Origin of the sequence: Sphingomonas sp. IC081, assembly GCF_006874585.1 — a bacterium.
Taxonomy (GTDB): domain Bacteria; phylum Pseudomonadota; class Alphaproteobacteria; order Sphingomonadales; family Sphingomonadaceae; genus Novosphingobium.
On record NZ_CP029761.1, the window covers coordinates 2,107,254 to 2,337,939 of the forward strand.

The 230,686-nt window shown below is 66.0% G+C and carries 197 protein-coding genes, 5 tRNA genes, 1 other RNA gene and 2 pseudogenes (1 of these 205 running past the window's edge); 101 read left to right on the forward strand and 104 right to left on the reverse strand.

The window, feature by feature from the left end:
- Positions 1–18: 18 nt before the first annotated feature.
- The 4 genes from DM450_RS10190 to DM450_RS10205 all read right to left on the reverse strand — a co-directional run bounded on the left by DM450_RS10190 (position 19) and on the right by DM450_RS10205 (position 3,064).
- Complete coding sequence (locus tag DM450_RS10190) at positions 19–222, reverse strand: hypothetical protein (protein WP_142634528.1); 204 nt, start codon at positions 220–222, stop codon at positions 19–21.
- 186 nt (positions 223–408) lie between these two features.
- A complete protein-coding gene (locus DM450_RS10195; RefSeq protein ID WP_242526391.1) occupies positions 409–1,725 on the reverse strand; it encodes a sensor histidine kinase in 1,317 nt (438 codons plus the stop codon).
- 106 nt (positions 1,726–1,831) lie between these two features.
- On the reverse strand, positions 1,832–2,509 hold the full coding sequence (locus tag DM450_RS10200; RefSeq protein ID WP_142634532.1) for a response regulator transcription factor: 678 nt from the start codon (positions 2,507–2,509) through the stop codon (positions 1,832–1,834).
- Positions 2,510–2,707: 198 nt separating this feature from the next.
- A complete protein-coding gene (locus DM450_RS10205; RefSeq protein ID WP_142634534.1) occupies positions 2,708–3,064 on the reverse strand; it encodes a PepSY domain-containing protein in 357 nt (118 codons plus the stop codon).
- A gap of 172 nt (positions 3,065–3,236) precedes the next feature.
- Between DM450_RS10205 and DM450_RS10210 the strand changes: the two genes are divergently transcribed.
- Positions 3,237–5,030 (forward strand): ABC-F family ATP-binding cassette domain-containing protein, encoded by a 1,794-nt coding sequence (locus DM450_RS10210; protein ID WP_142634536.1) that lies wholly within the window; start codon positions 3,237–3,239, stop codon positions 5,028–5,030.
- Between the two features lie 3 nt (positions 5,031–5,033).
- Here DM450_RS10210 and DM450_RS10215 read toward each other — a convergent pair whose 3' ends face one another.
- Together DM450_RS10215 and DM450_RS10220 are read right to left on the reverse strand one after the other, a co-directional pair.
- On the reverse strand, positions 5,034–6,275 hold the full coding sequence (locus tag DM450_RS10215; protein ID WP_142634538.1) for a glycosyltransferase: 1,242 nt from the start codon (positions 6,273–6,275) through the stop codon (positions 5,034–5,036).
- Between the two features lie 23 nt (positions 6,276–6,298).
- The gene (locus DM450_RS10220; RefSeq protein ID WP_142634539.1) at positions 6,299–6,871 is read right to left on the reverse strand and encodes a helix-turn-helix domain-containing protein; all 573 of its coding nucleotides are present in this window, start codon (positions 6,869–6,871) and stop codon (positions 6,299–6,301) included.
- A gap of 89 nt (positions 6,872–6,960) precedes the next feature.
- On the opposite strand from DM450_RS10220, the gene DM450_RS10225 reads away from it, so the two are divergent.
- Together DM450_RS10225 and DM450_RS10230 are read left to right on the forward strand one after the other, a co-directional pair.
- Positions 6,961–7,431, forward strand: a complete 471-nt coding sequence (locus DM450_RS10225; protein WP_142634541.1) for a DUF6456 domain-containing protein — start codon at positions 6,961–6,963, stop codon at positions 7,429–7,431.
- 129 nt (positions 7,432–7,560) lie between these two features.
- Positions 7,561–9,402 carry a DUF885 domain-containing protein gene (locus DM450_RS10230; protein ID WP_142634543.1) on the forward strand — a complete coding sequence of 614 codons (1,842 nt, stop codon included), beginning with the start codon at positions 7,561–7,563 and terminating at the stop codon, positions 9,400–9,402.
- 110 nt (positions 9,403–9,512) lie between these two features.
- On the opposite strand, the gene secF is transcribed toward DM450_RS10230, so the two are convergent.
- The 3 genes from secF to yajC are packed head-to-tail and all read right to left on the reverse strand — an operon-like array spanning position 9,513 to position 12,518.
- Positions 9,513–10,499: a protein translocase subunit SecF gene (gene secF, locus DM450_RS10235; protein WP_142634545.1), complete on the reverse strand. Its 987-nt coding sequence runs from the start codon at positions 10,497–10,499 to the stop codon at positions 9,513–9,515.
- Positions 10,500–10,512: 13 nt separating this feature from the next.
- Entirely contained in the window at positions 10,513–12,129 is a 1,617-nt protein-coding gene (secD, locus tag DM450_RS10240) for a protein translocase subunit SecD (RefSeq protein ID WP_142634547.1), read from the reverse strand.
- 53 nt (positions 12,130–12,182) lie between these two features.
- A complete protein-coding gene (gene yajC, locus DM450_RS10245; protein WP_142634549.1) occupies positions 12,183–12,518 on the reverse strand; it encodes a preprotein translocase subunit YajC in 336 nt (111 codons plus the stop codon).
- Positions 12,519–12,860: 342 nt separating this feature from the next.
- Between yajC and DM450_RS10250 the strand changes: the two genes are divergently transcribed.
- From DM450_RS10250 to aroQ, 3 genes are all read left to right on the forward strand, one after another.
- A tRNA-Pro gene (locus DM450_RS10250) sits at positions 12,861–12,937 on the forward strand.
- Between the two features lie 211 nt (positions 12,938–13,148).
- Positions 13,149–13,562, forward strand: a complete 414-nt coding sequence (locus DM450_RS10255) for a holin family protein (RefSeq protein ID WP_142634551.1) — start codon at positions 13,149–13,151, stop codon at positions 13,560–13,562.
- A 158-nt stretch (positions 13,563–13,720) separates the two neighbouring features.
- A complete protein-coding gene (aroQ, locus tag DM450_RS10260; protein WP_142634553.1) occupies positions 13,721–14,158 on the forward strand; it encodes a type II 3-dehydroquinate dehydratase in 438 nt (145 codons plus the stop codon).
- Between the two features lie 120 nt (positions 14,159–14,278).
- On the opposite strand, the gene DM450_RS10265 is transcribed toward aroQ, so the two are convergent.
- Complete coding sequence (locus DM450_RS10265) at positions 14,279–14,746, reverse strand: Lrp/AsnC family transcriptional regulator (protein WP_142634555.1); 468 nt, start codon at positions 14,744–14,746, stop codon at positions 14,279–14,281.
- Positions 14,747–15,132: 386 nt separating this feature from the next.
- Between DM450_RS10265 and DM450_RS10270 the strand changes: the two genes are divergently transcribed.
- The 4 genes from DM450_RS10270 to DM450_RS10285 all read left to right on the forward strand — a co-directional run bounded on the left by DM450_RS10270 (position 15,133) and on the right by DM450_RS10285 (position 18,551).
- The gene (locus tag DM450_RS10270; RefSeq protein ID WP_142634557.1) at positions 15,133–17,079 is read left to right on the forward strand and encodes a sensor histidine kinase; all 1,947 of its coding nucleotides are present in this window, start codon (positions 15,133–15,135) and stop codon (positions 17,077–17,079) included.
- Between the two features lie 45 nt (positions 17,080–17,124).
- Entirely contained in the window at positions 17,125–18,147 is a 1,023-nt protein-coding gene (locus tag DM450_RS10275; RefSeq protein ID WP_142634559.1) for a polysaccharide deacetylase family protein, read from the forward strand.
- Positions 18,148–18,192: 45 nt separating this feature from the next.
- A tRNA-Ile gene (locus DM450_RS10280) sits at positions 18,193–18,268 on the forward strand.
- A 206-nt stretch (positions 18,269–18,474) separates the two neighbouring features.
- Positions 18,475–18,551 (forward strand) — tRNA-Pro (locus tag DM450_RS10285).
- Positions 18,552–19,176: 625 nt separating this feature from the next.
- Here DM450_RS10285 and DM450_RS10290 read toward each other — a convergent pair.
- Both DM450_RS10290 and DM450_RS10295 read right to left on the reverse strand, forming a co-directional pair.
- A pseudogene (locus tag DM450_RS10290) lies at positions 19,177–19,725 on the reverse strand (IS21 family transposase); the annotation flags it as partial.
- A gap of 76 nt (positions 19,726–19,801) precedes the next feature.
- Positions 19,802–20,734 (reverse strand): DUF6538 domain-containing protein, encoded by a 933-nt coding sequence (locus DM450_RS10295; protein WP_312846137.1) that lies wholly within the window; start codon positions 20,732–20,734, stop codon positions 19,802–19,804.
- 875 nt (positions 20,735–21,609) lie between these two features.
- Between DM450_RS10295 and DM450_RS10300 the strand changes: the two genes are divergently transcribed.
- The 3 genes from DM450_RS10300 (at position 21,610) to rpoD (ending at position 28,479) form a co-directional block, all read left to right on the forward strand.
- Entirely contained in the window at positions 21,610–24,639 is a 3,030-nt protein-coding gene (locus tag DM450_RS10300; RefSeq protein ID WP_142634563.1) for a TonB-dependent receptor plug domain-containing protein, read from the forward strand.
- Positions 24,640–25,376: 737 nt separating this feature from the next.
- Positions 25,377–26,081: a cold-shock protein gene (locus DM450_RS26465; protein WP_142634565.1), complete on the forward strand. Its 705-nt coding sequence runs from the start codon at positions 25,377–25,379 to the stop codon at positions 26,079–26,081.
- Positions 26,082–26,442: 361 nt separating this feature from the next.
- Positions 26,443–28,479 (forward strand): RNA polymerase sigma factor RpoD, encoded by a 2,037-nt coding sequence (gene rpoD / locus DM450_RS10310; protein ID WP_142634567.1) that lies wholly within the window; start codon positions 26,443–26,445, stop codon positions 28,477–28,479.
- Positions 28,480–28,642: 163 nt separating this feature from the next.
- On the opposite strand, the gene DM450_RS10315 is transcribed toward rpoD, so the two are convergent.
- From DM450_RS10315 to DM450_RS10335, 5 genes are all read right to left on the reverse strand, one after another.
- Complete coding sequence (locus tag DM450_RS10315) at positions 28,643–30,814, reverse strand: TonB-dependent receptor (protein WP_142634569.1); 2,172 nt, start codon at positions 30,812–30,814, stop codon at positions 28,643–28,645.
- Positions 30,815–30,922: 108 nt separating this feature from the next.
- A complete protein-coding gene (locus DM450_RS10320) occupies positions 30,923–31,321 on the reverse strand; it encodes a hypothetical protein (RefSeq protein WP_142634571.1) in 399 nt (132 codons plus the stop codon).
- Between the two features lie 50 nt (positions 31,322–31,371).
- Complete coding sequence (locus DM450_RS10325; protein ID WP_242526101.1) at positions 31,372–32,016, reverse strand: TadE/TadG family type IV pilus assembly protein; 645 nt, start codon at positions 32,014–32,016, stop codon at positions 31,372–31,374.
- A complete protein-coding gene (locus DM450_RS10330) occupies positions 32,013–32,615 on the reverse strand; it encodes a TadE/TadG family type IV pilus assembly protein (protein ID WP_260609775.1) in 603 nt (200 codons plus the stop codon). Before DM450_RS10330 ends, DM450_RS10325 begins: the two co-directional genes overlap by 4 nt.
- Positions 32,612–34,561 carry a pilus assembly protein TadG-related protein gene (locus DM450_RS10335; RefSeq protein ID WP_260609776.1) on the reverse strand — a complete coding sequence of 650 codons (1,950 nt, stop codon included), beginning with the start codon at positions 34,559–34,561 and terminating at the stop codon, positions 32,612–32,614. Before DM450_RS10335 ends, DM450_RS10330 begins: the two co-directional genes overlap by 4 nt.
- Positions 34,562–34,829: 268 nt before the next feature.
- On the opposite strand from DM450_RS10335, the gene DM450_RS10340 reads away from it, so the two are divergent.
- On the forward strand, positions 34,830–35,315 hold the full coding sequence (locus tag DM450_RS10340) for a low molecular weight protein-tyrosine-phosphatase (protein WP_142634573.1): 486 nt from the start codon (positions 34,830–34,832) through the stop codon (positions 35,313–35,315).
- On the opposite strand, the gene DM450_RS10345 is transcribed toward DM450_RS10340, so the two are convergent.
- Entirely contained in the window at positions 35,301–35,888 is a 588-nt protein-coding gene (locus tag DM450_RS10345) for a GNAT family N-acetyltransferase (RefSeq protein ID WP_142634575.1), read from the reverse strand. The genes DM450_RS10340 and DM450_RS10345 overlap by 15 nt on opposite strands.
- A 289-nt stretch (positions 35,889–36,177) precedes the next feature.
- On the opposite strand from DM450_RS10345, the gene purC reads away from it, so the two are divergent.
- Together purC and DM450_RS10355 are read left to right on the forward strand one after the other, a co-directional pair.
- A complete protein-coding gene (gene purC, locus DM450_RS10350) occupies positions 36,178–36,960 on the forward strand; it encodes a phosphoribosylaminoimidazolesuccinocarboxamide synthase (protein WP_142634577.1) in 783 nt (260 codons plus the stop codon).
- A 137-nt stretch (positions 36,961–37,097) separates the two neighbouring features.
- Complete coding sequence (locus DM450_RS10355; protein ID WP_142634579.1) at positions 37,098–39,959, forward strand: pitrilysin family protein; 2,862 nt, start codon at positions 37,098–37,100, stop codon at positions 39,957–39,959.
- 43 nt (positions 39,960–40,002) lie between these two features.
- Here the strand turns inward: DM450_RS10355 and DM450_RS10360 are convergent, their stop codons facing one another.
- Positions 40,003–40,881 carry an oxaloacetate decarboxylase gene (locus tag DM450_RS10360; protein ID WP_142634581.1) on the reverse strand — a complete coding sequence of 293 codons (879 nt, stop codon included), beginning with the start codon at positions 40,879–40,881 and terminating at the stop codon, positions 40,003–40,005.
- A gap of 209 nt (positions 40,882–41,090) precedes the next feature.
- Positions 41,091–43,487 carry a TonB-dependent receptor gene (locus tag DM450_RS10365; protein ID WP_142634583.1) on the reverse strand — a complete coding sequence of 799 codons (2,397 nt, stop codon included), beginning with the start codon at positions 43,485–43,487 and terminating at the stop codon, positions 41,091–41,093.
- 228 nt (positions 43,488–43,715) lie between these two features.
- Here DM450_RS10365 and DM450_RS10370 point away from each other — a divergent pair, with 228 nt between their 5' ends.
- Positions 43,716–44,402, forward strand: a complete 687-nt coding sequence (locus tag DM450_RS10370; protein WP_142634585.1) for a response regulator transcription factor — start codon at positions 43,716–43,718, stop codon at positions 44,400–44,402.
- A 4-nt stretch (positions 44,403–44,406) separates the two neighbouring features.
- Here the strand turns inward: DM450_RS10370 and DM450_RS10375 are convergent, their stop codons facing one another.
- Positions 44,407–45,090 carry an HAD hydrolase-like protein gene (locus tag DM450_RS10375; RefSeq protein ID WP_142634587.1) on the reverse strand — a complete coding sequence of 228 codons (684 nt, stop codon included), beginning with the start codon at positions 45,088–45,090 and terminating at the stop codon, positions 44,407–44,409.
- 59 nt (positions 45,091–45,149) lie between these two features.
- Here DM450_RS10375 and glmU point away from each other — a divergent pair, with 59 nt between their 5' ends.
- Positions 45,150–46,526, forward strand: a complete 1,377-nt coding sequence (gene glmU / locus DM450_RS10380) for a bifunctional UDP-N-acetylglucosamine diphosphorylase/glucosamine-1-phosphate N-acetyltransferase GlmU (protein ID WP_142634589.1) — start codon at positions 45,150–45,152, stop codon at positions 46,524–46,526.
- 66 nt (positions 46,527–46,592) lie between these two features.
- Here glmU and DM450_RS10385 read toward each other — a convergent pair whose 3' ends face one another.
- Positions 46,593–47,300, reverse strand: a complete 708-nt coding sequence (locus DM450_RS10385) for a diguanylate cyclase (RefSeq protein WP_142634591.1) — start codon at positions 47,298–47,300, stop codon at positions 46,593–46,595.
- Between the two features lie 166 nt (positions 47,301–47,466).
- Here DM450_RS10385 and DM450_RS10390 point away from each other — a divergent pair, with 166 nt between their 5' ends.
- The 3 genes from DM450_RS10390 to DM450_RS10400 all read left to right on the forward strand — a co-directional run bounded on the left by DM450_RS10390 (position 47,467) and on the right by DM450_RS10400 (position 52,697).
- Positions 47,467–48,315 carry a TIGR00266 family protein gene (locus tag DM450_RS10390; RefSeq protein ID WP_142634593.1) on the forward strand — a complete coding sequence of 283 codons (849 nt, stop codon included), beginning with the start codon at positions 47,467–47,469 and terminating at the stop codon, positions 48,313–48,315.
- Between the two features lie 132 nt (positions 48,316–48,447).
- Positions 48,448–50,271: a glutamine--fructose-6-phosphate transaminase (isomerizing) gene (glmS, locus tag DM450_RS10395; protein WP_142634595.1), complete on the forward strand. Its 1,824-nt coding sequence runs from the start codon at positions 48,448–48,450 to the stop codon at positions 50,269–50,271.
- A gap of 119 nt (positions 50,272–50,390) precedes the next feature.
- Positions 50,391–52,697, forward strand: a complete 2,307-nt coding sequence (locus DM450_RS10400) for a putative bifunctional diguanylate cyclase/phosphodiesterase (RefSeq protein ID WP_142634597.1) — start codon at positions 50,391–50,393, stop codon at positions 52,695–52,697.
- Between the two features lie 24 nt (positions 52,698–52,721).
- Here DM450_RS10400 and DM450_RS10405 read toward each other — a convergent pair whose 3' ends face one another.
- Positions 52,722–53,942, reverse strand: coding sequence for an NAD(P)/FAD-dependent oxidoreductase (locus DM450_RS10405; protein WP_142634599.1), 1,221 nt, complete (start codon positions 53,940–53,942; stop codon positions 52,722–52,724).
- A 259-nt stretch (positions 53,943–54,201) separates the two neighbouring features.
- On the opposite strand from DM450_RS10405, the gene DM450_RS10410 reads away from it, so the two are divergent.
- The 4 genes from DM450_RS10410 (at position 54,202) to DM450_RS10425 (ending at position 61,068) form a co-directional block, all read left to right on the forward strand.
- A complete protein-coding gene (locus DM450_RS10410; RefSeq protein WP_142634601.1) occupies positions 54,202–54,858 on the forward strand; it encodes a GntR family transcriptional regulator in 657 nt (218 codons plus the stop codon).
- Positions 54,859–54,877: 19 nt separating this feature from the next.
- Positions 54,878–56,296, forward strand: a complete 1,419-nt coding sequence (locus DM450_RS10415; RefSeq protein ID WP_142634603.1) for an amino acid permease — start codon at positions 54,878–54,880, stop codon at positions 56,294–56,296.
- Between the two features lie 86 nt (positions 56,297–56,382).
- A complete protein-coding gene (locus tag DM450_RS10420; RefSeq protein WP_221889435.1) occupies positions 56,383–57,933 on the forward strand; it encodes a glycoside hydrolase family 27 protein in 1,551 nt (516 codons plus the stop codon).
- Positions 57,934–58,155: 222 nt separating this feature from the next.
- Entirely contained in the window at positions 58,156–61,068 is a 2,913-nt protein-coding gene (locus DM450_RS10425; RefSeq protein ID WP_242526097.1) for a TonB-dependent receptor, read from the forward strand.
- Between the two features lie 438 nt (positions 61,069–61,506).
- On the opposite strand, the gene DM450_RS10430 is transcribed toward DM450_RS10425, so the two are convergent.
- The 10 genes from DM450_RS10430 to DM450_RS10475 form a co-directional block, all read right to left on the reverse strand.
- The gene (locus DM450_RS10430) at positions 61,507–62,505 is read right to left on the reverse strand and encodes a 4-hydroxyproline epimerase (RefSeq protein WP_142634605.1); all 999 of its coding nucleotides are present in this window, start codon (positions 62,503–62,505) and stop codon (positions 61,507–61,509) included.
- A 10-nt stretch (positions 62,506–62,515) separates the two neighbouring features.
- Complete coding sequence (locus DM450_RS10435; protein WP_142634607.1) at positions 62,516–63,430, reverse strand: dihydrodipicolinate synthase family protein; 915 nt, start codon at positions 63,428–63,430, stop codon at positions 62,516–62,518.
- 179 nt (positions 63,431–63,609) lie between these two features.
- Positions 63,610–64,179 carry a hypothetical protein gene (locus DM450_RS10440; protein ID WP_142634609.1) on the reverse strand — a complete coding sequence of 190 codons (570 nt, stop codon included), beginning with the start codon at positions 64,177–64,179 and terminating at the stop codon, positions 63,610–63,612.
- Entirely contained in the window at positions 64,176–64,754 is a 579-nt protein-coding gene (locus tag DM450_RS10445; protein WP_142634611.1) for a hypothetical protein, read from the reverse strand. Before DM450_RS10445 ends, DM450_RS10440 begins: the two co-directional genes overlap by 4 nt.
- Before the next feature lie 80 nt (positions 64,755–64,834).
- Entirely contained in the window at positions 64,835–67,543 is a 2,709-nt protein-coding gene (locus tag DM450_RS10450; RefSeq protein WP_185928586.1) for a TonB-dependent receptor, read from the reverse strand.
- 231 nt (positions 67,544–67,774) lie between these two features.
- On the reverse strand, positions 67,775–69,355 hold the full coding sequence (locus DM450_RS10455; RefSeq protein WP_142634615.1) for a family 43 glycosylhydrolase: 1,581 nt from the start codon (positions 69,353–69,355) through the stop codon (positions 67,775–67,777).
- Positions 69,345–71,144 (reverse strand): DUF885 family protein, encoded by a 1,800-nt coding sequence (locus DM450_RS10460; protein ID WP_260609782.1) that lies wholly within the window; start codon positions 71,142–71,144, stop codon positions 69,345–69,347. The genes DM450_RS10455 and DM450_RS10460 overlap by 11 nt, the downstream gene beginning before the upstream one ends.
- A gap of 1 nt (position 71,145) precedes the next feature.
- Positions 71,146–72,192 carry an Ldh family oxidoreductase gene (locus tag DM450_RS10465; protein WP_142634617.1) on the reverse strand — a complete coding sequence of 349 codons (1,047 nt, stop codon included), beginning with the start codon at positions 72,190–72,192 and terminating at the stop codon, positions 71,146–71,148.
- A gap of 11 nt (positions 72,193–72,203) precedes the next feature.
- Positions 72,204–74,576: a glycoside hydrolase family 127 protein gene (locus tag DM450_RS10470; RefSeq protein WP_260609783.1), complete on the reverse strand. Its 2,373-nt coding sequence runs from the start codon at positions 74,574–74,576 to the stop codon at positions 72,204–72,206.
- Positions 74,577–74,659: 83 nt separating this feature from the next.
- Positions 74,660–75,391: a FadR/GntR family transcriptional regulator gene (locus DM450_RS10475; protein WP_142634619.1), complete on the reverse strand. Its 732-nt coding sequence runs from the start codon at positions 75,389–75,391 to the stop codon at positions 74,660–74,662.
- Between the two features lie 137 nt (positions 75,392–75,528).
- On the opposite strand from DM450_RS10475, the gene DM450_RS10480 reads away from it, so the two are divergent.
- The 4 genes from DM450_RS10480 (at position 75,529) to DM450_RS10495 (ending at position 84,948) form a co-directional block, all read left to right on the forward strand.
- Positions 75,529–77,913, forward strand: coding sequence for a DPP IV N-terminal domain-containing protein (locus DM450_RS10480; protein ID WP_142634621.1), 2,385 nt, complete (start codon positions 75,529–75,531; stop codon positions 77,911–77,913).
- 20 nt (positions 77,914–77,933) lie between these two features.
- Complete coding sequence (locus DM450_RS10485; RefSeq protein WP_142634623.1) at positions 77,934–80,687, forward strand: DUF5695 domain-containing protein; 2,754 nt, start codon at positions 77,934–77,936, stop codon at positions 80,685–80,687.
- A 16-nt stretch (positions 80,688–80,703) separates the two neighbouring features.
- Positions 80,704–82,557 (forward strand): Svx/AvrXca family virulence/avirulence protein, encoded by a 1,854-nt coding sequence (locus DM450_RS10490; protein ID WP_142634625.1) that lies wholly within the window; start codon positions 80,704–80,706, stop codon positions 82,555–82,557.
- A 114-nt stretch (positions 82,558–82,671) separates the two neighbouring features.
- Positions 82,672–84,948, forward strand: coding sequence for a DPP IV N-terminal domain-containing protein (locus tag DM450_RS10495; RefSeq protein WP_142634627.1), 2,277 nt, complete (start codon positions 82,672–82,674; stop codon positions 84,946–84,948).
- Positions 84,949–85,046: 98 nt separating this feature from the next.
- Here the strand turns inward: DM450_RS10495 and DM450_RS10500 are convergent, their stop codons facing one another.
- On the reverse strand, positions 85,047–86,477 hold the full coding sequence (locus tag DM450_RS10500) for a globin-coupled sensor protein (protein WP_185928587.1): 1,431 nt from the start codon (positions 86,475–86,477) through the stop codon (positions 85,047–85,049).
- Between the two features lie 259 nt (positions 86,478–86,736).
- Here DM450_RS10500 and DM450_RS10505 point away from each other — a divergent pair, with 259 nt between their 5' ends.
- The 3 genes from DM450_RS10505 to DM450_RS10515 are packed head-to-tail and all read left to right on the forward strand — an operon-like array spanning position 86,737 to position 89,347.
- A complete protein-coding gene (locus DM450_RS10505) occupies positions 86,737–87,264 on the forward strand; it encodes a TadE/TadG family type IV pilus assembly protein (protein WP_142634631.1) in 528 nt (175 codons plus the stop codon).
- Positions 87,264–87,812, forward strand: coding sequence for a TadE/TadG family type IV pilus assembly protein (locus DM450_RS10510; RefSeq protein ID WP_142634633.1), 549 nt, complete (start codon positions 87,264–87,266; stop codon positions 87,810–87,812). Before DM450_RS10505 ends, DM450_RS10510 begins: the two co-directional genes overlap by 1 nt.
- The gene (locus tag DM450_RS10515) at positions 87,809–89,347 is read left to right on the forward strand and encodes a TadE/TadG family type IV pilus assembly protein (protein ID WP_142634635.1); all 1,539 of its coding nucleotides are present in this window, start codon (positions 87,809–87,811) and stop codon (positions 89,345–89,347) included. Before DM450_RS10510 ends, DM450_RS10515 begins: the two co-directional genes overlap by 4 nt.
- Positions 89,348–89,439: 92 nt before the next feature.
- On the opposite strand, the gene purQ is transcribed toward DM450_RS10515, so the two are convergent.
- Together purQ and purS are read right to left on the reverse strand one after the other, a co-directional pair.
- Positions 89,440–90,117, reverse strand: coding sequence for a phosphoribosylformylglycinamidine synthase subunit PurQ (purQ, locus tag DM450_RS10520; protein ID WP_142634637.1), 678 nt, complete (start codon positions 90,115–90,117; stop codon positions 89,440–89,442).
- A complete protein-coding gene (gene purS / locus DM450_RS10525; protein WP_142634639.1) occupies positions 90,117–90,350 on the reverse strand; it encodes a phosphoribosylformylglycinamidine synthase subunit PurS in 234 nt (77 codons plus the stop codon). Before purS ends, purQ begins: the two co-directional genes overlap by 1 nt.
- Positions 90,351–90,470: 120 nt before the next feature.
- Here purS and DM450_RS10530 point away from each other — a divergent pair, with 120 nt between their 5' ends.
- From DM450_RS10530 to DM450_RS10540, 3 genes are all read left to right on the forward strand, one after another.
- The gene (locus DM450_RS10530) at positions 90,471–91,382 is read left to right on the forward strand and encodes an SDR family NAD(P)-dependent oxidoreductase (protein WP_142634641.1); all 912 of its coding nucleotides are present in this window, start codon (positions 90,471–90,473) and stop codon (positions 91,380–91,382) included.
- Positions 91,383–91,467: 85 nt separating this feature from the next.
- On the forward strand, positions 91,468–92,145 hold the full coding sequence (locus DM450_RS10535; protein ID WP_142634643.1) for a DUF4328 domain-containing protein: 678 nt from the start codon (positions 91,468–91,470) through the stop codon (positions 92,143–92,145).
- A 92-nt stretch (positions 92,146–92,237) separates the two neighbouring features.
- Complete coding sequence (locus tag DM450_RS10540; RefSeq protein ID WP_142634644.1) at positions 92,238–92,873, forward strand: DUF4328 domain-containing protein; 636 nt, start codon at positions 92,238–92,240, stop codon at positions 92,871–92,873.
- Between the two features lie 10 nt (positions 92,874–92,883).
- Here DM450_RS10540 and DM450_RS10545 read toward each other — a convergent pair whose 3' ends face one another.
- From DM450_RS10545 to DM450_RS10560, 4 genes are all read right to left on the reverse strand, one after another.
- A complete protein-coding gene (locus tag DM450_RS10545; protein ID WP_142634646.1) occupies positions 92,884–93,258 on the reverse strand; it encodes a DUF2794 domain-containing protein in 375 nt (124 codons plus the stop codon).
- A gap of 7 nt (positions 93,259–93,265) precedes the next feature.
- Positions 93,266–93,982 carry a serine O-acetyltransferase EpsC gene (epsC, locus tag DM450_RS10550; RefSeq protein ID WP_142634648.1) on the reverse strand — a complete coding sequence of 239 codons (717 nt, stop codon included), beginning with the start codon at positions 93,980–93,982 and terminating at the stop codon, positions 93,266–93,268.
- Between the two features lie 54 nt (positions 93,983–94,036).
- Positions 94,037–94,660 carry an ATPase gene (locus DM450_RS10555; protein ID WP_142634650.1) on the reverse strand — a complete coding sequence of 208 codons (624 nt, stop codon included), beginning with the start codon at positions 94,658–94,660 and terminating at the stop codon, positions 94,037–94,039.
- A 115-nt stretch (positions 94,661–94,775) separates the two neighbouring features.
- A complete protein-coding gene (locus tag DM450_RS10560) occupies positions 94,776–96,071 on the reverse strand; it encodes a heavy-metal-associated domain-containing protein (protein ID WP_142634652.1) in 1,296 nt (431 codons plus the stop codon).
- Positions 96,072–96,141: 70 nt separating this feature from the next.
- Here DM450_RS10560 and purM point away from each other — a divergent pair, with 70 nt between their 5' ends.
- On the forward strand, positions 96,142–97,257 hold the full coding sequence (gene purM, locus DM450_RS10565) for a phosphoribosylformylglycinamidine cyclo-ligase (protein WP_142634654.1): 1,116 nt from the start codon (positions 96,142–96,144) through the stop codon (positions 97,255–97,257).
- Entirely contained in the window at positions 97,250–98,203 is a 954-nt protein-coding gene (gene purN / locus DM450_RS10570; protein WP_255535824.1) for a phosphoribosylglycinamide formyltransferase, read from the forward strand. The genes purM and purN overlap by 8 nt, the downstream gene beginning before the upstream one ends.
- 154 nt (positions 98,204–98,357) lie before the next feature.
- On the opposite strand, the gene DM450_RS10575 is transcribed toward purN, so the two are convergent.
- From DM450_RS10575 to DM450_RS10595, 5 genes are all read right to left on the reverse strand, one after another.
- Positions 98,358–98,612, reverse strand: a complete 255-nt coding sequence (locus DM450_RS10575) for a YdcH family protein (RefSeq protein ID WP_142634658.1) — start codon at positions 98,610–98,612, stop codon at positions 98,358–98,360.
- An 89-nt stretch (positions 98,613–98,701) separates the two neighbouring features.
- The gene (locus tag DM450_RS10580; protein ID WP_142634660.1) at positions 98,702–98,947 is read right to left on the reverse strand and encodes a hypothetical protein; all 246 of its coding nucleotides are present in this window, start codon (positions 98,945–98,947) and stop codon (positions 98,702–98,704) included.
- Between the two features lie 133 nt (positions 98,948–99,080).
- Positions 99,081–99,503, reverse strand: coding sequence for a nucleoside-diphosphate kinase (gene ndk, locus DM450_RS10585; RefSeq protein ID WP_142634662.1), 423 nt, complete (start codon positions 99,501–99,503; stop codon positions 99,081–99,083).
- A 122-nt stretch (positions 99,504–99,625) separates the two neighbouring features.
- On the reverse strand, positions 99,626–100,063 hold the full coding sequence (locus tag DM450_RS10590; protein WP_142634664.1) for a DNA polymerase III subunit chi: 438 nt from the start codon (positions 100,061–100,063) through the stop codon (positions 99,626–99,628).
- A 23-nt stretch (positions 100,064–100,086) separates the two neighbouring features.
- A complete protein-coding gene (locus DM450_RS10595) occupies positions 100,087–101,547 on the reverse strand; it encodes a leucyl aminopeptidase (RefSeq protein ID WP_142634666.1) in 1,461 nt (486 codons plus the stop codon).
- Positions 101,548–101,642: 95 nt separating this feature from the next.
- On the opposite strand from DM450_RS10595, the gene DM450_RS10600 reads away from it, so the two are divergent.
- From DM450_RS10600 to rsmA, 4 genes are all read left to right on the forward strand, one after another.
- Positions 101,643–103,970 (forward strand): LPS-assembly protein LptD, encoded by a 2,328-nt coding sequence (locus DM450_RS10600; protein WP_142634668.1) that lies wholly within the window; start codon positions 101,643–101,645, stop codon positions 103,968–103,970.
- Between the two features lie 224 nt (positions 103,971–104,194).
- The gene (locus DM450_RS10605) at positions 104,195–105,574 is read left to right on the forward strand and encodes a peptidylprolyl isomerase (RefSeq protein ID WP_185928588.1); all 1,380 of its coding nucleotides are present in this window, start codon (positions 104,195–104,197) and stop codon (positions 105,572–105,574) included.
- Between the two features lie 7 nt (positions 105,575–105,581).
- Positions 105,582–106,616 (forward strand): 4-hydroxythreonine-4-phosphate dehydrogenase PdxA, encoded by a 1,035-nt coding sequence (gene pdxA, locus DM450_RS10610; RefSeq protein WP_260609785.1) that lies wholly within the window; start codon positions 105,582–105,584, stop codon positions 106,614–106,616.
- Entirely contained in the window at positions 106,613–107,443 is an 831-nt protein-coding gene (gene rsmA, locus DM450_RS10615) for a 16S rRNA (adenine(1518)-N(6)/adenine(1519)-N(6))-dimethyltransferase RsmA (RefSeq protein ID WP_142634670.1), read from the forward strand. Before pdxA ends, rsmA begins: the two co-directional genes overlap by 4 nt.
- Positions 107,444–107,497: 54 nt before the next feature.
- On the opposite strand, the gene DM450_RS10620 is transcribed toward rsmA, so the two are convergent.
- Both DM450_RS10620 and DM450_RS10625 read right to left on the reverse strand, forming a co-directional pair.
- The gene (locus tag DM450_RS10620) at positions 107,498–108,004 is read right to left on the reverse strand and encodes a PilZ domain-containing protein (protein WP_142634672.1); all 507 of its coding nucleotides are present in this window, start codon (positions 108,002–108,004) and stop codon (positions 107,498–107,500) included.
- A 158-nt stretch (positions 108,005–108,162) separates the two neighbouring features.
- A complete protein-coding gene (locus DM450_RS10625) occupies positions 108,163–110,286 on the reverse strand; it encodes a malate synthase G (RefSeq protein ID WP_142637750.1) in 2,124 nt (707 codons plus the stop codon).
- A 293-nt stretch (positions 110,287–110,579) separates the two neighbouring features.
- On the opposite strand from DM450_RS10625, the gene DM450_RS10630 reads away from it, so the two are divergent.
- Complete coding sequence (locus DM450_RS10630) at positions 110,580–110,849, forward strand: hypothetical protein (RefSeq protein WP_142634673.1); 270 nt, start codon at positions 110,580–110,582, stop codon at positions 110,847–110,849.
- Positions 110,850–110,912: 63 nt separating this feature from the next.
- Here the strand turns inward: DM450_RS10630 and ssrA are convergent.
- Positions 110,913–111,275, reverse strand: a transfer-messenger RNA (tmRNA) gene (gene ssrA / locus DM450_RS10635).
- A 51-nt stretch (positions 111,276–111,326) separates the two neighbouring features.
- Entirely contained in the window at positions 111,327–111,749 is a 423-nt protein-coding gene (gene mscL / locus DM450_RS10640; RefSeq protein ID WP_142634675.1) for a large conductance mechanosensitive channel protein MscL, read from the reverse strand.
- 226 nt (positions 111,750–111,975) lie between these two features.
- On the opposite strand from mscL, the gene DM450_RS10645 reads away from it, so the two are divergent.
- The 6 genes from DM450_RS10645 to DM450_RS10670 all read left to right on the forward strand — a co-directional run bounded on the left by DM450_RS10645 (position 111,976) and on the right by DM450_RS10670 (position 116,901).
- Complete coding sequence (locus DM450_RS10645) at positions 111,976–112,593, forward strand: LemA family protein (RefSeq protein WP_142634677.1); 618 nt, start codon at positions 111,976–111,978, stop codon at positions 112,591–112,593.
- A 4-nt stretch (positions 112,594–112,597) separates the two neighbouring features.
- Positions 112,598–113,434 carry a TPM domain-containing protein gene (locus DM450_RS10650; RefSeq protein ID WP_142634679.1) on the forward strand — a complete coding sequence of 279 codons (837 nt, stop codon included), beginning with the start codon at positions 112,598–112,600 and terminating at the stop codon, positions 113,432–113,434.
- 14 nt (positions 113,435–113,448) lie between these two features.
- On the forward strand, positions 113,449–114,132 hold the full coding sequence (locus DM450_RS10655; RefSeq protein ID WP_142634681.1) for a TPM domain-containing protein: 684 nt from the start codon (positions 113,449–113,451) through the stop codon (positions 114,130–114,132).
- Positions 114,129–114,713, forward strand: a complete 585-nt coding sequence (locus tag DM450_RS10660; protein ID WP_142634683.1) for an NUDIX hydrolase — start codon at positions 114,129–114,131, stop codon at positions 114,711–114,713. The genes DM450_RS10655 and DM450_RS10660 overlap by 4 nt, the downstream gene beginning before the upstream one ends.
- A 4-nt stretch (positions 114,714–114,717) precedes the next feature.
- The gene (locus tag DM450_RS10665; protein ID WP_142634685.1) at positions 114,718–114,915 is read left to right on the forward strand and encodes a hypothetical protein; all 198 of its coding nucleotides are present in this window, start codon (positions 114,718–114,720) and stop codon (positions 114,913–114,915) included.
- Between the two features lie 147 nt (positions 114,916–115,062).
- Positions 115,063–116,901 carry a diguanylate cyclase gene (locus DM450_RS10670; protein WP_260609787.1) on the forward strand — a complete coding sequence of 613 codons (1,839 nt, stop codon included), beginning with the start codon at positions 115,063–115,065 and terminating at the stop codon, positions 116,899–116,901.
- 132 nt (positions 116,902–117,033) lie between these two features.
- On the opposite strand, the gene mmsB is transcribed toward DM450_RS10670, so the two are convergent.
- The 7 genes from mmsB to DM450_RS10710 form a co-directional block, all read right to left on the reverse strand.
- Positions 117,034–117,903 (reverse strand): 3-hydroxyisobutyrate dehydrogenase, encoded by an 870-nt coding sequence (gene mmsB, locus DM450_RS10675; protein ID WP_142634689.1) that lies wholly within the window; start codon positions 117,901–117,903, stop codon positions 117,034–117,036.
- Positions 117,904–118,108: 205 nt separating this feature from the next.
- Complete coding sequence (locus DM450_RS10685) at positions 118,109–118,891, reverse strand: enoyl-CoA hydratase-related protein (protein WP_142634690.1); 783 nt, start codon at positions 118,889–118,891, stop codon at positions 118,109–118,111.
- A gap of 10 nt (positions 118,892–118,901) precedes the next feature.
- Complete coding sequence (locus DM450_RS10690) at positions 118,902–119,246, reverse strand: hypothetical protein (protein ID WP_185928589.1); 345 nt, start codon at positions 119,244–119,246, stop codon at positions 118,902–118,904.
- Positions 119,243–120,301, reverse strand: coding sequence for an enoyl-CoA hydratase/isomerase family protein (locus tag DM450_RS10695; protein WP_260609788.1), 1,059 nt, complete (start codon positions 120,299–120,301; stop codon positions 119,243–119,245). Before DM450_RS10695 ends, DM450_RS10690 begins: the two co-directional genes overlap by 4 nt.
- 18 nt (positions 120,302–120,319) lie before the next feature.
- Complete coding sequence (locus DM450_RS10700; protein WP_142634692.1) at positions 120,320–121,462, reverse strand: acyl-CoA dehydrogenase family protein; 1,143 nt, start codon at positions 121,460–121,462, stop codon at positions 120,320–120,322.
- A gap of 27 nt (positions 121,463–121,489) precedes the next feature.
- Positions 121,490–121,960, reverse strand: a complete 471-nt coding sequence (locus DM450_RS10705) for a hypothetical protein (protein ID WP_142634694.1) — start codon at positions 121,958–121,960, stop codon at positions 121,490–121,492.
- A 69-nt stretch (positions 121,961–122,029) separates the two neighbouring features.
- Positions 122,030–123,523 (reverse strand): CoA-acylating methylmalonate-semialdehyde dehydrogenase, encoded by a 1,494-nt coding sequence (locus DM450_RS10710; RefSeq protein ID WP_142634696.1) that lies wholly within the window; start codon positions 123,521–123,523, stop codon positions 122,030–122,032.
- Positions 123,524–123,690: 167 nt separating this feature from the next.
- Between DM450_RS10710 and DM450_RS10715 the strand changes: the two genes are divergently transcribed.
- From DM450_RS10715 to DM450_RS10725, 3 genes are read left to right on the forward strand one after another with little or no spacing between them, the layout of a single operon-like run.
- On the forward strand, positions 123,691–124,584 hold the full coding sequence (locus tag DM450_RS10715; RefSeq protein WP_142634698.1) for a LysR family transcriptional regulator: 894 nt from the start codon (positions 123,691–123,693) through the stop codon (positions 124,582–124,584).
- A gap of 28 nt (positions 124,585–124,612) precedes the next feature.
- On the forward strand, positions 124,613–125,104 hold the full coding sequence (locus DM450_RS10720) for a flavin reductase family protein (protein WP_142634700.1): 492 nt from the start codon (positions 124,613–124,615) through the stop codon (positions 125,102–125,104).
- 8 nt (positions 125,105–125,112) lie between these two features.
- A complete protein-coding gene (locus DM450_RS10725) occupies positions 125,113–125,910 on the forward strand; it encodes an alpha/beta fold hydrolase (protein ID WP_142634702.1) in 798 nt (265 codons plus the stop codon).
- Here DM450_RS10725 and DM450_RS10730 read toward each other — a convergent pair.
- The 5 genes from DM450_RS10730 to DM450_RS10750 form a co-directional block, all read right to left on the reverse strand.
- Positions 125,907–126,434: a CAP domain-containing protein gene (locus DM450_RS10730; protein ID WP_260609790.1), complete on the reverse strand. Its 528-nt coding sequence runs from the start codon at positions 126,432–126,434 to the stop codon at positions 125,907–125,909. The two genes, DM450_RS10725 and DM450_RS10730, sit on opposite strands and share 4 nt — an antisense overlap.
- Before the next feature lie 188 nt (positions 126,435–126,622).
- Positions 126,623–128,866, reverse strand: coding sequence for a TonB-dependent receptor (locus DM450_RS10735; RefSeq protein ID WP_142637758.1), 2,244 nt, complete (start codon positions 128,864–128,866; stop codon positions 126,623–126,625).
- Positions 128,867–129,161: 295 nt separating this feature from the next.
- Positions 129,162–130,037: an SDR family NAD(P)-dependent oxidoreductase gene (locus DM450_RS10740; protein WP_142634704.1), complete on the reverse strand. Its 876-nt coding sequence runs from the start codon at positions 130,035–130,037 to the stop codon at positions 129,162–129,164.
- Positions 130,037–131,374 carry a cytochrome P450 gene (locus DM450_RS10745; RefSeq protein WP_142634706.1) on the reverse strand — a complete coding sequence of 446 codons (1,338 nt, stop codon included), beginning with the start codon at positions 131,372–131,374 and terminating at the stop codon, positions 130,037–130,039. The genes DM450_RS10740 and DM450_RS10745 overlap by 1 nt, the downstream gene beginning before the upstream one ends.
- A gap of 253 nt (positions 131,375–131,627) precedes the next feature.
- Complete coding sequence (locus DM450_RS10750) at positions 131,628–131,963, reverse strand: 2Fe-2S iron-sulfur cluster-binding protein (RefSeq protein ID WP_142634708.1); 336 nt, start codon at positions 131,961–131,963, stop codon at positions 131,628–131,630.
- Between the two features lie 240 nt (positions 131,964–132,203).
- Between DM450_RS10750 and DM450_RS10755 the strand changes: the two genes are divergently transcribed.
- The 6 genes from DM450_RS10755 to DM450_RS10780 all read left to right on the forward strand — a co-directional run bounded on the left by DM450_RS10755 (position 132,204) and on the right by DM450_RS10780 (position 138,970).
- Positions 132,204–133,502: an amidohydrolase family protein gene (locus DM450_RS10755; protein WP_142634710.1), complete on the forward strand. Its 1,299-nt coding sequence runs from the start codon at positions 132,204–132,206 to the stop codon at positions 133,500–133,502.
- Positions 133,503–133,513: 11 nt separating this feature from the next.
- Positions 133,514–134,941 (forward strand): SRPBCC family protein, encoded by a 1,428-nt coding sequence (locus DM450_RS10760; RefSeq protein ID WP_142634712.1) that lies wholly within the window; start codon positions 133,514–133,516, stop codon positions 134,939–134,941.
- On the forward strand, positions 134,941–136,101 hold the full coding sequence (locus DM450_RS10765; RefSeq protein WP_142634714.1) for a CaiB/BaiF CoA-transferase family protein: 1,161 nt from the start codon (positions 134,941–134,943) through the stop codon (positions 136,099–136,101). The genes DM450_RS10760 and DM450_RS10765 overlap by 1 nt, the downstream gene beginning before the upstream one ends.
- Positions 136,088–137,296, forward strand: coding sequence for a CaiB/BaiF CoA transferase family protein (locus DM450_RS10770; RefSeq protein ID WP_142634716.1), 1,209 nt, complete (start codon positions 136,088–136,090; stop codon positions 137,294–137,296). Before DM450_RS10765 ends, DM450_RS10770 begins: the two co-directional genes overlap by 14 nt.
- A gap of 100 nt (positions 137,297–137,396) precedes the next feature.
- Positions 137,397–137,801, forward strand: coding sequence for a Zn-ribbon domain-containing OB-fold protein (locus tag DM450_RS10775; protein ID WP_142634718.1), 405 nt, complete (start codon positions 137,397–137,399; stop codon positions 137,799–137,801).
- Positions 137,798–138,970, forward strand: a complete 1,173-nt coding sequence (locus DM450_RS10780; protein WP_142637760.1) for a thiolase family protein — start codon at positions 137,798–137,800, stop codon at positions 138,968–138,970. The genes DM450_RS10775 and DM450_RS10780 overlap by 4 nt, the downstream gene beginning before the upstream one ends.
- Positions 138,971–139,224: 254 nt before the next feature.
- On the opposite strand, the gene DM450_RS10785 is transcribed toward DM450_RS10780, so the two are convergent.
- Positions 139,225–140,403, reverse strand: a complete 1,179-nt coding sequence (locus DM450_RS10785) for an acyltransferase family protein (protein ID WP_260609793.1) — start codon at positions 140,401–140,403, stop codon at positions 139,225–139,227.
- 219 nt (positions 140,404–140,622) lie between these two features.
- Between DM450_RS10785 and DM450_RS10790 the strand changes: the two genes are divergently transcribed.
- Entirely contained in the window at positions 140,623–141,741 is a 1,119-nt protein-coding gene (locus DM450_RS10790) for a LacI family DNA-binding transcriptional regulator (protein WP_142634720.1), read from the forward strand.
- Here DM450_RS10790 and DM450_RS10795 read toward each other — a convergent pair.
- Positions 141,704–142,183: a VOC family protein gene (locus DM450_RS10795; RefSeq protein ID WP_142634721.1), complete on the reverse strand. Its 480-nt coding sequence runs from the start codon at positions 142,181–142,183 to the stop codon at positions 141,704–141,706. The genes DM450_RS10790 and DM450_RS10795 overlap by 38 nt on opposite strands.
- Before the next feature lie 225 nt (positions 142,184–142,408).
- On the opposite strand from DM450_RS10795, the gene DM450_RS10800 reads away from it, so the two are divergent.
- The gene (locus tag DM450_RS10800) at positions 142,409–143,350 is read left to right on the forward strand and encodes a diguanylate cyclase domain-containing protein (RefSeq protein ID WP_242526084.1); all 942 of its coding nucleotides are present in this window, start codon (positions 142,409–142,411) and stop codon (positions 143,348–143,350) included.
- Between the two features lie 69 nt (positions 143,351–143,419).
- On the opposite strand, the gene DM450_RS10805 is transcribed toward DM450_RS10800, so the two are convergent.
- Positions 143,420–144,202 carry an SDR family NAD(P)-dependent oxidoreductase gene (locus DM450_RS10805; RefSeq protein ID WP_142634723.1) on the reverse strand — a complete coding sequence of 261 codons (783 nt, stop codon included), beginning with the start codon at positions 144,200–144,202 and terminating at the stop codon, positions 143,420–143,422.
- Between the two features lie 154 nt (positions 144,203–144,356).
- Between DM450_RS10805 and DM450_RS10810 the strand changes: the two genes are divergently transcribed.
- The gene (locus DM450_RS10810) at positions 144,357–145,619 is read left to right on the forward strand and encodes a CaiB/BaiF CoA-transferase family protein (RefSeq protein WP_260609794.1); all 1,263 of its coding nucleotides are present in this window, start codon (positions 144,357–144,359) and stop codon (positions 145,617–145,619) included.
- Between the two features lie 61 nt (positions 145,620–145,680).
- On the opposite strand, the gene DM450_RS10815 is transcribed toward DM450_RS10810, so the two are convergent.
- From DM450_RS10815 to DM450_RS10825, 3 genes are all read right to left on the reverse strand, one after another.
- Positions 145,681–146,862 carry a hypothetical protein gene (locus tag DM450_RS10815; protein ID WP_142634725.1) on the reverse strand — a complete coding sequence of 394 codons (1,182 nt, stop codon included), beginning with the start codon at positions 146,860–146,862 and terminating at the stop codon, positions 145,681–145,683.
- A gap of 169 nt (positions 146,863–147,031) precedes the next feature.
- Positions 147,032–147,814 carry an enoyl-CoA hydratase-related protein gene (locus DM450_RS10820; RefSeq protein ID WP_142634727.1) on the reverse strand — a complete coding sequence of 261 codons (783 nt, stop codon included), beginning with the start codon at positions 147,812–147,814 and terminating at the stop codon, positions 147,032–147,034.
- Positions 147,815–147,831: 17 nt separating this feature from the next.
- Positions 147,832–148,812: a nitronate monooxygenase family protein gene (locus DM450_RS10825; RefSeq protein ID WP_142634729.1), complete on the reverse strand. Its 981-nt coding sequence runs from the start codon at positions 148,810–148,812 to the stop codon at positions 147,832–147,834.
- Positions 148,813–149,054: 242 nt separating this feature from the next.
- On the opposite strand from DM450_RS10825, the gene DM450_RS10830 reads away from it, so the two are divergent.
- Positions 149,055–150,470, forward strand: coding sequence for an aromatic ring-hydroxylating dioxygenase subunit alpha (locus tag DM450_RS10830; protein ID WP_260609795.1), 1,416 nt, complete (start codon positions 149,055–149,057; stop codon positions 150,468–150,470).
- Between the two features lie 97 nt (positions 150,471–150,567).
- Here DM450_RS10830 and DM450_RS10835 read toward each other — a convergent pair whose 3' ends face one another.
- The 4 genes from DM450_RS10835 to DM450_RS10850 form a co-directional block, all read right to left on the reverse strand.
- A complete protein-coding gene (locus DM450_RS10835) occupies positions 150,568–151,368 on the reverse strand; it encodes a LysR family transcriptional regulator (RefSeq protein ID WP_142634731.1) in 801 nt (266 codons plus the stop codon).
- 169 nt (positions 151,369–151,537) lie between these two features.
- A complete protein-coding gene (gene apaG, locus DM450_RS10840) occupies positions 151,538–151,936 on the reverse strand; it encodes a Co2+/Mg2+ efflux protein ApaG (protein ID WP_142634733.1) in 399 nt (132 codons plus the stop codon).
- A gap of 91 nt (positions 151,937–152,027) precedes the next feature.
- Positions 152,028–153,416: a PAS domain S-box protein gene (locus DM450_RS10845; RefSeq protein WP_221889477.1), complete on the reverse strand. Its 1,389-nt coding sequence runs from the start codon at positions 153,414–153,416 to the stop codon at positions 152,028–152,030.
- A complete protein-coding gene (locus tag DM450_RS10850; protein WP_142634735.1) occupies positions 153,413–154,621 on the reverse strand; it encodes a PLP-dependent aspartate aminotransferase family protein in 1,209 nt (402 codons plus the stop codon). Before DM450_RS10850 ends, DM450_RS10845 begins: the two co-directional genes overlap by 4 nt.
- Before the next feature lie 132 nt (positions 154,622–154,753).
- Between DM450_RS10850 and DM450_RS10855 the strand changes: the two genes are divergently transcribed.
- The gene (locus DM450_RS10855; protein ID WP_142634737.1) at positions 154,754–156,040 is read left to right on the forward strand and encodes a glycosyl transferase; all 1,287 of its coding nucleotides are present in this window, start codon (positions 154,754–154,756) and stop codon (positions 156,038–156,040) included.
- 3 nt (positions 156,041–156,043) lie between these two features.
- On the opposite strand, the gene DM450_RS25820 is transcribed toward DM450_RS10855, so the two are convergent.
- The 7 genes from DM450_RS25820 to DM450_RS10885 form a co-directional block, all read right to left on the reverse strand.
- Complete coding sequence (locus tag DM450_RS25820) at positions 156,044–156,217, reverse strand: hypothetical protein (RefSeq protein ID WP_185928590.1); 174 nt, start codon at positions 156,215–156,217, stop codon at positions 156,044–156,046.
- Positions 156,218–156,379: 162 nt separating this feature from the next.
- Positions 156,380–157,564 carry a glycosyltransferase gene (locus DM450_RS10860; RefSeq protein ID WP_142634739.1) on the reverse strand — a complete coding sequence of 395 codons (1,185 nt, stop codon included), beginning with the start codon at positions 157,562–157,564 and terminating at the stop codon, positions 156,380–156,382.
- A gap of 58 nt (positions 157,565–157,622) precedes the next feature.
- Positions 157,623–158,666 carry a 3-isopropylmalate dehydrogenase gene (gene leuB, locus DM450_RS10865; protein ID WP_142634741.1) on the reverse strand — a complete coding sequence of 348 codons (1,044 nt, stop codon included), beginning with the start codon at positions 158,664–158,666 and terminating at the stop codon, positions 157,623–157,625.
- 20 nt (positions 158,667–158,686) lie between these two features.
- On the reverse strand, positions 158,687–159,292 hold the full coding sequence (recO, locus tag DM450_RS10870) for a DNA repair protein RecO (RefSeq protein WP_142634743.1): 606 nt from the start codon (positions 159,290–159,292) through the stop codon (positions 158,687–158,689).
- An 80-nt stretch (positions 159,293–159,372) separates the two neighbouring features.
- Positions 159,373–159,621, reverse strand: a complete 249-nt coding sequence (locus DM450_RS10875; protein WP_142634745.1) for an accessory factor UbiK family protein — start codon at positions 159,619–159,621, stop codon at positions 159,373–159,375.
- Positions 159,622–159,934: 313 nt separating this feature from the next.
- Positions 159,935–160,489, reverse strand: coding sequence for a TspO/MBR family protein (locus DM450_RS10880; protein WP_142634747.1), 555 nt, complete (start codon positions 160,487–160,489; stop codon positions 159,935–159,937).
- Positions 160,490–160,640: 151 nt separating this feature from the next.
- A complete protein-coding gene (locus tag DM450_RS10885; RefSeq protein ID WP_142634749.1) occupies positions 160,641–161,417 on the reverse strand; it encodes a TlyA family RNA methyltransferase in 777 nt (258 codons plus the stop codon).
- Between the two features lie 47 nt (positions 161,418–161,464).
- On the opposite strand from DM450_RS10885, the gene DM450_RS10890 reads away from it, so the two are divergent.
- Complete coding sequence (locus tag DM450_RS10890) at positions 161,465–162,004, forward strand: hypothetical protein (RefSeq protein WP_260609796.1); 540 nt, start codon at positions 161,465–161,467, stop codon at positions 162,002–162,004.
- Positions 162,005–162,731: 727 nt separating this feature from the next.
- Positions 162,732–163,832: a branched-chain amino acid aminotransferase gene (locus tag DM450_RS10895; RefSeq protein WP_142634751.1), complete on the forward strand. Its 1,101-nt coding sequence runs from the start codon at positions 162,732–162,734 to the stop codon at positions 163,830–163,832.
- A gap of 220 nt (positions 163,833–164,052) precedes the next feature.
- Here the strand turns inward: DM450_RS10895 and DM450_RS10900 are convergent, their stop codons facing one another.
- Positions 164,053–164,685 (reverse strand): TetR/AcrR family transcriptional regulator, encoded by a 633-nt coding sequence (locus DM450_RS10900; protein WP_142634753.1) that lies wholly within the window; start codon positions 164,683–164,685, stop codon positions 164,053–164,055.
- A 228-nt stretch (positions 164,686–164,913) separates the two neighbouring features.
- Between DM450_RS10900 and yghU the strand changes: the two genes are divergently transcribed.
- Positions 164,914–165,762 carry a glutathione-dependent disulfide-bond oxidoreductase gene (gene yghU / locus DM450_RS10905; RefSeq protein ID WP_142634755.1) on the forward strand — a complete coding sequence of 283 codons (849 nt, stop codon included), beginning with the start codon at positions 164,914–164,916 and terminating at the stop codon, positions 165,760–165,762.
- Between the two features lie 110 nt (positions 165,763–165,872).
- Here yghU and DM450_RS10910 read toward each other — a convergent pair.
- A tRNA-Gln gene (locus DM450_RS10910) sits at positions 165,873–165,947 on the reverse strand.
- Positions 165,948–166,373: 426 nt separating this feature from the next.
- Between DM450_RS10910 and DM450_RS25825 the strand changes: the two genes are divergently transcribed.
- Positions 166,374–166,544, forward strand: a complete 171-nt coding sequence (locus DM450_RS25825; protein ID WP_185928793.1) for a hypothetical protein — start codon at positions 166,374–166,376, stop codon at positions 166,542–166,544.
- A 485-nt stretch (positions 166,545–167,029) separates the two neighbouring features.
- Here the strand turns inward: DM450_RS25825 and DM450_RS10915 are convergent, their stop codons facing one another.
- Complete coding sequence (locus DM450_RS10915; protein WP_142634757.1) at positions 167,030–168,208, reverse strand: MaoC family dehydratase N-terminal domain-containing protein; 1,179 nt, start codon at positions 168,206–168,208, stop codon at positions 167,030–167,032.
- Positions 168,209–168,410: 202 nt separating this feature from the next.
- Between DM450_RS10915 and DM450_RS10920 the strand changes: the two genes are divergently transcribed.
- The 4 genes from DM450_RS10920 to DM450_RS10935 all read left to right on the forward strand — a co-directional run bounded on the left by DM450_RS10920 (position 168,411) and on the right by DM450_RS10935 (position 173,183).
- Positions 168,411–169,205 (forward strand): SDR family oxidoreductase, encoded by a 795-nt coding sequence (locus DM450_RS10920; RefSeq protein ID WP_142634759.1) that lies wholly within the window; start codon positions 168,411–168,413, stop codon positions 169,203–169,205.
- 225 nt (positions 169,206–169,430) lie between these two features.
- Positions 169,431–171,185, forward strand: coding sequence for a chloride channel protein (locus DM450_RS10925; RefSeq protein WP_142634761.1), 1,755 nt, complete (start codon positions 169,431–169,433; stop codon positions 171,183–171,185).
- 96 nt (positions 171,186–171,281) lie between these two features.
- On the forward strand, positions 171,282–171,851 hold the full coding sequence (locus DM450_RS10930) for a TetR/AcrR family transcriptional regulator (protein WP_142634763.1): 570 nt from the start codon (positions 171,282–171,284) through the stop codon (positions 171,849–171,851).
- A gap of 21 nt (positions 171,852–171,872) precedes the next feature.
- A complete protein-coding gene (locus tag DM450_RS10935; protein WP_142634765.1) occupies positions 171,873–173,183 on the forward strand; it encodes a glycoside hydrolase family 1 protein in 1,311 nt (436 codons plus the stop codon).
- 168 nt (positions 173,184–173,351) lie between these two features.
- Here the strand turns inward: DM450_RS10935 and DM450_RS10940 are convergent, their stop codons facing one another.
- Both DM450_RS10940 and DM450_RS10945 read right to left on the reverse strand, forming a co-directional pair.
- Complete coding sequence (locus tag DM450_RS10940; RefSeq protein ID WP_142634767.1) at positions 173,352–174,101, reverse strand: SDR family NAD(P)-dependent oxidoreductase; 750 nt, start codon at positions 174,099–174,101, stop codon at positions 173,352–173,354.
- A 41-nt stretch (positions 174,102–174,142) separates the two neighbouring features.
- Positions 174,143–176,077 (reverse strand): CocE/NonD family hydrolase, encoded by a 1,935-nt coding sequence (locus DM450_RS10945; RefSeq protein ID WP_142634769.1) that lies wholly within the window; start codon positions 176,075–176,077, stop codon positions 174,143–174,145.
- Positions 176,078–176,270: 193 nt separating this feature from the next.
- Here DM450_RS10945 and DM450_RS10950 point away from each other — a divergent pair, with 193 nt between their 5' ends.
- Positions 176,271–178,712: a hypothetical protein gene (locus DM450_RS10950; RefSeq protein ID WP_260609797.1), complete on the forward strand. Its 2,442-nt coding sequence runs from the start codon at positions 176,271–176,273 to the stop codon at positions 178,710–178,712.
- Between the two features lie 108 nt (positions 178,713–178,820).
- On the opposite strand, the gene DM450_RS10955 is transcribed toward DM450_RS10950, so the two are convergent.
- From DM450_RS10955 to DM450_RS10965, 3 genes are all read right to left on the reverse strand, one after another.
- Positions 178,821–180,194, reverse strand: a complete 1,374-nt coding sequence (locus tag DM450_RS10955) for a class II 3-deoxy-7-phosphoheptulonate synthase (protein ID WP_142634771.1) — start codon at positions 180,192–180,194, stop codon at positions 178,821–178,823.
- A gap of 630 nt (positions 180,195–180,824) precedes the next feature.
- On the reverse strand, positions 180,825–181,136 hold the full coding sequence (locus tag DM450_RS10960; protein ID WP_142634773.1) for a GIY-YIG nuclease family protein: 312 nt from the start codon (positions 181,134–181,136) through the stop codon (positions 180,825–180,827).
- Between the two features lie 248 nt (positions 181,137–181,384).
- Complete coding sequence (locus DM450_RS10965) at positions 181,385–184,450, reverse strand: pitrilysin family protein (RefSeq protein ID WP_260609798.1); 3,066 nt, start codon at positions 184,448–184,450, stop codon at positions 181,385–181,387.
- A gap of 211 nt (positions 184,451–184,661) precedes the next feature.
- Between DM450_RS10965 and DM450_RS10970 the strand changes: the two genes are divergently transcribed.
- The 6 genes from DM450_RS10970 to DM450_RS10995 all read left to right on the forward strand — a co-directional run bounded on the left by DM450_RS10970 (position 184,662) and on the right by DM450_RS10995 (position 188,411).
- Positions 184,662–185,240, forward strand: coding sequence for a NifU family protein (locus DM450_RS10970; RefSeq protein ID WP_142634775.1), 579 nt, complete (start codon positions 184,662–184,664; stop codon positions 185,238–185,240).
- Positions 185,241–185,266: 26 nt separating this feature from the next.
- Entirely contained in the window at positions 185,267–185,935 is a 669-nt protein-coding gene (gene tsaB, locus DM450_RS10975; protein WP_142634777.1) for a tRNA (adenosine(37)-N6)-threonylcarbamoyltransferase complex dimerization subunit type 1 TsaB, read from the forward strand.
- Positions 185,932–186,411 (forward strand): GNAT family N-acetyltransferase, encoded by a 480-nt coding sequence (locus DM450_RS10980; protein WP_142634779.1) that lies wholly within the window; start codon positions 185,932–185,934, stop codon positions 186,409–186,411. Before tsaB ends, DM450_RS10980 begins: the two co-directional genes overlap by 4 nt.
- 181 nt (positions 186,412–186,592) lie before the next feature.
- Entirely contained in the window at positions 186,593–187,039 is a 447-nt protein-coding gene (locus tag DM450_RS10985) for a MucR family transcriptional regulator (protein ID WP_142634781.1), read from the forward strand.
- A 155-nt stretch (positions 187,040–187,194) separates the two neighbouring features.
- Positions 187,195–187,632: a Fur family transcriptional regulator gene (locus tag DM450_RS10990; RefSeq protein ID WP_142634783.1), complete on the forward strand. Its 438-nt coding sequence runs from the start codon at positions 187,195–187,197 to the stop codon at positions 187,630–187,632.
- Positions 187,629–188,411 (forward strand): lysophospholipid acyltransferase family protein, encoded by a 783-nt coding sequence (locus tag DM450_RS10995; protein ID WP_142634785.1) that lies wholly within the window; start codon positions 187,629–187,631, stop codon positions 188,409–188,411. The genes DM450_RS10990 and DM450_RS10995 overlap by 4 nt, the downstream gene beginning before the upstream one ends.
- 71 nt (positions 188,412–188,482) lie before the next feature.
- Here DM450_RS10995 and DM450_RS11000 read toward each other — a convergent pair whose 3' ends face one another.
- A complete protein-coding gene (locus DM450_RS11000; RefSeq protein WP_142634787.1) occupies positions 188,483–189,157 on the reverse strand; it encodes a hypothetical protein in 675 nt (224 codons plus the stop codon).
- Positions 189,158–189,225: 68 nt separating this feature from the next.
- On the opposite strand from DM450_RS11000, the gene ispH reads away from it, so the two are divergent.
- The 4 genes from ispH to DM450_RS11020 are packed head-to-tail and all read left to right on the forward strand — an operon-like array spanning position 189,226 to position 192,769.
- Entirely contained in the window at positions 189,226–190,200 is a 975-nt protein-coding gene (ispH, locus tag DM450_RS11005; RefSeq protein WP_142634789.1) for a 4-hydroxy-3-methylbut-2-enyl diphosphate reductase, read from the forward strand.
- A 13-nt stretch (positions 190,201–190,213) separates the two neighbouring features.
- Entirely contained in the window at positions 190,214–191,203 is a 990-nt protein-coding gene (thrB, locus tag DM450_RS11010) for a homoserine kinase (RefSeq protein ID WP_142634791.1), read from the forward strand.
- A complete protein-coding gene (rnhA, locus tag DM450_RS11015; protein WP_142634793.1) occupies positions 191,200–191,640 on the forward strand; it encodes a ribonuclease HI in 441 nt (146 codons plus the stop codon). Before thrB ends, rnhA begins: the two co-directional genes overlap by 4 nt.
- A 4-nt stretch (positions 191,641–191,644) precedes the next feature.
- Entirely contained in the window at positions 191,645–192,769 is a 1,125-nt protein-coding gene (locus tag DM450_RS11020; RefSeq protein ID WP_242526078.1) for an FUSC family protein, read from the forward strand.
- A gap of 23 nt (positions 192,770–192,792) precedes the next feature.
- On the opposite strand, the gene DM450_RS11025 is transcribed toward DM450_RS11020, so the two are convergent.
- Entirely contained in the window at positions 192,793–193,884 is a 1,092-nt protein-coding gene (locus DM450_RS11025) for an NAD(P)/FAD-dependent oxidoreductase (RefSeq protein ID WP_142634795.1), read from the reverse strand.
- A 6-nt stretch (positions 193,885–193,890) separates the two neighbouring features.
- Entirely contained in the window at positions 193,891–194,847 is a 957-nt protein-coding gene (locus tag DM450_RS11030; RefSeq protein ID WP_142637780.1) for an alpha/beta hydrolase, read from the reverse strand.
- A gap of 129 nt (positions 194,848–194,976) precedes the next feature.
- On the opposite strand from DM450_RS11030, the gene DM450_RS11035 reads away from it, so the two are divergent.
- The 8 genes and pseudogenes from DM450_RS11035 to DM450_RS11070 all read left to right on the forward strand — a co-directional run bounded on the left by DM450_RS11035 (position 194,977) and on the right by DM450_RS11070 (position 202,822).
- Positions 194,977–195,690: a prepilin peptidase gene (locus DM450_RS11035; RefSeq protein ID WP_142634797.1), complete on the forward strand. Its 714-nt coding sequence runs from the start codon at positions 194,977–194,979 to the stop codon at positions 195,688–195,690.
- Positions 195,691–195,759: 69 nt separating this feature from the next.
- Positions 195,760–196,785, forward strand: coding sequence for a Flp pilus assembly protein CpaB (gene cpaB / locus DM450_RS11040; protein WP_142634799.1), 1,026 nt, complete (start codon positions 195,760–195,762; stop codon positions 196,783–196,785).
- 74 nt (positions 196,786–196,859) lie between these two features.
- Positions 196,860–198,398: pseudogene (locus DM450_RS11045) on the forward strand (type II and III secretion system protein family protein).
- 14 nt (positions 198,399–198,412) lie between these two features.
- The gene (locus DM450_RS11050) at positions 198,413–199,054 is read left to right on the forward strand and encodes a CpaD family pilus assembly protein (RefSeq protein ID WP_142634801.1); all 642 of its coding nucleotides are present in this window, start codon (positions 198,413–198,415) and stop codon (positions 199,052–199,054) included.
- 4 nt (positions 199,055–199,058) lie between these two features.
- Positions 199,059–200,348 carry a pilus assembly protein CpaE gene (locus DM450_RS11055; protein ID WP_142634803.1) on the forward strand — a complete coding sequence of 430 codons (1,290 nt, stop codon included), beginning with the start codon at positions 199,059–199,061 and terminating at the stop codon, positions 200,346–200,348.
- Positions 200,349–200,424: 76 nt separating this feature from the next.
- Positions 200,425–201,396: a type II secretion system F family protein gene (locus DM450_RS11060; protein ID WP_142634805.1), complete on the forward strand. Its 972-nt coding sequence runs from the start codon at positions 200,425–200,427 to the stop codon at positions 201,394–201,396.
- 19 nt (positions 201,397–201,415) lie between these two features.
- Entirely contained in the window at positions 201,416–202,432 is a 1,017-nt protein-coding gene (locus DM450_RS11065; RefSeq protein ID WP_142634807.1) for a type II secretion system F family protein, read from the forward strand.
- Between the two features lie 314 nt (positions 202,433–202,746).
- A tRNA-Ala gene (locus tag DM450_RS11070) sits at positions 202,747–202,822 on the forward strand.
- A gap of 43 nt (positions 202,823–202,865) precedes the next feature.
- On the opposite strand, the gene DM450_RS11075 is transcribed toward DM450_RS11070, so the two are convergent.
- From DM450_RS11075 to DM450_RS11090, 4 genes are read right to left on the reverse strand one after another with little or no spacing between them, the layout of a single operon-like run.
- Positions 202,866–203,129 (reverse strand): hypothetical protein, encoded by a 264-nt coding sequence (locus tag DM450_RS11075; RefSeq protein WP_142634810.1) that lies wholly within the window; start codon positions 203,127–203,129, stop codon positions 202,866–202,868.
- Between the two features lie 6 nt (positions 203,130–203,135).
- On the reverse strand, positions 203,136–204,023 hold the full coding sequence (mtnP, locus tag DM450_RS11080; RefSeq protein WP_142634812.1) for an S-methyl-5'-thioadenosine phosphorylase: 888 nt from the start codon (positions 204,021–204,023) through the stop codon (positions 203,136–203,138).
- Positions 204,013–204,654 carry a TetR family transcriptional regulator gene (locus DM450_RS11085; protein ID WP_142634814.1) on the reverse strand — a complete coding sequence of 214 codons (642 nt, stop codon included), beginning with the start codon at positions 204,652–204,654 and terminating at the stop codon, positions 204,013–204,015. Before DM450_RS11085 ends, mtnP begins: the two co-directional genes overlap by 11 nt.
- 9 nt (positions 204,655–204,663) lie before the next feature.
- Complete coding sequence (locus tag DM450_RS11090) at positions 204,664–205,449, reverse strand: SDR family oxidoreductase (protein WP_142634816.1); 786 nt, start codon at positions 205,447–205,449, stop codon at positions 204,664–204,666.
- A 474-nt stretch (positions 205,450–205,923) separates the two neighbouring features.
- Between DM450_RS11090 and DM450_RS11095 the strand changes: the two genes are divergently transcribed.
- On the forward strand, positions 205,924–208,959 hold the full coding sequence (locus DM450_RS11095; RefSeq protein WP_142634818.1) for a TonB-dependent receptor domain-containing protein: 3,036 nt from the start codon (positions 205,924–205,926) through the stop codon (positions 208,957–208,959).
- A 104-nt stretch (positions 208,960–209,063) separates the two neighbouring features.
- Here the strand turns inward: DM450_RS11095 and DM450_RS11100 are convergent, their stop codons facing one another.
- Positions 209,064–210,095 (reverse strand): hypothetical protein, encoded by a 1,032-nt coding sequence (locus tag DM450_RS11100; RefSeq protein WP_142634819.1) that lies wholly within the window; start codon positions 210,093–210,095, stop codon positions 209,064–209,066.
- A gap of 122 nt (positions 210,096–210,217) precedes the next feature.
- On the opposite strand from DM450_RS11100, the gene DM450_RS11105 reads away from it, so the two are divergent.
- From DM450_RS11105 to DM450_RS11115, 3 genes are all read left to right on the forward strand, one after another.
- A complete protein-coding gene (locus tag DM450_RS11105; protein ID WP_142634820.1) occupies positions 210,218–211,507 on the forward strand; it encodes an aspartyl/asparaginyl beta-hydroxylase domain-containing protein in 1,290 nt (429 codons plus the stop codon).
- 67 nt (positions 211,508–211,574) lie between these two features.
- Positions 211,575–211,832 carry a hypothetical protein gene (locus DM450_RS11110; protein WP_142634821.1) on the forward strand — a complete coding sequence of 86 codons (258 nt, stop codon included), beginning with the start codon at positions 211,575–211,577 and terminating at the stop codon, positions 211,830–211,832.
- A 29-nt stretch (positions 211,833–211,861) separates the two neighbouring features.
- Positions 211,862–212,707 (forward strand): hypothetical protein, encoded by an 846-nt coding sequence (locus DM450_RS11115; protein WP_142634822.1) that lies wholly within the window; start codon positions 211,862–211,864, stop codon positions 212,705–212,707.
- 93 nt (positions 212,708–212,800) lie between these two features.
- Here the strand turns inward: DM450_RS11115 and clpB are convergent, their stop codons facing one another.
- Positions 212,801–215,380, reverse strand: coding sequence for an ATP-dependent chaperone ClpB (clpB, locus tag DM450_RS11120; RefSeq protein WP_142634823.1), 2,580 nt, complete (start codon positions 215,378–215,380; stop codon positions 212,801–212,803).
- A 329-nt stretch (positions 215,381–215,709) separates the two neighbouring features.
- Between clpB and DM450_RS11125 the strand changes: the two genes are divergently transcribed.
- The 3 genes from DM450_RS11125 (at position 215,710) to DM450_RS11135 (ending at position 219,525) form a co-directional block, all read left to right on the forward strand.
- Positions 215,710–216,165, forward strand: a complete 456-nt coding sequence (locus DM450_RS11125; protein WP_142634824.1) for a nuclear transport factor 2 family protein — start codon at positions 215,710–215,712, stop codon at positions 216,163–216,165.
- Between the two features lie 98 nt (positions 216,166–216,263).
- On the forward strand, positions 216,264–219,197 hold the full coding sequence (locus DM450_RS11130; protein ID WP_142634825.1) for a M16 family metallopeptidase: 2,934 nt from the start codon (positions 216,264–216,266) through the stop codon (positions 219,195–219,197).
- Between the two features lie 28 nt (positions 219,198–219,225).
- Positions 219,226–219,525 (forward strand): hypothetical protein, encoded by a 300-nt coding sequence (locus DM450_RS11135; RefSeq protein WP_142634826.1) that lies wholly within the window; start codon positions 219,226–219,228, stop codon positions 219,523–219,525.
- Positions 219,526–219,604: 79 nt separating this feature from the next.
- On the opposite strand, the gene DM450_RS11140 is transcribed toward DM450_RS11135, so the two are convergent.
- The 9 genes from DM450_RS11140 to DM450_RS11180 form a co-directional block, all read right to left on the reverse strand.
- Positions 219,605–220,543 carry a hypothetical protein gene (locus DM450_RS11140; protein ID WP_142634827.1) on the reverse strand — a complete coding sequence of 313 codons (939 nt, stop codon included), beginning with the start codon at positions 220,541–220,543 and terminating at the stop codon, positions 219,605–219,607.
- Positions 220,543–221,064 carry a hypothetical protein gene (locus DM450_RS11145; RefSeq protein ID WP_142634828.1) on the reverse strand — a complete coding sequence of 174 codons (522 nt, stop codon included), beginning with the start codon at positions 221,062–221,064 and terminating at the stop codon, positions 220,543–220,545. Before DM450_RS11145 ends, DM450_RS11140 begins: the two co-directional genes overlap by 1 nt.
- A 234-nt stretch (positions 221,065–221,298) precedes the next feature.
- Entirely contained in the window at positions 221,299–222,801 is a 1,503-nt protein-coding gene (gatB, locus tag DM450_RS11150) for an Asp-tRNA(Asn)/Glu-tRNA(Gln) amidotransferase subunit GatB (protein WP_142634829.1), read from the reverse strand.
- 177 nt (positions 222,802–222,978) lie between these two features.
- Complete coding sequence (gatA, locus tag DM450_RS11155) at positions 222,979–224,466, reverse strand: Asp-tRNA(Asn)/Glu-tRNA(Gln) amidotransferase subunit GatA (RefSeq protein ID WP_142634831.1); 1,488 nt, start codon at positions 224,464–224,466, stop codon at positions 222,979–222,981.
- A complete protein-coding gene (gene gatC / locus DM450_RS11160; protein ID WP_021234714.1) occupies positions 224,467–224,769 on the reverse strand; it encodes an Asp-tRNA(Asn)/Glu-tRNA(Gln) amidotransferase subunit GatC in 303 nt (100 codons plus the stop codon).
- 122 nt (positions 224,770–224,891) lie between these two features.
- Positions 224,892–225,422: an FKBP-type peptidyl-prolyl cis-trans isomerase gene (locus tag DM450_RS11165; RefSeq protein WP_260609801.1), complete on the reverse strand. Its 531-nt coding sequence runs from the start codon at positions 225,420–225,422 to the stop codon at positions 224,892–224,894.
- Positions 225,423–225,433: 11 nt separating this feature from the next.
- The gene (locus DM450_RS11170; RefSeq protein WP_142634833.1) at positions 225,434–225,985 is read right to left on the reverse strand and encodes an FKBP-type peptidyl-prolyl cis-trans isomerase; all 552 of its coding nucleotides are present in this window, start codon (positions 225,983–225,985) and stop codon (positions 225,434–225,436) included.
- 326 nt (positions 225,986–226,311) lie between these two features.
- Positions 226,312–226,518 (reverse strand): 30S ribosomal protein S21, encoded by a 207-nt coding sequence (rpsU, locus tag DM450_RS11175; RefSeq protein ID WP_132386556.1) that lies wholly within the window; start codon positions 226,516–226,518, stop codon positions 226,312–226,314.
- A 230-nt stretch (positions 226,519–226,748) separates the two neighbouring features.
- Positions 226,749–227,453 carry a hypothetical protein gene (locus DM450_RS11180; RefSeq protein WP_142634835.1) on the reverse strand — a complete coding sequence of 235 codons (705 nt, stop codon included), beginning with the start codon at positions 227,451–227,453 and terminating at the stop codon, positions 226,749–226,751.
- A gap of 153 nt (positions 227,454–227,606) precedes the next feature.
- Here DM450_RS11180 and crcB point away from each other — a divergent pair, with 153 nt between their 5' ends.
- The 5 genes in view from crcB to DM450_RS11205 are tightly spaced (each overlapping or abutting the next) and all read left to right on the forward strand, a layout consistent with a single transcriptional unit that may run on beyond the window.
- Complete coding sequence (gene crcB, locus DM450_RS11185; RefSeq protein ID WP_142634837.1) at positions 227,607–228,014, forward strand: fluoride efflux transporter CrcB; 408 nt, start codon at positions 227,607–227,609, stop codon at positions 228,012–228,014.
- Complete coding sequence (locus DM450_RS11190) at positions 228,011–229,345, forward strand: RluA family pseudouridine synthase (protein WP_142634840.1); 1,335 nt, start codon at positions 228,011–228,013, stop codon at positions 229,343–229,345. Before crcB ends, DM450_RS11190 begins: the two co-directional genes overlap by 4 nt.
- Entirely contained in the window at positions 229,345–229,947 is a 603-nt protein-coding gene (locus DM450_RS11195) for an FMN-binding negative transcriptional regulator (RefSeq protein WP_142634842.1), read from the forward strand. The genes DM450_RS11190 and DM450_RS11195 overlap by 1 nt, the downstream gene beginning before the upstream one ends.
- Positions 229,944–230,594, forward strand: a complete 651-nt coding sequence (locus DM450_RS11200; protein ID WP_142634844.1) for an HAD-IA family hydrolase — start codon at positions 229,944–229,946, stop codon at positions 230,592–230,594. Before DM450_RS11195 ends, DM450_RS11200 begins: the two co-directional genes overlap by 4 nt.
- On the forward strand, positions 230,591–230,686 hold the start of the coding sequence (locus DM450_RS11205; protein WP_142634846.1) for a hypothetical protein. The gene runs 120 nt beyond the window's last position; 96 of the gene's 216 nt are visible here — the first part of the coding sequence; it begins with the start codon at positions 230,591–230,593; its stop codon lies beyond the right edge, outside the window. Before DM450_RS11200 ends, DM450_RS11205 begins: the two co-directional genes overlap by 4 nt.

A 230,686-nucleotide genomic window follows, 5' to 3' on the forward strand; every position in this document is an offset into this window, starting at 1 on the left:
CCCCCCTTTTCAGTCTTTTCAGCCCTCGACGAGGTCCTGCAGACGGGTCAGCAGGCCCTGGATGCGCGTGGCCGCTTCGGCAAAGGTTTCCAGGTCTTCCTTGTTGCCGTCCTCGCGCGCTTCCTTAGCGGCTTCGACGTAGCCTTCAAGATCGGCTTCGAGTGCATCGACGAGCATTTCGACTTCGTCGGGCGACAGGGTCAGGGAGATGGAATCGGTCATGGGGGTTTCCTTGGATAGGGTCGCGAATCTGGAGCGCCGGCCATGGGGACGAATGACGGGGTCCGCAAGGCGCGGCACACGGCTTCCCCCCGCTTTCAGCTCACCTTTGAACAGCGTGTAGCATGCCGGGCACTCGCGCAGAAGCCTCGGCAGCCGGCCGCCACTCCTTGGCAAGATATCGCCGGGTCAGCTGTTGGCGCGCGGCACCGCCAGCTTGACCAGCAGGCCGCCCAGGTCCTCGCTTTCGTCGAGCATCACGGTGCCGCCGTAGATTTCCACCACATCGCGCACGATCGCCAGGCCCAGGCCGGTGCCGGGCTTGCCGGTGTCGAGCCGGGCGCCGCGATCGAAGATTCGGATCCTCTCGGCTTCGGGAATGCCCATGCCGTCGTCCTCGATCCATATCTCGCAAAGGGACGAATCGCGCACGGCGTCGACCGTGACAAAAACACTGCCGCCGCCATATTTAGCCGCATTCTCGATCAGGTTGCCGAGGATTTCCTCAAGATCCTGCTTTTCCAGCGCCACTACCGCATCGTGATTCCCGTCAAGGTCGAAACGGGTCTGGTCATAGAGCCGCTCCACCGCCCGCAGCACCGCCTCGAGGCTCGGCCAGACGTCGGCGCGCGACTGCCCCACCGCACGCCGGCCCACCGCCCTCGCCCGCGCAAGGTGATGGTCGACCTGGCGGCGCATCACCGCCGCTTCGCGAATCACCGTGTCGGCCAGATCGGGCGCCTTGGCGGTAGCCGCGTTCATCACCACCGTCAGCGGCGTCTTGAGCGCATGGGCGAGATTGCCCGCATGGGTGCGCGCCTCTTCCGCCTGCCGCTCGTTATGGGCCAGCAGCGCGTTCAATTCCTCGACCAGCGGCTCCACCTCGCGCGGGAGCGGGCCGCTGACCCGCGCCGAACCGGTCGTCCGCAGCCGCTGGATCGCCCGGCGGATATGGCGAAGCGGGAACAGGCCGTACCAGGTCTGCATGCCCGCCATCAGCAGCAGCCCGAAACCCAGCGCGACGAAGCTGTAGAGCAGGATCGCGCGGTTCATCTTGATCTGTTCATTGTTCTCGGCACGGCTCGCCGCCACCGTGAACATCCACTTGGTATTGCTGCCCGGCAGGATGATGGAGCGCTCCATCACGCGCAGCGGTTCACCGGGGAACTGGTTCGAATCGTAGACGTGCAACTGCGCGTCGAAGTGATCGTCCGGCACCGCCAGGCTGCGATCCCACAACGAGCGGGAGGGGAAGTCCTCGTGCCCCTTGCCGCGAATCTGCCAGTAGAGGCCCGAGTTCGGTTCGAGGAAGCGCTGGTCGCCGAGCGGGCGGTTGAAAAACACCTCGCCGTCGGGGCCGATTTCGGCCGACCCGATCATGCCGGTGAGCATGTAGCCCAGCTGCTCGTCGAAATTGCGCGTGACGATGCCGCTCAGCGCATGGTCGAGCGCCAGTCCGCCAACCAGCAGGAGGATCGAGATCCAGCCTGCCGCGATCAGCATCATGCGCCGGGCCAGCGAACCGGTCGACCATTCGTGCGCAAAACCCGCTCCCCGCTTTTCGGGTGCGGGTTCTGCGGCGCCGCTGGTCGGCGCTTGCGTCATGGAAACCTCAGCCGCGGCCAGGCTCGGCCGGGTCGTCGAGACTGTAGCCAAGTCCGCGGATCGTGGTGATGACGTCGGCGCCCAGCTTCTTGCGGATGCGCGTGACAAAGACCTCGATCGTGTTCGAATCGCGGTCGAAATCCTGATCGTAGATATGCTCGATCAGTTCGGTGCGGCTGACCACCTTGCCCTTGTGGTGCATGAGGTAGGACAGCAGCTTGTATTCCTGCGCGGTCATCTTGACCGGCTCGCCAGCCAGCGTAACGCGGCCGGAGCGCGTATCGAGACGCACGTCGCCCGCGGTCAGCTCGCTGGAAGTATTACCCGAGGCGCGGCGGATCAGCGCGCGCAGACGGGCGATCAGTTCCTCGGTCTGGAACGGCTTGGCGAGATAGTCGTCGGCACCGGCATCGAGCCCGGCGACCTTGTCCGACCAGGAATCGCGGGCGGTAAGCACCAGCACCGGGAACGTCCGCCCCTCGCGGCGCCACATGCCCAGCACGGTCAGCCCATCGATTTCAGGCAGGCCCAGGTCAAGGATCACGGCATCGTATTCTTCGGTCGAGCCGAGAAAGTGCCCGTCCTCACCGTCGGTCGACAGGTCCACGGCATAGCCGTTCTGTTCGAGCGTGGTCTTCAGCTGGTTGCCGAGCGTGGGTTCATCCTCGACGATCAGGATGCGCAATTCGGTCTCTCCCTCGGGGGCGCCCAGGAACGGGCGGCGAAATCAGGGTTGGAAATGGGGCGAAAGCCCCGGTGCGTCAAGCAAGGCAGGATGACTGACCAACAGCTGCGCACAGAGGTGAAACGCACGGGCCCGGGTTGTGATCCCGATGGGCCTGGCAGGCCGGGCCAAACACCCGTCTTGCCACGCATTTTCCGGTCATTGGTCAATCCGTGCCGGGCGCCGGGCGGCATAATGCGATTGCCCGATCACGCGCCCGGTCCGGGCATCGACATCGACAAAAAAGATCTTGCCGTTCTGGATGAACTTGAGGCGGTAGGCCATCGCCGCCGGATCGTAATCGGGGCCGAGATACTGCATGCCGTTCATGCGCGGCAGGACCATCTGCTCGATCTGACGGATCGACAGGATGTTGCCTGCCTTGCGCTCGCGGCGTGCCTCACCCTGATCCCCGCCGGGATCGGCAGCCTGCGCAACGACCGAAGGAGCGACGAACGCGACCGCTGCGCCGAAAAGTGCGCCAGTCATCGCGAGAGAGGAGACGAGCCGTTTCATAATGACTTGGGTGCCTAAGCGACGGGGCTTGAACAAGTCCTGAATGTGGCAGGAAGGTGGCACTGACTGAAATGTGTTGCAGGAATCCCACGCAGTTAACCGGAGCTGCGAGACTCTGCACAGCCCTACCCCCGCTTGCCGCCCGTCGCCACTGCCTGTAGGGCGCGCAACTATGGCAATCGCACCTATCCTCAGCTGGGAAGGCCTCGGCCTGATCCAGGGCTCCGGCTGGCTCTTCCAGGACCTCGACATCAACATCGCCCCGCGCGACCGGCTGGCGCTGATCGGCCGCAACGGTGCGGGCAAGAGCACACTGCTCAAGCTGATCGCGGGCACCGTCGACGCGGACAAGGGTACCCGCTCGGTCCAGCCGGGCATGCGCGTGGTTACGCTGGAGCAGGACCCGTTCTTCACCGGTTTCGACACCCTGCTCGACTTCGCGATCCATGGTGACGATGCGCCCCAGCAGCACGAAGTGGAAGCGATTGCCGACCAGCTCGGCATCGACCTCTCGCGCGAGGCCAAGAGCGCCTCGGGCGGTGAGCGCCGCCGCGCCGCCCTGTGCCGGGCGCTCGCCTCCGAGCCAGACCTGCTGCTGCTCGACGAGCCGACCAACCACCTCGACCTTGCCGCGATCGACTGGCTGGAATCCTGGCTGCAGCGCTACAACGGCGCCTTCGTGGTGATCAGCCACGACCGGACCTTCCTGACCCGGCTCACCAACGCCACGCTCTGGCTCGACAGGGGCGGCCTGCGCCGCCGCGACATCGGTTTCGGCGGCTACGAGGCATGGGAAGACGAAGTCTACGCCGAGGAAGCCCGCGCTGCGCAGAAACTCGACGCCAAACTCAAGATCGAGGCCCACTGGCTGGAACGCGGTGTCACCGCGCGGCGCAAGCGCAACCAGGGCCGCCTTGCCAAGCTTTGGGAGATGCGCGCCCAGCGGGCGTCGATGATGGGCCCCCAAGGCGCCGCGAAGCTGGCCGTGGTGGCGGACGAAAGCAAGACCAAATCGGTCATCGTCGCCGAACACGTGACCAAGAAATTCGGCGAGGGCGAGGCCCAGCGCACGATCATCAAGGATTTCAACTTGCGCATCCAGCGCGGCGACCGCATCGGCGTGGTCGGTGCCAACGGCTCGGGCAAGACCACCCTGCTCAAGATCCTGATGGGCGAATTGCAACCCGATTCCGGCACGGTGACACGGGCCGCCACGCTCGATGCCACGGTGATCGACCAGCAGCGCAGCCGCATGAGCCCGGAACTGCGCATCCGCGACGTGCTGGCCGAAGGCGGCGACTGGATCGACGTGGTCGGCGTGCGTAAACACATCCAGGGTTATCTCAAGGACTTCCTGTTCGATCCCGGCCTCGTCGAGGCGAAAGTCGGCACGCTTTCGGGCGGCGAACGTTCGCGCCTGCTGTTCGCGCGCGAATTCGCCCGCACCTCCAACCTGCTGGTGCTCGACGAGCCGACCAACGACCTCGACCTCGAAACGCTCGACCTGCTGCAGGAAGTGATCGCCGACTACAACGGCACCGTGCTGATCGTCAGCCACGACCGCGACTTCCTCGACCGCACCGTCAACGTCACGCTCGGGCTAGACGGCTCCGGCCATATCGACGTCATCGCCGGCGGCTATGCCGACTGGGAAGCCAAGCGCCGCGAGCGCACCAGCGCGGGCAAAGCCAAGGCCAAGGAAAGCACCAATGCGGCCCCGCCGCCGCCGCCGAAAAAGGGCAAGCTCTCCTACAAGGACCAGCGTGACTACGAGTTGCTGCCCAAGAAGATCGAAGAGCTGGAGGCCCAGATCACCCGCGACGAGGAGACGCTGGCCGATCCCGCGCTCTACACCCGCGATCCCGCGAAATTCGCCAGCCTCAGCGCCGCCATCGAAAAGGCGCGCCGCGACAAGGACACCGCCGAAGAACGCTGGCTCGAACTCGCCGAGCAGGTAGAGGGCTGAGCGTCAGGACGCCGCCGGGGCGTCCTGCACTGCCACGTGCGGCCCTTGCCCAAGCGGATCGCCATCCAGAACCGCGCGCCAGAAGCGCACGAGGTTCGCGGCGTTGACGCCCCAGGAGAACCGCGTCACGTTGGCCGAGACCTGCTCCTGCCCGGGCGGATCGGCAAGAATGTCGCGCACCGCCTCGGCAATGGCCGCCGGCGTGCGCTGGGCAAGGCGGCCCGCGCTGGGGTCCTGCACCACTTCGCGGGCACCGCCGATATCGGGGATGACGATGGGCGTGCCGCAGGCCAGCCCCTCGATCCAGACATTGGCCAGCCCCTCGCTTGCCGAAGGCAGTACCAGCACATCGGCGGCACAGAGCAGATGAGGCAGCAGGTCATGCCCGACCTGCCCGAGGAAATGCACGCGCTCATCCACGCCGAGCGACGCCGCCAGCGCCCGCAAGGCCCGCTCGTCCTCGCCCACCCCGGCAAGCGCAAGGCGCACATCGGGAAGCTGCGCCAGCGCCTCGATCACCAGCCGCTGGCCCTTGCGGGGAATCAGTGAACCGGGCGTCACGATCAGCGGCCCCTGCGACCAGATGCCCAGTTCCGGCACCGCCGAAACCAGCGCCCGCGCGGCGCCGCGTTCGACGGGATGGAAACGCTCCCGGTCAAGGCCGGTATAATGCACGGTGATACGGTCTTCCGGCATGCCCAGTGCGATCATGTCCGCCCGCAGCGCCTCGCTCACCGCCAGCAATCCCGCAGCCTGCTGCGCGGCGCCAAGCATCTGCGCCAGAGCCGCCGGTCGTTTGCCCCAATAGTGGATGTCCGCCCCGCGCGACTTGATGGTCAGCGGCAGACCCAGCGCACGCGCAACGATGGCGGCCGCCGGCCCGTCCGGGAAAAAGAACTGGGCGTCCACCAGATCGAACGGCTGTTCGCCGTGAAGACGGCGGGCGAGCGGCAGCACCGCTCTTGCGATCCGGGCAGGATTGCTGTCGCCGCCGAGCTTGGGGATCAGGGTGAACTGGGGATAGTGAACCGCGATCCCCGATGCGTCACTTTCCTCAGGCAATGCCGAGAGGGCATCGTAAGGCTTGCGCCGCGACAGCGGCCAGGGCGGCACCCCGATCGGGCTCACCATCGTGAGATCGACGGCGCCATCGGCGACCACCGCGCGCATCTGGTTGCCGACAAAGATCCCGAAGGACGGCTTGGCGGGATTGGGAAACAGCGTGGCTATCGACAGGATGCGCATGAAGGCCCTCTACGCGGCAGAAGTTAGAGCTTTCTGACCAGCATTTCGGCAACGGCCAGCCACTGCGGATGTTCCACCCTGGCCTGCTGCCGCCCGGTCGCCGGGGGTGAAAGCACGATGCCGCTATCCTCGCAGCCGATCAGACGCCCGAATGCGAAACGCCCGGCCGGACGAGGCACCAGCACGTCGCGGTTGAGCAGCCGCGCCGCATGCCCGGGCGGATGCTGGCGCAGCCACACCTGATCGCCCGCCCGGTAGTCTCCGGCGGAACTTTCCACCTCCAGCACCAGCCAGGGCGCTTCGGCTGCAAGCTCGCTGGGCAGTACGGCCTCGCGCTGCATGTGCGGCGCCTCCACGCCATCCTCGGTGAGAACCGCGACGATCATCGCCGGTTCGCGGCTTTCGCTGCGCAGCAGAAGTTCCGGCGCGACATCGAGCGCCGCGGCGATGCGGTTCATCCAGCCCAGCGAAAGCGTGCGCATCCCGGTCTCGAGCCGCCCGATGGTCTGGGCCGTGGTTGCCGGGCGGCAGGCAGCGGCGACATCGGCCAATGTCAGCCCCTTCTGCTGGCGGATGTCACGGATGCGGTTGATCACGGGCGGCCTTCGAATAACCAAACAGGTTATCGCTTTCCTACAAGCAATCCGTTTTGGCAAGTTGCGCCTACGTTATCAGGAGGCACCCGATGAAACAGCAGCTTGTCGAACGCGAAGTCACCAGCGAGGGGCCGGTCCGGACCAGCGCAGCCCGCAAGCGCCGCAGCGTGACCGTGAACCTCGCCGAATCCTCGCTCACCTGGCTGCACGCCCGTGGCCACTTGTGCGACCGCCGCTTGGCTGCCGGCGAACTGCTGCGCAGCGACTGGGAGCGCGCCCAGCTCAATCCGCGCACGACCATGCGATGGGAACCGGTTCGATATGGCGGCGGGTCCGCCGGCCTCACCGATGGCGAGCGGCAACTGGCGGCGAAGGCCCGGTTCGACGGCGCCATCGCTGCCGCGGGAACCAGCCTCTGCGACGTGCTGTGGCGGGTGGTCTGCGCAAACGAAGCCTTGCCTGCTGCGGAAAAGGCACTGGGCTGGCCGATCCGCAGCGGCAAGCTGGTGCTCGGCATCGCGCTCGACCGGGTGGCGGATTATTATAAAATCGCGAAATAGATCGCGCAGATTGTGACTCTCCTGTTGCAGCCCCGAGAAACGAACGGCAACTTGCCGCCATCCGGCAGGGCGGTCCGAAAGGGCACGTCCGACAAGGCCGTCCGACAGGGGTGAATCCAGGAGATCACAATGCTTCGTAGAGAATTCATGGGCAGCGCAGCGATGGGGCTGGCCTGGGGGCTGCTGACATCGCGCAGCGCGATCGCCGCCGCCACGGCCTCATCCGCCGCCCCCACACTCAACGCCGCCGACAAGGCGCTCTACGCCCGGCTCGACACCCTGTTCTACGAATCGCTCGCACAGAGCCCCGAGATGGCGAGCTCACTCGGCCTCGACAAGGGGCAGTATGCGCCGCTCAAGTTCAAGCTGTCGGATGATAGCGCCAAGGGCCGTGCCGCCAGCCTGGCGCTGGGACACAAGGCGATCGCCGCCGTCGAGGCCGTCGATGCCGCCCCGCTCAGCGCCACCGGCAAGCGCAACCGCGAACTGGCACTCTATCAGCTTCGCCAGCGCACCGTCTCGCAGGACAAGTTCCAGATCGACAGCGCCCAGCGGCCCTACCTGATCTCGCAGCAGGGCGGCGCCTATTTCTCGCTGCCGGACTTCCTCGACAGCCGCCACACCATCGAGACGAACAACGACGCCGAGGCCTATCTTTCGCGCCTTGCCGCCTTCAGGACCGCGCTCGACGACGAGACGCAGCAGCAGAAGGACTACGGCGCGCGCGGCATCGTCGCACCGGGCTGGTCGCTCGACCTCGCGCTCGGACAGATGGAGAAGCTGCGCGGCACGCCTGCGGCACAGAACGGCCTCGTCGCCTCGCTGGTCAAGCGCACCAAGGCCAAGGGGCTCGACGGTGACTGGGCGGCCCGCGCTGCCGCCATCGTCGAGAAGGACGTCTATCCCGCGCTCGACCGCCAGATCGCGCTCGTCAAGGCGCAGCGCCAGACCACGCCAGCCGGTGACGGTGCATGGCGCATCGCGCGCGGCGACGAGATCTACGCCGAAGCCCTGAAGCAGGCGATCACCACCGACGACACGCCCGAACAGGTCCACCAGATCGGCCTCGACCAGGTGGCAGACCTGAGCGCGCAGCTCGACACGATCCTCAAGACTGCCGGGCTCACCACCGGATCGGTCGGCGCCCGTCTCGACGCGCTCAACAAGCGGCCGGACCAGCTTTACGCCAATACCGATGCCGGGCGCAGCGAATTGATCGCGGCGCTCAATGAAGGCATCCGGCAGATGTACACGAAGCTGCCGCAGGCCTTCGACAATCCGCCGCAGCAGCCGCTCGAAATCCGCCGCGTTCCGCCCGAGATCCAGGACGGCGCTCCCAACGGCTATTATTACCGCGCCCCGCTCGATGGCTCGCGCCCGGCGATCTACTGGATCAACCTCAAGGACGTGGCCGACTGGCCGAAATACACCCTGCCCTCCCTCACCTACCACGAAGGCGTCCCGGGCCACCACCTGCAGGGCGGCTTCGCGCAGAGCGGCGGCGAACTGCCGATGATGCTGAAGAACAGCTTCATCTCGGCCTATGGGGAAGGCTGGGCGCTCTATGCCGAACAGCTGGCCGACGAACTGGGCGCCTACAGCGGCCTCGAACGCGCGGGCTATCTCCAGAGCTACCTGTTCCGCGCCGCCCGACTGGTGATCGACACCGGCATCCACCATTACAAATGGAGCCGCGAGAAGGCGACCGACTACATGGTCGAGACGGTCGGCTTCGCCCGGCCGCGCTCGCAGCGCGAGGTTGAGCGTTACTGCACGATGATCGGCCAGGCCTGCTCGTACAAGATGGGCCACACCGCCTGGATGCGCGCCCGCGCCAGGTCGCAAAAGGCGCTGGGCGACAAGTTCACCCTGCCCTGGTTCCACGCGATCCTGGCCGAAGGGGTGATGCCGCTCTCGATGCTCGACAAGCGCGTGGACGAGCGCATCGCCGAACGCCTCAAGCAGGCCTGAGGCACACCTGAAACGCACCTGGCAGGGGTTGAACCCGGGGTAGGCGACAAAAAAGGGGCCGTTCCCTCACGGGAGCGGCCCCTTCGTCATGGTGGCGTGCGAGATACGCCTCAGGGGCGCGCGCCGCGCTCCCGCGCGAGGCGGTCCTGACGGTCGATCTCGCTCTCGGTCTTGACGAAGCTTTCGCTGTTCACGCCAAGCCAGATGAGGATCGGTGCCGCCATGTAGATCGAGCTGTAGGTGCCGACAAAGATGCCCAGCACGATCGCCGAGGTGAAGCCGAAGATCACGTCCGGCCCCATCAGCAGCAGCGCCAGCAGCGTGATCAGCATCGAAAGCGAGGTCACGATGGTGCGCGCCAGCGTCTCGTTGACCGAAAGGTCGAGCAGCTCGGGCATCGGCATCTTGCGATACTTCTTCATGTTCTCGCGGATGCGGTCGTAGACGACGATCGTGTCGTTCAGCGAATAACCGATCAGCGTGAGCAATGCCGCAACGATGTTGAGGTCGAACTCCATCTGCGTCAGCGCGAACATGCCCAGCGTCAGCGTCACGTCGTGGACAAGGCTGAACAGCGCGCCGACACCGAACTGCCACTCGAAGCGGATCCAGATGTAGGCGGCGACCGCCAGGGCCGCGAGGCCGAGCGCCAGCATGGCGCTGTGACCGAGTTCGCCCGAGACCTTGCCCGAGACCGAATCGACCCCGTCGATCCGCGCGTCGCTGTGGTGCGCGCGGATGTCGGCGGTGATCTTGCCCGCCATCGCGTCCGAAAGCTTGGGATTCTTGTCCGCGCCTTCGGGCAGCTTCATGCGGATCGAGATCTCGTTCGGCTTGCCGAAGCGCTGGATGATCGGCTCGCCGAAGCCCAGCTTCTCGATCTCGGTGCGCAGCGGCGCCACCGGTGCATCGGTGCCTTCCGCGAAGGTCACGCGGATCACCTGGCCGCCGACAAAGTCGACGCCCAGGTTCAGGCCCTTGGTCGCGATCAGGCCGATCGACGCCGCCATCAGCAGGAAGCTCATGACGTAGAACGGCACCCGCCAGCGCAGGAAGTGGATGTTGGTGTGGTCGGGAACGAGCTTGAGGAGCTTCATCTGTCCTCTCCTCTTACAGGTTCAGGTCCGCCGGCCGCGCCTTGCGCAGCCAGCCGGCGACCCACATGCGGGTCATGGTCACGGCGGTGAACACCGAAGTGGCGATACCGATCAGCAGCACGATCGCGAAGCCGCGCACCGGACCCGTGCCGAAGGCCGCCATCAGCACGGCCGCGATCACGTTGGTCAGGTTCGCGTCGAAGATCGCACGGCTGGCTTCCTTGTAGCCCAGTTCCACCGCCTGCACGACACGGCGGCCGCGATGGCGTTCCTCGCGGATGCGCTCGTTGATCAGCACGTTGGCGTCAACCGCCGCGCCGATGGTCAGCACGAATCCGGCGATGCCCGGCAGCGTCAGCGTGGTGCCGGCAAGGCCCATGACGCCCAGGATCATCAGCACGTTCACCACCAGCGCGACATTGGCGTAGACGCCGAAGCGGCCGTAGGTGACGAGGATGAAGATCATCAGCAGGCCGGTGCCGACGCCCATGGCGACGATGCCCTTCTGGATCGAATCGGCGCCAAGGTCGGGACCGACGGTGCGTTCCTCGACCACGGTGAGGTCGACCGGCAGCGCGCCCGAACGCAGCGCGATGGCCAGCTGGGTGGCCGACTGCACGGTGAAGCTGCCCGAGATCTGCGCACCGCCGCCCAGGATCGGCTCGCGGATGCTGGGCGCCGAGAGCACCTTGCCGTCGAGGATGATGGCAAAGCGCTTGCCGACATTGTCGGTGGTCAGCTTGGCGAACTTCTCGCCGCCCTGCTGGTTGAAGGTGATCGAGACGACCGCGGCGTTGGTCTTCTGCTCGAACTGCTGCTTGGCGTCGGTCAGTTCATCGCCCTTGATGCCGCCGAGACGCTTGACCGCCAGCACCGGCACGCCCTGCGCGGCCGCATCCTTGGGATCGGCCCAGGGAACGATCTCGTCGCCCGGCGGGATCGCGCCCTTGGCAAGGTCGCTCGGCAAGGCGGTCTCGTCGACCATCTTGAACTCGAGCTTGGCGGTCTGGCCGAGCAGGTTCTTCAGGGCCTGCGGGTCCTGGAGACCGGGCACCTGCACGTCGATGCGGGTGCCGCCGAGACGGCGGATGTCGGGCTCCTTGGTGCCCAGCGCGTCGATACGCTTGCGCACGACCTCGACCGCGGTCTCCATCGCGCTGCTGATCGCCAGGTCGATGCCGGCCTGCGTCGGCACGAGGACAAAGCGGTTGCCGTCCTCCACGGTGATGTCCCAGTCGCGCTGGCCGGAAAGGCCTGCGCCCGAAGTCAGCGGCAGGATCGCCTCACGCGCGGCGTCGACCTGCGAGGCATCGCGCACGGTGAAGGCAAGCTTGCCGCCCGAGCTGGAGACATCGCCGATGGCGATCACCGGCTGGGCCTGGCCGAGACGGGTACGGACCGACTCTTCCATGGCTTCCAGACGCTGCTGGGTAACCTGGTCGCGGTTGGCTTCAAGCAGCAGGCGGCTGCCGCCGGCAAGGTCGAGGCCAAGGTTGATCTTGTGATCGGGAAGAGCGCTGGGCCAGCGCACGTTCGGCGCCAGCGCGACCAGCGAAGGCAGGGCGCAGGCGCAGAAGAACAGCGTCAGCGCCCAGTACCAGGCCTTCTTCCAGGTGGAAAATTCGAGCATAGCCTCAGGCTTCTCTCAATTGGATGCAGGATCGAGACGTCTCGATCCACGCCTCAGTCGTTGGCGGGCTTCGAGCCGGCGGGCGGGATGACGTCGACGATGGTCGACTTCACGGCCTTGACGACCAGGCCCTGTGCCAGCTGGACGTCGGCATAGTTGTCGTCGACCTTGACGATCTTGCCGACAAAACCGCCGCCGGTCAGCACTTCGTCGCCCTTCTTGAGGTCGGCGAGCTTGGCGCGGTGTTCCTTCTGCTGCTTCATCTGCGGACGCATGATGAGGAACCAGAAGATCGCCGCCATCGCCACGAAGGGCAGGTACTGGATCCACGCGGGCGGAGCACCCGCGGGCGCGGCGGCGGCAAGCAGGTTGATGATCGAGCTTTGCATTGAGATGGAAGGCCTTCTGTCGTTTTGTCCCGGCGAGGAATCGCGCCTTCGTCGATAAATCCGCATGGATCGGATTTGCGGCGCGCCCCGCCCGAAACACCGTCGCCGGATTTCATCGGATGGGCGCGGTTAGCAATAAAGCGTAAGGCTGGCAACGCAGGCAGATACGCGCCCCGCCCCGGATCACCGGCAAATGGCATTCCTCGCCGCCACTTCAAGACGCCCCGCGCCGCAAGCGGCATTTTGCCATTTCATCCACAGCCTAGTGTCAGGGTCGGCGCAAAAAGTCGCAAAAGGGTGCTTGCGCAATCGAAAAGCCCTGCCTATAGGCCGCGCTCCGGTCGGGACGTAGCGCAGCCTGGTAGCGCATCACACTGGGGGTGTGGGGGTCGGAGGTTCGAATCCTCTCGTCCCGACCAATGAAAACCGCCGCTTCCTGCTTCGCGCAGGAGGCGGCGTTTTCGTATCGGCCTCGTATCAGCCTCGCATCGACCGGGCCGGCACGATCGGCGCCCCTCCCGCAACACACGCCGCGCGCAGCATGCAGCCCGCGCGCCGGAGCGCATTTTCCTACATCGGCCGATTTGGCTATCTGGTTTCGGGCCTCAATCCGAAACGGAGTGCCTGCCCATGCCACTGCTCGATTCGATCCTCGGTCCCGTCACCCGCATCATCGACAAGGTCATCCCCGACCCCGAAGCCCGCGACCGCGCGAAGCTCGAACTGCTCAGGATGGAAAACACCCAGGAACTGCAGATGCTTCAGGCGAGCCTCTCGGCCATCGTCGCGGAGGCCGGCTCATCCGACCCCTGGACCAGCCGCGCCCGCCCGAGCTTCCTCTACGTCATCTACGTCATGCTGCTGTGGTCCCTGCCGATGGGCCTGATCGGCGCTTTCAGCCCGCAGACCGCCCATGCCGTCGCCGCCAGCATGACCGGCTATCTCGGCGGCATTCCCGAACCGCTCTACGCGCTCTTCGGGACCGGCTATCTGGGCTATTCGGCGATGCGCCAGTGGGGCAAGGCCAGGGGCTCCGATCGCTGATCGCTCGCCGGTCCCGCGACAGACCACCCGGCTCCCGGCAAGCCCGCCTTGGCGGGAGCCTCCCCCTCCCGCGCTTGGCAGCAGCGGCGCACCTGCGCTAGACGGCCTGTGCCCGGCCGCATTCCCGCGCGCCGCAGATGTGAGGGATTAACGGAACAATGGCAGCCAGGCTGGTCTACGTGCTCAACGGCCCCAACCTCAACCGGCTGGGCCTGCGCGAGCCCGGCATCTACGGATCGCAGACGCTCGACGATATCGGCGCCATGCTCGTCGAACGCGGCGAGACGCTGGGCTTCGAGATCGACCTGCGCCAGTCCAACCATGAAGGCCACCTTGTCGACTGGCTCCACGAAGCCGAGGACAACGGCGCCCACGCCGTCCTGCTCAATGCCGGCGCCTATACGCACACCTCGATCGCGCTGCACGACGCGATCCGCTCGATCAAAGTTCCGGTGATCGAGGTCCACCTCTCCAACCCGCACCTGCGCGAGGAATTCCGCCACAAGTCGTGGGTCGGCATGGCCGCCAAGGGCACCGTCGCCGGCTTCGGCGCCCAGAGCTATCTGGTCGCGCTCGAAGCGGCCGCGACGCTCTGATCACGGCTCCGGCCCCATAAAAACAACGCCGCGCCTCCATCCCGGAGGCGCGGCGTTGTTGCAGGCGAGAGTTCGCCGACGGACCCTGAAAAACGCGAGCCGCGCCCGACCGCGGGAAACTCAGCCCTCCAGCGGCACGCCCGGCACGCTCTTGGCGGTGCGGATCGTCAGCGAGGTCTTGACGCTGTCCACGTTCGGCGCGGGCGTCAGCTTGCTGGTGAGGAATTCCTGGAAGCTCTGGAGGTCGCGGCTGACGATCTTCAGGATGAAGTCGATCTCACCATTGAGCATGTGGCATTCGCGCACTTCGGGCAGACCCTTCATGTGGTCCTCGAACGCGCGGAGCGATTCTTCGGCCTGGCTCTTGAGGCTGACCAGCGCAAAGACGGTGATGGTGAAGCCGAGCTTCGAGGCATCGAGGTCGGCATGGTAGCCCTGGATGATGCCCGATTCTTCAAGGCTGCGGACACGTCGCAGGCACGGCGGCGCGGTCAGCCCCACGCGCTGCGCCAGTTCGACGTTGGTAATTCGACCTTCGCTCTGAAGCTCCGCCAGCAGGCGACGGTCGATTTCATCGAGATTGATCATGCGAATCTTTCCTTGCGGGACGCCTCGGCGTGCGGGCCAGCCTCCATGGCTGTAACTTACACTCGAAAACGCCTGCGCCCCTGTAATTTTATTATCCCATAACGTAATCGTCAGGCATTGCAACGCCTAGAAACAACCATCCGGCGCTAAGCGGCACTTAGCGGGGTGCCATCGCCATCCCGGTAGGGCAGGAGCGCGCCACGCGCGGGGGCGGAACGGGCCGGGGAACGGGGCGCGAGAAAAAGATGCCCCCCGGTGAGGTCTCCTTAAGTGGTTTGCCTTAGGACAGTCCCGGGGCAGGAACGGTTGACAGTCTTGAGTATCGGCGGTGCATTGGTTCATGCGGAAGCACGCATGCGGCACGGCCGGACGATTTTGGAGCGGTAATGCATTTCGACGATCGCCTTGCAACGGTGTTGCAGCTGCCGAATTCGAGCGCGGCGCTGGCGCGCATCCAGTATCGGCAGCTGGTCGACATCCTCGGCCGGTTGCCGGGAAATGCGCGCTCCTGGGCCGTGGCGGCCGGCTTTGCGCAGCTCGCCCAGCTCGACAGGACGATTCCCGCCGCCGACCGTGCCCGTCTGGTCAGCCAGCCACTCCAGCCGCTGACCAACCCGCGCCTGCTGGCCCATCTGGCCGAAACCGAACCCGCCGTCGCCACCGCCGCCGTGCGCTGCGCACAATTGACGGAGGAGGCCTGGCTCGCGCTCGTTCCCGCTCTCCCCGTGCGTGCGCGCGGGATCCTTCGCCACCGCAGCGACCTTGGGGTACGGGTCGATGCCCTGCTCGAACAACTGGGCGTGCAGGATCGCGCCCTGCCTCCCGCCGAGGCGCTTGAGCTGGACGCGCTGCTCGAAAGTCCGGCAGCAGAAGCCCCGCCCGTCACCGCCCCCCCTGCTCCGGCGATGATCCGGCCGATCCCGCGCATGCCCGCGGCCGCGCCTCCCCCCGTTCAGGCCCCGGCCCCGCGCCCTGCCCCCGCTTCGCCGGCCACACGCCCCGGGGCACCGGCTGGGGCGACACCGACTGGCGCGACACCGACTGGCGCGACACCGGCTGGCACGACACCGGCGCCTTTTGCCGAGTTCGAGCAGGCCGCCGCCTCGCTTGGCACCCCGCCGCCGCCAACCAACACCGAAGCCGGGATCGGTGCCATCGTCCGCCGCATCGAGGAGTTCCGCAAGGCCCGCGAAGCGCAAGTAAACGGCGTCCACCACGCCGCCAACGATGCCGGATACGATGCCCCGCGCCTCCCGCTGGGCGATACCGCCGCCGGCTTGCCGCGCATTCCTGCCGCGATCGACTTTGCCACCGATTCCGAAGGCCGGGTTTCCTGGGCGGACGGCGTTCATGCCCCCTCGCTGATCGGGATGGACCTCACCGCCGCCGACGCCGCAGTCAAGGCCTCCGCCGGCATCGCCTCGTCCCTTCGCCACCGCGTGCCGCTGCGCGGCGCACAGATCGAGATTTCCGGCGCCCCGGCCGTCCAGGGCACCTGGCAGGTCGATGCGGTGCCCCGCTTCGAACCGGCGAGCGGCCGCTTCACCGGCTATTGCGGCCGCTTGCGCCGCCCCGCCGCGCTGGCCGCCGTCGGCGCCGCCATGCAAGGCCACGGCGAGGCCGATCGCCTGCGCCAGATCCTGCATGAGCTGCGCACCCCCGCCAACGCCATCCAGGTCGCGGCCGAGATCATCCAGCAGCAGCTCTATGGCCCTGCCCCGCACGAATATCGCGCGCTGGCCGCGGCGATCGCCGGCGACTGCGCGCACATCCTTGCTGGCTTCGAGGAGCTCGACCGGCTGGTCCGGCTCGAGACCGGCGCGCTCAACATCGAGGCGGGCGAATGCGACCTGGCCCCGGTCCTGACCGAGACGGTCAACCGCCTCAAGGCCTGGACCCAGCCGCGCCGCAGCGGCTTCGCACTGCAGCCGCCCGCCGACGGCGCCGCGCTGATGCTGCCGCTCGATCGCGCCGAAACCGAACGCCTGCTGTGGCGCCTGCTCGCCGCGCTGGCCGGCTCGACCGCGCCCGACGAGATGCTCCCGCTCGCGTGGAGCGGCCAGGACGGCCGGATCACGCTGAGCGTCGGACTGCCCGCCGCGCTGGCGGCGCTGAACGAAAGCGGCCTTCCCGAAAACGCGCCGGGCGAGCGGGGACACGCGCTCTCCACCGGCATGTTCGGGCTGGGTTTCACGCTGCGACTGGCTGCCGCCGAAGCCTCTGCTGCAGGTGGCGGCCTGCAGCGCGAAGGCGGCACGATCAGGCTGTGGCTTCCCGGCTTGACCGCCGCCAGTGCGGGCCATAGCCAAGGCCTGAACAATCTGATGTTCTGAACTTCGTCGCCCGCCGGATGCGACCCGATCGGGGGAATTACCACTTTGCCGGGGCCCAATATTCTGATTCCACCCGGACCGGGTGCGACCGCGCGATTTGGCGAGGGCTTCGGCCCGCGCTTCATCGTCACGGTCGACACCGAGGAGGAGTTCGACTGGGACGCCCCGCTGAGGCGTGACGGTCACAGCACCGCGACGGTCTCGGCGCTGCGCCAGTTCCAGCACTTCTGCGAGGGATTCGGGGTCAAGCCGATCTATCTGATCGACTATCCGGTCGCCGATTCGCCGCATACCCCCAAGGCGATCGGCGACGCCGTCGCGGCCGGCCGCGCGGAAATCGGCGTGCAGCTTCATCCCTGGGTCAGCCCGCCGTTCGACGAGGAGGTGAACGAGTTCAACTCCTTCGCCGGGAACCTCCCGTTCGAACTGGAGCGCGAGAAGTTCGCCCGGCTTCACGCCCGCATCGTCGAGGCGTTCGGCACGGCCCCGCGCATCTATCGGGCGGGGCGTTACGGCCTCGGCCCGCGCACCGCGGAGATCCTCGCGGATTTCGGCATCGCCATCGACTCGTCGGTGCGCGCCCGGTTCGACTACAGCAGCACCGGCGGCCCCAACTATCGCGAGCATCCGCTGAAGCCCTACTGGATCGATGCGGAACGCCGCCTGCTCGAACTGCCGCTGACCACCGTCTATTGGGGGCCGCTGCGGCAGATGGGCAACGTGATCTATCCCCATCTCTGGCGCACGCCGCAAATGCGCGGGGTGCTGGCGCGCGCGGGGCTGCTGGAGCGTATCGCCCTGACCCCGGAAGGCATCAGCACCGAGGAAGCGCTGCGCGGCGTCGACATCGCGCTCGACGATGGCTTGCCGCTGCTGGTGTTCTCCTTCCACAGCCCCTCGCTGGCCCCCGGACACACCCCTTACGTCCAGACCGAAGCGGATCTCGAAGGGCTCTACGACTGGTGGCGGCAACTCTTCGCCCACCTCGAACGCCGGGGCGTCCGCCCGACCAGCGTTGCCGAAATCATGGACAGCGTGGCGCTTGCACCGAGCGACACTCCAAGCTAACGCGCTTGCGACTTGGGCTTGATCGCATGCCCTTGGCGACGGTGGGGGCCCGTAGCTCAGTGGTTAGAGCTGGCCGCTCATAACGGCTAGGTCGCGGGTTCAAATCCTGCCGGGCCTACCACCCCACCGTCAAAACCACCCCACCGTCAAAACTGCGCCTCCGCCCTGCCACCATAACGATACGGACCCGGCACCGGATGCCCGTGCCGCGGCGCAGCCGGCTGGCACAAGCGCCTCTCCACGATCCCGGCAAATTTTCCGAGTGCGTCAAACGGTGGAAAAGGGGCTTGCGCAGGAAAGGCGCGGAACCTAAGGGCTCTCGTGCGTCGGGGAGTGGCGCAGCCCGGTAGCGCGCCTGCTTTGGGAGCAGGATGTCGCAGGTTCGAATCCTGTCTCCCCGACCAACTTCGCAAAATCTCTAAAATTCAGAGACTTGGAATACCGTTCACAACGGCAACGTAGCAGCAAAATGTAGCAGTTTTGCCAAACGTAAATTGTGGAAAACCTCGCCTTCCCGCAAAAAATTCGATGCCCCACCCCTTTTGGTGTGGTTTGATAGGGCATGCCGATAACAATTAGCCATGTCGTGGAAGCGCTCTCGGCGCTTGGTGGGCGCGCCACCGTCGAGGAAATACACTGCAAGGTCTTAGAAATTGCGCCGGCGCCAATTCCCAAATCCAGTCGCCAAGTGGTGCGAGGCCGTCTGCAAGACCATTCTAGTGAGTCCAGCCACTACCGAGGCAAAGGCGACTTTTTCAGAAGCGTCCATGGACTTGCTGACCGTCGAGGCGTCTGGGAATTGACGCCGGAAGCCAGGAAGGCCGAGATCGTAGATCGCAACGAAAAGACGCCAACCAACGCGCCAGGCCCACTCCAACCTCCCCGCAATCCGACATGGAGCAGGGATGAGCTTATCCTCGCGCTGGATATGTACATGGGCAATCCAGCTTCACCGCCAAGGAAAACGAGCGCTGAGGTTGCCGCGCTATCGGCAATTTTGAACAAGATGCATCGCCTGAGCGGCAGTAGCGCCTGTGCGTCGAACACCATCTCTTGCGTCTCGCGAGGATAGGCACGGACAAATGGTGCCCGTGACCAGCAAAACCGCATATGCGCGACCTTCACGCGCATTGGCTTGCCGGCGATCTCGACGTCCTCATGGCTCCAGTCGAACTGGTAAGCCTCGCCGGGCCGGTACATCAACGGGATGAACGCCTTGGTCATATCGCCGGCGTCAACGCGACGCTCACGCTTCCAGCGTGCAGCATAGCGCCGCACAGCGTCATAAGAGCCGCCAAACCCTTCGCGCTGAAGCAGATCATGGATCCGCGTCATGCGAAGCCGGTCACGCCGGGGCAGCCCTTCGTTCTCTTCAAGCAGTTCTTCCAGGCGAGTGCTGAAAGGGCCGGTCTGCGGCCGATGCTGTTCCTTGCGCTCGTAACTGGCATCCGCGTTCGGCGCCCGGATCGCCTTGCGCACCGTGTTGCGCGACAGCCGCAAATCCCGCGCTATCGCCTTGATCGGCTTACCGTCCCGGTGCTCCCGACGGATCCTCGTAATCGTCTCCACAACCAACATCCCTGTACCCGCCGTCCGGAACCGAAACGGCGGCGCTTCTCACAATGAGATGAAGGGGGTCAATTTTAGACGCCGATCACCCCGCTAAGGGGGTCAATTTTGCACGCCGCTCCACAGCCTGCCTGATCGAAAGACCTTTGAACTCCTTCCTCTTCCTGTAACCCACCGGCAGAGCTGCCATGGCATTGCGCCATTCTCTGACCTCAGAGGCAGCGACCGACCGAAGATTTCGATCCGTTCCGATAAATTCCGCGAAACTAGTGACGGCGATTCTGTCTTGCACTAGGGTGTCATCGCCTTTTTTGCCCTCAGAGCGACGCTGAGAGGCATAAACATCAAAAAGGTCGATAATACCCTCGCCAGCCTTCGCGCGCTCCTGACGCCTCCTAGAGAGATTTTGCGTGTGAATGCTCGGGAGGAAGTTGCCGGACGGATTTTGCAAGGTTTCTACGGCCTTGCGAAACAGGTCCAATCCGCACTTCGACAAGTGCCCAACCATGACTGAGAATTCGGTGGAGTCTTCTGGCACATCCCACCCACGCAATTGGATCGCTCGCAAAGCTTTACGACGCCAGAACCCATCATCACCTGCAAGTTGCCTTCGGGCTTGCTCAGCATACTGCTTGGCGAACAAGCCCTGCATCGCCTTAAATGCCTCCGGCCCCGATTGCGCCTGAGTCCTGATGAGAACATCCAGCTTCCGACTAGCTTCATCAAAACCAAGATGTAGCGCCGCATCCTCAATGTCCGCCATCGTCGGTCGGATAAGCGTCGGAATTGCTGATTTACTAGCGTCGTTTGCGGCAACAGACTGGCAGGACCGAAGCTCCGCCGTCCATTTACTGATGTGAGGAAGCGCTCGAAACTCAGCTTCACGCTTATCCGGCGTGCCAAGCGACACGATGAATTCGCGCTTGCCGAGAGCGGGACGGAGCGACTTCGGCACCGTCATGCGAGCGTACCAGTTTTGCGAACCGCGCCGCTTAAGAAGGAATTTGGGACGGCTCATAGACGCCGCCACGCAGAGAAGATTTGTAGCATATGAAAGCTACATGCCACGCAGCCAGCAGGTCGAAAACCGCGAGTCCAAGCCATTCTGCGAGGGTTACTGCCCTTTTGCTACATGGCGTCCTACATCCTGTCTCCCCGACCATCTTCCTCCATTTCGCTGATTTTGTAGCCCGGCCTCGCAGGTCGGGCAAGGCTGCGCGCGGCGACACGTTTCTCTGTCCAGCTTTGCGGCGGCGGAATGCGGAGCCCCGTTCGCTGCAGAAATGAGCTTCATTTCAGGTAGATACCTGATTCTGGCGTTACCGCCGTACAACCCCTGCTCCGTGCAGTCGGGAGCGAGCACGGCGGTATTCGCCGCACCTCAGCGCCATTTCCAGACGCCGCGCAGATCGTAGATCTGCCCGAAAAAGCGACGCACACTTCTTAAAAGATGCGTATACTACCTTATTTGCGGAAGGCATGTGGCGCCCGAGCAAAAGGCAAACCCTAAATAGTTCCACCGAACATCGGTCGGCCCGCCGCGCTTCTGCGGATTTTGACGCAGTCCCTGCACAACATCTTGCCCCCTCCGTCCATCGAAGCGCGAATGCTGCAAATGCCGATGCAGGCACAAGGCTGCTGCTTGTCCAAAAATCATCCTAAAGGATGAATATTCTTATATTACTCAATTTTATTACAAAACGTTGCCATTTTGCAACATTTGCGAACCTTAATTGAAATCTCCCTGAAATATTTTTTGAAACTCCGCGGGAATGGCCGCAATGGCCACCGCGTTGGCGCTCTGCGTGAGCACCAACGAGCGCGACATCGATCGCCGCTCTGCCCTGCCGGCCCCCCGACTCCGGCTGCACCAAATGGACAAGGAAACACATTTTGAAAGCACTTCCCATGAAGGCTGCATTGTGCGTTGCAACAAGCCTCACAGCCTTCGCACTGCTGTGCAGCACTGCCAATGCCCAGGAAGCCCCGGCGCCGACGGCTGCGGACAACGGTGACGACGGCAGCACCATCGTCGTCACCGGTTCGATCACCCGCAATCCGGCAGCGGCGACGGCTTCGCCGGTCGTTTCCATCACGTCCGACGACCTCGAGAAGCGCGGCATCAAGACGGTCGCCGACACGCTGCAGACCCTGACGGCCAACAACGCGGGCACCATTCCGGCCAGCTGGTCGGGCAACGGCTTCACCACCGGCGCCACCGCCCCCTCGCTGCGCGGCTTCAACAACGCCTACACGCTCACGCTGTTCGACGGCATGCGCACGGCGTACTACCCCCTTGCCGATGACGGTCAGCGCAACATCGTCGACATCAACTCGATGCCGGGCTCGATCGTGTCGCGCGTCGACACCCTGCTCGACGGTGCTTCGGCCACCTACGGTTCGGACGCCATCGCCGGTGTGGTCAACGTCATCACCAAGCGCGAAATCCAGGGTCTCCACCTTGATGTCTCGACGGGTATCTCGCAGCGCGGCGACGGCGGCGAGCAGCGCATCAACGGCACTTACGGCTACGGCGACCTCAACGACCAGGGCTTCAACGTCTACGCGAACTTCGAATACCAGAAGAACGCGGCGATGGATCTCTCGGCCCGCAAGGGTCCGTGGAGCACGGCCGACCAGTCCTCGATCTGCGGCACCGCGACCGACGGCTGCCTGACCAACAACGTGCGCAACGGCATCCAGGCCGACGGCAGCTTCAACGGCATCCAGTCGACCATCGTGCCCTTCGTGCAGCCCTATGCGCAGGACGCCGACGGCAACTGGGTCTCGCAGGGCAACTACCAGATGCTCAACCCCGGCGCGGGTTGCGGCAACCTGACCGCGGTCACCCTGACCCCGGCACAGCAGGCCGGCGGCATTGCCGGCACCCCCTCGGTGGTGTGCCAGCAGGACCTCGTCAACGACTACCAGGCCTATACCGCGCGCACCAAGCGCATCGGTGGCACGCTGCGCGGTACGGTTCGTCTGAACGACCAGACCGAAGCCTACCTGATGTTCAACTACTACAACGTGACGACGGCCAACCGCGCCGCGCCGATCGGCTGGACCGGCCGCACCGCCGCCGGCGGTGAGCGCGTGACGGTCAGCCAGATCCTGCTGCCGGCCTACGTCTGCGCGGACGGCGTCGGCGGTGTCTCGGGCAACATCCTGACGGCCACCGGCTGCGATGCCTCGAACGGCGTTCTCAACCCGAACAACCCGTTTGCCGCCCAGGGCCAGTCCGCCCGACTGCTGGGCATGCCGGACATGCCGACCTACACCTACACCAACGCCAAGACCTACCGCGTCTCGGGCGGTGTCAACGGTTCGTTCGGCGATGGCTGGGACTACACCGTCGGCGCGACCGCTTCGGAAGTGACGCTCGACGTCACCAACACCGGCTACATCAACGCCCAGGGCCTGATGGACGCCATCGCGCAGGGCACCTACAACTTCGTCGATCCCTCGCAGAACTCGGCCGCAGCGACCCAGGGTGTGTTCCCCGACCAGCACAAGCGGGCGACCTCGAAGCTGGCACAGATCATCGGCACGCTCAGCAAGGACGTTGTCGAGCTTCCGGGCGGCATGCTGAACGTCGCGGTTGCCGGCCAGTATCGCTACGAATCGATCAACAACCCCAGCTCGAACCCGGCCAACGACGTCAATCCGGCGGATCGCTACTACAGCATCAACGGGATCGGCGTGAAGGGTCACCGCAACGTGTGGTCGGCCTCGTATGAAATCTCGATGCCGATCGTGGACGGCTTCCGCGTCAAGGCTGACGGTTCGTACGACCACTACTCGACCGGCCAGCAGAACTTCGCGCCGAAGTTCGAAGCCGAGTTCCAGCCGATCAGGCAGGTCAAGCTGCGCGGTACGTTCTCGAAGGGCTTCCGTGCCCCGAACCTGAACGAATCGTTCCAGGATCCCTCGACCGGCTACATCACCTCGACCATCAACTGCTCGAACGCGGCTTATGCCGCCTTCTGCGCAGCGCACGCCAGCAACCCGGCGTACTACGAGGGCGGTTACAGCCTCGGCGTCACCTCTTCGGGCAATCCGAAGCTGAAGTCGGAAAAGTCGACCTCCTACACCTTCGGCACGGTGATCCAGCCGACCCGCAACATCACGCTGACCGTCGACTACTGGCGCACCAAGATCAAGAACCTGATCACCTCGGTCACCCCGACGGCCGATGTCTACGCCCAGTATTACGGCAACAACGGCGTCGTGAACATTCCGGGCTTCACGGTGACGCAGGGCGCCCCCGATCCGGAAAACCTCTCGGCCCTGCCGCTGCTGGGTGAAATCGTCGCTCCGTTCCAGAACGCGAACTCGATGATGGGCAAGGGTATCGACGTCTCGGCTTCGGGCGTCTTCAACCTGACCGACAGCCTCTCGTTCAGCACCAATGCCACGGCTTCGTACCTAATCCGCCTGGAACAGAACATCGACGGCCTGATCAACCGCTTCGACGGTTCGCTGGGCGGCTGCAACTGGACCTCGTGCTCGGGCGCCCCGCGCTTCCGTGCCTCGTGGCAGAACACGCTGACGGTCAACGACAAGACCAGCCTTACGCTCACCGCGTACTACACCAGCGGCTATTCGAGCACCTCGTCGGATGCCGGCGGCACCTACAAGGACTGCGCGGCCAGCGCCGAGGCCGGCCAGCTGGTGACCTACCCGGACAGCGGCAACCCCGTGCAGTGCCATGGCCACAGCACCTTCGACCTCGACGGCCACGTCGAAACGAAGATCGCCGACGGCAAGTTCACGCTTTACGCCGATGTTCTCAACATCCTCGACGGCAAGCCGAACTATGACCCCAACGCCGCCTACGGCGTCTACCAGTTCAACGCCGCATGGCAGGACCGCCTGTTCATGGGTCGTTACATGCGCATCGGCGCAAAGGTGGACTTCTAAGGCCGCTTAAGAGGTGACCGCTGCTGTCCGCCCTCGCAATGACGGGCGGCCAGCAGCGCGAGGCGGGATCAGGGAGGAGTGTCCCTTGTTTCTGGTCCCGCCTTGCATCCGGCGCGTGCATTCACCAAGGACACCGCGGCGAGACAACACCCGTGTCCCGGCGCTTCCTGACGAGCCTATATCCCCTTCCGGCCAGCGGTGATGGCATCCATCACCAGACCCCGCAGGCCCGCGTTGGCGATCCCTGCGGCAATCCGATTCTCGCTGCCTGTGAAATTGCGGCAGCGCATCGCTGGAATCACGGCTGAACGCCGCCGGATCGCCCGGTCGATATTGCCGGGGCAGCCGCTCTCTCCCCTCCCCATCTCCATACCCCTCGCCGCGCAAACAGTCTCTGACCGCCCGGCACATGATCCGTTCGGACGGAAACGGCACATGGACCGGAACTTCCGTGCTTCCCGCGCTTTTCCAGCCGTCAGGAATGTCCTCCCGCCTGGAAACGCGGCCTGCCGCACGCGCCGAATCGTTGACAGGACGCTTTGGAAATGCGTGCCTCATGCCCGGAGCAATTGAGGATCGCGACGGCTTCGCGCCGTCCGCAGAACTTTGGTCGCCAAAGCCTCGCTTTGGTGCTATCGTCGTATGTCCTGCAACCTGAAATGGGCTCTGCGGCCTTGCGTGCTACGTTCACTCGCGAGGATTGGGATTCGTCGGACGTAGCTTAAGGTATTTGAAAGATGACATTCGATAGGGGTAATCGCGGCCAGGGACGCGACCGGTTTGGCGGTGGTGATGATCGTTGGGGCGGCGGCAACGATCGCTTTGGCGGTGGTGATCGCTACGGCGGTGGTGATCGTTTTGGTGGTGGTGACCGCTTCGGCGGCTCGCGCGGCGGCGGCTTCGGCGGCTCGCGTGGCGGTGGTTTTGGCGGCGGCTCGCGCGGCGGCCAGGGCATCGTCGTTGGCCAGGGCAGCGGCACGGTCAAGTTCTTCAACCCGGACAAGGGTTTCGGCTTCATCCAGCTTGAGAGCGGCGGCGACGACGCCTTCGTGCACATCAGCGCGGTGCAGGCTGCCGGCCTCGAGACGCTGGCCGAAGGCCAGCAGCTGGAATTCCAGCTGGTCGAGCGTAACGGCAAGGTTTCCGCGTCCGAGCTGGTGATCGTCGGCGAAGTGATCGTCGCCGAGCGCCGCGAGCGTTCCGCCGCTCCCGCGCAGCGCCAGCTGACCGGCGAAAAGGCCACCGGCACCGTCAAGTTCTTCAACGGCACCAAGGGCTTCGGCTTCATCGTGCGCGATGACGGCCAGCCCGATGCCTTCGTGCACATCAGCGCCGTCGAGCGTTCGGGCCTGCACGGCCTGTCGGAAGGCGATCAGCTCGAATTCGAAATCGAGATCGATCGCCGCGGCAAGGCTTCGGCCGTGAATCTGGTCCAGCGCTGATGGACCTGGCCATGGCCGCCCCTGGCGGCCATGGCTCCATCTCGCGCTTTCCTCGATCGCTTCACGAGCGGCCCCGGAAAGCACGCGGTGCATGTCGAAGGCACGGGTCAAGGCCGCCTTCGACAGGCCGGCAGCGGGCAAGGGGCCGATGCCCCCGATTCGATTGCACGGCATGCGGACGGACCAGCTCCCTTTCGGAAGCGAAATCCGGCCTCATTGCCTGAACCCCGGGCCAGAGGGGGTTCGTTCCTGCCTGCAAGGCCGCCCTTCGCCGGCGCCGTCAGGCTGATGATCTGAGAACCTGGCCTTGTCATGGCGCTACCGACGTCATGACACGGCCAACAAGACGACAACGGATTGCATGAACAACGACGATCGCAGCGGCGACAATGACTCTCCTCTTCTCGACCTGGACAAGGGTTCGGTCCAGCGGTTCATCGCGCGCGCCAAACGCCAGGGCGTCATCACGGTCAAGGAGCTGAATGCCGCTCTTCCGCAGGACCAGATGAACACCGACCAGATCGAGGACATCATGGCCGCGATCTCGGAAATGGGCGTCAAGATCATCGAGAACGACGATGACGACGACGAGGATGGCGAGCAGGAAGACGGTGTCGACGCCGTCGATGGTCGCGATGACGAGTCCGGTTCGGATTCCGATTTCGAGGAAGGCAATTCCCGTCGCCGTCCCGGCGAGACCCGCAAGGCCGACACGCACGCGCGTTCCGACGACCCGGTTCGCATGTACCTGCAGGAAATGGGCTCCGCCGAGATGCTCAGCCGCGAGGGCGAGGCCGCCATCGCCAAGCGCATCGAAGCCGGCCGCGACATGATGATCATGGGGCTCTGCGAAAGCCCGATGACGTTCCATGCCATCATCGGCTGGTCCGAGGCGCTCAACAACGGCGACATGCAGCTGCGCGAGATCCTCGATCTCGACGCCATGCTCTCCAAGGAACCGCAGCCCGAGAACCTGGGCGAGGACGGTGAAGCCGACGGCGAGATTTCCGCGGCCACGGCCGGTCCCACCTTCAAGGAGGACGACGATTCCGACGAGGACAACTCGGAGGAAGTCGACGAGGACGGCAACCCGATCGCCAAGCGCCGCATCGAGGATGACGAGGAAGAGGACAACACCCTCTCGCTCGGCCAGATGGAAGCCGCGCTGACGCCGGAAGCCCTGGAGAAGTTCGCGCTCATCACCGAGTTGTTCCGCACGTTCGAACGCGTCCAGAGCGAGCGCCTCGACGCGCTGGCGCTCGGCATCGACTTCCCCGCCGCCAAGGAAGAACAGTACCAGCAGCTTCGCGAGGATCTTACCGCGCAAGTCGAATCGGTGCAGTTCCACGCGACGAAGATCGAATACCTCGTCGACAACCTCTACGCCTTCAACCGCCGCCTCACCACGCTCGGCGGCCAGATGCTGCGCCTGGCCGAGCGCCACAAGGTCAAGCGCGCCGACTTCCTGGAGGCCTACACGGGCCGGGAACTGGACGACACCTGGGTCGCCGACATGGCGAAAAAGGACAAGAAGTGGGCGGCCTTCGCGGAAAACGAGGCTGAACCGGCCGAGCGCATCCGCCTCGAGGTCTCGGACATCGCGGCATCCACCGGCATGGCCCTGTCCGAATTCCGCCGCATCGTGAACATGGTCCAGAAGGCGGAGCGCGAGGCGCGCATCGCCAAGAAGGAAATGGTCGAGGCGAACCTGCGCCTGGTGATTTCGATCGCCAAGAAGTATACCAACCGCGGCCTGCAGTTCCTGGATCTCATCCAGGAAGGCAACATCGGCCTGATGAAGGCGGTCGACAAGTTCCAGTACCGCCGCGGCTACAAGTTCTCGACTTATGCCACCTGGTGGATCCGTCAGGCGATCACGCGCTCCATCGCGGATCAGGCCCGCACGATCCGTATCCCGGTCCACATGATCGAGACGATCAACAAGCTGGTGCGCACCAGCCGCCAGTTCCTCCATGACCAGGGCCGCGAGCCGACGCCGGAGGAAATGGCCGAAAAGCTGTCGATGCCGCTCGAGAAGGTGAAGCGGGTCCTGAAGATCGCCAAGGAGCCGATCAGCCTCGAAACGCCGATCGGCGACGAGGAAGACAGCAGCCTGGGCAACTTCATCCAGGACGAGAACGCCGTCATCCCGGTGGATGCGGCGATCCAGTCCAACCTGAAGGAAATGATCACCCGCACGCTGGCCTCGCTCACCCCGCGCGAGGAGCGCGTGCTGCGCATGCGCTTCGGCATCGGCATGCCGACCGACCATACCCTCGAGGAAGTCGGCCAGCAGTTCTCGGTGACCCGCGAACGTATCCGCCAGATCGAGGCCAAGGCCCTGCGCAAGCTCAAGCATCCGAGCCGTTCGCGCATCATGCGGGCATTCCTCGACTGAGCCGTGCCCAGCAGCAAGCGGGCTCATCCCGCGCGGCAAATGGCGAGGCTATCAGCCTCGCCATTTTCGTTTGTAGCATGATGGATCGACCCGGCATTCGGACGTCCCCATCCAACGGGCCCCTATCCAAGGGGCTCCCATGCCGGAATCGATCCCCAGGCCGTCAGAAGCGGGTGCTCATCCCGAAGTTGATCGAGCGGCCCATGCCCGGCACCGGGCGCAGCACGCCGGTGGCGCCGTAGTCGCCCAGCGACATGCCGCCGAGCGGCAGGGCATAGCCCTTGTCGAACAGGTTCTTCGCTTCCACCGTCAGCGTGATGCCCTGCGCCAGCAGCCCCAGCGTATAGCCCGCCCGCAGGTTCACCAGCGCATAGCTCTGCGTGCGCGGCTCGTTGCGGGTGGCATCGACACGGGTCTTCTCGGCCACGAACTGGATGTCCGCGCCCGCCTCGAAGGCGCCGCTAAGATGCGCGAGGCCCATCGTCAGGTTGAACGGCATCTGCCGGTAGAGCGGGCCGTTGTCCGAGCGGTTCTGCCCGTGAACCCAGGCGGCGCTGGCGGTGAAGTCGGTCTCGCCGCGCGCGGTGCGCTGCAAGGGCACGCTGGCGCTGGCGTCGATGCCGTAGAGCTCGGCCTCCTGGTTGGCGAACTGCAACTGCACGAAGCCGCTGGGCATGCCCATCATGTCGGTCAGGTCCCTGAGGCGGACCGCATCGATGTAGTCGTGAACGCGGGTATAGTAGGGCGAGATCTTGAGCATGGCGCCGCCCTTCGCGGTCAGCCGCAGGGCCGCGCTGACCGTGTCCGCCCGCTCCGGCTTGAGGTCGAGGTTGCCGACATAGCCGTTGCCATCGCCGTACCAGCCGATCATCTGGCTCGACATCGCCCCCTGCCCCCAAGCATAGCGCTCGTAGAGGTTGGGCGAGCGGGTCTTGTGGGCATAGCCCAGTTCGAAGGCCAGCATGTCCGCCGCCTGCCAGCTGACCAGCGCCGTCGCGCTCCAGTTGTTGTCACGGCGATGACGGTCGGCGGCGTTGAACGTGGCCGCAGCCATCGCATCGGCCATGTTCATCATATCGGTGCCGTAAGGCTGGACCGCGCCGGTGTTCATCGTCACCCGGTCGAACCGCGCGCCGATCAGCGTCGAGAGACGGTCCGACCAGTGCGATTCCCACTCCCCGAACAGGCCCAGGCGGTCACGCCTGCCGTTGTTGATGTTGAGGTAGGTGTCCGGCCCCATCATCATCGACCCGGCAACCGGCGGCCACCAGTCGTCCATCCCTTCGTGATGGAAATCGCCGCCAAGGTGCAGCGTGTCCTTGCGGCCGAGCGGCAGGTTGACCTTGAGCGCGGACGTGAAGGAATGAACCTCGGTCTTCATCGGCATCGTGCCGGGCTGCTTGTCGGCCAGGAAGTCCATCGCATGGTCGGTATCGCGGTAGCCGGCGGTGAAATCGACATCGCCCCAGCCGAACACCCCGCGATAGCGGCCGTTGAGGAACCACGACGTGTTCGAGGTCATGTCCATGTACTGGTTGGGGAAGGCCTCATAGGGCGCGAAGTGATAGCCCCCCTTCACCTCGAACAGGCCGACATCGGTCTGCGCGGCGAGGGCAAGCTGGTGATCGGTCTTGGCGTATTCGGTGGAGCGCACCTTGCCCATCGCGCCGCCGCCCTTGTAGTCGTCGGACTGGGTGTAGGAGCCGGTATAGGTGGCGCTCACGCGCTTGCCCGCCACGGTCAGCGAAAGCGCGCCGCCGAAGCCATCGCCATTGCTGCGATAGAAGCTCGAGGCCTCGCCCGTCACCAATGTGCCGCCTTCCACCGCGAAGCGCGGCATCCGGCTCTCGACGCTGACGATCCCGGCGATGGTGTCGCCGCCCATGCTCACCGGCGAGACGCCGGGCACCACCGCGATGGCGCCGACCGTCTGGGGATCGGTGTAGGACAGCGGCGGGTTCATGTCGTTGGGACAGGCAACGTCGATCGGCAGCCCGTCGACCACGATCAGCACCCGCTGCTCGCTGAGCCCGCGCAGGATCGGCATCGAGGACAGGCCGCCCCCGCTCGCCGCGCTCACCCCGGGAAGCTGCGCAAGTATGGCGCCGGTATCGCTGCTCGACACCGCCTCGCGGCGAAGGCGCTCCACCGAGACCCTGGAGGCGTTGAGCGGCGCCGCGGCGATATTGCGCACGGCCGACGTGAAGTCCGCGTGGAGGGCGGGAAGCGCGGCGGCCTCGGCGGCGGGCGGCTCGGCGGAACCGGTTTCCTGGGCGGCAAGAGGGGCAGGCGCAAGAGCGAGCGCCGCGGCGATCGCGAAAATGGACGTCTTCATGGAAAAACCCTGTTGTTCGCGGGGCCAGCGCTCCGCGCCGACCCTGCGTGACCTGAACTGTCGAAATACCGGGCCGCCGTGCGCTGCGCAGGCGGCCACGGGATCGGCTCAGGCCGGAGGGCCTCTCAGCGGTGGGCGCAAATGGGGCCGTGGGGCAAGCGCAACCGCGCGGACCGGCGCGAAGCCCAGCGCCACGATGAAGGCGATCGCCAGCGCCAGCAGCACCGGATCGGCGCCGCCCAGCGAGACCATCGACAGCGCGCCGAACGGACATTCGCCCTTTGCAGGCTTGCCGGGGACGTGATCGCCGCCGGTCTTGAGCGGCACCAGCATCTGCAGGGTGCCGTCACCGCCGGAGGCATCGTGACAGATCTCGATGGTGATCGCGCGGAGCCCCTGCCCCGGCATGAAGCCGGTCGGCAGAAGGGCCTTGAGGCAAAGCGCGATAGCCGCAAATACAAGCGCTTGCTTGTGATACTGCCGGAAAAAGACGCGCAAGGTCCCCATGGCCCCTGCCCCTAGCCCAGCCGTCGCATGTTGTCACGCAAACTGGTACGTCAGCTGCAGGCCGACTGCCCGCCGGTACCGGTGACGCCCGCGGTGAGGTTGCGGCTGTCGCGGATCAGGAAGGCCGCTTCCTGATAAAACACCGGGTTCTGGACAAACATCGTCCCGAACAGCGGCTGGTAGGCGTAATAGACCTCGACATACATGACCGCCGAATTGGTCGTCGCGGTGATCACGTGCCCGGTCTTGCCCATGCCGGTGAGCGTGGTGCCTGCCGCCCCATAGGCCGAACTGCGCGCCAGGCTGCCCCGGCATCGCTGCCAGTGGATGTATTGCTGGTTGCTGGAGTTGATCTCCAGGCTGGAGAGAATGATCCGCCCGTTGCCGGTGAAATTGAACGAACTGCCCTGCATGACCGCGCCCGACATGACCGAGTTGATCTGCGTCTCGGTCACTGTCGGGGTTACCGCGGTATTGTCGGTCTGGCCAAGGCGCGAGGCGTTGTCCGCCACCGAAGTCGCGATCTGGGAAACCTCCATCTTCACCATCGCCATGTAGGCAAGCTCGGTGCCGTAGAGGCCCAGCGTCAGCATGATCGGCAGCATCAGCGCGAATTCCATCAGCGACACGCCGCTGCAATCGCGCCGCAGCCTGCGCATGACGCGGCGCAGGCGAGGAACAAGCATCCGCTTCATCGGCAACTCCCCGCCGCCGAGCCATAGCTGCTCTGCAGCGCGTATGGCTGGTTCTTCCGCACCGCGATCGCCGTCAGCGTGCGGCTGTTGTCGCGGTTGGTCAGGCCGGGGATCGGGAACAGCGGCTTGTAGGTTGCCTTCACGGTGTAGACGACAACGTCGTTGGCGCCGCCATTGCCCGACTTGCCGATATCGGCATCCCACTGGCCGTTCTTGTTCTCGTCGGTGTAGGTTTCCCCGTTGTCGCAGGTGCCGTTCGAATTGGCGTCGTTCCACGCCTCGGGCCGTGCGATGTCGGAGAAGTCGTAATAGCTGCTGCGCGTGACGGCGATCGTCACGCCCGGCGCAACATTGCCGACGATGCTGGCGATCGCCTGGTCCTGCGCTGCGGTATCGACCGCCTCCAGCGTACCGTTACGCGCCGATTCCTCGACCGCGCCGTGCAGCACCGCGCTGACATAGGCCATGTGGCCGATATCGAAGATGCCCATCAGCAGCACGATCAGCACCGGCCCCGCCACCGCGAATTCCAGCGCGGTGACACCGGCCTGATCACGGCGTAGACGGGTGCGCAGAGCGCGACGGCGGCGCCCGGTCACTGGGTCAGCCTCAGTTCGCCGACCTGCTTGGCGATTTCCTGGAAGGCGGTGCTCAGTTCAGTCGCATTGGCGGCCGTATAGGAACTGTTGGCCGAGGCGCAGGTCGTCAGGTCACTCGACAAGGTGGACGTGAAGGCGATTACCCAAAGCCGCACACCCTTGGCCTTGATCGCCTCGCAGACGGCCAGGAAGCGTTTGGTATGGTTTGCCGTCTCGGTCGACGAGCTGCCGTCGCTGGCGACCTTGCGATCCCAGTATTCCATGCCCCAGGCCTGCTGGTAGGTGTTGATGGTCTGCATCTCGCCGTCGGTCATGAAGATCAGATGGCGCGAAACCTCGCCGCCGTTTGCCGCGGCGGTGTTGACGTTGTCCTGGAAGACACCGCTCGGCGAGATCATCCGCCCGCCCCAGATCATGCCGATGTCGAGATAGGTATTGCCGTTGGCGACCAGCGAGTTGGCATAGGTGTTGAATGCGGACTGCGACATTTCGGTGAGCAACTGCCCCTGCGCCGGACAGGGCGAGGTGGCGAGCGCACCGCTGGTGGTGGGCGAGGCGTAGCTCTTCGTGCTGTTCGATCCGCTGTTGTAGCGCATGTAGGCAGCCTCGGGCCACAACGGCCCCCAGCGCGTGGCGGCGTTGCTGGGAACCGTGTCGAGGTCGATGTCATAGGCATTCGACGGGGACATGCCGGTCACCGCATTGTAGCTGATGCTGCTGGTCGCCACGGTGGAGCGTTCGAGGATGCACCCGTCCCAGGTCGAGGAGACGGCGGTGCCGTTGTCGCCGGTGTAGAGCGTCGCGGCTTCGCCGGTCTTGAAGACGTCGGTCGGCCAGGAATAGGGCTGGTAGGCCCACTGGTAGAATTCCGAATTCGCGGTCGGCGTCGGCGTGACCGTCTTGGCCCCGGTCCAGGTCTCGTTGGTCGTCTCGGTGCGGGTGTTATCCTGGTAATAGACGTTCCAGCGGCCGTTGTTGGACTGCGCGCAGCTGTACACGCGCTGGGTCTGGCCCTGGCTGACCTTGCGCGTGACGGTAAGGTTGGGGCTCGTCCCGCTCACCGTCAGGGTGACCGATTCCGACCCCGAATCGGCCCAGGTCGTGGACGTCGGCATGTTGCTCAGGCAAGTGGACTGGTTGGAGTAGCCGTTGCCAGAGGTGTACTTCTGCGAGTTGCCGTAGGACGTGCTGCCATAAGTGGTCGAACTGTTGGTCCTGGTGGCATTGGAATAGTCGATGTAGACCGCGGTCCTGGTCTGGTAGGTCCAGGTGTCGGCGATGTAGTCGGGATTCTCCGCCATCAGCAGCTTGCCGACGTTGACGGTGGTGCTGTAGGGCACGAAACCATAACGGATACGCGCGTTGGTGGCCGCCGTCGCATTGGCCAGCGTCGTGTAGAAGTCCTTCATCGCCTGTTGCAGCGCGGCCAGGCGGGTCTGGCTGCCGGACAGGATCGAGCCCATCGACCCGGTGGTGTCGAGCACCATCATCACGTCGGCATTGCCCACGCCCATCGACGAGGCGCAGCTCACCGAAACGGTGAAGGTGTTGAACCCGAACAGGCGCATGACCAGCGTGTTGAGCGTGGTCGTCGCCGTGCCGGTAACGGTCTTGCCGCCGTCGGTCGATGCCGCAACGAAGCTTGTGCCGGTCACTTCCTGCGAGGTGCTGTCGAAATTGGTGGCGAAGTAGTTGTTCGCGGCGGTCTGCGAGGCGGTGTCGAAACCGGCTGTCGTCACCGTGCGGCGACCGGCCAGCACGGCCGCGTCGCAGGCAGCCTGGAGCTGGTTGCGCACCTTGTAGTCCCGGCTGAGATCGATGCCCGAACCGACGACAGCGGCGGCCACCATCATGCCGACGGCGGCCAGCGGCAGGATGTTGCCCGCCGTGTCGCGCAGCAGATGCAGGAACCGATAACTCAAGAGGCGCATCGCTAGCCCAGTCATGAAGGAATACCCCCCGGTAATCAGGGAGTTTCCCTAGACAGGAATGCTTAAGGAAACCCTTCGTGGTGCTACGGCGCGCATCCTCGACAAAACGTAGCCAATCGATGGAAACGCCAAATTAACCTTGCCAGGCGGCCTGCAGAAAGCGCCCCTTTGCCTTGAAAACAAACGATACATCACCGCAACCGCCCATCCCTTGCGGATGGCGTCGGCAACCGGGATCGCCTTGACGGTTGAGGCATGAGGGGCGCACCGCTAATCCGAAAGAATGAGCCAGCCCGTTACGCCCGCCATCCTTTTTGTCTGCCTCGGCAATATCTGCCGCTCGCCGCTGGCCGAGGCGGCCCTGCGCTGCGAAGCGGCCCGCGCCGGGTTCGATGTCCTGGTCGATTCCGCCGGAACCGGCTCCTGGCATATCGGCAATGCCCCCGATCCGCGCGCCCGCGCCGAGGCGCTGCGGCACGGCATCGACATCTCGTCCTACCAGGCCCGGCAGGTCGGGGCCGACGACTTCGACCGGTTCGACCTGATCGTGGCGATGGATAACAGCAACCTCGGCAACTTGCGCCGGCTTGCCCCCTCGCGCCCCGGCGGAACGCGGGCGAGCCTCTCGCTGATGCTGGACCATGTGCCGGGCATGGCGGGCCGCGATGTCGAGGATCCCTACTTCGGCGGTCCGGAAGGCTTCGTTACCACCTGGGAGCAAGTGACGGCAGGTGCCAGAGGCCTGATCGCGGCACTACAGAAGGCGTGACCAGTAGCGCAGCGTCTTGGCGGATTCCGCCGCGTCGCGGTGGTCCTTCCACGAAAGGGTGCAGGTAAGCCCATCCAGCGGCGCGTAGCCGCGCTTGCTCCAGAACGCATCGAGCGGGCGGTAGGCCGCGGGCCGGTCGGGATGAGCGGCCTCGCGGACCACCGATGCAAAAACGGCGATCCGTGCCCCCGCCTTGCGCGCCTGCGCTTCGCGCTGGTCGAAGAAGGCGTGGCCCACCCCCTGCCCGCGCCATTCGCCCAGCAGCACCGATTCGCCGAAATAGAACGCCTCGGACACGTCGATTCCATGCATCTCGACAGGCCCGCGCAAGGCCTGCTCCTGCGCCGCGAGCGGCGACGCGGTTGCCGCGCCGACGATGCGACCGCCCTCGCAGGCCGCCACCAGCACCCCGCCGGGCGCCTTCACGAAGGCGGCAAGATAATCACGTTCGTAGGCCGGATCGCCGTCGTAGAGATAGGGCCACTCGGCAAAGACCGTCATGCGCAGGCGCGCAAGATCGTCCACGGCCGAGAGAATCTCGGCTCCTGTCAGCGTGCGTATGGTCAATGTCATGGCAATGTCCGTCTGGGGTCCGTCCAGGGTCCGTCCACGTTACGGCCACGTCCCGGCCGCGAACCGTCTGCAAACACGGGATAGAAGCGGCGCACCGCGCTCGCAATAGTGGCACACTTCCTCCGCCACCAGCCTCACGCACCCTGCATCGCCGACCGGATGACGCAAGCCGGTTTGCTTTTGCCCCCCATTGAATTATATGCGCGCTCGAACGCCCCGGCCGAGCTGTCGCCTAGCGACGCCCCCGCGCCGGGGCTTGCTCTTTTTATCCATTCAAGGACGAACACGCATGTCCCGTCGCCGCCAGATCTACGAGGGCAAGGCCAAGATCCTCTACGAGGGCCCCGAACCCGGCACCCTGATCCAGTACTTCAAGGACGATGCCACTGCGTTCAACGCGCAGAAGAAGGGCACGATCCAGGGCAAGGGCGTGATCAACAACCGCATCAGCGAGTACGTGTTCACGCGCCTCAACCACATCGGCGTGCCCAACCACTTCATCCGCCGCCTCAACATGCGCGAGCAGCTGGTCCGCCAGGTCGAGATCATCCCGATCGAGGTCGTGGTGCGCAACGTGGCGGCCGGCTCGATCTCCAAGCGCCTCGGCATCCCCGAGGGCGAGATGCTGCCGCACACGCTGATCGAATACTACTTCAAGGACGACGCGCTGGGCGATCCGCTGGTCGCCGAAGAGCACATCGCCTGCTTTGGCTGGGCCACCAACGAGGAGATGCAGGACATCTCGTCGATGGCGATCCGCGTGAACGACTTCATGTGCGGCATGTTCGCGGCGATCGACATCCGCCTCGTCGACTTCAAGCTCGAATTCGGCCGTATCTGGGACGGCGACTACAGCCGCGTGATCCTGGCCGACGAAATCAGCCCCGACGGTTGCCGCCTGTGGGACATGCACACCGGCGAGAAGCTGGACAAGGACCGCTTCCGCCGCGATCTGGGCGGTGAGGAAGAGGCCTACCAGGAAGTCGCCCGCCGCCTCGGCCTGCTGCAGGACGACAATGGCCCGAGCGAAGTGCTCGACCTGTCGAAGCACCGCAAGCTGCGCGGCAAGTAAGGCATCGCCTGAACGCATGCAAAGGCCCGGCCACCGCAAGGTGTGCCGGGCCTTTTCGCGTCAAGGCTTGCGAAAGCGGCCTGAATTCGCACAAATCACCTCTTGTTATCAGCATCTTGCTCAGGCACTGGCGCTACATGCGAACGATTCTCATTACCGCCCTCCTCCTTGGCGCCGCCATCCCTGCCATTTCCGCTCCGGCCACGGCGCGCGAAGCCGTAGCCGCGCCGCGTGCCGAGGACAGCAGCTGGGCCTTCGAGAAGAGCGACGTCCCGGTCGATCCCGACTTTCGCTTCGGCCGCCTGCCCAACGGCATGCGTTATGTGATCCGCCACAATGCGACCCCCGCCGGCACGGCCGTGGTACGCATGGAGATCGCCGCCGGATCGCTTGACGAAACCGATGCCGAACAGGGCTTTGCGCACTTCCTCGAACACATGGCCTTCAACGGCTCGGCCCACGTCCCCGAAGGCCAGATGGTGCCGCTGCTGGAGCGTGAGGGGCTGGCCTTCGGTGCCGACACCAATGCCTCGACCACCTTCGAGCGCACCGTCTACAAGCTCGACCTGCCGCGCGCCGACCAACACCTGCTGGATACCGCACTGATGCTGATGCGCGAGACTGCCAGCGAGCTGACCATCGCCCAGGCTGCCGTCGACCGCGAGCGCGGCGTGATCTTCTCGGAAATGCGCGACCGTAACAGCTACGGCTACCGCAACAGCGTGGCCTCGGCCGGGTTCTTCTATCCGGCCTCGCGCTATGTCCGCCGTTTCCCGATCGGCACGACGGAAACCCTGAACGCGGCCAGCGCCGCATCGCTGCGCGCCTTCTACGAGCGCGAATACGTGCCCGCTCATGCCACGCTGGTGGTGATCGGCGATTTCGACGCGGACGCCGTGGAAACCGCCATCCGCAGCCGCTTCACCGACTGGGCGCCGCGCCCCGCCGAAGCGCAGCCCGATGCCGGTCCGGTCAATCCCAAGGACAAGGACCGCACCGCCATCTGGATCGACCCCGCGCTCTCCGAGCGGCTGGTAATCCAGCGTAACGGCAAGTGGCTGGACGAGCCCGACACGATCGCCCAGCGGCAGGAAAACCTGCTGCGCTCGGTCGGCTACGACATCGTCAACCGCCGTCTCCAGCGCCTCTCCCGCAGTGCCGAACCGCCGTTCCGCGGCGCCGGTTTCGGCACCGGCGACGTGTTCGAGGCCGCTCGCTCCACCCGCCTCATCATCGACAGCGTGGACGGGAAATGGGCCGATGGCCTTGCCGCGGCCACCCGCGAATACCGCCGTGCGCTGACCGGCGGCTTCACCGATGCGGAAGTGGCCGAACAGCTCGCCCAGCTGCGCACCGCTCTGACCAATGCCGCAGGCTCGGCAAATACCCGCAACAATGCCGCCCTTGCCGCCGCCGCGCTCTCGCTCGTCGACGACCGTCAGGTTCCCTCGACGCCGCAAGGCGCGCTCGACCGCTTCACGGCCTTTGCCCCGCAGATCACCCCCGCCGCCGTGCTGGCGGCGATGAAGCGCGAGGCCCTCGCGCTCGACAAGCCGCTGATCCGCTTCGAGGGCCGCACTGCCCCGACAGGCGGTGAAAAGGCCCTGCGCGAGGCGTGGCGCCAGGCCATGCACGCGCCGCTCCCCGCCGAGCAGGCCGCCGCCACGGCGCAGTTCGCCTATACCGATTTCGGGACCCCCGGCACGGTCGTTTCCGACACGCTCGATCCGCTTTACGGCATCCGCGAGGTGCGTTTCGCCAATGGCGTGATGCTCAACCTCAAGCATACCGACATCACCAGGGACCGCATCGCCGTCAGCGTGGCCATCGACGGCGGCAACATGCTCGACACCCGCGCCAACCCGCATGCGACCGACATGGTGCCCTACATGGACGAAGGTGGCCTCGGGAAGCACAGCCGCGACGAACTCGACACGATCATGGCCGGGCACACGCTGGGCTTCGGGCTCGGCAAGGGCGAAGCCAGCTTCGCGGCGCAAGCCGGAACGACGCCGCGCGACCTCGAATTGCAGCTGCAACTGCTCACCGCGCTGATCACCGATCCCGGTTACCGGGCGGAAGGCGAAGTGCAGTACCGCCAGCAGATCAACAACGCCTTCGCCAGCCTTCGCGCGACGCCGGGTTCGGCGATGCAGGCCGATCTCGGCACCATCGTTTCCGACAACGACCCCCGCTTCAGCCTGGGCAAGCTGGAAGACTACCGCCAGCTCACTTATGCCAAGCTGAAGGCCGATATCGGCGACCGGCTGGCGCACGGCGCCATCGAGGTCGGCATCGTCGGCGATGTCGACGAGGACAAGGCGATTGCCGATGTCGCCGCCACGCTGGGCGCCCTGCCCGCGCGCGAAACCGCCTTCCGCGAGTACGCCGACCAGCCGCCGCGCACGTTCACCGCGGACCGCAAGCCGCGCGTGGTCCGCCACACCGGCCCGGCCGATCAGGCGCTGCTGCGCGTAACCTGGCCGACGCGCGACGATGCCGATGCGATCGAGACGCTCAAGCTGCAACTGCTCGAACGGGTGGTGCGCATCGAACTGACCGACAGCCTGCGCGAAGCGCTCGGCAAGGCCTATTCGCCTTCGGCCGGTGCCGCGCTGTCGCGCCGCTGGAAGGGCTACGGTACCTTTGCCGTGGCCGCCTCGGTGGACGTTGCCGACGTGCCCGCCGCCCGCAAGGCGATTGCCGATGTGATGACGCAGCTGCGCAAGGCGCCGGTGAGCGACGACGTGCTGCAACGCGCGCGCCAGCCGCTGCTCGAAGCCTTCCAGAACGCGCTCAAGAGCAATGCCGGCTGGATGGCGCTGGTGGACCGCGCCCAGACCGAGGCGGACCGCATCGAACGCTTCAAGCTGGCGCACGACCGCCTTCAGGCGCTCACCGCCGCCGACGTCGAAGCCGAAGCGCGGCGCTATCTCGATCCCGCGCAGGGCCTCGAAGTGCTGGCCCTGCCGGAAGGTGTCACCGAACCTGTGAAGTAACGGATGTCCGGGCCGGGGGAGACGGTCCCCCGGCTCGTCCCGTTCAGCGCGCGTGATTGGGCCGCGTCGGCCGTCCGGTGCGTTCGGCCCATTCGGCGATGAGATCGTCGTAGAGCGCCTGGTCGATCAGATCGTACTTTTCCGGGAAGTTGGCGAAGGCGCCCATCGCGCTCTTCACCGAGCCCGTCTCCATCAGTTCCCGCGCCATGGCGAGATGACCGACCGCCGCCGAGACCCAGCCCCACGCGGTCGACAGCGTGAAGGCGGTATCCGGCAGGTTGAAACCCAGCGTGCAGACCGGGATCTTCATATGCGGGATCACCTCGGCCTGCTGCGCGGGCGGTGCGCTGGCGAAGACGATGGCGTCGGCCCCCGCCTCGGCATAGGCGTGACCGCGCCGGATCGCCTCCTCCACCGAGCCCGAGCCGCCGCCGCCATTGGCGCTGGTGTAGAGTTCGTCGCAGCGCGCAATAATGACCAGCCCGGAATCGCCCCGCGCCTTCACGCCCGCCTCGATCCGCAATTGCATGTCCTCGATGGAACACAGCCCGTTGTCGTGCTTGGAATGCTTGGGGTTCACCTCATCCTCGACATGATACCCGGCGATCCCGGCAGCGGCGTAGCGGCGCGTGAAGTGATAGGCATCGGCCACCGTCTCGCCCAGCGTATCGGCATCGACGATCAGCGGAATATCGATGGCCTGCGCGATCCGGGCCGACTGCTCGATCATCTCGACTTGCGAGAAGATTCCGTTGTCCGGGACCGCGTAGTGAAATGCCGAGCAGGCATGGCCGCCAAGATAGGCCGCCTTGAAGCCGACTTTCTGGACGATCCGCCCGGTCAGCGCCGAATAGGCCTCGGCGGCGACAAAATGCTCGCCGCTCTCGATCAGCGCGCGCAGCTTTTCACCCGGTGTCGGCATCGTCGTCTCCCTCGGCGCCGCTCCTGCGGGCGTCTTTTCCAGGAGAATGGCTGGCAGACCCGCGCCGCACCGGCAAGCACCCGCCGGATCGCCCCGGCGTTCAACGCCGCAAAAAGTCGCGGCACGGCCGAAGCCGCGCCGCGCGAAGGCTGTTGCAGGGAATTGAGCAGACCGGCTCCGGGATTGGAGCCCGCCCGCCGAGGACAGGATCAGAAGCGAACGGTGCCTTCCACGCCGAACGTACGCGGCGGGTTGAAGTTGCCGTAAGCGCCCAGCGTGTTCGCGTTGGCATAGGAGAGACGGTAGATGTGCGTCTCGTTGAGCAGGTTGCGGCTCCACACCGAAACGGTCAGCTTGGTGCCGTTGTCGCTCATCGGGATGTCGGCCAGCGCGATGCGGCCGTTGACGATGAAGCTGCTCTGCGCCTTCACGTTCTCGTCCTCGAAGCTGTACTGGCGGCCTGCATAGGCGGCATCGAGGTGGAACTGGACGCTCTCGTCACGGCTTCCCACCGGGATGCTGTAGTCGATGAAGCCCGAGGCCGCGTTCTTCGGCGTATAGACGATGAAGACGTTCTGATAGACCGAGGTGGTCGCGGTGCTGAGGAACGGGTTCAGCGTCTTGGGCACCTTGGTGTAGGTATAGGCATAGGATGCACCCAGCGACAGGTTGTCGATCGGATGGACGTTCAGTTCCGCCTCGACACCGCGGATCTTGGTGGTGCCCGGCGCGTTGGTCGTTTCTTGCGTGTGCAGGTTGAAGTAGGGGCTGCTGGGATCGGTGTTCACGTTGTCGAAATCGACCTGGGTACCGTCACGATCCATGATGTAGCCGGCAAGGTTCAGGCGCACCTTGCGGTCGAGGAACATCATCTTCGCGCCGACTTCGTAGGACTTCACGGTTTCCGGGCCGAAGGCATCGAAAGTCTGCGAACGGTCGTTCGCGCCGCCGGCGCGGTAGCCGGTGGAGTACTTCGCATAGAAGTTCAGGTCCTGCGTGGCGTCATAGGCCAGCGTGACCATCGGGTCGAACCGGTCCTTGCTGTAGTGGAAGCCGTAATCGACCGCAGCGCCGTTCACGATGTCCAACGTGCCGTCGCGCTTGTCATGCGTGTAGCGCGCGCCGACCGTCAGGTGGAGCTGATCGAGCATCGGCGGGGTGTAGGTGGCCTGCGCGAAGGCGGCGAGGCTCTCGGCCTTGGCGTGGCTGTCGCGCTGGAGGAACAGCGAGTCGTCGGACCAGCCCTGGTTGCTCGAGGAGACCGTGCCGGTCACGTTCGGGCTCAGCGTAGTGTAGCCGGTGCCGTCCGCGTTCCACTGGTTCGAACTGGGCGTCGCCGCGTTCTCGCTGGCGTGCTCGTTGTAGTAGTAGCCGCCCGCCACGAAATCGAGGTTGGGCAGGCTGCCGACAAGCTGCAGTTCCTGGCTGAACTGGTGCTGGTCGAGGAACGAGAGCGAGTAGCGGCTGAACTTGGTGTTCGGCAGGAACACCGTGCGGTGCGCGCCGCCCGAGTTGTCGTACTGGTCGGTATCGACCTGACGCCACGCGGTGATCGAACGCAGGGTCAGATCCGAGTTCAGATCATAGCTGAGGTTGCCCATCACGCCCTGCGTGCGGTCGGTGCTGACCTGCTGCGGCACGCCGATGTCGGCGGTCTTCATGCGCTTGTCGCCGCTGACCTGAACGAGCGGGGAAAGCGGGGCGATATAACCGCTCGGCAGCTTGCCGCCGTTGGCGGCGATCTGCGCCAGCGTGGCCACCGGCAGGTTGTTCGGGTTGTAGTTGATGAGCTGGCTGTACATCGGCGTGTTGTCGTCGCGCGACTTGTCGAACGAGATGTTCGCCGTGAAGCCTTCCACCGGCTTCCACTGGGCCTGGATACGGCCACCGACGCGGTCGTAATAGTTCCAGCCGACCTGGCCTGCGGCGGGGTTCTTCACCGTGGCATCCTGATGCTGGTAGACGCCGTCCACCTTGATCGAGATGTTGTTGAATTCGGGCAGGTCGATGTGGGCTTCGCCGGTGCGCTGGCCGTAGTTGCCGATGCCCGCCTCCACGCGGCCGCCGAACTCGCCGGTGGGCGCCTTGGTCACGATCGACAGCGCGCCGCCTTCGGTGTTGCGGCCGAACAGCGTGCCTTGCGGACCGCGCAGCACTTCGATGCGCTGCACGTCGAACAGCGCGGCGTTCAGGCCCTGCTGGCGGCCGAGGTAGACGCCGTCGAGATAGACGCCAACGCCCTGGTCACGCGCGGTCTGGTTGGCGTCGAACGGCACGATGCCGCGAATGCCGACGGTCAGCGCCGACTGGCGCGCCTCGAAGGTGGCAACGCGCAGCGAGGGAACGGTGCCGCTGGCAAGGTCGATCAGGCTCTGGACGTGCTGCTTTTCGAGATCGGCACTGGAGACCACGGCGATGGCGATCGGCGTCTTCTGCAGGTCGGTCTCGCGCTTGGTCGCGGTGACGATGATCGGAGCCCCTTCACCGCTTTCGGCAGCTGCAGCTTCGGGTGCGGCAGCGGCGTCGGCTGCAAACGCGGCAACCGGCATCTGCGCCAGCGCGACGATGCTGCACGTGGCCGCCAGACGGATGGCGTGGCGAATCATGTGGAAACTCCCTGAATCTCTCGATTTGCCCTCGCGCAGTTGCGCTGCGAGGACCGCCACCGGGGCGGCAGGGAGGCTGACTAGGCATGGCCTTGGTCAGAACCATGTTGGTTTCTTGTATTTTTCTTGACCGGATTGTGACGCCGCAAACATGACAAATTTGACACGTGTGTGGCGGCTACCTCGGGCTTATGGGACCTGATCATTTCCATCGAATTGCAGGATGCAATGATCAAATCCGGCGACATCGTGCTGACTTCGGGCGACCTCACCCACGTCGGCGCCATCCGCGACAACTTCCTGACCTTCGAGGCGGAAGTGACCGACGCAACCGATCTGTGCGCCCGCGCGCTGCGAGGACCGACATGGGTCTTCGTGGACTGGCTGCTGCCCGAAATGTCGGGATTGCAGCTTTGCGGGCTGCTGCGCGACCGTATCAACGATCACCCGCTCCACATCACCATGGTGCTGCCCGAACCCGATCCCCGCGCGCAGGCCCGCGCGCTGGAAGCAGGGGCGGACGACTACCTGATCGGCCCGCTTTCGCCCAAGGCGCTGGTGCAGCGCCTGCGTATCTACCAGCCGGTTTCGGCCGCTCGCAAGGAAGTGCCGGCAATCCAGATCGGCGAACTGGTGATCCAGCCCGATTCGCACCTGACACGCTACAAGGGCCTCGTCGTGCCGCTGCAATCGAACGAGCAGCGCCTGCTCAACCACTTCGCGCGTAATCCCAACCGGGTGTTCACGCGCGGCGAACTGATCGGGGTGCTCGGCAAGAGCGTCGAGGTCTGTGACGAGCGCACGGTCGATTCGTGGGTCAGCCGCCTGCGCCGCAAGCTGCGCACGATGCAGGTGCCGCACCTGCCGCGCACGGTACGCTCGTTCGGCTACGTCTTCGACAACATGGAAGCCTGACGGGTCAGAGCCGCTCCAGCACCGGGATGAGTTCGTCGAAATGGTCGATCACCGCCGCCGCGCCGAGATCTTGCGGAGCCCGGTCGTTGAAACCGAAGCTGACGGCAACGCAGGGAATGCCCGCCGCCGCCGCCGCCCCGGTATCGTAGGTCGTATCGCCGACAAACGCCGCCCGGATCGGACGCTCACCGGCGCCGGCCCGTTCCAGCATCAGTTCGATCAGGTCGGGCCTGGGCTTGGCGCGCCCGGGGCCCAGGGTATCGCCGCCGATCACGGTGAAGAAACGGTCGGTCAGGCCCAGTTCGGCAAAGATCTCCACCGCCAGCCGTTCCAGCTTGTTGGTGACGACTGCCACCTTCACGCCGCGCGCGGCCAGCCCGTCGAGCATCGCCTCGCCGCCCGGGTAGAAGCGGGTGGTATGGGCCACATTGTCCGCATAGAAATCGAGCAGCGCGGCGTGGAGTTCGTCCAGCCGCTCGTCCGAAACCCCGCCGCCAGTGACTTCGAGGCCCTTGGCGAGCATCTTTTTCGCGCCGCCGCCAACAAGATCGCGCACCCCGTCCACGGCAATGGCTGGCCGCCCTTCGATCGCAAGCGCATGATTGAGCGCCACGGCAAGATCGCCGAGCGTATCGAGAAGGGTGCCGTCAAGATCGAAGCCGACTACGTCGAAAGGGAACTGCGTCATCCCCTCTTCAGTGCCTCCCCGAAGTAGAAACCGCAACAATTTGCTGGCAAGTGATGAACATGGTCGAAAATTCCAATCCGCTCGCAATCGTCGTCCTCGCCGCCGGCAAGGGCACCCGCATGAAGAGCGACCTGCACAAGGTCCTTCATCCCATCGCCGGCCGGCCGATGCTGGAACACCTGCTGCAAAGCGCCGCCGCGCTTGCCCCTGAGAAACAGGTGGTGGTGGCCGGGCATGGCCGCGAACAGCTTGAAAAGGCGCTGGGAAGCCGCGCCACCATCGCGGTGCAGGACCCGCAACTGGGCACCGGCCACGCGGTGCAGCAGGCGGAAGAGGCGCTCACCGGGTTTTCGGGCGACGTGCTGGTTCTTTATGGCGACGTGCCTTTCGTCAGCACCGAGACGATGCGCGCGATGATCGACCGGCTCCATGCGCCGGACGCGCCGGCCGTGGTCGTGCTCGGCTTCGAGCCGGAAGACCCGCTGCAATATGGCCGCGTGCTGGCCCATGACGATGGCCGCATCGCCATGATGGTCGAATACAAGGACGCCACCGAGGAACAGCGCGCCTGCCGCCTGTGCAATTCGGGCCTGATGGCGGTGAAGTCGGCCGACCTGTTCGATCTGCTATCCCGCGTCGGCAACGACAATGCGCAAGGGGAATATTACCTTGTCGACATCGTCAACGTGGCGACGCTGGACGGTCGCACTTGCGCCGTGATCGTCACCCAGGATCCGCACGAAGTGGGCGGCATCAACAGCCGCGGCGAACTGGCCGAGGCGGAAGGCCGCTGGCAGGCCCGCCGCCGCGCGGCGGCCATGGCCGACGGCGTCTCGCTGATCGCGCCCGAAACCGTGTTTTTCGCCTGGGACACGCAGCTTGGCCGCGACGTCACCGTGGAGCCCAACGTGGTGTTCGGCCCCGGCGTTTCAGTAGCGGACGGAGTGACCATCCACGCTTTCTCGCACATCGAAGGCGCGACGATCGAAACCGGCGTGAGTGTCGGCCCTTATGCCCGCCTGCGCCCCGGCGCGCTGCTGCGCAAGGGTTCCAAGGTCGGCAACTTTGTCGAGATCAAGAACGCGGAACTGGGCGAAGGCGCCAAGGCCAATCACCTCACTTACGTCGGCGATGCCACGGTCGGCGCCAGGGCCAACCTCGGCGCGGGCACGATCACCTGCAACTATGACGGCTACTTCAAGTACCGCACCGTCATCGGCGAAGGTGCGTTCATCGGCTCCAACAGCGCGCTGGTCGCCCCGGTGAAGATCGGCGCCGATGCCATCGTCGCGGCGGGCAGCACGGTGACGCGCGACGTGGGTGACGGCGAGCTTCGCCTGGTGCGCGGCGAACAGCTGGTCAAACCCGGCTGGGCCGACCGCTTCCACGACGCGATGAAGAAGAAAAAGGCCGAAAAGGCCGCCGAGGCCAAGTAAGGCCCCAAGTAAGACGGCGCCAAGCAAAAAGACGGAGGGCGGCCGATGCCGCCCTCGCCCTTGAACTCAGGAGCCGATGGCCTGACGCTGGGCGATGAAGTCCAGTTCGGTTTTTGCCGCGGCATTGCCGGCATCATACGCAAGCGACTGCGAGAACATCGTCTTCGCCTCGTCCAGGCGGCCAAGCTCGATCAGGTTGAAACCCATGCCGCGCAGCGCGCGGGCAGCGATCCCGGCATCCGGCCCCTTGGTATCCTTGTCCACCACCGACCAGGCGCGCGCGAACAGGTCGTAGCTTTCCTGGAACTGCCGGCGAGACTTGAACAACTCGGCATATTCGTTGGCATAATGCGCATTGTCCGGCGCCAGTTCGGTGGCGCGGCGCAGTTCCGCCTCGGCCAGATCGCCCCGGCCAAGATCGACCAGCGCAAATCCCTTGCCGAAATGCGCGTCGCATACCGCGCTGCTGACCATCACCGCATCGCGCGGCGCGGCATGGCCCGACGCCTTTTCCGACAGGCACAGGCGCGGCCGGGCATCGCCCGTCAGCCCCTGCTCATTGGCGGAAATCACCGAATCGAACAGCTTCACCGCCTTGCCGGGCTTGCCCGCCCGGATCATGTCGAAACCACGGCTGACCATGCCGACATATTCGGCGTGGGCAGCGCTGCTGATCAGCGCAATCGGCGTAGCTTCGCCGGCGGTTGCAAGACCCGGAATCGCCGAAGCGGCGACGGAAACCAGCAACGAAACCGACTTCATCATGAAGTTCATCGGCACAGTCCTCTCCCGATCGGACCTTCGTGCGCCAGTCTGTGCCGGGCTGTTTCATCGAATGGTCTTCGTCGAAGTTCCTAGAGTATCCGACGAGCGCAGTTTGACAAGATGTTTCGCCGCACCCAGATCACGGCAAACCTTATTTCAACATCCGGAGTTTTTCATGCCCACCAGCCCCTGGAGCCACAGCCGCAGCGCCTCCGTGGCCGACGATGTCGACTTCGAGATCAAGGGTCAGGAGCTCCAGTTCGTTGAAATCGAACTGGATCCCGGTGAAAGCGCGGTCGCCGAAGCAGGCGCGATGGTCTGGAAAGACGCCCCGATCACGATGTCCACGGTGTTCGGCGACGGCTCCGAACAGCAGGGCGGCGGCTTCATGGGCAAGCTGCTCGGCGCCGGCAAGCGACTCGTGACCGGGGAGAGCCTGTTCACCACCGTCTTCACGCACGAAGGTCGCGGTAAGGCCCGAGTCGCGTTCGCGGCGCCGATTCCCGGCTCGATCGTACCGATCAAGCTGGACGAGATCGGCGGCCGCCTGATCTGCCAGAAGGACGCCTTCCTCTGCGCCGCGCGCGGCGTGTCGATCGGCATCCACTTCCAGCAGAAGATCATGACCGGCCTGTTCGGTGGTGAGGGCTTCATCATGCAGCGGCTGGACGGCGACGGCTGGGTCTTCGTGCAGATGGGCGGCACCGTCATCGAACGCACGCTGGAGCCGGGTGAGGAACTGCATATCGACACCGGCTGCGTCGCCGCCTTCACCTCGGGAATCGATTTCGACGTGATCCGCGCAGGCTCGGTCAAGTCGATGATCTTCGGCGGCGAAGGCGTGTTCTTTGCCCGCCTGCGCGGGCCCGGCAAAGTCTGGATCCAGTCGCTGCCGTTCTCGCGCCTGGCCGGGCGGATGATGGCGGCGGCGATGCCCTATGGCGGGCAGAATCGCGGCGAAAGCACCCTGCTCGGCCTTGGCGCGCTGGGCGGCCTTGCAGGCATGATCGACGGCGACGATTGAGGCCCTGCCTCCCGATCAAAATTCCCGCGGCTTTGCACACATTACCAAGCCTTCATGGTGGCGCCACCAAACGCCAACGATTATCGGCGTAAGGGCAAGGCAGTCTCGTCTCGAACAAGGTACTTCAAGCGCATGTGTGGAATCATCGGCATCGTCGGCAAGGAACAGGTCGCGGATCGGCTCGTCGACGGCCTTCGGCGCATGGAATATCGAGGATATGACAGCGCCGGCGTCTGCACGGTCGAAAACGGCCAGCTGATCCGCCGCCGTGCCCAGGGCAAGCTGATCAACCTCGTCAACGAACTGGCCCGCGACCCCGCCGATGGCCTGATCGGCATCGCCCATACCCGCTGGGCCACCCACGGCGCGCCCACCGCCGCCAACGCCCACCCCCATGCGACCGAGCACCTCGCCCTCGTCCACAACGGCATCATCGAGAACTTCCGCCCCCTTCGCGAAGCTCTCGAATCGCGGGGCCGCACATTCGAGAGCCAGACCGACACCGAAGTGGTCGCCCATCTCGTGTCCGAACAGGTCGAGGCCGGGCTTTCGCCGGAAGAGGCGGTGAAGGTCGTCCTTCCGCAGCTTCGCGGCGCCTTTGCCCTTGCCATCGCCTTCCGCCAGCACCCCGACCTCCTGATCGGCGCCCGCCTCGGCTCACCGCTGGTCGTCGGCTATGGCGAGGGCGAGACCTATCTTGGCTCGGACGCGCTGGCGCTTGCCCCGCTGACGCAGCGCATCTCCTACCTCGAGGAAGGCGACTGGGTGGTCATCACCCGCGAGGGCGCACGGATCTTCGATGCCGACAACAACCCGGTAGAGCGCGAAATCGTCTCCTCCGGCGCCTCGGCGGTCGCCATCGAGAAGGGCAATTACCGCCACTTCATGCAAAAGGAGATCTTCGAGCAGCCGACCGTAGTGGCGCAGACCCTGCGCAGCTACATCCACCAGGTGGATCAGTCGGTCGCCCTGCCGCAGATCGATTTCGACCTTTCGGCAATCAAGCGCATCACCATCGTCGCCTGCGGCACCAGCTTCTACGCGGGCATGGTCGCAAAGTACTGGATCGAGACCTTCGCCCGCCTGCCGGTCGACATCGATGTGGCGTCCGAATTCCGCTACCGCGACCCCGTTCTGGAGCCGGGCGGCCTGGCGCTCTTCATCTCGCAGTCGGGCGAGACGGCGGACACGCTGGCCGCGCTCAAGCACTGCAAGGCGGCCGGGCAGACCATCGCCGTCGTCGTCAACGTGCCCACCAGCACGATGGCCCGCGAGGCGGACCTGCTGCTGCCGACCCACGCGGGCCCCGAAATCGGCGTCGCCTCCACCAAGGCCTTCACCTGCCAGTTGGCCGTGCTCGCTGCCCTGGCCGCGCATCTTGCCGTCAAGCGCGGGCGCATGGACCGCGCGGAAGAGAACGAGGTCGTCCAGCACCTGCTGCAGACCCCGGCCAGCCTCAACGCCGCACTCGCCTTCGACGAAGAGATCGCGGCGATGGCGCATCTTATCGCCCCTGCCCGCGACGTGCTCTACCTCGGGCGCGGGCCGGACTATCCGCTGGCCCTCGAAGGCGCGCTGAAGCTCAAGGAAATCAGCTACATCCACGCCGAAGGGTATGCCTCGGGCGAAATGAAGCACGGTCCCATCGCGCTGATCGACGAAGCCGTGCCGGTGATCGTCCTCGCCCCTTCCGGACCGCTGTTCGAAAAGACCGTCAGCAACATGCAGGAAGTGCGCGCGCGCGGCGGCAAGGTGGTGCTGATCTCCGACGCCGAAGGCATTGCCGAGGCGGGCGAAGGCTGCATCGCCACGATCGAGATGCCGCGTGTCCACCCGCTGATCGCGCCGCTGGTCTATGCCGTGCCGGTACAGCTTCTGGCCTATCACGTCGCATGCGTGAAGGGCACCGACGTCGACCAGCCCCGCAACCTCGCCAAGAGCGTGACCGTCGAGTAGTTTCCTGCCGGGGCCCGCGCCCTTTTACCTCATAATAACCCTTCAGCCGCTATCCAGACTACGTGGAAAAACGGTCGCAATCACCTCAAGCTCTCCCGAAGGAGCTGCCCGTCCTTGCCGTGCTCGGTTTTACCGAGCCGGCAGAGGGTGACTGGGCACACCTTCGCGGTCTCCAGTACTCCTGCCTTGCCCGCGCGAAGGCTGTACGCATGGCAACACAAGTGGCGGCCATCATCGCCGCCATCGCGGTGCTGCTGCGCCACCTGCCCCCTCTCGCCATAGCCGGCTGGGCGGGCTGCGCCTTCATCGTCCTGTGGTGGGGCATGCGAAACGAGCGCCAGTTCGCCGATGCCGAACGGCGCCGCCTGGCCCGCGCCGAAATTCGCAGCCATGCCGTGACAGTGATTGCCCGCGCGGTGATCTGGGCCATCCCGGTCTGCGCTTTCGGGCCCTTCGTCGACCAGCAGGTACAAGTCAAACTCTGGACCGTGGTCGCCATGCTGATGACCGCCTGCGCGGTTCTGGTGCCCGGCGTACCGCTGGGCACGCTGATCTTCACCAGCATCGTCGGCGGCTCGACGATCGCCTACTTCATCGTCCTTGGCACCTATGACATGGCGCTGGTCGGCCTGGCCTTCGTGGGCGTCGTCATTGCCGGGGCCGTGGAAAGCGCGCGCCAGTACCTTTCGACCAAGGTTGCCGAAGCCGGCATGCACGAGCGTGACGAGGTCGTCTCGATGCTGCTGCGCGAGTTCGAGGAGGGCGAGGCCGACTGGCTCTGGCAGATCGACACCGCCCGCCGCGTGCGCGCCGTGTCCCCCCGCTTCGCCTTTGCCCTGGGCCGCGATGCCTCCGAGATCGAAGGCGTCCCCTTCATCCAGCTGATCGCCGGCTCCGCCTGGGACAGCGGCCAGTTCCCTCCCAGCCTTCATGACCTTGCCGAACGCCTCAAGCGCCGCGAGAGCTTCTCGAACGTGCTGGTGCGCGTCTCGATTGACGGCCACCCGCGCTGGTGGGAGCTTTCCGGCACCCCCAAGATCAGCGACAACGGCCAGTTCGACGGCTTCCGCGGCGTCGGCTCGGACGTCACCGAAGCGCGCGAGAATTCCGACAAGATCGCCTGGCTCGCCCGCTACGATACGCTGACCGGCCTGCCCAACCGCCTGATGCTGACCGAGGCCCTGGGCGAAGCACTGGTCTATGCCGAACAGTGGCGCACCCGCTGCGCCTTCCTGATGATCGACCTCGACCGGTTCAAGGCCGTCAACGACACGCTAGGCCACCTCGTCGGCGACCAGTTGCTCGCCCGCGTGTCCGAGCGGCTCAAGAGCCAGATGACCGACAGCGAACTGTGCGGCCGCCTCGGCGGCGACGAATTCGCCATCGTCATCCGCGATGCTTCGGACCTCGAACATGTGAACCGCGTGGCGCAGCGGGTGATCCACTCCCTGTCGCAGCCCTACCACGTGGACCATCATACGCTTTACGTGGGCGCCTCGGTCGGCTCCGCGATCGGCCCGCGCGACGGGCAGACGGTCGAGACGCTGATGCGCAATGCCGACCTTGCCCTCTACCGTTCGAAGGACGGCGGCGGCAACGCCCATTACACGTACGAGCCCGCGCTCCACGCCCATGCCGAAGAGCGCCGCCAGCTCGAATTCTCGCTGCGCGCGGCGCTCCAGCGCGAGGAATTCACGCTCAATTACCAGCCCGTGGTCGATGCCCATAGCGAAGGCGTGCTCTCGTTCGAGGCCCTGCTGCGTTGGAACAGCAAGGAACACGGCTTCGTCAGCCCGGCAAAGTTCATCCCGCTGGCCGAAGACACCCGCCTGATCGTCCCGATCGGCGAATGGGTGCTCAAGGAAGCCTGCCGCGAGGCGATGAACTGGCCCGAGCATGTGCGCGTGGCGGTCAACGTCTCGGGCGAGCAACTCCTCGACCACAACTTCGCGCCGAGCGTCGTCGCCGCCCTCACCCAGAGCGGGCTCTCCGCCTCGCGCCTCGAACTGGAAGTGACCGAAAGCATCTTCCTGCGCGATGCCACCCTTGCCCGTTCGGCGCTGGAACAGGTCATGGCGCTGGGCTGCAAGATCGCGCTCGACGACTTCGGCACCGGCTATTCCTCGCTCGGCTACCTGCGCAAGCTGCGCTTCTCGACCATCAAGGTCGACCGCTCCTTCGTGCAGGGCGCCGCGACCGGCAATGCCGAAAGCCTCGCGATCATCCGCGCCGTCGTTGCCATGGCGGACAGCCTCGACATGTCGACCACGGCGGAAGGCGCGGAGACCGAGAAGGAAGTCGAAATGATCCGCCAGCTCGGTTGCCGCAAGATCCAGGGCTACTATTTCGGCCGCCCGATGTCGGCACGCGACGCCCTCGGGCTGTTCCGCAACCGCAGTTTTGTACACGACCAGTCGGCGGCCTGAACGGCCGCCGACCGGCGGACGCCCTTACGCAAAACGCTCGATGTCGAAGGGCGCCAGTTGTGCCACCGGCTCCCCGCCCGCCATCGCCGCCGCCATGAGCCGGGCCGTGATCGGCGCCAGCGTCAGGCCGAGATGCTGGTGCCCGAAGGCATAATGCAGGTTGTCGACCCGGCGCGAGCGACCGATCGCGGGCAGGTAGTCCGGCAACGTCGGGCGGCAGCCCATCCAGCGCCGGAACGGCCCCGCGAACGGCAGTCCCAGTTCGCGCACATGGCGTTCGAGACGCTCCCACTTGCGGGGATCGGCAGGCGCGTCGGGATCGCCCAGTTCGACAAAGCTCGCCGCCTGCACGCAGTCGCGGTAGCGCGTGACGATCATCGAGCGTTCCTCGAACACCACGGGAGGCAAGTCCGCCGCCCAACCTGAAGCATCCGCGCGCACGTGATAGCCGCGCTCGGCAATGATCGGCACCTTGTGGCCGGCCGCTTCCATCAGGGCACGCGAACGCACGCCGGCGCAGATCAGGATCGTATCGGCCTCCACGCCCGGCAGGACGGCCTTGCCGCCTTGCACGTGCAGTTCCGCGTGGCGCTCCACGATCACCCCGCCGCGCTGCACGAACGCCGCGCGCAGCGCCTTGCGGAGATCGCCGAGGTCGGCAATCTGCCCGCTGCCGGTAAAACGCACCGCCCCCGCCGCCGGCTGGGCGCCAAGACCATCCAGCACCGCACGCTCGGCCGCGCTGACGTCCTGGACACGCGCGGCACCGGTATCCGCGCTTTCCCAGGCCTTGCGCCCGGAAATCGCAGCCTGTTCACCGTGCCAGACGATGAAATGGCCATCCTCGCGCAGCAGATCCGGCGCGCCGATGGCATCGGCCATGGTGCGCCAGGCCGGCATCGCCTCTGCCATCAGCGGACGCAGCGCCGCGCAGCCCTTGCGGAACTGCGCCGGGCGCGATGCAGCCAGCAAGCGCAGTCCGAACGGCAACCACCGGCCGATCGCGGAAGGCGGAAACGCCAGCGCGCCGCCGCGCGAGAACAGTCGGCCCGGCAGGCTGCGCACGGCTTCCATCGAGGCCAGCGGCTCCACCTGCTCGACGGCGATATGGCCGGCATTGCCCCACGATGCCGCCGCGCCCGCGAGGTCGTCGTCGACCACGGTGACCGCACGCCCCGCGTCCAGCAGGGCGATGCCCGTGCAAAGCCCCACGACCCCGCCGCCGACGATTGCTGTACGCCCCACAAAAACTCCGTTGCATTGCTTCGATTAGATCGTATACCATATATAGTCAGCACGATCACCAGGCAAGGTTTTCCGACCGCATGTCCACCGTTTCCGCCTTTCCGACTGCAAGCCACGCGCCGCACATGGCAATGGCCAATGTCGCGTTGCGGAAATGTAATTTGGTTCGATTGCGGCGACCGGAGTCATCATCTACCGTATACGTTACACCCGCTGCGCCCATGATCGGCGCCGCGGTACATGATACGGAGACTTCCAGGTGACAATCGTCGTCCGCACCCTTGCTGAACGCATTTTCGACGTGATCCGCGAAAGGATCGTCGAAGGGAAGCTACCCGTGATGGAGCCCGTGCGCCAGGATGCACTGGCCGCCGAACTCGGCGTCAGCAAGATCCCCCTGCGCGAGGCACTCGCCCGGCTCGAACATGAAGGCCTGCTGACCAGCCAGGCCAATCGCGGGTGGTTCGTCCGCCCGATGTCGACCGACCAGGCCGAGGAAATCTACCAGCTTCGCCTTTCGATCGAACCGGTCGCCGCAGCCTATGCCTGCACCCTCGCCGACGCGGATGACAAGCAGGCCGCCATCAAGGCGTTCGAAATCCTCGATGTCGCGGCCAAGGACAACCTGGCCGAAGTGGCCGTGCGCAACCGCGAATTCCACGTTGCGCTGGTGCGCCCGGGCAAGCGCCTGCTGACCACCCAGCTGGTCGAGCGCCTTGAAGTCCTGGCCGAGCGTTATGTGCTCTCGCACCTCGAACCGGCCGGACGCGGCGACCGCGCCCACATGGAACACCGTGACCTGCTCGATGCCTGGCTCGCCGGAGATGCGGCAAAGGTGCAGGGCCTGCTCACCCAACACATCGCCAGCACGCTTGACGACTTGCGTGCCCATTTCACTGCCGCTCAGACCGGCTGAACCAGATCGGGGGGACCGAATGCTCGGACCGCGTAAATCCATAGAAAAACTGTCGCAACGCGATTCCGGACACTCCCTCGCCAAGACACTGAGCTGGCCGCACCTGATCGCCCTTGGCGTCGGCGCGATCGTCGGCACCGGCATCTACACACTGACGGGCGTCGGCGCCGAGCGCGCCGGCCCCGCCGTGATCCTGGCCTTTGCCGTCGCCGGTGCGGTCTGCGCCTGCGCCGCGCTCGCCTACGCCGAGATGGCCACGATGATCCCGGCCGCGGGCAGCGCCTATACGTTCTCCTACGCCGCGATGGGCGAAACCGTCGCCTGGGTGGTGGGCTGGAGCCTGATCCTCGAATATTCGCTGGCCTGCTCCACGGTGGCGGTCGGCTGGTCCGGCTATCTGGTCGGCTGGATCGAATCCGCCGGCATCCACCTGCCCCACGCCCTGCTGGTCGGCCCGCATGGCGGCGGCATCATCAACATGCCTGCGGTACTTGTCGCCCTCGCGGTGATGGGCATGCTGATCGCCGGCACGCGCGAAAGCGCGACGCTGAATATCATTCTCGTCATCATCAAGCTGGTCGCGCTGTCGATCTTCGTGTTCATGGCGGCCCCAGCCTTTAATGCCGATAACATGCACCCCTTCATGCCTTACGGCTTTGCCAGCACCGAAGTGGGCGGCATGCAGCGCGGCGTGATGGCGGCGGCGGCCATCGTGTTCTTCGCCTTCTACGGTTTCGATGCCGTCGCCACTTCGGCCGAGGAAGCCAAGAACCCGGGCCGTGACCTCACCATCGGCATCGTCGGTTCGATGGTCGTGTGCACCGCGATCTACATGGCCGTCGCCATCTCGGCGATCGGTGCCCTGCCCTTCCAGCAGCTTGCCAACTCGCCCGAACCGCTCGCCCTCGTGCTGCGCCAGCTTGGCCAGCCGGTTGCCGCGCACCTGATCGCGCTTGCCGCCGTTCTGGCGCTGCCCTCGGTCATCCTCGTGATGATGTACGGCCAGAGCCGCGTGTTCTTCGTGATGGCGCGTGACGGCCTGCTGCCGCGCAGCCTTGCCAAGATCAGTCCGCGCACCGGCGCGCCGACCCGCATCACGCTGATCACCGGCGTCTCGATCGCCCTCGTCGCCGGTATCTTCCGCCTCGATGAGATTGCCGAACTGGCCAATGCCGGTACGCTGATCGCCTTTATCTCGGTCGGCGCCTGCCTGATGATCCTGCGCCGCCGCTCGCCGCAGCTGCCGCGCCTGTTCAAGTGCCCGCAGCCCTATCTGGTCGGCACCCTGACGATCCTGGGCTGCGCCTACCTGCTGTTCAGCCTGCCCTCGACGACGCTGGTCCGCTTCGGCGCCTGGAACGTCATCGGCCTCCTCGCCTACTGCCTCTATGGCCGCAGCCGCAGCGAAGCCGCTCTCGAAGCCAAGGCTGCTTCGTAAACCTGTCCGGGGGATGCCCTCCCGGGCATTCCCCGCCCCCCTTCCCGCCCCCTTATCCGAATGCGACACGGTCCAAGGAGATCGCGATGAAACACGCTCTTATCAAAGCCGCCGCCCTTGGCCCCATGCTGGCAGGCGCGCTGCTTGCCAGCACCTCTCCGGTTCTCGCCAAGACCGCCTACGACGGCGTCTGGCTGTTCGACGACACCCCGCCCACCCCCGGCGTAACGATGATGGAAATCACCTCCAAGGGCGGCAAGATCGCCGGCTCGGTCACCACCAAGTGGTACGGCCCGGTCGAGATGATGAACCCGCACATCGAAGGCGGCGTGCTGAAGTTCGAGGCCCGCAACCTCAACGACCGCGACCACCCGACGCGCCCGTGGAGCGTCGCCATCGAGGACGGCCGCGCCCACCTCAAGGGCCGGATCTGGGAATCGGAAGTGGACAGCACCGGCCGCCCCGGCACCGCGAAGGACGCCAAGGCCCGCGCCTTCCAGTTCACCGCGCTTCCGGCGATGGGCACGCCGATCCCCAGCAAGCTGGCCGCCACTCCGCCGATGGGCTGGAGCAGCTGGAACAAGTTCGCCGAACACATCGACGACAAGACCGTGCGCGCGATGGCCGATGCCATGGTCTCCTCCGGCCTGCGCGACGCCGGCTATATCTACATCAACATCGACGACGGCTGGCAGGGCGAACGCGATGCCAAGGGCGTGCTCCAGCCCAATGCCAAGTTCCCCGACATGAAGGCGCTGACCGCCTACGTCCATTCCAAGGGCCTGAAGATCGGCATCTACTCCTCGCAGGGGCCGAAGACCTGCGCGGGCTACATCGGCAGCTACGGCCATGTGAAGCAGGACGCCGATACCTATGCCGACTGGGGCTTCGACTACCTCAAGTACGACCTGTGCTCCGGTGAATGGTTCTACGCCGATGCCGACACCGTGAAGCGCAGCTACTATGAAATGGGCAAGGCGCTGCAGGAAGCCGGCAAGCGGACCGGGCGCGACATCCTGTTCTCGCTGTGCGAATATGGCCGTTTCGACGTCGGCAGCTGGGGCCGCGACGTCGGCGGCCAGCTCTGGCGCACGACCGGCGACATCACCGACGATTACCCGACGATGGCCAAGATCGGCTTCGACAAGAACGGCAACCCCGCCTGGGCCGGACCGCACGGCTGGAACGACCCCGACATGCTGGAAATCGGCAATGGCGGCATGAGCGGGGATGAATACCGCACCCACATGTCGCTCTGGGCGATGTCCGCAGCGCCGCTGATGATGGGCCATGACCTGCGCGAGATGAGCGCGGAAACGCTGGCCATGCTTACCAATCGCCGCGTCATCGCCGTCGATCAGGATGCGCTTGGCGTGCAGGGCAAGGCCGTGCGCAAGGCCGGCACGATGGAAGTCTGGAGCAAGCCGCTTGCCGACGGCCGCGTTGCGCTCGCGCTGTTCAATCGCGGCGATGCCCCCGCACCGCTTGCGCTCACTCCGGCCGACGCAGGGCTTGCCGCAATCGACAATGTCGAGGACGTGTGGAGCGGCGCCCGCTCGGCCGCCCTGCCCGCCGGCTATCAGGTCCCGGCGCGGGGCGTGGTGATGGTTGTCGTCCACGGCGCAAAGGCCAGCTGAGCCGGCCTAAAACTCAGATGATTCGGGAGGGCGCTGTCATCGTGCAGCGCCCTTTTTCGTGCGCCTCCCCCTCCTGAAAACCGCAGATTTCCGGGCAAGTCACGGCGATTGCGGCATTTTTGCTACAGATAACATATTTCGTATACTATATTTGACTTGTCGCGAAATGTGTCGCAACCTCGGTGCAACAACCAAGGGGAGTTCACACCCATGAAGGGTCGAATGAGGACACTTTATTGCGCGGCCGCAATGACCGCGATCGCCGTCGGCACCGCCGCTTCGCAGGCTGCCTACGCCCAGGACGACGCGGCTCCGGCCGCCGACATCGTCATCACCGGCACGCGCATCAAGCGCCCCGATCTTGCCAGCAACAGCCCGCAGACGATCGTTTCCTCCGAGGAATTCAAGTATCAGGGCGCGACCACGGTCGAGCAGGTGCTGAACCGCCTGCCGCAGTTCACCGCCGACGCCAACGAGAACGTCTCGAACGGCTCGGACGGCACCTCCAAGATCAACTTGCGCAACCTCGGCTCGAACCGCGTGCTCGTCCTGCTTGACGGCCAGCGCCTGATGCCTTCGCAGGCGGTCAACCTCAACTTCGTGCCCAGCAGCCTGGTCGAGCGCGTCGACGTCGTGTCGGGCGGCGCCTCGGCCGTCTACGGTTCGGACGCGCTTTCGGGCGTGGTCAACTTCGTGCTCAAGAAGGACCTCGACGGTGTTCGCATCGACGCACAGGCCGGTTTCGCGCAGCACACCAACGACAACAGCTCCATCCGCAGCCTGCTGACCGCAAAGGACTATACCCCGGCACCGAAGTCGGTGGTCGACGGCGGCAAGCAGGACATCACCATCGCGGCGGGCAAGAACTTCGCCGACGGCCGTGGCAACATCACCGTGTTCGGCGGCTATCGCCACTTCAGCCCGGTTCGCCAGTCGGATCGCGACGTGTCGTCCTGCGCGCTCAACCAGCTCGACGATGCCGGTACCGGCCTCTACTGCGGCGGTTCGAGCAACTCGCCGTTCGGTTCGTTCGTGCCGCTTTCGGACAAGAGCGCCTACCAGGGCCAGACGCTGGTCAACAACCGCAGCGGTGACGGCACGCTCGTCCCCTACGACAATTCCTATGCCTACAACTACGCGCCGGACAACTACTTCCAGCGTTCGGACGAGCGCATCACCGCCGGTGGTTTCGCACACTTCGACTTCAGCAAGGCTGCCCAGCTTTACGGCAGCTTCATGTACATGCACGACCAGACCTTCTCGCAGGTCGCACCCTCGGCCATCTGGCTGGGCACGGCCTTCGCGATCCCGTGCAACCATCCCTACGCCAGTGCCGCGCAGCTCAACGCGATCTGCGGCAGCGCGGCGGGCACCGACACCACCGAAGACTCGCTGGTCGCCTACCGCATGAACGTGGCGCCGCGCCGCGACAACCTGCGCTACAACGACTACCGCTATTCGGCCGGCCTCAAGGGCGACCTGGGCAGCGGTTTCTCCTACGACGTCAATTACATGTACTCGCTGGTCAAGTACAACGAGACCTACATGAACGACGTCGACCAGGTGAAGGCGGCCCGCGCGCTTGACGTGGTGAGCGTCAATGGCGTGGCGACCTGCCGTTCGGTGGTCAACGGCACCGATCCGAACTGCATCCCGGTCAACGTGTTCACGCCCGGCGGCGTGACCGCCGAACAGGCCGCCTACCTCTTCACCGAGAGCAACACCGCCTCGCGCAACTCGCTGTCGGTGTTCTCGGGCTCGCTGAGCGGCGACCTGGGCGAGATGGGCGTGACCCTGCCCTGGGCCAGCCACGGCGTCGGCATCGCGCTGGGTGCGGAACGTCGCCGCGAGACGCTCAAGTTCACGGCAGACGAAGTCGCCCAGCAGAACGGCACCGTCGATACCGACGGCGTCATCAGCGTGACCGAAGCCTACGGCGAAATCGAAGTGCCGCTGATCGAAGACCAGCCGTTCATCCGCTCGCTCAGCATCAACGGCGGCCTGCGCTACTCGTCCTACGACAACAAGCAGCACTCGACCGGCCTCGGTTCCAGCTACAACGTGTGGACCTACAAGGCCGAACTGAGCTGGCAGCCGGTTGACGACCTGCGCATCCGCGCCAGCTACAACCACGCCATCCGCGCGCCCAACGTCGGCGAGCTGTTCGGCGCCCAGTCGGTCGGCAACGTGTCGGCCATCGATCCCTGCGCCGGCGCCACGCCGACCGCCTCGCTGGCAGTCTGCGAACTGACCGGCGTGACGGCCGCGCAGTACGGCAAGATCGTCGAATGCCCGAGCGACACCTGCTCCGCGCTCGGCGGTGGCAATACCGCGCTCAAGCCCGAAACCGCAGACACCTACACTGTCGGCTTCGTGCTGACGCCGAAGGCCCTGCGCCGCTTCTCGCTCTCGGTCGACTACTTCAACATCAAGGTGAAGGACTACATCGGCTCGATTGCCCCCTCGCTGATCATCAGCCAGTGTGCATCGACGGGTGATCCCTACTTCTGCGGCCTGTTCAAGCGCGATCCGCGCTCGGGCGCCCTGTTCGGCCAGAACGCGGGCTATATCGTCTCGACCACGCTCAACACCGGCTACCTCAAGACCTCCGGCATCGACGTCACGGCGGACTACACCCTGCCGCTCGGCGGCGCCGGCCAGCTCAACTTCAACGTCGTCGGCACCTGGCTTGCCGAACAGAAGGCAGAGCCGGTTCCGGGCATGGGCTCGTACGACTGCAAGGGCTACTTCGGCTACACCTGCGGCCAGCCCAACCCCGAATGGCGCCACGTCGCGCGCCTGACCTGGATGGGCGAAAGCGACACCACCGTCTCGCTGTCCTGGCGCCACATCGGCGGCACCAAGCTGTCGAGCCTTTCGGACAACCCGTTCCTCACCGGCACGCCGAGCATCATCAATCGCAAGATCGATGCCTACAACTACTTCGATCTCTCGCTCTCGCAGGCGATCGACAAGCAGTTCACCCTGCGCGCGGGCGTGAACAACATGTTCGACAAGGATCCGCCGGCCCTCGCCGCAGGCGTGCTCTCCTCGTTCGGCAACGGCAACACCTACCCGGGCGTCTACGACGCGCTCGGCCGCACGATCTTCATCGGCTTCACCGCCAACTTCTGATCCTGCCTTTCGGCGACGGCTCCCGCCCATCCTCGGGACCGTCGCCGCGATACGGAACCCGCCCGGCCTTTCGAGGTTCGGGCGGGTTTTCTTTTGCCGCTTTGACGCGCCATGCATAGCCGTGACGCCCGCACGGCGCAGCCGGGACGCCACATCGCCATCGCCTGAACCTGGTCCCCTGCCCCCAAATCACGATAGGCCTCTCGGACCCTTGTCACGCGCCCAGGTGGAATTCCCGAAGGACGCGCCGTGGCGCCGTGACCTCACCGCGGCCGGACGAACGGTCCATTGCCCCGCCGCGGACGCGCTGCCATCGAAGGATGGCGATGCCCCTCTCCTGCACAGACACAAAAAGGCCCCCGCCGGAGGGTTCCGGCGGGGGCATGAATTCGTCGGCGGAGAGGGAATGCAGACCCGCCGAACGGGTGGGTATCGTGATCAGGTTACCTGGAAACCAGCCCAGAACGGATCCTCGCGGTCGATCCAGATGGTGTTGAAGCCGGTGGCGATGGCAGAACCCTCGATCGAGGGAATGATCGCCGGCTTGTCGCCCAGCATGACTTCCTGTTCGACGCGGCCGATGAAGCGGCTGCAGATGTAGCTCTCGTGCACGAAGCGCTCACCCACCTTAAGGCGGCCGGTGGCATGCAGGTGCGCGATGCGTGCCGAGGTGCCCGTACCGCAAGGGCTGCGGTCGATTGCCTTGTCGCCGTAGAACACGGCGTTGCGGCCATCGGCGCCCTCATGCTTGGGTTTGTCGGCCCAGAGGATGTGGCTGACGCCGCGGATCGTCGAATCCAGCGGATGGACCGGCTCGTACTTCGCACGCACGGCTTCGCGGATGCGGCCGGAAAGCTCGACGATGCGCGATGCGCCAAGATCGTCTAGCCCGGTGTAGCTGCCCTGAGGCTCGACGATGGCGTAGTAGTTGCCGCCGTAGGACACGTCGATCGAGAGCGGTCCAATGCCTTCCACGTCCACCTCGATGCCGCGCTCGGCGACATAGGCGGGGACATTGGTGATGCGTACCGAAGTGACCTTGGGACCATTGGTCTCGTAGGCGATCTCGATCACGCCGGCTGGAACCTCGACGCGCAGCTTGCCCGGCGTCGCGGGCTGGATCAGCCCGTGCTCGAGCCCGAAAGTGACCATGCCGATGGTGCCGTGTCCGCACATCGGCAGGCAGCCGCTGGTCTCGATGAACAGGATGCCGATGTCGTTGGCCGGATCGCAGGGCGGATAGAGAAACCCGCCCGACATCATGTCATGCCCGCGCGGCTCGAAGCAAAGCCCCGTGCGGATCCAGTCGAACCGCGACAGGAAGTCCTGCCGGCGTTCGGACATCGAGGCCCCCTTCAACAGCGGAGCCCCGCCCGCCACGAGGCGAACGGGGTTACCGGCTGTGTGGCCGTCGATGCAGAAGAAAGTGTGCCGCATCGACGCTCCCTTATGCTGCTGCCGCGACCGTGAGGTCGGGACGGGTTGCGGCGGCACGCTCGACCATCGCGATCACTTCCGCGCGGCGTTCGCCTTCGAGGACGTAGCGCGGCGGCAGGACGCGTTCCGAACCGCGGCCCATGACCTGCTCGGCCAGCTTGATCGACTGCACGAGGTCATGCTCGGCATCGAGGTGGAGCAGCGGCATGAACCAGCGGTAGATTTCCATGGCCTTGGCATGGTCGCCGCGCTCGAACGCCTTGACCAGCTCGACGGACTCCTTGGGGAAGGCGTTGGTGAGGCCCGAAACCCAGCCTTGCGCGCCGAGGTAGAGACCTTCCAGAGCCACGTCGTCGAGACCCGCGAACAGCGTGTAGCGATCGCCGAAGGTGTTGCGGAAGTCGGTGAAGCGGCGGGTATCGGGTGCCGATTCCTTGACGGCGACGATGTTCTTCACATCGACCAGCGCGCTCAGCACGTCCTTGTCGATCACCGTGCGGTAGGCCGGCGGGTTGTTGTAGAGCATGATCGGCAGACCGGTCTGGTCGGCAACGCCCTTGAAGTGCGCGACGAGTTCATGCGCCTTGGGCACATAGACCATCGGCGGCAGCAGCATGAGGCCGTCGGCACCGATCTTCTCGGCAGCCTGGGCATAACGAACCGCGCGACGGGTATCGAATTCCGAAACGCCGGTGACCACGGGAACGCGGCCATTCACGGCCTCGACGATCGCGGTGAGGACCTGGACCTTCTCGTCGAATTCGAGCGAGTTGTTTTCACCAACGGTGCCCAGCGCGATCACGCCGGTCACGCCGTCGTTGATCAGGTCGTCGACGACACGCTGGGTATCAGCGAGATCAAGCGAGAGATCTTCACGCACCTGGGTCGTGACAGCCGGGAACACGCCCTTCCAACCAATAGCCATATCTAGAATCGTTCCTGCGAGTTTTCTGGTTAATCTAAATATCGTATACGATATTACAAATCGCCCAGCAATTGCGTTATTTGCACTACCAGGTGTCGCAAACGCCATCCAGCGATGAGCGAAACACGGGCAGCAGCACGAGAGCACCGGCCCGCACCAGCAAACCGGCTCCATCAATTTCAAGAATCCGGCACGACCACCGTGACCGTCATGGCGCCGCCATTGCCGGAAAATTCGACGTCGTTGAACCCCAGCGAAAGCGATGTCGCGCCATCGGGAATTGCAAGCCTCACCCCCTGCCCCACCGCAAACGGACGGCCCACCAATTTGCCATCGGCATCGACAAAAACAGCCATAAGTGCATGGCGATTGGTGGGATAGAGGACTTTGGGAGCATAGAGGCTGGGGTAATATTTTTTCCCCGCTCCCGGCATATCGTCAACAGCCTCGCCGGCAACCCCTTCCACGCCGACGTCGGCGCCGCCGACTTGCGTGGATGCCCCTTGCGCAGCGAATATCTCCACCGTCTCGCCGGACACATCCGCCAGGCCGCTGATGACGACCGGCGCGATCTCGCCCCCTTTGCCGTATCGCATCTTTGGATTGGCCTTGTTGAGCCAGGGCCCGGCGCGCGCATCCACCTGCACCACCACATCGCGGGCACTGGCCGGCATGGCCACGGCCGCCGCCGCCGCCGCCGCCGCCGCCGCCGTCACCGCAAGGGCGACACCGATTCCGAGCAATCTCATTTCCCGCCCTCCGGTTCCAATGTCACGTTTGCTTCGGGAATGTGCACCTGAACGACGATCTGCCCGGCATTGTCCGAATAGATGTCGTCGTTGAGCCCCATCGAGATCGCCTGCGCGCCTTCCGGCACCTGCCGCGAAGTGCCCGAACCGATCACGAACGGTTTTCCCACCACCCGTCCATCCGCATCGATAAACGCACCCATCAGCGCATTGAGATGCACCGGATAGCCGGACGCCTCGATGTAGCGGCTCGGAAAGGCCGTACCCGAATTGCCGGTTGCCGCATCGGTTACGAACTCCTGCTGCCCGTCGGGCCCGAATGCGAGCCCGTCCTTTACCGTCGTCGTCTGCCCCGATGCGGTGAAATCGACACGGCTCCCCGGTTGCAGCAATGCACCGACCACCAAGGCCGGACGCGTGCCGTCATGCCGCCCGAAATCCATCTTGCGATTGATCCCCGGATTCCAGGGCATGGCGGTGGCGGCAACACGCGTCTCGACGTCGCGCGCCGTCGCAGCCGGGGACACCAGCATCCCGGCCATCAGGGCCGCGAACGCAAAAAGCCTCGAACGCATTTGACCTCCTGCCTTGCGAAAAGGGCTGCACCATCGCTGGCGCAGCCCTGTCCTGTTTCGCGCGTTCTTCCGCTACCCGATCAGAAGCGGAAACGAACGCTGCCCTGCACCGTCCGCGCCAGCGTGCGGACGCCGAGCGGCAGGAGTTCCTGGCTGCCATGGTAACGATAGACGTCGTTGCCGAGGATGTTGGAAGCCTCGAGCGAGAGCGTCATGAACGCGACCGGGGTATAGTTGATCGCCGCATCCAGCTTCGACGTGCTGCCCTGATAGGGCGAGTATTCCGGATTGTTGGTCCAGATGCCCATGCGATACGACGAGCGATAGTTGTAGGCAACGCGCGCGCTGAACTGCGGCGTATCGTAGAACAGCGCAGCGTTGGCGGTCCACTTCGAGGTGTTCGGGGAGTCAAACGCTCCCGGGAAGTCTTCAGGATAGGGATATTCGATCCGCGCCTTGAAGATGTGGCTGGCGTTCAGGCTGGCGCCGAAGTTCTTGAGCACGCCCGGCAGGAAGTCGAAGAACGACTGGACCGTGCCTTCCATGCCGATGAACCTGCCGTCGCCCGCATTGCGCTGCTGCTCGATGTAACCGGAGGTGACATTGGTGATCCCATAGGCCTGCAATTGCGCCAAGGTTGCTTCTTCACGGCTGTAGTACAGGAAGCCGGTGGCCTTCTTGTAATACCCGGCCAGCGAGATCTGACCGCCGCGACCGAAGTAGTATTCCGCGCTCACGTCATAGGCATGCTCGCGCTGTGCCTTCAACTGCGGGTTGCCTGCATAGACGACGGCAGAGGTGCCCGCGACATCGTAGGTGTAGAACGGACGCGTGTCGTAGAAGCCCGGACGCTGCACGTTGGTCGTATAGGACATGCGCAATTGCGTCTTCGGCGTGAAGTGCACGATAGCACTGAAGCTTGGCAGCAGGTCGAAGTAGTTGCCGCGACCCGGCGCTTCCTCGATGATCGTCCCCGTGGAGGATGGACGATAGCTGAAGCTGGTCGAGTTGCCCCAAGTGTTGGTGTAGCGCACGCCAGCGATACCATCGACCGGGATATTGCCCACGTCGAACGCGTAATTCAACTGGGCGTAAGCGGCGAAGTTCCGCTCGTTTGAACTGAATGTCTGCCCGCGATCGCTCGACGGATAGACAGTCGCGAAATTCGATCCGGTGGTAGCATCGTACTGCTGGATATAGTCACGAATGCTGGCGATGTTACTCAACACCACCGAACCCGGGATGCGGTACCACTCGCTTGTGGAACCGCCGATATCCGGCCCGACCATCGACGCAGAATCGAACCCAGGGAAAGTGCTGAGCGGCGCGTAGGCGCCGTTCACCTTCGGGTAGCCGTCGCGGTAGCCGTAATAGCGGCTGGCCTTGCGCTGATTGAAGCGGGCACCGACCTGAAGGCTGCGCAGCAATCCGTCCGGCATGACGTCCAGCGTCAGGTCTGCCTGTGCGGAGAACTCCTTATTCTTCGAACCGCCCTGATTGTCCTGGAAACGTTCGACCACGTACTTCGAGATGTCCGACAGGTCGACCCCGTTGAACGAGATCTGCGGCGCGCCCTTACTGTAGATATCCGAGGCGAAATCGATATTGGCAGAAGTAAGCGTGCCGGGACGGATGATTGTCTCGACAAAGTAATTACCCTCGTTCGACCAGTTGTACTGCGCGCTCAGGTTCAGGTGCATGATGCCCGAGTTGTAATGGGCTTCAAGGTTCGACGTGTAGAGGTTCGAATGAATGCTGTTGAACTGCGAATCGATACCGGCAGGCAAGCCGTTCGCATTGGTGATCGTGGCAGACTTCACGGTGCGGCCATCGGGCATGAGCACCACATTGCTCAGCGTGCCGTTCCCATTCATGTCCTGCAAATAAAGACGCTCGACCGAACGCTTCTCACGTGAGCCCAGATAACCGCCCTCAAGAACGAAATCGAGCTTGTCGTTTGCCCGCCACTGCAGCACGGCGTTGATGGAAGGGCGTTTTACATTGCCCTGCTCGATGCCGTAATTGGCGCGATAGGGAATGACCACCGTCGAACCATCGCCAAGCGTCCGCTCATAAGGGGACTCGCTCTCGATGTAGTTCTCGCGGTAGTTCGTCTTGGTCCACGAGGCGTTTACAAGGAAGCCGATCTCGCCGATGCCGGTGTCGAAACGATCCGCCACCAGAAGGCTGCCGTAAGGGCTGACCTTTTCGGAAATGTCGTCGTAGGAGCCGCGAATGCTGCCCGCGACCGTCAGCCCCTTCTTGAGATCGAAGGGTCGGCGCAGTTCGACGTTGACGGTGCCGGCAATGCCGCCTTCGACCTGATCGGCGGTGCGCGTCTTGTAAACATCGACCTGCTTGAGCAGTTCGGCCGGAATATCCGCGAGATTGAGCGAACGGCCATCGCCAAGGTTGGTATTGTTGCCGTTCACGGTGGTCTGCACTTCGGCAAGCCCGCGAATGGTCAGGCCCTGCCCTTGCCCCCGCGCGCGGTCGATCTGCACGCCGGTGACGCGCGCCAGCGCGTCGACAACATTGTTGTCCGGAAGCTTGCCCGCGTCTTCGGCAACGACCGAGTCCACGATCTGCTTGGACTTTTTCTTGGTATCCGTCGCGGCCACGACAGCGCCGCGAACACCGGTGACGACGATGTCGGTCTTGGGTTCAGCCTGGTCCGACAATTCGGATTCCGTCTTGGCCTTGTCCTGCGCCATTGCCGGTGCGGCCACGCCGATCGTGATCACCGACGTAAGTGCGGTCGATAGCTTCAAAATTCCTGAGAAAGTCATGCAAAACCCCCTGTTCTGATCCCCGACGCCGGTCTCTCCGGATGTCATATTTATATCGTATACGTCCTACGATTTCAAAAACGTGTCAAGGCGCTTGTGACAGGGTTTGTGATTTTTTGTCTGAGTAATCCGAATTGATGAAACTTATGGAATGCAAACGTGAAAAAGGGCGCAAGCCCATGACTTGCGCCCCATTCGAGACATATTCGTGAAATCCGCAGATGCCGCCGATCAGCGGCAGGTCGGCTCGCCATCCTCCCGGCGCAGGACAACCGGCTGCGACGTGGGCGCCAGCACCTCCCATTCCTGCACGGCCAGCGCCGCATGGGTCTTGCCGTCGCCGGAAGCCTCCATGACCGCGCGCAAGCAGCGCGTCGTCACTTTCGGGAATGCGACCTCCTGGAAGGCGTCCGTCGCCGTGCCATAGGCGCTGGCGCCCGGAACCGGCTTCCAGCCCTTCTTGCCGCTCCAGTATTCAAGATGCCATTTCGCGGGCGGCGCCACCCCGACGCCGGAACCGGCAGGCTGGTCGTTCCAGAAGCGGATACGCGAGCCGTCGATCGTGACCGGCTGGTCCCAGCGATACTCGATCCACTGGCTGGGCGGATTGTCCGGCGACCAGCTGCCCCACATGTCGGGCGGCAGCGGAGCCTCCTTTACCACGCCGTCGTTGAGCGACTTGATCCAGAACTGCACCGGCACCGGATCGTTGGACGCGGTCGCCCATGCCGAGCGCGCGATGTTGCGACTGGGCGCCAGCGGCGGCTGCGGACGCAGGGTCGGCACCACCGGCAGGATGCGCGCGGGCGAGACGCTGTCGTCCCATTCCATCTTGTCGAGCGCGACGCTGCGGCGGAAATGGCCGCCGCCTTTCGCATCGGCCGTGTGATAGGCGAGATACCACTGCCCCTTGAACTCGACCGCCCCGGAGTGCGAGGTCGTCGAGGACACCGGCTTCAGCACCACGCCGCGATAGGTCCACGGCCCCATCGGCGACGGCGCAGTGCCATAGGCGATGCAGGCGTGGTAGACGGCGGGTGTGCAGTCCGAAGTCGGGCCCGCCCTGTTGCCGGCGTAGAGCATGTAATAGGTGCCCTTGCGCTTCATGATCCACGGCGCTTCGAAGAAGCCGGTGAGCCCCTTCATCTCCAGCTCCGGTCCCTTGGGCGTGATCATGTCGCGCGCGAGTTCCATCCCGCGCATCTGGCCGAACGTGCCCCAGTAGATATAGACCCGGCCATCGTCGTCGATCATCGTGGTCGGATCGATATTCTGGATGTCGTTGGCGACCGGCACTTTCTGCGAGATGATCGGGCCCGAAGGATGCGCATCGCGCCAGGGGCCGAGCGGGCTGTCCGCCACCGCCACGCCAATGGCGAAGCGGTCCTTCGCGTCGCTGTTCTTCTCCAGCACCGGGGCATAGAGGTAGTAGCGCTTATCGGGCCCCTGAATGATCTGCCCGGCATAGGCGCGGGCAGGCTCGGCCCATGCGAAGACGTTTTCGGGCTTCAGGATCGCGGGATAATGCGTCCACTCGCCCGAGGCGGGATCGGCCGTCTTGAGCAATTGCCATTCGGGCATGATGAAGTCGTTGACGTCCGCAGCCGCCTCGTCGCGACCGGCCAGGATCCAGAGCTGGCCGTCCGCCACGAACGGCGCGGGATCGGTGGAGTAGTAATCCCCGTCGGCGAGGATGGGGTTGCCCGGAACCGTCAGTTCACGCGCCGTGGGCGCCTGCTGCGCAGAGACGGATACCGGGGCGACGGACGCGAACGCGCCGGCCGCCAGAGCCAGCTTGAGACTATTCCTCATCGGGATAAGGCCCCTTCCCGCCGTCCTTGATCAGCTGATCGACGCGGCTGTCGATCACCGGCAGCGGCACCGCGCCCAGCGCCAGCACGGCATCGTGGAAGGCGCGGATGTTGAACTTGGGACCCAGCGCGGTTTCCGCCTTCTTGCGCGCATCCACGAAGGCCAGCTGGCCCATGTAGTAGGACAGTGCCTGTCCCGGCCAGGAAATGTAGCGGTCCACCTCGGTCTCGATCTCGTGATCGGACAGCGCGGTGTTGTCGCGCAAGTACTGCTGTGCCTGCTCGCGGGTCCAGCCCTTGGCGTGGATGCCGGTATCGACGACGAGGCGCGAGGCGCGCCAGGCCTGATAGCTGAGCATGCCGAAGCGGTCGTAGGGCGTCTCGTACATGCCCATGTCCTCGCCCAGCGCCTCGCAATAGAGCGCCCAGCCCTCGCCATAGGCGGAGAGATAAGTGTCGCGGCGGAAGGCCGGCAGGTCCTTGTTCTCGGCGGCGAGCGGCATCTGCATCGCGTGGCCCGGCGCGCTCTCGTGCAGGGTCAGCGCGATCTGCGAGTAGAACGGACGGCTCGGCAGGTCATAGGTGTTGACGAGGTAGATGCCCGGACCACCGCGCCCGCCGGTGTAGAACGGCGCCACGTCATCCGGCACCGGCTTGATGGCGAAGCGGCTGCGCGGCAGGTGGCCGAAGAACTGCGAGGCCTTGCCGTCGAAAGTCTTGGCGATCCACGCGGCGCGATAGAGCAGCTCGTTCGGCGTCTTGGGATAGAACTGCGGATCGGTGCGCAGGAAGTGCAGGAACGCCTTGAGATCGCCCTTGAAACCGACCTGCTGCATCACCTCGTTCATTTGCGAGCGGATGCGCGCCATTTCGCTGAGGCCGATCTGGTGGATCTCCTCCGGCGACTTGTCGAGCGTGACGAACTCGGAAATCTTCGACTGATAGTAGGCCTTGCCGTCCGGCAGCGCATAGGCGGCGAGCGTCTTGCGGGCCTGCTTCTCGTACTCGCCGCGCATGAAGGCGAGCAGCTTGGCGTGCGCGGGCACGACGCTGCCGGTGATCGCGGCGCGAGCTTCGGCGCGCAGCTTTTCCTGCTCGGCGGCCGGGATCGTCGAGGGCAGCTTCCTGAACGGCTCGTAGAACGGCGAATCCTCGGGCGTCTTGGCATCGACCACGAGTTCGATGCCCTTGTCACGCCCGATCAGCGTGACTTGCGGGGCGGAGAAGCCGCGCTTCAGGCCCGCGCGCATGTTGTCGATCTGCTGGTCGTAATAGCGCGGGATCTCGCGCAGCATTTCCACGAAGTCTTCGGCGCTCTGCTGGTCGCGCAGCGGCGAGCGGGCCCAGTCGGCCAGTTCGCCCCAGAAGCTGGTGTCGGCGTTGAAGGGCTTTTCGTAATCGCGGTAACGCTGGGATGCGACAAAGGCGTCGATCTGGCCCTTGTAGACCGCGAAGTTGATGCGGTTTTCGGGCGACAGCCTGGCGACGTCGATCGCGGCGAGCTGCTTTTCGACCTTTTGCCAGGCCGCAAGACGCGCGGTCTGCGCCTTTACGCCGACGTCGGGAAGCGCGAGGCGCTCGCTCTTGGGACCATCCTCGCTGGGGCCGCTCTGCTGGAGACGCCAGGCGTATTCGGCGGTGTAGATCGCTTCGAAAGCTTCGTCCGGGGTCTGGGCTCCAGAGGTTTTCGGCGCGGTCTGGGCAGCCGGAGCCGCCACGGCAGAGACGGCAATCGTCGCGGCAACCGCCGCACCTGCCAGCAGCAGCGCGCGGCCAAGCGTAGTCTTCACGTCAATTTCCCCTTTCGAGAATTTCGAGAATGTCGGCGTGGAGCTGCGCGGGGATGCGCACGCCTTCCAATTGCGAACGGGCACGGGCGAGCAGACGGCGCGAACCGGGAAGCCGGGCGCCCTGCCCTTCGATGGTTTCGAACATGGTCTCGGCGCGCTTCAGGTATTCGTTCAGGCTGTCACCCAGGAAGCCCGCGGGATCGATGACAACGATCAGTTCACCGCCGATGGGCGAGCCGCCGCGCCCCTCGTCAGCGGCAAGCGATTCCGCGCTGGTCATGTCGCCGATCAGCGGCCCGGCCAGCAGCTCGACCATGGCCGCCAGCGCCGATCCCTTGTGCGAACCAAAGGTACGCATCGCACCGTCGAGCACGGCCTTGGCATCGGTGGAAGGACGGCCATCGGCGTCATAACCCCAGTCCGGCGGGATCGCCTTGCCCGCACGGCGGTGCAGTTCGATCTCGCCGCGCGCCACAGCGCTGGTGGCGAAGTCGAACACGAAGGGCGCGCGGTTCCTTCCGTCAGGATGGGCCGGACGCGGCCAGCCGAACGCGATGGGGTTGGTGCCGAAGACCGGCTTGGTACCGCCCTCGGGCGCGACCCAGGCGTGGCTGGGCGTGAAGGCAAGCGCGACGAGGCCCTGCTCGGCCAGCGCCTCGACCTCGGGCCAGAGCGCGGCGAAGTGAACCACGTTGTTCAGCGCCATGGCGGCGATGCCGTAAGTCCGGGCCTTCTCCACCAGCAGCGGCATGCCGCGCTCGAAGGGAAGCTGGGCAAAGCCGCCCTTGCCGTCCACCTTGACCAGCGCCTTGGCCGGTTCGCTCACTTCGGGCACCGCATCGGGCACCACCACGCCGCGCGCCACCGAGTTGGCGGCGACGAGCAGACGATAGAGCCCGTGCGAGGTGCAGCCGTCACGCTCGCCCGAAACCATCGTCTGCGCCACGGCCGCCGCATGGTCCGCAGCCAGCCCGCAAGCGACCAGAACCTTGCGGGCGAAGGCGTCCGCCTCCTCCAGCGAGAAGGCGATTTCGCCGGTAGCAGTCATTATTTTCTCACTCACTTCGTAGCAGCAGGCTTGGCCGTGAACAGGCGCATGCCGAAGATCGGACCTGCCGAGCTGCGGTCATGCGGCACGATGCGCACCTTGACCTCGCTCTTGCCCTTGGTCAGCGCCTCGGGCAGCGCATAGTCGACATCCATGAACTTGCCCGGCGTATCGTTGTCGAGCTTCTGGGTGACGACCTTGGTGCCGTCGACAAAGATGTCGAACACGCGCGAACGCTCGCTGCCCCAATACGTCGCCTGCAGCAGCAGCGGACCGGGCTTCACCTTCATCGTGAACTCGATGAAGCCGCCCGAGCGGGCATCGCGCCCGTTCCGGCCACGATAGGAGACCGGATAGGAGATTTCCGAGGTCAGGTTGTGGTCGCGCTCCGGCTGCATTTCACCCAGGTGCATGACGTCAATCGAGCGGGCCGCGATATCCTTCTGGCGCGCCTGCTCGGCCAGGAACGAGGCTTCCTCGCTCTTCCAGCCGGCTTCGCTGAAGCGCTTGAAGTAGACGGCGCTGCGGCGGTCGTACTGGCTGTAGAACGGCACGAAGTTGAGGTCGCCCGGACGGGTCACGCCCTTGGTCTGGAAGCGCGGACGGTCCGAGACGATCGGCGCGAAGGCGGACAGCGGATTGTCGCCCACCATCGCCGGCTCGACGCCGGTGAACTCCATCTCGGCCGGGCCGAGGTCCGCCGCCATGACCAGCGGGCCGCGCAGCACGGCCACCACGTCCTTCGAACCGGCGGCGGCCTCGAAGCGCAGGTCGAGCGGCAGGGTGAGCGCAATCGTGTCGCCCTTCTTCCAGCGGCGGTCGATCACGGCATAGCCATTGACCGCATTGGCCGGAACCGGCGCACCGTTGACGGCAACGAGTGCGCGGCCATTGGCCCAGGCCGGAATACGCAGTGCCACGGTGAACTTGCCGTTCTTCACCGCGTCCAGCGTCACGCCTACTTCGGGCTTGAAGGGATATTCGGTGGCCAGCGTCAACGCCACGCCCTTGGCCTTCCACTCCGCCTTCGACGGGATGAAGAGGTTCACGAAGAGCGTATCGTCACCCTGCCAATAGATGGAATCGCCATGCTTCGAATGGCTTTCCATGCCCGAGCCGACGCAGCACCAGAAGGCTTCCTCGCCCGGCTGCGAATAGCCGCGCGGGGCACCGCTCATCATCGGCGTCATGTAGGTGAAACCGCCGGTATGCGGGTTCTGCGCCGACATCACGTGGTTGAGGTGCGCCCGCTCGTAATAGTCGAACAGCGCCCCGTCCGGCTGCCACGAGTAGAGCTGACGGGTCAGCTTCAGCATGTTGTAGGTGTTGCAGTGCTCACAGGTCGATTCCGTGAGGTGCAGCGCGATATTGTCGGGCTCGAAGAAGTATTCGCGGTCGGCATTGCCGCCGATCACGTAGCTGTGGTGCTGGGTCACGCGTTCCCAGAAGAAGCGGGCGGCGCGGCCCGGCTCGTCCTTGCCGGTCAGCTCGTGGATGCGGGCCAGACCGATCAGCTTGGGCACCTGCGTATTGGCGTGGAAGTTGGCGAGCTTGTCTTCCTGCGCCACCAGCGGATCGAGCACGCGCTTGTCGTAGATGCGCTCCGCCACCTTCAGCCAGCGCAGATCGCCGGTCTGGGCGTAGAGCTCGGCATAGCTTTCGTTGAGACCGCCATATTCGCAGCCCAGCAGTTCCTGCATCTGCTTGTCGTCGAGCGCGGCAAAGACCTTCTCGAAGTAGCCGCCCAGGCCGATGACGACTTCCAGCGCCTTGGCATTGCCCCAGGCCGCATGAATATCGAGCAAACCCGCGAAATACTTGTGCACGGTGTAGAGCGGCGACCACGATCCGTTGAGGTCGAACCCGCCCGACTTGATCTCCCCGCGCATGACTTCAGGGAAGATTTCCTGACCGTCGACGACCTTGCCGTCCTTGGTCTTGCGGCCAAGCGCGCCGATGTAGCCATCGCTGCGCTGCGCCTGGCAGAGCGCCAGTTCATCGACGATATAGTCCGCGCGGCGGCGGCATTCAGGGTTGCCGGTTTGCTGCCAGGCCAGGACCAGCGCGGTCATGTAGTGGCCAAGGGTGTGGCCGGCGATGGTGTCCGATTCCCAGCCGCCATAGATCGGCGCCTTGGGCTCAAGCCCCGCGTACTTGCGAAAATTGTGCAGGAAGCGGTCCGGGCTGAGCGACATCAGGTAGTCGACATTGACTTCCACCGCCGTAGCATAGTCCGAAGCGGTCAGCCGCACGTCGCTCAGCGGCAGCGGCTTCGCCTTGATCGGAAGCTTGGGGGCGATGACAGCCGCGAAGCCCTTGAGAGGGATTGAGCTGATGGCCAGCGCCGCCACGCCAGTCATCCATTCGCGCCGATTGGCCTTCATCACCGGAAACTCCTATCGAATATCGTATACGGTTATTGATAGGGTTAGACGCTCCCGAGTCAAGCCCGTCGAAGCGTTAGCCTTCAGCGCCGAAGCGCGACGCGGGTGTCCGAGTGGGCAAGATCGATCAGTGCAACCATCGCCTTGCGCGCCTGCTTCGCGTTGCCCTCGGCAATGCAGCGGTAGAGCGCGTGGTGCTCGGGCATCGGGTCGCGCGGGGAATCCTGCACGCGGCTCTTGATCGCGGTGGTCGAGGCGATGGCGGTCGAGATCGAGGTGGACAGCGCCTGCATCAGTTCGTTGCGCGTTGCCTCCAGCACCAGTTCGTGAAAGCGGATGTCGGCCGAGCGGCCCTTGTCGGTGGCCAGCGTACAGCGCTCCATCGTCTCCAGCGCATTGGCCATGTCGGTGAGTTGCCGCTCGTCACGGCGCAGTGCCGCCATTTCCGCTGCCTGCGGCTCGACGACCAGCCGCAGTTCGAACAGGTCGCGCAGGAACTCGTCACTGGCACCGCATTGTATCTGCCAGGCCAGCACATCGGGATCGAGCAGGTTCCAGCTCTTGCGCTCGTTGACGCGGGTGCCCGCCTTGGGCCGGCTGCTGACCATGCCCTTGGACGTCAGCACGCGGAACGCCTCGCGCAGCACTGAGCGCGATACGCCCAGCCGCTCGGCGTGCTCCACTTCCGCCGGGAACACGTGGCCGGCGGGAAGTTCGCCGCCGACGATCGCCATCGCCAGTCGGCGCGCCACCGCATGGTGAAGCCGCTCGCTGACCAGCGGAAGGGCGGTTTCGGCAGAAGGAGTTGCGGTCATCTGGATCATCCCGGCGACTGGATCGTAGCATTCCTGAAATGCTCAGATCATATATCGTATAATTTTTTCTTGACCCTTTCCGTCGGGGACGTCAAGAACCCATGCATCTTTCCGAAGCCAAGCGATGGGACCATGTCATGAGCACCTCCTTGATTTCCCGTCCAATCCTCTCCGTACTGAAAAAACCGGCTGCGGTAAGCCTGCTTGCGCTTGGAGCCGCCATGGCCTTCCAGCCCGCCGCACAGGCACGGCAGGCATCGACCGTGGCGACGCAGTCCGCGCCGCCCAGCATTGCCGAGCGCTACCAGACGGCGGATGCCTTCCTTGGCGCAGGCATCGGCGACCTGATCGACAATGCCAATGTCGCACCGCAATTCGCTGGAAACGCGCTGTTCTACCGCACCGGCAACCGCAAGGACCAGCGCTTCCTGCTGCTCGACCTTGCCACGAAGCAGGTGCGTGAAGTGGCGACGACCGCAAGCCTGCTTGCGGCCCTGTCCGAGGCAAACGGCCGGACCATCTCCCTCGACGAAGCCCGGCTCGCCGACATCGGCTACGACGCCGAGCACGGCGCAATCGCCTTCGATGCGCTTGACGGTCACTGGCGCCTGAACGCGGCCGGCAAGGCCGAGAAGGTCGCGCCGGAAGCCCCGCAGCTTGACCTCCCCTCGCCCGATGGCAAGACCAGGATCGTCGCGCGCGGATACAATCTCTACGCCGTCGACGTCGCCTCGGGCCGCGAAGTGGCGCTGACCACCGACGGCACGCGCGAGCAGCCCTATGGCCGCTCGATCCCCGAACTCTCGCAGATCCTGCGCGAAGGGACCGAGGAACCGGCGATGCCCGTTTCCGGCGCATGGTCACCCGATGGCCGCTATCTGCTGACATGGCGGCTCGACACGCGCGGGGTGAAGAAGCTTTCGATCACCCAGCAGAACCCGCCGGGCAGTTTCTATCCGCGCAGTTTCTCGTACATCTATCCGCTGGCGGGCGCGGAGAAGCTGCCGCAGGCGACACGCCTGGTGGTCGATGTGCAGGCGGCCCTGAAGAGCGGCAAGGCCCGGGTCGTGCCGGTCCAGATGCCTTCGGAATCGATCCTCTACCCCTCCCCGCCCGACATGAACTGGGTGGACGGCAAGCCACGCATGCAGTGGACCGAGCGCGGCTATCGCCAGCAGGCCGTCTATGTGGCCGACCCGGCGACCGGCGCCACCAAGATCGTCGCGCATGAGGCGGTGAAGCCGGTCATCACCGTCACCTCCTCGATGATTTTCCCCGCGCCGGAACTCGGCGGCGAACTGTCGATCTCGGAGCGCAGCGGCTGGGCGCAGCTTTACCTTGTCACCCCGGACAACCCCGATGGCGGCAAGGCGCTGACCACCGGCGACTGGGAAGTCCTCTCGGTGGACAATGTGGCCGAGGACAAGTCCTCGCTCATCGTCACCGGCGTCGGGCGCGAGGCGGCGCGCAATCCCTATTGGCGCGCGCTCTACCGGGTCTCGCTGAACGGCGGCTCCCTGACCGAACTGACGCCCGAACCGCTCGACCATGACGCGCAAGTCTCGCCCGACGGCAAGTGGATCGTCGACCAGATGTCGAGCCCGACGACGCCCACCCGCGCGGTGCTGCGCGACGGCGCGACGGGCCGGATCGTGATGGACCTCGCCAAGGCCGACGACAGCCGCCTGCTGGCGGCCGGCTACACCCCGCCCGAACCCTTCAAGGGCGTGGCGGCGGACGGCAAGACACCGATCTACGGCATGATCTATCGCCCCGCGCACTTCGATCCTAAGCGCAGCTATCCGGTGATCGACAACGTCTACACCGGCCCCACCACCACCCAGGTGCCCTCCACCTGGGGCATGGCGCTGCGCGTGCCGGGCAACAGCGTCGCGCAGATCGGCGCGGTTGTCGTGATGATCGACGGCACCGGCACCTCGCGGCGCGGTCAGGCCTTCCGCCTGCCCGCCTACCAGAACCTCGGCGAAGTGGGGCTGGACGATCACATCGCGCTGATCCGCCAGATGGCCGCCAGGTACCCCTACATGGACGTCAGCCGCGTCGGCGTGTTCGGCGGATCGGCGGGCGGCTACGACACCGCGCGCTTCGTGCTGCGCCGTCCCGACTTCTTCAAGGTCGGCGTCTCCGCCTCGGGCAACCACGACCTCCGGCTCGACAAGACCTGGTGGCCGGAAGTCTCGATGGGCGAAGCCGACGCGGCGACCTGGGAGCGCAATTCGAACATGGCGGTGGCCAACCAGCTCAAGGGCCACCTGCTGCTCGTCCACGGCGACATCGACGACAACGTGCCGGTCACCGAAAGCTTCCGTCTTGCCAAAGCGCTGATCGATGCCGGGCGCGATGTCGACATGGTGGTCGTGCCCAATGCCACGCACAACGTCTACCAGCCCTTCTTCTGGAAGAAGCTGCGTGACTATTTCACCCTCTACCTGCTCGGCGAGACACCGCCGCCGCTCGGCCCCGTGAAGCCTGCCGCACCGGCAGTCGCTCTGGCCCGTTAAGACACCCGCGAGGATTTGACATGAAGCGTCTTCTGAAGCCCCTCCCCCTGATCGCGCTGGTGCTGGCGCCGGTGCCCGCTACGCTGCCGATGGCGGCGGCGCAGGCACAGGAAGCGGAGAAACCGAAGCCGGTCTATCCGCCGATCCAGAAGACCGAGATGCAGACCCCGGCCTTCGATCTGGCGCTGCGCGCGGATACGCAGACGCTTGCCCACCTCTCGCCCAAGGGCAATGCCGCTTTCGACTTCGTTCCTGCGGGCCGTGAGGCCGAGCGTGCGGCCGACGGCTACGTCCACATCGGCGATATCCATATCCGCCTGAAGACCGCAGGGTCGGACTGGCAGGACTTCTCCTCCGCCCATGCCCGCAAGCAGATCGCGGCGCTGACGGGCGGCAAGGGCGTGCTCGCTGCCGCCGATATCACCGCCTCGATGGGAGCCGGAATCCCGCTGCGCGTCGAGCGCCGCTGGGTAAACGAGGATGGCGTGCTCGCGCTGCGCTTCACGCTGGTCAACACCAGCAGCGCCGCCGTCGAGATCGGCGGCCTCGGCATGCCGATGGTGTTCGACAACATCATCCTCGACCGCGACCTCGATTCCGCCCACGCGCAGGCGAGCTTCGTCGATCCCTATATCGGCCGCGATGCGGGCTATCTGCAGGTCACGCGTCTGAACGGCGAAGGCCCGGCGCTGCTGGTGCTGCCCGAGAAGGGCACCCCGCTCGAAGCCTATCGCCCGATTGCCGAGGCGCGCGCCGCCCGTAACGGCGACATCTTCACCGACAGGAGCCCGCGCACGCAGGTCTCCGAAGGCTTCTATGACTGGACCGTCGCCAGCAAGGGCTTTGCCGAGAAGGAATGGGCCAAGGCCGGCCAGCAGTGGAACGAGCCGACCAGCATCACGCTGGCCCCGGGCGAAAGCCGCACGATCGGCCTGCGCTTCGTGACCGCGCCGAGCATCCGCGCGATCGAGGATACGCTGGTCGCCCAGAAGCGCCCGGTCGCGGTCGGCATTCCCGGCTATGTCGTGCCGACCGACCAGACGGCCAGCCTGTTCCTGAAGACGCCGAGCAAGGTCGCCAAGATCGAATCCTTCCCTGAAGGTTCACTCACCGCCACCTCGGAAAAGAGCGGAAGCGGCTGGGCCCGCTACCAGATCAAGGCCAGCGGCTGGGGTCAGGCGCGCCTGACGGTGACGTATGCGGACGGGCAGAAGCAGACCGTCAGCTACTACATCACCAAGCCGCTCGATCAGGTGATGGCCGACATCGGCCACTTCACCACCACCGACCAGTGGTTCGAAGGCAAGGGCGATCCCTTCCACCGCAGCCCGGCGATCCTCTCCTACGACCGGGAGGACAACAAGATCCTGACGCAAGACGGCCGCGTCTGGGTTTCGGGCATGAGCGACGAAGGCGGCGCCGGTTCGTGGGTCGCCGCGATGATGAAGCAGCTCGACAATCCCAGCCCTGAAGAAGTCGCCAAGCTGGAACGCCTCGTCAACGAGACCGTGCTGGGCACCCTGCAGGTGAAGGACGGCCCGCAGGCCGGTGCCGTCAAGAAGAGCATCTTCTACTACGATCCGGTCGAGTTCCCGAACTACTACGATCCCAAGATCAACTGGAAGAACTGGACCGCGTGGTCGAAGAAGGATGCCGGCGATCTCGGCCGCTCCTACAACTATCCGCACGTCGCCATCGGCCACTGGGTGCTCTACCGCCTGGCCCGCGACAATGCCGGGCTGGTCAAGCAGCACGACTGGAAGTTCTACCTTGAGTGGGCCTACCGCACGACCGTCGCGATGATGCGCGATGCGCCCTATTATGCCGAGTTCGGCCAGATGGAAGGCGACGTCTTTGTCGATATCCTGAAGGACCTGAAGCGCGAAGGCATGACCGCAGAGGCTACCGAAATGGAAGGCCTGATGAAGAAGCGCGCCGATCACTGGCGTTCGATGAAGTATCCGTTCGGCAGCGAGATGGCCTGGGATTCCACCGGCCAGCCCGAAGTCTATGCCTGGATGCGCTACTTCGGCTTCCAGCCGCAGGCGGACGAGACGCGCGAGGTTATCCTCGGCTACGATCCCACGATCCCCAGCTGGGGCTATAACGGCAATGCCCGCCGTTATTGGGACTTCCTCTATGGCGGCAAGGTTTCGCGCATCGAGCGGCAGATCCACCACTATGGCTCCGCGCTCAACGCGGTGCCGCTGTTCGACGCCTATCGCCAGAACCCCACAGACCTGCACCTGCTGCGCGTTGCCTACGGCGGCATGATGGGCGGGATCACCAATATCGACCAGAAGGGCTTCGGCTCGGCCGCGTTCCACTCCTGGCCGGACATGATGAAGTGGGATGCCATCACCGGCGACTATGGCATGGGCTTCTACGGCCATGCGATCACCGCGGCGAGCTACATGGTCAACGACCCGCAGTTCGGCTGGATCGGCTTCGGCGGCGACCTCACCACCAAGGGCAGCACCGTAAGCCTCGCCCCCAAGGACGGCGCCCGCCGCCGCCTGTTCGTGGCGCCCGCAGGCCTCTGGATCACGCTGGAAGCCGGCCGCATCACGAGCGCCGACTATGACAGCAAGACCGGCAAGGTCACCCTCACGCTCGATCCGGCCAGCGCCACCAATCCGGCCGCGCGCCTGCTGTTCGAGACCACCACCGCTGGCGGCCGCACGTATGCGACCGACACCGGCACGGCGGACCGCGACGGCTACGCCATCCCGCTCACCGCTGCAGCCACCACCGTCACGCTGACTCCCCGCTGATAAAGGACAGCTGACGATGAAGACTTTCCTGCAGGCATCGGCGTTGGCGCTCTCCGTCCCTGGAGCGGCCCTTCCGTCCGCGGCGATGGCTGCCTCCCCGGCTACCGGCTCCACACCGAGCGCGGCCTGCGTAGCCGGGGAATGGAAAGTCGCGGCGACCGATCCGTCGGACGCCGCCAATTCCGCCCTGCCCCTCCAGATGGAAAGCGCCCACTTCGCGCTGCACTGGAAGCCGGGCACGGTGGAACCGGAAGTGGCCAAGGCCGCCGCCGCGCATCTCGAATATGTCTGGAGCTATTTCCTCGGCACCCTGCGCTTTCCCACCCCCCATTGCGGTTCGCCTCAGAAGTTCAAGGTCAATGCCTATATCGGCGTGGGGTATGGCCTCAGCGGCGGCGCGGACTCGCTCGGTCACATGGGCATGTGGATCGATCCGGGTGCGCTCAAGGACCGGTTCGGGCTGGCCCACGAGCTGACCCACGCGCTTCAGACCGCGACCGGCCGCCTGATGGATTCGCCCTTCACCGGCTGGATGTTCGAGAGCCACGCCAACTGGATGACCGTGCAACTGCCGGAATTCCGCCAGAACACGCACTGCTCGGTGCTGCTCAAGCAGTACCCGCACCTCTATTACGGCTCGACCCGGACGCGGTACTGCAACTGGCAGTTCTTCGAATATCTCAAGGACACCCACGGTTTCGACGCGGTCAACGACATCTGGCGCAAGGCGCCGGGCAAGGACGATCCCGCGCGCCTCACCGAAGATCCCTTCAGCGTCCTCCAGCGCAACATGGGATGGACACAGGACCAGCTCAACGACACCTTCGGCGACTGGGCGCTGCACAATGCCAACTGGGACTACACCAATCCCGACGGCAGCGATCAGGGCGAGGTCCTGCGCCGCAATTACGGCAGCTACGACCAGACCACCGACGCCGGCATCCTCTCGGCCACCGTGCTCGATCCGATCGATACCGCCCGGCGCCGCTTCGCCGTGCCCGAGATGGCCGCACCCCAGCGCTGGGGCTACAATGTGGTGAAGCTCCACCCCGATGCCGGTGCCGGCGAAGTGCGCGTGACGTTCCGCGGCGTGGTGCAGCAGGCCAGCGCCGTCACCGCGCTGCCCGGCCTTGCCGACGAGCCCGACACGATCCCGCCGCCCGCTTCCGACTGGCGCTGGGGCGTGGTGGCCGTCGGCGCGGACGGCAAGAGCCGCTACACCCCGCTCCAGCGCGGTGCCAAGGGCACGGCCTCGATCGCGGTGCGGCCCGGCGATAGCGGGCTCTATCTGGTGGTCATGGCCACGCCCTTCAAGATGCAGAAGATCCGCTGGGACCAGCCCTGGTATTCGATCTACCGCTATCCGTGGATGGTGCAGTTCGAAGGCGCCCTGCCCGACGCGCCCGCACCGATCCCCGGCGGCCATCGCCACAAGAACGGCGGCGGCTGGGTAGGCCCCGCCGCCGATGTGGCGAAGACCGCATGGGTTGGCCCATATGCGCGTGTGATCTCCGGCACCGTCTCCGGCCATGCGCGGATCGAGGACCACGCGGTCGTGCTCGACAAGGCCGAGGTGCGGGACGATGCGGTGATTGCAGGCATGACCGTGCTGCGCGGCGATACCGTGCTGCGCGATCACGCCCGCGCGGCGACCGCCATGCTCGGCATCGGCGAGTACGAGAAAGGCATCGTCCTTTCGGGCACCGCGCAGACCATCGGCGATGTCGAACAGCGCGGCGGCTCGGCCTCGCGCGGGGTATTTTACGGCTTCGTCGATCAGGAAACCACCAAGGACCCCAAGCACGGCGCCGACCTTGCCGCACCCGTGCCGGAAGTCACCGCCAAACCGGACTACCGCTGGATTCCCTGATCGCACCCGTCCCGCATTGCCTCGCTGCGTAAATTTCGTATACGATATCTAAGAGCGCATTGCGCCGGGGCCTTCCCCCGCGTCCTGCCGATCCGCACAGAGGTTTTTCGATCCATGCTTGCTCCCCTCCGTCACGCCCGCGCGGCCCTTCTGCTGGCCGCGAGCGCGGTGTCGCTCGCCCCTGTCCACGCCCTTGCCGCGCCGAGCGCCGAGGACATGGCCCGCTCGGTATCGCTGCGTGCGGACTGGCAGTACCTGACGCGCGAGATCGCCTGGCCGGCCAGCTGGACGCCCGACGGCAGCGCCTTCTCCTACCGCAAGACCGTGGAAGGCGGCTTCGCGTTCGAGACTTATGACTTGCGCACGCGGGCAAAGACCCCGGCCTTCGACCAGCAGAAGCTCGCCAGGGCGCTCGGCGAAGCGATGGGCGAGACCATCGATCCGCTGCGCCTGCCGTTCGACCAGTTCTCGTGGGGGCCGGATCGCCAGTTGATCGGTTTCGGCATCGACTATGCCGGGTGGCGCTGCACGCTCACCGACTATCGCTGCGCCCCGGAAGCCGACCCGCGCCGCCCGCGCGGCTTTGGCGTGGTGCGCGACCTTTCGGTGCCCGCCGACAACCACCCGCGCCTCTCGCCCGACGGCAAGTGGGAAGCGCTGGTCGAGGACAACAACCTCGTCGTCCGTCCTGCTGGTTCGAAAGACCGCATGCGCCTCAGCAGCGACGGCACCGAGGGCAATTTCTACGATCCCGAAACCATCGAATGGTCGCCCGACAGCCGCCATGTGATGATCTACCGGGTGCGCCCCGGCTTTGCCCGCCACGTGCTGCGCGTGGAAGCCGCGCCCGGTGGCCAGCTTCAGCCCGCCCTGCGCAGCCAGCTCTATCCCAAGCCCGGCGATGCCGTCGATCAGGAGCAGCCGGTGCTGTTCGATGTGGCAACGCGGCGCCAGACGGTGGTCGATCCCGCGCTGTTCCCCAATCCCTACCAGCTTTCGCAGCCCCGCTGGCGCGCGGACGGCAAGAGCGTGGAATTCGACTACGACAAGCGCGGTTTCGGGCAGGCGCGGATCATCGCCGTCGATGCCGAGACGGGCGCGGCCCATGCCGCCGTCACCGAAGATGCCAGGACCTTCTTCTACGCCGACCGCCGCTTCGCGCATGACGTGAACGGGCTCGGAAACGAGATCGTCTGGGCTTCCGAGCGCGATGGCTGGAACCATCTCTACCTGATGGACGGCAAGACCGGGAAGGTGAGGAACCGCATCACCACCGGCAACTGGGTCGTGCGCGAAGTGGTCAAGGTGGACGACGCGAAGCGCCAGATCTGGTTCGCCGCCAGCGGCATGAACGCGGGCGAAGACCCCTATTTCCGCCACTACTACCGCATCGATTTCGACGGTCGGAACCTGACGCCGCTCACCCCCGAGCGCGCCGACCACACCGCCCGCTTCTCGCCCGACATGCAGTTCTACGTCGATACCTACTCGCGCGTGGACATGCCCACCGTCAGCGAACTGCACCGCAGCAGCGACGGCGGCGTAGTGGCGACGATCACCAGGGGCGACATCAGCCGCCTCACCGCCGCCGGTTTCCACGCTCCCGAAGTGTTCACCGCCAAGGGCCGCGACGGCAAGAGCGACATCTGGGGCCTCGTCGTGCGCCCGCATGACTACGATCCGGCAAAGAAGTACCCGGTGATCGAGAACATCTACGCCGGCCCGCACGACAGCTTCGTTCCCAAGACCTTCTGGCCCTTCGGTTACCATTCGGGCGGCGACAAGGTGATCGGCATGCAGGCGCTGGCCGACCTCGGCTTCATCGTCGTGCAGATCGACGGCATGGGCACCGCCAACCGTTCGAAGGCATTCCAGGACGTCGCCTGGAAGAACCTGCAGGATTCCGGCTTCCCGGACCGCATCCTCTGGCACAAGGCCATGGCCGCCAGGGACCCGTCCTACGACATCAGCCGCGTCGGCATCTACGGCGCCTCGGCGGGCGGGCAATCGACGCTCAATGCGCTGCTGTTCCACGGCGATTTCTACAAGGCCGGCGTCGCCATGGCGGGCTGCTACGACAACCGCATGGACAAGATCAGCTGGAACGAGCAGTGGCTCGGCTGGCCGGTCGACAAGAGCTATGCCGATGCCTCGGGCGTGGACAATGCCGCCAGGCTGCAGGGCAAGCTGTTCCTGATCGTGGGCGAGCAGGACAGCAACGTCGATCCCGCCTCGACGATGCAGGTGGTGAACGCACTGGTGAAGGCGGACAAGGATTTCGACCTTCTCGTCGTGCCCGGCGGCGAGCACACCGTGGGCCGCTCGACCGGCCCGATCGACTACGTGACGCGCCGTCTCTCGGCCTTCTTTGTCCGCAGCCTGCAGCAATGACTCGGCGATAAGCGCCTATTGGGAAATGCGCCGCACCGCATTTCCCAATGCTTCGCCAATACCGGAATGCGGCGGCTCAAGCCGGGCGCGCCGCGGTATTACGCGGCGAAACGTCCTGCGGCGCGATCCTCGCCGATCCGGAACATGCCCGCCTGCGCGGCCAGCGCCGTCGCATCGGAAGACAGCGATCGGGTCGCTGCCGAGGTCTCCTCGACCATCGCCGCGTTCTGCTGCGTCGCCTGGTCCATCATGCCGACCGCGGTGTTGATCTCGGAGATGGCGGCCGCCTGGGCATCGTTGTCGCGCGACATCGTGCCGATCAGCTTGTGGACCCGCTCGACCTCGACGGCGATGCGCTCCAGTTCGGTGTCGACGCGGGTGACCGCACCGGCCGCCTCGTCGATCTGGGCACGGGTGGTGCTGAGCCCGTCGCGGGCCTTGCGCGCCTCTTCCTCGGCCCGCATGGCGAGCGAACTGACGAGATCGGCGACAACCGCAAAACCGCGCCCGGCGTCCCCCGCCCGGCCCGCCTCGACCGCCGCGTTCATGGCCAGGACGCGGGTCTGGAAGGCGATCTTGTCGACCCCCTCGATCACCTCGTCGATGCCGCGCGCGCTTTCATGCACGGTGCGCATGGCCTGCACCGCGTCGACCGCGACGTCGCGTCCCTGGCCGACCGCATCGAGCGCGCCGCCGGCGATGCCCAGGGTTTCCGAAGCCCCGCTGGCGGTCGCCTTCACCCGGTCCTCGACCTGCTGGAGAGTGGCGGCCGCCTGTTCGAGGCTGGCCGCGTTGCTCTCGGTGCGCCGTGCAAGGTCTTCCGAGGCACGCGCGATCTCGCCCGCGCCGCCCTGGATCGCGCTCGACGTCTGGACCACCGAACCGATGGTGCTGCGCAAGTTGCCAAGGCTTTTGTTGTAGGAACGGGTCAGCGACAGGAACGTGTCCGGCAGATCGTCGAGTTCGTGGACCAGATCGCCCGCCGCCAGCCGCGACATCGCCCGGTCGAGAGAATCGATCGCCTGCGACCGCTCGGCCTCGGCCTCCTCGAAATAGATCGAGATCGACAGGTCCATGTCGAGCATCGCCGCCTTGACCAGCGCACGGCTCACCTTGCCCGGCGAAATGCCCGGCCGCAGCAGCCGCCGCCACGGGCTGGCGGAGCGTTCCACCGCCGTCATGATCTCTTCGAGGATCAGCGCATAGGCGCCGATGTACCAGCGCGGCTCCAGCCCGATCTTCGCGTGCATCTTGCCGATGCGCGAAACCGCCTCGTAGTAGTCGTGATCGAACCGGGCGGTCGAGATTTCCATCCAGTGTGCCACCTGGGCGGCCTTGGCCTTGTCCATGTGCGCGGCATCGCGGAACATCGCCGAAAGCGTCGGGGTCTGGCGAACGCGGTCGTAGAAACGGTCGAGTGCGGGGCCGATGCAGCGCCGCAGAAGAGGCTGCGCAGAGGCCAGGGCACGGCGCTGCGCGGTATCGAATTCGAGGAACGCCAGCCGTTCCCCGATGGTATTGGTCGTCAAATCTGCTTCCTTCGCAAATATCATCGCGCGATGATGAATGTCCCCCGTGTCATGATAGGAAGACAGGGCCGAATTTCGGCTGGGTGACTGTCATTTTTGGCGGAACCCCGCGCTTTTTCGCCGCTCCCCTGTCCCATATCCGGGAATTTCCGGGTGCCCTTGCCCGCCTGCTCAGGACTGTTCCCTAGCCGCGATCCAACCGCCGATTAGCCTTCGCGGGCCTATGCCGTGCCGGTGTCCACCCGAGGCAACTGAACGAATGCGCGTTCCCCGCTCCATCCGGCCCATCGCCTGCGACACCGGCGGCGCGACGATCATCGAGTTCGCCATCGTCGCCCCGGTCTTTCTCGCCGTGCTGGTCGCGATCCTGCAAGTGGCGCTCGTCTATCTGGCGCAGGACGGCCTCGAAGGGGCAACCGAGACCGCAAGCCGCCTGCTGGCGACGGGACAGGCCCAGCAGGCGGGGATGAACGCCGCCCAGTTCCAGACGGCGGCGTGCTCCTCGCTGCCCAGCTACATGAACTGCTCCGGCCTGATGGTCGACGTGCGCACCGCCAGCAGCTTCTCCTCCGCCGACACCGGCATGCCGGTGCTGACCTATGACAGCAACGGCAACGTCACCACGTCCTTCGCCTACACGCCGGGCGGCCAGGCGGCGATCGTGGTGGTGCGCTTCATGTACCTCTGGCCGACCTCGAGCGGCCCGCTCGGCTTCAACATATCCAACCAGCCGGGCGGCAAGCGCCTGCTGCTGGCCACCAGCGTGTTCAAGTCGGAATATTACTGATGGCCCCCGCCCGCGCTCCGCTCCGTCTGGTCGCGCGCAGGTTCCTGCGGGACAGCACGGGTCTCGCGCTGGTCGAATTCGCCTTCGCCTTCCCGGTGCTGCTGCTGCTCTACCTTGGCACCTTCACGTTCGCCGATGCCTTCGCCTGCAGCCGCAAGGTCACCACGACTGCCCGCTCGGTGGCCGATCTCACCACCCGCTACCCCAGCCTCACCCAGGCGGAGGCGGCAGCCATTCTGGGCGCCAGCGCAAAAGTCCTTGCCCCATATGCCGTCAGCAATGCGGTGATCGTGCTCAGCGAAGTCCGGGTCGCCAGCAGCACGACCGCAACGGTAGTCTGGAGCAAGGCGCTCAACGGATCCGCGCTGGCGACCAATTCCACCGTCACCGTGCCCGCCAACATGACCTCCACGGGGACCTACGTGATCCTCGGGCAAGTGACCTACACCTACACCGCCGCGCTGCCCTGGGGGAACATCGGCAGTTACACGCTCTCCGACAGGATCATGATGCTGCCGCGCGTCTCGGATTCGGTGCCGCTGTCATGACCATCACGGCGCGCCTCTCCCGCCTGGCAGCGCCTGGCCGGCGGCTGCTGCGCGGGCGGCTGGGGCGGCGCGGCAACGTGACGATCCTGTTCGCCTTTGCCATCGTCCCGCTGATCTTCGCGGTGGGCTTTGCGATCGACTATGGCCGCGCGCTGCAACTGCGCACCCGGATGAACGCCGCCGCCGACGCCGCCGCCCTTGCCGCGGTCAACGTCGCCGCCATGCGCCAGTCCGACAGCGCCGCCGCCGCCGCCGCGCGCGCGATGTTCAACGCCCAGGTCTCCGGCCTGTCCGGGATGGTTTACGATTCCGCCGCCAACCCGACCGTCGCGGTGACGTCCAGCGGCAGCCTGACGACCGGGCGTTCGGTCACGGTGAGCTACAAGGCTGCCTCGATCAACCTGTTCGGCGGCATCCTCGGCGCAACGACGCTGCCCATCGCCGGTTCCGTGACCGCCGACGCCACCGTCGCGCCGAACATCAACTTCTACCTGCTGATGGACATTTCGCCGTCCATGCTGCTGCCCTCCACCAGCACCGGATTGACGGCCATCCGCAGCGCCACCAGCAATTCCAGCCTGCCCAACGGATGTGCCTTCGCCTGCCACACGCTGAACCCGCACACCGACGCCATCTACGTGCGCAACGCCGCCGGAAAGGACATGTGGCTCGATCTCGCCAGCGGCAACGCCTGCCCGGTCTCCTCGACGGATTCGACCCGGGTCTATTGCACCAGCGGCACCGTCTACACCAAGGCGAACGGCCAGTATGCCGACAGCTACTGGCTGACCCGCAACTACGCCGCGCTCTACGGTGGCAGCAACATCACCTTGCGCATCGACGAGGAAGAGACCGCCGCGCAGAACCTGATCCCGGTCGCCATCACGGCGGCACGCAACAACCAGGTCACCTACCGCCTGCAACTCTTCACCTTCGACTGGACCCATCCTTCCGCCAGCGGCCCGGTCAGGACCATCACCTCGTCAATGACCGACGTCAGCCAGATGGCCAGCTACGACGTGCCCAATTTCTACAACATGCAGGACAACTGGTACCGCAACAATTGCCCGACCTCGAGCCTGTGCAACAACGACCAGGGCACCGAGGTGCACAACGCCCTCACCCAGATGAACACGACCATGCCCAACCCCGGCGACGGATCGAGCAGCGCCACCCCCCAGGGGGTGCTGTTCATCATCACCGACGGCCTGTCCGACGAACTTTACGGCTCCAGCCGCTGGAACCGCGAGTTCAACGCCCAGAACCTGGCGGACTGCACGACGATCAAGAACCGCGGCATCCGCATCGCCATTCTCTATACCGAGTATCTGCCGGAATCGCTGACCGGCGACGCCTGGTCGCAGTCCAACGTCGCCCCTTATCTTTCCAATGTGGAACCGGCGCTGCAATCCTGCGCCTCGGCCCGGCCGGACGGCACCACGCTCTATTACAAGGTCACCACCGACCAGAGCATATCCGACGCTCTTGCCGCGCTCTTTGCGCTGACCGTGCAGACCGCCCGCCTGGCCCGCTGACGCCCCGACAAAAAACGCCCCCGTTGCCGGGGGCGTTCTATCGACCGAAGTCGGTGTACGGCGCCGACGGACGGCGCCGGTGGATGGTGAATTCAGGCGCCGACCATGCCGCGGATCGCGCTTTCGAACAGCGCACGGCCATCGGTGCCGCCGTGCGTTGCCTCGATGGCGCGCTCGGGGTGCGGCATCATGCCCAGCACGTTGCCGGCCTGGTTGAGCACGCCGGCGATCTGGCGGGCCGAACCGTTGACGTTGCCGGCATACCGGAACGCCACGCGGCCTTCCCCTTCGAGGCGGTCCAGCGTTTCCGCATCGGCGTGGTAATTGCCGTCGTGGTGGGCGACGGGGATCGAGATCTCCTGCCCGGCCTCATAGCCCGAGGTGAACAGCGACTGGGCGTTCTCCACCTTCAGCGTCACGTCGCGGCAAACGAAACGGATGCCCGAATTGCGCAGCAGCGCGCCCGGCAGCAGGCCGCTTTCGGTCAGCACCTGGAAACCGTTGCAGACGCCGAACACCGGCACGCCCTTGTTCGCGGCCTCGATCACCGCGCGCATCACCGGCGAGCGCGAGGCGATGGCGCCGCAGCGCAGGTAATCGCCATAAGAGAAACCGCCGGGCAGGCCGATGAAGTCCAGGTTGTCCGGCAGTTCGGCATCGCCGTGCCAGACGCGGATGCATTCCGTGCCCGAAATCTTCTCCAGCGCCACCGCCAGATCGCGGTCGCAGTTGGAACCCGGGAACGTGACGACAGCGGAGCGGAACGCCATCAGGCGACCTTCTCGATGCGGTAGTTCTCGATCACCATGTTGGCGAGGAGCTTCTTGCACATGTCGTCGAGCGCTTCGTCGGTGACGGTCTCGGCCACGTCCAGTTCGAACAGGCGGCCAGCACGCACGTCGTTGACGCCGGCAAAGCCGAGGCCTTCGAGCGAGTGGTGGATCGCGCGGCCCTGCGGGTCGAGAACACCGGGCTTGAGGCTGACGTGGACGCGGACTTTCATCTGGGGACCTTTCGCTTCGCGGAGCGCAGATTCGAATTAGTGCGCCTATGACGCCGAGATCGGTTCGGGGCAAGGTTTGAGTGTATTGAACCGCCGCCGGCAACCTGCCATCCCCCCGCCATGCAGGAAACCATCAGCTTCGCAGGACAAGTCGCCATCGTCACCGGCGCAGGCCACGGCCTCGGCCGCGCCTATGCGCTGGAACTGGCACGGCGCGGCGCCAGGGTGGTCGTCAACGACCTCGGCGGCAACCGCGACGGGACCGGGCACTCGCAGGCAGCCCTCAGCGTCGTCGAGGAAATTCGCACGCTCGGCGGCGAGGCCATGGCCGACGGCAGCGACGTGTCCGACTTTGCCCAGATGGAAGCGATGGCCGCCCGCGCGAAGGAAGCCTGGGGCGGCATCCACGTGCTCATCAACAATGCCGGCATCCTGCGCGACCGCACGTTCGCCAAGATGGACATGGCCGATTTCGAGCAGGTCGTGCGTGTCCACCTGCTCGGCAGCGCCCATGCCACCAAGGCGGTGTGGGAAACCATGCGCGAGCAGAACTACGGCCGCGTGCTGATGACCACCAGTTCCTCGGGCCTGGGCGGCAATTTCGGCCAGGCCAACTACGGCGCGGCCAAGCTCGGCGTCCTCGGCCTCGCGCGCACCTTGCGCATGGAAGGCGCCAAGTACGGCATCCGCGTCAACAGCCTCGCCCCCACCGCCGGCACGCGCATGACCGCCGACATCTTCCCCGACGAGGCCTATGCCGCCTTCCAGCCCGAAGCCGTGGTGCCCGCCGCGCTCTATCTCGTCTCCAGGAACGCGCCCAACGATGCCATCGTCGCCGCCGGAGGCGGGGTCTGCCAGAGCGCCTTCATCACCATGAACGAAGGTGTCCTGCTCCAGGGCGATGACCTTAGCGTCGAAGGCTTTGCCCGCGCCTGGCCGGCCATCGCCGACCGCCAGGGCGACCGCGTGCTCGAAACCGGCATGGAACAGGCCCACCATGCGCTGTCCGTCCTCTTGAAATCGCGGGATTAAATTCCGGACGGGCGGATTGACGCCGCTTTCCTGAAACGGCAACCTGAACGATGCGACTGCGTCATTCGGGGGAAATCGTCAGGGCATGCATGGACAGATCTCGCCGCGCGATGCCGCGCGCCTGAAAGGCTATTCGCTCGCCACGCAAGTGGCCATCGCGGTATCCGCGATTTCGGCGATACTGCTGCTGGCCGCCTTTTTCTGGGCCTATTCCATCGGCAAGACCGGCCTGGCCCCGGACCAGAGCACGACGATCGGCATCGGTATTCTGGGCGGGGTCGGCATGATCGGGCTGGTCCTGCCATCGCTCGCCGGCACTGCCACCTTCCTGCTGTGGTTTCACAAGGCCATCGCCAACCTGCACCGGGCCGAACTGTCCGGCCTGCGCGCCCGCCCGCTGTGGTCGGTGATCAGCCTGTTCGTGCCGATCGCCCAGCTCTTTGTCCCCTTCCTGGCGATGCGCGAACTGTGGAACCGCAGCCACGGCGAGGATGAGTACCAGTCACGCACCGCCGTGACGACGATCTCGGTCTGGTGGCTGTGCCTGCTGACCGGATCGTTCCTGATCGCCTTTGTCCTCGTCATCGCCAGCCTCTACGTCTTCTCGCCGATCAAGCTCGTCGCGCCGGGCCTGCTCAACTTCATGCTGCTGGTGGTGGGCATCGGCTTCCAGTGCATGGCCGCGGGCTGCCTCGTGGTGATCCTGCGCCGGATCACCGCAGCCCAGGCCTCGCTGATCGACGGCAGCGCCATCTTCGCCTGAAGCCCTTCCGGCCGCCATCGCGCTTACGGCCGCCATCACAAGGCCTCGTACCGCTCGCCGCGGCCATCCGAACAGACGGGACAACTCCAGCCATGACCGAAAAGACCCTCAGCGAAGGGCTCGCCATCCTCGCGAGCCGGACCACCACGGTTCGCCTCGCGCTCTATGCCTACATCGGCCTTTCCACACTCGCCATCCTGACCTGGGCGGCCACGCTCGCGCTCGGCGTCGATCAGGTCAACGACCCATCCAATCCGCTGGTGGCCTCCTCGGGATTAGCCTCGATCGCCATCCTCCTTGTCTATGTCGGCTGCATCGTCACGATCTCGATGTGGATCCACCGCGCCCACGCCAACCTTTTCGCCGCCGGCATGGACGATCTGGAATTCACCCCCGGCTGGTCGGTCGGCTGGTTCTTCGTGCCCGTCGCGCTCCTGTTCAAGCCGTTCCAGGCGATGCGCGAGCTGTGGAACCGCAGCCACCTCGCCGATGACGGCTTCACCGCGCGCGCCGACTATCGCCTGACGGCCTGGTGGACCTGCTGGCTGATCGGCAACTTCATCGACAACGTCCTGTGGCGCGCCCAGGGCTTTGCCGGGACCATCGGGGTGATCGACCTGATCGCCTATGCGCTGCACGTCGCCGCCGCCTGGTTCCTGCTCGACATCGTCAACCACGTCGCCCGGGCCCAGGCCTCCGACCTCGACGCCAGCCACGCCTTCGCGTGAATGCGAAAGGTCAGTCCTCGACGACCTTGAGCAGCTTGCGCTCCAGCGGGCTGAGCACGTTCACCAGCTCATGCCCGCGCTTGAGGATCTGGCCGGCCTCGCCGAACAGCGTCCACATGCCCTGCTTGCCGCGCAGGGACGGACGCTTTTCGATGCGCGCCTGCGGCCGCTCGGCCGCGCGGCGGAAGGCGGAGAAATGCGCCGCATCCTTGTCGAAATCCATCGCGTAGTCGCGCCACATCCCGGCGGCGACCATCCGGCCATAAAGGTCGAGGATGCGCTGGAGTTCAAGACGGTCGAACCCGACCTGCAGCGGTACACGGCCGGGAAAGGCAACGACGCCGGCCGGAAGGGGATTTACACCGCCGTTGGGGCCAACCGCCATCGCGCCGTCAGACGCCCTTCACCACGGGTTCGGCATGCGCATCGACGGCGGCGCGCGCCTCGGCATTGGCGCGCAGCAGCGCATCGACTTGCGCCCGCAGCGCCGCGACCTGCTCATCCAGTTCATCGACGCGCTGGCTGCCCACCGGCTCGCACGGCTCCTTGCAGGGCGTGCCATAGGGCATGAATTCCTTGGCGTACGTCTCCGCCTTGACCAGCGTGGAACGGGCCTTGACGCCGATCATCGTCGCGCCTTCCGGCACGTCCTCGGTGACCACCGCGCTGGCGCCGACGCGCGCACGCCTGCCGACCGTCACCGGGCCGATGATCTGCGCGCCCGACCCCACGATGACATTGTCGAGCAACGTCGGGTGACGCTTGCCGCCCTTGCCGTTGGTAGGATTGGAACCACCGAGCGTCACGCACTGGTAGATCGTCACGTTGTCGCCGATCTCGGCCGTCTCGCCGATGACGGTGAAGCCGTGGTCGATGAAGAAGTTCCTGCCGATCGTGGCACCGGGATGGATGTCGATCGCGGTCATGAAACGGGAGATGTGGTTCACCACGCGGGCGAGGAAAAACAGGTCCGCCCGGAACAGCCGGTGCGCGATCTTGTGAAAGAACAGCGCCCAGACGCCCGGATAGAGCAGCACTTCCCACCGCGAACGCGGTGCCGGGTCGCGCGCGACGACCGAGTCCAGATAGCGGACGAGATTACCCAACATCGCGCGAATCTCCCATCATTCGACCCGCAAGGCAAGCTGCCCCCGGGCCGATGGTCACATACCCTTGGTGTCGCCGCCCTTAACCTCTTCCAGCGCATCGCGCCAGATGGCCATTGTCGGGGGCTGCTTGCGCTCCAGACTGAGGCGGTCGATCGCGGCGACCAGCCGTTCGACGCCCAGATGGCTACGCTCGGTGCGCGGTACAAGGTAGTCGATCGCCGAAGGATCCAGCACGATCCCGTGCATCTGCGCGTGGACGTCGAACAGATCGGCCATCATCGCCTCGTCCGGCTCGCCGATTTCCAGCTCCAGCGCGGCGCCGAGACGCGACCCGAGGTCGGGCAGCTTCACCTGCCAGCGCCCCTCGCCTTCGCCGCGGCGATGACTGGCGACGATCAGCAGCGGCCGCCGGTTTTCCTGCGCGCGGTTCCAGGCGTGGAACACCGCGTCCTCCTCCATCCGGTCGGCATCGTCGAGCGCATCGCCCTGCCCCGTCTCGACGAACCAGCGCGCCAGCAGCGACTTGCCCGAACGCGGACCGCCCGAAAGGATCGCCGTGAGGAACGGCCAGCGGCCCGGCTCCATCAAGGCGTCGACGGCCTGCGCGTTCGCATTGCCCACGACAATGCGCGGCGGGCTGTCGCTCGCAGCCGACAGTGGAAGTGGTATCTGCCTCATGCCCCGAACCTTAACCAAAGCATTTTCAAGTCAGGTGGGACCACCTGACGACTCGGAAAATGCGAAAAACAAAGGAAATAGCGCGCGATCCGGTTCAACAGGAACGGATCACGCTCTAGCGGCTGATCCTCAGCGCGCCGCCTCCCGCGGAGACTTTCCAACCTTGCGCACGAAGCGCGGCGGCGAGCCGGTCGGCGCCGCCTTCGGCGCTCACCCGCAACACGGAAATGCCACCGATGGCCAGGCTCACGGTGGCGGCGCCCCGCACGCCGGGCACGCCGCGCACGGCGGCAAGCGCGGCATCGACCGCACCGGCATCGGGACTTGCGAATTGTACGGTCACGCTCTCGGCCGCAGCGGCGGCGGGCGCCGGCTCGCTCGGCACGGCAACCGGCGCCGCCGGGGCGATGCTGCCCGCCGGCACGGCGCCGCCCTGCGGCATCAGCTTGCTGCGCAGTTCGCCGAAGGCCCTGTCAAGCGCCACCTGGTTCATCGCCAGCGTCGGATCCGGGCGCAACTGGCCGCTCGACAGCGCGCCGCGATAGATGCCGTCGACCTGCTCCACCGCCTTGGCGAGCATCGCCGGCAGTTCCTGCTCGTTCGCCGCATCGAGTTCGAAACTGTCGAGATAGGTATTGTCGGGGCCATAGCGCGCGGTGAACGTGCCGTGGATCGGGCCGCCGGGCCACTGCCGCTCCAGCCGGGCGACCGGGATCAGCACGTCGCTGGCATTGAACTGGTCAAGCACGCCGCGCCACCAGAGGCGGCTGCGCCGGGTCGTCTGCCCTGCCGTGAGCAGCAGCGATTCGCCCCCTGCCCCGACCGGACGCACATAATCGACCGGGCTCTGCGAGGCCTGGAACTCGGCCCATGCCTTCTGCCAGGGGCCACGCACTTCGAAGACCTGCTGGACACCGCCGGAATTGAGCACCGGCACCAGCAGCAAAGGCGCCGAACGCACGACAGCGCCGCTGCCGCCGACGAACTGCCCCGCCTTGCCCTTGTCGAAGATCACGCCCAGCGTGGCGATATAGCGGCGGGGACCGACCTGTTCCTGGCCGATCACCACCGAGGAAACCATGGCGTCGATCGCCTCCACCGGCATGTCGGGACCGCCCAGCTTTTTCCAGGCTTCCTTCTCGGCCTGCTTCCAGCCCTCGATTCGCGCCTCGGCGCCGGTCTTGCCCGAGACATCGACGTGGATGCCGCTTACCTGAATGTCCTCGGAGTTGGCGAGCGGCGGAATTCCGCGATCGCCTTCGACTTGCGCACCGATTCGCCAGGCCGAGAATCCGGCCAGGCCAAGCGCCGCGCAGCCGCCAAGCAGCAGTGCAGCGCGGGCCGCAGTCCAGCGCCGACCCTTGTCGTGGCCGGCCAATTGCCGGAAATTCTGGGAGAACGTGATCGCCATTATCGAAACCGTGGCGCCTTTTGCCCAATCGGGAATGGAAATCCAAGTCGGAAAGCGATAGGGGCGCGCAATGTCCGACGATAACTCCCCGAAGAGCTACTCTTACGAGCAGGCCGGCGTCTCGATCGCCGCAGGCAACGCACTGGTGAAGGCCATCGGCCCGCTGGCGAAATCCACCGCACGCCCCGGCGCCGATGCCGAACTGGGCGGGTTCGGCGGATTCTTCGACCCGCGCGCCGCCGGTTACAAGGACCCGCTGCTGGTCGCCGCGAACGACGGCGTGGGCACCAAGGTCAAGCTGGCGATCGACCATGACCGCCATGACCATATCGGCATCGACCTTGTCGCCATGTGCGTGAACGACCTTATCGTCCAGGGCGCGGAGCCCCTGTTCTTCCTCGATTATTTCGCCACCGGAAAGCTTGAGAACGGCGTCGCCGAACGTGTCGTCGCCGGTATTGCCGAAGGCTGCAAGATGTCGGGCTGCGCCCTCATCGGCGGCGAGACCGCCGAAATGCCGGGCATGTATGCCGCCGGCGACTATGACCTTGCCGGCTTCTGCGTCGGCGCCGTGGAGCGCGGTGAACAGCTGACCGGCGACAAGGTGGCCGATGGCGACATCCTGCTCGGCCTGGCCTCCTCGGGCGTGCACTCCAACGGCTATTCGCTGGTCCGCCGCCTTGCCGAGGACAAGGGCTGGAAGCTCGACCGCCCGGCGCTGTTCGATTCGGACGTGCTGCTGATCGACGCGCTGATCGCGCCCACGCGCATCTACGTGAAGAGCCTCCTGCCCTTCATCCGCTCCGGCCGCATCAACGCCCTTGCTCACATCACCGGCGGCGGCCTGCTCGAGAACATCCCGCGCGTGCTGCCCAAGGGCCTGCATGCCCGCATCGACGTCGGCGCCTGGCCGCAGCCGCGCCTGATGGCGTTCCTGCAGGCGCAGGGCAACATCGAGCCGGGCGAAATGGCCCGCACCTTCAACTGCGGCATCGGCATGGTCCTTGCGGTCTCGCCGGACGAAGTCGCCTCGCTCAAGGCCGAACTCGAAGCCGCGGGTGAAACCGTCTTCGTGATCGGCGTGATCGAGGAAGGCGACGCTCCTGATGTTCGAGGCTGCACCGTGCAGGGCAAGGCCGAGCAATGGTCCGCCCGCGAGGACTGGGAAGCCACCCACCTTGGCTGAGAAGGCCAAAGTCGCGGTTCTCATCTCGGGCAGCGGCACCAACATGGCCGCGCTGCTCTATGCCAGCCGGCTGGACGGCTGCCCGTATGAGATCGTGCTTGTCGCCAGCAACAAACCGGATGCGTCGGGCCTCGTGCTCGCCGCCTCCGAGGGCGTGGCGACTTTCGCGCTCAGCCACAAGGGGCTGAGCCGCGAGGAACACGACGCGGCAATGGACGCCGCGATCCGCGAATCGGGGGCGCAATGGGTCGCCCTTGCCGGGTACATGCGCATCCTCACCGATGCGTTTGTCGGCAAGTGGGACGGCCGGATGGTCAACATCCACCCCTCCCTGCTGCCCAAATACACCGGCCTCCACACCCACCAGCGCGCCATCGAGGCGGGCGACAGCCATGGCGGCGTGACCGTCCACCTCGTCATCCCCGAACTCGACGAAGGCCCGATCCTCGGCCAGCTGCCGGTCGCCATCGTGCCCGGCGACACCGCCGAGACGCTGGCCGCACGGGTGCTGATCGCGGAGCACCAGCTCTATTCGCGCTGCCTTGCCGAACTCGTCACCCGCGAGGCCTCGCCCGAGTGGCTGCTGGAGCGCGTGCGCGAACGCGCCATGGCGCTGCCCGAAGCGGACGAGATCTCCAGCCACGGCATGCCCTGCTTCGGCATCGTCAAGGGCAAGAAGTTCGCCTACTTCACCTCGAACCACCACGCAGACGGACGTACCGCGCTGCTGGTCAAGATCAGCGGGCCGGACGAGCAGGCCATGCTGATCGAGCAGGACGAGGACCGCTATTTCCGCCCCGCCTACTTCGGCGACGGCTGGATCGGCATCCGCCTCGACCTTGGCGAGAACGACTGGGATGCGATCGCCGACTGGCTCTCGCGCTCATGGCGTGCGGTGGCACCCAAGAAACTCACCGCGCTGCTGGACGTGGCGGATCAGTTCTGAGGTAGCGCCGATAACCCGGCGCGACCTCAGACCTACCCATCAACCCAATTCCCCGTCATTCCCGCAAAGGCGGGGGCGACGAAGTGTAATGGGTCAAGTGGCCGTGTGGCGACGCGCAGCTTGGCGGCCATTACCCTCCAAACCCAATCTAAACTCAGGCTCCGACCGCCCGCGCGTCGCGGATCATCCGGCCGATCTGGTCAAGCAAGGTCAGCCGCTCTTTCTTGAGGTCCTCCAGCCGCGCGTCGGAGGCGGCATCGAGCTGCTCCTCGATGCGATTGATCTTCCCGTTCACCTCGCCGTAGCGATCCGCCAGCACGGCAAAATGGCCGCGCGTGGCCTTGAGGTGGTGCAGGACCTCGATGTCCTCGGGAAATTCCTCGGCGAGATCGTGGGGCTTGTAGGTCATCGGCTCTCCTCTGTGCTCGATCGAGCTTCGATTGTAGCCCCTCACCCGCCCCGCTCCCTTGCGCGGGATCAAGCGCAAGGCGGAAAATTTCAGATCTGCGCGTAGTCCACCTGGGGCCGGCTTTCGCGAGTGCCGATATAACGCTTTTCAGGCTCGCGCGGGTCTCCGGCGATCAGCACGTGATCCGCGTGGACCTCGACCAGGGTGCCGACGAAGGGAAAGCCTTCGAGGCTGCCGTTCACGCGGTAACTGACGGTATCGCCGACCTTGAAGGTTGCGGGATCGAAATTGAATTCGAAGGGGCAGGCTTCGCCTGTCTCACCCATGCCTTGCATCTTGCTCTCCTATTGAGGGCGAAAATACCAAAGATGCCGGCACAGCCAAACCGAAATCGCGGGCTCCAGGCCCCGGAAACAAAAAAGGCCGCCCGGGCGGGGCGGCCTTTCATGCGCGGAGGAAGCGTAAGCCTCAGCCGACGATTTCTTCGGGCTTGAAGAAGTAGGCGATTTCGATCGCCGCGTTCTCTTCCGAGTCCGAACCGTGGACCGAGTTGGCTTCGATCGATTCGGCGTAGGTCTTGCGGATGGTGCCTTCAGCGGCGTCGGCCGGGTTGGTGGCGCCCATCACGTCGCGGTTGCGCTTGACGGCGTCTTCGCCTTCGAGAACCTGCACGACCACCGGGCCCGAGATCATGAACGACACGAGGTCGCCGAAGAAGGGACGTTCCTTGTGGACGGCGTAGAAGCCTTCGGCCTGTTCCTGCGAGAGCTGGATGCGCTTCGAAGCGACGACGCGCAGGCCGGCTTCCTCGAGCAGCTTGGTGACGCCGCCGGTCAGGTTGCGGCGGGTCGCGTCGGGCTTGATGATCGAGAAGGTGCGGGTAACCGCCATGGTAGGTTCCTCAAAAAATGGGGCGATAGTAAGGGTTTTGAATTGTTGCGCGCGCCCCTAGCCGGGAACGGGGCGCTTCGCAAGAATTAGGCGCCGGAAAGGTCAGGGATAGCGGCGGAGAATCATCCGGCCTGAACCCATCGGCCGCCGTCCTGCTTCCAGTAGTAGTGTTCGACGCCCTCACGCTCGCGCAAGGCACGCCATGTATCGCGCGCGTGCTGGAGGGTGGACTGGTCGAACAGGAAAAAGGTGCGCGCGAACGGCTCCGCCCCTTCGCGCCACCGGCCGTCGGCGATCGCCATGAATTTCGCGCCATTGGCGGGCTGCGGCTCATCGGAAATGAGGATCGGCTGGCGGTCCTCCCCGTTCTCGCCCGCAAAGCCGTTGGCCAGGAAGCTTTCCGGCCCCACCGACCACAGCGCCTGGCAGATGCGCTGGCGCTGGCCGAGGTCGCCGGAAACGACAAGCAGGCGCTCGCCATTCCCCGCGACCTTTCCGGCGATCAGCGCCAGAGCGCTTTCGGCAGGATCACGACTGAGCTGATAGAAATCGACGCGCATGCCGCGGCCCTGCCCTTTATCGATCAGGCTTCGAGCGTGTCGCGCACGAAGCGGTCGAGCAGGCGCACGCCGAAGCCCGAGGCGCCCTTGTCCCAGGTCGCGCCCGGCTTGTCGGTCCACACCGTACCGGCAATGTCGAGGTGCGCCCAGGGAGTGTCGTTCTCGATGAAGCGCAGCAGGAACTGCGCCGCGGTGATCGAGCCGCCGAAGCGCGGGCCGACGTTCTTCATGTCGGCGATCGGGCTCTCGATCATCTTGTCGTAGTTCGGCCCCATCGGCATGCGCCACAGGCGGTCGCCCGATGCGTTGCCGGCGGCGGTGAGCTGCGCGGCAAGGTCGTCGTTGTTCGAGAACAGCCCTGCATATTCGTGCGCGAGGCTGAGGATGATCGCGCCGGTCAGGGTGGCGAGGTCCACCACCTTGGCGGGCTTGTATTCGCGCTGCACCCAGGTGAGCGCATCGCAGAGCACCAGACGGCCCTCGGCGTCGGTGTTGATGACCTCGATGGTCTGGCCCGACATCGAGGTGACGACGTCACCGGGACGCTGGGCATTGCCGTCGGGCATGTTTTCCACAAGACCGCAGACGCCGATCACGTTGGCCTTGGCCTTGCGCAGCGCGAGCGCAAGCATGGTGCCGGCCACCGCACCGGCGCCGCCCATGTCCCACTTCATGTCTTCCATGCCGGCCGCAGGCTTGATCGAGATGCCGCCGGTATCGAACGTCACGCCCTTGCCGACGAAAGCGACGGGCGCCTCGCCGGCATTGCCGCCCAGCCATTCCATGACCAGCAGGCGCGCCGGACGCACCGAGCCCTGCGCGACGCCGAGCAGCGAACCCATGCCGAGTTCGGCCATTTCCTTGTCGTCGAGCACGCGGATCTTGAGGCCCGACCCCGCCATTTTCGCTTCGCAGCGGGCAACGAAGGTTTCCGGGTAGATCGCGTTGGCAGGCTCGGTCACCAGTTCGCGGGTGAAGGAAACGCCCTCGACGATGGCCTGCTCGACCGCCCAGGCCGCTTCGGTGCCTTCCGGCGCGCCGACCACGGCAATATCAACGAGGCTCGGCTTGGCATCGTCGGCCAGCTTGGTGCGATAGGTATCGAGACGCCATGCACGCAGCACCGCGCCCAGCAGCGCGCCGGCCGCCTCGTCGGCCGCAAGGCCCGCGCCGGTGAGGTCCAGCGTCACGGCGGTTTCACCCGAAGTCAGGTACTTGGCGACGACGGCGGCGCCGGCACGCTCGACCGCGCCCTTGCGGTCCTTGCCCTCGCTGCCGAGCCCGACCAGCGCGACGCGCACCACATGACCGTCACGCTCGACAAACCCCTCGAAAACCTGCCCGGCCTTGCCGCTGAAACGCGAGGCCTTGGCGCCTTCCACCAGCACCGCTTCGAGATCGGCGGGAATCGCGTCCTGATTCACGAAGCGGGCGACCAGACGCGCCGAGCCGGCGGCAGCAGCGTCAAGGAACTGGATATTCATGGGATCTCCTGAATTCTCGTGGGCAAGCGACGGACTTGTGCGCTTCGCCGCAACAGCGGATTGCAGTTAGGCACAGGCGGTGCGATAGGCAAGCCATGCTCCCGGCCGCCATGACCCAGCTGCATGTCCGCAAATTGCGCTTGCGATCGCTTCCCCTGCCCTTGCTTGTCGCAGGGATGACCACGTTTGCGCTGCCTGGCGCCGCGCTGGCACAGGACCTTTCACACCCCACCGAAAACACGCCGATTCAGGGCGCACCGCCCGCGCCGGGACCGGAAACCGCCGACAACGTGCCTGTCGCCTTCGAGGCGGACACCGTCCAGTACGACCAGAACGGCGAGACCGTCACCGCCAGCGGCAATGTCGTCATGCGCAAGGACAAGCAGTCCGTGCGCGCCGACAGGGTCACCTGGAACCGCAATACCGGCCAGATCGTCGGCACCGGCAACGTGCGTGTGGTCGACCAGAACGGCAACCAGCTGTTCACCGACCGGGCCGAGCTGACCGACGAGCTCAAGACCGGGATGATGGAAAACCTGCTGCTGGTGCTGCGCGAAGGCGCGCGCCTGGCGGCCAACAAGGGCGAGCGCCTGGCCAACGGCGATGTCGTGCTGCAGCACGCGGCCTATTCCGGCTGCGCGGTGACAGACGACGAAGGCTGCCCCCGCAAGCCTACCTGGCGCGTGCTCGCCAAGTCGGTGATCTACAGCGAGGATCGCAGCGAAGTCCGCTTTTCCGACGCCCGCCTCGAGATGTTCGGCGCCATCCAGCTGCCGCTGTTCGGGCTGACGGTGAGCACCAACGGCGGCGCCGTGTCCGGCTTCCTGGTGCCCGACCTCAAGTCGAGCCCGTCGAACGGCATCGAGGTTGCCCAGTCCTATTACTGGAAGATCGCCGAGAACCGCGACCTGACCGGCACCTTCCACGTCTTCACCAAGTCCGCGCCGATGGCCTCGTTCGAGTACCGCGCGCTGACCGACCTTGGCGCCTACCAGATCACCGGCTACGCGACCTCGAGCAACCGCATCTCGCTCAGCGACAGCAACCCCGATCCCAACCGCGAACGCGCCTTCCGCGGCTACATCTTCGCCAACGGCAAGTTCCAGCTCGACCCGGCCTGGAGCGTGACCGCCTCGATCCGGCGCGCCACCGACCGCACGTTCCTGCGCCGCTACGACATCAGCCGTGACGACCGCCTGCGCTCGTCGGTGGAAGTCGAGCGGATCGATCAGGACAGCTACCTCTCGATCGCCGGCTATGCCACGCAGACGATGCGGTCCGGGCAGGATCAGGGGCAGATGCCGATAGCCATCCCGGTGATCGACTATCGCCGCCGCTTCAACGAATCGCTGCTCGGCGGCAAGTTCGAGCTTGAAGCCAACACCATGGGCATCACCCGCAAGGACGGGCAGGATACCCAGCGCGCCTTCGCCAGCGCCCAGTGGTCGCTGCGCAAGCTGACCAGCATGGGCCAGGAAGTGGTGTTCACCGGCCTCATGCGCGGCGACGTCTACCATTCGGACGACAACGACGCGACCGACACCATCATCTATCGCGGGCAGCCGGGCTGGCAGACCCGCGCCATCGCGCTGGCCGCCGTCGACGTGAAATGGCCGCTGGTCGGGCAGGTCTTCGGCGGCACCCAGGTCTTCACCCCGCGTGTCCAGCTGGTCGCCGCCCCGAAGATCCAGAACCTCTCGATCCCCAACGAGGATTCCCGCGCGCTCGAACTGGAAGACACCAACCTCTTCTCGCTCAACCGCTTCCCCGGTTACGACCGGTTCGAGGACGGCGTGCGCTTCACTTACGGGTTCGACTGGATGTTCGAGCGTCCGCGCTGGCGCATCAAGAGCACGATCGGCCAGTCGGTGCGCCTCAGCAACATGGCCACCGTCTTCCCCGACGGCACCGGCCTGACCAACAAGACCTCCGACATCGTCGGGCGGACCGAAGTGCGCTACCGCAGCTTCGTGAGCTTCATCCACCGCTACCGGCTCGACAAGGACAGCCTGACGATCCGGCGCAACGAGTTCGACATGGCGCTGGGCAACAACCAGACCTACCTTGAAGTCGGCTACGTGAAGCTCAACCGCAACATCGACATCGAGACCGTCGACGGCGATTCGACAACGCTGGAAGACCTTCGCGACCGCGAGGAACTGCGCGCCGCCGGCCGTGTCGCCTTCGCGAAGTACTGGTCGATGTTCGGCTCCGCGGTCGTCAACCTGACCAACCGGAGCGAGGATCCGGTCTACGGTTCGGACGGCTTCCAGCCCTTGCGCACCCGCTTCGGCGTCGCCTACGAGGACGACTGCCTCGAGATCGGCGTGACCTGGCGGCGCAACTACGTGACCAACGGCGATGCCCAGAAGGGCGATTCCTTCATGTTGCACTTCGCGCTCAAGAACATCGGCGTCCATTGAGCCTGAAATTGTCCGCCCGGGGCTTTTTCGAACGCCCTGTTACAATTTGGTTTCCCGCCCCGCGCCCGAAACGTTGGCAGGCTCCGCCAAAGCCGCTATCGGACGCACTCAGTTTCGGTTAAGCCGCAGGCCGACATAGACCGGTCCCATGCGATCTGGTGCCTTCCGGGCATTCGATCCGGGGGGCCGGGATGGTCCGGTCGCAGACGGGATAGAGATCTACGGTGCTAGCAATCCAACGCAAAAGGTTCATCAAGCGCGCGTTCCGCAACTGCGCGATCGCCAGCGGCGCCGTCGCCTCGGCTCTCTCTCCGCTCGCCGCCTCGACCGCGGCATACGCCCAGTCCGCACAGACGCAGCAGGGCGACATCGTGATCCCCGACGACGTCAAGATCTTCGGCAACGACAACCCCAACCTGCGCCGCGCCACGGCGGTCGTGAACGGTGACATCATCACCGGCACCGACGTCGACCAGCGCCTTGCCCTCATCCTTGCCGCCAACCAGGGCAAGATCGACGAGGAAGAGAAGAAGCGCCTGCGCCTCCAGGTGCTGCGCAACCTGATCGACGAAACCCTGCAGATCCAGGAAGCCAAGGCAGCCGACGTGGCCGTCGACGACGCCGAGGTCGACAGCACGTTCGCCCGCGTCGCCTCGCAGAACTTCGGCCAGAACACGCAGGCCATGGACGCCTACCTCAAGCGCGTCGGATCCTCGTCCGATTCGCTCAAGCGCCAGATCCGCGGCGAGCTGTCCTGGCAGCGCCTGCTCCAGCGCAACGTCCAGCCCTTCATCAACGTCTCCGACGATGAAGTGAACGAGATGCTGGAGCGCCTGAAGGCGGCCAAGGGCACCGAAGAGTATCGCCTCGGCGAGATCTACCTTGCCGCCACGCCCGACGCCCAGCAGCAGGTCTACCAGAACGCGCAGCAGATCGTGCAGCAGCTCAAGCAGGGCGGCAGCTTTGTTGCCTATGCCCGCCAGTACTCGCAGGCCTCGACCGCCGCGGTCGGCGGCGACCTGGGCTGGATCCGCCTGGCCCAGTTGCCCGCCGAACTCGCCACCGCCGCGCGCGACATGGCCCCCGGCCAGCTGGTCGGCCCGATCGAGGTGCCCGGCGGTTTCGACATCATCTACCTGATCGACAAGCGCCAGGTCCTCACCGCCGACCCGCGCGATTCCGTGCTGGCGCTCAAGCAGATCTCGCTGAACTTCCCCAAGGGCATCTCCGAGGCCGACGCCAACAAGCGCGCCGAGGCCTTTGCCAAGACCATCGGCACCGCCAAGGGCTGCGGCGACGTCGACAAGGTCGCCACCGGCATCGGCGCCCAGGTCGTCGCCAACGACCAGGTCAAGGCCCGCGACCTGCCGGGACCGATCCAGTCGGCCATCCTCAACCTCTCGCCGGGCGAAACGCTGCCGCCGTTCGGTTCGCTGACCGACGGCGTGCGCATCCTGATGCTTTGCGGCCGCGACGATCCCCAGGCCGATTCCGGCCCGAGCTTCGAGCAGCTGCAGAACCAGATGGAAGACGACCGCGTGAACAAGCGCGCGCAGATGTACCTGCGCGACCTTCGCCGCGACGCGATCATCGAATACAACTGATCCTCTCGTGAGCGGCTCCAAGGTCATCGCTGCGGCGCCGCTCGCCGTTTCGCTGGGCGATCCCGCCGGGATCGCCCCCGAACTGATTGCCGAAGCCTGGCGCTGGCGCGGCGATGCCCATCTGGCCCCGTTCCTGGTCGTTGGCGGCGGCGCCGTGCTTGCCGCCGCGGCCCGCACGCGGGGCTTCGATCTTCCCGTGATCCGCATCGCCGATCCGTCCGAAGCGGCCGAAGCCTTTGCCAGCGGCTTGCCGGTACTTGGCGATGAGGATGCCGCCCCCGCCTTCGGAACGCCGACCCCGGACGGCGCCCGGCTCGCGCTGCATTCGCTGACGCAGGCCACCGCACTGGCGGTCTCCGGCGCCGCGGGCGCCATCGTCACCGGGCCTATCGCCAAGTCCAGACTCGCCGAAATCGGCTTCGCCCAGCCCGGCCAGACCGAGTTCTGCGCCGATGCCTGCGGCGTCGCCCATGACGATGCCGTGATGATGCTGGCCGGACCGAACCTGCGCACCGTGCCGCTGACCGTCCATGTCGCGCTGACCCAGGTGCCGGGGCTGATCACCCGCGACCTGATCGAACGCAAGGCGCGCATCGTGGCCCGCGCGCTGGCTCGCGATTTCGGCCTTGCGGCTGCCCGCATCGCGGTGACCGGGCTCAACCCCCATGCCGGGGAAGATGGCCGCATGGGCCGCGAGGAGATCGACACGATCATCCCCGCCATCGCCGCTCTCGCCGCAGAAGGGCTTGCGGTCACCGGCCCCCACCCCGCCGACGCGCTGTTCGCCGCGCATGAGCGCGACAAATTCGACGTGGCGCTGTGCATGTATCACGATCAGGCGCTGATCCCGATCAAGACGCTCGACTTCGACGCCGGCGTCAACGTCACGCTCGGCCTGCCGATCGTGCGCACTTCACCCGATCATGGCACTGCCTTCGGCATCGCCGGGAAGAACCTGGCCAGCCCCGGCGCCATGATCTCCGCGCTGCGCATGGCCGGCGAATGCGCCGCCCGCCGCGCCACCACAGGACAGACCGCATGACCACCCTGCCCCCCTTGCGCGAAGTGATCGCGCGGCACGGGCTTTCCGCCAGCAAGGCGCTCGGCCAGAACTTCCTGTTCGACGAACAGCTGCTCGACCGCATCGCCGCGATCCCCGGCAGCCTCGAAGGCGCCAGGGTGCTGGAAGTCGGCCCCGGTCCCGGCGGCCTCACCCGCGCGCTGCTGCGGGCCGGCGCCGAAGTCACCGCCATCGAGATGGATCGCCGCTGCCTGCCCGCGCTGGCCGAACTCGAGGCCGCGTTCCCGGGCAAGCTCAAGGTCATCGAGGGCGACGCGATGAAGATCGACCCGGCGACGCTGTTCGACGGGCCCTACCACATCGCCTCCAACCTGCCCTACAACGTCGGCACCGCGCTGTTCACCGGCTGGCTATCGGGCGAGGCATGGCCGCCGCAGTGGTCATCGCTGACGCTGATGTTCCAGGAGGAAGTCGCCCGCCGCATCGTCGCCGAGCCGAACACGTCGGCTTATGGCCGCCTCGCGGTGCTGGCGCAGTGGCGCTCGAAAGCGAAGCTGGCGCTGAAAGTCCACCGCAGCGCCTTCACCCCGCCGCCCAAGGTCATGTCCGCCATTGTCCACGTCGTGCCCGGCGAAGCACCGGCAGGGGTTTCCATGCGGGTGCTGGAACGCCTGACCGAGGCCGCGTTCGGCCAGCGCCGCAAGATGCTGCGCCAGAGCGTCAAGGGCATGCCCGGCGCGATCGAGGCGCTGGAACGCCTCGGCATCGATGCGCAGCGCCGCGCCGAAACGCTGACGGTGGACGAATTCGTGCAAGTGGCGCGCGAACTGACTGCACCGAAAGACTGAACGGCCCGACGCGCGCTGGCGCGGCGCCGGTCCGGCTCCCCCGGATGCACGGGGTCAGTGCGAAAGGTCGCTGCCGCCCTCCAGCGCGATGCGCGCCGTCTGCAGGGGCTCTCCCGCCAGGTTCACCAGCTGCACGATGGCGACAATCCCCAGCAGCAGCAGTGCAACAATGAACGCGGCCTGCATCATGCGGGCCGGCAGCGGTCCATCCGAAGCCAGGGCCACGGCCAGCGGGTGACGCTGGCCTGCCCCCGACTCGGCAAGCCGGGTGATGGTGATCGGCGCCCGGCTGCTTTCCAGAAGCGCCATCACGTCGATCGCCTCTTCCAGCACGATGTCGCAGTGCTGATCGGTGCGACAGCGGACCCATCCGGCCAGATCCTGCCCACCGATCTCGATTTCCACGATTTCCCCGGGCCTAAGCGCCACCGGCATCGCCAGTTGCAACCCCCGCTCGCTGGCATCGACAATCGTGACCTCGCTGTCGACCCCGGCCGAGTGCAGCCTTGCCTGCACTGTCGCCCGAACGCGATCCTCAGCGAAGATGCGCTGCTCTTTCATGGATCCGGCCTCCCACAGCCCCCTTGGCCGTCAGAATAACAGAACGCATGCCACAGGTAAGTTAAAGAACGTGCAATGCTACCAAAGATGGACAGGTCTGTCGGACAAATCGAATGACGGGGCCCGCGCGAACGCGAGGCCCGTCATCGCCGCAGGAGTCAGGCGTCTGCCAGAACCGGAGCCGCCGCCTTCTTGCGCAGGCGCCAGGCATGCAGCAGCGGTTCGGTGTAGCCATTGGGCTGCCCGGCGCCCTTGAACACGAGGTCGCAGGCCGCGCGGAATGCGAAGGACCTGTCCCAGTTGCCCGCCATCGGCTCGTAGAGCGGATCGGCCGCATTCTGGGCATCGACCCGCGCCGCCATGCGCTGCAGCGAGTCCATGACCTGCGCCTCGCTGCAGACGCCGTGCAGCAGCCAGTTGGCCATGTGCTGACTGGAAATGCGCAGCGTCGCCCGGTCCTCCATCAGTCCGACATCGTTGATGTCGGGAACCTTGGAGCAGCCGACCCCCTGGTCGATCCAGCGCACGACGTAACCCAGCAGGCCTTGTGCATTGTTGTCGAGTTCCTCGCGGACCTCCTCGGCCGACCAGTTGGCGCCGTCGGCCAGCGGAACCTGCAACAGGAGGTCGAGGCCGGGCACGTCCTCGACCGCGATCTCGCCGCGCAGGCCGAACACGTCGACTTCGTGATAGTGCATCGCATGCAGCGTCGCCGCCGTGGGCGACGGCACCCAGGCGGTATTGGCGCCGGTCCTGGGGTGGCCGATCTTCTGGGCAAGCATGTCGCGCATCATGTCGGGCGCGGCCCACATGCCCTTGCCGATCTGCGCGACGCCGGACAGCCCGTGCGCAAGGCCGATGGCGACGTTGCGCTTCTCGTAGGCGGCGATCCAGGCCGAGCCCTTGATGGCGTTCTTGCGCATCATCGGCCCGGCCCGCATCGAGGTGTGGATCTCGTCGCCGGTACGGTCGAGGAAACCGGTGTTGATGAAGACGATGCGATCCTTCACCGCGTGAATGCAGGCGGCAAGATTGGCCGAAGTGCGCCGCTCCTCGTCCATGACGCCGACCTTGATGGTGTGGCGCTCCAGCCCCAGCAGATCCTCGACCGCATCGAACAGGTCATTGGTGAAGGCGCACTCCTGCGGCCCGTGCATCTTCGGCTTGACGATGTAGATCGAACCCTCGCGGCTGTTGCCGTAGCGGGTGAGCCCCATGACATCCTGCTTGCCGATGGCGCTGGTGAGGACGGCATCCATGACGCCTTCGGGAATCTCGGTGCCGTCGGGCAGGAGGATCGCCGGGTTGGTCATCAAATGGCCGACATTGCGGACAAACAGCAGCGAGCGGCCCGGCAGCTGCACCGTCTTGCCGCCGCCAACGGTGACGGGCTTGTCGCCCGCCAGTTCACGGGTCAGCACGCGGCCGCCCTTCTCGAAAGTCTCGGTCAGATCGCCGCGGATCAGCCCCAGCCAGTTGGCATAGGCGATGAGCTTGTCCCCGGCATCGACCGCCGCAACCGAATCCTCGAGGTCGACGATCGTCGTCAATGCCGCTTCCAGCACGATGTCGGCAATGCCCGCCCGGTCGGCGCTGCCGACCGGGCTCGCGGGATCGACAACGATCTCGATGCCGAGGCCGTTCGAACGATAGAGCCTGCCGCGGTCGGTCTCACCGACGTAGCAGGCCGGGTCGATCGCGGCCGCATCGATCGAGGCGACATCCGCCCACGAGCCTTCCGCCAGCGGCAGCGCCTTGTCGAGGAACGCACGGCCCGCCGCGATCACCGCCGCGCCGCGAACCGCGTCATATCCCTTGCCCTGGGCGGGCGCCGCGTCGAGCGCATCGGTGCCGTAGAAGGCATCGTAGAGGCTGCCCCAGCGCGCATTGGCGGCATTGAGCAGGAACCGCGCATTGAGCACCGGGACAACGAGTTGCGGGCCCGCCATCGTCGCGATCTCGGCATCGACGCCCCTGGTGCCGACGACGAAGGGCACAGGTTCGGGAACAAGATAGCCGATCTCGCGCAGGAAAGCCTGGTAGGCATCCTGCTCGATCGGCCTCCCTGCATGGGCGAGATGCCATGCATCGATCTGCGCCTGAAGGTCGTCGCGCCGGGCCAGCAGGGCGCGGTTCCGGGGGGCAAACTCGGCCACGAGGCGCGCGAAGCCGCTCCAGAAGGCAGCGGCGTCCAGCCCGACGGGGGGCAGAACCTGCTCTTCGACGAAGCGCGCCAGGGCGGCATCGATCCGGAGGCCCGAACGTTCCAGCATGTCAGTCATCATTCCTCGCAGTCCATGCGCGGCGCAAGTCAACGCGCGGCGCATCCGTGTTGGTCGCCAAGACTGTCCCGGGGAGGAATCGGAAGCCCGTATGCCCGATCCGCGCGTCATTGGCAACAGCCGCCTTGGCCCTGTCCCAGCACGGCGCGCGGCGTCGGCAGCTCTTACAATGGCGTCGGAAAGGCTTACATTGCAGGAACTCGTCAACCATCGAGTCCGCCAGGAACCCGTGACTGGCATGGGCGTTGCATCAATTGTGCTGAGTGTTGGGGCGGAGTTCGAAGAAGGAAGCCATGCTTCGCAAGATTGCCCGATTGTTCGTCATCAAGACGAACTGGGAAGCCTACATGATCATCTACGCGCTCGCGCTGGGCGCGGTGGAACGCGGCAGCGTCTACCTGTCGCGGTTTCCGGGATTCGGCGGCAAGTTGCTGTTCCTCGCCTGCACCGGCGCGGTGTTCATGGCGGGCGCCAAGATCCTCGATGCGATCAAGTACGAGAAGGCCCAAAGGCTGGTCGCCGACCCCGCACCGGAACCCGAAAAACCGGGCAAGGCCGCCTGATAGGCGATCGTTCGGGGGGGGGGGGAGGTAGGGCGATTCTGTTGCAAGGCTCGCCCCCAGCCCCTGGTATCCCTTCTGTTGCCCGGTGGGTCCAACCGCGCTTTAGCTTTGTAACTTCAGACCGTTAGGTCCTAGAATTACGCGGCGAGAGCGAGTGCTTCGTTGTCGTTGGCACTTGTGAGTTTTGAGCCTTGAACGGGTTACTCAGCCCGAATGAAAACACCGCTTTTCAACACACGTCGATCCTAGTTCGGCCCCGTCATCACCCCTGCGACAACAGGGTTGCCCCAATGAAGGGACGGGTGATGGTGGAGCCGCCGGGTACCGCCCCCGGGTCCGCTGTGCCTATTGAACGGCGCAGTTTATCATCATATCCGGCAAGCCGGCACCGACCCATATAGGGCGTGCGCCGCAAAAGAAAAGGGGGAGAGCCTGCGCCCTCCCCCTGCTTTTTTTTGACGGGTTTCCCCGAAAACTTCACTTCTTCAGGGCGTCGCGGATTTCCGCCAGCAGTTCCACTTCGGTGGGACCGGCCGGCGCTGCCGGGGCTTCCTTCTTGGGCAGCAGGCGATTGGCCTGGCGCACGATGAGGAAGATCACGAAGGCCAGGATCAGGAAGTTGATGACGGCGGTGATGAAGGCGCCGTAACCGAACATGGCAACGCCTGCGGCCTTGAGCGCCGCGTAAGTCATCGGCCCGGTGTAGCCCGCCGGAATCGTGCCCAGCACCACGAACTTGTTGCTGAAGTCGATGCCGCCGGTGATGAGGCCGATGAACGGCATGATCACGTCGTCGGTCAGCGAGGCGACGATCTTGCCGAAAGCCGCGCCGATGATCACACCGACGGCGAGGTCGAGCACGTTGCCACGCGCGATGAAAGTCTTGAATTCCTGAAGCATTGTCCGCTTGTCCCTTGGTCGTTTTTCCGGCGGGTGCGCCGGTTGCCGCGTCTCGTGGCTGCGGTGTTGCCACATTGGCCCTTTCGTAACAATCGGTTGCGGCGCAATGTTCCATGCAGGGACTGTCCTTGAACCGGCACCGTGCACTGCTATCTATGCGGGCAGGACAGGACGAGGCCGCTTTCGGCCCGCCCGGACTTCGTGTCCATCAGGAGGTTTGCCCCGCATGACCCTTTCCCCCGCTGCGCGCCCCGCCCGCAACGCCGCCCGCAACGTCCTCATCTTCGGCGCGGCGCTCTCGCTGGCCGGCTGCGGCTTCAACTCGGTGCCCACCAAGCAGGAAGCCGCCAAGGCCAAGTGGGCCGACGTGCAGGCCGCCTTCCAGGAACGCGCCAACCTCGTGCCCAACCTTGCCGCCGTGGCCAAGGGCGCGGCAACGCAGGAGAAGGACATCCTCACCGGCGTGGTGGAGGCGCGCGCCAAGGCCACCTCGATCCAGCTGACCGCGAACGATCTCAATGATCCGGCCAAGATGCAGCAGTTCCAGGCCGCGCAGGGCCAGCTCGGCCAGAGCCTCTCGCGCCTGCTGGTCAGCGTCGAGCAGTATCCCGAGCTCAAGTCGATCGTGAACTACCAGATGCTCCAGACCCAGCTCGAGGGTCAGGAAAACCGCATCCGCATCTCGGTGCGCGACTACAATTCCGCCGTGCAGGACTACAACACCGAAGTCCGCACGTTCCCGACGATGATCGGCGCCAAGCTGCGCGGCGCGGACCCGCTGGTGCCCTACCAGGCGACGACGCCGGGCGCGGAAGTGGCGCCCAGCCTCGAAGGCAAGATGTAATCCGGTGAAACTTCTTCGCGCCGTTGTTGCGGCCGTCCTTCTGGCGTTCGGCACGCTGCTTGCCCAGCAGGCAGCGGCCGAGCCCACCTTTCCCAAGCTGACCGGGCAGGTCGTCGACGATGCCGACCTGCTCAATCCGCAGCAGGAAGCACAGCTGACCCAGAAGCTGGCGGCGCTGGAGAAGAACTCCGGCCGCCAGCTGGTGGTCGTCACCCTGCCCAGCCTGCAGGGCTACGATATCTCCGACTTCGGCTACCAGCTCGGCCGCGCCTGGGGGATCGGCGAGAAGGACAAGAACACCGGCGCCCTGCTGATCGTCGCGCCCAACGAACGCAAGGTGCGGATCGAGGCCGGCTACGGCCTGGAACCGATCATCACCGACGGCCTCTCGTTCCTCATCATCAACAACCAGATCCTGCCCCGCTTCAAGGCGGACGACTATCCCGGCGGCATCGAGGCCGGCGCCGACGCGCTGATCCAGCAGCTCACCCTGCCCCCCGATCAGGCGCGCAAGGTGGCGGCGGACGCGGACAAGGCGCGCAAGCCGCAGAAGGGCGGCTTCCCGATCGGCACCGTGATCTTCATCCTCATCATCGTGTTTTTCGTGGTCATGCCGATGGTCAACGAGGCGCGCGGCGGCGGACGGCGGCGCAGCGGGCTTGGCGGCCCGATCATCTGGATGCCCGGCCCCTTCGGCCACGATGACGACGACGACCACTGGGGTGGCGGCGGCTTCGGCGGAGGCGGCGGCTTCGGCGGAGGCGGCGGCTTCGGCGGCGGTGGCGGTTTCTCGGGCGGCGGCGGCAGCTTCGGCGGCGGCGGCGCGAGCGGCAGCTGGTAGAGGAGAGAGACACGATGCCTGCCCCCATCTACCTTTCGCCCGAAGACCACGCCCGCATCAGCGCCGCGGTTGCCGAGGCCGAAATGCACAGCTCCGGCGAGATCGTCACCGTGCTGGCCGACCGTTCGGACGGCTATACCGACGTGGCGCTGGCCTGGAGCGTGGTGGTCGCCTTCCTTGCCCTTGGCGCGCTGGTGATCGCCCCGGGGTTCTACATGGGCCTCTACGAGCAGGTACTGGCCGACTGGGGCCATGAGTGGACCCCGCGCATGATCGTCGGCCTTGCCGCCGGGATCGCCGCGATCAAGTTCGGCGCGATGCTGGCCCTGCAACTCTGGCCGCCGCTCAAGTTCTGGCTGGTGCCGGGGCCGGTCAAGACCATGCGGGTCCACGCCCATGCCCTGCGCGCCTTCCGTATCGGTGCCGAGCAGCGCACCACCGGGCGCACCGGCATCCTCATCTACCTCTCGATGCGCGAACACCGTGCCGAGATCGTGGCCGACCGCGCCATCGCCGCCAAGGTCGATCCCGAAGTCTGGGGCGAGGTCATGAGCGCCCTGCTCGCCCCCGTGCGCGAGGGCCGCGTGGCCGACGGCATGGTCGTGGCGGTGGGCAAGGTCGGCGCGATCCTCGCCCGCCACTTCCCCCGCGACGACAACGACATCAACGAACTTCCCGACAGGCTGATCGAAGTATGAGCGAATTGACCCAATTGCCGCCCGATGCCGATGCGCCCGACGAGGTCATGTGGCAGGGCAAGTTCATCACCGCCCGCACCCGGGGACGCTGGGAATACGTCAGCCGCGCGCGCGGCATCCGCGCTGCGGTGATCCTCGCGGTGGACGCGGAAGACCACGTCATCCTTGTCGACCAGTACCGCGTGCCGCTTGGCAAGCGCTGCATCGAACTGCCCGCCGGGCTTGTCGGCGATCATGAAGACGTGGCGGACGAAGCGGCCAGTGTCGCCGCCGCGCGCGAACTTGAAGAGGAGACCGGCTACCACGCAGGCCGGATGGAGGACCTCGGCGAGTTCTACTCCTCGCCCGGCATGGTCAGCGAGAGCTTCACCCTGTTCCGTGCGCACGATCTGACAAAAGTCGGCGAAGGCGGCGGCGTCGACAGCGAGAATATCGTGGTCCACCGGGTTCCGCTTGCGGACATCGCGCACCATATCGCCCAGTGGCGCCAGGCCGGTTATGCCATCGACGTCAAGCTGCTGCTCCTGCTCGGCGCCGCCATGCTTGGCCAGCACACGCCGGGCAAACACATTCCGGGCTGACGCCATGCGCACCCGCCTCGGCATCTGCCAGCGCAAGCGGCGCTATGCGACCGAGGCGGAGGCGCTCGCCGTGGCGGCGCGGGCGGAGGTGACCTTGCGGCCCTATCGCTGCCCGCTGTGCCGCCACTATCACCTCACCGGACGCACCAAGGGCATGCGCCTGCCCGCCTTCGAACGCGAGCGCCGAATGCCTCGATCCTGATACAGTTTGCAACGTTTGCTCGGGGCCCATGCGGTTCATCGCATTTTCCGTCCGGAATCGACAAAAATACCCTGTTAAGCAAGCAATTGAGGTTGCAAGCCGCCTAGGATTGGCAGAGGGCCAAGCCTCAGCCCTATGGAGTTTCCCTTGGTCGGATCGTTGTCCCGGCGCATCGTTGTTCTCTGCGTCATCCTGAGCCTCGTGCTTGCCCTGCTGGCGGGGCTGCTGCTCGATGCTTCGGCGCAGATGCGCGCCAGCCTGGGCTGGGTGACGCATTCGTCGCAGGTGCTGGAAATGAGCACGCGGACGCTGCGCCATCTGCAAGCGGCCGAGTCCGGCCAGCGCGGCTTCGTGCTGACCAAGAGCCTCGATTTCGCCACCAACGTCGCAGACGAGATTGCCGCCGCCCGCCGCGACGCCGACACGCTCGTCAAGCTTACCGCGGACAACCCGCTGCAGAACGAACGGGCCCGTCAGGTCCAGTCGCTGATCCTGCAGCGCACCCAGTCCCTGACCGAAACCGGACGCCTCGCCCGCTCCGGCGATTTCGCCGCCGCTCGCGATAATGTCGCCTCGGGCAAGGGCCGCTACCTGATGCTGCTGGTCAACGCGCGCGCGAACGACCTGCTCGAGGCCGAGCGCGCACTCGCCGCCGAGCGCATGCGGACGGTTCAGCTCCGCCTCGACAACATTCGCTGGCTGGTGGTGTTCGGCACGCCGATCGCGGTCATCCTGATCACCTTCATGGCGACCGCGCTGATCCGCCGCATCCGCCGCCCGGTGGACGAGATGATGGCGGTCATGGGCCAGCTCGGCGCCGGCGATCGCAGTGCACGCGTCACCGCCCACATGGATTCGAGCGAGTTCGAGCGCCTCGCCCAAGGGTACAACGAAATGGCAGACGAACTGGAAACGGCCGTCGCCGACCAGCTGGTCAGCGCCGACCAGCTCCACCACGTCAATGCCGAACTCAGCCGCAATGCGGATGTCCTGCGTGAACGCGGCGAAGTGATCGAACTGCTCGGCGGCATGGCCCACCGCATGCAGGCCGCCCGCACCGACGAGGAACTGGCCGCGATCATCCGCGTCTTTGTGCCGCGCGTGCTGCCCGACATTCCCGGCGCCCTCTTCGCGCACAACAACTCGCGCAACCTGCTGATCCCGATCGCCGCCTGGGGCGGCATCGAAGTGGAAGCCGCCGGCTTCGCGCCCGACCAGTGCTGGGCCCTGCGCCGCGGCCAGAGCCACTTCGTGATCGACCCCGGTTCGGACATCGTCTGCGCCCACGTCGGCCATGACACCGATCACTACCACTGCGAGCCGCTGCTGGCCGGCGGCGAAGTGATCGGCGTGCTCTACCTCAAGGGCGTGGTCGAGGCCGAGCGCCGCTTCCGCCTGACCGTGCTGACCGAGAACATCGCCTCGGCTCTCGTCAACCACCGGCTCCAGCGCGGCCTGCGCGAACAGACCATCCGCGATCCGCTCACCGGCCTGTTCAATCGCCGCTACATGGAAGAGACGCTGGCGCTCGAAATCGCCCGCGCCACGCGCACCGGCAGCCCGCTCAGCCTGGTCATGTGCGACGTCGACCATTTCAAGCGCTTCAACGACGAGTTCGGCCACGAAGCGGGCGACGCCGTGCTCCACGCTGTGGCTGCCGAAATGCGCGCGCGCTTCCGCGACGGCGACGTCGTCTGCCGTTTCGGCGGCGAGGAATTCACGATCATCGCACCCGGCTCCAGCGCCGCGGTGCTGGCCCAGCGTGTCGAGGTCGTGCGCCAGGCGATCAGCGAACTGACCGTGCACCAGGGCGGGCGCATGCTGGGCCTGACGACCATGTCGTTCGGCATCGCCACCTGGGAAGACAACATGGAGCGCGACGGCTCCACCCTCATCAAGGCCGCCGACGCCGCGCTCTACCGCGCCAAGCGTGACGGACGGAACCGGGTGGTGCTGGACGGCCGCGCGGAAAGCCTCGCGGCCTGAAGGCTTTAGAAAAGAGAGGACGCAGGGAAGCCCTTCGGCGAAGCTCAGGACAAATTTCGCCCCCCTGCACCCCCATTTACGCCCGCCAACTCCGCGGCGCGCCCATTGCTTTCTGGGCGATGCTGCGGCGCTTCACAGCGTCGTGAAGATCGCGCCGAAGTCCTTGCCGCCATTGCCGGCCTCGACAAAGGCCTCGTAGATTTTTGTCGCATGTTCGCCCATCGGCACGGTGGCGCCGGAGGTTTCCGCCCCCGCCATCGCCAGACGCAGGTCCTTCAGCATCAGCGCCGAAGCAAAGCCGCCCGCATAGCCGTTGTCCGCCGGGCTCGCCGCGCCGACGCCCGGCATCGGCGTATAGTCGTTGAGCGACCAGCAGTAACCGGTGGCCTTCGAGCTGATCTCGTAGAACGTCTGCGGATCGAGGCCCGCCTTTTCGGCCAGCGCCAGCGCCTCGCAAGTGCCGATCATGTGGATCGCCAGCAGCATGTTGTTGCACATCTTGGCGACCTGCCCGGCCCCGGTGTCCCCGGCATGGATCACCGCCTTGGCCATCGGTTCCAGCACCGCCTTGGCCCGTTCGAACACGGCATCGCTGCCGCCGACCATGAAGGTCAGCGTACCGCCGTTGGCTGCCGCGATCCCGCCCGAGACGGGGGCATCGGCCATCGCGTAACCCGCCGCCTGCGCCAGTTCGACAACCTCGCGCGCGGTGGCGAGGTCGATGGTCGAACAGTCGAGGAACAGCGCGCCCTCGGGCGCCTTGCCAAAAACATCCTGCGTATAGACCGCGCGGACGATGCCGCCATTGGGCAGCATGGTGACGACGGCATCGACACCTTCGACCGCATCGGGAACGGTCTCGAAGGCGGTGCAGCCATGCTCGGCCGCACGGGCCAGCGCCTCGCCGGACAAGTCGAAGGCGTTCACCACGTGGCCCGCCTTCACGAGATTCGCGGCCATGCCGCCGCCCATGTTGCCAAGGCCGATGAAGGCGATTTTCATGACATTCTCTCCCAACTCATGCGGGCAAAGGCTTCCATTCGAAGCGTAGCCCCCTTCCCCGTCATCCCCGCGCAGGCGGGGATCCCGCTTGCGGAACAGCGCGCATGCGGCCGGCCAGAAGCGGGATTCCCGCCTGCGCGGGAATGACGAAATTGCTGACGAAGGGGGACCGCACCAATCAGGGCGCCCCCCCCTTCACGCAAACTTACTTGCCCTTCCAGACGCCGGGCCGCTTCTCGACGAAGGCGGCCATACCTTCGGCCTTGTCCTCGGTGGCGGTCAGCACCTGGAACATGCGGCGCTCCATCACGAGGCCGGTGTCGAGCGTGGTCTCGAAGGCGATGTTGACCATTTCCTTGTTCATCATCGCGGCCAGCGGCGGCATTCCGGCGATGGTTGCAGCGGCCTTCAGCGCCTCGTCCAGAAGCTGGTCAAGCGGCACCACCCGGCTGACGAGGCCCGAACGCTCGGCTTCGGCGGCGTCCATCATGCGGCCGGTCAGGCACATGTCCATCGCCTTGGACTTGCCCACCGCGCGGGTCAGGCGCTGCGAACCGCCCATGCCCGGCGCCACGCCCAGCTTGATCTCCGGCTGGCCGAACTTGGCGTTTTCGGACGCGATGATGAAATCCGCCATCATCGCCAGTTCGCAGCCGCCGCCGAGCGCAAAGCCGTTCACCGCCGCGATCCACGGCTTGCGCGTGGCCTTGACAACATGGCTGGTCCAGCCGGCGAAGAAGTCCTGCGAATAGAACTCGGCGCTGGGCTTGTCCGACATCTCCTTGATGTCGGCGCCGGCGGCAAAGGCCTTCTCGCCCGATCCGGTCAGCACCGCGCAGCCCTGCGTCGCATCCGCCTCGAACGCGGCAAAAGCCTCGATCAGATCGGCCAGAACCCTGGAATTCAGCGCATTGAGCGCCTGCGGGCGGTTCAGCGTGATGAGAGTGACGTTGTCCTTCTTTTCGACCAGAATCGTCTCGTAGCTCATCATAGTTCCTTCAGGTGTTCGCTTCGATGTTGGCGATCAGCGCGGCCAGATGGGCCGGGCTGGCGTGTTCGTGCGCCTCTTCGGCGGAGGTCGGCGTGTTGTCGTAGGGGATCGGCTCATCGAACTGATCGGTCGCCAGATCCCAGAACCGGCCGTCGATCCGGTTGTAGAAATGCGTGCCGCCCTTCGTGGCCGTCTTGAAGATGTCCCCGCCGAAGTAGTGCCGCACCGCCAGCGCCGTTACCGCACACTGGTTGCGGCACGGGTTGGCCGGATCGAACGGATCGGGAATGCTGTCGGGGCCCCAGGATTTCTTGACGACGTGGTAGAGATCGATCGGCGTCGCAAACGTCAAATCGGCCTCCACTCTTCCTCGGGCGGCAGCGGCGCGAAGATCGCGTCCAGCCGTTCCGGCGTCACCTCTTCGGGCCGCGCAGGGTTCCACTTCGGCGCATGGTCCTTGTCGACGATCACCGCGCGCACGCCCTCGGCAAAGTCCGGCAGGACCAGCACGCGGCTGCCGATGCGGTACTCCATCGCCATGTTCTGCGCGAAAGTATCCAAGCTCAGCGAGGAGGCAAGCTGGCGCAGCGAGACCTTGCAGGCCTGCGGGCTCTTGGTGCGCAAGGTCGCCAGTTCGCGCACGGCCCATTCGCTGTCGTCGCCTTCCAGCGAGACCAGCACCTGTTCCAGCGTGTCGAACGCGAAGTGTTTGCGGATCTGCGCATCGTGCGCGGCGATCTTCGGTTCCGGCGGGGTCACCGACAGCGCGGTGAGCACGGCGCCGATGTCATGCCCGGCGGCGATGCGGCGCTTGGCTTCGGGCAGGTCCTCGCTCTGGAGGTAATGCGTGGCAAGTCCGGCCCAGAGGCATTCCGCCCCGTCCAGCCGCGCGCCGGTGAGCGCCAGGAACTGGCCCAGCCGCCCTTCCAGCCGCGAAAGGTACCAGCCCCCGCCGACGTCGGGGAACAGGCCGATGCCGGTTTCGGGCATGGCAAAGCGGGTGTTCTCGGTCGCCACGCGGTACTGCGCGGGCTGCGAGATGCCGACGCCCCCGCCCATGGTGATGCCGTCCATGAAGGCGACCACGGGCTTGGCATATTCGAACAATTGATGGTTCAGCCGGTATTCGGCAAAAAAGAACCGCTGCCCCTCGCGCCCTTCATCCTCCAGCGCGGAACGGCGCAGCAGGCTGATGTCCCCGCCCGAGCAGAACCCGCGCCCTTCGCTGTGCTCGATCCAGACCGCCTTCACCTCGGGATCGGCCGCCCAGCGGGTCAGCGAATCGCTCATCGATTCGCACATGCCCAGGGTCAGCGCATGGATCGCCTTGGGGCGGTTCAGCGCGATCACCCCGGCAATGCCTTCGCGGGACGTAAGCAGTTCTTCGGTCAGGATATCGGTGGTCATGGTCATCCCCGCAAAGGCTTACTTGAGGAGGTCGCGGCCGATGATCATGCGCATGACCTCGTTGGTGCCTTCGAGGATACGATGGACACGCAAGTCGCGCCAGAAGCGCTCGATCGGATAGTCCTTGAGATAGCCGTATCCGCCAAACATCTGCAGCGCCCGGTCGACCACCGAGGAACCGGTGTCGCTGGCCATCATCTTGGCCATGGCGGCAAAGCGGGTCTTGTCCGGTGCCCCTGCCGTCACCTTGGCCGCCGCAAGATAGAGCAGCGCGCGGGCCGCTTCCAGTTCGGCGGCCATGTCGGCGAGGCGGAACTGGGTGTTCTGGAATTCGCCGATCGGCTGGTCGAACTGCCTGCGGTCCTTCACGTACTGGATTGCTTCGTCGAGGCAACGCTGCGCACCGCCCAGCGAGCAGGCACCGATGTTGAGACGGCCACCATCGAGCCCCGCCATCGCGAACTTGAAGCCGTCACCCTCGGCGCCCACGCGGTTCTCCACCGGGATGCGCGCATCCTCGAAGATCACTTGCGCGGTGGGAGAGGCGTTCCAGCCCAGCTTCTTTTCAGGCGCGCCGAAGGAAACACCGGGCGTATCCTTGTCGACCACGAAGCAGGAGACCCCGCGCGACTTGTGCTCGCCGGTGCGCGCCATCACCACGTAGACGTCGTTGACGCCGCCGCCGGAGATGAACTGCTTGGTGCCATTGAGGACGTAGTGATCGCCGTCCAGCCGCGCGGTGGTCTTGAGCGCCGCCGCGTCGGAGCCCGAGCCCGGCTCGGTCAGGCAGTAGGAGCCGATCTTGTCCATCGTCACCAGATCGGGAAGATAGCGGTCCTTGAGCTGCTGGTCGCCGAACTGGTCGATCATCCAGGCGACCATGTTGTGGATCGAGATATAGGCGCTGGTCGCCGGGCAGCCGTAGGACATGGCCTCCATGATCAGCGCCGCGTCGAGACGACCAAGGCCGATGCCGCCGTTCTCTTCCGAAACGTAGATCGCGCCGAAGCCCAGCTCGCCCGCCGCCTTCCACACGTCCACCGGATAGTGGTGCTTCTCGTCCCACTCGGCCGCGAAGGGGGTGATACGGTCGGCAGTGAACTTGCGCGCCGTTTCCTGGATCGCGAGCTGGTCTTCGGTGAGGCCAAACTGTTCGGTCATCGGGGTCCTGCTGTCTGGTGGGCGCCTCTAGGCGCACTTCTTGTAGGTTAGCGTTCCGGGTGCGGCATCGGGCCCGGTGTCCTTGCGGACCAGCGTCCTGCCGCCGTCGGGGCTGGAGAGCGCAACGTCAAGGTTCCAGCTCTGCCCTTCGCCCGAAAAGGCGAAATCGGCTTCGATCGCATTGGCCGAGGCCGACTTTATCGTGCCGAGCGAGGCAACCGCCTCGTAGAAGGTCAGCCGCTTGTCGTCGATGACGAGCAGGCCCTTGGCATCGCCGGCGGTGCTGGTGCAGTCCGCCGCCACCATGCCCCAGCGCCCGCGCAGGCCCTCGGGGATTGCGGTGGGTAGCGGGGCCGGAGCGGCTTGCGTTGCGACCTCCTCCACCGGGGCCTCGCTCGTCGCGCTCGCTTCGGGCTGCGGCTGCTTCTGGCAGGCCGACAGACCCAGAGCGAGCGCGACGGAGAGGGAAAGCGGGGCGGCCAGGGTCCTGATATTCATCACGAAACGTCCTTTTGCACTTCGGGCATTCAAGCAGGAACGCCCTGAGCTACCCCGCTGTTCCTTACATCACCCCATGGTCGGAATGATGAAGGCGCTGTCGCCCGCGCCGCCGTCCGGCCAGCGCTGCGTCACCGTCTTCACCTTGGTCCAGAAGCGCACGCCTTCCATGCCGTACTGGTTGTGATCGCCAAAGGCCGACCGCTTCCAGCCGCCGAAGCTGTGGTAGCTGACCGGCACCGGGATCGGCACGTTGACGCCGACCATGCCGACCTGCACGCGGCTGACGAACTCGCGCGCGGCGTGGCCGTTGCGCGTGAAGATGGCGACGCCGTTGCCGTACTGGTGCCGGGTGGGCAGTTCCACCGCTTCCTCGAAGGTCTTGGCGCGGACGATCTGCAGCACCGGGCCGAAGATCTCCTCCTTGTAGGCGCTCATCTCGGGCGTCACATGGTCGAACAGCGACGGGCCGACAAAAAAGCCTTCCTCATAGCCCTGAAGCGAGAAACCGCGACCGTCGACGACCAGTTCCGCGCCCTCGTCGACGCCAGTCTGGATCCAGTTCTCGATCTTCTGCTTGTGCACGGCGGTGACGACCGGGCCGTACTGCGCCTCGGGATCGTTGGAGACGCCGACCTTCAGCTTGTCGATCGCGGCGATCAGCTTTTCGCGCAGGATGTCGGCGGTCTCGTCACCCACGGGGACGGCCACCGGCAGCGCCATGCAGCGCTCGCCCGCCGAACCGTAGGCGGCGCCCATGATGTCGTTCACCGCCTGATCCATGTCCGCATCGGGCATGACGATGGCGTGGTTCTTCGCGCCGCCCATCGCCTGCACGCGCTTGCCGGCAGCAACGCCGCGCGAATAGACGTAGTGGGCGATGTCGGACGAGCCGACGAAGCTGACCGCGGCGATGCCCGGATGGTCGAGGATGGCGTCCACCATCACCTTGTCGCCGTGGACCACCTGCAGCACGCCTTCGGGCGCGCCGGCTTCGAGGAACAGTTCGGCAAGGCGGTTCGGCACCGAGGGATCGCGCTCCGACGGCTTGAGGATGAAGGTGTTGCCCACGGCGACGGCGGGCGCGAACATCCACATCGGGATCATCGCCGGGAAGTTGAACGGGGTGATGCCCGCGCCCACGCCGAGCGGCGCGCGCAGCGAATAGACATCGATGCCCGGCCCCGCGCCCTGGGTATATTCGCCCTTCAGCATATGCGGGATGCCGCAGCAGAATTCCACGACCTCAAGTCCGCGCTGGATGTCGCCCTTGGCGTCGTCCACCACCTTGCCATGCTCGCTCGCCAAGAGTTCGGCGAGGCTCTGCATGTTCTGTTCGATCAGTTCCTTGAACTTGAACAGCACGCGGGCGCGGCGCTGCGGGTTCATCGCCGCCCACTTGGGCTGCACCGCCTGCGCGGTGGCGACCGCACGGTCGAGCAGCGCGGCATCGCCCAGCGGCACTTGCGCCTGCACCGCGCCGGTGCTGGGGTTGAAGACATCGCCGAGGCGCGCGGACGGGCTGCCGGGTCCGCCGACTACGAAGTGGTCAATCAGGCGCATTCCTCATCCTTTCGAAATTCTGTCTTCGGGCACAGGCGCGCCCTTCAATGGCTAGGTGGTCCCGGCTCGATTTGCAGGCAAGCTGAAAATACGCCATCGATAACTGCACATTTGCAGCCCGATGGATGATTTCCCGCAGTGACGATGCCTTACCGATGCCCCCATCCATGCCATCGATAGACTGGAGCGACTATCAGGCCTTCCTCGCCATCGCCCGGGCGGGGCAACTGGCCGCTGCCGCGCGCGTGCTGGGCGTTGACCCCACCACGATGGGCCGCCGGTTGCGCCGTCTGGAGGCAGCCCTCGGCACCCGCCTGTTCGAACAGACCCGCAGCGGCCAGGACCTGACCGAAGCGGGCGAGGCCCTGCTTGCCGCCGTGGAATCGATGGCGAAAGCCGCCGGACAGATTTCCGAACAGGCCGACCAGAGCGATGGCCTATCCGGCACTCTGCGCATCAGCACTTCGGAAGGGTTCGGCTGCTGGTTCCTCGCCCGCCACCTGCCCGCCTTCCAGTCCGCCCACCCGCGGCTTGCCATCGATCTTGTCGCCTCCAGCGGGTTCCTCAGCCCCGGACGGCGCGAGGCGGACGTGGCGGTGATGCTCTCGCGCCCGCGCACCGGGCCGCTGGTGGCGCACAAGCTGGCGGATTACACGCTGGCGCTCTACGGCAGCCGCGACTACCTCGAGCGCCACGGCACCCCCGCGCGCCCGGCGGACCTGCTCGAAGGCCACGCGCTCGTCGGCTATATCCCCGACCTCATCTACGCCCCCGAACTGCGCTATCTCGATGAGATCCACACCGGCCTTCGCGCCACGCTGCGCTCGCCCAGCATCACCGCGCAGCAGAGCCTGATCGCCAGCGGCGCCGGGCTTGGCGTGCTGCCCTGCTTCATGGCCGCAAGCGATGCCCGGCTGGTGCCGGTGCTGCCCGAAAAGCGGATATTGCGCAGCTTCTGGTTCGTCACCCACCAAGACATCCGCAAGCTCCCCCGCGTAACGGCGTTCCGGCAGTGGCTTGACGAAACCGTCAGGCACATGGAGGGAGTTCTCACGCCATGATTGGCACTATTCAGGGACAGCACGCACAGTGACCACGACGACCATCGATCCGGCCGAATTCCGCAAGGTTCTGGGCAGCTATCCCACCGGGGTCTGCGTGATCACCGCGCTCGACGAGGACCGTCCGGCGGGCATGGTGGTGGGATCGTTCACCTCGGTCTCGCTCGATCCGCCGCTGGTGGGCTTTTTCCCGGACAAGCGCTCCACTTCCTGGCCGCTGATCGAGAAGGCGGGCCACTTCTGCGTGAACGTGATGGCCAGCGATCAGGGCGAGGTCTGCCGCGCCGTCACCGCCAAGGGCGCGGAGAAGTTCGTGGGCGTGGAATATACCGTGTCCGAGCATAACCTGCCGATCATCGCCGATTCCATCGCCGCCATCGAATGCCGCCTCTACTCGGTGACCGAGGCGGGCGATCACTGGTTCGTGCTGGGCGAGATCCTGCGCATGGAAACCGTGCGCGAGGACGAGCCCATGCTGTTCCATCGCGGCCGCTACGGCAGCTTCGCCGAGCGGATGTAAGCACGGCCATGCGGGACTTTCGCGTCGAACTGACCGGCGGAACGCTTGTCGGCGTGCGGCGCGAAGGTTCGGGCCAAAAATCGGAAACACCGCTGGTGCTGGCCCACGGCTTCGGCGGGTCGCGCCGGGACTGGGACGCGGTGATCGCCGCGCTTCCTGCCGACCTGCCGCTGATCGCCTACGACGCACGCGGCTTCGGCGCCTCGCCCGCCGAGCCAGGCGCGGCCTTTTCCCATGCCGACGACCTCCTCGCGCTGCTGGACGCGCTGGAGGTGGAGCGCGCCGATCTTTGCGGCCTGTCGATGGGCGGCGGCAATGGGCTGCACTTCGCGCTCGACCAGCCGCAGCGCGTGAGGCGGCTCGTTCTGGTCAGCCCGCTGATGCTCGGCTGGTCATGGAGCACGGACTGGATCGAGCGCTGGAAAGCCATGGGCCGCGCCGCCCGTTCGGGCGACATGGCCCATGCCCGCGAACTGTGGTGGAACCACCCGCTGTTCGCCAGCACCCGCGACATTCCCGAGGCCGCCGCGCATCTCAAGGCCTCGATCGCGGCCTTCCCCGGCAGTCAATGGGTGCAGGACGACCAGCGCCCCGAACAGCCCGACGTGGACCGCCTGACGGCCCTTTCCGTGCCGACACTGCTGCTCACCGGCACCCGCGACACCGAGGACTTCCGTCTGATCGCGAACCTGATCGCCAGCGCCGGACAAGATGTGGCCCGCATCGACCATGCCGGCTCCGGTCACCTTCTCAATCTCGAAATGCCCGGCGTTGTGGCCGGTGAGATCGAGGCGTTCCTGTCCTAAGGCCGGATGGCAACCGCCGTGCGCGCGCGATAGGGGCTCTGGTTCCAGACGTTACCGGGCGGGTCGTAGCGGCACACCAGCACCTCGAAACTGCGCCCTTGCGCCAGCCCGCAGCCAACCGCCGTGGTGCCGGACCAGATCATCTGGGTATAATGGCCGACACGGTGGACCCCGTCCTGCCACGACCGCATGCGGCGCAGCAGGGCTTTCTCGCCCGCCCAGCCCGCGACCATGTCCTCGACCCGGTAGGCACCGCGCGTCCCCATCCACAGGTTCTCGCCCTCGCTGCGGTTGGCGCTGTCGTGCTGCAGCACACCGGAGGCCGCCAGCCGCTGCGCCCAGCGGGCCGCGTCGCGGGCAAGATCCGCGCTCCAGCGCAGCGGCGGCGAACTCACCGCGGCGCGCTCCCGGTTGTGGAGCGCCAGCACGACATCCTGCCACGGCGCGTCACTGACCGCAGGCCCGGTGGCCGAAGCCGCCGCCGAAGCCGCGAGAGCCGCTGACGCAAGTGCGCCAAACATCATCGATAATCCTTACCCTGCAACCCTTGCGGGTACCCGCTACACCCGCAATCCTGTCAATTTGCGGAACGGTCCGAGACTAGCGCAGCAAGGGTTAAGACAAGCATTCCAGACGCCCCGTGCCATGCCGGGAAGGCGCACGAAAAAGGGCCGGAGTTTCCCCCGGCCCCTCATTGCGGCATTTACCCGGATCAGAACTTGCCGGAGAACGACGCGCCGATCACGCGCGGCTCGTTGAACACGGCGGCCATGTAGTTCTCGATCACCCCCTTGAGGTTCTTCTCGCCGGTGATGTTGCGGGCGAAGGCGGCGATCTCGTACTGGCCGCCGGGGTCCGAGTAGCCGATCTTCAGACCGCCCTCGAAGTCACCCTTCGAATGGAACTCCCGGGTCTTGTAGAGCACGAAGTTGGTGTAGCCCTGGAACATCCAGTCGGTCGCCGCGAAGAGCGAGCCGCCGTTGCCCAGCGGCACGTCGTAGCGCGCGGCGACATTGGCGGTGTACTTCGGCGCGTTGGGCAGCGGATTGCCGTCGATCTGCGCGAAAGTGCCCCTGCCGGCGATGACGATCGTCGGATCCTCGACCGTGCAGACCACCACGCCGTTCAGCGAACAGACCTGCGCGTAGACGTTCTTGTCCTTGATCTCGGTATGCAGCAGGCTGAGACCGGCGGTCAGCGTCAGGTTCGGCACCGGGCGCGCTTCCAGTTCGGCTTCCATGCCGTAGGCCTCGGCCTTGTCGGCATTGAACAGCACGCCGTTGCCGTTGACGTCGTTGCCGTTGAGCTGGATGTCCTTCACCCGGTAGGCAAAGCCCGAAAGGTTGAAGCGCACCTTGTTGTCGAACAGCTGGGTCTTGATGCCCGCCTCGCCCGAGAGGATCGTTTCCGAATCCGCCGTGGTGAAGTCGGCGTTGAACACGGCGGAGCGGCCCTGGATGGTCGGCCCGCGGAAGCCGGTGGCGACGCGCGCGTAGACGCTGACGTCCGGGTTCACCTTGTAGTTCAGGCTGGCATCCCAGCTCGGCTTCTCGTCCGACAGGCGCACATAGCGGCGGCCGGTATAAGTGGAGGCACCGGCGATGGTGTCTGCCGTCTTGAGCAGGCGGGTCTTCTTGGTGTCGTTGGTATAGCGGCCGCCGGCGGTCAGCGTCAGGCCGTCCACCAGCTCGTAGCTGGCCTGTCCGAAGAAGGCCCAGCTGGTGTTCTCGTTGCGCAGGCGCACCCAGTTGTTGGGGTTATGCGCGGCGGTCGTGAGGAAATAGGCGCGCTGGTAGAAATCGGTGATGTCGCGCGAATCGAACCACATCGCGCCGACCTGCCACTTGAAGCGGGTGTCGCCGTTGCTGGCGAGGCGCAGTTCCTGCGTCAGCTGGTCGAGATCGCGGACATTGCCCTGCGACTGGCCATAGCCGTTGGCGACGCCGTTCACCGGATAGTCCGCTGCCGCACCGCCGTCGGTATCGCCGCGGCTGTAGCCCGAGGTCGATTCCCACGCGGTGATCGAGGTCAGCGTGACCGGGCCGAAGTCCATGGCGATGCGGCTGGAGGCGCCGTAGGTGTCATAGGCCTGCGGGTTGTTGTGCGCCTCGTCCAGCGCGATCTTGCTGCGCGGCTCGCCCGACACATCGTTCGAACCCTTGGTGAAGGCAGCGCGGTGGAAGATCGTCGAGGTGCCGTCGTACTTGCGCGCGTGGAAGCTGGTCAGCATCGAGAAGCCGCTGCCGGTCGGCGCCAGCAGCAATTGCACGCGGGCGTCACGCTCCTCGAAACCGCCCATGGCGTCCTTCCTGGGCGATGCGGTGCCGTCGGCGCTGGGGCCGCTGTAGGTGTTGTCGATCCAGTCGTCGCGGCGCTGGTAGAGCGCGGAAACGCGGATCGCCAGCAGGTCCTGGATCAGCGGGCCGCCGACGCCGCCGTCGAAGGTGGCGGTGTTGTAGGAGCCGTAGCTGGCACTGGCGCGGCCGGTCCAGCGGTCGGTCGCGGGCTTGATCGTGTCGAACTTGATGATGCCCGCCGTGGTGTTGCGGCCGAACAGCGAGCCCTGCGGGCCGCGCAGCACTTCCACCTGGTCCATGTCGTAGACCGGGTTGGACTTGAGCACGACGTGCTCCAGCACGACATCGTCCTGGATGATCGACACCGGCTGCGAGGCGCCGAGGTAGAAGTCGATATTGCCGAGACCGCGAATATAGAAGCGCGGGAAGATGCGGCCCGTAGTGGTTTCCGCGTAGAGACCCGGAACGCGGCCCGCCAGCGCCAGCGTATCGTCACCCGCGGCCTGGAAACCGCGCAGCTGGTCGCCCGAGACGACGCCGACCGACACCGGCACGTCCTGCAGGTTCTCCTGGCGGCGCTCGGCCGTCACGACGATCTCTCCCAGGCCCGGGTTGTCGGCCTCCGGAGCGGCAGCGGCGCCGTCCTGCGCCATCGCCATCTCGGCGGAGCCGAATGTTGCGAGCGCGGAGCCGAGAAGCAGGGCAGGTCGAAGGCAGGAAAGATGTCGCACGCGGAGAAAGTCCCTTCAGGGTTGAACCGATCGGGGCAGCTAGAAACGTGCGATTACATTTGCGTTACAATGACTTCATCCATCATCTTCGGGCGCCTGCGCAGCGATGTTTTGCAATCCGGCGATGCAATTGTGCAACGCTTATCGCCGTAACCACGGATTGAATGGCCAGAAGGACTGTTTGAGAATTCGCGACAGACGAATTTCGCGGCTCCGGCCCGGCTCAGTTTTCCGCGCGCTCCATTGCCGCAAAGGCCGCGGCGCGGGCGTCGAAGATCTCCTCGAGGTGGTTGACCGGGTCCCCCACGGTCACACCGCCCTCGACCGGGATCACCGCGCCGGTCATGTGGCGCGACCGCTCGCTGGCGAGGAACAGCGCCACTTGCGCCACGTCTTCCGGCTCGCCGCGCCGCTTGATCAGCTGGTTGGAGAGGTAGACCGCGTTCACCCCCTCCTCGATCCGCGCGGCAAGGCCGCTCTCCGCCCCGTGCTCGCCGAAGGAAGAGAGTTCGGTGCGCACATGGCCCGGCACGATGCAGTTCACCCGGATGCCATGCCGCGCCAGATCGATGGCGGAGGACTTGGAGAACTGGATCAGCGCCGCCTTGGACGCGCGGTAGGTCATCATCGCATGGCCCGCCAGGGTGCCGGCAATGGAGGCATTGTTGAGGATCACGCCGCCCCGCTTCCGACCATCCGGCCCCTGCCGCGCCATGATCCGCGCCGCATTGCGCGTGGCCAGCATCGGCCCGAGCACGTTGACCCGCATCACCCGGTCAAAATCCTCCAGCGTATCGTCGAGGAAGCTGGGGAAGGCGCCGCAGGACATGCCCGCATTGTTGAACAGCACGTCGATCCCGCCGAAGCGGGAGACGGCAGCCTCGATCATCGCCTCCACCGCCGCCGGATCGGCGACGTCGGTGGGCTGGTAGACCGCCGCTGGCCCGAGCCTTTCCGCCAGCGCCTCGCCCGCCTCGCCGGCAATATCGGCGATCACGACTTTCGCGCCTTCGGCCACGAACAGCGCCGCGGTGGCGCGGCCGATGCCGCTGGCGCCGCCGGTGACGACGGCCACCTTGCCGGCAAGTTCCCCGGCCATCAGCGCGCCTCGAAGGTGATCGGCAGCGATTCGATCGTACGCGTGGCGACGCTCGGCTGGTAGCGTATCGCGCTTTCGGGGATCGCCAGCTTCAGGTTCTTCATCTGCCGGACGATCTCGCGCGCCGCCACCTTCACTTCCATGCGCGCCAGCGCCAGCCCGATGCAGCGGTGCGGACCGCCACCGAAGGCCACGTGACGCCCAAGGTTTGGCCGCAAAGGATCGAACGTGCGCGGGTCCGGGAACACGGTCTCGTCGTCGTTGCCCGATCCGTAGACCAGCAGCATATGCGCATGGGCAGGGATCCTCGTGCCGTTCACGGTGACTTCCCGCGTGGTCATGCGGCTGAGCGCCCGCACCGGCGGTTCGGCACGCAGATGCTCCTCCACGAAGCGATTGAGTTGACGATCGTCGTCTGCCACGCTTTCCAGCAGTTCGGCCATGCCGGGGCGCGTGGTGAGGGCGTAGAACAGGTTGCCGATGGCGGTCGCGGTGGTGTCGTTGCCCGCGATCAGCGTGGCGCGCACCAGCGAGACGGCTTCCGCGAAAGTCAGCTTTTCCTTGCCGCCATCCTCGCCCGTGACTTCGGCATGGACCAGATCGGACAGCATGTCTTCCGAAGGGCTCGCCTCGCGCTCTTTCATCTTGGCGATCAGGTATTGCTGAAGCTCGGCGATCTGCGCGGCGTTGGCCAGCATCGTCTCGCGGCTCTGCATCGCGCCGATCTGCGCGGTGACCGCCACCGACCAGCGCGAGATCTGCTCCTCCATGCCCTGATCGAGCCCGAGCTGCTCGACGATCACGCGGATGGTCAGCGGAATGGCGATGTCCTTCACGCCGTCGCAGCGGCCATCGCCGCGCGCCACCACGTCGGCGATCACGGCGCGCACCACTTCGGTGATGCGCGGCTCCAGTTCCTTTACGCGGTGGGCGGTGAAGGCCTGCTCCATCAGCTTGCGGATGCGCGTATGGTAAGGCGGATCGGACATGATCGCGTCCGGGAAATAACCGCCGCCATGCTCTTCGAGATAGGCCTGGAACTCCTCGCGCATGCCGCGCGCCTGCTGTTCGGAGTAGCCGTGCTTGACCGAGAAGGTCACCGGGTCCGACTGGACCGCCGAGATGTCCTCGTGCCGCGTCACCAGCCATGAGCCGAGCCGCGCGTCATAATGGATCGGATCGCCGTGGCGCATGGCCCGGTAGTAGTCGCGCGGCCGCGCCTGGATCGCGGGATCGGCCAGCGAACCACTGTCCAGCAGCGCCTGTTCCCCTGCGCTCAGCGCCAGCCGCTCGCTCACCCGATCCTCGCCTGCCCCAATTTGCGTTGACGTTGCCATGTGCCTGTCCCGTATGCGTGTCTTTGCGATCTTCTATGGACCGGGCGATGACGGCCAGCCATGCCCGCCCTCGAACCGAGGCTTGTCCCGAGGGGAAGAGTCCGTTTGACAATCCGGCGAAGCCGGATCGTGCGGCACCGGCCCTCTCCCCCACCCGACCACCCATGAGCATATCCTATCGGGTGGTCGGGTGGGGGGAGAGGGCCGGTGCCGCACAAAAATGCGCCTTCAGCGCATTTTTACAAACGACCCCTCAGTACCCCGACGCCGGCGCCACGGTAACTTCCAGCCCGTCCAGATCGCCCTTCATCCTGATCTGGCAGCCGAGGCGGCTGGTGTCCTTCATGACGTCCGCCACCATGTCGAGCATGGCGAATTCCACATCGTCGGGCTCGCCCACCGCGCTCCACCAGTCGGCCGCGACGTAGACGTGGCAGGTCGCGCAGGCGCAGCCGCCGCCGCAATCGCCCATGATCCCGGCAACCCCGCGCGAACGGCCCAGTTCCATCAGGCTCACGCCTTCGTCCACGTCGGAAAATTCGTGCTTCACGCCGTCGCTGTCGGTCATGGTGACATGAAGGTTGCCCATAAGTCCGGCCCGGTCCTCTTCGTTTGATTTTCACACGTGATGCCGCAGCCGCGCCCCCGCGCAAAGCGCTCCCCGCGCCTTGCGACTTGCCCCAGCGGGAAAACCGCCGGTGCGAACGACCCGCGACGTTCCGGTACAGGACAAGCCCTCTGCCCGGCCCGTCATTTGCCGCATGGCTGCCCGCTTCTAACCTGCACTCCAAGAGCCACGCGCACATCGATGGCCGAAAGGAGAGACACCGTGGGACGGACCGTGATCCAGAACGCCACGATATTCGACGGGACAGGCCAAGGGACAAACGGGCCCACCACCAAGGGCGATCTGGTGGTCGAGGGCAACCGCGTGACCTCGGTCGGCGCTACGGCCTCCGCGCAGCCGGGCGACGTCATCATCGACGCCAGCGGCCTGTTCCTGATGCCCGGCATGGTCGAGGGCCACGCGCATCTCTCGTTCGAGAATGTCTGCGCGACCGAGGATCTCATCACCCCCTGCCCCGAAACGCAGGTCTTCACCGCCGCGCGCGGGGCCAGGGCGCTGATCGAGGCGGGCTTCACCTCCGCCTACGGCGCCTCCGAGGCGAAGCTGAAACTCGCCGTCGCCGTGCGCGAGGAGGTCAACGCCGGGCGCCTGCCGGGTCCGCGCATCCGGGCCGGCGGCCTCGAAATCTCGGTCACCGGCGCGATGGGGGACGAGAGCAAGCTGCACAATCCGAGGCAAGGCCCCTCCGCCATCGTCGACGGCGTGGAAGAGATGCGCAGGACCGTGCGCCTCCACTGCCGCGAGGGGATCGACAACGTGAAGCTCGATGTCTCGGGCGACCCGTTCTATCCCGGCACCCCCGGCCACACGACACCGATGACGTTCGAGGAAGTGCGCGTCGCCGCCGAAACGGCCCATGCCTATGGCCGCAGGATCAACGCCCACACCCGCTCCATCGAAGGCTCCAAGCACTGCGTGCGCGCGGGCGTGGACGGCCTGTTCCACTGCGAATACGCCGACGAGGAACTGCTGGACATGATGGAGGAGGCGCGGGACCGCATCTTTGTCGTCCCCACCGTCGGCCTTTTCGCGCAGATCATGGCGGGCGAGGCTTCGGCGCACGGGCTCTCGCCGGAAGTCGGCGGCTACATGAACATTCCGGACCTGCTGGAAAACTCGCTTGCGACGCATACCGAACTGCGGAGGCGCGGCATCCGCCACCTGATCGGCGGCGACTACGGCTTCGGCTGGAGCCCGCAGGGCACACAGGGGCGCGACCTCAAGTCCTTTGTCGATTTCTACGGCTATACCCCGGCCGAGGCGCTGGTCTGCGCCACCCGCAACGGCGGCCTTGCCATGGGATACGGCGGCGAGCTCGGCACGCTGGCGCCGGGCAAGCTGGCCGACCTGATCCTGGTCGACGGCGATCCGCTGGCGGACATCTCCATCCTCGCCGGGCCGGAAAAGGTCGTCTTCGTGATGAAGGACGGCGCGGTCCAGAAAATCAGCCCCACCCTTGCCGCGCGCGCAAACTCTCCCGCCCTCGAAGCGGCGGAATAAGGAGCCTCGCAATGAACGTCGCCACCGCACCGCTGCAGCCGGGCGAGGCCCGCTGCCCCGCCGAATCCACGCAGGACATCATCGCCGCCGACCGCAACCCCGCCCCCGCCTGGGCCGCCAGCGAAAACTACCACTACCTCGGCAGCGAGGACGTCTCCAAGCAGCGCTACACCGATCCCGCCTTCGCCAAGGCCGAGTTCGAGCGGATGTGGACCCGCACCTGGCAGATGGCCTGCCGAGAGGACCACATCCCCGAAGTGGGCGACTATTACGTCTACGACATCGGAGCGTACTCGTTCGTCGTCACCCGCTGTGAGGATGACGAGATCCGCGCCTACTTCAACGCCTGCCTCCATCGCGGCACCAAGCTGAAGCCCTCCGGCACGGCGGGCTTCGCAGCGAACCTGAAGTGTCCGTTCCACGGCTGGACCTGGAACCTCGACGGATCGCTGAAGGACATCCCCGAGAAGTGGGACTTCGCCCACACCGCCACGCAGAAGATGTGCCTGCCCGAAGCACGGGTGGAGCGGCTGGGCGGCTTCGTCTGGGTCAACATGGACCCCGCCGCGCCCGGCCTTGAGGAGTACCTCGGCGCCGAGGCCCTCGCCCATCTCAAGGCGTGGAAGCTGGAGGATCGCTATATCTATCTCCACGTCCAGAAGAGCTATCCGGCCAACTGGAAGCTGACGATGGAAGCCTTCATGGAGGCCTACCACGTCGGCGACACCCACCCGCAAGTGGCGCCGGCCAACGGCGACGTGAACTCGCAGTACGACGTCTACGGCGATCACGTGGACCGCTTCATCTCCACGCTCGGCGTGGTCAGCCCCAAGCTGCGCGGCACCTACAGCGAGGCGGACATCATCGCCAACTTCACGCTGGGCGACAGTTCCTCGCTGGGCGGCAGCAAGCCCGAACTGAAGGCCGGCGAACGCGCGCGGCAGGTGATGGCGGACATGTTCCGCCAGATGTTCGAGACGGCGACCAACACCGATCTCAGCCACGTTTCGGATACCGAGCTGCTCGATACCTACAGCTACACGTTTTTCCCGAACCTGTTCCTGTTCCCCGGCATCTCGCTGCCGATGATCTACCGCTTCCGTCCCGACGCGCGCGACCATCGCCGCACGATCTACGAAGTGATGTTCATGCGGCCCAAGCCCAGGGACGGCAGCGAGGTCGAAACCGCCGAGGTGGAGATCCTGGCCGACCACCAGTCCTTCACCGAAGCAAAGGGGATGGATCCCGGCTTCGGGCGCATTCTCGACCAGGATACCGACAACCTCCACGCCCAGCAGGAAGGCCTGGAAGCCAGCGCCAAGCCCGGCATCACGCTGGGCGACTATCAGGAAGTACGCGTGCGCCACTTCGAACAGACCATCGACAAGTACATCGCCATGCCGCCCTATCATCCTGATTTCAGAACCCTTCAGCGCTGATGACACGCAGAGGCGCCCTCCAAGGGCTTATCGTGATCGAGATCGCCGAGCGGGTGAGCGGCGAATATACCGGCAAGCTGCTGGCCGATCTCGGCGCCGAAGTGGTCAAGGTGGAGCGCCCCGGCGGCGCCCCCAGCCGCGCGATGGGGCCGTTCGCGGCGGGGGAATCGACGCTGTTCGCCTACCTCAACACCAACAAGAAATCGGTCGTGCTGGACCTTGCCGATGCGGCCGACCGCAAGGTGCTGGACCGCCTGCTGGCGCGCGCCCACGCGCTGATCGACGATCATGACGAGGGCTGGTGCCGGGCGATGGGCCTGACGCCGGACATGGTCTCCGCCGCGCATCCGGCGCTGGTCCACACGCTGGTCACCCCGTTCGGGCAGGACGCGCCGGAAAGCTGGCAAGCGGCCCGTCCGATCAACGTCATTGCCGCGGGCGGCTGGGCCTATCACAGCCCCAGCGAAACGCCTGCCGACAGGCCGCCGCTCAAAGGCGCCGGGCGGTTCCTGTCCGACTACGAAGCCGGGATCGACGCCGCGCTGGCCACCTTGGCCTCGCTGCTGCGCCTGCGCCGCGAGGGTCGGGGGCAGTTCATCGATATTTCCGAAGTGGACGTGCAACTGAACCGCACCGACTGCGTGCTCGGCCGCATGCTGGCGGGCGAGGCCGAGCCGAGCGACGCGCGCACCGCCTACGACATGGGCGGCCCCGGCACCTCCTTCGCCTGCCGCGACGGGCACGTCTTCCTGCTGATGACCAGCCGCGCGCACTGGCAGGTCCTCTGCGCGCTGATGGGCGACCCCGCCTGGACGCGGGAACTGCGCGAGGACTGGCTGGAGTTCGACTGCACGCCGCCCAATGTCGCCAAGTTCCGCGAACACTTCACCGGCTGGATCGCCCGGCAGGACAAGCATCCGGTCACCGAGGCCGCGCAGAAGGCGGGCCTTGCCATGGTGCCGGTGCAGACCGCGCAGGACCTGCCCCGCCACCCTCAGTTCATCCATCGCGGGTTCTTCCAGCAGGCCGTGCATCCCGCGTTCGGGCAGGTCTCCTATCCCACCGCCGCCTACCGCATGAGCGCCACGCCGGTCATGGTGAAGGCCGCCGCCCCCCGCCTCGGCGCCGACCAGGAGGAGATCCTCGATGCCGCGTCCTGACCGCAAAGGCCCCCTCTCCGGCATCCGCGTGATCGAACTCACCAAAGTCTGGGCCGGACCTTACGCGGGCAAGCTGCTCGCCCACCTCGGCGCGGAAGTGATCAAGATCGAATCCCGCTCCAACCTCGACGAGATGCGCGCCTATGGCGGGGTGGACATCGACGCCGCCCCCTATTTCCTGTCGATCAACCAGGAGATCCTCTCGGTTCAGGTCAACATGAAGACCGCCGAGGGGCTGGACCTCGTCAAGCGCATGATCGCCGAAGCCGACATTCTGATCGACAATATCCGCCCCGGCGCGATGGAACGCTCCGGGCTCGATTACGAAAGCCTCAAGGCGATCAAGCCGGACCTCATCCAGTGCGCGATCAAGATGTGGGGCAGCGACGGGCCGCTGGGCTATCAGACCGGCTACGCCCCCTGCTTCGCCGCGCTCTCGGGCCTGACCGCGCTGGTCGGGCATGAGGGCGAGACGCCCAAGGGCATGAACATCCGCTACGGCGATTCCACCGCCGGGGCGCTGGCCGCGCTCGCCTGCCTGGCCGCGCTCCACCACCGCGAGAGCACCGGCGAAGGCCAGTTCATCGACCTCTCGGCGGTGGAGGCGATGACCAGCCTGGTCGGCGACAGCCTCTTTGCCGCCAGCGTCACCGGAGACGTGCCCAGCGCCGACGGCAACTATCACGCGGAGATGGCCCCGCACGGCTTCTACCCCTGCGGCGAGACCGGCTGGACAAGTATCGCGGCGGCGAACGAGGCCGAATGGCAGGCGCTGTGCGGCACGCTGGACGCCCCCGCCCTCGCCGCCGATCCGCGCTTCGCGACGCTGACGGACCGGCTAAGCAACCGCGCCGCACTCGATGCCGAACTCTCCACCCTCACCCGCCCGCACGACGCCGCGGACCTTGCCGAAAAGCTCCGCAACGCGGGTGTTCCGGCGTTCAAGGCGATGAGTTCGATGGACCTGTGCGCGGACGCATTCCTCTGGGGCCGCGGCGCCTTGTGCATGGTTAGCGACCACCGCAACACCGCGCGCCCGGTGATCGGCCCGTCCTGGCGGATCAGCCCCGAAGGCCCGCAGGTCGAACACGGCGCGCCGCTCCTCGGCGAGCACAATGGCTACCTCTACCGCGAGCTTCTGGGCTTGTCGCAAAGCGAAATGGACGACCTGATCGCCCGCAAGGTCATCGACTGAGGACCGGCCGCACGAAGCGCCGGCACGATCAATCCCATGGCCGCCTTGACGCGGGGACCACTGCGCCGGACTTCTCGTCCCGGCGAATGGGAGAGCAACGATGAATCCACCGCGGCCAAGGCCAAAGCTGGACCAGGAGAATACCGCATTCTGGACGGGCGGCCGCGAAGGCAGGCTGAACATCGTGAAATGCGGCGATTGCGGTGAATTCACTCATCCCCCGCGCCTGCTCTGCCGCCACTGCCAGTCCGAGAACGTCGCCCCTCACGCAGTAGCCGGCACCGGCGTGATCGACAGCTTCACGGTGAACCACCAGCCCTGGGCCAGGGATCTCGAAGTCCCCTATGTGATCGCCCGCGTGAAGCTGGACGGCGCACCCGGGGTCTACCTGACCACCAACATCGTCCATTGCCCGGTCGAGGCGGTCGATTTCGAGGACAAGGTGCGCGTCGTGTTCGAGGAGCAGGACGGCATCTTCTACCCCCTCTTCGAGAGGATCGCCTGATGGCCAGCACGGAAGCCTATATCACCGGCCTCGGCCAGTCCGAAGTCGGCGTGCGCCTGCCGCGCCATCCGCTGCTCCTGACCGTCGATGCCGTGCGCGAGGCGCTGGACGACGCGGGGCTGACGCTCGGCCAGATCGACGGCGTGTTCACCTACCCCGGCAAGATGAACGGCTACACCGCCTTCTCGCCGGTCAGCAGCGACGACCTGATCGAGGTGCTGGGCATCAAGTCCAAGTGGCACCTCGGCGCGATGGAGCAGCCCGCCCAGCTTTCCGCCATCGCGGCGGCGGCGATGGCGGTGAAGCAGGGTCTCGTGCGCCATGCGATCTGTTTCCGCACCGTCTACGAGGCGGGCGGCATGGCCGATCCCGGCACCTACATGTCGGGCATGAAGCAGGACACCGTCACCGGCCCCTCGCAGTGGACCAGCCCGTTCTGGGCCACGTCCGCCGCCTGCTGGACCGCGCAATATGCCGCAAGGCACATGCACCGCTATGGCATGACGCGCGAGCAGCTTGGCCAGATCGCCATCAACGCCTCGAAGAACGCCATGCTCAACCCGCGCGCGCGGGCGATCACCAGGGAAGCGCTGACGCTGGACAAGTACATGTCCGCAAGGATGATCTCCAGCCCGCTCTGCCTCTACGACTGCGACCGCTTCACCGACGCCTCGACGGTGGTGATCGTCTCGGCCGGTGACGCGCTGGACGAAGTGACGACCACCCCGGTGCGCATCGCCGCGATGGCGGGCTCGGTCGATCGCTATTCGTGGGACCAGGTCGAATGGTTCGCCGCCTACGAGACCGGCGCCGACCTCTGGAAGCGCACCGACTACACCGCTGAGGATGTGGATACCGTCCAGTTCTACGACGGTTTCGCATTCCTGCCGATCACCTGGCTGGAGGGCCTCGGCTTCTGCGACAAGGGCGAAGGCGGCCGGTTCATCGAGGGCGGTTCCCGCATCGCCCTGGACGGCGAACTGCCGATGAACACCTTCGGCGGCCAGCTTGGCGCCGGGCGCCTGCACGGCTTCGGTTTTGCCCATGAGGCGGTGAACCAGCTGCGCGGCACCGCCACCGGACGCCAGGTCGCCGGCGATCCGAAACTGGCCGTGGCGACCTCCGGCGGCGGGCCGATGGCAGCGGCGCTGCTCCTGGCGCGGGATTGAGAACTCCGGCCTCGCGGGCTCTCCTCCTGTGAGGCCGGGGATGTGAAGAACAAGGATTAAAGCAGGGGAGCATAGCCCCCCTGCACCCCCAAAACCGTATAGGGCACGCGCGCAGCTGCGTTTTGCACCCTCTTCGAGCCGGGAGACCTAATAGCCTGCGGCGCCAAGGAGCGCACAACGCGGTTGGCCAACGCAACGAAGACGGTAATGGGGGTCCAGGGGGGCTATGCTCCCCTGGTCTTATCCCTTTACCTTCAGGCCACCGCGACCTTGGCAGCCTTGCGCGGCGCCCGGTGCCGCTTCAGCCCGATCAGCGGGCGCAGCGGGCCGATTTCGCGGCCGATCAGGTAGAAGATCCAGGATCCCCCGGCCACGGTGATGCAGAGCGTCAGGAATTCCGGCAGAGCGGTCAGCCCCATGTCGCGGATGGCATAGCTGACAAAGACCATCACCGTCTGGTGCGCGATGTAGATCGGGAACACCGCCTCGACCAGCATCGGCCGCCACTTGCTGTCGAAGTTCCAGTAGCGGTCGGCAATGCCGAACAGCGCGACCACCGTGCCCCAGCACTGCACCGACTTGGCGAAGGACAGCGGCTGCTCCCACGCCGCCGGCGTCGGCGTGTTGCCGGGCCAGAGCAGCGTATCGCCGATCACCCAGGCATAACCGAGCAGGCCCAGCACCAGCGCCAGCTTCCACTGCCTCGCGATCGCCTGGCGCATCGGCTCCGACCCGCGCAGCAGGAAGCCGTAGAGGAACATGCCGAAGTAGTGGAGGTGCGCGGCGCGGTCCACGAAGAGGCTGTGGATGTCGGTCCAGCCGTCGTAGAACAGCCTCACGCCAAAGATCAGCACGATGCCCAGCGGCAGCATCAGCGGGCCGGACAGCAGCTTTTCCGCCTGCCCGCGCAGCCATGTCCGCCATGCATCCGGCAGGAACATCAGGCCCGCGCAGAGCACCAGCGTGTAGACGAGCAGGTAGATGACGAACCACAAGTGCATCGTCGCGGGCAGGCTTTCGTAGCCCACCTTGCGGAAGCTGAAGGCGTCATGGAACAGGAAATAGCCGTAGCCATGGGCGTAGCCGCTGTTGATCAGCCCCATGTAGGGCTGCGGCGGGACAACGACGGTAAGGCCGAACAGCAGCGGAATGCCGAGGCGCAGCAGGCGGCTTTTCAGGAAGGCGCGGTTGTTGCCGTCCTTCTTGAGCAGCGCCGCGCTGGCATAGCCGGAAATCGCGAAGAGCAGCGCCAGTCGCCAGGCGCTGAGGCCGAGGAGCGGGATTTCCGCCCAGCTCACCACCCCGCGCGTGGGGGTCTGGAAACCCCACGGGGTGAACGAAAAGCCGACATGGTAGAAGATCAGCAGGACAAAGGCGCCAACGCGCAGCCAATCCATTCCATAGTGGCGTTGCGACGGGGCGGGCTTCATCATTCTCCAGTGGGGGTGGCGGTTCCATCCGGCGGGAACCCGGCTCATGCGGGGCCCACTTAGGGATTTCGGCGCCTTTCCGCAATGACGGGCTTGTATCAGTCCGTCGCGATTGCCGCGCGGTTACGCCCGCCTTACGCACTTGCCGGATAGGCCCGAGATCGATCCGGAGCGGACGAAACTGCCCTTGGGCCTGCGGGCGCCGCGCTTCATCATCGCGCGATGATCCGCACCCGATCCCGCGCCACGATGGAAGATATAGCCAGGATCGCCGGGGTCTCGAAAAAGACGATCAGCCGCTACATCAACAACTCGCCCGATGTCAGCCGGTCCATGCGCGCGCGGCTGGACGCGGTGATCGCCGAGACCGGCTTTGTCCCCAATGCCCAGGCCCGCGCGCTGGCGCTGCGGCGCACCTTCCTGGTCGCACTGGTCCACGACGGATCCGACCGCGCCGTGCGCGAGGCGGCGGAGACAGGCATCCTGCGGGCGATGGAAGGCAGCGAACTGGCACTGGTGGTGCTGCCCCGCGGCGACGACGCGGCATCGGGGCTGCACCGCTTCCTGGAACGGCATGGCCCCACCGGAGTGGTCCTGCTGCCCCCGCTCGCGGACCGGGAAGACCTTGCCGCCCTCTGCGCCCGGGCGGACACGCCGTGCCTGCGGCTGGGCGAAGACGAACCGGCCTGCGACGAACGCGCCGCCATGGCCGCGCTGGTGGAATGGCTGCTGGCCAATGGCCATCGCCGGATCGGCCTGATCGCCGGGCCGGAATCATCGGCCTCGGCCCGGCGGCGGGAAGCGGGTTACCACGATGCCCTGGCGGCGCACGGACTGGACCGGGGGCCTTGGCTGGTGGCGGCGGGGGACAATTCCTTCGCGTCCGGCATGGAAGCGGCCGCACTGCTGCTGGAACTCAGCCCGCGCCCCACCGCCATCGTCGCCTGCAACGACGAGATGGCTGCCGGCGCCCTTGCCGCCGCCGCCGAAAAGGGGATCGCGGTGCCCGGCGAGCTCTCGGTTGCCGGTTTCGACGATACCCCGCTCGCGGCCATGACCGTGCCGCCGCTGGCCACGGTCCACGTGCCCTGGGCACGCATGGCCGAGGCGGCAATGGCCCGCTTGCCCGGGATCGCGCCGATGACGCGGCATGACCGCGCTTGCGACAGTTTCTCCGGGGACGGTTTTTCTGGTGACGGTTTCCCCGGAGACGGTTTCCCCGAGCCCCCCCGCTCATGGCAAGGAACGCCGGTCCTGCGCGCTTCGGTTGCCCCGATCGCCCCCGGGCAGGGCGAACCGGCGGCTATGCCGCGTTTGCGGCGCGCAATTCCTCAAGCGTGAAGCCATTGGCCGGCATGCATTGCTGCACCTCGATCACGTTGCCCTCCGGGTCGTAGCCGTAGAGCGTGCGGACATGGCCGGCGTCGACATGATCGCGCCCGCTGAACGTCATGCCGCAGGCCTTGAGGTGCACGATGTCGTTCTCGATGTCGGTCACGTCGATGCACATATGGGTATAGCCGCGATCGTTGGGCCTGAGCGGCCGCGCCAGATCGGACGGCGGCGCGGAATATTCGAACAGTTCAAGATAGCACTGCCCGGCGCGCAGCATCACGCCCCTGGCCGCCGAGCCCGGCAGGTCGACGATGCGGTCCATCACCGGCTCGCCGGACCAGCCGAAGCCCTCGTCCACCGGTTCGAACCCGAAGGCCTCGCAGTAGAACCGGGTCATGCGCTTCAGATCGCGGCAGTTCACGCCGACATGGTGGATGCCCCGGATCATCACGTGTTCTCCCGCGTGCTCTTGCGCACCGACTATCGGCGCCGACCCGGGGCGCGGCAACCCTGGCCACTTGCCTCACCGGGCGAAACGCTTGCCTCCAGCGGCGCGGGAAAAACCGACTTTCGGATGATTGCATGGTCTTTACCTTTTGCGGAGTAATACCAATGGGGAATTCCCGAATATTCCGCCGATTCCATCAGCCCCCTCGTTCGAGGATCCGTTTTCGTGTTCCACACGCCCTTGGGCATCCGTCATGCACCCGATTTGCAGCCGGGGCCGACTGCCAGCGCCGATGCCGCGCTCTATGCCCGTGCGACGCGGCTGATCGGGCTGGGCGCCTGGGCATGCGATCTGGCGACCCAGGAATTGTCCTGGACCGAGTGCGTGTTCGAACTGTTCGGGCTGCCGATGGACCGGCAGGTCGACCGGCGCGAGGCACTCACGTTCTATTGCGAAGAATCGCGCGAGACGATGGAACGGCTGCGCGCCCATGCCCTCGCCACCGGCGCCGGCTTCACGATGGACGCCCAGATCCGCCGCGCCGACGGCGAACTGCGCTGGATGCGCCTCACCGCCGCCGTCCGCATGGCCGGCGACCATGCCTCGGAACTCTACGGCACCAAGCAGGACGTCACCGAGGAACACGCCCGCTGGCTGCGCCTGCGCCGCATGGCGGAGAACGACCCGGTCACCGGCCTTGCCAACCGATCCTTGTTCGAGATGCACTTCCTCGACCTGCCGATGGGCGACGAGGCGCTGGCCGACATCGGCACGCTGGTGCTGTTCGACCTCGATTCGTTCAAGCAGATCAACGACCGCTGGGGCCATGTCGCGGGCGATGCCTGCCTTGCCGCGTTTGGCCACCGCCTTGCCGCCGCCTTCCCCGAAGCGCGCATGATCGCCCGTATCGGCGGCGACGAATTCGCGATGCTGCTCACCCGCACCGGCCAGATCGAGATGCCGGACCGCACGCTGCGCCGCTGCCTGCCGGGCCTGCTGAGCCCGGTGCCCTGGGGCAGCGAACTGCTGCCGCTGGGCGCCTCGGCGGGCATCGCGCAAGCCGGCGGAGCGGGCCAGCTCGATCCCGAGGCGCTGTTCGTGCGGGCCGACAGCGCGCTCTACCGCGCCAAGCGGCAGGGCGGCGGCGTGATGGCCGCCGCCGCTTAGAGTCTGTTTGAAGAATGCCCGAGGGGCATTCTCGATACGGCACCGCAAAAATCCGCCTACGGCGGATTTTCAAACGCCCTCCGGCTCCACCCAGGTCGTGCGCGTCACCCGCGGGCTGAGGTACTTGGTTGCCGTCCAGCCGCCGTCGACCACGATCGACTGGCCGTTGATCATCTCGCTGCCCGGCAGGCAGAGGAAGGCGATCACGCTGGCGATGTCGTCCGGCTGGGCGAGGCGCGGATAGGGCGTGGTTTCCACGTTGGCGCGCTTGAAACCCTCGTCCTCGAAACGGTGGCGCACCATGTCGGTCATCGTCACCCCCGGCGCCACGCAGTTCGACCGGATGCCGCGCGGGCCATATTCGCAGGCCATGTGCTCGGTCAGCGACTTGAGGCCGCCCTTGGCCGCCGAATAGGCGCCGCCGCGCCGCCCGCCGACATGCGCGAAGGTGCTGGTGACATTGACCACGCTGGCCCCTTGCGAAAGGTGCGGGATCACCTCGCGGCAGAGGCGAAACGGGGCGACCAGCATGATGTCGAGGAAATCGTCGAGCGTCTCGTCGTCGGTCTCGTCGAGCGGCTTGGGGCTGCCGACGCCGGCATTGTTCACCAGCGCATCGATCCGGCCGAACCGCTCCAGCGCGGCGCCGACGATGGCGGCGGGCGCGGCCGGATCGGTGAGATCGGCACTGATCGCCAGCACATGATCGGGATTGCCGATCGCGGCTTCCAGCTTGGCCAGCTTGTCCTTGCTGCGCCCGACGCCGACGATCGCGAAGCCTTCGGCGTGGAGGATCCTGGCCGTCTCCAGCCCGATGCCGCTGCCCGCGCCGGTGATGATCGCCGTCTTCATCGCATACTCCCGTCCGTGTCCTTCGTTTCCGGCTAGGCGCTTTCGGCGCGGCGGATAAGCCTGACCACGCCGGCAACGATGCTTGATCGCTTCTGCGATAAGCGGGGGCGCCCGCCTTGGCCGCCCCGGTGGGCGGGTCTAGCCTTGCCCCATCATGAGCACGAACCAGAACGATATGGCCGCCGGCAATGCGGCACTCGCCGGCATCCGCGTCATCGACATGAGCCGCGTCTTCGCCGCCCCCATCGGCGCGCAGATCCTGGGCGACCTTGGCGCCGACGTCATCAAGATCGAGCGCCCGGGCGTGGGCGACGACGGGCGCGGCTACGGCTTCTCGTGGGTGCCCGGCAAGGACGGGATCGAGACGCGCCATTCCAGCTTCTTCACCGTGTCCAACCGCAACAAGCGCTCGATCACGCTCAACCATGCCAAGCCGGAGGGGCAGGCCATCCTCAAGGAACTGGTCAAGACCGCCGACGTGCTGATCGAGAACTACAAGGTCGGCGATCTCGCCCGCTTCGGCCTCGACTACGAGAGCCTGAAGGCGATCAACCCGCGGCTGATCTACTGCTCGGTCACCGGCTTCGGCCAGACCGGGCCGATGGCCGCGCGTCCCGGCTATGACGGGCTGTTCCAGGCCACCGGCGGCATGATGGCCGTCACCGGCATTCCCGAAGGCCAGCCCGGCGCCGGCCCGCTCAAGACCGGCCCCAGCCTCGTCGACTTCGTGACCGGCCACAACACCGCACTCGCCATCCTCGGCGCACTGCAGTACCGCCATCGCAGCGGCGAGGGACAGTTCATCGACATCGCCCTGCTCGACAGTTCGGTGGCGATGGTCAGCCACATCATGCAGGACTACCTGATCAGCGGCCAGGCCCCTCCCCGGCTCGGCAACGGCGGCAACGGCGGCGGCCCCGCCGACCTGATGCACTGCGCGGACGGCATCGTGTACCTCACCGCCGGCACCGACGAGCACTATCGCCGCCTGACCGTGCTGATGGAGCGCCCCGAACTCTTCACCGACCCGCGCTTCGACAGCAATCTCAAGCGCGGCAAGACCAACCGCGCCGAACTGATGGACCTCATCAACGCCTGGAGCGCGGGTTTCACCGTCGCCCGGATGCAGGCGATGCTCGACGGCGCCGGCATCCCCGCCGCGCGCTACAACGAACTCGCGCAAGTCTGGGAGGACGAGCAGGTCAGGCACCGCAAGCTGCGCGCCCGGACGCCCCACGCCTGGGCCGAAAGCGGCTCGGTGGACCTCATCGCCAGCCCGCTCGCCCAGATGTCGGCGAGCCCGGCCACGATCCGCATGGCCCCGCCGATGCTGGGCGAACACACCGCCGAAGTGCTGGCCGAGATCGGCATCGACGAGGCCGGGCTGGCGCGGCTGCGCGAGGCGGGTGCGGTCTGAGTGTCTGCCTCAAAAAGTCCCGAAAGGGCATTTTGAGGGCGCCGCCGGCCCCCTGCCCCGATCACACCAGCAGTCCCTTCAGCGTTGCCAGCACGACGCCGAGAGGTAATGTCAGGCACAGCGCGGCGGCGAAAGGCAGCAGGGTCGCGGCAACCAGCATGACCACGCTGCGCACGTCGACCGGCAGGAACCGCATGGCCTGCGCACCGGCGACAACCGCGTAGAGATCCGCCCCGGCCGAAAAGTCCGGGGCGTCGAGAATGGCGGGTCGTTCTCTCCGGTCCCCACCGTCGCTGCCCTCGCCCGGCGCCGCGTCGCGGCGGAGCCAGCGGGCTTCGAGCGAGGAGCCCAGTTCCATCGCCAGCGCGCCATAGGCCATCGAACTCTGGCGCCAGACCGCCATCATCTTCCCGGAAAACAAGAGGAGCGGCCCGGCACAGAGGATCGCCACCACGGCCACGCTGCCGCCGACCAGCAGGCCGTCGGTGAACCGGCTCGACGTGCCGGAAAGGTGATCATGGCCCAGCCGCCCCGCCGCGATGGCGCCGAGCGCCATGCCGAACAGGGTGAAGGCACGCAGCGACTGGCTGAGGAAGGCCAGTCCGCCGCACTGGTCGGGGTGCGAGGCCACCAGCCGCAGATCGAGGCGGGACAGGCAGACCAGCAGCCGCGCCCAGATCGCGATGCGCCAGAGCCAGCCGATCAGCAGGGTCAGCAGCAGCGGCAGGCTGAAGGCGAATTGCCAGAGCCCCGCCATCGACAGCCGGTCCGTGCCCGGATCGCGCATCCAGCCAGACAGGTGCGCGCCCGCCACCCCGCGAAAGGTCAGCATCGCCGTGACAAAGGCCAGGACCACCGTCGCCGCCTCGATCAGATGGGAGTCGAGCAGGCGGCGGCTGACCACGATCTGCCGGAACAGCGCATGCCGCCCCGCCGCATCGAGCAGGCCCGAGCGCGCGAAGTGCCCCGCGATCTGCCCCAGCCGCGGCCCGCAGGACGACAGCGCCGCGACCAGCAGGGGCGCGGCAAGGGCATAGCGGGCATGGACGCCGATATCGCGGCCGAAATCGCCAAGCCGCTCGGGCGCGAGCAGCAGCGTGAAGACCCCCAAGGGCAGCCAGCCGATCGCCAGCACCACCAGCACCCGGCGAAACGGCTGCACGAAAGGCGGCCTCGCCACATGGATGAAATGGGCCAGATGGCGGGGCGGGCCGTGCCGGAACAGCGCTTCAAGGTCGGACATGGCATATCCTTGGCGCAGGCACGGCCCATGCCGTCCCGCCTTTCGGACTATCCCGTCATGGCTGCCCCGAGGAAATCGGGATAAACCCGCAGGTTGCGCCGCTGCCCGCCGCATAGGCGGTATCGGGGGAGGTATCAGGGCAGCATCGCGGGCAGCCGCCTGCGTGCCGTCAGCGCCCCTTGAAGACGGCCGCGCGCTTCTCGGCAAAGGCGGTGACGCCCTCGACAAAGTCCTCGGTGCGCGAGGCGTCGCGCTGGCCGAGGCGTTCGTGGGTGAGCGCCTGTTCCAGCGTGCAGTCGGTCGCCGCCCAGGCCACCTGCTTGATCCGCCGCAGCGACCAGGGCCCGCGTGCCAGTTCGCCGGCCAGCGCGAGGGCGGCGCCGTCCAGCGCCTCGTCCGCCACCACGCGGTTGACGAGACCCCATTCGAGCGCCTTCGCCGCCGGAAGACGCTCGCCCAGCAGCATCATCTCCATCGCCCGCACCCGCCCCACCGCGCGGGTCAGCAGCCACGAGGAGCCACCGTCCGGCACCAGCCCGACATGGCGGAAAGCCTGGAGGAAAAACCCGCTTTCGGCGCAGAGGATGAGGTCGCCCGCCATGGCGAGCCCCGCGCCGACGCCCGCCGCCGCGCCGCGCACGGCGGTGACGACCGGCTGCTCCATGTCGCGCATGGCAACGATCACCGGATTGAAGTGACGGTCGAGCAGCGTGCCGACATCGCGGCGCGGGTCGGCCAGCATGCCCGCCGCATCGCCGAGGTTGGCGCCCGAGCAGAACGCCTTGCCCTCGCCCGTCAGCACCACCGCGCGCGCCTCGAAGGCGGCGCGGGTCATCGCATCGAACAGTTCCTCGCCCATCTGCGCGGAGCCGGCGTTGCGGGTGGCGGGATCGTTCATCGCGATCCGGGCGACGCCGTTTTCAAGGCGGTAGAGAACTTTTTCGTAAGTCACCTGCGGTCGCCTCCCGGTCAGGCCAGCATCTGGCCAAGACGGCCACGGACGATCGCTTCGGCATCGGCGACGATCCGCTCGATCAGGTCCTTGCAGGTCGGCAGGTCGTGGATCAGGCCCTGCACCATGCCGGCCCAGAAGATGCCCTTGGTGAGATCGCCGCTCTGCAGCAGTTCGCGGCCCACCGCCCCGGCGACGAGGTGCTTGATGTCCTCGAAGGTGGATTCGGGACGGGCCGAGATCGCGACCACTTCGTCGGACACCGCGTTCTTGCCGACGCGGGCGGTGTTCTTGAACTTGCGGAAGATGAGGTTGGTGCCCCGCTCGTCGTTCGCGATGTAGCGCGCCTTGACGTTGTCGTGGATCGGCGCCTCCTGCGTGGCGCAGAAGCGCGTGCCCATGTTGATGCCCTCCGCGCCCAGCGCCAGCGCCGCGGCAAGGCCGCGCCCGTCGCCGAAGCCGCCGCTCGCCAGCATCGGGATCGAGACCTTGTCCGCCGCCGTGGGGATCAGGATCAGGCCGGGAATGTCGTCCTCGCCGGGATGGCCGGCGCATTCGAACCCGTCGATCGAGATGATGTCGCAGCCGTGCTTCTCGGCCGAGAGCGCGTGGCGCACGGCGGTGCACTTGTGGATCACGGTGACCCCGTGGGGCTTCACCAGTTCCCAGATCTCGCGCACGGCCTGGGTGCCGGCGGTCTCGATGATCCTGACGCCGCCGTCGAGCGCGGCCTCGGCATAGGCCTTGTAGTCGGGCGGCAGCAGCGTCGGGAACACGGTGATGTTCACGGCAAAGGGCTTGTCGGTCATCGCGCGGCAGCGCTCGATTTCCTCGCGCAGGGCCTGCGGGCTGGGCTGGGTCAGCGCGGTCAGCGTGCCGAGGCCGCCGGCATTGGACACCGCGCTGGCCAGTTCGGCCAGCCCGACCCCCTGCATGCCGCCCTGCACGATCGGATGCTCGATGCCGAGCATCTCGGTGACGCGGGTCTTGAATGCCATGGCCTGTGAACTCCCGGAATATGTCCTTGTCGCGGTCCTAGGGAGAATTTCCGCGCTTGGGGACACCCCCGCCCCGCAATTCGCGCCGGCGATGCTCAGGCCGGAACCCGGGAGGGGCCCGGCCCGCCATGCCCCAACTTAGCGCGCCCGCGATGGCCCGCACGCCTGCGCGCCATTGCCTGCCCGCCGCAGGGTTGTACATTCGTTCAATACGAACGAAGAACAAGCCGAGAGGTGTCGGAGTGCTGAAATCTGTCGACGGCGGGCTGCGGTCCGTCCCCTATCCGATCGACGATCCCGAACGGATCCCGGTCCGGCGCTACTACGATGCCGAGTTCTACCAGGCCGAGCTGGACCACTTGTGGCCCCATGTCTGGCAGATGGCCTGCCGCGAGGAACAGATCCCCGAGGTGGGCGACTGGATCGAGTACGAGAACGTCGGCAAGTCGGTCATCGTCGTGCGCACCACCAGCGGCGTGAAGGCCTTCCACAACGCCTGCCGTCACCGCGGCGTGCCTTTCGCGGGCGGCACCGGGCAGGCGCACGGCAACTGCAAGAAGTCCGGCTTTGTCTGCCCGTTCCACGGCTGGCGCTGGAACATGGACGGCGAATCCACCCAGGTCTACGGCAAGCACCTGTTTTCCGAGCGCCAGCTCGATGCCGACGACATCAACCTGATCCCCTGCCGCGCCGAGACCTTCATCGGCTGCGTGTGGATCAACCATGACAACGACGCCCCCTCGGTCCGGGATTCGCTGGGCCCGGTGGCGGCCAACCTCGAAGCCCGCAATCTCGACAAGATGCGCGCCGAATGGTGCTTTGCCGCCGAGCTTCCGGCCAACTGGAAGGTGGCGATGGAGGCCTTCATGGAAGGCTACCACGTGATGCAGACGCACCCACAGCTGCAGCATGCCGCGCCGATGATGTACGATTCGATGTACAAGACCCCGCGCGGCCCGGTGCCGATCATGGCCGAGGCGCACCTCTCCTACCGCGAGAACCAGGAATTGCAGGTCAATTCCATGGCCCTGCTCAGCGAGGGCATGGCGGGCATGGTCCACGAGAAGGAAGTGGAGATCGCGCGCGGCCTCGTCGGCATCGAGGAAGGCCTGCCCGAAGACCAGAACATGGCGATGTTCCACTGGCTGGGCATCGTCATGCACCAGATCACCGAGCAGCTCAAAGCGCGCGGCGAGCCGGTGCCGGACCTTTGCACGGTGGCGCAGACGCACCCGGTGAAGGCGGTGGAATTCCTGTTCCCCCACTACTTCCTGCTGCCCTACTTCACCTCGATGTCGGCCTACCGGATCCGCCCGACCGGGCCGGAGACCTGCTTCTTCGAGATCTGGTCGCTCACTTACGTGCCCGAGGACAGCGACATCGAGACGGTGATGGAGCCCACCGTGCTGCCCTACAACAGCCCGGACTTCCCGCCGATCCCGCGCCAGGACTATTCGAACATCCCGATCCAGCAGAAGGGCCTGCACGCCACCGGCTTCGAGTTCATGCGACTCTCGAAGGACGTCGAAGGGCTGATCAGCAATTACCAGCGGATCATCGACGGCTACCTCAAGGGCGTGCCGCAGGACCAGCTGGCCAGGGCCACCCACAAGCTGGGCGGCAATTTCGACGGGCCGATCGAGGACCTCGGATTCTGAGAGTCCGTCTGGAAATTCGCGAAAAGCGAATTTCGCGGCACGGGGCCCGGTTCACACCGGGCCTCGTTTCGTGCGCCGCGCGGCCGGGGAAAGCCGGTCAGCCCCCGGTCAGCGCAGCGACCAGTTCCCGGACCTTCTTCTGGCGCCACTGCGGCAGCGGCGCCACCAGCCAGTAGGCGCGGCGGCACGGGGTGACCGGCCCGACCGCGACCGACTTGCCCGCCGCGAGCCCTTCGGCCAGCAGCGCGGGCACCCGCACCCGGCCAAGCCCGGACAGGGCCGCGGCCACCGCCTGCCCGGCATCGGCGACCTGGATCGCCGGCTGGCCATCTTCACCCTCGGAAGCCGCCTCGCTCTCGGGCGCGGGATCGCCGGGCCAGCCGATCCAGTCGCCGCCGCCCAGTTCCACCCATTCGGCGGCGCCCAGCGCCAGCCCTTCGAGATCGCCCGGACCATCGGTCCAGCGCACCGCGAGGTCGAGATTGGCCTCGGTAAAGTCGGTCAGTTCGCCGTCGACAAGAATGTAGCGCACTTGCGGATTGGCCGCGCGGAACGCGGCCAGGCGCGGCGCCAGCCAGGCGGCGAAGAATTCGCGCGGGGCGGCAATCGTGTAGACGTGGCTGGACTGGCCCGCCTGCATCGCCTGCACCGCATCCTCGAAATGGAGGAAGCCGGTCCGCAGCGCGGCCAGCCCCGAACCGGCCTCGTCGGTCAGTTCCAGCCCCTTGCTGGTGCGGCGGAACAGCACGACGCCGAGCAGGTCCTCCAGCGCACGAATCTGCTGGCCGACCGCGGCCGGCGTCACCGCCAGTTCGTCCGCCGCGCGGGTGAAGGAGAGGTGACGGGCCGCTGCATCGAACACGCGCAGGGCATTGAGGGGCAGGTGCGTCCGCTTCATGGCGCTTCCCTAGGCGCTGGAACGGGAAGGAGCAAGGATGTGGCTCGAACGCCCCGCCGGACTACTGGAAAACGACTGGCGGGACGGGGCTTGCCGCAAGCAAAGGGCACCCCCCGGATCCCGGCGGGGCCGATACCCTGCACCGGCGCGCCTTCGCCCGTCCCATGGCTCAGCCCGCGGTGGCGGGCGCCGCCAGCGGGAACAGCGGGATCTGCGCCTGCAATTCGCTGCCGTCGCTGCGCAGGAACGTGTAGAACCCTTCCATCGAGCCTTGCGGCGTCGACAGCGGGCATCCCGAGACATAATCGTGGCTGCGGCCGGGACGGATCAGCGGCTGTTCGCCCACCACGCCCTCACCCTCGACCAGGTTGACGTCGCCGTTGCCGTCGGTGATGCGCCAGTGGCGGGTCATGAGCTGCAGGCTGTCATCCGAATCGTTCTCGATGCGGATGTGATAGACCCAGAACCACTTGCCCGCCTCGATGCGCGACTGCTCGGGCAGGAAGTTCACGGCGACACGCACGGTGACCCCGTCGGTCACGGCAGTATGTTGGAACAGTTCCTTCATGACACGGCCAGCCTATCGGTCATTCGACAAGTCGACAACTCATAGAACTACCCAGTGGGTTCCACAAATTGCGCGATAATTTTCCGGTGGATCACGAAATTGCCGCGAGCGCGCAATCGAGCTGCCAGGCAAAGCCCGCAGGTTCGTAGGCGGTCGTCACCCGGGCATTGAGCTTGACCCGCGGCACGTCGACGATGATCCGCGAACCGAAGCCGAGCCTGGTGGGCGGCGCCACCACCGGGCCGCCGCTTTCACGCCAGGCGATGCGGAAACCCGCACTTGCGGGGTCGCCGTCCTCCGCCTCTCCCTCCCCGGCATCGGCGCCCTGCACCGACCAGGCAATGTGCACGCGCCCGCCCGGCACCGAGAGCGCGCCGTACTTGTGCGCGTTGGTGCCCATCTCGTGGAGCGCCATCGCCAGTGCTTCCGCCGCCCCGGGCGAAAGCATCACCTCCGGCCCCCGGCACTCGACCTGCCCCTGCGCCTCGCCCAGCCAGCGCAACTGCGCCTCGACCATCTCGCCGACCGGAACCGGCGACCAGGCGCGCCGCACCAGCAGGTCCTGGTTGGCGGAAAGCCCCTGGATGCGCTGCTCCAGCCGCTGGAGAAAATCGGGGCGGGCCACGTCGGTGCGGCGCGCGAGCGACTGGATGATCGCCAGCATGTTCTTGCTGCGATGGTTCACTTCCTGCAGCAGAAGCTCGATCCGCTCTTCGGCATCGCGCATTGCGGTGACGTCGGTATTGGTGCCGAACCAGTAGAGGATCTTGCCCTGATCGTCGCGAATGGGTTTGGCGCGGGACAGGAACCAGCGCCATTCGCCTTGCGCGCTGCGCAGCGGGAACGTGTCCTCCCAGTCCTCTCCGGAAGCGATATGGGCGCGGAAACGGGCGGTCGCCGGTTCGAGGTGATCGGGATGGTGGACCGCCCTCCAGCCCCACCCTTCCATCTGTTCCAGCGTGGTCCCGGTATAGTCGAACCAGCGCTTGTTGTACCAGAAGATCCAGCCGTCGCTGCGGGCGATCCAGGCCAGTTGCGACATGTTTTCCGCCAGCAGGCGAAAGCGCGTCTCGCTCTGTTCGAGACGCCGCAGGGTGGCGTTCTTGAGCCCGATGTCACGCGCGATCTTGCTGGCGGCGACCACCCGGCCATGGCCGTCGTACACCGGCGAGACGGTGACCGCCACTTCCACCGCGCTGCCGTCCTTGCGGCGGCGCACGGTCTCGAAGGTCGGCACCCGCTCGCCGCGCATGATGCTGGCGATGATCGCGTCTTCCTCGGCCTGGCGATCATCGGGGATCAGCGTGCGCACGTTCCTGCCGACGATCTCGCCGGCAGGCCAGCCGAAGATGCGTTCGGCCGCGTGGTTCCAGCTCAGGATCGTACCGTCGAGCGACTTGCCGACGATGGCATCGTCGCTCGATTCGACGATCGCGGCGAGAAACGCCGCGGCGTCGGCCCCAAGCGGGGCGGCGCTCAGAGGCCCGCCTTCGTCAGCGCCTGATCGAGATCGGCGATCAGGTCCTCGGGATCTTCCAGCCCGACGTTGATGCGCAGCATGCCTTCGCCGATGCCCATCGCCTCGCGCCCTTCCGGCCCCATGTTGTGGTGGGTCGAGGACGCGGGGTGGCACATCAGCGAACGCGAGTCGCCGATGTTGTTGGAGATGTCGATCAGTTCCAGCGCGTCGAGCAGCGCATGCGCCTGCGCGCGGCCGCCGTCGAGCACGAAGGAGAAGATCGGCCCGCAGGCGTCCATCTGCTTCATCGCCAGCGCCTGGCGCGGATGGCTGTCGAGCCAGGGGTGCAGGATCCTGGGCACGCGGCCGGCCACGAACTCACCCACCTTGAGCGCGTTCTCGCTCTGGCGCTTGGCACGAAGGTCCAGCGTCTCCAGCCCCTTGAGCACCACCCAGGCGTTGAACGGCGAAAGGTTCGGGCCGGTGTTGCGCTGGAACGGCAGCAGCTTGTCGTTGATGAATTCCTCGCTGCCGCACACGGCGCCGGCCAGCACGCGGCCCTGCCCGTCCATCAGCTTGGTGGCGGAATAGGCCACCACGTCGATGCCGAATTCGAGCGGGCGCTGCAGCGCCGGGCTGCAGAAGGCATTGTCGACCACGGTGGTGATGCCGTGGGCCCTGGCGATCTCGGCGATGCCGGCGAGGTCGGCGATGTCCATCGTCGGGTTCGCCGGGGTCTCGAAGAAGAACACCTTGGTGTTGGGACGGATCGCCGCTTCCCACGCCGACAGGTCGGTGGCGTCGACCACCGTCACGTCGACACCGAAGCGCGGCAGCAGGCTGTCGCCCAGCCAGCGGCACGAACCGAAGGCGGCGCGCGCGGAAACCATGTGGTCGCCCGCCGAAAGCTGGCAGAGCAGCGCGGCGGTCATCGCCGCCATGCCCGACGCCTGCGTGCGGCACGCCTCGGCGCCTTCGAGCAGGGCGATGCGCTCCTCGAGCATCTGCACGGTCGGGTTCTGGAGACGCGAATAGGTCATGCCGTCGTCCTCGCCCATGAAGCGGGCGGCAACGGTGGCGGCATCGTCATAGGTGAAGCCCGAGGTGAGGAACAGCGCCTCGCTGGTCTCCCCCATTTCCGAGCGCCAGGTGCCACCGCGGATTGCGCGGGTGGCGGGACGCCAGTTGCGGGTCTTGGTGCGGTCCTGTCCGGTCGTGCGTTTCATGGCCCAAGCCTCTAGGATCGCGCGGACGCCGATGCAAGCGCCCGTGCTGACCCCAGGTGCCGTTCTGCCATGGCTAGGGGCGGTTCAACCACCGCTTGCAGTCGCCCCATATCCTCCGTATTCCGCGCCCAAATGCAGCCGATCGCTTCCCGCAACAATCGTGACCCGCTCGGCTGGTGCCTTGTCGTCACCGCGCTTTTCTTCGCCCTTGCGCTGTGGCGGATCTCCACGCCCAGCGCCTATTACTTCGACGAGGTCCACTACGTTCCGGCCTCGCTGAAGATGCTGAAGCTGATCCCGACGAATCGCGAGCACCCGCTGTTCGGCAAGGAAGTGATCGCCGCCTTCATCCACTTCCTCGGCGACCGCCCGCTGGCATGGCGCCTTGGACCGCTGCTGCTGGGCACGGCGGGCCTCTTCGCATTCGGCCGCCTGGTCTGGCACGCCTCACACCGGCGCCGCGCGACGATCACCGCGATCGTGCTGCTGGCGACCAACTTCATGTGGTTCGTGCAGAGCCGCATCGCCATGCTCGACATGATCGAGGCGGGGCTCTGCATGATCGCGCTGTGGCAGTTCGCGGCGGCGCTGGGCACCAGGACCACCGGTGCGGCGCGGCTGCGCCTTGCCGCCGCTGCCATCGCCATGGGCCTCTCGCTCGGCGCCAAGTGGAGCAGCGCCCCGGCGCTCGTCATGCCGGGCCTGTGCTTTTTTGTGCTGCGCGTCAAGGAAACCGGCTGGAAGTTCGTCGGCAAGCGCGGCGCGGGCCCGATCCCGGGCGTCTCGCTGCTCGAAGCGGTGTTCTGGCTCGGCCTGCTGCCGCTCGCGGTCTACTGGGCGACTTATGCGCCGGCGATGTTCTACGCCCGCCTGACGCTTTCGCCCTACGACTTCATCGGCCAGCACGAACTGATGGTGCGCCTGCAGGACAGCGTGAAGAAACCGCACCCCTACCGCAGCTTCTGGTACCAGTGGGCGGCCGACTGGCGGGTGATCTGGTACCTGTTCAAGACCATCGACGGCGCCCACCGCGGCATCGTGATGCTGGGCAATCCCGTCTCGATGCTGGCGGGCCTCGCGGCGTTCTTCTGGGGCCTGTGGGCCGCGCTGTTCCGCCGCCGGGGCGACATCGCCGCGTTTTGTCTGCTCTATGCCGCCACGCTGATGATCTGGGCGGTGAACGGCAAGCCGGTGCAGTTCTATTACCACTACCTGCTGCCGGGCGCCTTCCTGATGGCCCTGCTGGCCTTCGCGCTCGACGCGCTGTGGCAGCGCAAGGACCGCTGGCGCAAGCTGGGAACACTATCGATGGCGGCCTCGCTCGGCATGTTCGTGCTGTTCTTCCCGATCATCTCGGGCCTGCCGCTGCCGAGCGACGAGACCTACAATTTCTGGATGTGGCTGCCGAGCTGGCGCTGACGTTCAGGCGACGATGCAGTGCTGCCCGTTCCCCCGGGCAAGCATCGCCTTCCAGCCCGGCAGTGTCACTGCCACGCGGTATTCCGCCTGCATGTCGGGCGTCAGCACCTCGACCGCACCGAACGCCCGCCGCGCTTGCCGCGCTTGCCGCGCCGCTATCAGCTGCGGATCGGGCACATCGATCTATGATGGTCCTCTCCCATCCGCTTTGCGAAAACGGGAGAAACACCGAACTGCCTGTCGATCAGGAGCCCTGAAACGACAAACGCGCGCCGACGGACGGCGCGCGTTTGCGAAACGAGATCAGAGGAACCGGCCGAAAACGGCCAGTTCCGGGTCTCAGTACTTGCCCCAGACGAACTTGTTCGACAGCGCGAAGTTCCAGACCGAAGCCAGCACGATGCCGATGATCGCCGCCGCATAGTCATGGAAACCGATGCGGACGAGCGCCGTAGATGCGCCGATATTGGCGATCATGCCGAACGCACAGGTCAGCGCGAACTGCGCCCAGCCGCGCACCAGCGGGCCGAAGCCGCGCAGACGCTTGTCGGCATAGGTCAGTTCGTTGTTCAGCACGAAGTTGAACGTCATCGCGACGATGGCCGCAATCGTCTGACCGGTGATGAAGGCCGCTTCCTTGGGATAGTGGCTCATCGCGAAGTCCGCGCCGAACAGGTGCAGGACCAGCGCCAGCACCGTCATGTGCAGCACTGCGCCCAGGCCGCCGACCGTGCCGAACAGCGCGAAGCGGGTGGGGATGAAGCGGCCGAGCCACTTGTCGTAAAGACCAACGAGGAATTCGAACACGACCGTCCTGTCCAGCTTGCTCTCGCCTTCCGCGCGCGCGGCGAAGTTCAGGGGAAACTCCTTGACCCGCAGCGGCGTGTCCACCGTGGCGAGAATGTCGAGCAGGATCTTGAAACCCACGCCCGAGAGCCGATGCGCGTCGGCCCGGAGTGTCTTGGTCTGCAGCATGAAGAAGCCGCTCATCGGGTCGGTGAGATCGACGCCGGTAACCTTGTTGGCGATCCTGTTGGCAAAGCCGGACGCCTTGACGCGGTCGGGACGGCCCCAGGCCTCGGTGCTGGCGCCTTCTGCAAAGCGCGAGGCATAGGCGAGGTCATACTCGCCCGAGGTGATCGCCTTCAGCATCAGCGGCAGCAGTTCGGGATCGTGCTGGTGGTCGGCGTCCATCACCGCAACCACCGGCGCGGCCGTGGAGCACATGCCCTCGATCGCGGCGCTGGCAAGGCCCCGGCGGCCGATGCGCTGGATGCAGCGCACGCGCGGATCGCGCAGCGAGAGGCTGCGCGCCTCGTCCGAGGTGCCGTCCGGGCTGTTGTCGTCGACGAAGATCGCCTCCCACGAAACGCCCTTGAGCGCCTTGTCGAGCCGGTCGATCATCGTCGCGAGGTTCTTGCGCTCGTTGTAGGTCGGCAGGACGACGGCCAGCTCAAGCGGCTTGGATGCCTGCGCTGCGGCGACGTCTGCGGCCTCTGCAAGATCGGTAGGGGTAATGGTCATGCGCCCTGTTTTACGTGGTAAACCTGAAGAAACCTTAGTCGCGGTCAAAGACGCCTGATTACAGACGGGCCAGCACGGCGCCACCGATCTCGCGGGTGCCTGCGCTGCCGCCCAGATCGCCGCCCTTGATGCCGTCGGCCAGCGTCTTGGCCACCGCTGCCTCGATCCGCACCGCCTCGGCCTCGAGGCCGAGCGAGTGGCGCAGCAGCATGGCTGCAGACAGGATCGTCGCCATCGGATTGGCAAGCCCCTTGCCGGCGATATCCGGCGCCGAACCGTGGATCGGCTCATAAAGGCCATAGGAGCCTTCGGCAAGGCTGGCCGAAGCGAGCAGGCCGATCGAGCCCACGCACATCGAGGCCTGATCGGAAAGAATGTCACCGAACAGGTTGCCGGTGACGATCACGTCGAACTGGCCGGGGTTCTTCACCAGCTGCATCGCCGCGTTGTCGACGTACATGTGGCTGAGTTCGACCTCGGGATATTCCTTGGCCACCTCGATCACCACATCGCGCCAGAGCTGCGAGGTTTCGAGGACATTGGCCTTGTCCACCGAGCAGAGCTTCTTCGAACGCGTCATCGCGGCCTGGAAACCGGCGTGGGCGATGCGGCGCACTTCGTCCTCGGCGTAGGACATCATGTCCCAGCCCTGACGGCGGCCGTCTTCCAGCGTGCGGATGCCCTTCTCGCCGAAGTACACGTCGCCGTTCAGCTCGCGCACGATCAGCAGGTCGATCTTCGAGGCGACTTCCTCGCGCAGCGTGGTCAGGTCTTCCAGACCGGGGAACACGCGCGCCGGGCGCAAGTTGGCAAAGAGGCCCAGTTCCTTGCGCAGGCCGAGAATGGCCTGTTCGGGACGCAGGTGGCGTTCGAGATGGTCGCACGAGAAATCGCCCACCGCGCCGAACAGGATCGCATCGGCCGAGCGCGCGATCTCCAGCGTTTCGGCGGGCAGCGGGTGGCCGTGCTTGCGATAGGCAACACCGCCGACATCACCCTCGACCAGTTCGAGACCGGGAAGTTCAAGCGCCTGAAGCACACGCACTGCCTGCTCGGTGACCTCGGGACCGATCCCGTCTCCTGCAAATACCGCGATGCGCATGTACGTTCTCCGCTTGGACTTTAACCGTGAATTCGTGCCAGCCGCTCGCGCAGCAGGACGCGCGCCCCCATAACGTCTCCGCGGCGTTCGGCAAGCGGATAGCGCGCAAGCTCCGGGCCGAGCCGGTCGAAAGTGGCAAGGATCGCGCCCCAGTCGTCGTCTGCCGGACGGCCCACCGGCACCCCGTATCCCAGTTCCCGCAGCAGCAGGACTTCGAAGGAAAGCAGCGGCATGACCCAGCCCCGCGCCGAGGGCGCGGCGCAGATCGCATCAAGCACGGCGGCCAGTGCCTGGTAAAGCGCGGGAAACGGTTGCCGCTCGGGAAGCGCCGCTGCGGCGAGCGCGGTCACCCAGGCGATTCCCGCCGAAGGCAGCGGCTCGCTGAGCCAGGGGCCGCGGGATTCGACCAGTTCGATCCGCGCGAAAGGCAACTGCCCCTCACGTTTCGACCGCAAGTCGGCTTCGACAAGATTGCCCGGGATCAGGACCGGACGGAGCTGCCGCCCGCGCCCGCCGGCGACATAGGCACCGACAAGGCCGCCCTCTTCGGTCAGCAGCCGGGCTATGGCCGCGGTTTCGCCGTGAGGACGGGTGGAACAGACGATGGCAGGCGCGCGCAACTGCATGGCTGCGGCTTGTGAGGGTTCAGAGGACGTGAAGCAAGGTGAAGAGAGGCAGGCTCGTCAAAGTCTGCCCCTGCCGGCAATCACTCGCCGGACTTGCCTTCAAGCTTGGCGATACGGGCCTTGAGATCCTCGATCTCGCCGCGCGCGGTCGCCGCCATTTCCTTCACCGCCTCGAATTCCTCGCGGCTGACGAAGTCCATGTCGCCCAGGAATTCACGGAAACGCTCGCGCGCATTGTCGCGCGCTTCGCGGCCGACACCGGCCAGCGTGCCGGCAGCGCCGTTCATCATCTTCACGAAATCGGCGACGAAGGGGTTTTCGCTTTGCATGGGGGCTATTTGGTCCTTTGCGGCCCCGCACGCAAGAGGGTGCAGAGCTAGGTCGTAAACTCATGAACGCCGCCATCGAGGCGCCCAAATGGCGAACAGCTCGGGCCGAAGGTGCCGCCGGGCGGGCTGGTTGCCCGTCCAAGGCAGCTTCGGTTCGAGATGGAAGCCATTTGGGCGTCCCTACGGGATTTGACCAAAATGGCCCAGCGCTGCGTCAGGAAGTCTTGAAATATCGACATATTCCAGCGCCTTCCCTCCTGCCGCTGAGCCATTTTGCCTCAAACCTCGATGGTGCCGTTCATGAGTTTACGGCCTAGATTTCGAACCGCTCCACCGCCCGCGGGCCTTCCGCGCCGTCCATGTCCGGATTGAGCTGGAGGAACGCGAAGTTCAGGTAGCTCGCAAAGCAGATCCACGCGAGATAAGGCGCCAGCAGCAAGGCCGCGACCGGGCGGACGCGGGCGAACAGCAGGATGGTGATGATCACTGCCGTCACCATCAGACCCAGAACGATCAGTCCGCCGGTCATCTGGTGCATTGCGAAGAACACCGGGCTCCATGCGAGGTTGAGCACGAACTGCACGGCAAAGGCGATCACCGCCGGGCCGCGACCGCGCGCGCCGCGCGCCGCGCAGATCAACGCCAGTGCAAAGCCCATCATCACGTAAAGCAAGGTCCAGACGATCGCGAACGTGATCGGCGGCGGATAGATCCCGGGCTTGGCCAGCGCATCGAACCACGCATTGCCCGGCCCGCTTGCGGCCACCTTGCCGGACACAAAGCCCAGCAGCACGATCAAGGGCACGAGCACCAGCGACCAGCGCAGCAGACTGGCGCGCAATTGGGCAGGTGAGGCAATCGGGTTCATTCCCAGGCAACCCCCGAATCAGGAAAAACCATCAAGTGTGGTGGTTTGTGGTACGACAAATGCCAACACGCAATGCACGGCCGCGGTAAAAGCGCCCGCCCGCGTCACTTCGAGACCATCCGCAGGCCAACCCCGGTACTAGCCCCCGGTATCAGCCGCGCGAGGCCGAGACGAGGAACTCGACGTTTCCTTCCGGCCCCTTGATCGGGCTTTCGACGATGCCCTGGATGCTCCAGCCCTCGCTTTCCAGCCAGTCGCGCACTTCTGCGCAGACCCGCTCGTGCAGCGCCGGATCGCGCACGACCCCGCCCTTGCCCACTTCATTGCGCCCCACTTCGAACTGCGGCTTGATGAGCGCGACCACCCGGCACTGCGGCGCAGCAAGGCGCAGCGGCACTTCCAGAACCTTGGACAGCGCGATGAAACTGGCGTCGCACACGACCCAGCTGCACGGCCGATCGATTTCGCCCGGCGTCAGGATGCGCGCGCTGGTCTGCTCCAGCACGGTGACGCGCGGATCCTGACGCAGCTTCCACGCCAGCTGGTTGGTGCCCGAATCGACCGCGAAGACATGTTCGGCGCCGTGCGTCAGCAGCACATCGGTGAAACCGCCGGTGGAACTGCCGATATCCATCGCGGTCACCCCGGTGGGGTCGAGTTCGAAATGCGCGATGGCATGGGCCAGCTTGATCCCCCCGCGCGACACCCAGGGATGATCGCGCCCACGCACTTCCAGCGGGGCATCAGCCTTGATGCTCTGCCCCGGCTTGGCGATCTTGGTTTCGCCTGAAAACACCAGTCCGGCCAGCACCAGCGCCTGCGCACGCGTGCGGCTTTCCACGAGACCACGGTCGACCAGCATCTGGTCGACACGGCCCTTGGCGGGGGTTTTCTTTTCGGTGGATCGGGGCTCGGACGAGTTGGTCATGACTTTGCGCACTTGAGAAGGAGCGCGCCTCATTCCATACCGGGGCCATGAAGGCAAATCCGCGCCGGCTCGCAGCCGTCCCGTCGTTCTCCCGCAAACTTGTCGCAGGCGCCCCGCTGACCGCGCTGGCCGTGCTTGCCGCCTGCGTCCCCGCCCCGCCGCAGGTGCCGCCATCCGTGCCGCGCCCGGCGCCCAGCCAGCAACCGCAACCACCTGCGCCGCCGCCCGCCAACTGGCAGGACGCCCCGCAGACCCCGGGAGACTGGCGGATGACCGCCCCCGGCGCCGCCACGTTTGCAAATGGACTCGTCACGCTGCGCTGCAACCGGCAGGCCGGCACCGTAACCCTCACCCGCACCGGCAGCGCCAGTTCGCCGGCGCTGGTGGTGCGCACTTCGGACACCGCCCGCACGCTGGCCGCATCGGCCGGCGCGACCGGCCTTTCGGTGGACATTCCGGCACGGGATTCCCTGCTTGACGCGATGGCCTTCAGCAAGGGCCGCTTCGCCCTCGAAGCGCCCGGCACCGCGACGCTTTATGTACCGAGTTGGACCGAGGTTTCGCGCGTCGTCCAGGATTGCCGCTAACGTGCACTCGTGAACGGGACTCGGCGGACTCGCAAAAACGCGATCCGGGGCCCGTTCACGAGGAAAAATACAGCAATTTCAGGAACTTTCAGGCCGCAGTTGACTGCCCCGGGAATCGAGCTTTTGCGTGGCTCGAAGGCTGGGGATAACTGGCCCGAAGCCTCGATAATGACCGCAAAAAAATCGAATTCAAGACTTGTTGTGCGCTGCGGAATCGGAGACACATTTGAACAGGGCCGAGGGACCCTGGGAAACGCGCCCGGAAGCACCCCGAAGCCCAGCCGCTTTAACCAGCGGCGCCCTATGGCTCAAACAGCGCGAAAGGAGGTGATCCGATGTCTCATGGTTCAGCAGAGAGGTCGGCTTTTTCCGTCGCGAGGCATTATCGCTGAATTGAATTCGCGATAAAGGCTTTCGCTGGCGGCACTCCCGGCCGCTGACCATGCGAAGGGCCGCACCGGGCAACCGGGGCGGCCCTTCTCATTTGCGCTTCCCAAACTTTCGCTCATGACTGACTTTCGCACATGATCGGGCGAATTTCGCACTGGCCCTCCCTGAAAACCGGGCGCAAGAGCATGCTGCCGCAGCCTTGGCCGAGTCCCCGGTTCTCCCGCCCTCAACGCCGTGCTAAAGCTATAAGATTGCGTATCAAAATTACTTTGCGGTTGCGCTGCGCGTAATTTTCATTCAGAGGCACCCGCAACCTTAGTTTAGAGGATCACGTTCGATGGCGACGCTCGCCGATGCCGGCCTGACTTTCAGCACTCTGCCCCACCCCGCGCCGACCAGCGCCGAAACGCGCGAGACCATTCTCGCCAACCCCGGCTTCGGCACCAATTTCTCCGACCACATGGTCGTGGTCGAATGGACCGAAGGGAAGGGATGGCACGATGCCGTGGTAGGCCCGCGTCAGCCGATCGCGCTCGATCCCGCTGCTGCCGTTCTGCACTATGCCCAGGAAATCTTCGAGGGTCTGAAGGCCTACAAGCAGGCCGACGGCTCGATCGCGCTGTTCCGCCCCGAAGCCAATGCCGCACGCTTCAACAAGTCGGCAGAGCGCCTCGCCATGCCCGAACTGCCCGAAGCGCTGTTCATCGAGGCGATCGAACGTCTGGTCCAGGCGGATCGGGACTGGATCCCGGCAGCCGAAGGCGCCTCGCTCTATCTGCGCCCGTTCATGATCGCCACCGAGGCCTTCCTCGGCGTGCGTCCGGCCAAGAGCTACAAGTTCATCGTCATCGCCAGCCCGGCGGGCAACTATTTCAAGTCCGGCGCGCCTGCCGTATCGATCTGGGTGTCGGACTACACCCGCGCTGCCCCCGGCGGCACCGGCGCCGCCAAGTGCGGCGGCAACTATGCCGCCAGCCTGGTGCCGCAGGCGGAGGCAATCTCGCGCGGACATGACCAGGTCGTCTTCCTGGACGCGGCCGAGCACAAGTGGATCGAGGAACTGGGGGGCATGAACCTCTACTTCGTGTTCGAGGACGGCACTCTTCTGACCCCGGCCCTCACCGGCACGATCCTGCCCGGCATCACCCGCGACAGCCTGCTGCAGCTCGCGCGTGAGGAAGGCCTCAAGGTCGAGGAAGGCAAGTACAGCCTCGACCAGTGGCGTGAAGACGCGACCTCGGGCAAGCTGGTGGAGACGTTCGCCTGCGGCACCGCCGCGGTGGTCACGCCGGTCGGCAAGGTTTCGGGCCGCGACGGCGCCTTCACCATCGGCTCGGGCGGCCCTGGCCAGCTTACCGCCAAGCTCAAGAACCGCCTGGTCTCGATCCAGCGCGGCGAAACCCCCGACACGCACGGCTGGATCCACAAGATCGCCTGACCCGATCGGGACAAATCAACAAGAAAGGGGCGATCGCTTCGGCGACCGCCCCTTTCTTTTGCCCGCACTGACCGCGCCGAACGCTCCTGGAAACCGTTTGGAATTTCGCGCCAAGCGAATGTCGCGGCACCAGCCCGCTTCCTCCACTCGACCACCCACAGGCTACTGCCGATAGGCGGTGGAGTGAGGCCAGCGGCCTGGTGCCGCCCTCGAAATGCCCTCACATATCGACAATGCCGCTCTGCTGCAGGATCGCCATATGGGTGCGGGTCAGACGCTCTACCGTCTCGTCGATGGACATGTCCGGGCGGACACTGTTGCGATAGATACGCGGCCCCAGCATCGCCCATGCGAGCAGGAATGTGGCAAAGACTTGCCCGTCCATGCCTTCGTTTCGCGGGTCCGCCGTGAAATGGCGTTCAAAACCCGCCGCCATCGCATCGAATGCCGGATAACGGTCGCCGATCCGCCCCGGAGACAGGAACTCCTCCGTCCACAGCGCGACCACATCCGGGTTCTCGAGCACGAAACGCGTGATGTAGCGCGCGCGCTCCTCGGCGGATTGCGACGACGCGAAGGCCTTGCCCAGCTGCTCAGCCGACCACTCGCGCACTTCCTCGATCAGGGCCTCGCGGCTCGCGAAATGATAATAGATCGTTGTCCGATTCACCCCCGCCACGCGCGCCACTTCCGAAAGTGAAAGTGCTTCCAGCCCCTTTTCAGACACCAGACGCACTGCAGTTTCGATCAAGGCAAGATGTGTTTCCTCAAATCCCTTGTTCCGGCGGCGTGCCGCATGCCCATCCATCGATGCTCCGCGACGTTTTTCAATCATTTGAACCATGCTCGCCATGAATGCTCCCGCCGCGTGAACGCTGTCAACGATTGCAGGCGCCCCAAGTTCCCATACTTTCGTCTAGTTCTTCGTGCACATCGCTGATTTCACCTTGGGATTATCATCCCGATGGCGAACCCGGCGCCCCGGCTCGACATCGTGAAAAACGACATGCGGACATGGGTTGCCGCCTCCCTGCGGGCTACCTACCTCCGCTGTTCCTCACAGCCACGAAAGCCCCTCTCCATGAGCACATCTTCCTATACGCCGCCCAAAGTCTGGACCTGGGACAAGGACAATGGCGGTGAATGGGCCAAGACCAACCGCCCCGTCTCCGGTGCGACGCACGAATCCGAATTGCCGCGCGGGCAACATGCGCTGCAGCTTCACTCGCTGGGCACGCCGAATGGCCAGAAGGTCACGATCATGCTCGAGGAACTGCTCGCAGCGGGCGTCGCCGAGGCGGAATACGATGCCTGGCTGATCGACATCGGCAAGGGTGACCAGTTCGGCTCCGGCTTCGTGGCGATCAACCCGAACTCGAAGATCCCCGCCCTTGTCGACTATTCGGGCGACGAACCCGTCCGCGTGTTCGAATCCGGCGCGATCCTGTTCTACCTTGCCGAAAAGTTCGGAAAGTTCCTGCCTGCGACCCAGCCCGCCCGCACGGAATGCATGTCGTGGCTGATGTGGCAGATGGGCACGGCACCGATGATCGGCGGCGGTTTCGGCCATTTCTACGCTTATGCGCCTGAAAAGTACGAATACCCGATCAACCGTTACGCCATGGAAACCAAGCGCATCCTCGACGTGGCCGACAAGCGCCTCGCGGTTTCGCGCTATCTTGCCGGGGACGAATACACGATCGCCGACATCGCCTGCTACGGCTGGTTCGGCGGTTTCCTGCGCGGCGACGCCTATGGCGACGCGGCGACGTTCCTCGAGGTGCCGAGTTACACCAATCTCGTGCGCTGGGGCGATGAACTCGCCGCTCGCAAGGGCATCCAGCGCGGCCGCATCGTCAACCGCAACGGCGAAGGCTTCGTGCGCGAACGCCACTCGGCCGCCGACATCGACGCCGTGCTTGCCGGATAAGCACAGACACGCGCGGACTTCGCCTCGCCACGGGGCGTCGTCCGCGTACCGGTGCCGTAATCAGTGATGAACGGAGCCCTGCCGGAAAAAGCTCTCTTTCAGGGAGAGCCTGGCTGGGGCGGCAGGATTCGAACCTGCGAATGCCGGTACCAAAAACCGGTGCCTTACCACTTGGCGACGCCCCAGCAGGGAATGCGCGCTTAGCGGGTTCGTTTGGTCCTGAAAAGAGGCTTCCGCAGAAGTTTTCCGCAGGAGATATGCTCCCCCTGCACGGTACGGCCCGCCGGGCATGCCGCCTGCCCCTTCCCATGCCAGGACATCGCGCGCCACAAAAGGCCTGGTCGGCACCAAGAAATCTCCTGCGGACATGCGGAATTTGAGGGTATTTCGCGAGTCGACTGGCGCCGATTTCAGTTTTTTGCAGGCAAGATGCATAAAGCGCAATGAATGGAGCTCCCGGCACGCCGCACCGGCATCCAATCTCAAAAACCCCCACTCAATTGCGTTAAATGCAACAAAAAGCGATCTTGTTGCATTTGCGGAAACTGTCCTGCGGCGGCAAATGGGCCTCAGATGTTGCACTGCAACACACACATTACACCGAGGTCCCGATGTTTTCTCTGCTTTCGCTCTATTTTGCCGCGCGCCGCGATGTCGTTCTTGCTGAACGCTACATGCCCGCCCTTGCCGACAAGGCCGTTGCCGAAGCCGCTGACGCCCAGCCCGTCGCGACTGAAACCGAAGTCGCCGCACCGGCTGAAAAGCTGCCTCTCGCGGCCTGATCGGACCCGAAGTCCGATCCGGCTGCCTCAAAGCAGCCCCAGCCGTCCGCCTGGGGCTTCCTCGTGCAGGGCCTCGAGGTCGAGCCTGAATGTCAGGTCGGCGGTTGGATCCTGAACTTGCGGATTACCGGTTCAGCCGATCACCCGGCAGGCCCGCCGCATGAGCCGCCACGGGCCGTATGCCATCGAAACGGCACGATCACCTTCGCAGCGGACGAGGTGATTGCTCCTTAAGCACCCCCAGAAAATGCTGCACCGCATCAGGCGGTGCATGAAATGCACCGAACGCGGCCTTGAAGGCACCCGGTTCGCGCCAGCACGAACCCGTAAAGATCGAGCCGTTCGGCGATGGCCCCACGGACCGCCATGAGCCCTTCGCCTTGGAGCGTTTTCCAATATGGCGAGGCCCGCGCGATCACGCAGGAAACGCGCAAAACCAAAATCTTGGAGCAGCGGATCCGATGCGAACGGATCGGAAAACGGCTCTAAAGCGGCAGCGACACCGTGGCAGAGCCCTTGAGGATCGTCGCCCCGTCCTGCGTTGTCATCCGGGTTTCGACGGTGACCACCGGCATGCCGAACTCGCTGGTCTCCTGCTTGTCGGTCACGACGGCGTCCACGTAAGTCACGTCGCCTTCGAAGGCCGGGCTGCGGAACTGGGTCTTAGAGTGCCAGATGTAACCTTGGTGCCCCGCCCAGTAGGCCACCGTATCGAGGTGCCAGGCATTCATCGACGAGCCATAGCCATAAGCACCGCCCATGCCGACCTTTTCCGCCTTCTCGGGATTGATGTGGCCGGAACTGGGGCCATGGAACAAGCCATCCCCCTGTCGGGGATCGATCTTGCGGGCTTCGAAATCGTAAGCCATGTCGCCGCCGAAACCGGCGTCTTCCTGCGCCGGATCGTGAATACCCTCGGGCGCGTTCCAGCGCCAGGTGCCCCAGATGTTCTGCCGGTGCGCGCGGCATTCCAGCGCAAAGGTCACCCGGCTGTGCGGCCCGATCGCCCGGCGCGGCAGCGTATCGCCGACCTTGACCGCGCCCCAGCGCGGCGAAACCCCGTCCCGGCCTGACTTGATCCAGTCCAGCCGGATCCTGGCCACTTCATCCAGTTCCGCCCTCGTCCAGAGCTTCGGGCTGCGGCTCTCCTTGTCGTAGACCTTGCGCTTGTTCGCCTCCTCGACGAGGTAGCGGATCGAGGTTGCCCGCTCCTTGGCGACCAGCGCGCCATGCTGGTTGCGGTGCACGGTATCGCCATCGGCAAACATCGTCGGTCCGGCAAAGCCGGTATCGGCGATGCGATAGCCGGCAAAAGTCCGTTCCTGCGTCAACTTGTCGCCAGGGCGGACGGGATTGCCGTAGAACCACCATTCCTCCCCCGCAAAGATCAGGTGCGATCCTGGAACCTTGCCGATACAGGACGGGTGGCAGCCGTGGCCATAGTCCATCGCCACGGTGAAGCTCTGCGGCGCGACAATGCCGCCGAAAGCGCTGGATCGCGCGAAATTCTCGTCCCAGTGCAGGGGGTTGGCATAGTCCATCGCCTGCACCCAGCGGCGGATGTCGGTAGCGTTGCAAGGGTCCCAGAACTCCGCGAAGATAACCGGCTTGCCCACCCACTTGTCGACGTCGCTGGTGTCCAGCACCGCATCCCCTTCGGCCATTCCACTCTCTCCGCATGCCTGTTTGCCTGACGGTGTTCCACCACCGCGCGCGGCCCGCCTGTCCGAAGGTGCAGCCTGATCGGCAATCGGCGCAAGCGCGCTGGAGCGATACTTACCGGCCCTGCGCATTCCTGCCGCGCGAGGCTTGGCCAAGTTGCGCTAGCGCTGGGTCAAACAGCGAATCGCGGGAGATGACGTCGCCATGAAGATCGACAACACGCTGGCCGCCGTGGTCACCGGCGGCGCCTCGGGCCTGGGCCGGGCCAGCGCCAGGGCTCTGGCCGATGCGGGCGTGAAGGTCGCCGTGTTCGACATCAGCGAGGAAGCGGGCGAGGCGTTCGCCGCAGAAATCGGCGGCGTGTTCTGCAAGGTCAACATCCTCGACGAGGACAGCGTCGAGGCCGGTTTTGCCAAGGCCCGCGCCGCGCACGGGCAGGAGCGCGTGGTGGTCCATTGCGCCGTGGTCGCAGGCGGCGGCAAGACCGTCTCGTTCGACAAGACCACCGGCGGCTACAAGCGCATGGCGACCGAGCAGATCGCCAGGACCGCCGAGGGCGTGTTCACCGCCTCGTACCGCGTCGCCTCGATCGCAGCTCTGGGCATGGCGGGCTCCGATCCCGTCAACGATGATGGCGAGCGTGGCTGCATCATTTTCACCTCGTCGGCGGCATCGCAGGACGGGCAGATCGGCCAGGTCGCCTATGGCGGCGGCAAGGGCGCGGTGAACGCCATGGTGCTGCCGATGGCGCGCGACCTCATGGATCTGGGAATCCGCGTCAACGCCATCCTGCCCGGCACTTTCGCCACGCCGCCGATGCTGCGCGTGAAGGAAATGAACGAGGCGGTCTACGAAGGACTTGGCAAGGCCGTGCCCTTCCCCAAGCGGCTCGGCAACCCGGACGAGTTCGCCTCGCTGGTGCTGGAACTGACGCGCAACACCTATTTCAACGCCCAGTGCATCCGCCTCGACGGCGGCATCCGCATGCCGCCGAAATAGGCGGCCGCCTCCGCGCAGATGAAGGGGCGCGTTGGCAGGCAGGAATTGGCCGAGATGCTCGAAATTTCGCGTAACCGTGCTGGCGGTGCCGAAGTCACCAGCCGGTTTGCGGACTGAGAGCGACCGGATCGCTCGCTTGCGGGGAACGATGCCGCCGGCGCAATTCCTCCTGTTGCGCCAACACATGCCTTGACTCTCGAATGCTGCGAGGGCCAAGCGGCGGCGATGCGACGTCCCGCCGTCAATGCCCTCAAAGCCCTGGTCGTCCGCCAGCGACGGCGCATGCGCGAAAGCGAACTGGCATTCATCCTGCTCGCGCTGGCCGCGGGCATCGCGGCCGGATGGCTGACCAACCTGCAGGGCTTTCTGGCCCACGGCATCCAGCAAATCCTCTACGGCGTCACCGGCAACCGTCTCAGCGCGATCGGCGAGATCCGTCATCCCTGGCGGTTGCTGGCGCTGCCGCTGGGCGGCCTCGTGCTGATCGGCATCGCCCATCTGCTGCGCCGCCGCCGCCGCGCCCCGATCGACGTCGTCGAGGCCAATGCGCTGCACAGTGGGCGAATTCCGTTCATCGACAACCTGATCATCTCGATCCAGACCATCGTTTCCAACGGCGCCGGGGCCTCGGTCGGGCTGGAGGCGGCCTATGCGCAGATGGGCGGCGGCGTTGCCTCGGTGCTGGGCCAGTGGTTCAAGCTGCGCCGGTCGGACATGCGCACGCTGGTCGGCGCGGGCGCCGGCGCAGCGGTGGGCGCAGCCTTCGGCGCGCCGCTGGCAGGTGCGTTCTACGCTTTCGAGATCGTGATCGGCACCTACACTCCCGCTGCCATCGCCCCGGTCATCGCCGCAGCACTGGGCGCCGCGTTCATCACCCGCCAACTGGGTGTCGAGCCCTACCTGATCGCCGCCTCCAGCACGCGGCCGCTGACGACACCGGACTATTTCATCTACGCGCTGCTGGGCATCTGCTGCGCGCTGGTCGGCATCCTGGTGATGCGGCTGGTGACGTTCACCGAAATCCACGTCCAGAAACTCACCCGCATCGCCAGGTGGCGCCCGCTGATCGGCGGGCTGCTGCTGATGCCGCTGGCCTGGATTTCACCGCAGTCGCTGTCCGCCGGGCACGGGGCCATGCACCTCAACCTGGCCATGCAGCCGGCGATCCAGTTCCTGCTGATGGTGCTGGCGGTGAAGATCCTGTCTTCGGTCATATCCCTAAGCTTCGGTTTTCGCGGCGGGCTGTTCTTCGCCTCGCTGTTCCTCGGCTCGCTGGTCGGGCTGATCTTTGCCCAAGCCGTGGCGATGCTGCCATTCGGCATCGAACTCGACCCCACCCAGTCCGCACTGGTCGGCATGGCGGGTGTCGCCGTCTCCATCGTCGGCGGACCGATGACACTGGCCCTGCTGATCCTCGAGACCACGCACGACTTCGCGCTGATGGGTGTGGTGCTGACCGCCGCGCTCGTCTCCAGCGCCTTCACGCGCGAGACCTTCGGCTATTCGTTCTCCACCTGGCGGCTGCACATTCGCGGCTCGATCATCCGCTCCCCGCGCGACATCGGCTGGATGCTGAGCCTCACCGCCGGGCGGATCATGCGCACCGACTGGGTTTCGGTGCCCGCCACCCTGCCCCTCGCCGAATTCCGCGCGCGGGTGCCGCTGGGATCGACCAGCAAGGCGATCCTGCTCGACGCAGCCGACCGCTATGCCGGTATCGTCACCACCGCGTCCGCCTGGAACCCCAACCTCGATCCCGAGACCGAAGTGGGCACACTGGCAACGCTGGCCGACACTTCCCTCGCCCCCGCGACCGACATCCGCGCGATGATCAAGGCGTTCGACATTGCCGTGGCCGACGAACTGGCGGTGGTGGACGGGGTCGGCAAAGTCGTTGGCGTCGTCACCGAGCGCCATGCAAGGCGGCGCTATTTCGAGGAAATCGAGGCGTCCCAGCGCGAGCTCTTCGGCGAGAGCTGAGACAGGTTCTTCGCCCGGGCGATACCTGCGGCACTCCCCTTCCCGGCCCCCGCCCTCCAGACTACCTAGCGATCACTAGGTAACGGGAGAAAGCCCATGCGCACCCGCATGAACCGCGAGGACCGGCGCACCGCGATCCTCGATGCCGCGATCGCGGTGATCGGCGAACGCGGCTTTCACGGGTTCTCGATCCGCGAACTGGCGCTGCGCTGCGCGATGACCGACGCCGGGCTGCTCCACCACTTCGGCTCGAAGACCGACCTGCTGCTGGCGGTGCTCGACCGCCGCGACAGGCAGGACGAGGACGCCATCGCCGCCCTTTTCCCCCGCGACGCGGCGCCGCGCAGCCGCGCGCAAGTGCTGGAGGTGCTGGCCGCCATCGTCGCGCGGAATGCACAGCACCCCGAACTGGTGCGCCTCTATGCGATGCTGCGGGTGGAAGCGCTCGCCGCCGACCACCCCGCCCACGCCTATTTTGTCACCCGCGACCGGCTTGCCCGCCGTCGCTTCGCCGAACTGCTCGACCTGCCCGGCGAAACACCGGACCGTCTCGCGCGGCAGGTGCTGTCGGCGATGGACGGGCTGGAACTGCAATGGCTGCAGGAGGAGCGCGGCTTCGACCTCGTCGCGACATGGAACGAAACCGCCGGGCGGCTGATCCCGTAAACCGGCGCAAACTGGGAGAGTGTGATGGATCGCAGAACGATGTTGGCCTCCGGATTGGCGGCCGGTGCACTGGCCTCGCCATCCGGCAAGGCGATGGCCGCGACGGCAAGAAGCTTCCCCAAGGGCTTCCGCTGGGGCACCGCCAGCGCCGCGCATCAGGTGGAGGGCAACAATACGCTGAGCGACCTCTGGCTGGTCGAGCAGGTGAAGCCGACGATGTTCATGGAGCCTTCGGGCGATGCCAACAACTCCTTCGAACTCTGGCCGCGCGACCTCGATCTGGTGAAAGGCCTGGGGCTCGACACCTATCGCTTCTCGATCGAATGGGCCCGGATCGAGCCGCGTCCCGGCGTGTTCTCCACCGCCATGCTCGACCACTACGCCCGGATCATCGACGGCTGCCATGCGCGCGGGCTGACGCCGATGGTAACGTTCAACCACTTCACCCTGCCGCGCTGGTTCGCGGCGCAAGGCGGATGGACGCAGAAGGAGGCGGCCGACCTGTTTGCCCGCTACTGCGACAAGGCGGCGCGGCGCCTGGCGGCGGGCATGGGCTATACCACCACACTCAACGAGCCGAACATGATCCACCTCGTCGACAAGGGCCTGCCGCCGCAGATGGCCGGCATGGTAAAGGCGATGAACCAGGCGGCGGGCGCGGCCTGCGGGGCCGGCAACTTCAAGAACGGCATGCTGCCCGAACACGACGACATTGCGCTGCTGGAGGAAAACATGCTCGCCGCGCACAAGGCCGGCCGCGCCGCGATCAAGGCCGCACGCGGCGACCTGCCGGTGGGGGTCAGCCTGACGATGAGCGACGATCAGGCCGTCGGCGCGAATTCGCAGCGCGACGCGATCCGCAAGCAATTCTACGGGCCATGGCTGGAACTGGCCAAGCAGGACGACTTCATCGGCGTGCAGAACTATGCGCGGGCGATCTGGAATGCGCAGGGTCAGGTCCAGCCACCCGCCGATGTGCCGCGCAGTCAGATGGGCGTGGAAATTTACCCCGCCTCACTGGCTGGTGCAGTGCGCTATGCCCACGAGGCGACCGGGCGGCCGGTGATGGTGACCGAGCACGGCATCGGCATCGAGGACGACGCAGTGCGCGCGAAGTTCATTCCCGAAGCGCTCTCCGGATTGCTGCAGGCCATTGCCGACGGCGTGCCGGTGCTGGGCTATGTCCACTGGACGCTGGCGGACAACTTCGAATGGGTGTTCGGCTTCAAGCACAAGTACGGGCTATGCTCCGTCGACCGCGCGACCTTCGCCCGCACCCCCAAGCCAAGCGCCGCCGTGCTGGCGGCGATTGCCAAGCGGAACGCGGTGTAGAGCCTTCTATCGAATACAAAACCTCGCCCCCTCCCGCGAAGGCGGGGGCCCCGCTTCCTTTTTGCCTCGCCCCGAAGAACAAGCGGGATCCCCGCCTTCGCGGGGATGACGCGTTTGGATTTGGCGAGCGTTCCGGGGGACGGAAAACCTCACCCCTTCGTGCCGTGTTCAAGTCACCGTGAACCCGCCGTCGACGGCGAGCACCTGATTGGTCACCCGGTGCGCCATCGGGGTCGCGAAATAGAGTACGGCCGAGGCGATGTCCTCGGCCGTGCAACGGCCCAGCGGCGGGGTTCGATTGCCCGGGCCGACCGGCGGCGGTCCTTCGGCATGGATCGCGCCGGGCGTGCCGACGCCGCCCGGCAGCACGGTGTTGACGGTGATCCCGTGCGCCGCAAGTTCGAAGGCGGCACTGGTGGTGAGCGCCGCGAGCGCGCCCTTGCTGGCCATGTAGGCCGCCAGCCCCTGCACGAACTGGCCAACCAGCCCGCATGAGGCGCAGTTGACCACGCGCCCGCCCTTGCCGCCGGCGATCATCGCCCGCGCCACTTCGCGGATCATCAGGAACGGCGCGCGCGCGTTGATCGCCTCGATCCGCTGCCAATGTGCCGCCGTGCCCTCCAGCAGCATTTCGCGGTGCTGAAGCCCGGCGTTGTTGACCAGCAACCAAGGCGTGCCATGGCGCCCAGCAGCCTCTGCACAGGCAGAGACGATGGACGCCTCATCGGCGAGGTCCACCATGACCGCGTCCACCGCCTTGCCTGCCTCGACTTGCGCCCGCGCACCGGCTTCGTCCCGGTCGAGCACGACCACCCGCGCTCCGGCGCAGGTCAGCACCGCGCAGATGCCCGCGCCAATCCCGCTGGCACCGCCGGTCACGAGCGCGAGGCGCCCGGAAAGGTCAAAAGGTCCGCTCATGATCGTCTCCCGGTATCGACCGGGAGACGATCTGAACGCCGTCAGTTCCCGGCGATGGGCAGCCACACCGCGCTGGCCGCATCGCCGCCATACTGCACGGTCTCGGTGGCCTTCACATAGTCCTTGGGCATCGCCTCCATGATGGAAGGCACCCAGGACTGCGGGTTGCGGTCATAGAGCGGGAACAGGCTGGACTGCACCTGGACCATGATCTTGTGCCCCGGCAGGAACACGTGATCGACGTTGGGCAGCGACCACTGGAAGGTATAGCCCTTGCCGGGCTCCAGCGGCTGCGGCTTGTCGAAGCCGTTCACATAGCGCCCCCGGAAGATCTCGATGCCGACACCCAACTGATAACCCGCCAGTTCCGGATTGGCCGAGTTTTCCTGCGGATAGACGTCGATCAGCTTGACCACATAGTCGCTGTCCTGCCCGGTGGTGGAGGCGTGCAGTTCCACCTTGGGCGCGCCCATGATGTGCACCGGCTTGTCGAGCACGCCGGTGGTGTAGCTCAGCACGTCCGGGCGGCCATCGACGAAGCGCTGGTCGTGAACGAGCCAGGTCTTCCATTCCTCGCCCTGCATGTGCACCGGGCGCGGCAGCATCGGCACGGGCTTGGCCGGGTCGGACACGTAGCTGTCGCTGCCCGCCGCCGGCTTCGCCCACGAGAGGCCGTAATTACCCGCAAGGTACAGCGGCGTGTAGTTCCCTGCGGGCCACTTCTGCGAGACTTCCCAGCCCGCCTTGGCTCCGACCGCGCCGGTGGCGTAAGTCAGCACCGGCGGCGTGTCGCACTTCGGCGCATTTGTCTTCAGGTGGCAGTCGAGGAACGGCTTCATGTAGTTGCGGCGGAACTGGCCGCCGGTATCGCCTTCCCACTTCAGCGGGCCAAGCTCGCGCGCCTCGTAGTTCACCTGGGAGTGGCGCCAGGGGCCGATCACCAGCGAGACCATGTCGTTGTTGGTGTCCTGCGGCTCCAGCGCCTTGTAGACTGCCGGGGCGCCGTAGCTGTCTTCCTGATCCCACTGGCCCACCACCAGCATCGTCGGCACGGTCAGCTTGCGCGCGGCCAGCAGCTTGTCCACCGCCTGCCCCTGCCACCATGCATCATAGCTGGGATGCTCCAGCACCTTGCGCACGACCGGCAGGTCCAGCAGCCCATAGGCCTTGGCGTATTCCATCGCCGAACCGGCCTCGAGATAGGCCTGATACTCGTCGCCCGTGCCCTTGGGCACCGAGCCGCCGCCCTTCTTGACCGTCTGGCCCAGATCGTAGTCGAAGCCGAACATGCGGAAGGCGCCGTTGTGGAACCAGTCGTCGCCCATCCAGCCGTCGACCATCGGGCTCTGCGGCACCGAGGCCTTGAGCGCGGGATGCGGATCGACCAGCGCCATCAGCGAGGTGAAGCCGAGGTAGGACGACCCGGTGATGCCCACCTTGCCGTTGCTTTCCTTCACGTGCTTCACCAGCCAGTCGATCGTGTCGTACGTATCGGTGGCGTGATCGACCTTGGTGGGGTTCAGGGGGCCGCGCAGCGGGCGGTTCATCACGTAGTCGCCTTCGGAACCATCCAGCCCGCGCACGTCCTGATAGACGCGGATATAGCCGTCGTTCACGAAGTCCGCGTCCATGACCGGGAGAATTTCCTCGATCTTCTGGCTGCGGTTGCGGCTGCTCATCTTGCCGGCGTTGTAGGGCGTGCGGCTGAGCAGGATCGGGCCGTCATGCGTACCCTTGCGCATCACGATGACGGTGAACAGCTTCTTGCCGTCGCGCATCGGGATCATCACCTCGCGGCGGATATAGTCCGCCTGCGGGCGCACCCAGTCGTACGAGGCGACCTGCTCGTTCATCATGGTGTCGGTCTTGGCTGCCCTATCCTGCGCGGAAAGCTGCGAGGCGGCGGCGAGAGCCAGCGGCGCGGCGGCGACACTGACGGCGATGCGAAGGCTGCGGGCCCGAAGGTTTCTTGTCATGGAAGCGATTGGTGACGCGTGCATTTCACGCGGTCAAGCGTGAACACCGCCGTTATCGTGGACGGCGCAGGCCTGCCCGAAAGCCGCCACGATCGATCGTTATCCGCCGCAAGTGGCGGCCAAGCGTATTATTTTCGTAAAGTCAGCCCATGAGTCAGGCAACCGACAGGAAACACACGCTTTGCCACTCTGCATGAAGGATGCCGATTCGCCCCGCTCCACTTGCGCGCCTGCCCGCCTCTTCGCGCGCACCGTGCCGCTCGCTCTGGCCACCCTGCTCTGCACGGCCGCTCCGGCCCAGGCCGATCCCGCCCCCTTCGAACTGACCGGCCCAGACCTGCGGATCACCGTGACGCGCGGCCAGCAGACCCTGCCGATCGCACAAGTGCCCAGCCTTGCCGAAGGCGACAGGATCTCCGTCCACGCCGCGCTGCCCGAGGATCAGGGGCTCAAGTTCCTGCTGGTCTCGGCGTTCCTGCGCGGCGCCACCAATCCGCCGCCCAAGAACTGGATCGCCATCGCCGACACCTGGAAGAGCAAGGAAAAGGACAAGGCGCTCACCCTCACCGTGCCCAAGGGCGCGCGGCAGATGGTCGTGCTGATGGTGCCCGATACCAACGGCGCGGAAGGCGCGCTGGTCGATGCGGTACGCGGCAAGCCGGGCGAATTCGTGCGCGCCAGTCAGGACCTCAACCAGGCCTCGCTCGACCATTCGCGCCTCACCGCGTTCATGGGCGCGATCCAGGCGCAAGACAACACCGGGCCGGAATACCTTCGTGCGGTAGCCCCGGTGCTGGCCCGCAGCCTCTCGATCAAGCTCAACGAGGACTGCCTGTCCAAGGTCATCGAGATGCAGGCCTCCTGCCTGCTGGAGAACAAGGAATCGCTTGTCCTCAACGACGTCCATTCCAGTTCCCTGGCCGATACGCTGACCGGCACGCCCACCGACCTTGCCCTGCAGCTAAGCGCCACGCCCGAGGCGGGCGCGGGCTATTACAGCGCCTATATCGGCGTCGCCCGCGACATTGCCCGCATCTTCGGCGCCTTCAGCAACCCGCAGTTCGGCTACCTGCCGACACTCTCGGTTCGCCGGGACGAGACGATGTCGCTGCTGCTCAATGCCGCGCCTTCGTTCCAGAAACCCAAGTCGGTCATGGTCACCGCCCTGCCCGCGATCGAGGCGGACATTCCCCCGCAGCTGCGCAGTACCGCAAAGGCCCCGGTCTGCATCGCCCGCCCCGGTGCCCTGCTGCCGGTCGAGGGGGCGCCGCTGGTGTTCTCCACCGCCTTTGCGCATGACATGAAGGTCAAGATCACCACTGCTTCCGGCCAGACCATCGACGTGCCGGTGACGCCGCGCGCCGACAAGGGCGGCTACGTCATCACCGGGGAGGCACTACCGAGCGCTTTCACCGGTTCGATGCGCGCGCAGCTTCACGGCCTCTGGGGCTTCGCGCCGTTCGAGGGGCCGGAGTTCCTGCTCCAGCGACCGGACGGCAATGCCTGGAAAGTGACCGGCGATGCCGACGGGCTGGTCCTGGGGCGCGACAACGAGGTCGTGCTCGAAAGCGCGGCGCCGTCCTGTGTCGAGGACGTGACGATGCAGCAAAGAAACGGCGGCCCCAAAGCGCTCGAATGGAAAGTGCGCGACGGCAACCGGCTTGCCTTCACGGTGCCGCTGGCCAAGGCCGCGCCCGGCGCAGTGCGCGTGGAACTGCGCTATCAGGGTGCCAAGGGGCCCGAAACACTGAGCCTGCGCGCCCGCGCCGAAGCCAGCCGGATCGACGGTTTCGAACTCCATGCCGGAGACACCGAAGGCGAACTGACCGGCCAGCGGCTCGATCAGGTGCAATCGCTGACGCTGGGCGAGATCGAATTCAAGCCCGACGGCCTGACGCGCGAGGGAGCCGTAGACCGCCTGCGCCTCGTCGCTCAGGGCGGCGCAAAAGCGCCTGACACGGGAACGGCCGGCAAGGCCGTCATCGCGCTGGCCGACGGGCGCAGTCTTTCGCTGCCGACCCGCATCGCCGCGTCGCGCCCGCAAGCGGAACTGATCGGCCGCACCGTCTATCCCGGCCCTTCGGCGCCCGGTGCGCGGTCGCTCGAACTCGGCTCCGGCGACCTGCTGCCGGACAACGGCGAACTGGTCTTCTCGATCAAGGCGGCGCCGGGCGAGCGTTTCGACACGGCCTCCACCATCGAGATCGCCACGACCGGAGGCCCGGTCGCCGCCCGCCTGAGCGCCGGCAAGGGCCTGACACTGGAAAGCCAGCACGTCATGGTCGCCCGCCTCAAGGCCGCCGATCTACCCGCCGGAACCTTCGGCCCACTGCGTTTCCGCCTGGTCGGGGCCGACACCGCGGGCGACTGGAAGCCGCTGGCAACGCTCGCCCGCCTGCCGCGCATCGAGAACCTCGCCTGCGCCGATAACAAGAGCGATGCGGCCACGCCGTGCACGCTGTCGGGCCGCGACCTGTTCCTGATCGGTGCCGTCTCCGCCGAGCGCACGTTCGCCCAGCCCGTGGCGGTTCCGCCCGGCTTCACCGGGGGCAGCCTGGCCGTACCACGCCCGGTGGACGGCAAGCTCTACTTGCGCCTGCGCGATGCCCCCGAGGATCCGGTGGCGCTGTCCTGACGGCCGCGCGGCGCCGAACGGTCGCGGCTGGAACGGAGCGCATAAGCAAACGGGCAGGAGAGCCATCGCTCCCCTGCCCGTGCATGTTCACCAGGAACAAGCGGCGGATCAGGCCGCCTGCTTGTGCCGCTCGGTCGCTTCGAGGTTGAGCAGGTCCGCCAGCTCGAATGCGAGTTCGATCGACTGCGCACCGTTGAGGCGGGGGTCGCAGTGGGTGTGGTAGCGATCCTTCAGCGCCTCGTCGGTGATGGCGATGGCGCCGCCGGTGCATTCGGTGACGTCCTGGCCGGTCATCTCGATATGGATGCCGCCGGCATGGGTGCCCTCGGCGCGGTGGACGGCAAAGAAGCCGCGCACTTCGGCAAGGATGCGCTCATACGGACGGGTCTTGAAGCCGGTGTCGGTCTTGATGACGTTGCCATGCATCGGGTCGCACGACCACACCACCGGATGACCTTCGGCCTTCACCGCGCGCACCAGCTTGGGCAGGCCGGCTTCCACCTTGTCGTGGCCATAGCGGCTGATCAGCGTCATGCGGCCCGGCTCGCGGCCCGGGTTCAGCGTATCGAGCATGCGCAGCAGCGCGTCGGGCTCAAGGCTGGGGCCGCACTTCATGCCGATCGGGTTGCCGACGCCGCGCAGGTACTCGACATGGGCCGATCCCTCGAAGCGGGTACGGTCGCCGATCCACAGCATGTGGGCCGAACAGTCGTACCAGTCGCCGGTCAGCGAATCGCGGCGCGTCAGGGCCTGCTCGTAGGGGAGCAGCAGCGCTTCGTGGCTGGTGTAGAAGTCGGTGCCCTGAAGCTGCGGGACCGAGGTCGGGTCCACGCCGCAGGCAGCCATGAAGTCCAGCGCCTCGCCGATGCGGTCGGCCATCTGCGCGAACTTCTCGCCCCAGGGGCTGCGGCCGATGTGTTCCATCGTCCACTGGTGGACCTGGCGCAGGTTCGCATAGCCGCCATGCGCGAAAGCGCGCAGCAGGTTCAGCGTGGCCGAGGACTGCGTATAGGCGCGCAGCATGCGTTCCGGATCGTTGCGACGCGCTTCGGCGTTGCCTTCGATGCCATTGATGATGTCGCCGAAGTAGCTGGGCATCTCGACGCCGCCCACCATCTCGGTCGGGGCCGAGCGCGGCTTGGCGAACTGGCCCGCCATGCGGCCCAGCTTCACCACCGGCTGCTTGCTGGCGAAGGTCAGGACGACCGCCATCTGCAGCAGCACGCGGAAGGAATCGCGGATGTTGTCGGCGCTGAATTCGGCAAAGCTTTCCGCGCAGTCCCCGCCCTGCAGCAGGAAACCGCGACCGGCGGCGACTTCGGCGAGATCCGCCTTCAGAGCACGCGCCTCGCCCGCAAAGACCAGCGGCGGAAACTTCGCAAGCGTGGCCTCGACCTCGCCCAGCTTCTCCGCATCGCCATAAACCGGAAGGTGGCGGGCTTCCTTAGCCTTCCAGCTTTCCGGGGTCCAATTGCTAGCCACGTCATGTACTCCTGGCTGTTCCTTCGCCTTCACTCCCCGCGCCACATGCACAGGGCCAAACCGGCAAGAACCGCAAACAAGGGGCGCCCCATAGCCGCTCCAAGCAATTTTTGCAAAGCCGGTTTAGCCGATCAGCGTGATCGATTGCGCCACAGCACCGGAGCGATGGGCAAGATTGTTGCCGGAGGGCAGCCCCGGAGAGTGCCTATCGGTCGAGAGAGGCCGCTTCCCCTCGCCACCGTGGAGTGCCATTGCCTGCGCTGCCGCCTCGCACACGAGCCTGTTCGGCATCTGCGGGAGGTCGGTCCCCGCATGACTGAAGCATCAGGAGAGACGGCCCTGCCCCATCCGCTCCGCTCATCCTGAGCTTGCCGAACGATGGGAAGCCTTGCGCCGCGCCTCAGGGGGCTGCGACAAGCTCAGCCTGAGCGGGTGGGAGGAGCAACTTTGTCGGGGTTAGCCGACCGTCTGGTCCGGATTTTAAAACACCCGTTGCCGATGCCAAATCTGCCCCCAGATCTTCGTCATTCCCGCCCCCTCTTCGTCATTCCCGCCCCCTCTTCGTCATTCCCGCCCCCTCTTCGTCATTCCCGCCCCCTCTTCGTCATTCCCGCGGAGGCGGGAATCCAGTCAACGCAGCGCTTCGAAGCCAAAGTCGGTGGCGAGATCGCGCCATCGTGGATTGCCTTCTTCGATCAACCTGAGCTTCCAGTCACGGTTCCATTTCTTGATCCGCTTCTCTCGCTGGATCGCGTGTTCCATTGTCGCGTGCATTTCGAACCACACCAGCAGCTTGGTTCCATAGCGGGCGCTGAAGCCGTCGAAGTATTCGCTGCGATGCTGGGCGAGGCGTTGGATCAGGTTCGAGGTAGTGCCGGTGTAGAGTGTGCCGTTTCGTGCTGAAGCGAGAACATAGACGGCGGCCGCGAAGGTGTCCTTCATTGCCAGGTTGCTACTGGATTCCCGCCTTCGCGGGAATGACGAATGGAGTGAACAATCGGCAAGCCATCCGGGTTCAACGAACGTCCGCAATGGGGTGCACCCGGAGCGACAGCAATTTTCTGAAAAATCCGGATAACGGACGCCCGCCCATCCGCAACTACGGATGGCCACTCTCAGCAGCCGATGCTTCATTCACGTTTGCGGCAAGCCCCAAACCAAAACGGGAGGCCGAAGCCTCCCGTTCCTATTCAGCGCCTGGCCACCGTGCCGGAGCTTTTGCCTTCCGGCATCACCTCAAGCCGCCAGGACTTGTCCTTGCCGAGATAGCGCGCGGCCAGTTGCTGCATCTGCTGCGGCGTCACCAGCGTGTAGTCGTTGAGGATCGTGCGGATCGTGCCGATGCGCGAGGGGTCGTAGGTCGCCCCCTCGAGCTGGCTCATGAAGAACGAAGTGCTCGATGCGGCGCGCGTCACCTGCTGGCGCAGCGGTTCGGTCACCAGCGACAGTTCCTCGGCCGTCGGCGGATTGGCGATCAGGTTCTCGGCGATCTCGTCGGCGGTCTGGAAGAACACCGTGACCGACTTGGGATCGAGCTGCGCCACCGCCGTGATCGAGCCGCCGGTGGTCATGTCCACCGGCCACTGCGAAAAGACGTAGGGCGAATAGGCCACGCCCAGCTTCTCGCGCATGGCATCGAGCAGGCGGTTGGTGAAGAGCTGGGTCAGCACCTCGAGCTGGCGCGATTCGCGAATGCCCATGGCGCCGCCGCCGGTCGGCCACGAGATCACCGCCGCCGCCTGATCGGGATCGCCGTGGTGGTGCAGCACCACCGGCACGTCGGACGGCTTGGGCACCGTGACTTCGGCGACCTTGGCGATCGGTGCCGGCACCCGCGGCTTGAGCGCGCCGAAGGTCTTCTCCAGCGCGGCGATGGCCGCCGTCTTGTCGAAGTCGCCGTAGATCTGCACTTCGACCGGGCCGCTCGCCAGCGCCTTGCTCCATACCGCCTTGAAGCCCTTGGCCGTCGTCGCCTCGATCTGCGCGGGGGTCGCCGTGCCGAAACGGGGATCCTTGCCGCGCTGATAGAAGGTCAGGTCGCGGTTGAGCACGCCCTGCGGCGAAGTGGCGAAGGTATCGTACTGGATCTTGGCCGCCGCCTTGGCACGCAGGAAGGGACTGGGATCCCAGCGTGGCAGGTCGAGCTTGGCGGCAAAGAGATAGAGCTGGTCGGCCAGATCCTGCGGGCGGGTTTCCGCCGTGAAGACGAACGAGGCGTCCTGCACGTCGAAGTCGAAGCCCATCTTGCGGCCGGTGGAGATCCGGTCGAGATCCTCCTGCCCCAGCGTCGCCAGACCGGAGCCCACCAGCGCATAGTTGGCAAGGCCGAGATAGGGTGCATCCTTGGCCGCCATCGCGCGGGTGCCGCCGCCGAAACGCACCTTCACGGTGACGCGGCCGGGCTCTTCCTGCACCGGCCAGAGCAGGACCTTGACGCCATTGGCGAAGTTGAGTTGCTCGATGTCCAGCAAGCCCGTCGGCTGGTCGGACACCGCCTTCTGCGGCTTGCCGATGGCGGGCAAGTTATCGAACGAGACCGGCGGCGCATTGCTCGCCGAACGGGTCGAGGCATCAGGCGTGATCGGCGCCATCAGCGCCTGGCGCAGCGCCTCGTCGGTGACGCCGCCGGCCTTCTGGGTGCTGAACAGCGCGCGGGTGACCGTGCCGCTGAACAGCTGGCGGCTATGCTCCAGCACCTTGGCCGGCGTGAACATCGGCTTCGATTCGCGGAAGATGCGCAGCACGTCCTCCGGTCCCGCCACCGTCTCCCGGATGTCGAGCGCATTGACCAGGTCGTCCGCCAGCTTGGAGCCGGGCAGGATGCGGCGCTGTTCGACCGGGACCTGGAAACCGACATCGAGTTCGGCCACTTCGCGGTCGATCTCCTCCTGTGTCGGCGGGTTCGCGATGGCATCGGCGATCACCGCGCGCACATCGTGCAGCGCCGCCTTCCAGTCATCGCCCAGCGGCGTGATCGACACGAACGTGGCGTCCGCCGAACGCGAGACGTCCTCCTGATTGACCGAAGCGGAGAGATAGCTGCCGCCCGCACGCGCCTTGGTCTCGAGACGGCGGTTGATCACCGCCTGCGCGATCGCGTCGACCATCAGCCCCTGGTTGTAGGCGATGTTGTCGGTCACCTGCCGCCAGGGACGCAGCGTGGCATAGAGCAGCGAGGGCGGCAGGTCCGGCTCGACCAGCACGCGCGTCTCGCCCACCGGGTTGGCGGGATCGGCACCCGCAGGCGCGGCGGGATCACCGAAGCTCGGCGCCTTTGCCAGCGCGCCCGACACCTTCCAGCCGGCGAACCACTTCTTCACATAGCTTTCCAGCGTCGCCGGATCGGCATCACCGGCCACGATCACCGCGACGTTGTCGGGCCGGTACCAGCGCGAATAGAACGCGCGCACGGTGTCGGGCGTGGCGGCGGTCAGCGTCTCGACGGTGCCGATCGGCTCGCGCTGCGACAGCGGCTGACCGGCGTAGATCACCTGCTGCATCGCCTGCTGCACCCGCTTGGCAGCACCCCCGCGCTCGCGCATTTCGGCCAGCACGATCGGCAGGTCCTGCTTGAGGTTCGAGGCCGAGAGCGCCGGCGCGGTGACCATGCCGCTCATCAGCTTGAACGTCTCGTCCAGCGAGGTCGGCGTGGCATTGGGCAGGTCGAGCTTGAACACGGTCTGCGTGGTCGAGGTCACCGCATTGGTATCGCTGCCGAAGGTCGCGCCGAGGCGCTGGAAGGCGGCGATCGCGGTGCCCTCGGGAATGTACTTCGATTCGCGGAACAGCATGTGTTCGAGCAGATGCGCGTAGCCACGCTCCGGATCGGTTTCGTAGAGCGAACCGGCATCGACGCGGATGCGGATCGAGACCTGCCCCGGCGGCACCCCGTTGCGGCGAACGGCATACTTGAGGCCATTCGAAAGCTCGCCGAAGTGCCATTCCTTGTCATGGGGAATGTCGCTGCCCCGGTAGAGCCAGGGATCGGCGTCGCCCACCAGCGGCTCGTCCTCGCCGTTCTGCTTGACCACCACCGGAATGCGCTGCTGCGCGGATTGCGGTGCCCCCTTGCGGGAGCGCTGCTTTCCGGCACCATCCGACGCCTTGCGTGCGGGCTGCGCGCTTCCCGGCGCCGCGTCGTCCTTGACCGCATCGGCCTTGGATTCGGCCGAAGCCGAGGCCAGGAAGGGCTGCGGGAGCGGTGCCAGGAGCAGCAGGGCGGCGAGCGAGCGGGCGGCGCGCGATTTGGTCGTCATCGCAAGGGGTATAGGGTCGCCCTTCCTTAAGGGCCAGTGAATAGCGGGGAGTTTCTTGCAGGCTTCCCAAGTTCCGCAGCCAAGCCATTCGAACTGCCCATATAATGCAACAGTCGATGCATCCATTGCGCCGCGACTTTCAGGTGATCGAGGCGGCTACCACCCTTCCCGCACTTGACCCCGCGCGCACGCCCCCTACATCGCGAGAACCATGTACATCGAAACCGAAACCACGCCGAACCCCGCCACGCTCAAGTTCCTGCCCGGCCGGCAGGTCATGCCCGCGGGCACGCGCGAATTCACCTCGCCCGAAGCGGCAGAGGCCTCGCCGCTGGCACAGGCCCTGTTCGACCTCGGCGACGTGACCGGCGTGTTCTTCGGCGAACACTTCGTTTCGGTCACCGCCGCCCCCGGCGTCGAGTGGGGCGATCTCAAGCCGCAGGTCGTCTCGGTCCTGCTCGACCATTTCGTTTCGCAGGCCCCCCTGTTCGCCGGCGGCAGCGCCAGCGGCTTCTCGGTCCCGCCCGAGGAGGAGGAAGACTATGGCGACGATCCCGCCGATGCCGACATCGTCGACCAGATCAAGGACCTGATCGAAACCCGCGTGCGCCCGGCCGTGGCCAATGACGGCGGCGACATCGTCTATCGCGGCTACCGCGACGGCGTGGTCTACCTTGCCATGCAAGGCGCCTGCTCGGGCTGCCCCTCGTCGAGCGCCACGCTCAAGCACGGCATCGAGAGCCTGCTCAAGCACTATGTCCCCGAAGTTACCGAAGTGCGCGCGGCCTGACCGCAAGCAGGCGACTTCACTTCATCATGACCTCCTCCAACGATAACCGCATGCTGGTGATCGACAGCGCCACCGAAGCCTGTTCGGTCGCGCTGTTCGAAAATGGCGAACTGCTCGCGGGCGACTATCGCCTGCTCGGGCGCGGCCATGCCGAAGCGCTGGTGCCGATGATCGCCGCCCTTCCCGGTCGCGGCCGTGCCGGTCGCATCGCCGTGGCACTTGGACCAGGCAGCTTCACCGGCGTACGCGTAGGCCTGGCGGCAGCGCGCGGACTGGCCCTGGCCTGGGGCGCCGACGTGGTGGGCTACCCCTCGCTCGATCTCGTTGCCGCGATCGCCCGCGCCGAAAGCGGCGCCCGGCCGGTGGCCGTGGCGATGACCGGCGGCCACGGCGAATGGTTCATCGAGGGCTACGACGCGGACGGCACGATCGTCCGCCCGCTCGCCTCGCTGCGTCCCGCCGAAGCCGCCGCCGCCAGCCCCGAGGAACTCGTCGCGGGAACCCAGGCCAAGGCACTGGTCGCCGCCCGCCAATCGGGCGAGGCGCTGGAAATCTGGCCCGATGCGCGCCGCGTGACATTGCTGCCCCCCTCCACCTTCACCGCAGACATCCAGCCGCTCTACGGCCGCGCGCCCGACGCCAAGCCGATGGCCGCGAGAGCCGCAACCGACACGAAAGGCGCCGCCCAACGATGATCGACGACCTCGACCGCATCATGTCGGTGATGGAAACGGCCTTCGACCCCAACTGGGGCGAGGCCTGGAACCGCCGGCAGGTCGACGACGCTCTCCTCCTTGGCAATTGCCACTACTACCTGATCTCGCCGGACGGCACGCCGGTGACCGGCGACGAGGAAGCGGCCGGCTTTTCGCTTTCGCGCACCGGCTACGAAGAAGAGGAACTGCTGCTCCTGGGCGTGAAGCCGCAGTTTCGGCGCCTTGGACTGGGCCGTGCCATTCTCGACGCGCTGCGTCTTGCCGCAGCCCGGCGCGGCGCCAGACGCCTGCTTCTCGAAATGCGGCGCGGCAACCCCGCACAATCCCTCTATTGCAATTTCGGCTTCTATTCCATCGGCGAGCGCAAGGACTACTACCGCACGCAAAATGGAGAGCGCATCGACGCCCTGACTTTCGCTTGCGACATCTGTGATGGAAATTTGTCGGACTTGTAATTACCCGTATAAATCGACCTTTACTGGCCACCGATTAACAAGCGATAACTGGAACTTTAGTCGCAACTTGTGAATAATCTTGAATTGCGGACCAGATTGGTCCAAGGCCGAAATCGCGGAAGAGAAGCGCACATCGATTCCGCTCGGTAAAGTCGCAAAAATAAATCGAGGTCGTAAGAAAATGGACACCATCCAGGTTGATGCCAACGAGACGTTGATCACGCTCACTTCGGACATCGTCGCCGCCCACGTCAGCAACAACAGCGTCAGCGTCGAGGATCTCCCCTCGCTGATCACCAACGTCTATGGCGCGCTCGCCGGCCTCGGCACCACCACCGTCGTCGAGGAAGAAAAGCCTGAGCCCGCCGTTTCGGTGCGCGCCTCGGTCAAGCCCGACTACATCGTCTGCCTCGAGGACGGCAAGAAGCTGAAGATGCTCAAGCGCCACCTCATGACCCACTACAACATGACCCCGGAAGAATACCGCGTGCGCTGGAACCTGCCCGCGGACTACCCGATGGTCGCCCCGAACTACGCCGAAAAGCGCCGCGAACTGGCCAAGAAGATCGGCCTCGGCCGCAAGCCCAACGCGCGCCGCGGCCGCAAGCCCAAGTCGGCCGCCGCCTGATAGAGGCGCGGATGTCGCCGCACCCCGGCCCCGATGCACACAGGCACGGGTCGAAGCTGCGGAAAGACAGGCCTGCCTTGGCCCACAAAGGTTGAGATTGGAGGCGCACCAGCCTACATAGCCGGTGCGCCTCTTTTCATTGATACAGGTCAAACGTGCATCAACCAATCGACATCGAAGCCCTCTGCGCCGAACGCGGCCTGCGTATCACCGAACAGCGTCGGGTGATCGCCAAGGTCCTGTCCGAAAGCACGGACCACCCCGATGTGGAGAAGCTGCACCAGCGCGCTGCAGCGCTCGACCCGGGCATCTCGATCGCCACGGTCTACCGCACCGTGCGCCTCTTCGAGGAAGCCGGCATCCTTGACCGTCACGATTTCGGTGATGGCCGCGCCCGCTACGAAGCGGCCCCCGAAGCCCATCACGACCACATGATCGACGTCGAGAGCGGCGCCGTCATCGAATTCGTCGATCCCGAACTCGAAGCGCTCCAGCGCCAGGTTGCCGAACGCCTCGGCTTCCGCCTCGTCGACCACCGCATGGAACTGTTCGGCGTCCGGATCGAGCGCGAGGACGGCGAAACCCGCAAGTGAACACGGCAGCGGCGACTTCCTCCGCGAAGCGCCGCATTCCGCTGCGGGGCTGGCCGATCATCGCATTGCGCCTCGCGGCCCTGCTCGCCACGCTGCTTGCCTGCCTTGGCGCCTATTACCTGCTGGCACCGTTCACCCGCGCCAATCCGGTTCCACGCCGCTTCCTGCGCGCGGTGGGCATGATCTGCGGACTGCGCACGCGCCTTGCAGGCTCCCCCCCCACCCGGCGCGGTGTCCTGCTTGCCAACCATGTTTCCTGGCTCGACATCCCGGCACTGGCCGGCGCGACCGGCACTGCCTTCGTCGCGCATGACGGCCTGGCCGGGATCGGCCCGCTGCGCTGGCTTTGCGAGCTGAACGACACCGTCTTTGTCGCCCGCCACGACCGCCGCTCGGTCGCCGCCCAGATCGAGCAGGTCCGCCGCGCCATCGCGGATACCGGCCGCCTGGCGATCTTCCCGGAAGGCACCACCAGCGACGGCAGCGGGCTGCTGCCGTTCAAGTCCTCGCTGCTTTCCGCCGTGGATGCCGATTGCGGCGCCCTCGCCATCCAGCCGATCTGGCTCGATTACGGCGCCCAGGTGGCCGACATCGCCTGGGTCGGCGCCGAGCCGGGCCTCGCCAACGCGCTGCGCCTGCTGGCGCGTTGGCGTCCGATCCGCCTCACGGTGCATTGCCTGCCGCCTCTGCCCGCAGAACAACGCACCGACCGCAAGGCGATAGCCCGCCATGCGCGCGAGGCGATCGAGCAGGTCATGACACGCCCGCGCGCTGGATAAGCCCGGTACCCACAAGAATGGCCCGGAAAGCGACTTTCCGGGCCATTCTTGGGTTAGCGGGCGAGCGCCGATCAGCGCGTCGCGTTGTAGGCCAGCTGATCGTCGGTCAGCTGGAACCCGACCAGCACCTCGAAGCTGGCGCGGGCAACCGCGGCCTTGACATCGGGCTGCGCCAGCGGATCGACGGCGGCGTCCTGATCGCCGGCCTTGCGCGGACGGGTGATGCGCTCGCGAATTTCGGCGGGCAGCGTCGCGGCGGCACGATCGATATAGGCCGTGCCGGTGCCGTGGGCCTGCGCCCGGTCCTGACCGTCGGCAAAGGTGATCTGCACCTGGCCGACGCGCTTCGAAACGACCGCCGAACCGCCCTGCAGCACGCTCACGAAGATCGGCAGCGTCACCTGACGGGCGCCCTGCTTGTCGTTGCGGCGAGCCAGGACGTCGAAGCTGACGGTCGCGGTGACCTTGTCGCTCGCCTGTGCGCCGCCACGATCGCTGCATTCGGTGCGCACGTTCGTCATGGCGGCGACCATGTCGATATTGGTCGAGGTCTTGTCGTTCGGCGCGCGGAACAGGGTCATGTCGCCGGTATAGTCGGGGATGCCCACGGCCGGGCATGCGGTGCGCACGGACGTGATGCCGACACCCGAATCGACCACGATATCGCCCTTCTTTGCACAACCGCTCAGAGCGGTCACCGCGGCGGCAGAGCAGAGGACGGTAGCAGTCAGGCGGCGTGCATTCATCGGTACATCCCTCGAGTGGCGTGCGCTTGCCCTAGCGGCGCGCGCGGCAAAGCGCTAGAGGCCCATTCATGAACGCGCCCTTTCCGTCCGAGAAGACGCTCGCCACGAATGCGCCCCTGCGCCTCCTGATCGCCGCCCCGCGCGGTTTCTGCGCCGGGGTCGACCGCGCCATCGACATCGTCGAGCGTGCGCTCGAGATCTACGGCGCACCGGTCTACGTGCGCCACGAGATCGTCCACAACAAGTTCGTGGTCGACAACCTGAAGGCCAAGGGCGCCGTGTTCGTCGAAAGCGTAGACCAGGTTCCGGACGGCGTGCCGGTGATCTTTTCCGCGCATGGCGTGCCCAAATCGGTGCCTGCCAAGGCCTCCGCGCGCGGCCTCGAGTGGCTGGATGCCACCTGCCCGCTGGTCAGCAAGGTCCATCGCCAGGCCGAGCGCCAGATCGCCGACGGGCGCCACATCCTGTTCATCGGCCATGCCGGCCATCCCGAGGTGATCGGCACCTTCGGGCAGGTTCCCGAAGGCAACATGACGCTGATCGAAACGGTGGAAGACGTCGCCACCGTCGCCGTGCCCGAGGACCGCGAACTCGCCTATCTCTCGCAGACCACGCTCTCGGTCGACGATACGCAAGCTATCATCGCCGCCATCGAGGCGCGCTTCCCGCAGGTCGTCGCGCCCAAGCAGGAAGACATCTGCTACGCCACCTCCAACCGCCAGGCCGCCGTCAAGCAGATCGCGCCGAAGTGCGAACTGGTGCTGGTGATCGGCTCGCCCAAGAGCTCGAACTCGCTGCGCCTCGTCGAAGTGGCCGAGCGTTCGGGGTCGGTCGGCCGGATGATCCAGCGTGCCTCGGAGATCGACCCCGCCTGGCTCGACGGCCTGACCAGCGTCGGCCTCACCGCCGGGGCTTCCGCGCCCGAGGAACTGGTCAACGAAGTGATCGCCCGCATCGGCGAACTGCGCGATGTCACGGCCGAGCAGGTCGTCACCGCGCAAGAGACCATCACGTTCAAGCTGCCGCGCCAACTCGCGCGCTGAGGATCTTTCGCACATGGCAGTCTATACCCGGCTCGGCGCCGAAGAGATGGCGGCGATCGTCGAGGCTTTCGACGTCGGCGCCCTGATTTCCGCCAAGGGCATCGCCGAGGGCGTGTCCAACAGCAACTGGCTGATCGAAACCCAGCAAGCGGCGGCTTCGCGCCGGTTCATCCTGACGGTCTACGAAAGCCGCACCGAAGTCGCGGAATTGCCGTTCTTCCTCGACCTGCTGGACCACCTTGCCGAACAGGGTTGCCCGGTGCCGCGCACCATGCATGACCGCGGCGGCGCCAGCCACCGCCTGATCGACACGCCGGAGGGCCGGAAGGCGCTCGCGCTGATCGAATACCTGCCCGGCGTTTCGGTATCCGAACCCACAGTGGGCCAGGCCCGCGCGGTCGGCGCGGCGCTGGCGCAAGTCCACCTCGCCTCGGCCCGTTTCGGGCAGGACCGCGCCAACTCGCTCGACCTGCCGGCCTGGCAGCAGCTGCTGGGCGACTGCGGCAGCGAAGGCCTGGCCTCGATCGATGCCGACCTTGCCGCCCTGGTCGCGCGCGAACTGCCTGCGCTTGCGGCGCAGTGGCCCTCGGACCTGCCGCGCGGCGTGATCCATGCCGACCTGTTTCCCGACAATGTCCTGATGCTGGGCGACAAGGTCACCGGCCTGATCGACTTCTACTTCGCCTGCACCGACCTGCTGGCCTACGACGTCGCCGTGACGCACGCCGCCTGGTGCTTCTCCAGCGACGGCACCCGCTTCGACGCCGCTCTCTCGGATGCCCTGATCGAAGGGTACGAGAGCGTCCGCCCGCTCTCCGCCGCAGAGCGCGCCGCCCTGCCGGTGCTGGCCCGCGGCGCTGCCGTGCGTTTCCTGTCCACCCGCGCCTACGACTGGCTGAACACGCCCGAAGACGCGCTTGTCACCCCCAAGGACCCGATGGCTTTTGCCCGCCGCCTCGAATTCTATGCCGATCCGGCCAATCACGGTATCTTCGGCGCATGAAGAAGGTCGACGTCTTCACCGATGGTGCCTGCAAGGGCAATCCCGGCCCCGGCGGCTGGGGCGTGCTGCTGCGCATGGGCGTGCACGAGAAGGAAATGGCGGGCGGCGAGCCTGACACCACCAACAACCGCATGGAGATGACCGCCGTCATCAAGGCGCTCAATGCGCTGACCGAGCCTTGCGAGGTCACGCTCCATACCGACAGCAAGTACGTGATCGACGGGATCACCAAGTGGGTCCACGGCTGGAAAAAGAAGGGCTGGGTCAATGCCAGCAAGCAGCCGGTGCGCAATGCCGATCTCTGGCACGACCTGATCGAGGCCAGCGGCCGCCACAAGGTGGACTGGCAATGGGTGCGCGGCCACTCCGGCCATGCCGAGAACGAGCGCGTGGACAAGCTGGCGAGCGACGCGGCGGTCGCAGCCGCCAAGGCGTGATGGCTTGCCTGACCGGCTGCTGAATCTCGATACCTTGCGCGAGAACTTCCGGCAGGAAGCGCGGGCGCTGATAACGCCGGGCCCGCGCATGGCGGACGAATGGGCCTGCGTGGCCTCGGTCATGCTCTCGATCGTCATCGCCCATCTGATCGGCGCGAAGATGGTCGGCTGGGCAGCCTTCACCGCCTTTGTCCTGCTCAAGAGCGGCGCTTCGGAAACGATGCTGCGCGGCGTGCTGCGCATCGTCGGCACCGCTCTCGGCTCGTTGCTGGCGCTGGCGGTCATGCCCTGGGCCGCCCGATCGCTGCCGCTGGCGATGGCAAGCGCGGCGATCGTCGGCGCCGTCGGGCTCTACGGCATGATCACTGCCCGGCGGGCCTATGCCTGGCTGCTGTTCGGACTGACCTTCGAGATGGTGCTGCTCGACAAGCTGGAGCACCCCGCGCTCGACACCATCGATTTTGCCCAGACCCGCCTGCTGGAAGTGATCGCGGGCACCATCGCCTGCGTCCTCGTCAGCCTGACGACGGCCACCCTGGCGGGCCGCAAGTGGCTCGACCTGCAAGGTCCCCGGCCCGAACGCATGGGCTGGCACCCCAACGCCGCACGCCACGCGGCGCAGGCGGGTCTCGCCATTTCCGTGCTGCCGCTGCTGCATGCCCTGTTCGACCTGCCCGAAATGGCGCAGGCGGCCGTCACCGTGATGGCGGTGATGATCGTGCCGATCGGCGGCATCGGCGCCAGCGGCTTCGCGCCGGTCACGCGCCGCCTGTTCCTGCGCACGATGGGCTGCCTTGCCGGCGGTGCCCTGGCGCTGACCGTGCTGCTGATCGCACAAGGCAACACCCCGGTGCTGATCGCGGGAACGTGCCTCGGCATCGTCATCGGCCGCCACATCGAGAACGGGCTCCCGCAGATCACCTACCTCGGCCTGCAGTTCACGCTCACGGTGCTGGTCGTGCTGGTCCCCGATTCCTACGCCGACGCGCATATCCTGCCGGCCATCCAGCGCCTGGTCAGCATCCTGATCGGCATGGCGGTGCTGGAGCCGGTCCTGCTGGTATGGCACTTCCTCGCGCCGGGCCGGAAACCGCCCGAACGCACGGAAGATGTTCGCGGTTCGGAGTAACCCCCGCCCACACGCGGGCACGCTCAGGCGATTACGAAACGATCCGGCCCATAAGGCGCGGGATCGAGGTCGCCGCCCTTCTCGCCAAGCAGCAGGGCCGCTCCCAGCATAGCGGCCGCCGGCGCGGTCTGGATGCCGAAACCGCCCTGCCCGGCGAACCAGAAGAATGCCGGGTCGGCGGGATCGAAACCATAGACCGGCAGCCGGTCCGGCGCGAAGGAGCGCAGCCCCGCCCAGCGATGCTCGACCCGCTCGACCGGCCAGTCGACAACCTGCTCCAGGCGGTCGATGGCCAGCGCCACGTCGATTTCCTCGGGCGCGGCGTCGCACGGGACACTGGGCGTCTCGTCATGCGGGCTCAGCCAGAGGCGGCCATGTTCGGGCTTGAAGTAGAACGTCTCGCCCACATCGAGCACCAGCGGCAGATCGCCGGGCACCGGGCGGCCGACCGCGAGCTGGGCCACCGTGCGGCGATAGGGCGCGATGCCCAGCGGACGCGCACCGGCCAGCCGCGCCACCGGATCGGCCCAGGCGCCCGCCGCGTTGACCAGCACGTCGCAGGCGACCTCGGTGCCGTCGGCGAGCGCCAGCAACCAGCCGTGCGCGGAGCGCGTTGCACGTCGCAAGCCCGCACGGCAGCGGATCTCCACCCCCTCGCGGCGCGCTGCGGCGAGATAGTGCTGATGCAGCGCGGCCACGTCGATGTCGCAGGTGCTCGGCTCCAGCACGCCCGATGCCCAGCCGCCCCGCAGGCCCGGCACCCGCGCTGCGATCCCGGCGCGGTCGAGCACATGGACCTCGACCCCGAGATCGCCGTAGACCCGCGCGAATCGCTCGACTTCAGCCTGCTCGCCCGTCCGCCCCAGCGTCAGCGCGGATCGCGGCGCCAGCACCCCGAGCGCCCGCAGTTCCGCGCCGGATGCCGCGGTCAGCGGCTGGACCCGCGGACCGCCGTAGCTTTCGGTCCAGAACGCGGCGGAGCGGCCGGTGGCGTGATAGCCGGGGCGCTCTTCCGCCTCGATCACCAGCACGCTGGTCTTTGCGCCCAGGCGGGCTGCCAGCGAGGCACCGGCCATGCCGGCGCCCACCACGACGATATCGAACCTCGTTTGCATAGGGCCTCAGCCCCTAGCGGGCGCATTCCGGTTCAGGAAGTCCCGGATCGTCGCCAGCGCGGAATCGCGGACCGGATCGGCTTCGCGCAGGATCTCATGGCGGCACTCCCTGCCCCACTGGGCCAGTTCGCCTTGCGGCAAGCGCGCCGCAGCCCGGCGAATCGCCGGCCAGGACACGAGGCCGTCATGACGCGTCGCCAGCAGCAGCACCGGCACTGCGACCGATTCGAGCACTCCCTTGGCTTCCAGCCCGCGGATCGAGGCGAGCGCCCGTTCGATCCAGCCCCAGCTGGCCGGGCCCATCGCCATGGCCGGACGCTCCAGCCGCCACCACGCCTCGTCGGCATAACGCCCCTCGTCGTGGGTAAGCAGCTTCATCCGGGCGTGAGGGACAAGCTGCGGCTTCTCGTTATGTTTCCACGCCGGGCGGCGCGGATCGCCGAGAGCACGGATCACGCGTGCAACCGGATGCAGCACGGCGCTGGGAATCGCAGCCGGATGGATACCCAGCATCGGCGCGGAGAGCACCAGTGCCTCGGGAGAAACCCGCCGCTCCGCCACCGCACGCAAGGCCAGATGCCCGCCCATCGAATGGCCGACCAGCACCAGCGGCCCCGGCCGTTCCTGCGCCCAGTCCTTCCAGAACAGGGCAAGATCGTCGATCCAGAGGCCGAAATCGTCGACATGCCCGGTCATGCCATCACGCCCGAGCCGGCCGCTCAGCGCCTGTCCCCGCCAGTCAATCGAGGTAACTGCCCAGCCTTCCGCATGCCACTGCTCCAGCGTCTCCAGCCACTTCTCGTAAGCATCGCCGCGCCCCGGCAGGAACAGCAGCGACCCGCGCGGCGCATCCGGCACCGGCCAGTCGATCCGGCGGATCTGGCTTTTGCCGTCGCTTGCCGTCCAGCGGCTTTCGGCGACACCTGGCGGAATGGCGCGGCGGGCCCGGCCAGCCCCCTCCATCACGTTGAACGCATGGGAAATTTCGGAAATTTCGATGGTCACGTGATGAATTCCAGCCTCAGTGTACTGGTTACTATTTGGTAAGTGATGCCCGCTAGATCATTCCCCTGTTAAGGGGGGTACTAACAGATGCAATCGGCGTATTTTTCGTACGCATTGCTGGCCGCATTGGCAACCGCGCTGGTCGTGGCGGCCGTGACGGACATCAAGCGCCGCGAGATCGCGAACCGGCTCAATGCCGGCATCGCCCTGGCCGCGCCGCTGTGGTGGCTGTCAATCGGCCTGGGCTGGACCGGCATCGGCATCCAGATCGGCCTTGCCCTTGCGACTTTCGCGATCTGCTGCGTGCTGTTCGTGCTGCGCCAGATGGGCGGCGGCGACGTCAAGTTGCTCGCCGCGCTGGCGCTGTGGTTTGCGCCTGCCCCCTTTCTCCAGCTGATCGTGCTGATGGCCGTGATCGGTGGCGGCGCCTCGGTGGCGATGGCCGCCTTCAACATGGAACGCCGTCCGGGCGAGGCCCTGTGCGACATCGGCGCCTGGCTGGTCGCGGCAGGCTGGACCTTTGTGGCGGCGGCCATGGCCTGGGCGCTGGCGACAGGGCGACCGCTGATCTCGCCGGAACTGGTCGATTCGCTGCTGTCCTCGTCCCGCTCGCCCGCGCTCGTTGCCGCCGGCACGCTGCTGGGCCTGCTCGCGCTGTTCGCACTCGGGTTCTTCCATATCAAGCGCCGCCAGAAATCGCGCCTGCGCGTGCCCTACGGCGTTGCCATCGCCGCAGCGGGCCTCTGGGTCGCTGCGACCACCGGGATTTCGGCCTTTCATGCCGCCCCCGTGTTGGGGTGAACCTGATTTTAACCAATTTGCCCGAATGTACGCATAGTTAATCGGGGACACTCAGGGGGCTTCCTAGCCATGGATAAGAAGAAGCTGGTGCTGCTGGTCATTGCGCTGCTCGTCGCAGCCGGGACCGCCATTGCCGCCAGGTCGATGTTCAGCGGCGCATCGGCGCCCCAGGCCGGTGCCGCCACCGCCGTCGCGCCGACGGGCCCCAAAGTCCTCGTCGCACAGCGCGCGCTGCCGGTGGGCACGATCATCACCGCCGATTCGGTCTCTTATCAGGACTGGCCCAAGGAGCTGGTGAAGGACGCCTACTTCATCGAGGGCGAGGCCGACATGCAGAAGCTGATGGGCACCGTTGTCCGCTACCCGATCACTGCCGGCCAGCCGATCACCCAGGGCGGCCTCGTCGCACCGGGCGACCGCGGCTTCCTCGCCGCCGCGCTGGCGCCGGGCATGCGTGCGGTGACGATCCCGGTTTCCGCCAAGACCGGCGTCGGCGGCTTCGTGTTCCCGGGCGACCGCGTCGACCTCGTGCTGACGCAGGAAGTGACCGGCAACGACGGCACCCCGCCGCTGCGCGCCTCCGAAACCATCCTGCGCAACTTGCGCGTGCTCGCCACCGACCAGGCCACCGACCAGGACGTCGTCGACGGCAAGACCGTGGTCAAGGCGGTCAGCACCGTGACCCTCGAAGTCAGCCCCCGCATCGCCGAAAAGGTCGCCGTCGCGCAGGAGCTGGGCACGATCAGCCTGTCGCTGCGCTCGATCGCCGACAACCAGGGTGAGTTCGAACGCATCCTCGCCGCCGGCCAGGTCAAGGTCCCCGAAGGCGCGACCAAGGCGCAGGAAGAACAGATCATGCGCACCGCGATGACCCAGCCGATCGAAGGCAACACGACTTACGTGACCGGCGGCGATGTCTCGCGCTTCCAGCGCTCCAGCCGTCCCTCGATGCAGGGCAACGCGCCGGCCCAGCCCGTGGTCGCCGCCGGACCGCCCGCCCAGGCCGCCACTGTCGCACGCGCCGTCCCGATCGGTCCGGTGGTACGCGTCACCCGCGGCAAGGACGTCTCCGTCGAGCCGGTAAGCAGCCACTGATGCGCCCCGCCGCAATCGCGCCCACCGGCGCCAAGGTCGCCACCAACCGCATTCATCCGCCGAAGGTCAAAACGATGAACACGCGCCTTCTCAAATCCCTGCTGCGTGCCGCCTGCGTGCTCTCGCCGCTGGCCATCCCGGTCGCCGCGCCGATCACCGCGCAATCGGTGGTCCGCCCGGCCCAGGACATCTCGCTCTCGATCGGCAACGGCCAGCTCATCAACGTGCCCGGCACGATGACCGACGTCTTCGTGTCCAACGACGCGGTGGCCGACGTGCAGGTCAAGTCGCGCAACCAGTTCTACCTGTTCGGCAAGGCCGGCGGCACCACCACGGTCTATGCCAGCAACGCCTCGGGCGCGGTGGTCTGGTCCGCCACGATCCGGGTCGGCTCGAACATCGACAGCGTCGGATCGATGCTGCACCTGGCGATGCCGGATGCCAGGATCGCCGTCTCGACGGTGGGGTCCAGCACCTTCCTGCTGACCGGCACCGTCAAGACCCCGGAAGATGCCGCCGAGGCCGAGCGCCTGGTCCAGGCCTATGTCGGCAAGGACGGCAACGTCATCAGCCGCCTGCGCATGGCAACCCCGCTTCAGGTGAACCTGCAGGTCCGCATTGCCGAAGTCAGCCGCACGCTGGTCAAGTCGATGCAGTCGAACATCACCACCGTCGACAGCACCGGCGGCTTCAAGTTCGGTCTCGGGCAAGGGCGCTCGGGCTGGTACACCCAGTATACGCCCGGCGGCTCCTCGCTCGGCATGGGCACGACCACCTCGACCACGGCCAGCGCCGTTTCGCCGATCACCAGCGGCAGCACCCTTGCGGCCACCGGCAAGCTGTTCGGCCTCAACATCCTCGGCGCGCTCGATGCCGGCGAGACGGTGGGCCTGGTGACCACCCTCGCCCAGCCCAACCTCACCACGCTCTCCGGCGAAAGCGCCGAGTTCCTGGCCGGCGGCGAATACCCGATCCCGATCGTGCAGGGCACCAACAGCTCGAACGTGACGATCGAGTACAAGAAGTACGGTGTCTCGCTCAGCTATGCGCCGACGGTCCTGGCCAACGGCCATATCTCGATGCGGGTGCGCCCCGAAGTCTCGGAACTCTCGAGCGAAGGCGCCGTCACTCTCAACGGCTTCCAGGTGCCCTCCCTCACCGTGCGCCGCACCGAGACCACCGTGGAACTGGGTTCCGGCCAGAGCTTCATGATCGCCGGCCTGCTCAGCAACAACTCGCAGAACACCATCCAGAAGCTGCCCGGTGCCGGCGACCTGCCGATCCTCGGCTCGCTGTTCCGCTCGACCAGCTAAAAGCGCGGCGAAACCGAACTGGTCATCGTCGTGACGCCCTACCTCGTCAATCCGGTCGACGCCGCCGACATCAAGCTGCCGACCGACGGGTTCAATGCGCCCAACGACCTGCAGCGCCTGCTCGGCAACATGGCCAGCGACGGCAGCTCGGGCGACAAGCGCCCCGCGGCGACCTCGGCGCCCTCCTCGGGCGGCACACCGGCCGCACCCGCGGTCGGCAACGATGCCCGCACCAGCGACAGCCGCAGCTCGAAGGCTTCCGCGACGGGCGATGCCAAGCCCGGCTTCAGCCTGAAGTGAGAAAGGTGATACCGATGAACACGTCCAAGATCGCCTTGTGCACCGCCGCGCTTTCCCTGGGCCTCGCGCTCGCCGGTTGCGGCGGCGTTCCCACCAACCGTTCGATGAATTCGGTCAACCAGCCGGTGGTCGAGAAGGTCAACTACGCACTCGACGTCGGCACCGACGGCGGCGGCCTCGCCTATGGCGAACAGTCGCGCCTCGCCGGCTGGTTCGAGGCGATGACCGTAAAATACGGCGATCGCATCTATGTCGAGGATCCCGGCGGCAATCCCGCGACCCGCAGCGCGGTCGAATCCGTTGCCGCGCGCTTCGGCATCCTGCTGAGCGAAGGTGCCCCGGCGACCGACGGCTATGTTGCCCAGGGCAAGGCCCGCATCGTCCTGGTGCGCAGCAAGGCCTATGTGCCGGGCTGCCCCAACTGGGCCTCGAACAGCGACTTCAACCCCGCCAACGGCCTCTCCACCAACTATGGCTGCGCGACCAATTCGAACCTTGCCGCCATGGTCGCCAACCCGGAAGACCTGCTGCACGGCGCCACCAACGACACCGGCGTAAGCGTTCGCAGCGCCAAGGCCATCGAGGCCTACCGCGCGGCCGACCCGTCCGGCAAGGGCGGCGGCCAGCTTCCCGCCACTTCGAGCAAGGGAGACTGATCTCGTGAACGCACCCTGGAAATCCGGCGGCCCGAACGGGCGTGACCAGTTCGCCGCCTACCTGTGCGACGAAGCCTCGCTCGACGTGCTGCGCCCGATCGCCATCGAAATGGGCTGGCAGCCCGAGAAGTGCAACAAGGGCGGCCTGCGCAATGCGGTGCAGTCGCTGGCCATCACCGCATCGCCCAACATCCTGCTGGTCGACCTGTCGGAAAGCGGCGATCCGCTCAACGACATCAATGCCCTCGCCGAAGTCTGCGAGCCGGGCACGGTCGTCGTGGCGGTGGGCCAGGTCAACGACGTGCGCCTCTACCGCGACCTCATCGCCAGCGGCATCCACGACTACCTGCTCAAGCCCCTCCAGCCCGCACAAGTGCGCGACACGCTGGCACAGGCCCAGGCCGTGTTCACCGCGCCGCGCCACCATGACGGCGGCATCGCCAAGTCGCACATTTCGACCGCGGTGATCGGCACGCGCGGCGGCGTGGGTGCCTCGACGCTGGCGACCTCGCTGGCCTGGCTGTTCAGCGCCGACAACAAGCTGCCGACCGCCCTGCTCGATCTCGACATCCATTTCGGCACCGGCGCGCTGACGCTCGATCTCGAACCCGGCCGGGGCCTCACCGACGCGATCGAGAACCCCAGCCGCATCGACGGGCTATTCATCGAACGCGCGATGATCCGCGCCAACGACAATCTCGCGATCCTCTCCGCCGAAGCGCCGATCAGCACTCCGCTGATGACCGACGGCTCCGCCTTCCTCCAGCTGGAAGAGGAGTTTCGCCAGGCCTTCGAGATGACCGTGGTCGACCTGCCGCGCAACATGCTGATCAACTTCCCGCAACTGGTCGCGGAAGTGAACGTGGTGGTTCTGGTCACCGAACTGACGCTGGCCTCGGCCCGCGACACGATCCGCATGCTCTCCTGGTTCAAGGCCAATGCACCGCACACGCGCGTCATCATCGTCGCCAACAAGATGCAGTCGGGCGTGGCCGAGATCAGCAAGACCGATTTCGAGGCCTCGATCGAGACCCGCATCCACGTCAGCATTCCCTATGACATCAAGGCGGCATCGCTGGCGGCCAAGCTCGGCCAGACGTTTGTCGACGCCAATCGCTCGACCCGCGCCGGCAGCGCCATCCGCGAACTCTCGCGCATGATCATCGAGGAAGGCGGCGAAGGCGCAGGCCCGTCCGGTTCCGCCAAGGACCAGGGCGGCAAGACCTCGCTGCTCGGCAAGTTCGATCTCAAGGGCATCATCAGCAAGGCCTCCAAGAAGGAAACCGCGGCCTGATCGCAGTGCCTGCCGGGCCCGTCGCAGGACCGGCCCGGCAGGCACCGCAAGGCCCCGATGAAGGCGAGCGACGGGCATGAATCTGATCCCAATCCTGATGTTGGCAGTCGGCCTCACGGCCGTGATCGGGCTGCTCTGGGCGGCTTTTGCCGGTCCCTCGCCCGACAAGGAAAAGACGCGCCGGCTCAAGGGCGTGCGTTTCCGCCATTCGCAGAGCGCGACCGACCGCGTCGAGGCGCAGATGCGCAAGGCCGTCGCCGCCCGCAAGCCGCGCGCCCACAAGGTCGCCGGCTCGGGCTCGCGCATCGATGCGCTGGCGCTGCGGCTCTATCGCTCGGGCCAGAGCTGGACGATCCCGCAATATCTCTACACCTCGCTGGGTATCGGCCTTGGCGTGACCGCACTGGTCTTCGTGAAATCCGGTGTACTGCCCTTCGCGCTTGCCTTCGGCCTGTTCACCGGCGCGGCGCTGCCGCACTTCGTGCTGAACAAGCTGATCAGCCGCCGCACCAACGCCTTCAACGTCAAGTTCGCCGACGCCATCGACCTGCTCGTGCGCGGGTTGCGCTCGGGCCTTCCGGTCACCGAGACGCTGGGCATCGTCGCCCAGGAGATCCCCGGACCGGTCGGCGAGGAATTCAAGCTGGTGACCGAGCGCATGAAGATCGGCAAGACCATGGAGGAAGCCCTCCAGAACACCGCCGATCGTCTTGAAATTCCCGAATTCAACTTCTTCTGCATCACCCTCGCGATCCAGCGCGAGACCGGCGGCAACCTGGCCGAAACGCTCGCCAACCTGGGCGACGTGCTGCGCAAGCGTTCGCAGATGAAACTCAAGATCCGCGCCATGAGCTCGGAATCGAAGGCCTCTGCCTACATCGTCGGCTCGCTGCCCTTCATCGTCTTCGGCATGATCTACTGGATCAATCCCGGCTACATCGGAAAGTTCTTCATCGACGAACGCCTGATGGTCGCGGGCATCGGCGGCGGCATCTGGATGGGCATCGGCGCCTTCATCATGGCCAAGATGGTCAGCTTCGAGATCTGAGCGGAAGGAACCAGGCACCATGCTCAACCAACCCGCCGGTCCGACGCTGCTGGGCTTCGACGTCTATTTTGTCGGTACCCTGCTCTCGCTGGTCGCCGCCGCCTCCGTGATCCTCGCGATCTACGCGGCTGTCACCGTGCGCGATCCGATGGCCAAGCGCGTGAAGGCGCTGAACCAGCGCCGCGAGGCCCTGAAGACCGGCATCATCACCACCAATGCCAAGAAGCGCGCCTCGGTCGTGCGCCGCAACGAGACCACCGACAAGCTCGGCAGCGTGCTTGGCGCGATGCGCGTGCTGCAGGACAGCCAGCTCAAGGTCATCCAGCAGAAGCTGGCGCAGGCCGGAATTCGTGACAAGGAATGGGCCGTCGCGGTGGTCTTTGCCCGCATGGTCGCCCCGATCGTGCTGGGCGGCACGGCCGCGCTGGTGATCTACGGGATCGACTACTTCCCCGAATGGAGCGCGTTCAAGAAGTTCATGGGCTTCGCGGCGATGCTGCTGGCGGGCTACAAGGGCCCGGACATCTTCCTGCAGAACCTCATCACCAAGCGCACCGACCTGATCCGCAAGGGCCTGCCCGACGCGCTCGACCTGCTGGTGATCTGCGCCGAAGCCGGCCTCACCGTCGACGCCGCCTTCGACCGCGTCGCCCGCGAACTGGGGCGTGCCTATCCGGAACTGGGCGACGAGTTCTCGCTGACCTCGATCGAGCTTTCGTTCCTCACCGAACGCCGCCAGGCGTTCGAGAACCTCGCCTACCGCGTCAATCTCGATGCCATGAAGGGCGTGGTCACGACGATGATCCAGACCGAGCGCTACGGCACCCCGCTGGCCTCGGCGCTGCGCGTGCTCTCGGCCGAATTCCGCAACGAGCGCATGATGCGCGCCGAGGAAAAGGCCGCACGCCTGCCCGCGATCATGACCGTGCCGCTGATCCTGTTCATCCTGCCCACGCTCTTCGTGGTCATTCTGGGTCCGGCAGCCTGTTCGATCGCCGACGCCTTCTCGGGCGGCGATCCGCACCCTCCGAAATAACCGAAACAGACAGCCCGAATCGAAATCCCCTGCGCGCCACCCGTCGCGGAGGGGATTTTCGCATCAGCGCGCCGACAATGCCGCCGCCCTTAAGGCGAAAGCCATGACCGCCAAAGCCATGACCGCCACGGGCCCGATCCCTTGCGCAAGCACGCATCCGGTTCCGCCCGGCTGCCGCAGGGGTTTCGCCAGTCTCCTGTTGATAACTCAATTTTCCACTTGCCAGCGAGCCGAACTCCCGCCAAAGGGCGCTCCTCCCCGGCGCACGCAGGGGACGCGGTCAAGCCACCCAGGGTTGAACCGGCGAAATGATTGGGGCCTTAGCTCAGCTGGGAGAGCGCCTGCATGGCATGCAGGAGGTCAGCGGTTCGATCCCGCTAGGCTCCACCATTTCCTTACCGCCAACGCGGATTTCTCAAAAATATCAATCGGTTCAGACTGGAACTTCAACCAGTTCCACGATCTCGAACTGGTAGCTTTTCCAACCGCGCATGCGCTTGGCATCTTCGCTTGCGGCACGCTTGCGCTTCGCCTCGGCCAGTGAGCGCTCGTGGCCCCAGAACACCTCGGTCTTGCCGTTTTCCAGTTCGGCGACGATACGCCAGTAGTGGGTGAAGGAATCGGACGTCGGCCCGATGGTCTTCACATAACCATCGGGCATCGTGGCCGTCAGATAGCGCTTCTTTCGCCTTGCCATGGCCGCTCAGCCGCGATCCAGCACCCTGCCCGCCACCGCATCGAGCCTTGCCACCAGACCGCCGTCCCGAGCCTCGGCCGCGGTGATCAGGGCATGGTCCAGCGCATGGTCGATCGGGCTATGGGTCCGCTCCGCCGGCAGCGTGGCCGCCAGCAGGCGCAGCGTCTGGCGCGCGATCCGGGCATTGGCGTGCATCACTTCGAGGACATGGCTCACCTCCACGCCCGCCTCGTCCTCGCGCCAGGCATCATAGTCGGTGACCATGCCGAGCATCGCGTAAGGCAGTTCCGCCTCGCGGGCGAGCCGCGCCTCGGGCATGCCGGTCATGCCGATCACGTCCGCCCCCCAGGCCCGGTACATCCGGCTTTCCGCCCGCGTGGAGAACTGCGGGCCTTCCATGGCCAGATAACAGCCGGCCGGATGGACCGCGGCCCCGGCCAGTCTCGCCGCCTCGCCCGTCAGGCGGGACAGGCGTGGGCAGACCGGATCGGCCAGCGAGACATGGGCCACCATGCCGGTGCCGAAAAAGCTGTCGCTACGGCCGTGGGTGCGGTCGATGAACTGGTCGACCATGACCATGTGCCCCGGCGCCATCTCCTCGCGCAGCGAACCGATGGCCGACAGCGCCAGCACGTCGGTGACCCCGCAGCGAGCCAGCACGTCGATGTTGGCGCGGTAGTTGACCGCCGAAGGCGGGATCCTGTGCCCCGCCCCGTGCCGGGCGATGAAAGTGAAGCGGATACCTTCCAGGCGCCCGGTCACCACCGGCCCCGACGGCTCTCCGAAAGGCGAGGAGACAGCAATCTCCTGCGCCTCTTCCAGTTCGATTCCGGCCGTCAGCCCCGATCCGCCAATGACCCCGATGTGCCAGAAGCTGCCTTTTTCAGCGCGCAAGAATACCTGCCATGATGATGTCGATGGTATGCTCGCGATAGCGGTCGCGCAGTTCCTCGGTCAACGTGTCCTGACCGAAACAGTGCTTGAGAACCAGCCGCGCCGAGAAGAACCGGTCGACCGCCCCGGTCACCGTGAAATAGAACAACTGCGGGTCGATCTCGCGAAACACCCCCGCGTCGACGCCGTTCCCGATCAGTTCCTCGTACGCCCGGTAGATCGGCGACAGATAGCAATCGGCGATCCGGCGCGCCTCGGCATCGTCGCTCTCGCGCACCATGCGCATGGTCAGGCGGTTGAGGTAGGGCACCTCGTAGAAGGTATCGACAACCTTCCACAAGTGCCGCCGGAGCTTGGCCTCGGGCGACCAGCCGTCCTTCGCCAGCAGCGCATCGACACTGGTGACGATGGACTGCCAGTCGCGATCGAGCAGCGCCTTGAGCAATCCCGCCTTGTTGCCGAAGTAATACTTCACCAGCGCCGAATTGAGCCCGGAACGCAGCGACAGTTCGGACAGCGATATGTCGACCACATCGCCCTCGCGCATGATCGCACTCGCCGTGTCGAGAAGCTGCGCCCGCGCGCCCGGCGGAGGCGCGCCCTCCTCATGATTGCCGCTAGCCTGCACCATCCCGGTCGCTTACTTCGGCCCCATGCGGATCGCGCCGTCGAGACGGACACTCTCGCCATTGAGATAATCGTGTTCCAGCATGAACAGCGCCAGCTTCGCGTACTCCTCCGCCTTGCCGAGACGCTTGGGGAACGGCACCATCGCCGCCAGCGCATCCTGCACCTGCTGCGGCATCGCCGCCATCATCGGCGTCTCGAAGATGCCCGGCAGGATGGTGTTGACGCGAATGCCCTCGCTCATGAGATCGCGCGCCACCGGCAGGGTCATCGCCAGTACGCCGCCCTTCGAGGCACCATAGGCCGCCTGCCCGATCTGGCCGTCCTGCGCCGCCACCGAAGCGGTGTTGACGATCGCCCCGCGCGCGCCGAACGCATCTACCGGATCAAGGCTGGCCATGCCGGCAGCCGACTTGCTGATGCAACGGAAAGTGCCGACGAGATTGATCGCGATGACCTTCTCGAACACCGCCATGTCGTGGGCACGCGGCTCCCCGGTCTCGCGGTTCTTGCCCACGGTCTTGGCAGCTGGCGCGATGCCGGCGCAATTGACGAGCACACGCTCCTGGCCGTGCGCCGCCCTGGCCTTGGCAAAACCGGCGTCGACGCTGGCATCGCTGGTCACGTCGACAGCACAGAACACCCCGCCGATCTCGGCGGCGATCGCCTCGCCGGCCGCCTCGTTCAGGTCGAAGATGGCGACCTTCACGCCCCGGTCGGCCAGCGCCCGGGCGGTGGCGGCCCCCAGTCCCGATGCCCCGCCGGTCACCACCGCGGCCATGCTGCTGTCCAGAATCATTGCCTTTTTCCCTTTCCTGCCCCGGCGATGAAGCGTCGTTTTTCAACGCCCGCTTTTTCAGCGTGCCCTAAATTTAAGCACCCGGTTAAAAGCAGCCGCAGGCAGGGTCAATGCGCAACCTGCGAACGCCGCGACTGCGATACAGGATTTCCCCATTGCCGCCGTTGCTGCAATTTTATTGCACTTCACGACAGGCAAACAACAGCTGCGTTACCATCCCCATGCCGCAGAAACAGGCACGATTCCCGCCCCCCTGTCGGTTTTGGCATCACCCCGTGTTGCAGGAATAGCACAACATTGCAGCCAAATTGCGCCGCATGGCAAATTGCATTGAAACATACCCCTCCCGGCGCAACAAAACCTTCATGGCAGTAATACGCTTTCCGGCGTCAGGCTGCCTGCATCCGGGTCGCCCACCAGAGATTGGTCACGCTTCATTGGTGGGCGGACGAAAGCAACAAGGGACACACCAACGTGAACACCACTCTGAAAAAGGCTGCTCTTCGCAGCGCGACCTGCGTCGCCGCGTTCGCCATCGGCACGACCGGCGCCTACGCGCAGGACGCCGAGGCTGATGCAGCCGCCGCCAACCCCGCACAGGAAATCGTCGTTACCGGCTCGCTGATCCGTAACCCGAACCTGCAGTCGAACCCGGTTCTGACCACCACGGCAGACCAGATCGAACTGAAGCAGAGCAACACTGCAGAAGACATTCTGCGTGAAATCCCCGGCATCGTTCCCAGCGTCGGCTCGGCCGTCAACAACGGCAACGGCGGCGCTTCGTTCGTCAACCTGCGCGGCCTGGGTTCCAACCGCAACCTCGTGCTGCTCAACGGCGACCGTCTGGTCCCGGCAGAACTGAACGGCCGTTTCGACCTTAACAACATCCCCGTCGCCCTGGTGGAACGCGTTGACGTTCTGACCGGCGGCGCGTCCACCACTTACGGTGCGGACGCCATCTCGGGTGTCGTCAACTTCATCGTCAAGTCCGACTTCACGGGCCTGGAAGCCAACGTCTCGAACCAGATCACCGAACGCGGTGACGGTGCCTACGTGCGCGCCGACCTGACCATGGGTGCGGACTTCGACGACGGCAAGGGCAACGTGGTCTTCGCGGTCGGCTACCAGCAGTCGGACCCGGTCTACCAGGGTGACCGCGGCTTCGCCGCTTCGAGCATCGACTCGTACTCGGGCGCCATCAGCGGCTCGGGCACCTCGAGCCCGTCGCGCTTCAGCAACGTCAACGCCCTGGGCGTCGACAACGGCAACGGCACCCGCCAGGTCACCGCTGACGGCACCGGCTTCCGCACCACCAGCGCCTTCGACGCGTTCAACTTCAACCCGTACAACATCTTCCAGACGCCGTTCGAACGTTTCAACATGTTCGGCCAGGCCAAGTACGAAGTGAGCGACGCGGTCGAAGTCTACACGCGCGGCATCTTCTCGAAGAACACCGTCAAGACCATCATCGCGCCCTCGGGCTCGTTCAGCGGCCTCTCGGTCGTGATCCCGCTCAGCAACCCGTACATGACCGCTGCGCAGCGCAATGCCTTCTGCGCCCGCGACATGGACACGGCTGCCGGTGTCTACACCCCGCTCTACAGCCAGGCGGAATGCGACGCCGCTGCCGTGGCGACCGACCCGAACGATCCGAACTACCGCACGGTGACGACCGGTCTCTACCGTCGTGCCACCGAATTCGGTCCGCGCGTCTCGGAATTCTCCACCACCTTCTTCGACTACAAGGCCGGTGCTCGCGGCGGCATCACCGACTCGATCAACTGGGACGTTTCGGGCGCCTACGGCGAATCCGAAAACATCCAGACCCAGAAGGGCTACTGGCTGAACAGCCGCGTCCGCAACGCGCTGCTCGCCACCAACACCGACACCTGCCTCGACGGTTCGGATGACTGCGTCCCGCTCAACGTGTTCGGCCCCGACGGCTCGATCACCGACGCGATGAACCAGTACCTCACCGCCAACAGCCAGGTCGTCACCAAGACCTCGCTCGCGCAGGTCCGCGGCCTGATCAACGGTGACATCGGCTGGAACGTTCCCTGGGCCAGCGACAGCGTCGCTTTCGCTATCGGTGCCGAATACCGCAAGTACACCGCTTCGCAGGAATCCGATCTCCTGTCGCAGTCGGGTGACCTTGGCGGTTCGGGCGGCGCGTCGCCGAACATCTCGGGCGGCTACGACGTCTACGAAGCCTACGGCGAACTCGTCGTGCCGATCGTCCAGGACAAGCCGTTCTTCGAAGAACTGACGGCTCAGGGCGGCGCTCGTTACTCGAGCTACACCGTCGATGCCCCGGGCAAGCCGGGCTACAACACCTGGACCTGGAACGTTGGCGGCACCTGGGCACCTGTCCGCGCCTTCAAGATCCGTGGTAACTATGCGCACGCCGTGCGCGCGCCCAACATCGCGGAACTGTTCGCGCCGAACAACACCGGCCTGACCAACCTTGCCGTCGATCCTTGCGCCGGCAGCGCTCCGCTGACCAACGCCAACCTGGCCGCGGTCTGCACCGCACAGGGCGGCGGCGCCTACCTCGGCCTGATCGAGAGCGATCCGGCCGGCCAGGTCAACGCCACTTCGGGCGGCAACCTTGCGCTGAAGCCCGAAAAGTCGAACAGCTGGAAGCTCGGCGCCGTGTTCCAGCCGGACTTCCTGCCCGGCTTCTCGGCAACGGTTGACTACTACAACATCAAGGTCACCGACGCGATCACCTCGCCCACCCCGGGCGACGCGATCAGCGCCTGCTTCGACAACCTGACCGCCGCCAGCGCCACCAAGGAAGCTTGCACCATCATCCGGCGCGACCCCGCATCGGGTAACCTGATCGGTGAAGCCGCGACCACGCCGGGCCTGTTCCTGGGTCTCACCAACCAGGGTACGCTCAAGACCGACGGCATCGACTTCACGGTCAACTACGGTCATGACCTCGGCTTCGCCCAGCTCTCGCTCGCTCTGAACGGCAACTGGACCGGCAGCTCGAAGTTCAAGGCTTCGCCTTCCTCGATCAACCGTGACTGCGTCGGCTACTACTCGGTCAACTGCGCTTCCATTCAGCCCGAATGGCAGTTCTCCGAACGTACCACGCTGTCGTTCAAGGACTTCGACGTGTCGCTCCTGTGGCGCTACATCGACAAGGTCACCTATGAACCGGCCGCCTATGCCGACGATCTGGCCGCTGCCCTAGCCGCAAACGAAGGCAAGCCGGCCTCGGCGCTGCCTTGCCCCGATCCGGAAGGCGCCGACGCCGGTGGCTGCATGGTCAATCCGGAATACCGCAAGATTCCGGCCAAGAGCTACTTCGACCTGTCGGGCCGTGTTCACCTGAACGAAAACCTGACGCTGACGCTGACGGTGCAGAACCTGCTCGACACCAAGCCCAAGGTTGTCGGTTCGACGATCGGCGCCACCGCCTACAACAGCGGTAACGTCTACCCGTCGACCTACGACACCCTGGGTCGTCGTTACGCCGCGGCTCTGAAGTTCAACTTCTGATCTGTGCGCTAAGCCAAAAGGAAAGGGCCGGTGGAAACACCGGCCCTTTTTTGTCCTCACGTCGTGGCACCGCGCGCTCCCCGAGGCGGGCGCGCGCGCACTGCCTAAGCCAGAAGCGGCCGCGACAGGGTCATCGGCACACCGGCATTCGCCGCGAGCACGGAAGCCCAATGGGCGACCTTCTCGATTTCCTCGCCGTGCACCCGCAGCCCTTCCCTCGCCTGCCGTTCCCGCTGCCCCGCCTCGAAGGACGCACCGTTCTTGGCATCGCGCGTGAAGATCGGGCCGCCGACAATCTCCGAGATCGTCTCGCGCGACATCGGCACCGAAAACAGTCCGGCCAGCGCGACAAGCGCATCGATCGGCCGGGCCACCAGGACTTCGCTATCGAGCGTCGCCACCCGGTCGCCGTATTGCGCGGTCAGTGCTTCGAACTGGCGCTGCTGCGCCAGCCAGCCCACCGCCGCCACCTGAATATCGGTCAACCCGAGGTACTGCTCGCGCGCCAGACCGAGCGGCGCCAGCATGCCTTCAAGCTCCAGCTTCTGGAACAGGTCGCGCACCCACAGGCGCCCCCACATGCCCTTGCGCGCGATCGAGGCGAGATAGGTCTCCAGCGGCGCGTGAAGCAGCAAGGCCCGCGCCTGCGGCCGTAGCGCCAGAATCCCCGGGATCAGCGCATTGACCACGTTGGACGGCTTGACGACAACCGCCTCTGCGGGGCCGAACGGCCGCGCCAGCATGTGCAGGCTGTGGTCCAGCACCCGCGCCACATCAGGCCCCTTGGCACCGCGATGGCGCCAGCCGACGATGTCGTTGAGCAGCGTCGGCTCCTTGAGGCCGATCGACAGCCCGGGACTGTCGAAAGCCGCAGCCAGCAGGGTCGAGCAACAATAGGCCGAATGGAACACGAAATGGAGCGGCGCGGCTGCCGGTGCATGGGCCATGACGTCGGCACGGCGCAGCACCAGGCGCCCCTGATCGCCCAGATGTTCATCGGTCAGGAACGGAATCTGGCCGTGGCCCGCGCGCGGCAGCCGGTGAAAATGAAAGGCGTCGTGTCCTGGATCGTAGCGGTGCGCCAACCATTGGGCATCCTTCACGACATCGCGGATCTGCAGCTGGGTATCGGTCATCCCTATCAGCCTTCGCACGCGTCTTCCCGCCTTACAAGAGCGCTCCGATTCTGCCCGTTGCCCGCGCGGAAACTTGTGCTAGCGATCGTGTCATCAGCCCCTGACGGGGCGGGGGGACTTACATGAACACGATCGTCACACGCCTGTTTCAACAAGCCGTGCAGGCACGCCAGACCGGGCAGGTGCAAGAAGCCCGCAGCAAGCTGGAAGAAGCGCTGCAACATCAACCCGGCATGCCGCAGGCGCTCAACCTGCTCGGCCTGATCGCGCTCGACGGCAAGGACTTTGCCGCAGCCCGCGAGCATTTCCGGGGTGCGGCGCAGAGCGATCCCGGCGAAGCCGCGCTCTGGATGAACCTTGCCTCGGCCGAGCGCGGACGGGACGATAGCGAAGGCGAACGCGCGGCGCTGCGCCAGGCGATCGCCATCGACCAGCGCAACCTCATGGCGCAGATCCGCATGGGCCAGTTGCAGCAAAGGCTGGACGAACGGCAGGATGCGGCCGACACCTGGGGCAAGGTGCTCGCACTCACGGCCGGGCTTGCCGACATTCCGCCCGGACTCGCCGAAATGCTCGAACAGGGCAAGCGCTTCCTCCAGGCGCACAAGGCCGATTTCGCCGCCTATGTCGAAGCGGGTCTGGCCGACCAACTGAGCGGGGCCGACGAAACGACCCGCCGCCGTTTCCAGGCCTGCCTCGACCGCGAATTCAACCGCCGCACCTTGTTCCAGAACCACTGCTCGGGACTGCACTATCCGTTCCTGCCGGCCGACGAATTCTTCGACCGCAAGCACTTTGCCTGGATGAGCGACCTGGAGGCAAAAACCGAGGCCATCCGCAGCGAATTCCTGGCACTGATGGCCGGGAGCGGCAAGGATGTGCGCCCTTACCTGCAGCAGGAGGCGGGAACACCGCAGAACAAGTGGACCGCGCTCGACCAGTCGCTCGACTGGGGCGCGGTGTTCCTCTGGGAATATGGCAAGCGCAACGACGCGGTATGCGATGCCTGCCCGCAGACGGCCGCCGCGCTGGAAGCGATCCCCCGCCCGGACATCCCCGGCCGCACGCCCTCGGCGTTTTTCTCGCTGCTGAAACCCGGCAGCCGGATCCCGCCCCATACCGGGGTGACCAACAGCCGCGCCATCATCCACCTGCCCCTGATCGTTCCGCCCGGTTGCGGTTTCCGGGTCGGCGGAGAGACCCGGAGCTGGCGCGAAGGCGCGGCCTTCGCCTTCGACGACACGATAGAACACGAAGCCTGGAACGACAGCGATCATTTGCGGGTCGTTTTGATATTTGACGTCTGGAATCCGCATTTGTCCCTTGCGGAGCAGATGTTATTACAGCAATTCTACGCTACGGCTGACGACAGCAAGACAAAGTCCGACAGACAGGCGCTGCCCGCGATCTGATCCGGGAAGACAGCACGCGAATTGGCGGAAGCCTCGAACGGTCTCTTGATCTCCAAGGAGTTGTTTCATGAAAGTACTCAAAGCCATCCTCTTGACCGGCCTGGCTGTCGTGGCCATGCCGGCACTTGCGGATAATCCGCCCAAGCCCGACCGCAATGCCCCCAACGCCGTCCGCTGCAAGCAGCTGACGGAAACCGGCTCGCTCGTGGTCAAGAAGCGCATCTGCAAGACCAATGCGGAATGGCGTGCCATCCGCGAACAGCAGAGCCAGGACGCGGACGACCTGATCACCCGCAACCGCGCCGGGATGAATCCGAACGGCTAAGGCGTTTTCTCATCAGGGGGAATCACCTGATGACCCGGAAAACGCGTGAAACCGAAATCTTGGGGCAGCTCATCCGATGCAATCGGATCAACAGCCCCAAGACCTTGGTCAGGACGACCGGAAGCAAAAGGCCCTCCGCTTCATGCGGCGGGCCTTTTTCCTTGAAACTCAAAGTCCGTGCCCGGTCCGGCCCTGTCACCGCAATGCACACCGCAGCGCAAACGAGGCGCCAGGATTCCCCAAGCGCGGTTTTGCAAATGCGGCGCCCTGCTGTAGGCACATCGCCAGTCTCAACGATACAGGGAGCACACCAGGTCATGCGCATCGGGGGCAACAGCCTTTTGTCCGTTCTTTCGCTCGGAGGCCTGTGCCTGGGCCTCCTGCTCCCGGAGGCGGGAGCGGCGAAGGATGCTCCCACGGCCGCGCCGCCCGATCTTCAGAGGCTGGAAACCTGCCGGTCGATCGCGTCGGACGCCGAGCGGCTCGCCTGTTTCGACCGCGAAAGCGCGGTGTTTGCCCAGTCCGTCGATTCCGGAAAGCTGCGCGTCATCGACAATGAAGGGGTGAAGGAAATCCGTCGTTCGCTCTTCGGGTTCTCGCTTCCCCGCATCGGGCTGTTCGGCGGCAATGAAGAGGAAGCCGCCGGCGAACAGGTCAACAAGATCCAGAGCACGCTGGTAGCGGTCAAACAGATCGCCAACGGCAAGATCTGGTTCCGTCTTTCCGACGGCGCCGAATGGCAGACCAACGATCCCCTCGGCACCGCGCGCATGCCCGCTTCCGGCCAGACGATCGAACTCGAGAAAGCCGCGCTCGGCTCCTACTGGGCACGCTTCGAGACGATCCGCGCCATGAAGGCACACCGCGTGAACTGATCGCCTGAACTGATCGCCTGAACGGAGATAGGGGCCGGACGCTGATGCGCCCGGCCCCCGCCTGTTCGTTTCTGGGCTATCCTTGCCGGTCGATCAGTCGACGCTGATCGCCAGCGCCCCGTCGCCATCGTCGATCCGGACGTGGGAACCGTCGGGGATCTCGCCGCCGAGCAGCTTCTCGGCCAGCGGGTCCTGCAAGTAGCGCTGCACCGCCCGCTTCAGCGGACGCGCGCCGTAGACCGGATCGTAACCCACCCGGCCCAGCCAGCGCTTGGCCGCATCGGTGAGGTCGAGCACGATCTTGCGGTCCTTGAGCAGCTTCTGCACGCGCGCCACCTGGATGTCGACGATCGGGCCCATGTGCTCCTGCCCCAGCCGGTGGAACAGCACGATCTCGTCGAGACGGTTGAGGAACTCGGGCCGGAAATGCCCGCGCACCACTTCCATCACCTGCGGCTCGACCGTCTCCACGTCCTGCCCTTCGTCCAGCCCGGCAAGGTACTGGCTGCCGAGGTTGCTGGTCAGGATGATCAGCGTGTTGGTGAAGTCCACCAGCCTGCCCTGCCCGTCGGTCAGGCGGCCATCGTCGAGCACTTGCAGCAGCACGTTGAACACGTCCGGATGCGCCTTCTCGACTTCGTCGAACAGCACGACCTGATAGGGCCGGCGCCGCACGGCTTCGGTCAGCACGCCGCCCTCGTCGTAACCGACATAGCCCGGAGGCGCGCCGATCAGGCGGGACACCGCGTGCTTCTCCATGAACTCCGACATGTCGATGCGGACCATCGCGCTGTCGTCGTCGAACAGGAAGCCGGCCAGCGCCTTGGTCAGTTCGGTCTTGCCGACACCCGTCGGGCCGAGGAACAGGAACGAGCCGAGCGGCCGGTTCGGGTCCTGCAGCCCCGCACGGGCGCGGCGCACCGCCTTGGACACGGCCGAGACCGCATCCTTCTGGCCGATCACGCGCGCACCGATCACTTCCTCCATCTTGAGGAGCTTCTCGCGCTCGCCTTCCAGCATCTTGTCGACCGGCACGCCGGTCCAGCGGCTGACGACGCCGGCAATGTCGTCCTCGGTCACTTCCTCGCGCAGCAGCGCGTTTCCGGCCTGGGCCTGCGCCTCGGCCAGCTGCTTTTCAAGCGCGGGGATCGTGCCGTAGGACAGCTCGCCCGCCTTGGCGAGATCACCCGAACGCTGGGCCTGCTCCAGCTCCACGCGGGCCGCTTCGAGCTGCTCCTTGATCTTGCCCTCGGCTGCGATCTTGTCGCGCTCGTTCTGCCAGCGGGTGGTCAGCTCGCTCGACTGCTGTTCGAGATTCGCCAGTTCCTCGCGCAGGGTGGCGAGCCGATCCTTCGATGCCTCGTCGGTCTCCTTGCCGAGCGCCATTTCCTCGATCTTGAGCTGGATGATGCGGCGGTCGAGCTTCTCGATCTCCTCGGGCTTGCTTTCCACTTCCATGCGGATGCGGCTGGCCGCCTCGTCCATGAGGTCGATCGCCTTGTCGGGCAGGAAGCGGTTAGTGATGTACCGATTGGAGAGCGTCGCCGCCGCCACGATGGCACCGTCGGTGATCCGCACGCCGTGGTGCAGCTCATACTTCTCCTTGAGGCCGCGCAGGATCGAGATGGTGTCCTCGACCGTCGGCTCACCCACGAAGACCGGCTGGAAACGGCGCTGCAGGGCGGCGTCCTTCTCGACGTACTTCTGGTACTCGTCGAGCGTGGTGGCGCCGATGCAGTGCAGTTCGCCGCGCGCGAGCGCGGGCTTGAGCAGGTTGCCCGCGTCCATCGAGCCTTCGGAGGCGCCCGCGCCGATCAGCGTGTGCATCTCGTCGATGAACAGGATGATCTGCCCTTCCGCGCCCTTCACTTCGTCGAGCACGGCCTTGAGGCGTTCCTCGAACTCGCCGCGATACTTGGCGCCCGCGATCAGCGCGCCCATGTCGAGTGCCATCAGGCTGCGGCCCTTGAGGCTGTCGGGCACGTCGCCATTGGCGATGCGCAGGGCAAGGCCCTCGGCGATGGCAGTCTTGCCGACGCCGGGATCGCCGATGAGGACGGGGTTGTTCTTGGTGCGACGGGCAAGGATCTGCACGGTGCGGCGGATTTCCTCGTCACGGCCGATGACCGGATCGAGCTTGCCGTCGCGTGCCGCCTGCGTGAGATCGCGTGCGTACTTCTTCATCGCGTCATAGGCGTTTTCCGCGCCGGCGCTGTCCGCCGTGCGGCCGCCGCGCAGTTCGGTGATCGCTGCTTCCAGCGCCTGCGGGGTGAGATTGGCCGCCTTGAGCGCCTGCCCGGCCGAGGTCGTGGTGGCGAGCGCCAGCGCCAGCAGCATGCGCTCCACGGTGACAAAGCTGTCGCCCGACTTGGTGGCCAGTTGCTCGGCCTGGTCCAGCACGCGCACGGCGTCGTTGTCCAGCCCGGGCGTGCTTTGCGCACCGCTGCCGGACACCGCCGGAACCTTGGCCAGCGCCTTGTCGACTTCCTGCTGCGCGAACGCGGCATTGCCGCCCGCACGCTGGATCAGGCCCGAGGCCATGCCCTCGCCGTCTTCCAGCAGGGCCTTGAGGATGTGATCGGGGCCGATGCGCTGATGGTTCATGCGGATCGCAACGGTCTGCGCCGCCTGAAGGAACCCCTTGGCCCGGTCGGTAAACTTTTCGAGATTCATGGTCGTGAATGCCTCCTGACCTCGATTATATAGTGTTGCATATATGCAACACAAGTGCCTCTCTGAAGATTTTCAGAATGTCGGGAAACCGCGGGTTTCGCATTGATTTCGCACAATTGCCTCGATCGAATCGCCCCGGGACGGCCCTTAGATGGGAGCGCCCCACGCGATTGCCAGTGCCAATCGACCGCAGGCGTTCGCACCCGGTCGAACACCGCCGCGTCGCCGGGGCGTTGAACGCGCCGCTCGTGCAAGGAAGGCTTGGCGCGGGAGCAACCCTTGCATAGCCTCTGCGCCCACAACCAGACCAACCGGAAGAGGCATCGACAGTGGCGAAATTCACCCCCCAACAGGCTGCGGACGTGCTGGCGATCAAGCAGGTCGTCTATGAATGGGGCGACGAACTCGACATCCACAACGGCCTCGAAATGCGAAAGGCGGACGTCCTGGCCGAAGACGTCGCCTACAATGTCGGCGGCGAATGGCGCGAAGGACTGCAGGCGGTCGAAGCCTTCTACCAGGGCCGTGCCGAAGCCCTGCGTGCCGGCGCCGGACTGATGACGATGCGCCACATCATCACCTCGCTGCGGGTCTCGTTCGACGATGCGGACAAGGCCAGCGTCGGCTACCTGCTGGTGTTCTTCGCCGCCGCCGGCGAGGGACCGTTCGACACCTATTGCGACCCGCTGGCCGTGGCCGACGTGAAGATGGAATGCCGCCGCGATGCCGATGGCGAATGGCGCATCACCCGCTTCGATTCGGGGCAGATCTTCCGGCGCGGCTGATCCGATTTTGCGCAAGGCGACGACGCCGGTCGAGCGCCGTTGCCTTCCAAGCGATTGAAACTCTGGTCAGCCGCGATCAACGTGATAGACCTTGGGTCATGCGACTTGCCTCTCGTTCCAGCGCCACTGCGCTTGCCACCGCCCTTCTTGTCTCCGCCTGCGCGACCACGAATGCCTCCAGCCCGCCGGCGTCGGCCGCGGATACCCGCGCGGCGGCACGCGATGTCGTATCCGCTGCCGACGCGGCGATGGCCGAGGCGGCGGCCTCCCCGGCCGCTCTCGTCTCCAGGGTGGACATCCCCTACGAGAAGTTCGTGCTGGCCAACGGCCTCACCACGATCGTCCACACCGACCGCAAGGCGCCGATCGTAGGCGTCACGCTCTACTTCCACGTCGGCTCCAAGAACGAACCGCGCGGCAAGACCGGCTTTGCCCACCTTTACGAACACCTGTTCTTCGGCGGCTCCGCCAATGTGCCCGACTTCGACGTACCGCTCGACGCCGCCGGCTCCACCTCGAGCAACGGATCGACCTCCTACGATCGCACCAACTACGTCGAGACCGTGCCCACCGGCGCGCTGCCGCTGGCGATGTTCCTCGAGAGCGACCGCATGGGCCACCTGCTGCCCGCCGTCACCCAGGACAAGCTCGACAAGCAGCGGGGCGTTGTCCAGAACGAGAAACGCCAGGGCGACAACCAGCCCTACGGGCTGTTCGAGTACGCGCTGAACGACGGCCTGCTGCCGGTCGGCCACCCCTATCGCCACACCACCATCGGCTCGATGGCCGACCTCGATGCCGCCAGCCTCGGCGACGTGCGCGCCTGGTTCACCGACCATTACGGCCCCAACAACGCCGTGCTCGTGCTGACCGGCGACATCGACGCGGCGACCGCCAGGCCGCTGGTCGAGAAGTGGTTCGGCCAGATCCCGCGCGGCCCTGACGTCGCGCCGGTCACCGCAGGGCCGGTCACCCTGCCCGCCCCGCTCCACCGCGAGATCGCCGATCAGGTTCCGCTCACCTACCTCACCCGCAACTGGACCGGCCCCGGCCTCAACGATGCCGATGCCCCGGCCCTCGAAGTGGGCATGGACATCCTCGGCGGCCTCGCCAGCTCGCGCCTCGCCAACGAACTGGTGCGCGGCCAGCAGCTCGCAGTAGGCGCTTCCGCTTCCGCCCAGGTCGAGGAGGACATGAGCTTCCTCAGCATGGGCATGCAAGTGAAGCCCGGCGTCGACCGCGCCCGCGCCAATGCCGCCTTCGACAAGGTGCTGGCCGACTTCCTGCGCGACGGACCGACCGAGGACGAAGTGCGCCGCTCGGTCATGAGCACGCTGTCGGAGGAGATCGGCGGCCTCGAACGCGTCGGCAGCTTCGACGGCAAGGGCGCCACGCTGGCGGAAGGTCAGGCCTATTCCAACGATCCCGCCAAGTACAAGCATGACCTGGCGGCGATGGCCGCCCTCACGCCTGCCAAGATCAAGGCGGCGATGAACACGTGGCTCTCGCGTCCCGTCTATGCGCTCGACATCGTGCCGGGCGAACGCACGATGGACGGCGCCAAGCTCGGCGGCTGGGGCGACGAGGACAAGACCCCGGCGCCCAGGCCCGATGCCAAGCGGCCCGCCCCCGCGCTGCCGCCCGCGCCGAAGATCTCGGCCCCGCCGGTGGCCCCGGTCGGCGCGCTGGCCTTCCCCGCGATCGAGCGAGCAACCCTGTCCAACGGCATTCCCATCGTGCTCGCCCGCCGCACCGCCGTGCCCAAACTGGTGCTGACCGTCGACTTCGACGCCGGTTACGCAGCCGACGCGCTCGACACGCCCGGCACGCAAGGGCTCATGCTCGCGATGCTCGACCAGGGCACCGAGCACCTCGATGCGACCCAGATCGCCGAGGCGCAGGAACGGCTCGGCGCCAGCATTTCCATCGACGGATCGCTCGACACCTCCAGTGCGACGCTGTCCGCGCTGACCGCCAATCTCAGTCCCTCGGTCGACCTGCTCGCCGATGTCGTGCGCCATCCCGCCTTTGCCCCCGCCGAAGTGGAGCGGGTGAAAGTGCAGGCCGAAGCCGCGCTGGCGCAGGCCCAGTCCACGCCCGCCGGGCTCGCGCGGCGCGCACTCGGCAGCGCGCTCTACGGCAGCCACCCTTACGCCCAGCCGAGCGACGGCCTGGGCCAGACCGCCAGCCTGGCCGCGCTGACCCCCGCCGCGCTCAAGGCCGCGCACGACAAGTGGCTGCGCCCTGATCTCGCCCGCATCACCGTGGTGGGCGACGTGACCATGGACGAGCTCAAACCGCTGCTCGAGCGTGCTTTCGGCACCTGGCAGGCACCGGCCACCCCGGCGCCGGCCAAGCCGATCACCGCCCCGATCGCCGCCCAGCAGCCGCGCATCGTGCTGATCGACCGCCCGCATTCGCCCCAGTCGGTGATCGTCGCCGGCCGGGTGCTGCCGCTGTCCGGCCGCACGCCCGACACCGAAGCGCTGCAACTCGCCAACGAAGTGCTGGGCGGCGGCTTCCTCTCGCGCCTCAACAAGGACCTGCGCGAAGAAAAGGGCTGGTCCTACGGCGTCTACAGCCGCGTCAGCCAGCCGGTCGGCCCCAGCGCCTTCACCCTCTCGGCCCCGGTCCAGTCCGACAAGACCGGTGCCGCGATCAAGGCGATCATTGCCGATATGGGCGCCTATCCGGCCACCAGCGCCATCACCGCCGAGGAATTCCAGCGCGTGACCGACGGCGCCATCCGCCAGCTTCCCAACCTGTTCGAAACCAACGCACAGATGGCCGGCGCGATCCGCCAGAACGATCGCCTCGGCCGCCCGGAGGACTACTATGTCTCGCTCGCCGCCAAGTATCGCGGCATCGGCGAACCGGCGGTGGCGGCGGCCGCCAGCCAGTACTTGCGCCCCAAGGGGCTGGTCTTTGTCGTGGTGGGCGACCGCAAGGTCGTGGAACCCCAGCTCAAGGGGCTTGGCCTGCCGATCGAAATCCAGCAGGCACCGGCAGCAACGGGCGACGAATCGGAATGAACCGCCCGGCAACGAACAGGAGAACATGATGTCGCTCGGCGGAACCTACCAATGCTCGACCAAGACGCCGATGGGCCACCAGAAGGGCACGCTCACCATCGTGCCCGAGGGTGACACCTTCACCGGCCAGATCACCGGCGATCTCGGCACGATGGAACTGCGCGACGGCAGGATCAGCGGCAACCAGCTGAGCTGGAAGATGAAGATGACCTCGCCGATGCCGATCGACCTCGACTGCAAGGCGAGCGTCGAGGGCACCGAGCTCACCGGCACGATCAAGGCCGGCTTCTTCGGCACGATGCAGCTCACCGGCACCAAGGTCGGCTGAGCGACCCTGCACGCGGCAAGCAAACAGGCCCGGAAGCAGATCTTTGCTTCCGGGCCTGTTTTTGTCGGTTACGGCAGGATCAGGGCTGCCCACCGCCGCTGTTCGGCGCTGCAGCCGCTCCGGGCATTGGCCGCGGGAAGCCGAGCACGACACGTTCGCCGCTGACCACATCGATCGCAACGTCACGCTGATAGGCGAGCACGCCGGGCACCGGCTGCATGCGCGACACCGTCAACCCGTAGAAGTTGTTGAGCTTGCCGCTCGCGTGGAACTCGGCCTTGGCCGACGGGTAGGCCGCCAGCGAGGCAGGCAATCCGTAACGCGGCGTTCCCGGTCCATGGAGGCGGGAAACAAGCTTGGGATCCATGTCCGAGGGCACCTGCGCCGTCTGGTCGGGGGCGACTGTGAGGAAGTCGCCAAGATCCGTGATCTGCCCGGCCTTCACCTCGAAACGCACCGATCCCATGCAGAAGCAGACGCCGCTGCCCACCCCATTGGCCGCGACAAAGACAGGGCCGTAATAGATGTAGGTGCCCGGCTTCACCAGCTGCAGATAGCTGTATTCATCCGTGGCCGCATTCTTCGAGAACGCGTACATTGGCCCCACGTTCACCAGGGTGCGCTGCCCGATGTCCCCCACCGAGAACGTCTCACGCTCGGGTTTGACCGGCTTGAGCGGCACGATCAGGTTGCGCTGCTGGGCAAAGGTGACCGCCTTCTCGTAACCCGCCGCCTGGCTCTCGTAAGTCTTGACGGCCTTCGCAAAGGACCTTTCGAATACAGCCGTATAATCGGCAAGGTCCTGCTCGTCGGGAATGCGCACGAAGGCGCCGTTGCTCCGCCCATCCGTACGCAGGAAGATGTACCCCTGGGCGGGATCGATCTTGTACTTGCCGGAAACGAGATTCTTCTCCTCGATGGCCAGGGTCGGCGCGGGAGGCGGATCCTTGTCGGCGAGTGCGGGCGAAGCCAGACCGGCCAGCGACAGCGCGGCCGCGAATGCAAGACGCGCGCGCATCACAGGCCCAGCGCCTTCTGCTGCGGTGCCGGTCCCGACGCCACGCGCGCCTGCTTGAGCAGTGCCTCGGCCCGGTTCTTGGCGTTCTCGCGGTCCAGTCCTTCCTCGAAATTGAAGTCCTGCCACAAGTCCTTCTCCAATCCGTAGCGGTCGTACCCCTTGAAGCCCATGCAATTGCGCAAGTTGGTGCGGCGCATCTGGCGGCGCACCGCCGAGCCGAACACGGCATCGGCAATCACCGAACCGATGGCGCCGCCGATCGCGCTCGGCAACACGCCGTACTGCGCGAAGGCCGCCGTCGAGCCAAAATCACCGCCGCCATAGTAGCTGGCGCCGCTGCTCAGCGCGTCACACTCGATGATGTCGGCATAGGCCTCGTCGAAGCTGGTATCGGGGCGCTGGAAATAGAAATACTTGTCATAGTCCGCCTCGATGAGCGGCGTTTCGACAAAGGCGGTTTTTGGCATCGCCACGGCCGCGATTTCCGCCTCGCTGAAGCGGCGCATGGGCAATCCGGTCACGCTATCGATCGTGACGGAAGTATTTGCGGCCACCGATGCGGCCGCCACCGCTTCGGTTGAAGTAGATTGGGCCAAAGCGCCCTCAAGCGGCTGGACGCATGTAAGCATGGCCAGCGCCAGTAAAGTCCTGTGTCGCATAAATTCCCCCTGACGTTCGAATGAACGCCAGGGGGAGATCAATCACGGAATTCTACCGACTTCAAGCAGTCTTGGGCCTGACTCTGGTGATATATTTCAGCCCAGCTTGGCCTTCAGGATCTCGTTCACCACCTGCGGATTGCCCTTGCCGGCCATGGCCTTCATCGTCTGGCCGACAAAGAAGCCGAACAGCGCGACCTTGCCGTCCTTGTACTGGGCGACCTTGTCGGCATTGGCGGCGAGGATCTCGTCGACCTTGGCCTCGATGGCGCCGGTATCCGATTCCTGCTTGAGGCCCTCGCGCTCGACGATCACGCCCGCATTGTCGCCGGTCTCGAACATGGTCTCGAGCACCTGCTTGGCGATCGAGCCGGAGATCGTGCCCTTGCCCACCAGCGCCAGCAGTTCCGCCGCTTGGCTCTGGCTGATCGGCGAATCCTCAAGGCTCTTGCCCAGCTTGTTGAGCGCGCCGAAGAATTCCGAGATCAGCCAGTTGGCGGCCTGCTTGGCGACGTCGGCCGGGGCCTTGTCCTGTGCCGACGCGGTCTCGGCCAGCAGCGCCTCGAACCACGCGAACGTCTCGACATCGGCGGTCAGCACGGCGGCGTTGTAGGCAGACAGGCCCAGTTCGCCGACATAGCGGGCGCGCTTGGCATCCGGCAGCTCGGGCAGGCTCGCGCGGCATTCCTCGAGGAAGGCATCGTCGAGTTCGAGCGGCAGCAGGTCGGGATCGGGGAAGTAGCGATAGTCGTGCGCGTCTTCCTTCGACCGCATCGAGCGCGTCGAGCCGGTGGTCGGGTCGAACAGGCGGGTTTCCTGCACGATCTTGCCGCCGCTCTCCAGCACGTCGACCTGACGGCTGGCCTCGTGCTCGATCGTCTGCATGACAAAGCGCACGGAGTTGACGTTCTTGGTCTCGGTACGGGTGCCGAACGGCTCGCCGGGCTTGCGCACCGAGACGTTGACGTCGCAGCGCATCGAGCCCTGGTCCATGTTGCCGTCGCACGAGCCGACATAACGCAGGATCTGGCGCAGCTTCGCCACGTAGGCACCGGCCTCGGCGGGCGAGGTCATGTCCGGGCGGCTGACGATTTCCATCAGCGCCACGCCGGAGCGGTTGAGATCGACATAGGACATCGTCGGATGCTGATCGTGCATCAGCTTGCCCGCGTCCTGCTCGACGTGGATGCGCTCGATGCCGATCACCTTGTCGGCCGGAATGCCCGCCTTCTCGTCCGCCTCGATGGTCAGCGAGCCTTCGCCGACCAGCGGGTGGTAGAGCTGGCTGATCTGGTAGCCCTGCGGAAGGTCGGCATAGAAGTAGTTCTTGCGGTCGAAGCGCGACCACTTGTTGATCTGCGCCTCGATCGCCATGCCGGTGCGCACGGCCTGACGGATGCATTCGCGGTTCGGAACCGGCAGCATGCCCGGCATCGCCGCGTCGATCAGCGACACCTGCGAGTTCGGCTCGGCACCGAACGCGGTGGCCGAACTGGAGAACAGCTTGGAGTTCGAGGTGACCTGCGCGTGGACTTCGAGGCCGATCACGACCTCCCAGTCACCGGTGGCGCCCTGGATGCGATAGGTTGATTCAGTCATCGTGTTTCGGTCCACTTCTGGGGCGACGCAGCAGCCGATGCCGCTGCCTCGCCCCGTCATTTGTTTCCCGCTCCGGCACTTTGCGCCGAGCTGCGGGTCGGTCGTCTTCCCTTTTCGGCTCCCGGATCGGCCACACCTCTGCGATGCCACTGACCAGTTCGAAAAGGAACGACCAGCTTACCACCACTTCTCCGGCTTGGCCGCGAACAGCGCGCGCTGTTCCAGCGCGAGACCGGCGTTCAGCACGCCCTGTTCGTCAAACGCCTTGCCGATGACCTGAAGACCCAGCGGCAGACCTTCACGGTTGAGGCCTGCGGGCACCGACATCGCCGGAAGACCTGCGAGCGAGGCCGGCACCGCAAAGACGTCGTTGAGGTACATCTTCAGCGGATCGTCGACGTTCTCGCCAAGGCCGAAGGCGGCGCTGGGCGCGGTCGGCGCGAGGATCACGTCGCACTCTTCGAAGGCATGCGCGAAGTCCTGCGCGATCAGCGCGCGGACCTTCTGGGCCTGCGTGTAGTAGGCGTCGTAGAAACCGGCCGAGAGCACATAGGTGCCGATCAGGATGCGTCGCTTGACCTCGGGGCCGAAACCGGCGGCGCGGGTCGCGGCGTACATGTCCTGGAGGTTCGCACCGTCCGGCAGGTCGCGCAGGCCGTAGCGCACGCCGTCATAGCGGGCGAGGTTCGACGAGGCTTCGGCAGGGGCGATGATGTAGTAGGTCGGCAGCGCGTACTTGGTGTGCGGCAGCGAGATCTCGACGATCTCGGCGCCCGCATCCTTCAGCCAGGCAATGCCGTCATCCCACGACTTGGCGACATCCGCGTCCAGGCCATCGACGCGGTATTCCTTGGGAATGCCGACCTTCTTGCCCTTCATGTCGCCCGAAAGCGCGGCTTCCCAGTTCGGCACCGGGAGGTCGAGGCTGGTCGAATCCTTGGCGTCGAAACCGGCCATGGCTTCGAGCATGATCGCGCAGTCCTGCACCGAGCGGGCCATCGGGCCTGCCTGGTCGAGCGAGCTGGCGAAAGCAACCACACCCCAGCGCGAGCAGCGGCCGTAGGTCGGCTTGATGCCGGTGGTGCCGGTGAACGCGGCAGGCTGGCGGATCGAACCACCGGTGTCGGTGCCGGTCGCCGCCGGGCAGAGGCGCGCGGCGAGCGCGGCCGAGGAACCGCCCGAGGAACCGCCGGGCGCGAGCGCGGCATTGCCACCGTCGTTGCGCTTCCACGGCGAGATCACGTTGCCGAAATAGCTGGTCTCGTTAGACGAGCCCATGGCGAACTGGTCGAGGTTGAGCTTGCCCAGCATGCCTGCCCCTGCATCCCACAGCTTCTGCGAGACGGTCGATTCGTACTGCGGCTTGAAGCCTTCCAGCATGTGGCTGGCGGCGGTGGTCTGCACGTCGAAGGTGGCGAACAGGTCCTTCATGCCGATCGGCACGCCGCCCATCTTGCCCAGCGCTTCACCGCGCGCACGCTTGGCGTCGGTGGCGGCAGCGGCTTCGACAGCCTTTTCCGGCGTGGCGATGATGAAGGCGTTCAGCGCTTCCTGCGCAGCAGCGACGTTGGCGTTGAACGCCTCGGCCACTTCGACGGCGGTGAAGTCGCCGCCGGCAACACCGTCGCGGATCTGCGCGACGCCAAGTTCCGTAAGATCAGTCATTTATTCGATCACCTTGGGCACGCCGAAGAAACCGTGTTCAGCGGCGGGAGCATTGGCCAGGACGGCATCGCGCTTGTCGCCGCCGGTCAGCGGATCGGCATCGATCACGTCGTCGCGCAGGCGCAGCGTATTGGGGATGACGGCGGTCATCGGCTCGACTTGCGAAGTATCGACCTCGCCAAGCTGCTCGACCCAGGCGAGAATGCCGTTGAGTTCGGGGACCATCGCCTCGATTTCAGCCTCGCTCACCTTGATGCGGGCAAGGCTGGCGATCTTCGCAACGGTTGCGGTATCGACCGACATGGCTTTCCTTCACGATTAATCCGGCACGCGGCAACCGCGCACCGGAAAGTTCAGGCCGGGGCGCTAGCACCCGGCCGGAATTGCTTCAAGCATCGAGCGACCCGCAAAGGGCCGCCGATGTCTTATTGCTTGGGTTGCTGGGCCTGCGGATCGGCGGGAGCGGCCGCTTCCTGCTGGGCCTGAACCGCCGCCATCATCTGCTCGAATTCGGCGCGGGTCTTCCAGTCGATCAGCTGGACTTCGAACACGAGGTCCGAATTGGCCGGGATCGGGCCGGACGCTTCCGCACCGTAGCCAAGCGCCGAAGGGATCGTCAGGCGGTAGGACCCGCCGCGCTGCATCTGCACGAGGCCATCGGCAAAGCCGGGCACGACTTCGCCCACCGGCATCGGCGTCGCGTCCGACTGGTCGAACACGGTGCCGTCCTTGAGCATGCCCTTGTAGGCGATCAGCACGAAGTCATCGCGGCCGGGGCTGGCACCCTCACCCTTGGTCAGCGTTTCCAGCGTGACCTTGGGTGCGGCAGGCGCCGCTGCCGGAGCCGGAGCTGCTGCCGGAGCGGCTGCCGGAGCAGCGGGCTTCGCCGCGGCCTGAGCCGCCACCGGCAGCGCCAGCGCCGCCAGCGAAGCGAGCGCGAGAGAAGCGATCTTCACCGGGCGCGCGATCAGGGCTGGGCCGGAGCGGCTTCGGGGGCCGCGCCACCCGGCATGCCGCCGGCCGCCGCGCCGCCCTGCTGCATCTGCATCTGCTGAAGCTGCTGGAGGATACGCTGCTGCCGCTCGATCTCGGCGCGGCTCTTGAAATCGATCAGCTCGATCTCGAACTGCAGGTCGGTGTTCGGCGGAATCGGGCCCGCACCCTTGGCACCGTAACCGAGCGCGGCGGGAATCTCGACGTCGTATTTGCCGCCGCGCTGCATCTTCACCAGCGCCTTGCCGAAGCCGGGAACGACTTCCGCCAGCGCCATCGGCACACCCTTCTGCTGGTCGAAGACCTTACCGCCGGGCAGCGTGCCCTTGTAGTTGATCAGCACCACGTCATCGAGCGTCGGCGAATCGCCCGAACCGGCCTTGATCGTCGAAACATGGACGGCAGGCGGCAGCGTGGCGTAAGCGACGCCGGCGCCGGCAAGCGCGAGCGCGGCAACACCGATCCAGATCTTGGCTACGGCGCCCTTGGCAACCGGCTGCAGCGGGACGCGGGTGATCTCTGTCATGGAGCCTTCCTGGTTATCTTGTGGCGCCCAGCGGCTGCGATACGCGCGCAAGGCACGGATGCGCAAAAGGGCGCGGGATTCGTCCGCGCCCTCATGGATCAGGAAAACGCAACCAGCAAGCGATTAAGCCGCGTTACCGCTTGCACGAATCGTTTCCTGAACGCGCAGCAAAAACACCAGCGCCGGACACGACATCGGCCCGCTCCCTCACCCGACCTTTCGAGGCTTGCCCGTTATCGACAAGCACGAACGAGGTCGCGTGGGGGAGCGGGCCGGCACCGCACAAGGCGTGGGGGACAAACCCCACGCCCTATCCGACGGGTATCTTACTTGACGCCGTCGCGCTCGAGACGCTTGCGCTCCAGCTTGCGAGCGCGGCGAACGGCAGCAGCCTTTTCGCGCGCACGCTTTTCGGAGGGCTTCTCGAAGTGGCGACGCAGCTTCATTTCGCGGTAAACGCCTTCACGCTGCAGCTTCTTCTTGAGAGCCCGGAGAGCCTGATCGACGTTGTTGTCGCGAACGAGAATCTGCATAAACCGACACACCTCACAAATCGAAAGCACGACTTCCGCATTCCGACGCGGAACGTACCTTGAGAAAACACGAATTTCGCCGAATCCCTTGCGAGGTCGGCTCGAAGTTGGGGGCCGCTAGCACCAACCGGCCCGCAAGGCAAGCAATCTTGGCCGCATTTAGGCCAGATGCAGCTCCCTCCGCCGGGAGCGAGGGCCCGCCGGAGGGAGTTTTACACGATTTGAGCCAATCAGGCCAGTTGATCGACGATCAGGCCCGACAGCGTGGATTCGGCAAGGCCCGCAGCCGAATAGGTACTGGAAGTACCCTGCGCGTCCTTCAGGTTCTGGAGGAAGGCCAGAATCGCATCACGCGCCTCGCTCGAGGAATCGGCCTCGTCGGTGTCGTCCGTCGAATCGGTATCATCCGTCTCGTCGGTCTCATCGGTCTCATCGGTTTCGTCCGTTTCCTCGGTTCCCTCGGTTTCGTCCGTTTCTTCGGCACCGCCGACCGCACCCGAAGGCGGCGGACCGGGAGGCGGGCCACCGGCGCCCTGCGGGCCGCCCATACCGCCGCTGCCGCCCTGCACGCCGCCGAGCGCCGCATCGTCGCCGGCCGCCGCCGAGCCATCGGCCGTCACGGCACCCGAAGGCCCCTGCGCAAAGAGGGACTGCAACTCGCTCGCCTGGTCCTGGGTCAGCGTGCCCGAAGACACCTGATCCGCGATCAGCGAATTGATTCGATCCTTCATCTGCGAGGGATCGAGCCGGCTGCCCGAATCCGCCGAGCTGTCCGAAGACAGCGAACTGCCGATCGAATCGAGTGCCGATTCCAGCGCGCTGGCATCTGTGTCGGAGATCGTCCCGCTGCTGAGCGCGGTGGAGATCTTGTCGTCCATATCCTGCCGGGGATTGAACATGGCGCCCATCGCGCCGGTCGTGGATGAAACTTGCATCGTTTTTTCTCCTTGCGGAGTGGGGTCGCACCCAAGGACAATTATAGAGAGGCAGTTCCGCGAACCGTTCAAAAGACACGCAACTATCGCTGCCGCACAGGCCAGGTGCGCACCACGATTGGAAAACCGCGCATTCGCGGCTAAGGCGGCGTGATGCCCCAACCTTCCTTCCTCCTCGCCTCCGGCCTGGTGGCGCTGGGCGGCGCGGTCGGATCATGGCTGCGCTTCAGCGTCGGCTATGCCTGGACCGTCCTGCTCGGCCCCGCCCGCGCCCTGGCGTTCCCTTACGGAACCCTGACGGTGAACATCGTCGGCAGCCTTGTCATGGGCCTGCTCGCCGGCTGGCTCGGCCGCATGGCGCCCGGCGGGGAAAACCTGCGCCTGCTTGTCGGCGTGGGCGTGCTAGGGGGCTTCACCACGTTTTCGTCCTTCAGCCTCGATACGGTCGCGCTTGCCCAGCGCGGACAACCGGGGCTTGCCGTGTTTTACGTCGCGATTTCGCTGGCCGCCGGCCTTAGCGCGCTGTTCCTCGGCCTTACCATCATGAGGAGCGCCGCATGAGTCGCCCAGAGAATACCGATATCGTCCGCCAGTTCACCGTCGGCCACGACGACGAAGGCGTCCGCCTTGACCGCTGGTTCAAGCGCCACCTGCCGCAAGTCGGCTTCGCGATGGTCTCGCGCTGGGCGCGCACCGGCCAGATCCGCGTCGACGGCAAGCGCGCCGATGTCGACACCCGCCTCACCGCCGGGCAGACGCTGCGTGTTCCTCCCGGCGGCGAACAGCAGCCCGGCGTGCGCGCCGCCCGCCCGCGCCGCGAACTGACCGAGGAAGAGATCGAGCGCGCCGACGCCATGGTGCTGACGCAGGACCGCGCCGCCATCGTGCTCAACAAGCCCCCCGGCCTCGCCACCCAGGGCGGCTCGGGCATGAAGGAGCATGTCGACGGCCTGCTCGACGCTTACGCGGACAAGGGCCCGCGCCCGCGGCTTGTCCACCGCCTCGACAAGGACACCTCGGGCGTCCTGCTCGTCGCCCGCACGCCGGGCAGCGCCGCGTTCTTCTCCAAGCGCTTTTCCGGGCGCAGCGCCAAGAAGATCTACTGGGCGCTGGTGGTCGGCGTGCCCAGCATCAACGACGGCATGATCGAACTGCCGATCGGCAAGCAGCCGGGCACCGGCGGCGAGAAGATGTACGTGGACGAGGAAGGCGGACAGTCGGCCCGCACCCGCTACCGCGTGCTCGACCGTGCGGGCAACCGCGCCGCATGGGTGGAACTGCACCCGCTAACCGGCCGCACCCACCAGCTGCGTGTCCACATGGCGGCGATCGGCCACCCGATCGTCGGTGACGGCAAGTACGGCGGCCAGGAAGCGTTCCTTTCCGGCACGATCAGCCGCAAGATGCACCTCCACGCCCGCCGCCTGATCATCGAGCATCCCGACGGCGCCCCGCTGGACGTGACCGCGCCGCTGCCCGAGCACTTCGCCAACTCGATGGAATCGCTCGGCTTCGACGAAGCCGACGGCGCCGAACTGCCCGAAAGCGCGCCGGAGTTCACCAAGGACGACGAAAAGCGCGCCGCCAAGGCCCACGCCAAGCAGTACCGCAAGGAACGCCGCGGCGAGCGTCGCTCGCGCCGCGACGGCGCCTCGGAACGCCCCGGCTCGCGCGGGAAGCCCAGCGGCAAGTCGGCGGGCAAGCCGGGCGGCAAACCCGCTGGTCCGCGCAAGGCGACCGGCAAACCCGGCCTTGGTAAAACTGGCCCCGGTAAAGCTGGCCCCGGTAAAACTGGCCCCGGCAAGCCTGCCGGTGCCCGCAAGCCGTCCGGCCCGCGCAAGCCGTCCGGTCCGGGCGGTTCACGCCCCTCGGCGCCGCGCGGCAAGCGCTGATGCACCCCAACGCGCAGTTCCGTCCGGCCGATCGTGCAATGGCCGAAGCGCTGGTGGAGGAGGTCGGCTTCGGCATGATCTTCGCCGCCACGCCGGACGGGCCGCGCGTTGCCCATACCCCGCTGCTGTGGACCGGGGACGGCGCCTTGCAGTTCCATCTGGCGCGCGGCAATGCGCTCACCCGCCATATCGCCGGCGCCACCGTGCTGGCGGTGGTGAACGGGCCGGATGCCTATGTCTCGCCGCGCTGGTATGAAAGCAGCGAGCAGGTGCCGACATGGAACTATGTCAGCGTCGAAATGGAGGGCCGCGTGCGCACGATGGACGACGAGGGGCTGACCGGCCTGCTCGAAGGCCTTTCCGCCCGCAACGAGGCGCGCATGACGCAGGGCCGGCCCTGGACCATGGACAAGGTCTCACCCGGCCATCTTGCCGGACTCAAGGCCGCGATCGTCGGTTTCGAACTGGAAGTTCAGGCCTGGCGCCCGACCTTCAAGCTTTCCCAGAACAAACCCGCCGACGAACGCGAACGCGTCGCGCTGGGGCTCGAATCCGAAGGTTCGCGCGCGATGGCGCAACTCATGAGGGATCTGGTCGGATGAAATTCGCCGTCTTCGATTGCGACGGCACGCTCGTCGATGGACAGGCCCCGATCTGCGAGGCGATGGAGGCGGTGTTTGCCGCGTTCAGCCTTCCCGCCCCCTCGCGCGGGCTGATCCGCCGCGCCGTCGGGCTGTCGCTGCCGCAAGCCATGCGCCAGCTGCTGCCGGACTGCGACGAGGCGCAGCAGCACGCCATGGCCGACGCCTACAAGCTTGCCTTCCGGCAGGCCCGCAGCGAGGGCCGCGTCTCGCAGCCGCTGTTCCCGGGCATCGCCGATGTGCTGCGGGGCCTGCAAGCCGCCGGATGGACGCTGGGCGTCGCCACCGGCATGTCCGACCGCGGCCTGTCGTTCTGCCTCGAGGCGAACGGCATCAAGGACCTGTTCGTCACCCTCCAGACCGCCGACCGCCACCCCTCCAAGCCGCACCCGGCGATGCTGGAGGAAGCCATGGACGATGCCGGCGCACGGCCGGGCGAGACGGTGATGATCGGCGACACCGTCTACGACATCAGGATGGCCGCCAATGCCGGCTCCCGCGCGATCGGCGTCGACTGGGGCTACCACCATCCCGAGGAACTGATCGCCGCCGGGGCCGAAAAGGTCTTCGAAACCCCGCAGCAATTGCTGGAGCACCTCCTCGCATGACCTCGACCGCCAAGGATCCCGCCCGGTCCCGCTGGATCATCATGCAACTGGTGCGCCTGTTCGGTGTCGCCTGCGTCGTCGGCGGGCTCGCC

Bases quoted from the DNA above. Each gene is read 5' to 3' on its own strand.
- DM450_RS10430 (WP_142634605.1), bottom strand. From the start codon at position 62,505: ATGCGGCACACTTTCTTCTGCATCGACGGCCACACAGCCGGTAACCCC.
- cpaB (WP_142634799.1), top strand. From the start codon at position 195,760: ATGGATAAGAAGAAGCTGGTGCTGCTGGTCATTGCGCTGCTCGTCGCA.
- DM450_RS10190 (WP_142634528.1), bottom strand. From the start codon at position 222: ATGACCGATTCCATCTCCCTGACCCTGTCGCCCGACGAAGTCGAAATG.
- DM450_RS11085 (WP_142634814.1), bottom strand. From the start codon at position 204,654: ATGGTGCAGGCTAGCGGCAATCATGAGGAGGGCGCGCCTCCGCCGGGC.
- DM450_RS10495 (WP_142634627.1), top strand. From the start codon at position 82,672: ATGCTTGCTCCCCTCCGTCACGCCCGCGCGGCCCTTCTGCTGGCCGCG.
- DM450_RS10425 (WP_242526097.1), top strand. From the start codon at position 58,156: ATGAGGACACTTTATTGCGCGGCCGCAATGACCGCGATCGCCGTCGGC.
- DM450_RS10890 (WP_260609796.1), top strand. From the start codon at position 161,465: ATGAAGGCAAATCCGCGCCGGCTCGCAGCCGTCCCGTCGTTCTCCCGC.
- DM450_RS10575 (WP_142634658.1), bottom strand. From the start codon at position 98,612: ATGACCTACAAGCCCCACGATCTCGCCGAGGAATTTCCCGAGGACATC.
- DM450_RS10420 (WP_221889435.1), top strand. From the start codon at position 56,383: ATGAAACACGCTCTTATCAAAGCCGCCGCCCTTGGCCCCATGCTGGCA.
- tsaB (WP_142634777.1), top strand. From the start codon at position 185,267: ATGACCTCCTCCAACGATAACCGCATGCTGGTGATCGACAGCGCCACC.
- DM450_RS10590 (WP_142634664.1), bottom strand. From the start codon at position 100,063: ATGCGCGTCGATTTCTATCAGCTCAGTCGTGATCCTGCCGAAAGCGCT.
- DM450_RS11170 (WP_142634833.1), bottom strand. From the start codon at position 225,985: ATGACAGAGATCACCCGCGTCCCGCTGCAGCCGGTTGCCAAGGGCGCC.
- ispH (WP_142634789.1), top strand. From the start codon at position 189,226: ATGAACGCGCCCTTTCCGTCCGAGAAGACGCTCGCCACGAATGCGCCC.
- DM450_RS10875 (WP_142634745.1), bottom strand. From the start codon at position 159,621: ATGCAAAGCGAAAACCCCTTCGTCGCCGATTTCGTGAAGATGATGAAC.
- DM450_RS10465 (WP_142634617.1), bottom strand. From the start codon at position 72,192: ATGACTGCTACCGGCGAAATCGCCTTCTCGCTGGAGGAGGCGGACGCC.
- DM450_RS10445 (WP_142634611.1), bottom strand. From the start codon at position 64,754: ATGCGTTCGAGGCTTTTTGCGTTCGCGGCCCTGATGGCCGGGATGCTG.
- DM450_RS10265 (WP_142634555.1), bottom strand. From the start codon at position 14,746: ATGATCAATCTCGATGAAATCGACCGTCGCCTGCTGGCGGAGCTTCAG.
- DM450_RS10655 (WP_142634681.1), top strand. From the start codon at position 113,449: ATGCCTGCCCCCATCTACCTTTCGCCCGAAGACCACGCCCGCATCAGC.
- DM450_RS11050 (WP_142634801.1), top strand. From the start codon at position 198,413: ATGAACACGTCCAAGATCGCCTTGTGCACCGCCGCGCTTTCCCTGGGC.
- crcB (WP_142634837.1), top strand. From the start codon at position 227,607: ATGCCCCAACCTTCCTTCCTCCTCGCCTCCGGCCTGGTGGCGCTGGGC.
- DM450_RS11105 (WP_142634820.1), top strand. From the start codon at position 210,218: ATGAACACGATCGTCACACGCCTGTTTCAACAAGCCGTGCAGGCACGC.
- DM450_RS10795 (WP_142634721.1), bottom strand. From the start codon at position 142,183: ATGATCCGGGGCATCCACCATGTCGGCGTGAACTGCCGCGATCTGAAG.
- DM450_RS10725 (WP_142634702.1), top strand. From the start codon at position 125,113: ATGCGGGACTTTCGCGTCGAACTGACCGGCGGAACGCTTGTCGGCGTG.
- DM450_RS11130 (WP_142634825.1), top strand. From the start codon at position 216,264: ATGCGACTTGCCTCTCGTTCCAGCGCCACTGCGCTTGCCACCGCCCTT.
- DM450_RS10345 (WP_142634575.1), bottom strand. From the start codon at position 35,888: ATGACATTGACCATACGCACGCTGACAGGAGCCGAGATTCTCTCGGCC.
- mscL (WP_142634675.1), bottom strand. From the start codon at position 111,749: ATGCTTCAGGAATTCAAGACTTTCATCGCGCGTGGCAACGTGCTCGAC.
- DM450_RS11135 (WP_142634826.1), top strand. From the start codon at position 219,226: ATGTCGCTCGGCGGAACCTACCAATGCTCGACCAAGACGCCGATGGGC.
- DM450_RS10860 (WP_142634739.1), bottom strand. From the start codon at position 157,564: ATGACCATTACCCCTACCGATCTTGCAGAGGCCGCAGACGTCGCCGCA.
- DM450_RS11090 (WP_142634816.1), bottom strand. From the start codon at position 205,449: ATGATTCTGGACAGCAGCATGGCCGCGGTGGTGACCGGCGGGGCATCG.
- secF (WP_142634545.1), bottom strand. From the start codon at position 10,499: ATGAAGCTCCTCAAGCTCGTTCCCGACCACACCAACATCCACTTCCTG.
- DM450_RS10940 (WP_142634767.1), bottom strand. From the start codon at position 174,101: ATGAGCGGACCTTTTGACCTTTCCGGGCGCCTCGCGCTCGTGACCGGC.
- DM450_RS10490 (WP_142634625.1), top strand. From the start codon at position 80,704: ATGAAGACTTTCCTGCAGGCATCGGCGTTGGCGCTCTCCGTCCCTGGA.
- purC (WP_142634577.1), top strand. From the start codon at position 36,178: ATGTCCCGTCGCCGCCAGATCTACGAGGGCAAGGCCAAGATCCTCTAC.
- yajC (WP_142634549.1), bottom strand. From the start codon at position 12,518: ATGCAAAGCTCGATCATCAACCTGCTTGCCGCCGCCGCGCCCGCGGGT.
- DM450_RS10580 (WP_142634660.1), bottom strand. From the start codon at position 98,947: ATGCAAGGCATGGGTGAGACAGGCGAAGCCTGCCCCTTCGAATTCAAT.
- ndk (WP_142634662.1), bottom strand. From the start codon at position 99,503: ATGGCGGTTACCCGCACCTTCTCGATCATCAAGCCCGACGCGACCCGC.
- DM450_RS11060 (WP_142634805.1), top strand. From the start codon at position 200,425: ATGAATCTGATCCCAATCCTGATGTTGGCAGTCGGCCTCACGGCCGTG.
- DM450_RS10700 (WP_142634692.1), bottom strand. From the start codon at position 121,462: ATGACCGAACAGTTTGGCCTCACCGAAGACCAGCTCGCGATCCAGGAA.
- yghU (WP_142634755.1), top strand. From the start codon at position 164,914: ATGAGCACATCTTCCTATACGCCGCCCAAAGTCTGGACCTGGGACAAG.
- DM450_RS11115 (WP_142634822.1), top strand. From the start codon at position 211,862: ATGACCCGGAAAACGCGTGAAACCGAAATCTTGGGGCAGCTCATCCGA.
- DM450_RS10895 (WP_142634751.1), top strand. From the start codon at position 162,732: ATGGCGACGCTCGCCGATGCCGGCCTGACTTTCAGCACTCTGCCCCAC.
- DM450_RS10440 (WP_142634609.1), bottom strand. From the start codon at position 64,179: ATGAGATTGCTCGGAATCGGTGTCGCCCTTGCGGTGACGGCGGCGGCG.
- DM450_RS11065 (WP_142634807.1), top strand. From the start codon at position 201,416: ATGCTCAACCAACCCGCCGGTCCGACGCTGCTGGGCTTCGACGTCTAT.
- DM450_RS10205 (WP_142634534.1), bottom strand. From the start codon at position 3,064: ATGAAACGGCTCGTCTCCTCTCTCGCGATGACTGGCGCACTTTTCGGC.
- DM450_RS10340 (WP_142634573.1), top strand. From the start codon at position 34,830: ATGAGCCAGCCCGTTACGCCCGCCATCCTTTTTGTCTGCCTCGGCAAT.
- DM450_RS10980 (WP_142634779.1), top strand. From the start codon at position 185,932: ATGATCGACGACCTCGACCGCATCATGTCGGTGATGGAAACGGCCTTC.
- DM450_RS11025 (WP_142634795.1), bottom strand. From the start codon at position 193,884: ATGCAAACGAGGTTCGATATCGTCGTGGTGGGCGCCGGCATGGCCGGT.
- DM450_RS10850 (WP_142634735.1), bottom strand. From the start codon at position 154,621: ATGAAACGCACGACCGGACAGGACCGCACCAAGACCCGCAACTGGCGT.
- DM450_RS10805 (WP_142634723.1), bottom strand. From the start codon at position 144,202: ATGAAGACGGCGATCATCACCGGCGCGGGCAGCGGCATCGGGCTGGAG.
- DM450_RS10825 (WP_142634729.1), bottom strand. From the start codon at position 148,812: ATGGCATTCAAGACCCGCGTCACCGAGATGCTCGGCATCGAGCATCCG.
- purQ (WP_142634637.1), bottom strand. From the start codon at position 90,117: ATGGCGTTCCGCTCCGCTGTCGTCACGTTCCCGGGTTCCAACTGCGAC.
- DM450_RS10785 (WP_260609793.1), bottom strand. From the start codon at position 140,403: ATGATGAAGCCCGCCCCGTCGCAACGCCACTATGGAATGGATTGGCTG.
- DM450_RS10325 (WP_242526101.1), bottom strand. From the start codon at position 32,016: ATGAAGCGGATGCTTGTTCCTCGCCTGCGCCGCGTCATGCGCAGGCTG.
- DM450_RS10485 (WP_142634623.1), top strand. From the start codon at position 77,934: ATGAAGCGTCTTCTGAAGCCCCTCCCCCTGATCGCGCTGGTGCTGGCG.
- aroQ (WP_142634553.1), top strand. From the start codon at position 13,721: ATGGCAGCCAGGCTGGTCTACGTGCTCAACGGCCCCAACCTCAACCGG.
- DM450_RS10315 (WP_142634569.1), bottom strand. From the start codon at position 30,814: ATGAAGACGTCCATTTTCGCGATCGCCGCGGCGCTCGCTCTTGCGCCT.
- DM450_RS10320 (WP_142634571.1), bottom strand. From the start codon at position 31,321: ATGGGGACCTTGCGCGTCTTTTTCCGGCAGTATCACAAGCAAGCGCTT.
- DM450_RS10715 (WP_142634698.1), top strand. From the start codon at position 123,691: ATGCCATCGATAGACTGGAGCGACTATCAGGCCTTCCTCGCCATCGCC.
- DM450_RS10365 (WP_142634583.1), bottom strand. From the start codon at position 43,487: ATGATTCGCCACGCCATCCGTCTGGCGGCCACGTGCAGCATCGTCGCG.
- DM450_RS10470 (WP_260609783.1), bottom strand. From the start codon at position 74,576: ATGAAGGCCAATCGGCGCGAATGGATGACTGGCGTGGCGGCGCTGGCC.
- DM450_RS10215 (WP_142634538.1), bottom strand. From the start codon at position 6,275: ATGCGCATCCTGTCGATAGCCACGCTGTTTCCCAATCCCGCCAAGCCG.
- DM450_RS10970 (WP_142634775.1), top strand. From the start codon at position 184,662: ATGTACATCGAAACCGAAACCACGCCGAACCCCGCCACGCTCAAGTTC.
- DM450_RS10880 (WP_142634747.1), bottom strand. From the start codon at position 160,489: ATGAACCCGATTGCCTCACCTGCCCAATTGCGCGCCAGTCTGCTGCGC.
- DM450_RS10600 (WP_142634668.1), top strand. From the start codon at position 101,643: ATGCTCCCGGCCGCCATGACCCAGCTGCATGTCCGCAAATTGCGCTTG.
- glmU (WP_142634589.1), top strand. From the start codon at position 45,150: ATGGTCGAAAATTCCAATCCGCTCGCAATCGTCGTCCTCGCCGCCGGC.
- DM450_RS10530 (WP_142634641.1), top strand. From the start codon at position 90,471: ATGCAGGAAACCATCAGCTTCGCAGGACAAGTCGCCATCGTCACCGGC.
- DM450_RS11075 (WP_142634810.1), bottom strand. From the start codon at position 203,129: ATGGCAAGGCGAAAGAAGCGCTATCTGACGGCCACGATGCCCGATGGT.
- DM450_RS10985 (WP_142634781.1), top strand. From the start codon at position 186,593: ATGGACACCATCCAGGTTGATGCCAACGAGACGTTGATCACGCTCACT.
- apaG (WP_142634733.1), bottom strand. From the start codon at position 151,936: ATGAAGGAACTGTTCCAACATACTGCCGTGACCGACGGGGTCACCGTG.
- DM450_RS11110 (WP_142634821.1), top strand. From the start codon at position 211,575: ATGAAAGTACTCAAAGCCATCCTCTTGACCGGCCTGGCTGTCGTGGCC.
- DM450_RS10535 (WP_142634643.1), top strand. From the start codon at position 91,468: ATGCATGGACAGATCTCGCCGCGCGATGCCGCGCGCCTGAAAGGCTAT.
- DM450_RS10560 (WP_142634652.1), bottom strand. From the start codon at position 96,071: ATGGCGATCACGTTCTCCCAGAATTTCCGGCAATTGGCCGGCCACGAC.
- DM450_RS10375 (WP_142634587.1), bottom strand. From the start codon at position 45,090: ATGACGCAGTTCCCTTTCGACGTAGTCGGCTTCGATCTTGACGGCACC.
- DM450_RS10335 (WP_260609776.1), bottom strand. From the start codon at position 34,561: ATGACTGGGCTAGCGATGCGCCTCTTGAGTTATCGGTTCCTGCATCTG.
- DM450_RS10855 (WP_142634737.1), top strand. From the start codon at position 154,754: ATGCAGCCGATCGCTTCCCGCAACAATCGTGACCCGCTCGGCTGGTGC.
- DM450_RS10270 (WP_142634557.1), top strand. From the start codon at position 15,133: ATGCATTTCGACGATCGCCTTGCAACGGTGTTGCAGCTGCCGAATTCG.
- DM450_RS10750 (WP_142634708.1), bottom strand. From the start codon at position 131,963: ATGGGCAACCTTCATGTCACCATGACCGACAGCGACGGCGTGAAGCAC.
- DM450_RS10230 (WP_142634543.1), top strand. From the start codon at position 7,561: ATGCTTCGTAGAGAATTCATGGGCAGCGCAGCGATGGGGCTGGCCTGG.
- DM450_RS10685 (WP_142634690.1), bottom strand. From the start codon at position 118,891: ATGAGCTACGAGACGATTCTGGTCGAAAAGAAGGACAACGTCACTCTC.
- DM450_RS10210 (WP_142634536.1), top strand. From the start codon at position 3,237: ATGGCAATCGCACCTATCCTCAGCTGGGAAGGCCTCGGCCTGATCCAG.
- DM450_RS10765 (WP_142634714.1), top strand. From the start codon at position 134,941: ATGACACGCAGAGGCGCCCTCCAAGGGCTTATCGTGATCGAGATCGCC.
- gatC (WP_021234714.1), bottom strand. From the start codon at position 224,769: ATGTCGGTCGATACCGCAACCGTTGCGAAGATCGCCAGCCTTGCCCGC.
- gatA (WP_142634831.1), bottom strand. From the start codon at position 224,466: ATGACTGATCTTACGGAACTTGGCGTCGCGCAGATCCGCGACGGTGTT.
- rpsU (WP_132386556.1), bottom strand. From the start codon at position 226,518: ATGCAGATTCTCGTTCGCGACAACAACGTCGATCAGGCTCTCCGGGCT.
- secD (WP_142634547.1), bottom strand. From the start codon at position 12,129: ATGCTCGAATTTTCCACCTGGAAGAAGGCCTGGTACTGGGCGCTGACG.
- DM450_RS11195 (WP_142634842.1), top strand. From the start codon at position 229,345: ATGCACCCCAACGCGCAGTTCCGTCCGGCCGATCGTGCAATGGCCGAA.
- DM450_RS10545 (WP_142634646.1), bottom strand. From the start codon at position 93,258: ATGGCGGTTGGCCCCAACGGCGGTGTAAATCCCCTTCCGGCCGGCGTC.
- DM450_RS10255 (WP_142634551.1), top strand. From the start codon at position 13,149: ATGCCACTGCTCGATTCGATCCTCGGTCCCGTCACCCGCATCATCGAC.
- DM450_RS10945 (WP_142634769.1), bottom strand. From the start codon at position 176,077: ATGACAAGAAACCTTCGGGCCCGCAGCCTTCGCATCGCCGTCAGTGTC.
- DM450_RS10965 (WP_260609798.1), bottom strand. From the start codon at position 184,450: ATGACGACCAAATCGCGCGCCGCCCGCTCGCTCGCCGCCCTGCTGCTC.
- DM450_RS10370 (WP_142634585.1), top strand. From the start codon at position 43,716: ATGATCAAATCCGGCGACATCGTGCTGACTTCGGGCGACCTCACCCAC.
- DM450_RS26465 (WP_142634565.1), top strand. From the start codon at position 25,377: ATGACATTCGATAGGGGTAATCGCGGCCAGGGACGCGACCGGTTTGGC.
- rpoD (WP_142634567.1), top strand. From the start codon at position 26,443: ATGAACAACGACGATCGCAGCGGCGACAATGACTCTCCTCTTCTCGAC.
- DM450_RS10645 (WP_142634677.1), top strand. From the start codon at position 111,976: ATGACCCTTTCCCCCGCTGCGCGCCCCGCCCGCAACGCCGCCCGCAAC.
- rsmA (WP_142634670.1), top strand. From the start codon at position 106,613: ATGACCACCCTGCCCCCCTTGCGCGAAGTGATCGCGCGGCACGGGCTT.
- DM450_RS11035 (WP_142634797.1), top strand. From the start codon at position 194,977: ATGCAATCGGCGTATTTTTCGTACGCATTGCTGGCCGCATTGGCAACC.
- DM450_RS10745 (WP_142634706.1), bottom strand. From the start codon at position 131,374: ATGGCAACGTCAACGCAAATTGGGGCAGGCGAGGATCGGGTGAGCGAG.
- DM450_RS11200 (WP_142634844.1), top strand. From the start codon at position 229,944: ATGAAATTCGCCGTCTTCGATTGCGACGGCACGCTCGTCGATGGACAG.
- DM450_RS10625 (WP_142637750.1), bottom strand. From the start codon at position 110,286: ATGACTGACATGCTGGAACGTTCGGGCCTCCGGATCGATGCCGCCCTG.
- DM450_RS11100 (WP_142634819.1), bottom strand. From the start codon at position 210,095: ATGACCGATACCCAGCTGCAGATCCGCGATGTCGTGAAGGATGCCCAA.
- DM450_RS10665 (WP_142634685.1), top strand. From the start codon at position 114,718: ATGCGCACCCGCCTCGGCATCTGCCAGCGCAAGCGGCGCTATGCGACC.
- thrB (WP_142634791.1), top strand. From the start codon at position 190,214: ATGGCAGTCTATACCCGGCTCGGCGCCGAAGAGATGGCGGCGATCGTC.
- DM450_RS10950 (WP_260609797.1), top strand. From the start codon at position 176,271: ATGAAGGATGCCGATTCGCCCCGCTCCACTTGCGCGCCTGCCCGCCTC.
- glmS (WP_142634595.1), top strand. From the start codon at position 48,448: ATGTGTGGAATCATCGGCATCGTCGGCAAGGAACAGGTCGCGGATCGG.
- DM450_RS10790 (WP_142634720.1), top strand. From the start codon at position 140,623: ATGATCCGCACCCGATCCCGCGCCACGATGGAAGATATAGCCAGGATC.
- DM450_RS10510 (WP_142634633.1), top strand. From the start codon at position 87,264: ATGGCCCCCGCCCGCGCTCCGCTCCGTCTGGTCGCGCGCAGGTTCCTG.
- DM450_RS11180 (WP_142634835.1), bottom strand. From the start codon at position 227,453: ATGCAAGTTTCATCCACGACCGGCGCGATGGGCGCCATGTTCAATCCC.
- DM450_RS10195 (WP_242526391.1), bottom strand. From the start codon at position 1,725: ATGATGCTGATCGCGGCAGGCTGGATCTCGATCCTCCTGCTGGTTGGC.
- DM450_RS10920 (WP_142634759.1), top strand. From the start codon at position 168,411: ATGAAGATCGACAACACGCTGGCCGCCGTGGTCACCGGCGGCGCCTCG.
- DM450_RS10710 (WP_142634696.1), bottom strand. From the start codon at position 123,523: ATGCGCCTGATTGACCACTTCGTAGTCGGCGGACCCGGCAGCCCGTCC.
- DM450_RS10415 (WP_142634603.1), top strand. From the start codon at position 54,878: ATGCTCGGACCGCGTAAATCCATAGAAAAACTGTCGCAACGCGATTCC.
- DM450_RS10735 (WP_142637758.1), bottom strand. From the start codon at position 128,866: ATGGCGATGGCGCAGGACGGCGCCGCTGCCGCTCCGGAGGCCGACAAC.
- DM450_RS10480 (WP_142634621.1), top strand. From the start codon at position 75,529: ATGAGCACCTCCTTGATTTCCCGTCCAATCCTCTCCGTACTGAAAAAA.
- mmsB (WP_142634689.1), bottom strand. From the start codon at position 117,903: ATGAAAATCGCCTTCATCGGCCTTGGCAACATGGGCGGCGGCATGGCC.
- DM450_RS10835 (WP_142634731.1), bottom strand. From the start codon at position 151,368: ATGAAGCGGACGCACCTGCCCCTCAATGCCCTGCGCGTGTTCGATGCA.
- DM450_RS10385 (WP_142634591.1), bottom strand. From the start codon at position 47,300: ATGAACTTCATGATGAAGTCGGTTTCGTTGCTGGTTTCCGTCGCCGCT.
- DM450_RS10620 (WP_142634672.1), bottom strand. From the start codon at position 108,004: ATGAAAGAGCAGCGCATCTTCGCTGAGGATCGCGTTCGGGCGACAGTG.
- DM450_RS25825 (WP_185928793.1), top strand. From the start codon at position 166,374: ATGTTTTCTCTGCTTTCGCTCTATTTTGCCGCGCGCCGCGATGTCGTT.
- DM450_RS10505 (WP_142634631.1), top strand. From the start codon at position 86,737: ATGCGCGTTCCCCGCTCCATCCGGCCCATCGCCTGCGACACCGGCGGC.
- DM450_RS11000 (WP_142634787.1), bottom strand. From the start codon at position 189,157: ATGAATGCACGCCGCCTGACTGCTACCGTCCTCTGCTCTGCCGCCGCG.
- DM450_RS10815 (WP_142634725.1), bottom strand. From the start codon at position 146,862: ATGTCCGACCTTGAAGCGCTGTTCCGGCACGGCCCGCCCCGCCATCTG.
- rnhA (WP_142634793.1), top strand. From the start codon at position 191,200: ATGAAGAAGGTCGACGTCTTCACCGATGGTGCCTGCAAGGGCAATCCC.
- DM450_RS10360 (WP_142634581.1), bottom strand. From the start codon at position 40,881: ATGCCGACACCGGGTGAAAAGCTGCGCGCGCTGATCGAGAGCGGCGAG.
- DM450_RS10660 (WP_142634683.1), top strand. From the start codon at position 114,129: ATGAGCGAATTGACCCAATTGCCGCCCGATGCCGATGCGCCCGACGAG.
- DM450_RS10760 (WP_142634712.1), top strand. From the start codon at position 133,514: ATGAACGTCGCCACCGCACCGCTGCAGCCGGGCGAGGCCCGCTGCCCC.
- DM450_RS10630 (WP_142634673.1), top strand. From the start codon at position 110,580: ATGCTTCGCAAGATTGCCCGATTGTTCGTCATCAAGACGAACTGGGAA.
- DM450_RS10705 (WP_142634694.1), bottom strand. From the start codon at position 121,960: ATGAATATCAGGACCCTGGCCGCCCCGCTTTCCCTCTCCGTCGCGCTC.
- DM450_RS11140 (WP_142634827.1), bottom strand. From the start codon at position 220,543: ATGCGCGCGCGTCTTGCATTCGCGGCCGCGCTGTCGCTGGCCGGTCTG.
- DM450_RS10555 (WP_142634650.1), bottom strand. From the start codon at position 94,660: ATGAGGCAGATACCACTTCCACTGTCGGCTGCGAGCGACAGCCCGCCG.
- DM450_RS10915 (WP_142634757.1), bottom strand. From the start codon at position 168,208: ATGGCCGAAGGGGATGCGGTGCTGGACACCAGCGACGTCGACAAGTGG.
- recO (WP_142634743.1), bottom strand. From the start codon at position 159,292: ATGCAGTTGCGCGCGCCTGCCATCGTCTGTTCCACCCGTCCTCACGGC.
- purS (WP_142634639.1), bottom strand. From the start codon at position 90,350: ATGAAAGTCCGCGTCCACGTCAGCCTCAAGCCCGGTGTTCTCGACCCG.
- epsC (WP_142634648.1), bottom strand. From the start codon at position 93,982: ATGTTGGGTAATCTCGTCCGCTATCTGGACTCGGTCGTCGCGCGCGAC.
- DM450_RS10740 (WP_142634704.1), bottom strand. From the start codon at position 130,037: ATGGCCGGGGAACTTGCCGGCAAGGTGGCCGTCGTCACCGGCGGCGCC.
- leuB (WP_142634741.1), bottom strand. From the start codon at position 158,666: ATGCGCATCGCGGTATTTGCAGGAGACGGGATCGGTCCCGAGGTCACC.
- DM450_RS11030 (WP_142637780.1), bottom strand. From the start codon at position 194,847: ATGGAGGGGGCTGGCCGGGCCCGCCGCGCCATTCCGCCAGGTGTCGCC.
- DM450_RS10450 (WP_185928586.1), bottom strand. From the start codon at position 67,543: ATGACTTTCTCAGGAATTTTGAAGCTATCGACCGCACTTACGTCGGTG.
- DM450_RS10435 (WP_142634607.1), bottom strand. From the start codon at position 63,430: ATGGCTATTGGTTGGAAGGGCGTGTTCCCGGCTGTCACGACCCAGGTG.
- DM450_RS10595 (WP_142634666.1), bottom strand. From the start codon at position 101,547: ATGAATATCCAGTTCCTTGACGCTGCTGCCGCCGGCTCGGCGCGTCTG.
- DM450_RS10930 (WP_142634763.1), top strand. From the start codon at position 171,282: ATGCGCACCCGCATGAACCGCGAGGACCGGCGCACCGCGATCCTCGAT.
- DM450_RS10775 (WP_142634718.1), top strand. From the start codon at position 137,397: ATGAATCCACCGCGGCCAAGGCCAAAGCTGGACCAGGAGAATACCGCA.
- clpB (WP_142634823.1), bottom strand. From the start codon at position 215,380: ATGAATCTCGAAAAGTTTACCGACCGGGCCAAGGGGTTCCTTCAGGCG.
- DM450_RS10540 (WP_142634644.1), top strand. From the start codon at position 92,238: ATGACCGAAAAGACCCTCAGCGAAGGGCTCGCCATCCTCGCGAGCCGG.
- DM450_RS10695 (WP_260609788.1), bottom strand. From the start codon at position 120,301: ATGACCACCGATATCCTGACCGAAGAACTGCTTACGTCCCGCGAAGGC.
- DM450_RS10475 (WP_142634619.1), bottom strand. From the start codon at position 75,391: ATGACCGCAACTCCTTCTGCCGAAACCGCCCTTCCGCTGGTCAGCGAG.
- DM450_RS10730 (WP_260609790.1), bottom strand. From the start codon at position 126,434: ATGATGTTTGGCGCACTTGCGTCAGCGGCTCTCGCGGCTTCGGCGGCG.
- DM450_RS10515 (WP_142634635.1), top strand. From the start codon at position 87,809: ATGACCATCACGGCGCGCCTCTCCCGCCTGGCAGCGCCTGGCCGGCGG.
- DM450_RS10885 (WP_142634749.1), bottom strand. From the start codon at position 161,417: ATGACCAACTCGTCCGAGCCCCGATCCACCGAAAAGAAAACCCCCGCC.
- DM450_RS10900 (WP_142634753.1), bottom strand. From the start codon at position 164,685: ATGGCGAGCATGGTTCAAATGATTGAAAAACGTCGCGGAGCATCGATG.
- DM450_RS10455 (WP_142634615.1), bottom strand. From the start codon at position 69,355: ATGAGGAATAGTCTCAAGCTGGCTCTGGCGGCCGGCGCGTTCGCGTCC.
- DM450_RS10925 (WP_142634761.1), top strand. From the start codon at position 169,431: ATGCGACGTCCCGCCGTCAATGCCCTCAAAGCCCTGGTCGTCCGCCAG.
- DM450_RS10960 (WP_142634773.1), bottom strand. From the start codon at position 181,136: ATGAAGGACACCTTCGCGGCCGCCGTCTATGTTCTCGCTTCAGCACGA.
- purM (WP_142634654.1), top strand. From the start codon at position 96,142: ATGTCCGACGATAACTCCCCGAAGAGCTACTCTTACGAGCAGGCCGGC.
- DM450_RS10390 (WP_142634593.1), top strand. From the start codon at position 47,467: ATGCCCACCAGCCCCTGGAGCCACAGCCGCAGCGCCTCCGTGGCCGAC.
- DM450_RS10225 (WP_142634541.1), top strand. From the start codon at position 6,961: ATGAAACAGCAGCTTGTCGAACGCGAAGTCACCAGCGAGGGGCCGGTC.
- DM450_RS11190 (WP_142634840.1), top strand. From the start codon at position 228,011: ATGAGTCGCCCAGAGAATACCGATATCGTCCGCCAGTTCACCGTCGGC.
- gatB (WP_142634829.1), bottom strand. From the start codon at position 222,801: ATGACTGAATCAACCTATCGCATCCAGGGCGCCACCGGTGACTGGGAG.
- DM450_RS10810 (WP_260609794.1), top strand. From the start codon at position 144,357: ATGAGCACGAACCAGAACGATATGGCCGCCGGCAATGCGGCACTCGCC.
- DM450_RS10295 (WP_312846137.1), bottom strand. From the start codon at position 20,734: ATGAGCCGTCCCAAATTCCTTCTTAAGCGGCGCGGTTCGCAAAACTGG.
- DM450_RS10355 (WP_142634579.1), top strand. From the start codon at position 37,098: ATGCGAACGATTCTCATTACCGCCCTCCTCCTTGGCGCCGCCATCCCT.
- DM450_RS10770 (WP_142634716.1), top strand. From the start codon at position 136,088: ATGCCGCGTCCTGACCGCAAAGGCCCCCTCTCCGGCATCCGCGTGATC.